The 227,021-nt window shown below is 71.2% G+C and carries 192 protein-coding genes (2 of these 192 cut by a window edge); 95 read left to right on the forward strand and 97 right to left on the reverse strand.

The annotated features are described in order from the left end of the window. The 4 genes from FOF48_RS00710 to FOF48_RS00730 all read right to left on the reverse strand — a co-directional run. Nucleotides 1-641, reverse strand: the start of a protein-coding gene (locus tag FOF48_RS00710) for a FrgA protein (protein WP_143897741.1). It extends 2,422 nt beyond the left edge of the window; 641 of the gene's 3,063 nt are visible here — the first part of the coding sequence; the start codon lies at nt 639-641; its stop codon lies beyond the left edge, outside the window. A gap of 50 nt (nt 642-691) precedes the next feature. After that, nucleotides 692-2,998 (reverse strand): RDD family protein, encoded by a 2,307-nt coding sequence (locus tag FOF48_RS37475; RefSeq protein WP_304503188.1) that lies wholly within the window; start codon nt 2,996-2,998, stop codon nt 692-694. Between the two features lie 166 nt (nt 2,999-3,164). Beyond that, a complete protein-coding gene (locus FOF48_RS00725; RefSeq protein ID WP_143897743.1) occupies nt 3,165-3,431 on the reverse strand; it encodes a GlsB/YeaQ/YmgE family stress response membrane protein in 267 nt (88 codons plus the stop codon). Nucleotides 3,432-3,540: 109 nt separating this feature from the next. Further along, nucleotides 3,541-4,275: a 16S rRNA (uracil(1498)-N(3))-methyltransferase gene (locus tag FOF48_RS00730; RefSeq protein ID WP_143897745.1), complete on the reverse strand. Its 735-nt coding sequence runs from the start codon at nt 4,273-4,275 to the stop codon at nt 3,541-3,543. A gap of 171 nt (nt 4,276-4,446) precedes the next feature. Between FOF48_RS00730 and FOF48_RS00735 the strand changes: the two genes are divergently transcribed. Continuing rightward, nucleotides 4,447-5,442, forward strand: coding sequence for an asparaginase (locus tag FOF48_RS00735; RefSeq protein ID WP_161663661.1), 996 nt, complete (start codon nt 4,447-4,449; stop codon nt 5,440-5,442). A 278-nt stretch (nt 5,443-5,720) separates the two neighbouring features. Here the strand turns inward: FOF48_RS00735 and FOF48_RS00740 are convergent, their stop codons facing one another. Further along, nucleotides 5,721-6,587, reverse strand: coding sequence for a 50S ribosomal protein L11 methyltransferase (locus FOF48_RS00740; protein ID WP_143897749.1), 867 nt, complete (start codon nt 6,585-6,587; stop codon nt 5,721-5,723). A gap of 80 nt (nt 6,588-6,667) precedes the next feature. Beyond that, the gene (locus FOF48_RS00745) at nt 6,668-9,271 is read right to left on the reverse strand and encodes a pitrilysin family protein (RefSeq protein ID WP_143897751.1); all 2,604 of its coding nucleotides are present in this window, start codon (nt 9,269-9,271) and stop codon (nt 6,668-6,670) included. A gap of 195 nt (nt 9,272-9,466) precedes the next feature. Here FOF48_RS00745 and FOF48_RS00750 point away from each other — a divergent pair, with 195 nt between their 5' ends. From FOF48_RS00750 to FOF48_RS00765, 4 genes are read left to right on the forward strand one after another with little or no spacing between them, the layout of a single operon-like run. Then, nucleotides 9,467-12,043, forward strand: coding sequence for a plectin 1 isoform 8 (locus tag FOF48_RS00750; RefSeq protein ID WP_143899061.1), 2,577 nt, complete (start codon nt 9,467-9,469; stop codon nt 12,041-12,043). 13 nt (nt 12,044-12,056) lie between these two features. Continuing rightward, nucleotides 12,057-13,262 (forward strand): radical SAM family heme chaperone HemW, encoded by a 1,206-nt coding sequence (gene hemW / locus FOF48_RS00755; RefSeq protein WP_143897753.1) that lies wholly within the window; start codon nt 12,057-12,059, stop codon nt 13,260-13,262. A gap of 51 nt (nt 13,263-13,313) precedes the next feature. Further along, complete coding sequence (locus tag FOF48_RS00760; RefSeq protein ID WP_143899062.1) at nt 13,314-14,135, forward strand: tetratricopeptide repeat protein; 822 nt, start codon at nt 13,314-13,316, stop codon at nt 14,133-14,135. A 57-nt stretch (nt 14,136-14,192) separates the two neighbouring features. Continuing rightward, entirely contained in the window at nt 14,193-15,743 is a 1,551-nt protein-coding gene (locus FOF48_RS00765; protein WP_143897754.1) for a DUF4388 domain-containing protein, read from the forward strand. A gap of 27 nt (nt 15,744-15,770) precedes the next feature. Here FOF48_RS00765 and FOF48_RS00770 read toward each other — a convergent pair whose 3' ends face one another. Continuing rightward, nucleotides 15,771-16,433 carry a hypothetical protein gene (locus FOF48_RS00770; protein WP_143897756.1) on the reverse strand — a complete coding sequence of 221 codons (663 nt, stop codon included), beginning with the start codon at nt 16,431-16,433 and terminating at the stop codon, nt 15,771-15,773. A gap of 293 nt (nt 16,434-16,726) precedes the next feature. Between FOF48_RS00770 and FOF48_RS00775 the strand changes: the two genes are divergently transcribed. Genes FOF48_RS00775 through FOF48_RS00800 form a run of 6 tightly spaced genes read left to right on the forward strand, consistent with a single transcriptional unit; the run spans nt 16,727 to nt 21,397 of the window. Continuing rightward, nucleotides 16,727-17,479, forward strand: coding sequence for a TadE/TadG family type IV pilus assembly protein (locus FOF48_RS00775; protein WP_370456534.1), 753 nt, complete (start codon nt 16,727-16,729; stop codon nt 17,477-17,479). 4 nt (nt 17,480-17,483) lie between these two features. Continuing rightward, nucleotides 17,484-19,016, forward strand: a complete 1,533-nt coding sequence (locus tag FOF48_RS00780) for a hypothetical protein (protein WP_143897760.1) — start codon at nt 17,484-17,486, stop codon at nt 19,014-19,016. Then, nucleotides 19,013-20,083 (forward strand): hypothetical protein, encoded by a 1,071-nt coding sequence (locus tag FOF48_RS00785; protein ID WP_143897761.1) that lies wholly within the window; start codon nt 19,013-19,015, stop codon nt 20,081-20,083. Before FOF48_RS00780 ends, FOF48_RS00785 begins: the two co-directional genes overlap by 4 nt. Continuing rightward, nucleotides 20,077-20,946: a hypothetical protein gene (locus FOF48_RS00790; RefSeq protein WP_143897762.1), complete on the forward strand. Its 870-nt coding sequence runs from the start codon at nt 20,077-20,079 to the stop codon at nt 20,944-20,946. Before FOF48_RS00785 ends, FOF48_RS00790 begins: the two co-directional genes overlap by 7 nt. After that, on the forward strand, nt 20,943-21,218 hold the full coding sequence (locus FOF48_RS00795; RefSeq protein ID WP_143897764.1) for a hypothetical protein: 276 nt from the start codon (nt 20,943-20,945) through the stop codon (nt 21,216-21,218). The genes FOF48_RS00790 and FOF48_RS00795 overlap by 4 nt, the downstream gene beginning before the upstream one ends. Then, nucleotides 21,215-21,397, forward strand: a complete 183-nt coding sequence (locus FOF48_RS00800; RefSeq protein ID WP_143897766.1) for a hypothetical protein — start codon at nt 21,215-21,217, stop codon at nt 21,395-21,397. The genes FOF48_RS00795 and FOF48_RS00800 overlap by 4 nt, the downstream gene beginning before the upstream one ends. A gap of 33 nt (nt 21,398-21,430) precedes the next feature. Here FOF48_RS00800 and FOF48_RS00805 read toward each other — a convergent pair whose 3' ends face one another. Further along, nucleotides 21,431-22,606 carry an ABC transporter substrate-binding protein gene (locus tag FOF48_RS00805; protein ID WP_143897768.1) on the reverse strand — a complete coding sequence of 392 codons (1,176 nt, stop codon included), beginning with the start codon at nt 22,604-22,606 and terminating at the stop codon, nt 21,431-21,433. A gap of 188 nt (nt 22,607-22,794) precedes the next feature. Between FOF48_RS00805 and FOF48_RS00810 the strand changes: the two genes are divergently transcribed. The 8 genes from FOF48_RS00810 to FOF48_RS00845 are packed head-to-tail and all read left to right on the forward strand — an operon-like array spanning nt 22,795 to nt 30,085. Next, complete coding sequence (locus FOF48_RS00810) at nt 22,795-23,292, forward strand: SUF system Fe-S cluster assembly regulator (RefSeq protein WP_143897770.1); 498 nt, start codon at nt 22,795-22,797, stop codon at nt 23,290-23,292. Further along, the gene (gene sufB, locus FOF48_RS00815; RefSeq protein WP_143897772.1) at nt 23,289-24,728 is read left to right on the forward strand and encodes a Fe-S cluster assembly protein SufB; all 1,440 of its coding nucleotides are present in this window, start codon (nt 23,289-23,291) and stop codon (nt 24,726-24,728) included. Before FOF48_RS00810 ends, sufB begins: the two co-directional genes overlap by 4 nt. Continuing rightward, nucleotides 24,728-25,513, forward strand: coding sequence for a Fe-S cluster assembly ATPase SufC (gene sufC / locus FOF48_RS00820; protein ID WP_143897774.1), 786 nt, complete (start codon nt 24,728-24,730; stop codon nt 25,511-25,513). The genes sufB and sufC overlap by 1 nt, the downstream gene beginning before the upstream one ends. Continuing rightward, nucleotides 25,510-26,826 carry a Fe-S cluster assembly protein SufD gene (sufD, locus tag FOF48_RS00825; protein WP_143897776.1) on the forward strand — a complete coding sequence of 439 codons (1,317 nt, stop codon included), beginning with the start codon at nt 25,510-25,512 and terminating at the stop codon, nt 26,824-26,826. The genes sufC and sufD overlap by 4 nt, the downstream gene beginning before the upstream one ends. Continuing rightward, complete coding sequence (locus tag FOF48_RS00830; protein WP_143897778.1) at nt 26,823-28,052, forward strand: cysteine desulfurase; 1,230 nt, start codon at nt 26,823-26,825, stop codon at nt 28,050-28,052. The genes sufD and FOF48_RS00830 overlap by 4 nt, the downstream gene beginning before the upstream one ends. Further along, entirely contained in the window at nt 28,049-28,501 is a 453-nt protein-coding gene (gene sufU, locus FOF48_RS00835; protein WP_143897780.1) for a Fe-S cluster assembly sulfur transfer protein SufU, read from the forward strand. The genes FOF48_RS00830 and sufU overlap by 4 nt, the downstream gene beginning before the upstream one ends. Before the next feature lie 10 nt (nt 28,502-28,511). Next, nucleotides 28,512-29,063 (forward strand): putative Fe-S cluster assembly protein SufT, encoded by a 552-nt coding sequence (gene sufT, locus FOF48_RS00840; RefSeq protein WP_143897782.1) that lies wholly within the window; start codon nt 28,512-28,514, stop codon nt 29,061-29,063. Nucleotides 29,064-29,095: 32 nt separating this feature from the next. Next, entirely contained in the window at nt 29,096-30,085 is a 990-nt protein-coding gene (locus FOF48_RS00845) for a hypothetical protein (protein ID WP_143897784.1), read from the forward strand. Between the two features lies 1 nt (nt 30,086). Here FOF48_RS00845 and FOF48_RS00850 read toward each other — a convergent pair whose 3' ends face one another. Next, nucleotides 30,087-30,746, reverse strand: coding sequence for a type 1 glutamine amidotransferase domain-containing protein (locus FOF48_RS00850; protein ID WP_143897785.1), 660 nt, complete (start codon nt 30,744-30,746; stop codon nt 30,087-30,089). A 257-nt stretch (nt 30,747-31,003) separates the two neighbouring features. Here FOF48_RS00850 and FOF48_RS00855 point away from each other — a divergent pair, with 257 nt between their 5' ends. After that, nucleotides 31,004-32,218, forward strand: coding sequence for an isoaspartyl peptidase/L-asparaginase family protein (locus FOF48_RS00855; protein ID WP_143897787.1), 1,215 nt, complete (start codon nt 31,004-31,006; stop codon nt 32,216-32,218). 88 nt (nt 32,219-32,306) lie between these two features. Here FOF48_RS00855 and FOF48_RS00860 read toward each other — a convergent pair whose 3' ends face one another. The 4 genes from FOF48_RS00860 to FOF48_RS00875 all read right to left on the reverse strand — a co-directional run bounded on the left by FOF48_RS00860 (nt 32,307) and on the right by FOF48_RS00875 (nt 39,284). Next, the gene (locus tag FOF48_RS00860; protein WP_143897789.1) at nt 32,307-36,083 is read right to left on the reverse strand and encodes a DUF3858 domain-containing protein; all 3,777 of its coding nucleotides are present in this window, start codon (nt 36,081-36,083) and stop codon (nt 32,307-32,309) included. A gap of 85 nt (nt 36,084-36,168) precedes the next feature. After that, nucleotides 36,169-38,082 (reverse strand): serine/threonine-protein kinase, encoded by a 1,914-nt coding sequence (locus tag FOF48_RS00865; RefSeq protein WP_143897791.1) that lies wholly within the window; start codon nt 38,080-38,082, stop codon nt 36,169-36,171. Between the two features lie 120 nt (nt 38,083-38,202). After that, on the reverse strand, nt 38,203-38,787 hold the full coding sequence (locus tag FOF48_RS00870; RefSeq protein ID WP_143897793.1) for a GAF domain-containing protein: 585 nt from the start codon (nt 38,785-38,787) through the stop codon (nt 38,203-38,205). 248 nt (nt 38,788-39,035) lie between these two features. Continuing rightward, nucleotides 39,036-39,284, reverse strand: coding sequence for a hypothetical protein (locus FOF48_RS00875; RefSeq protein ID WP_143897795.1), 249 nt, complete (start codon nt 39,282-39,284; stop codon nt 39,036-39,038). A 336-nt stretch (nt 39,285-39,620) separates the two neighbouring features. Between FOF48_RS00875 and FOF48_RS00880 the strand changes: the two genes are divergently transcribed. From FOF48_RS00880 to FOF48_RS00895, 4 genes are all read left to right on the forward strand, one after another. After that, the gene (locus FOF48_RS00880; protein WP_143897796.1) at nt 39,621-40,082 is read left to right on the forward strand and encodes a hypothetical protein; all 462 of its coding nucleotides are present in this window, start codon (nt 39,621-39,623) and stop codon (nt 40,080-40,082) included. Nucleotides 40,083-40,148: 66 nt separating this feature from the next. After that, nucleotides 40,149-41,582, forward strand: coding sequence for an ATP-binding protein (locus FOF48_RS00885; protein ID WP_143897798.1), 1,434 nt, complete (start codon nt 40,149-40,151; stop codon nt 41,580-41,582). Next, nucleotides 41,579-42,940: a sigma-54 dependent transcriptional regulator gene (locus FOF48_RS00890; protein ID WP_143897800.1), complete on the forward strand. Its 1,362-nt coding sequence runs from the start codon at nt 41,579-41,581 to the stop codon at nt 42,938-42,940. The genes FOF48_RS00885 and FOF48_RS00890 overlap by 4 nt, the downstream gene beginning before the upstream one ends. 306 nt (nt 42,941-43,246) lie before the next feature. Further along, on the forward strand, nt 43,247-45,004 hold the full coding sequence (locus FOF48_RS00895) for a L,D-transpeptidase family protein (protein WP_255441788.1): 1,758 nt from the start codon (nt 43,247-43,249) through the stop codon (nt 45,002-45,004). Nucleotides 45,005-45,008: 4 nt separating this feature from the next. Here FOF48_RS00895 and FOF48_RS00900 read toward each other — a convergent pair whose 3' ends face one another. Genes FOF48_RS00900 through FOF48_RS00910 form a run of 3 tightly spaced genes read right to left on the reverse strand, consistent with a single transcriptional unit; the run spans nt 45,009 to nt 46,887 of the window. After that, nucleotides 45,009-45,425, reverse strand: coding sequence for a secondary thiamine-phosphate synthase enzyme YjbQ (locus FOF48_RS00900; protein ID WP_143897802.1), 417 nt, complete (start codon nt 45,423-45,425; stop codon nt 45,009-45,011). A gap of 20 nt (nt 45,426-45,445) precedes the next feature. Beyond that, nucleotides 45,446-46,180 (reverse strand): alpha/beta hydrolase, encoded by a 735-nt coding sequence (locus FOF48_RS00905; RefSeq protein ID WP_143897804.1) that lies wholly within the window; start codon nt 46,178-46,180, stop codon nt 45,446-45,448. Further along, nucleotides 46,177-46,887 (reverse strand): peptidylprolyl isomerase, encoded by a 711-nt coding sequence (locus FOF48_RS00910; protein WP_235685277.1) that lies wholly within the window; start codon nt 46,885-46,887, stop codon nt 46,177-46,179. The genes FOF48_RS00905 and FOF48_RS00910 overlap by 4 nt, the downstream gene beginning before the upstream one ends. 75 nt (nt 46,888-46,962) lie before the next feature. Between FOF48_RS00910 and speD the strand changes: the two genes are divergently transcribed. Genes speD through FOF48_RS00940 form a run of 7 tightly spaced genes read left to right on the forward strand, consistent with a single transcriptional unit; the run spans nt 46,963 to nt 54,095 of the window. After that, nucleotides 46,963-47,313, forward strand: a complete 351-nt coding sequence (gene speD / locus FOF48_RS00915) for an adenosylmethionine decarboxylase (RefSeq protein WP_143897806.1) — start codon at nt 46,963-46,965, stop codon at nt 47,311-47,313. Further along, nucleotides 47,310-49,226 (forward strand): DUF4178 domain-containing protein, encoded by a 1,917-nt coding sequence (locus FOF48_RS00920; RefSeq protein WP_143897808.1) that lies wholly within the window; start codon nt 47,310-47,312, stop codon nt 49,224-49,226. The genes speD and FOF48_RS00920 overlap by 4 nt, the downstream gene beginning before the upstream one ends. 39 nt (nt 49,227-49,265) lie before the next feature. Further along, nucleotides 49,266-49,427: a hypothetical protein gene (locus FOF48_RS36230; RefSeq protein ID WP_186001712.1), complete on the forward strand. Its 162-nt coding sequence runs from the start codon at nt 49,266-49,268 to the stop codon at nt 49,425-49,427. Further along, on the forward strand, nt 49,427-49,654 hold the full coding sequence (locus tag FOF48_RS00925) for a DUF350 domain-containing protein (RefSeq protein WP_014393984.1): 228 nt from the start codon (nt 49,427-49,429) through the stop codon (nt 49,652-49,654). Before FOF48_RS36230 ends, FOF48_RS00925 begins: the two co-directional genes overlap by 1 nt. A gap of 13 nt (nt 49,655-49,667) precedes the next feature. Further along, nucleotides 49,668-51,164 (forward strand): polyamine aminopropyltransferase, encoded by a 1,497-nt coding sequence (locus FOF48_RS00930; protein ID WP_143897810.1) that lies wholly within the window; start codon nt 49,668-49,670, stop codon nt 51,162-51,164. After that, a complete protein-coding gene (locus tag FOF48_RS00935; protein WP_143897812.1) occupies nt 51,146-52,786 on the forward strand; it encodes an FAD-dependent oxidoreductase in 1,641 nt (546 codons plus the stop codon). Before FOF48_RS00930 ends, FOF48_RS00935 begins: the two co-directional genes overlap by 19 nt. 25 nt (nt 52,787-52,811) lie before the next feature. Further along, the gene (locus FOF48_RS00940) at nt 52,812-54,095 is read left to right on the forward strand and encodes a low specificity L-threonine aldolase (protein ID WP_143897814.1); all 1,284 of its coding nucleotides are present in this window, start codon (nt 52,812-52,814) and stop codon (nt 54,093-54,095) included. 72 nt (nt 54,096-54,167) lie between these two features. Here the strand turns inward: FOF48_RS00940 and FOF48_RS00945 are convergent, their stop codons facing one another. Further along, a complete protein-coding gene (locus tag FOF48_RS00945) occupies nt 54,168-54,599 on the reverse strand; it encodes a cupin domain-containing protein (protein WP_161663671.1) in 432 nt (143 codons plus the stop codon). A 273-nt stretch (nt 54,600-54,872) separates the two neighbouring features. Between FOF48_RS00945 and FOF48_RS00950 the strand changes: the two genes are divergently transcribed. From FOF48_RS00950 to FOF48_RS00960, 3 genes are all read left to right on the forward strand, one after another. Beyond that, nucleotides 54,873-55,337 carry a rhodanese-like domain-containing protein gene (locus tag FOF48_RS00950; RefSeq protein WP_143897818.1) on the forward strand — a complete coding sequence of 155 codons (465 nt, stop codon included), beginning with the start codon at nt 54,873-54,875 and terminating at the stop codon, nt 55,335-55,337. Nucleotides 55,338-55,403: 66 nt separating this feature from the next. Next, a complete protein-coding gene (locus tag FOF48_RS00955) occupies nt 55,404-56,546 on the forward strand; it encodes a hypothetical protein (RefSeq protein WP_143897820.1) in 1,143 nt (380 codons plus the stop codon). Nucleotides 56,547-56,559: 13 nt separating this feature from the next. Beyond that, nucleotides 56,560-58,731, forward strand: a complete 2,172-nt coding sequence (locus FOF48_RS00960) for a bifunctional alpha,alpha-trehalose-phosphate synthase (UDP-forming)/trehalose-phosphatase (protein ID WP_143897821.1) — start codon at nt 56,560-56,562, stop codon at nt 58,729-58,731. 19 nt (nt 58,732-58,750) lie between these two features. Here FOF48_RS00960 and FOF48_RS00965 read toward each other — a convergent pair whose 3' ends face one another. The 5 genes from FOF48_RS00965 to FOF48_RS00985 all read right to left on the reverse strand — a co-directional run bounded on the left by FOF48_RS00965 (nt 58,751) and on the right by FOF48_RS00985 (nt 69,784). Then, nucleotides 58,751-61,048, reverse strand: coding sequence for a hypothetical protein (locus FOF48_RS00965; RefSeq protein WP_186001714.1), 2,298 nt, complete (start codon nt 61,046-61,048; stop codon nt 58,751-58,753). Between the two features lie 84 nt (nt 61,049-61,132). Further along, nucleotides 61,133-64,795, reverse strand: coding sequence for a DUF3857 domain-containing protein (locus FOF48_RS00970; protein ID WP_143897823.1), 3,663 nt, complete (start codon nt 64,793-64,795; stop codon nt 61,133-61,135). Between the two features lie 266 nt (nt 64,796-65,061). Then, entirely contained in the window at nt 65,062-67,101 is a 2,040-nt protein-coding gene (locus tag FOF48_RS00975) for a glycosyl hydrolase family 18 protein (RefSeq protein WP_143897825.1), read from the reverse strand. 57 nt (nt 67,102-67,158) lie between these two features. Further along, nucleotides 67,159-68,346 (reverse strand): N-acetylglucosamine-6-phosphate deacetylase, encoded by a 1,188-nt coding sequence (gene nagA, locus FOF48_RS00980; protein WP_143897827.1) that lies wholly within the window; start codon nt 68,344-68,346, stop codon nt 67,159-67,161. Between the two features lie 391 nt (nt 68,347-68,737). Further along, entirely contained in the window at nt 68,738-69,784 is a 1,047-nt protein-coding gene (locus FOF48_RS00985; protein ID WP_143897829.1) for an SIS domain-containing protein, read from the reverse strand. A 314-nt stretch (nt 69,785-70,098) separates the two neighbouring features. Between FOF48_RS00985 and FOF48_RS00990 the strand changes: the two genes are divergently transcribed. After that, nucleotides 70,099-70,416, forward strand: a complete 318-nt coding sequence (locus tag FOF48_RS00990; protein WP_143897831.1) for a DUF3817 domain-containing protein — start codon at nt 70,099-70,101, stop codon at nt 70,414-70,416. Here the strand turns inward: FOF48_RS00990 and FOF48_RS00995 are convergent. After that, nucleotides 70,408-70,809, reverse strand: coding sequence for a hypothetical protein (locus FOF48_RS00995; protein WP_143897833.1), 402 nt, complete (start codon nt 70,807-70,809; stop codon nt 70,408-70,410). The genes FOF48_RS00990 and FOF48_RS00995 overlap by 9 nt on opposite strands. A gap of 232 nt (nt 70,810-71,041) precedes the next feature. On the opposite strand from FOF48_RS00995, the gene FOF48_RS01000 reads away from it, so the two are divergent. Continuing rightward, nucleotides 71,042-71,878 carry a Uma2 family endonuclease gene (locus tag FOF48_RS01000; RefSeq protein WP_143897835.1) on the forward strand — a complete coding sequence of 279 codons (837 nt, stop codon included), beginning with the start codon at nt 71,042-71,044 and terminating at the stop codon, nt 71,876-71,878. A gap of 9 nt (nt 71,879-71,887) precedes the next feature. Here the strand turns inward: FOF48_RS01000 and FOF48_RS36235 are convergent, their stop codons facing one another. The 4 genes from FOF48_RS36235 to rsfS form a co-directional block, all read right to left on the reverse strand. Continuing rightward, nucleotides 71,888-72,589, reverse strand: coding sequence for a ComF family protein (locus tag FOF48_RS36235; RefSeq protein WP_186001715.1), 702 nt, complete (start codon nt 72,587-72,589; stop codon nt 71,888-71,890). Between the two features lie 56 nt (nt 72,590-72,645). After that, nucleotides 72,646-73,803: an RNA ligase RtcB family protein gene (locus FOF48_RS01015; RefSeq protein ID WP_143897837.1), complete on the reverse strand. Its 1,158-nt coding sequence runs from the start codon at nt 73,801-73,803 to the stop codon at nt 72,646-72,648. Nucleotides 73,804-73,869: 66 nt separating this feature from the next. Next, entirely contained in the window at nt 73,870-74,334 is a 465-nt protein-coding gene (locus FOF48_RS01020) for a 23S rRNA (pseudouridine(1915)-N(3))-methyltransferase RlmH (protein ID WP_143897839.1), read from the reverse strand. 2 nt (nt 74,335-74,336) lie between these two features. After that, nucleotides 74,337-74,879, reverse strand: a complete 543-nt coding sequence (gene rsfS, locus FOF48_RS36240; protein ID WP_186001716.1) for a ribosome silencing factor — start codon at nt 74,877-74,879, stop codon at nt 74,337-74,339. A 61-nt stretch (nt 74,880-74,940) separates the two neighbouring features. Between rsfS and FOF48_RS01035 the strand changes: the two genes are divergently transcribed. Next, nucleotides 74,941-75,255, forward strand: a complete 315-nt coding sequence (locus FOF48_RS01035) for a tetratricopeptide repeat protein (protein ID WP_143897841.1) — start codon at nt 74,941-74,943, stop codon at nt 75,253-75,255. Nucleotides 75,256-75,295: 40 nt separating this feature from the next. Here FOF48_RS01035 and FOF48_RS01040 read toward each other — a convergent pair whose 3' ends face one another. After that, nucleotides 75,296-76,390, reverse strand: a complete 1,095-nt coding sequence (locus FOF48_RS01040; RefSeq protein ID WP_370456536.1) for a hypothetical protein — start codon at nt 76,388-76,390, stop codon at nt 75,296-75,298. Nucleotides 76,391-76,485: 95 nt separating this feature from the next. On the opposite strand from FOF48_RS01040, the gene FOF48_RS01045 reads away from it, so the two are divergent. Further along, the gene (locus tag FOF48_RS01045) at nt 76,486-77,028 is read left to right on the forward strand and encodes a hypothetical protein (RefSeq protein WP_186001717.1); all 543 of its coding nucleotides are present in this window, start codon (nt 76,486-76,488) and stop codon (nt 77,026-77,028) included. Between the two features lie 21 nt (nt 77,029-77,049). Here FOF48_RS01045 and FOF48_RS01050 read toward each other — a convergent pair whose 3' ends face one another. Further along, on the reverse strand, nt 77,050-78,114 hold the full coding sequence (locus FOF48_RS01050) for a TetR family transcriptional regulator (protein WP_143897847.1): 1,065 nt from the start codon (nt 78,112-78,114) through the stop codon (nt 77,050-77,052). Between the two features lie 186 nt (nt 78,115-78,300). Continuing rightward, the gene (locus FOF48_RS01055) at nt 78,301-79,707 is read right to left on the reverse strand and encodes a sigma-54 dependent transcriptional regulator (RefSeq protein ID WP_143897849.1); all 1,407 of its coding nucleotides are present in this window, start codon (nt 79,705-79,707) and stop codon (nt 78,301-78,303) included. Between the two features lie 152 nt (nt 79,708-79,859). Between FOF48_RS01055 and FOF48_RS01060 the strand changes: the two genes are divergently transcribed. From FOF48_RS01060 to FOF48_RS01070, 3 genes are all read left to right on the forward strand, one after another. Further along, nucleotides 79,860-80,432 (forward strand): NUDIX hydrolase, encoded by a 573-nt coding sequence (locus FOF48_RS01060; protein WP_143897851.1) that lies wholly within the window; start codon nt 79,860-79,862, stop codon nt 80,430-80,432. Nucleotides 80,433-80,656: 224 nt separating this feature from the next. Beyond that, nucleotides 80,657-81,463, forward strand: a complete 807-nt coding sequence (locus FOF48_RS01065) for a TenA family transcriptional regulator (protein WP_143897853.1) — start codon at nt 80,657-80,659, stop codon at nt 81,461-81,463. A 97-nt stretch (nt 81,464-81,560) separates the two neighbouring features. Beyond that, nucleotides 81,561-83,408, forward strand: a complete 1,848-nt coding sequence (locus FOF48_RS01070) for a methyl-accepting chemotaxis protein (RefSeq protein ID WP_143897855.1) — start codon at nt 81,561-81,563, stop codon at nt 83,406-83,408. On the opposite strand, the gene FOF48_RS01075 is transcribed toward FOF48_RS01070, so the two are convergent. Then, nucleotides 83,359-84,840, reverse strand: a complete 1,482-nt coding sequence (locus FOF48_RS01075; protein ID WP_143897857.1) for a HAMP domain-containing sensor histidine kinase — start codon at nt 84,838-84,840, stop codon at nt 83,359-83,361. The two genes, FOF48_RS01070 and FOF48_RS01075, sit on opposite strands and share 50 nt — an antisense overlap. A 204-nt stretch (nt 84,841-85,044) precedes the next feature. Here FOF48_RS01075 and FOF48_RS01080 point away from each other — a divergent pair, with 204 nt between their 5' ends. Beyond that, nucleotides 85,045-85,587, forward strand: a complete 543-nt coding sequence (locus FOF48_RS01080) for a hypothetical protein (protein WP_143897859.1) — start codon at nt 85,045-85,047, stop codon at nt 85,585-85,587. A gap of 9 nt (nt 85,588-85,596) precedes the next feature. Here the strand turns inward: FOF48_RS01080 and radA are convergent, their stop codons facing one another. Further along, on the reverse strand, nt 85,597-86,961 hold the full coding sequence (gene radA, locus FOF48_RS01085; RefSeq protein ID WP_143897861.1) for a DNA repair protein RadA: 1,365 nt from the start codon (nt 86,959-86,961) through the stop codon (nt 85,597-85,599). A gap of 178 nt (nt 86,962-87,139) precedes the next feature. Between radA and FOF48_RS01090 the strand changes: the two genes are divergently transcribed. The 6 genes from FOF48_RS01090 (at nt 87,140) to FOF48_RS01115 (ending at nt 92,079) form a co-directional block, all read left to right on the forward strand. Then, nucleotides 87,140-87,409 carry a GlsB/YeaQ/YmgE family stress response membrane protein gene (locus tag FOF48_RS01090; protein ID WP_120597359.1) on the forward strand — a complete coding sequence of 90 codons (270 nt, stop codon included), beginning with the start codon at nt 87,140-87,142 and terminating at the stop codon, nt 87,407-87,409. A gap of 209 nt (nt 87,410-87,618) precedes the next feature. Then, complete coding sequence (gene bioB / locus FOF48_RS01095) at nt 87,619-88,644, forward strand: biotin synthase BioB (protein ID WP_143897862.1); 1,026 nt, start codon at nt 87,619-87,621, stop codon at nt 88,642-88,644. Beyond that, nucleotides 88,641-89,822 carry an 8-amino-7-oxononanoate synthase gene (bioF, locus tag FOF48_RS01100; RefSeq protein ID WP_143897863.1) on the forward strand — a complete coding sequence of 394 codons (1,182 nt, stop codon included), beginning with the start codon at nt 88,641-88,643 and terminating at the stop codon, nt 89,820-89,822. Before bioB ends, bioF begins: the two co-directional genes overlap by 4 nt. Next, a complete protein-coding gene (gene bioD / locus FOF48_RS01105; protein WP_143897865.1) occupies nt 89,812-90,507 on the forward strand; it encodes a dethiobiotin synthase in 696 nt (231 codons plus the stop codon). Before bioF ends, bioD begins: the two co-directional genes overlap by 11 nt. A 115-nt stretch (nt 90,508-90,622) precedes the next feature. Then, nucleotides 90,623-90,901: a hypothetical protein gene (locus FOF48_RS01110; RefSeq protein ID WP_143897867.1), complete on the forward strand. Its 279-nt coding sequence runs from the start codon at nt 90,623-90,625 to the stop codon at nt 90,899-90,901. After that, complete coding sequence (locus tag FOF48_RS01115; RefSeq protein WP_143897869.1) at nt 90,898-92,079, forward strand: pyridoxal phosphate-dependent aminotransferase; 1,182 nt, start codon at nt 90,898-90,900, stop codon at nt 92,077-92,079. The genes FOF48_RS01110 and FOF48_RS01115 overlap by 4 nt, the downstream gene beginning before the upstream one ends. On the opposite strand, the gene FOF48_RS01120 is transcribed toward FOF48_RS01115, so the two are convergent. The 10 genes from FOF48_RS01120 to gluQRS form a co-directional block, all read right to left on the reverse strand. After that, nucleotides 92,060-93,496 (reverse strand): ABC transporter substrate-binding protein, encoded by a 1,437-nt coding sequence (locus tag FOF48_RS01120; protein WP_143897871.1) that lies wholly within the window; start codon nt 93,494-93,496, stop codon nt 92,060-92,062. The genes FOF48_RS01115 and FOF48_RS01120 overlap by 20 nt on opposite strands. Beyond that, the gene (locus tag FOF48_RS01125) at nt 93,496-94,326 is read right to left on the reverse strand and encodes a hypothetical protein (RefSeq protein ID WP_143897873.1); all 831 of its coding nucleotides are present in this window, start codon (nt 94,324-94,326) and stop codon (nt 93,496-93,498) included. Before FOF48_RS01125 ends, FOF48_RS01120 begins: the two co-directional genes overlap by 1 nt. Nucleotides 94,327-94,462: 136 nt before the next feature. Next, nucleotides 94,463-96,256, reverse strand: a complete 1,794-nt coding sequence (locus FOF48_RS01130; RefSeq protein ID WP_143897875.1) for a phosphoenolpyruvate carboxykinase (GTP) — start codon at nt 96,254-96,256, stop codon at nt 94,463-94,465. A gap of 360 nt (nt 96,257-96,616) precedes the next feature. Next, entirely contained in the window at nt 96,617-97,243 is a 627-nt protein-coding gene (locus FOF48_RS01135) for a tRNA-(ms[2]io[6]A)-hydroxylase (protein ID WP_143897877.1), read from the reverse strand. Nucleotides 97,244-97,582: 339 nt separating this feature from the next. Further along, nucleotides 97,583-98,248, reverse strand: a complete 666-nt coding sequence (locus tag FOF48_RS01140) for a hypothetical protein (RefSeq protein WP_143897879.1) — start codon at nt 98,246-98,248, stop codon at nt 97,583-97,585. A 139-nt stretch (nt 98,249-98,387) separates the two neighbouring features. Continuing rightward, nucleotides 98,388-98,837 carry a hypothetical protein gene (locus FOF48_RS01145; protein WP_143897881.1) on the reverse strand — a complete coding sequence of 150 codons (450 nt, stop codon included), beginning with the start codon at nt 98,835-98,837 and terminating at the stop codon, nt 98,388-98,390. Nucleotides 98,838-99,046: 209 nt separating this feature from the next. Beyond that, nucleotides 99,047-99,886, reverse strand: a complete 840-nt coding sequence (locus FOF48_RS01150) for a GNAT family N-acetyltransferase (protein ID WP_143897883.1) — start codon at nt 99,884-99,886, stop codon at nt 99,047-99,049. Nucleotides 99,887-99,930: 44 nt separating this feature from the next. Then, nucleotides 99,931-100,584 (reverse strand): AgmX/PglI C-terminal domain-containing protein, encoded by a 654-nt coding sequence (locus FOF48_RS01155; RefSeq protein ID WP_143897885.1) that lies wholly within the window; start codon nt 100,582-100,584, stop codon nt 99,931-99,933. Between the two features lie 70 nt (nt 100,585-100,654). Then, nucleotides 100,655-101,632 (reverse strand): hypothetical protein, encoded by a 978-nt coding sequence (locus tag FOF48_RS01160; RefSeq protein WP_143897887.1) that lies wholly within the window; start codon nt 101,630-101,632, stop codon nt 100,655-100,657. Between the two features lie 161 nt (nt 101,633-101,793). Continuing rightward, nucleotides 101,794-102,732 (reverse strand): tRNA glutamyl-Q(34) synthetase GluQRS, encoded by a 939-nt coding sequence (gene gluQRS, locus FOF48_RS01165; protein WP_235685278.1) that lies wholly within the window; start codon nt 102,730-102,732, stop codon nt 101,794-101,796. A gap of 88 nt (nt 102,733-102,820) precedes the next feature. Here gluQRS and FOF48_RS01170 point away from each other — a divergent pair, with 88 nt between their 5' ends. Together FOF48_RS01170 and FOF48_RS01175 are read left to right on the forward strand one after the other, a co-directional pair. Continuing rightward, nucleotides 102,821-103,675: a metallophosphoesterase gene (locus tag FOF48_RS01170; RefSeq protein ID WP_143897890.1), complete on the forward strand. Its 855-nt coding sequence runs from the start codon at nt 102,821-102,823 to the stop codon at nt 103,673-103,675. 33 nt (nt 103,676-103,708) lie between these two features. After that, nucleotides 103,709-105,322, forward strand: coding sequence for an adenylate/guanylate cyclase domain-containing protein (locus tag FOF48_RS01175; RefSeq protein ID WP_143897892.1), 1,614 nt, complete (start codon nt 103,709-103,711; stop codon nt 105,320-105,322). A 37-nt stretch (nt 105,323-105,359) separates the two neighbouring features. Here the strand turns inward: FOF48_RS01175 and FOF48_RS01180 are convergent, their stop codons facing one another. Together FOF48_RS01180 and rlmN are read right to left on the reverse strand one after the other, a co-directional pair. Then, nucleotides 105,360-105,743 (reverse strand): hypothetical protein, encoded by a 384-nt coding sequence (locus FOF48_RS01180; RefSeq protein ID WP_143897894.1) that lies wholly within the window; start codon nt 105,741-105,743, stop codon nt 105,360-105,362. A 212-nt stretch (nt 105,744-105,955) separates the two neighbouring features. Continuing rightward, complete coding sequence (gene rlmN, locus FOF48_RS01185) at nt 105,956-107,032, reverse strand: 23S rRNA (adenine(2503)-C(2))-methyltransferase RlmN (protein WP_143897896.1); 1,077 nt, start codon at nt 107,030-107,032, stop codon at nt 105,956-105,958. A gap of 170 nt (nt 107,033-107,202) precedes the next feature. Here rlmN and FOF48_RS01190 point away from each other — a divergent pair, with 170 nt between their 5' ends. Further along, nucleotides 107,203-108,693, forward strand: a complete 1,491-nt coding sequence (locus FOF48_RS01190; protein ID WP_143897898.1) for a glutamate--cysteine ligase — start codon at nt 107,203-107,205, stop codon at nt 108,691-108,693. Between the two features lie 60 nt (nt 108,694-108,753). After that, nucleotides 108,754-110,283 carry a hypothetical protein gene (locus FOF48_RS01195; protein WP_143897900.1) on the forward strand — a complete coding sequence of 510 codons (1,530 nt, stop codon included), beginning with the start codon at nt 108,754-108,756 and terminating at the stop codon, nt 110,281-110,283. A 64-nt stretch (nt 110,284-110,347) separates the two neighbouring features. On the opposite strand, the gene FOF48_RS01200 is transcribed toward FOF48_RS01195, so the two are convergent. From FOF48_RS01200 to hemG, 3 genes are all read right to left on the reverse strand, one after another. Next, complete coding sequence (locus FOF48_RS01200) at nt 110,348-111,124, reverse strand: LytTR family DNA-binding domain-containing protein (RefSeq protein WP_143897902.1); 777 nt, start codon at nt 111,122-111,124, stop codon at nt 110,348-110,350. Further along, a complete protein-coding gene (locus tag FOF48_RS01205; protein WP_143897904.1) occupies nt 111,121-112,176 on the reverse strand; it encodes a sensor histidine kinase in 1,056 nt (351 codons plus the stop codon). The genes FOF48_RS01200 and FOF48_RS01205 overlap by 4 nt, the downstream gene beginning before the upstream one ends. A gap of 255 nt (nt 112,177-112,431) precedes the next feature. Beyond that, the gene (gene hemG / locus FOF48_RS01210; RefSeq protein ID WP_143897906.1) at nt 112,432-113,826 is read right to left on the reverse strand and encodes a protoporphyrinogen oxidase; all 1,395 of its coding nucleotides are present in this window, start codon (nt 113,824-113,826) and stop codon (nt 112,432-112,434) included. 106 nt (nt 113,827-113,932) lie between these two features. On the opposite strand from hemG, the gene FOF48_RS01215 reads away from it, so the two are divergent. Beyond that, a complete protein-coding gene (locus tag FOF48_RS01215; protein WP_143897908.1) occupies nt 113,933-114,622 on the forward strand; it encodes an SDR family oxidoreductase in 690 nt (229 codons plus the stop codon). A gap of 66 nt (nt 114,623-114,688) precedes the next feature. Here FOF48_RS01215 and FOF48_RS01220 read toward each other — a convergent pair whose 3' ends face one another. Both FOF48_RS01220 and pdxH read right to left on the reverse strand, forming a co-directional pair. Continuing rightward, the gene (locus FOF48_RS01220; protein ID WP_143897910.1) at nt 114,689-116,656 is read right to left on the reverse strand and encodes a hypothetical protein; all 1,968 of its coding nucleotides are present in this window, start codon (nt 116,654-116,656) and stop codon (nt 114,689-114,691) included. A gap of 60 nt (nt 116,657-116,716) precedes the next feature. Further along, on the reverse strand, nt 116,717-117,385 hold the full coding sequence (gene pdxH, locus FOF48_RS01225) for a pyridoxamine 5'-phosphate oxidase (RefSeq protein ID WP_370456537.1): 669 nt from the start codon (nt 117,383-117,385) through the stop codon (nt 116,717-116,719). Here pdxH and glgA point away from each other — a divergent pair. From glgA to FOF48_RS01240, 3 genes are read left to right on the forward strand one after another with little or no spacing between them, the layout of a single operon-like run. Continuing rightward, complete coding sequence (glgA, locus tag FOF48_RS01230; RefSeq protein WP_143897914.1) at nt 117,384-118,817, forward strand: glycogen synthase GlgA; 1,434 nt, start codon at nt 117,384-117,386, stop codon at nt 118,815-118,817. The two genes, pdxH and glgA, sit on opposite strands and share 2 nt — an antisense overlap. A gap of 36 nt (nt 118,818-118,853) precedes the next feature. Beyond that, nucleotides 118,854-119,771: a serine/threonine-protein kinase gene (locus FOF48_RS01235; RefSeq protein ID WP_143897916.1), complete on the forward strand. Its 918-nt coding sequence runs from the start codon at nt 118,854-118,856 to the stop codon at nt 119,769-119,771. After that, a complete protein-coding gene (locus tag FOF48_RS01240; RefSeq protein ID WP_143897918.1) occupies nt 119,771-120,256 on the forward strand; it encodes a hypothetical protein in 486 nt (161 codons plus the stop codon). The genes FOF48_RS01235 and FOF48_RS01240 overlap by 1 nt, the downstream gene beginning before the upstream one ends. 9 nt (nt 120,257-120,265) lie before the next feature. Here FOF48_RS01240 and FOF48_RS01245 read toward each other — a convergent pair whose 3' ends face one another. After that, complete coding sequence (locus FOF48_RS01245) at nt 120,266-121,663, reverse strand: hemolysin family protein (protein ID WP_143897920.1); 1,398 nt, start codon at nt 121,661-121,663, stop codon at nt 120,266-120,268. Nucleotides 121,664-121,718: 55 nt separating this feature from the next. Between FOF48_RS01245 and FOF48_RS36245 the strand changes: the two genes are divergently transcribed. The 4 genes from FOF48_RS36245 (at nt 121,719) to FOF48_RS01260 (ending at nt 124,809) form a co-directional block, all read left to right on the forward strand. Beyond that, a complete protein-coding gene (locus FOF48_RS36245; protein ID WP_186001718.1) occupies nt 121,719-122,516 on the forward strand; it encodes a hypothetical protein in 798 nt (265 codons plus the stop codon). A gap of 59 nt (nt 122,517-122,575) precedes the next feature. Then, entirely contained in the window at nt 122,576-123,574 is a 999-nt protein-coding gene (locus FOF48_RS01250; protein WP_143897922.1) for a hypothetical protein, read from the forward strand. Nucleotides 123,575-123,633: 59 nt separating this feature from the next. Beyond that, a complete protein-coding gene (locus FOF48_RS01255) occupies nt 123,634-123,891 on the forward strand; it encodes a hypothetical protein (protein ID WP_143897924.1) in 258 nt (85 codons plus the stop codon). A gap of 537 nt (nt 123,892-124,428) precedes the next feature. Beyond that, a complete protein-coding gene (locus tag FOF48_RS01260; protein ID WP_143897926.1) occupies nt 124,429-124,809 on the forward strand; it encodes a hypothetical protein in 381 nt (126 codons plus the stop codon). Between the two features lie 153 nt (nt 124,810-124,962). On the opposite strand, the gene aat is transcribed toward FOF48_RS01260, so the two are convergent. Both aat and FOF48_RS01270 read right to left on the reverse strand, forming a co-directional pair. Next, nucleotides 124,963-125,649, reverse strand: a complete 687-nt coding sequence (gene aat, locus FOF48_RS01265) for a leucyl/phenylalanyl-tRNA--protein transferase (protein ID WP_143897928.1) — start codon at nt 125,647-125,649, stop codon at nt 124,963-124,965. A 14-nt stretch (nt 125,650-125,663) separates the two neighbouring features. Continuing rightward, the gene (locus FOF48_RS01270; RefSeq protein WP_186001719.1) at nt 125,664-126,506 is read right to left on the reverse strand and encodes an LEA type 2 family protein; all 843 of its coding nucleotides are present in this window, start codon (nt 126,504-126,506) and stop codon (nt 125,664-125,666) included. A gap of 56 nt (nt 126,507-126,562) precedes the next feature. Between FOF48_RS01270 and FOF48_RS01275 the strand changes: the two genes are divergently transcribed. From FOF48_RS01275 to FOF48_RS01290, 4 genes are all read left to right on the forward strand, one after another. Continuing rightward, nucleotides 126,563-127,207 (forward strand): hypothetical protein, encoded by a 645-nt coding sequence (locus tag FOF48_RS01275; protein ID WP_143897933.1) that lies wholly within the window; start codon nt 126,563-126,565, stop codon nt 127,205-127,207. Between the two features lie 9 nt (nt 127,208-127,216). After that, nucleotides 127,217-127,705: a hemerythrin domain-containing protein gene (locus FOF48_RS01280; RefSeq protein WP_143897934.1), complete on the forward strand. Its 489-nt coding sequence runs from the start codon at nt 127,217-127,219 to the stop codon at nt 127,703-127,705. A gap of 224 nt (nt 127,706-127,929) precedes the next feature. After that, nucleotides 127,930-129,531, forward strand: a complete 1,602-nt coding sequence (locus FOF48_RS01285; RefSeq protein ID WP_255441794.1) for a hypothetical protein — start codon at nt 127,930-127,932, stop codon at nt 129,529-129,531. Between the two features lie 35 nt (nt 129,532-129,566). Beyond that, on the forward strand, nt 129,567-130,355 hold the full coding sequence (locus tag FOF48_RS01290; protein ID WP_143897938.1) for a hypothetical protein: 789 nt from the start codon (nt 129,567-129,569) through the stop codon (nt 130,353-130,355). 58 nt (nt 130,356-130,413) lie between these two features. On the opposite strand, the gene FOF48_RS01295 is transcribed toward FOF48_RS01290, so the two are convergent. Genes FOF48_RS01295 through FOF48_RS01325 form a run of 8 tightly spaced genes read right to left on the reverse strand, consistent with a single transcriptional unit; the run spans nt 130,414 to nt 141,951 of the window. Further along, nucleotides 130,414-132,321 (reverse strand): tetratricopeptide repeat protein, encoded by a 1,908-nt coding sequence (locus tag FOF48_RS01295; RefSeq protein WP_143897940.1) that lies wholly within the window; start codon nt 132,319-132,321, stop codon nt 130,414-130,416. Further along, a complete protein-coding gene (locus FOF48_RS01300; protein WP_143899068.1) occupies nt 132,321-132,959 on the reverse strand; it encodes a hypothetical protein in 639 nt (212 codons plus the stop codon). The genes FOF48_RS01295 and FOF48_RS01300 overlap by 1 nt, the downstream gene beginning before the upstream one ends. Continuing rightward, nucleotides 132,956-133,456: a hypothetical protein gene (locus tag FOF48_RS36250; RefSeq protein WP_235685280.1), complete on the reverse strand. Its 501-nt coding sequence runs from the start codon at nt 133,454-133,456 to the stop codon at nt 132,956-132,958. Before FOF48_RS36250 ends, FOF48_RS01300 begins: the two co-directional genes overlap by 4 nt. Further along, nucleotides 133,447-136,719 (reverse strand): tetratricopeptide repeat protein, encoded by a 3,273-nt coding sequence (locus FOF48_RS01305; protein ID WP_143897942.1) that lies wholly within the window; start codon nt 136,717-136,719, stop codon nt 133,447-133,449. Before FOF48_RS01305 ends, FOF48_RS36250 begins: the two co-directional genes overlap by 10 nt. Continuing rightward, nucleotides 136,716-138,332, reverse strand: coding sequence for a hypothetical protein (locus tag FOF48_RS01310; protein WP_143897944.1), 1,617 nt, complete (start codon nt 138,330-138,332; stop codon nt 136,716-136,718). Before FOF48_RS01310 ends, FOF48_RS01305 begins: the two co-directional genes overlap by 4 nt. Then, nucleotides 138,329-138,964, reverse strand: a complete 636-nt coding sequence (locus FOF48_RS01315; protein WP_143897946.1) for an outer membrane beta-barrel domain-containing protein — start codon at nt 138,962-138,964, stop codon at nt 138,329-138,331. Before FOF48_RS01315 ends, FOF48_RS01310 begins: the two co-directional genes overlap by 4 nt. A 59-nt stretch (nt 138,965-139,023) precedes the next feature. After that, nucleotides 139,024-141,507: an AgmX/PglI C-terminal domain-containing protein gene (locus FOF48_RS01320; RefSeq protein WP_143897948.1), complete on the reverse strand. Its 2,484-nt coding sequence runs from the start codon at nt 141,505-141,507 to the stop codon at nt 139,024-139,026. 39 nt (nt 141,508-141,546) lie between these two features. Beyond that, nucleotides 141,547-141,951: a hypothetical protein gene (locus FOF48_RS01325; protein WP_235685281.1), complete on the reverse strand. Its 405-nt coding sequence runs from the start codon at nt 141,949-141,951 to the stop codon at nt 141,547-141,549. Nucleotides 141,952-142,181: 230 nt separating this feature from the next. Between FOF48_RS01325 and FOF48_RS01330 the strand changes: the two genes are divergently transcribed. Beyond that, a complete protein-coding gene (locus tag FOF48_RS01330; RefSeq protein WP_143897952.1) occupies nt 142,182-144,539 on the forward strand; it encodes an MtsA protein in 2,358 nt (785 codons plus the stop codon). A gap of 13 nt (nt 144,540-144,552) precedes the next feature. Here the strand turns inward: FOF48_RS01330 and FOF48_RS01335 are convergent, their stop codons facing one another. The 3 genes from FOF48_RS01335 to FOF48_RS01345 form a co-directional block, all read right to left on the reverse strand. Beyond that, nucleotides 144,553-145,512: a hypothetical protein gene (locus FOF48_RS01335; RefSeq protein ID WP_201755757.1), complete on the reverse strand. Its 960-nt coding sequence runs from the start codon at nt 145,510-145,512 to the stop codon at nt 144,553-144,555. Next, nucleotides 145,509-146,048, reverse strand: a complete 540-nt coding sequence (locus FOF48_RS01340) for a hypothetical protein (RefSeq protein ID WP_143897954.1) — start codon at nt 146,046-146,048, stop codon at nt 145,509-145,511. Before FOF48_RS01340 ends, FOF48_RS01335 begins: the two co-directional genes overlap by 4 nt. 110 nt (nt 146,049-146,158) lie before the next feature. Next, entirely contained in the window at nt 146,159-146,524 is a 366-nt protein-coding gene (locus FOF48_RS01345; RefSeq protein WP_143897956.1) for a hypothetical protein, read from the reverse strand. A 248-nt stretch (nt 146,525-146,772) separates the two neighbouring features. On the opposite strand from FOF48_RS01345, the gene FOF48_RS01350 reads away from it, so the two are divergent. The 5 genes from FOF48_RS01350 to FOF48_RS01370 all read left to right on the forward strand — a co-directional run bounded on the left by FOF48_RS01350 (nt 146,773) and on the right by FOF48_RS01370 (nt 156,057). After that, nucleotides 146,773-148,410, forward strand: coding sequence for a thrombospondin type 3 repeat-containing protein (locus tag FOF48_RS01350; RefSeq protein WP_143897958.1), 1,638 nt, complete (start codon nt 146,773-146,775; stop codon nt 148,408-148,410). Between the two features lie 173 nt (nt 148,411-148,583). Beyond that, nucleotides 148,584-149,903, forward strand: a complete 1,320-nt coding sequence (locus tag FOF48_RS01355; RefSeq protein ID WP_143897959.1) for a thrombospondin type 3 repeat-containing protein — start codon at nt 148,584-148,586, stop codon at nt 149,901-149,903. Between the two features lie 34 nt (nt 149,904-149,937). Further along, the gene (locus FOF48_RS01360) at nt 149,938-151,923 is read left to right on the forward strand and encodes a vWA domain-containing protein (RefSeq protein WP_143897961.1); all 1,986 of its coding nucleotides are present in this window, start codon (nt 149,938-149,940) and stop codon (nt 151,921-151,923) included. Continuing rightward, nucleotides 151,920-153,710, forward strand: a complete 1,791-nt coding sequence (locus FOF48_RS01365; RefSeq protein WP_143897963.1) for a vWA domain-containing protein — start codon at nt 151,920-151,922, stop codon at nt 153,708-153,710. The genes FOF48_RS01360 and FOF48_RS01365 overlap by 4 nt, the downstream gene beginning before the upstream one ends. 19 nt (nt 153,711-153,729) lie before the next feature. Next, nucleotides 153,730-156,057 carry a hypothetical protein gene (locus FOF48_RS01370; RefSeq protein ID WP_235685282.1) on the forward strand — a complete coding sequence of 776 codons (2,328 nt, stop codon included), beginning with the start codon at nt 153,730-153,732 and terminating at the stop codon, nt 156,055-156,057. A 59-nt stretch (nt 156,058-156,116) separates the two neighbouring features. On the opposite strand, the gene FOF48_RS01375 is transcribed toward FOF48_RS01370, so the two are convergent. Continuing rightward, on the reverse strand, nt 156,117-156,551 hold the full coding sequence (locus FOF48_RS01375; protein WP_186001721.1) for a hypothetical protein: 435 nt from the start codon (nt 156,549-156,551) through the stop codon (nt 156,117-156,119). Nucleotides 156,552-156,627: 76 nt separating this feature from the next. Here FOF48_RS01375 and FOF48_RS01380 point away from each other — a divergent pair, with 76 nt between their 5' ends. After that, complete coding sequence (locus FOF48_RS01380; RefSeq protein ID WP_255441797.1) at nt 156,628-157,080, forward strand: hypothetical protein; 453 nt, start codon at nt 156,628-156,630, stop codon at nt 157,078-157,080. A 15-nt stretch (nt 157,081-157,095) separates the two neighbouring features. Here FOF48_RS01380 and FOF48_RS01385 read toward each other — a convergent pair whose 3' ends face one another. Both FOF48_RS01385 and FOF48_RS01390 read right to left on the reverse strand, forming a co-directional pair. Further along, the gene (locus FOF48_RS01385) at nt 157,096-158,748 is read right to left on the reverse strand and encodes a GMC family oxidoreductase (RefSeq protein WP_143897967.1); all 1,653 of its coding nucleotides are present in this window, start codon (nt 158,746-158,748) and stop codon (nt 157,096-157,098) included. Next, nucleotides 158,745-159,392: a gluconate 2-dehydrogenase subunit 3 family protein gene (locus FOF48_RS01390; RefSeq protein ID WP_143897969.1), complete on the reverse strand. Its 648-nt coding sequence runs from the start codon at nt 159,390-159,392 to the stop codon at nt 158,745-158,747. The genes FOF48_RS01385 and FOF48_RS01390 overlap by 4 nt, the downstream gene beginning before the upstream one ends. Nucleotides 159,393-159,579: 187 nt before the next feature. On the opposite strand from FOF48_RS01390, the gene FOF48_RS01395 reads away from it, so the two are divergent. Both FOF48_RS01395 and FOF48_RS01400 read left to right on the forward strand, forming a co-directional pair. After that, entirely contained in the window at nt 159,580-160,896 is a 1,317-nt protein-coding gene (locus FOF48_RS01395; RefSeq protein WP_143897971.1) for a hypothetical protein, read from the forward strand. Beyond that, a complete protein-coding gene (locus tag FOF48_RS01400; RefSeq protein ID WP_143897973.1) occupies nt 160,893-161,444 on the forward strand; it encodes a hypothetical protein in 552 nt (183 codons plus the stop codon). Before FOF48_RS01395 ends, FOF48_RS01400 begins: the two co-directional genes overlap by 4 nt. A gap of 54 nt (nt 161,445-161,498) precedes the next feature. Here the strand turns inward: FOF48_RS01400 and FOF48_RS01405 are convergent, their stop codons facing one another. From FOF48_RS01405 to FOF48_RS01420, 4 genes are all read right to left on the reverse strand, one after another. Beyond that, nucleotides 161,499-162,095, reverse strand: coding sequence for a DUF3332 domain-containing protein (locus FOF48_RS01405; RefSeq protein ID WP_370456538.1), 597 nt, complete (start codon nt 162,093-162,095; stop codon nt 161,499-161,501). A 108-nt stretch (nt 162,096-162,203) separates the two neighbouring features. Then, the gene (locus tag FOF48_RS01410) at nt 162,204-163,568 is read right to left on the reverse strand and encodes a sigma 54-interacting transcriptional regulator (RefSeq protein ID WP_143897977.1); all 1,365 of its coding nucleotides are present in this window, start codon (nt 163,566-163,568) and stop codon (nt 162,204-162,206) included. A 90-nt stretch (nt 163,569-163,658) separates the two neighbouring features. Then, nucleotides 163,659-166,478 carry a right-handed parallel beta-helix repeat-containing protein gene (locus FOF48_RS01415; RefSeq protein WP_143897979.1) on the reverse strand — a complete coding sequence of 940 codons (2,820 nt, stop codon included), beginning with the start codon at nt 166,476-166,478 and terminating at the stop codon, nt 163,659-163,661. A gap of 318 nt (nt 166,479-166,796) precedes the next feature. Continuing rightward, on the reverse strand, nt 166,797-168,416 hold the full coding sequence (locus FOF48_RS01420) for a hypothetical protein (RefSeq protein WP_255441798.1): 1,620 nt from the start codon (nt 168,414-168,416) through the stop codon (nt 166,797-166,799). A 255-nt stretch (nt 168,417-168,671) separates the two neighbouring features. On the opposite strand from FOF48_RS01420, the gene FOF48_RS01425 reads away from it, so the two are divergent. Continuing rightward, nucleotides 168,672-169,370 (forward strand): bifunctional 2-polyprenyl-6-hydroxyphenol methylase/3-demethylubiquinol 3-O-methyltransferase UbiG, encoded by a 699-nt coding sequence (locus tag FOF48_RS01425; protein WP_143897983.1) that lies wholly within the window; start codon nt 168,672-168,674, stop codon nt 169,368-169,370. A 13-nt stretch (nt 169,371-169,383) separates the two neighbouring features. Here FOF48_RS01425 and FOF48_RS01430 read toward each other — a convergent pair whose 3' ends face one another. Further along, the gene (locus FOF48_RS01430; protein ID WP_143897985.1) at nt 169,384-170,088 is read right to left on the reverse strand and encodes a response regulator transcription factor; all 705 of its coding nucleotides are present in this window, start codon (nt 170,086-170,088) and stop codon (nt 169,384-169,386) included. Next, nucleotides 170,085-171,617 (reverse strand): cell wall metabolism sensor histidine kinase WalK, encoded by a 1,533-nt coding sequence (locus FOF48_RS01435; protein WP_143897986.1) that lies wholly within the window; start codon nt 171,615-171,617, stop codon nt 170,085-170,087. The genes FOF48_RS01430 and FOF48_RS01435 overlap by 4 nt, the downstream gene beginning before the upstream one ends. A 251-nt stretch (nt 171,618-171,868) precedes the next feature. On the opposite strand from FOF48_RS01435, the gene FOF48_RS01440 reads away from it, so the two are divergent. After that, nucleotides 171,869-173,908 (forward strand): c-type cytochrome, encoded by a 2,040-nt coding sequence (locus FOF48_RS01440; RefSeq protein ID WP_143897988.1) that lies wholly within the window; start codon nt 171,869-171,871, stop codon nt 173,906-173,908. 126 nt (nt 173,909-174,034) lie between these two features. Here FOF48_RS01440 and FOF48_RS36255 read toward each other — a convergent pair whose 3' ends face one another. Beyond that, nucleotides 174,035-174,961: a hypothetical protein gene (locus FOF48_RS36255; RefSeq protein WP_186001722.1), complete on the reverse strand. Its 927-nt coding sequence runs from the start codon at nt 174,959-174,961 to the stop codon at nt 174,035-174,037. Nucleotides 174,962-175,146: 185 nt separating this feature from the next. Here FOF48_RS36255 and FOF48_RS01450 point away from each other — a divergent pair, with 185 nt between their 5' ends. Beyond that, nucleotides 175,147-176,214, forward strand: a complete 1,068-nt coding sequence (locus FOF48_RS01450; RefSeq protein WP_143897990.1) for a hypothetical protein — start codon at nt 175,147-175,149, stop codon at nt 176,212-176,214. A 29-nt stretch (nt 176,215-176,243) separates the two neighbouring features. Then, the gene (locus FOF48_RS01455) at nt 176,244-177,251 is read left to right on the forward strand and encodes an NAD(P)H-dependent glycerol-3-phosphate dehydrogenase (protein WP_143897992.1); all 1,008 of its coding nucleotides are present in this window, start codon (nt 176,244-176,246) and stop codon (nt 177,249-177,251) included. A gap of 15 nt (nt 177,252-177,266) precedes the next feature. On the opposite strand, the gene FOF48_RS01460 is transcribed toward FOF48_RS01455, so the two are convergent. Next, nucleotides 177,267-177,728 carry a hypothetical protein gene (locus FOF48_RS01460; protein WP_235685285.1) on the reverse strand — a complete coding sequence of 154 codons (462 nt, stop codon included), beginning with the start codon at nt 177,726-177,728 and terminating at the stop codon, nt 177,267-177,269. 50 nt (nt 177,729-177,778) lie between these two features. Continuing rightward, nucleotides 177,779-179,434, reverse strand: a complete 1,656-nt coding sequence (gene hflX / locus FOF48_RS01465; RefSeq protein WP_143897994.1) for a GTPase HflX — start codon at nt 179,432-179,434, stop codon at nt 177,779-177,781. A 167-nt stretch (nt 179,435-179,601) separates the two neighbouring features. Between hflX and proB the strand changes: the two genes are divergently transcribed. After that, nucleotides 179,602-180,726 (forward strand): glutamate 5-kinase, encoded by a 1,125-nt coding sequence (gene proB, locus FOF48_RS01470; RefSeq protein ID WP_143897997.1) that lies wholly within the window; start codon nt 179,602-179,604, stop codon nt 180,724-180,726. Nucleotides 180,727-180,746: 20 nt separating this feature from the next. On the opposite strand, the gene FOF48_RS01475 is transcribed toward proB, so the two are convergent. Further along, nucleotides 180,747-181,220 carry a hypothetical protein gene (locus tag FOF48_RS01475; RefSeq protein ID WP_161663713.1) on the reverse strand — a complete coding sequence of 158 codons (474 nt, stop codon included), beginning with the start codon at nt 181,218-181,220 and terminating at the stop codon, nt 180,747-180,749. A gap of 359 nt (nt 181,221-181,579) precedes the next feature. On the opposite strand from FOF48_RS01475, the gene FOF48_RS01480 reads away from it, so the two are divergent. The 5 genes from FOF48_RS01480 (at nt 181,580) to acnA (ending at nt 189,397) form a co-directional block, all read left to right on the forward strand. Further along, complete coding sequence (locus FOF48_RS01480; protein ID WP_143897999.1) at nt 181,580-182,605, forward strand: YafY family protein; 1,026 nt, start codon at nt 181,580-181,582, stop codon at nt 182,603-182,605. After that, nucleotides 182,602-183,531 carry a YafY family protein gene (locus tag FOF48_RS01485; RefSeq protein WP_143898000.1) on the forward strand — a complete coding sequence of 310 codons (930 nt, stop codon included), beginning with the start codon at nt 182,602-182,604 and terminating at the stop codon, nt 183,529-183,531. The genes FOF48_RS01480 and FOF48_RS01485 overlap by 4 nt, the downstream gene beginning before the upstream one ends. A gap of 6 nt (nt 183,532-183,537) precedes the next feature. Continuing rightward, nucleotides 183,538-185,148: an FHA domain-containing protein gene (locus tag FOF48_RS01490; RefSeq protein WP_143898002.1), complete on the forward strand. Its 1,611-nt coding sequence runs from the start codon at nt 183,538-183,540 to the stop codon at nt 185,146-185,148. Between the two features lie 107 nt (nt 185,149-185,255). Further along, nucleotides 185,256-186,533, forward strand: coding sequence for a phosphatidylserine/phosphatidylglycerophosphate/cardiolipin synthase family protein (locus FOF48_RS01495; RefSeq protein WP_143898004.1), 1,278 nt, complete (start codon nt 185,256-185,258; stop codon nt 186,531-186,533). Nucleotides 186,534-186,661: 128 nt separating this feature from the next. Next, the gene (gene acnA, locus FOF48_RS01500) at nt 186,662-189,397 is read left to right on the forward strand and encodes an aconitate hydratase AcnA (RefSeq protein WP_143898006.1); all 2,736 of its coding nucleotides are present in this window, start codon (nt 186,662-186,664) and stop codon (nt 189,395-189,397) included. Between the two features lie 73 nt (nt 189,398-189,470). On the opposite strand, the gene FOF48_RS01505 is transcribed toward acnA, so the two are convergent. The 6 genes from FOF48_RS01505 to FOF48_RS01530 form a co-directional block, all read right to left on the reverse strand. Then, nucleotides 189,471-189,902: an HD domain-containing protein gene (locus FOF48_RS01505; RefSeq protein WP_143898008.1), complete on the reverse strand. Its 432-nt coding sequence runs from the start codon at nt 189,900-189,902 to the stop codon at nt 189,471-189,473. Nucleotides 189,903-189,937: 35 nt separating this feature from the next. Beyond that, nucleotides 189,938-190,564 (reverse strand): hypothetical protein, encoded by a 627-nt coding sequence (locus FOF48_RS01510; protein WP_143898010.1) that lies wholly within the window; start codon nt 190,562-190,564, stop codon nt 189,938-189,940. 8 nt (nt 190,565-190,572) lie between these two features. Further along, a complete protein-coding gene (locus FOF48_RS01515) occupies nt 190,573-191,670 on the reverse strand; it encodes a PilW family protein (protein ID WP_143898012.1) in 1,098 nt (365 codons plus the stop codon). Next, nucleotides 191,667-192,266, reverse strand: a complete 600-nt coding sequence (locus FOF48_RS01520; protein WP_143898015.1) for a type II secretion system protein — start codon at nt 192,264-192,266, stop codon at nt 191,667-191,669. The genes FOF48_RS01515 and FOF48_RS01520 overlap by 4 nt, the downstream gene beginning before the upstream one ends. Then, nucleotides 192,263-196,456: a hypothetical protein gene (locus tag FOF48_RS01525; RefSeq protein ID WP_235685287.1), complete on the reverse strand. Its 4,194-nt coding sequence runs from the start codon at nt 196,454-196,456 to the stop codon at nt 192,263-192,265. Before FOF48_RS01525 ends, FOF48_RS01520 begins: the two co-directional genes overlap by 4 nt. 241 nt (nt 196,457-196,697) lie before the next feature. Next, nucleotides 196,698-197,087 carry a peptide chain release factor-like protein gene (locus tag FOF48_RS01530; RefSeq protein WP_143898019.1) on the reverse strand — a complete coding sequence of 130 codons (390 nt, stop codon included), beginning with the start codon at nt 197,085-197,087 and terminating at the stop codon, nt 196,698-196,700. Nucleotides 197,088-197,339: 252 nt separating this feature from the next. On the opposite strand from FOF48_RS01530, the gene FOF48_RS01535 reads away from it, so the two are divergent. Together FOF48_RS01535 and FOF48_RS01540 are read left to right on the forward strand one after the other, a co-directional pair. Beyond that, the gene (locus FOF48_RS01535) at nt 197,340-197,894 is read left to right on the forward strand and encodes a YceI family protein (RefSeq protein ID WP_143898021.1); all 555 of its coding nucleotides are present in this window, start codon (nt 197,340-197,342) and stop codon (nt 197,892-197,894) included. 68 nt (nt 197,895-197,962) lie between these two features. Further along, on the forward strand, nt 197,963-198,658 hold the full coding sequence (locus FOF48_RS01540; protein ID WP_143898023.1) for a pirin family protein: 696 nt from the start codon (nt 197,963-197,965) through the stop codon (nt 198,656-198,658). 17 nt (nt 198,659-198,675) lie between these two features. Here the strand turns inward: FOF48_RS01540 and FOF48_RS01545 are convergent, their stop codons facing one another. Both FOF48_RS01545 and FOF48_RS01550 read right to left on the reverse strand, forming a co-directional pair. Continuing rightward, nucleotides 198,676-199,383 (reverse strand): hypothetical protein, encoded by a 708-nt coding sequence (locus tag FOF48_RS01545; protein ID WP_143898025.1) that lies wholly within the window; start codon nt 199,381-199,383, stop codon nt 198,676-198,678. A gap of 83 nt (nt 199,384-199,466) precedes the next feature. Beyond that, nucleotides 199,467-200,366, reverse strand: coding sequence for a histone deacetylase (locus tag FOF48_RS01550; RefSeq protein WP_143898027.1), 900 nt, complete (start codon nt 200,364-200,366; stop codon nt 199,467-199,469). Between the two features lie 128 nt (nt 200,367-200,494). On the opposite strand from FOF48_RS01550, the gene FOF48_RS01555 reads away from it, so the two are divergent. Beyond that, nucleotides 200,495-201,913, forward strand: a complete 1,419-nt coding sequence (locus tag FOF48_RS01555) for a VWA domain-containing protein (protein WP_255441801.1) — start codon at nt 200,495-200,497, stop codon at nt 201,911-201,913. A gap of 49 nt (nt 201,914-201,962) precedes the next feature. Here the strand turns inward: FOF48_RS01555 and FOF48_RS01560 are convergent, their stop codons facing one another. The 5 genes from FOF48_RS01560 to FOF48_RS01580 form a co-directional block, all read right to left on the reverse strand. Next, nucleotides 201,963-203,618 (reverse strand): hypothetical protein, encoded by a 1,656-nt coding sequence (locus FOF48_RS01560; protein ID WP_143898028.1) that lies wholly within the window; start codon nt 203,616-203,618, stop codon nt 201,963-201,965. Beyond that, nucleotides 203,615-204,448 (reverse strand): ABC transporter ATP-binding protein, encoded by an 834-nt coding sequence (locus FOF48_RS01565; protein WP_143898029.1) that lies wholly within the window; start codon nt 204,446-204,448, stop codon nt 203,615-203,617. The genes FOF48_RS01560 and FOF48_RS01565 overlap by 4 nt, the downstream gene beginning before the upstream one ends. Nucleotides 204,449-204,532: 84 nt before the next feature. Then, on the reverse strand, nt 204,533-204,913 hold the full coding sequence (locus FOF48_RS01570) for a response regulator (RefSeq protein ID WP_014394116.1): 381 nt from the start codon (nt 204,911-204,913) through the stop codon (nt 204,533-204,535). A gap of 102 nt (nt 204,914-205,015) precedes the next feature. Next, nucleotides 205,016-205,966: an amidohydrolase family protein gene (locus FOF48_RS01575; RefSeq protein WP_143898030.1), complete on the reverse strand. Its 951-nt coding sequence runs from the start codon at nt 205,964-205,966 to the stop codon at nt 205,016-205,018. A 38-nt stretch (nt 205,967-206,004) separates the two neighbouring features. Continuing rightward, on the reverse strand, nt 206,005-206,244 hold the full coding sequence (locus FOF48_RS01580; protein ID WP_143898031.1) for a hypothetical protein: 240 nt from the start codon (nt 206,242-206,244) through the stop codon (nt 206,005-206,007). 324 nt (nt 206,245-206,568) lie between these two features. On the opposite strand from FOF48_RS01580, the gene FOF48_RS01585 reads away from it, so the two are divergent. Further along, nucleotides 206,569-206,844, forward strand: a complete 276-nt coding sequence (locus FOF48_RS01585; protein ID WP_143898032.1) for a hypothetical protein — start codon at nt 206,569-206,571, stop codon at nt 206,842-206,844. 155 nt (nt 206,845-206,999) lie between these two features. Here FOF48_RS01585 and FOF48_RS01590 read toward each other — a convergent pair whose 3' ends face one another. Next, a complete protein-coding gene (locus FOF48_RS01590) occupies nt 207,000-207,782 on the reverse strand; it encodes a TatD family hydrolase (protein ID WP_143898033.1) in 783 nt (260 codons plus the stop codon). A gap of 20 nt (nt 207,783-207,802) precedes the next feature. Continuing rightward, nucleotides 207,803-209,566 (reverse strand): gamma-glutamyltransferase, encoded by a 1,764-nt coding sequence (gene ggt / locus FOF48_RS01595; RefSeq protein ID WP_143899075.1) that lies wholly within the window; start codon nt 209,564-209,566, stop codon nt 207,803-207,805. Between the two features lie 388 nt (nt 209,567-209,954). Here ggt and glmU point away from each other — a divergent pair, with 388 nt between their 5' ends. Continuing rightward, nucleotides 209,955-211,355, forward strand: coding sequence for a bifunctional UDP-N-acetylglucosamine diphosphorylase/glucosamine-1-phosphate N-acetyltransferase GlmU (gene glmU, locus FOF48_RS01605; RefSeq protein WP_143898035.1), 1,401 nt, complete (start codon nt 209,955-209,957; stop codon nt 211,353-211,355). Between the two features lie 105 nt (nt 211,356-211,460). Next, a complete protein-coding gene (gene glmS / locus FOF48_RS01610; protein ID WP_143898036.1) occupies nt 211,461-213,296 on the forward strand; it encodes a glutamine--fructose-6-phosphate transaminase (isomerizing) in 1,836 nt (611 codons plus the stop codon). Nucleotides 213,297-213,383: 87 nt separating this feature from the next. Here the strand turns inward: glmS and FOF48_RS01615 are convergent, their stop codons facing one another. Genes FOF48_RS01615 through FOF48_RS01630 form a run of 4 tightly spaced genes read right to left on the reverse strand, consistent with a single transcriptional unit; the run spans nt 213,384 to nt 215,240 of the window. Further along, nucleotides 213,384-213,662 carry a hypothetical protein gene (locus tag FOF48_RS01615; protein ID WP_255441804.1) on the reverse strand — a complete coding sequence of 93 codons (279 nt, stop codon included), beginning with the start codon at nt 213,660-213,662 and terminating at the stop codon, nt 213,384-213,386. Continuing rightward, the gene (locus FOF48_RS01620; RefSeq protein ID WP_143898037.1) at nt 213,659-214,162 is read right to left on the reverse strand and encodes a DUF3106 domain-containing protein; all 504 of its coding nucleotides are present in this window, start codon (nt 214,160-214,162) and stop codon (nt 213,659-213,661) included. Before FOF48_RS01620 ends, FOF48_RS01615 begins: the two co-directional genes overlap by 4 nt. Next, nucleotides 214,162-214,641: an anti-sigma factor gene (locus tag FOF48_RS01625; RefSeq protein ID WP_143898038.1), complete on the reverse strand. Its 480-nt coding sequence runs from the start codon at nt 214,639-214,641 to the stop codon at nt 214,162-214,164. Before FOF48_RS01625 ends, FOF48_RS01620 begins: the two co-directional genes overlap by 1 nt. Then, the gene (locus FOF48_RS01630) at nt 214,638-215,240 is read right to left on the reverse strand and encodes an RNA polymerase sigma factor (RefSeq protein ID WP_143898039.1); all 603 of its coding nucleotides are present in this window, start codon (nt 215,238-215,240) and stop codon (nt 214,638-214,640) included. The genes FOF48_RS01625 and FOF48_RS01630 overlap by 4 nt, the downstream gene beginning before the upstream one ends. Before the next feature lie 230 nt (nt 215,241-215,470). Here FOF48_RS01630 and FOF48_RS01635 point away from each other — a divergent pair, with 230 nt between their 5' ends. The 4 genes from FOF48_RS01635 to FOF48_RS01650 all read left to right on the forward strand — a co-directional run bounded on the left by FOF48_RS01635 (nt 215,471) and on the right by FOF48_RS01650 (nt 222,176). Continuing rightward, nucleotides 215,471-216,088 carry a hypothetical protein gene (locus FOF48_RS01635; RefSeq protein WP_143898040.1) on the forward strand — a complete coding sequence of 206 codons (618 nt, stop codon included), beginning with the start codon at nt 215,471-215,473 and terminating at the stop codon, nt 216,086-216,088. Between the two features lie 112 nt (nt 216,089-216,200). After that, nucleotides 216,201-217,286, forward strand: coding sequence for a recombinase RecA (recA, locus tag FOF48_RS01640; RefSeq protein WP_143898042.1), 1,086 nt, complete (start codon nt 216,201-216,203; stop codon nt 217,284-217,286). Between the two features lie 291 nt (nt 217,287-217,577). Further along, nucleotides 217,578-219,713 (forward strand): alkaline phosphatase, encoded by a 2,136-nt coding sequence (locus FOF48_RS01645; protein WP_143898044.1) that lies wholly within the window; start codon nt 217,578-217,580, stop codon nt 219,711-219,713. 165 nt (nt 219,714-219,878) lie between these two features. After that, nucleotides 219,879-222,176, forward strand: a complete 2,298-nt coding sequence (locus tag FOF48_RS01650; protein ID WP_143898046.1) for a Tex family protein — start codon at nt 219,879-219,881, stop codon at nt 222,174-222,176. 372 nt (nt 222,177-222,548) lie between these two features. Here the strand turns inward: FOF48_RS01650 and FOF48_RS01655 are convergent, their stop codons facing one another. Next, on the reverse strand, nt 222,549-223,751 hold the full coding sequence (locus FOF48_RS01655; protein WP_186001723.1) for a kelch repeat-containing protein: 1,203 nt from the start codon (nt 223,749-223,751) through the stop codon (nt 222,549-222,551). 450 nt (nt 223,752-224,201) lie between these two features. Between FOF48_RS01655 and FOF48_RS01660 the strand changes: the two genes are divergently transcribed. Next, complete coding sequence (locus FOF48_RS01660; RefSeq protein WP_143898050.1) at nt 224,202-224,501, forward strand: hypothetical protein; 300 nt, start codon at nt 224,202-224,204, stop codon at nt 224,499-224,501. Nucleotides 224,502-224,746: 245 nt separating this feature from the next. Next, entirely contained in the window at nt 224,747-225,079 is a 333-nt protein-coding gene (locus tag FOF48_RS01665; RefSeq protein ID WP_143898052.1) for a hypothetical protein, read from the forward strand. 1,062 nt (nt 225,080-226,141) lie between these two features. Here the strand turns inward: FOF48_RS01665 and FOF48_RS01670 are convergent. Then, on the reverse strand, nt 226,142-227,021 hold the 3' portion of the coding sequence (locus FOF48_RS01670; protein WP_143898053.1) for a hypothetical protein. The gene runs 233 nt beyond the window's last position; 880 of the gene's 1,113 nt are visible here — the last part of the coding sequence; the start codon falls outside the window, past its right edge; it ends in the stop codon at nt 226,142-226,144.

The following is a 227,021-nucleotide window of genomic DNA, read 5'->3' on the forward strand; positions in this document are numbered from 1 at the left end:
ACGTACGCCGGCGGCGGGATGTCCGCGGGCGCGGGCTCACGCGAGGCGGGGCGGGGCCCGGCGGGCACGGGCTCCTGGGCCACGGAGCGCGCGAGCTGCTCCACCATGTCCACCGTCATCGACGATTCGTCATCCGGCGGCGGAGGAGGCGGCGGCGTGAGGGCCCCGGCCTGCTGCGCGGCGACGGCTTCGCCCAACTGGACGAACCGGGGCGGGAGCGGCTGGCGGTAGATGATGGAGATCCACTCGCGCACCCGCAGCTCGATGGCGACCCACAGCTCCAACGGCTTGCCGAGGAGGAAGCCGACCTCGTCCAGCTCCTTCTTCGGCACCGGGTAGGCGCACGCCACGTGGAGCGTGTTGCCGTCCAGGGACAGCGGGACGACGCTCAGTCGCTCAGCGATTTTCGGGGGGATGAAGCTGGCGACCTCGAGGTTGGGCTCGAAGTCCACCAGGTTCACGGGCCGGAAGCCGGAGACCTCGCCCAGCAGCGCGAGGACGTCCTGTTCGGAGAGGCCGCGCTCCAGGAGCGCGGTGTCCAGATGGCCTCCCTGGGCCTGATGCTGACGCAACAACTCTCCGGCCTGCTCCTGGGTCAGGAGGGCGCGCGAGACGAGGTGCTGGGCAAGACGCGAAGGCATGAAGGCCGCGGCATCTTACGGCCGCGGCCGCAAGGCACAATGAGTGGGTTTCAGCTCGGTTGGACGACGAAGGTGGACGTCAGCTTGTCATGAAGCGTCTGCCCGCGTCGGTCGAACAGCGCCATCCAGAAGCCGCCCAGGAACAGAACGAAGGAAACCCCGGCGAGCAGCGCCCGGAAGATGGCCCGGCCCGGGGTGGGCGCCATGCCGTGGGTGTCGACCAGGCGCAGGCCCAGGAGCAACCGGCCCAGCGTGCGTCCATTCCAGAGGAAGGCCGCGACCGCGCAGTAGACGGTCGCCAGCACCAGCATCAGGACCATGCCCGGCAGCAGCACGGTGTGCAGCGCGCGCAGCCAGGCCACGAACGCGTCCAGTCCGGTCAACCCGGGCTGGGGGCCCTTCACGCCCGCGACCGACGAGGCCAGGGTGATGTAGGCCGCCGCCACGGCGCCGATGGCCGCGGTGTCGACGGTGAACGACAGCAACCGGCGCCACAGCGACGCGGGCCTCGCGTGCACCTCGCCAGCGGCCGGAGCCGCCGCCTTGGTCACCTTCGACTTGGAGGGCGCGGCGGGGGCCGCCGAGGCCTCCATGCGGGACACGCCCGGAGCAGGAGGCGAGGACGCGGTGGCGAAGGCCGGGGTCTCCAGCGGAGGCAGGAAGGCCGGATCCTCCATCATGGGCAGACCCGGCGCGGCGTCCCGGCGGGGCAGACCGGAGGACCGCGCGGGGCCGTCCATGCGAGGCAGACCTGAGGACGCCGGGGCGGCGTCCCACTGCGCCGGACCGGAGGCATTCCCGTGGTGCATGCCGGAAGCAGCCTGGGCGGAGGCGTTCTCGTAATGCGTTCCGGACGCCGGCTGGGCGGAGGCATTCCCGCGGTGCATGCCAGACGCATCCTGGGCGGAGGCGTTCTCGGAGTGCATGCCAGACGCAGCCTGCGTGGGGGAGTTCGCGTGAGGCTGCCCGGACGCGGCCGCCTGCGCGGAGGCGTTCCCGTGGGGCAGCCCGGACGCTGAAGGCTGCGCGGCCACGCCCATCCGAGGCTGAGCCGGAGGGGCAGGGTGCGAGGCCGCGCCCATGCGCGGCAGGCCCGCTGCAGCCTGCGCGGCCACGTCCGTGGGCGGCAGGCCGACGGATGCGTGGGGCTGCGCGGCCGTTCCCGGACGCGCGGCCTGCGCGTCCATGCGGGGCAGACCGGGTGCGCCCTGGGCGGCATCCCTGCGAGGCAGACCGGAGGCCTGCGCCTGGGGCCGGGCGCCATGTGGCTCGGTGCCGTAGGCGGGCGTGGGCGCGGAGCCCGGACGGGGCTCCATGGCGTTCATCAGAGCCGGCGCGGCGCGAGGCGCGGCGACCCCCGGAATCTGGAAGCCCGGCTCCGGCATGGCCGGCGTCGGCGCGGCGCGCGGAGGGGCCACGGCGGCCAGCGGAGCCACGGCCGGAGGAGGCTGCGCCGTGGCGGGGCGCGGAGGAAGCACGGCGCCTGAAGGAGCATTCGCGGAAGCCAGCGCGGCGCGAGGAGGCATGGGCGCGGCGGCGGGCGTCGCCACACGGGGAGCCTGCTGCGCGGGAGGCCGGGCCGTCTGGCCTTCACCGTGCGGTGCGGCGGCTCGGAGCGCCGCCTCGGGCGAAGGCGCGGCGGCGCGCGCGGCCGCGTCCATCGGAGGAGCGGGAGCACGCGGAGTCGCACGGGCGGCTGCGTCGGCCTGTGGCGCGGCGGACCGGACCTGTGCCTCCGAAGGCGGCATGGGGGCGCGAACCGTCGCATCGGAAGCCGGAGCCGCGGCGCGAACCGTCGCGTCGGAGGCCGGAGCCGCGGCGCGAACCGTCGCGTCGGAGGCCGGAGCCGCGGCGCGAACCGTCGCGTCGGCCTGGGGCGTGGTGGCGCGAGCCGTCGCGGCAGGAGCCGGAGCCGCGGCGGGCGCGCGGGGCGTCGCGCCGGGTGCGCGCACCGCCGGTCCATCCGTCGGGGGCACGCCGGCGCGAGGCGCGGCGACACGCGGCGGCGCGGCGGCGGGCGCCTGCGCGGGCTGGGGAGCGGGTGCTCGGGGCGGCGTCGCCGAACGAACGGCGGGCGTCATCCCCGGCGGGGTGATGGGGCTCCGGGGCGGCTCCATCACGAAGGCAGGCGTGCCTCGCAGCGTCTCCGGCTCCACCGGCTCATTGTTCAGGGTGACGGGATCGCCGCCCATGTCCAGGGCGTCGCGATCCCCCGCCTTGCGACGGTCGATATGGATGTCGCGGTCGAGCAGGCTCGGGATGGGAGCCGCCACTGGCGGGCGCGCGGCATTGGCGGCGCAAGCAGGGCAATCTCCGACCGGCGGCAGCGAGGCGCCGCACTTCAGGCACTTGGACAACGGATCCTCCCGGTGACGCGAACAACCGTCGCCATGAAAGGCCGCATTCAGGCCTGTAGCAAGAAAAGGACAAGCCCCCGAGGCCCCTCGCCCGAGGAACCGTCAGGGGCTCGGCAACCCTGTGGCATCCCGCCCTTCGGAGACGGTGCGTACGGGGCGCCTCACGCTAGGCGTGGACGCGGCGCCGTCCCGCCGCTCCCACGAGGAGCAGCACGATGATCGATCCCACCACCGACATGATGATGCCGGAAGCATGCAGGTCGAAGAGCCGTCCGTTGCGCTCGAAGAGCGAACCGATGAGGCCGCCCACCAGCGAGCCGACCATGCCCAAGAGGGTGGTGGCCATCAGGCCCATGCTCTGCTTGCCCGGCAGGATGGCCCGAGCGATGAGGCCCGCGATGAGGCCGATGATGATGAAGGCGATGATCCCCATGAGAGTCTCTCCCGTGTGAGGGACCCGCGAGGTCCCGAATGGCTGAAACGTAGGAATGGCCACACGGATCCGTGACTCAGGGTGGGGGAAGGGCCTGCCCGTCCGCCTGCTAACCGAACGACCCATCCAGGTGCTGCATCACCGCGAGCGCCGCGAGCGCCGCCGTCTCCGTGCGCAGGATGCGGGAGCCCAGCGTCACGGGCCTTGCGCCCAATGCGCGCAAACCGTCGACCTCCTCGCGAGCAAGCCCTCCTTCGGGGCCAATCACCAGCGCCACCGGGGTCCCCGGCCCCGCGCTCCGGAAGGCCTCACCGAGCGGCACCGCGGACTCCTCCTCGTCCAGCACCAGCAGGAGCGTGCCCGGCGTCAACGCGCGCGCCGCGTCCAGCAAGGGCTGGGGCGGATGCACGGAAGGGACGTCGTCGCGGCGACACTGGCGCGCGGCCTCCTCCACGATTCGGGCCCACCGCTGCGTGCGCTCCTCGGCGCGCTTCGGCTCCAGCTTCACCACGCTGCGCGCCGTGGCCACCGGATGGAACGCGGTGGCGCCCAGCTCGGTGCCCTTCTGAAGCACCATCTCCAGCTTGTCCCCCTTGGGCAGCCCCTGGAGCACGTGCATCCGTCGCGCGGGGGGCGTCACCCGCACGGTCCCCAACACCAGCCGGACGGCCTCCGGCTCCAGCCCCGTGACGCGCGCCTCGAAGGCGCGGCCCTTGCCGTCGAACACCTCCAGCGCGTCGCCCTCCGACAGCCGCAGCACGTGGACCAGGTAATGGCGGCGCTCGCCCGTGAGCGTCACATCGGAGGGGGTGGGCTCGGGCAGCGGAACGAAGAGGCGGACCACGGCGGCTTCCTGACTCAAGAAGGGGAGGGACGCCCGGAGGATTCAGCAGGCCCCGCCCGGACACCAGCCCACATGCGGCCAGGCCCTTCCTTTTCCGGACGCGCGGCCCCGACCGTGTCCCACCGCGGCGGGACACGCGGGCGGGCCTCCTGCTATGGGCCGCGAGCGCCCATGTCCACCTTCGTCATCGAATCCACCCGCTCCGGCTTCGTCGAGTCCCTTCACACCGTGTCCGTCGCGGTGGTGAGCGCGGAGGGCTCGCTCGTCGCGTCCGCGGGCGACCCGGACCGAGCCACCTTCTGGCGCTCGGCGGCCAAGCCCTTCCAGTCGCTGCCCATGGTGCAGGACGGCGCGGCGGACCGCTTCGGCTTCGGCCCGCGCGAGCTGGCGCTGGCGTGCGCGTCCCACTCCAGCGAGCCCGTGCACCGCGCCCTCGCCATGCGGATGCTGGCCGCGTCCGGCTGCGACGAGCGCGACCTCGCGTGCGGCCCGCATCCGTCGCTGTCGCCCGCGGTCGCGGAGGAGGCGCTCAAGGCGGGCGTGGTGCTCACGCCCCGCTGGAACAACTGCTCCGGCAAGCACGCCGGCATGCTCGCGCTGGCCCGGCATCACGGCTGGGACCTCCAGGGCTACGCCAGCGCCGGCCACCCGGTGCAGGAGCGCATCCAGGATGAAATCGCGAAGTGGACGGGCCTGCCCCGCGACGCGCTGGTGACGGGCGTGGACGGCTGCGTCGCCGTCTGCTTCGGCCTGCCCCTGCGCGCCATGGCCACCGGCTGGGCTCGCTTCGGCATCTCCGAGGACCCCGCCGCGCGCCGCCTGCGCGAAGCGATGCTGGCGCACCCGGAGCTGGTCGCGGGCAAGGGCCGCGCGTGCACGGACCTGATGACGGCCTTCCGGGGCGAAGCCGTGGTGAAGATTGGCGCGGAGGGCGTCTACTGCGCCGCGCTGCCCCGGGCCCGCCTGGGCATCGCCCTCAAGGTGGAGGATGGCGATGCCCGCTGCGCCACTCCCGCCCTCCTCGCCGTCCTCCGGGCCCTGGCGGACCCTCACGGCCTGTCGCTGCCCATGACAGGCCTGGAGCACCACGCGGAGCCGCGCCTGCTCAATACCCGGAACGAGGTCGTGGGCTCCCTCCGCGCGGCCGGGGCACTCGGCTTCGTCTGAAGCCTGAAGCCTGAAGCCTGAAGCCCCTCGCGCCGAAGCCCGCTGTAGCGCGGAAGGTCACCCGCGCCGCGGGTTCTGTAACCCTTCCCGCTACAACCGGGCCCGGTGTCCCCCGGTCGCCCGGGGACGCGGCGGCCGGCACGCGGACTGCATTGCTCGCACCCGGCGGGAGTCGCGAGGTCCTGTAGTCAGGGGGAACACCGCGCGAGTCCAGAAGGGGTCGGGCTCTCGGACATCGTGTTCGTGGCCCGGCCCCCTCTTGTTTCTGGAGGCGTGGGTCAGCGCTTCAGGTCGATGCGAACCCACTCGCCCTGCTGCGCGCCCGCCAGCACCGTGCACCCGAGCTTCTGGTACGCGGCCTCCACGTCCACGCGCTGGTGCGAGAGCACGCCGGCCAGCACCAGCCGGTCCTTCGCCTTGGCGACGATGAGCGGCGCCAGCTCGATGAGCGTGTTGGCCAGGATGTTCGCGAGCACCAGGTCGAAGGTGCCCGGCACCTGCGTCAGCTCGCGCCCGGAGATGTCCAGGTCGGGCGTCGCGTTGTCGGCGCAGTTCTCCTGCGCCAGCTCCACGGAGGTGGGGTCGTTGTCGGTGCCCACCACCGTGCCCGCGCCCAGCTTCTTCGCGGCGATGGCGAGCACGCCCGTGCCGGTGCCCACGTCCAGCACGCTGGCGCCCGGGTGCGTGGCCATGAAGTCATCCACCGCCGCCAGGCACAGCGACGTGGTGGGGTGGTCTCCCGTGCCGAAGGCCATCTTCGGCTCGATGACGATGCGCACCTTGTCCTGGGGCGCGTTCGCCACGTCCCATGGCGGGCCCACCCAGAGGCGGCCCACGTTCACGGACTTGATGAGCGACTTCCACTCATTGCTCCAGTCCTGCTGGGGCTGCTCGTCCAGCGCGACGCGCGCCTTGGGGTGGCTCTCCACCACCTCGTCGCGAGCGGCCTCCGCGCTGGCGCGGTCCTCGAAGTAGGCGACGACGATGGACTCACCCGTCGCGGGGGCGCGCACGCCCGGCATGGTGGGCGTCTCGTGGTCGCGGACTTCCAGGCCCAGGGCGCCGGCCTCATGGAGGAGGTCCTGGAGGATCTCCGACGCTTCCTCCGCGATATCCACGGTGAGTGAAAGGTAGGTCTGGGACATGCGCCCCTTCTACCCCAGCCGGTGCGGCGTGGAAGCGCCGTCGTGGGACGCCTCCACGCCTCCTGGCGACCGGGCGGCCGCTACGGTCCGACGACGGCCATGGCCATGCGGTCGAAGTCGATGACCCGGCGGGCCACCTCCTGGATCTCCTCCGCCGTCACCTTCGCCACGTGCTCGGAGTAGTGCAGGAAGTTGTCCAGCCCGACGCCGTAGCACGTGTCCAACGCCAGCAGCGTCGCGCGGGCGCTGTTGCGCTGCAGGTCGATTTCATACGCCCCGATGATGTGTTGCTTGGCGCGCTCCAGCTCCGCCGCCGGGATGGGCTCGTCGCGGATGCGCTCCAGCTCGCGGCGCATGCCCTCCACCGCCGCGTCCACCTTCTCCGGGCTCGTGCCCATGTAGACGGCGAAGTAGCCCGGATCCAACCCGTCCATGGAGAAGCTGCTCACGCTGTACGCCATGGAGCGCTTGTCGCGCAGCTCCACGAAGAGCCGCCCGCCCTGGCCGGACAGCACCGTGGACAGCACGTCCAGCGCGATGCGCCACCGGTCGGTCAGCCGCGCGGCCTGGAAGCCCATCACCAGGTGCGTCTGCGCGCGCGCGAGCGTCTTCTTCTCCACGCGCGGCGAGGAGGGCGGCGCCTCCGGCCGCACCTGCTTCGGCGCCACCGCGCCGCCCCGCGACTGGCCGAAGAACTCGCGCGCCAGCGCCCGCACCTCGTCCACGCGCACGTCGCCCACCACGCTGAGCGTCAGCTGCGACGGGTCCATGTGCGCCCGGTGGTACGCGCGCAGCTGCTCTGGCCCCAGCGCCTCCACCGACGCCTTCTCGCCCGTGAGGGACAGCCGGTACGGGTGCTCCTGGTAGAGCGTGCGCGAGAACAGCTCGAACGCCAGGCCCGACGGCTTGTCCTCGCGGGTGAGGATGTCCTGCAACAACAGCGAGCGCTCCCGCGCGACCTCCTCCTCGCGGAAGGCCGGGTTGAGCAGGCAGTCCGCGAACAGCCGGAAGCCCGGCTCGAAGTAGCGCGCCAGGAAGTCCGCCTTCAGGCTCACGGAGTTGCGGCCGCCCTGGCCGCTGACGTTGCCCGCGTACAGGTCCTCCAGGTGGGAGATGTCGTCCGCGCTGAGCGACGTGGTGCCCTTGGTGAGGGTGCGGCTGAGCAGCGTGGTGATGCCGTTGTCCGCGGGCGTCTCATACCGCACGCCGCCGATGAAGGCCGCGCGCATGGAGACCAGCGGCACGTGGGGCTCCACGCGCACGATGAGGGTCGCGCCGGAGGGCAGCTTCTCCTGCACCACCTCCGTGCGCGCGGACCCGGTGGTGCTCCGGGCCGGCCGCGCGGGGGCCTCCGGGGGCGGCTGCCGGGCGGCGCGCTCCGGAGGCGTGAGGCCGGGGCTCCGCGCCGCCTCGTCCAGCGCGGCGTGCACCTCCGCTTCCGTCAGCGCGGCGGAGGGCGGCACGAGCGCGGTGGCGATGGCGTGCTCCAGCCGCAGGTACTTCTCCGCCACGCGGCGCAGATCCTCCGGCGTGAGGTTGCGGATGTGCTCCAGGTAGCGGGCCTCGGACTCCAGGCCGCCGGGGCTGGTCTGGTACGAGCCCAGGTTGCGCGCGGTGCCCTGCACCGTCTCCTTGCGGTAGACGGACTCCGCCTCCACCACGGCCTTGACCGTGCGCAGCTCGTCCTCGGACACCCGCGTGGTGCGCAGCGCCTCCAGCACGCGCGCCGTCTGCGTGAGCGCCTTCTGCGCCTGCGCGGGCGGCAGCGTCAGGGACACGGAGAAGATGCCGGGGTCCTTGGGCGTGTACGCGGAGGCGTGCACGTCGTTGACCAGGTGCTGCCGGCGCTTCACCTCGCGCACCAGCCACGACGAGTTGCCCTGGCCGGCGATCATCGCCAGCACGTCCAGCGCGGGCACGTCCGGGTGCTCCAGCTCCGGGATGGAGAAGGCCAGGTTCAGGTAGGCCTCCTTCACGTCCTCGGTCTGCACCAGGACGCGCCGGGCGGTGGGGGCCGCGTCCCGGGGACGGGACACCGGGCCCGCGTAGGGCCGGCCCCAGTCACCGCCGAAGATCTCCTCCACCCACGGGCGCAGCTGCGCCTCGGTGAGGTCGCCCACCACCACCAGCACCAGGTTCTGGGGCGTGTAGTGCCGGTGGTAGAACTCCAGCACCTTCTCGCGGGTGAAGCCGCGCACGCTCTCCTCGGTGCCGATGACGGGCAGCCGGTACGGGTGCGTCTGGAACGCGGCGGTGAACAGCCCGCGCGAGGACCGGCGGGCCGGAGAGTCGAAGCTGCGCTTGATCTCCTCGCACACCACCTCGATCTCCCGCGCCAGCTCGTCCTTGTCGAACGCGGAGCGGCGGACGGCGTCCCCCAGGATGTCCAGGCCCGTGCGGGCGAACTGGCTGGCGATGACGATGTGGTAGACGGTCTGGTCGAAGGACGTCCAGGCGTTGATTTCACCGCCGTGCGCTTCGATGTCCCGGGCGATTTCACCCGGGCCCCTGCGCTCCGTGCCCTTGAAGAGCATGTGCTCGTGCAGGTGGGCGAGGCCGGCCTGGTCGGGCCTTTCATCGGCGCTGCCGGCCTTGACCCAGACCTGGAAGGCCGCGACCTTGGCGGCGTGCTGCTCTTCGAAGACGACGGTGAGCCCGTTGGGCAGGCTGTAGCGGATGGGCATAGGGAGTGTCCGAAGCTGTCATCCCCTCCCACGGGGAGGCAAGGCGAGGTGTGATGTTTGCTCCATTGGCTAACGCCCCGCCCCTCTCACGTCGAGCGGACCGGGTCGCCCGCCTCCCTCCAGGCAGGCGAAGCGGCGAGGGCACCGTCGCGTAACTGGTGGAAACTTCCCGTGGCCAGTAACCTGGGCACGCACATGCCGTCTCCCCCGGACGAGGCGGATCCGCTCGCGGACCTCAAGGAATTGCTGGATGACGGCGACGCCCCGGTGGCGGCGCCCGCCCCGGCAGCCCTCCGGCCGCTCGCGGTTCCCAAGCCTCCCCCCACCGCGCCTCCACCCCTGCCGCCCCGGCGGCCGGCCGCCGCCTTGCCCGCCGACCCCGCGGCCCGGCCCGCCAGTGTCCCGGCCGCCCGTGTCCCCACGACCCCCGCGCCCATCGGCGGTGGCGGGTTGCCCACGACCGCGCCTCCGTCCCCGGCGGCGGCGGCGCGCAGTCCGGGCAAGGGGGACCCCTTCGCGGAGCCCGCGGAGCCCCGGCTGCCCATGGGCGGCTCGCCCGAGGACAAGCTGGAGTTCTTCCGGGGAATCCTGAAGCAGAAGACGGAGACGCTGGCCCGCGCCCGCGCGCTCTACGCCGAGCGCGAGGGCGAGCTCACCCAGCTGAAGGCCGCGCTGGAGAAGGCGCGCAAGGAAGGGGGCGCGGGCGCTCCGGCGCGGACGGCGCAGGACGAACAGCGTCTGCAGCAGGCCCAGGCGAGGGTGGCCGCGCTGGAGGCGGAGCTGGCCGCGTCGGAGGCGGATCGCCGGGACCTCACGCGCGCGCTGGCGGAGGTGGAGTCGGAGCTTCCCCGGCTGGCGGAGGAGCTGCAGGTCGAGCGCGAGTCGCGCGGGGCGATGGCGGAGGAGCTGGTCGGCGCCAAGGAGGCGCTGGGGCTCGCGCAGGACCGGGTGGCGGAGCTGGCGTCCGGCAAGTCCGAGGCGCAGGGCGCGCTGGAGGCCGTCCAGGAGCAGTACCAGTCGGTCCTCGCGGACGTGGAGCGGCTGACCTCCGAGGTGCAGTCGCTCACCGCCGAGCGCGATGCCCAGGCCCTGCGCATGGGGCAGCTGGAGACGGCGCTGGCGGAGGCGCGGGGCGCGATGGGCGCGCTGGAGAGCGAGAGCGACTGGTCGCGCAGCTCGCTGGAGGAGGCGCACGCCCACGCGAAGCTGCTCGAAGGAGAGCGGGACGCCGCGCGCCGGCAGCTCGCGGTGGTGGAGGACGGGCTCAAGTCGCTGCAGACGCAGGTGACGGAGCTGGAGCGGTCGCTCGCGCTGAAGGACGCGGACGCGGTGGGGCTGCGCGCCGCGCTCACCGCGCGCACGGTGGAGGCGGCGGAGCTGCCCTCGCTGAGGAGCGCGCTGGAGGGCCGTGTCGCGGAGGCCGCGCAGGCCCAGGCGCGAGTCCGCGCGCTGGAAGCGGAGCTGGCGCAGGCGCGCGACGGTGGGCGCGCGGAGGCGGAGGCGGCCGAAGTCCGGGCGCGCATGGCCGAGTCGGAGCTGGCCTCGCTGCGCGAGGTGCTGGAGGCCGCCGAGGTCGAGCAGGTGGCGCTGCGCGACCGGATGGAGTCGGACGCGGCGGCGCTCGGCGAGGCGGTGCACGAAGCCGAAGCGAAGGTGCACGAGGCCGAGGCGCGCGCGGCGGAGCTGTCGGCGCAGGTGGCGGAGCTCACGTCGCGGGTCGCGGCCGCGCAGGCCGAGCACGAGGCGCACCAGCAGCAGCTCGCCGCGGTGGAGCGAAAGCTGGCCACCACGCAGGCGGAGCGCGTCGGCTTCTCCGCGCGCGCCACCATGCTGGAGACGGCGGTGGGCCAGCGCGACGCGGAGGTGCAGCGCCAGGTGGCCCTGGTCGCGAAGGCGCAGGAGGAGCTGTCGCTGGAGCGTGCCCGGCGCGAAGCGGTGGAAGCGGAGGCCGCGGACGCGCGGGTCAACGCCGCGGAGGCCGAGGCCCGCGTGGAGGCGTTGAGCGCGGGGCAGGACGGGCAGCGCGAGGAGCTGGCGTCGCTCGGCGAGCAGTTGGAGGCGGCGAGGGCGGAGGCGGACAAGGTGGACCGCCTCCACCAGCGCGTGAAGATGGTGGAAGGCGCGCTGGAGGCCTCCGAGTCCAAGCGCCGGATCGCCGAAACGCAGGCGGCCCGCGTGAAGGACCTGGACGCGGTGAAGGCCACGCTGGAGGCGAAGCTCGCGCAGTCCAGCACGGCGCTCCAGGCGGAGCAGCTCGCGAAGGCGGCGCTGGAAGCGAAGCTCAGTCAATCAGGGACCGCGCTCCAGGCGGAGCAGCTCGCGAAGGCGGCGCTGGAGGCGAAGCTCGCGCAGTCCAGCACGGCGCTCCAGGCGGAGCAGCTCGCGAAGGCGGCGCTGGAGGCCCGCCTCGACCAGTCGGGCGCCACGCTGCAAGCGGAGCAGGGCGCGAAGGCGGCGCTGGAGGCGAGGCTCACGCAATCCGGTGGCGCGCAGCAGGCGGAGCGCGCCGCCCTGGAGGCCCGGCTCGCCGAGGTCAGCGCCGCGCTGCGGGAGGAGCAGGCGGCCCGGCAGGGGCTCGAGGTCCGGCTCGCGGAGCTTCCCGCTACGGCGACCGCCGTCCCCGCCGACTGGGCCCAGGAGCGCGACCAGCTCAAGTCCGACGTGGCCTCCATGAAGCGCAAGCTGATGGCGGCCGAGGCAGCGCTTGAATCGGCCGCCAGCACCAAGGCGAAGGTGGCGCGCCTGGAAGCGCAATTGAAGGCCCTGAAGTAGAGGTTGGACCTCCATGTCCTTCGCCGCGCCCACGGACCCATTGACGGGCATGCAGGCCGCCCGCTTCGGGCTCTACCTGCATTTCCCCTACTGCCTGGCCAAGTGCCCCTACTGCGACTTCGCGGTGGCGGTCGCGCGCCAGGTGCCGGAGGAGCGGTACGCGAACGCGGTGCTGGCGGAGCTGGACGCGCGCCTGTCGGCCGACCCCGCGCTCCGCACGAAGCCGCTGGAGTCCCTCTTCCTGGGCGGGGGCACGCCATCCCTGTGGCACCCCCGTTACGTGGCGCGCGTGCTGGAGGGCATCGCCGCCCGCATGTCGCTCGCCCCGGGGCTGGAGGTGTCACTGGAGGGCAACCCGGAGCGCTCGGACGCGGAGCGCTTCGCCGGCTATCGCGCCGCGGGCATCAACCGCCTGTCGCTGGGCGTGCAGTCCTTCCAGCCAGAGACCCTGAAGGCCCTGGGCCGCGCGCACGACGCGGCCATGGTGGAGGCCGCCGTGGCGGCGGCGCGCAAGGCGGCCTTCCCCGTGGTGGCGATGGACTTCATCTACGGCGTGCACGGCCAGACGCTGGCGCAGGTGGAGGCGGACGCGCGCCGGGCCGTGTCGCTGTCGCCAGAGCACCTGTCCACCTACGCGCTGACGGTGGAGCGCGAGGTGCTGGCGGAGTCCACGCCGCTGTCCAAGCAGCTCGAGCGCGGGGAGCTCACGCTGCCCGAGGACGACGACGTGGTGGCCATGGCCCGCACGGTGCGCGACGTGTACGGGGCCCACGGCCTGGCCCGCTATGAAGTGTCCAACCACGCGCGCCCCGGCCTCGGCTCGCGGCACAACGCGCTGTACTGGACGGGCGGCGAGTACCTGGCGCTGGGCGTGGGCGCCACCGGCATGCTGCTGGCCCCGGAGGCCCACCGCTACGTCAACCTGCGCAGCCCGGAGGCGTACCTGCGCGCGGTGGAGGAGGGGCGGGTGCCCGAGGCGGGCCGCGAGGCCCTGGGGCCCGACGAGCTCTTCGCCGAGCGGCTGAGCATGGGCCTGCGCCTGGTGTCGGGGGTGGACTGGGAGGCCGTGTGTGAGCGATATGGCCAGCCCGTGGAGCCCCGGCGCGCGGAAGTCGAGCGCCTCGTGGCCCACGGCTTCGCCACCCGGCATGGGCGCAGGCTGGCCCTGACGGAGCGGGGGGTGGACGTGCACAGCGCCATCTGCGCGCGGCTGCTGTAGGCGGCCCGGGGGCTTCACCCGGGGTGGTTCCAGGAAGGACGTTCGACCGTGCTGACCAAGTGGTTGCTGTGGATGGGCCTCACGATGCTGACGGGCAGCCCGTTGCTGTCCCTGGCGCTGGTGGCCGTGCTGCTCTTCGCGGCGGACCGCTTCACCCTCCAGGTGCTGCCCAGCCCCGTGCGGGCCCTCAAGCGGTGGCAGCGCGCTGGAGCGCTGGCCAGCACCATCCTCACCAACACCCACGACCGCCGCGCCCGCGCGGAGCTGGCCGACATCCGCCTGGGCCAGAAGCGCTACGCGGAAGCGGTGGACCTGCTGCGCCCCAACCTGGACGCGGGCGACGACGACGTGGACACCCTGTACCTCCTGGGCGTGGCCTACCTGGGCGCTGGCGACCCGCCCCGGGGCGAGCTGCTGCTCGACGAGGCCGCGCGCCTGGACGCGGACTACCGCCAGGGCGCCATCGACCTGGAGCGCGGCCGCTTCCGCCTCCAGTACGAAGACCTCAAGGGCGCGCGCGAGGCCCTGGAGCGCTTCCTCCAGGTGCGCCAGGGCTCCGTGGAGGGGCGCGTGCTCCTCGCCCGCGTGCTGGCGAAGCAGGGCCAGGAGGCGGAGGCGAAGGCCATGCGGGATGCGGCCTGGCGCGAGTACGCCGTGGCCCCTCGCTTCCAGCGCCGCCGCGACCGCTGGTGGGCCTACCGGGCGCGCCCGTCCCGCCCGCTGACGTACGCCGCCGTGGCCCTGGTGCTGATGGGCGTGGGGGCGTACCTGACCCGCTTCCTGCCCACGCACGACGCGGCCCCGGGCCGTTACGGCTCCTACTATGATGAGCCCTACGCCGCCGACGACATGGGCGGGGACGACGCGGAGTAGTCCGCGCGAAGCCCGCCCTGCCGCCTCCCAGGCGAGAAGGGTCGCCAGGCTTCACGCATGTTCCCCCCGCCCTCCCAGGTGCTGCGCCAGCGCGAGGGCCTGCTGGCGGACACGCCCTTCCCGCTGCTCCTGCACGCGCTGATGGTGGAGGAGCGCACCTGCACGCTGGAGCTCAAGGTGCGCCAGCGCGAGAAGCGCATCACCTTCGAGGACGGCTCGCCGGTGGCGTGCAACTCCAACCTCCTGCACGAGACGTTGGGCAAGTACCTGGTGGAGAAGGGCCGCCTGTCGGAGGCGGACTACCAGAAGTCCCTGGCGGAGAGCGTGTCCACGGGCCTCCAGCTGGGCGCGCTGCTCGTGCAGAAGGGGCTCATCAGCCCGTTCGACCTCTACAAGCAGCTCCAGGCGAACCTGGCGCACAAGCTCCTGGACTGCTTCCGCTGGACGGACGCGAAGTACCGCCTCATCGCGGACGTGGAGAACCCGGACGCCACCGTGCGCGCCAACACCGCGCAGCTCATCCTGACGGGCATCTCCACCCAGCTGCCCTTCGACACCGTCGCCACGCACTTCACCTTCACCGACGACCGCCGCTTCGGGCAGATGCCCGGCGTGGACTCCGCGCCCAAGCTGTCCTCCAAGGACGCGCGCCTCTTCCAGGCCCTGCGCCAGCGCCCCACCTTCAACGAGCTCCTGGAGCGCACCGGCTTCGACATGGACAGCGTGCTGCGCCGGCTCTACGCGCTGTGCCTGTTGGGCGTGGCGGGCTTCGTGGAGGACGCGGACCTGAAGGCCCAGGAGCTGGCCCAGAAGGCCCCTCCCGTGTCCGTGGTCGCCCCGGAGCCCGTGCCCACCCCGGCGCCGGTCGCGTCCACCGGGCCCTCCGGCACGCCCTTCTCGGATGACGACGAGGCCGCGCGCAACGCGCTGCTGGGCGCGTTCCTCAACCACCGGAGCCTGGACCCGTTCGCGCTCCTGGACGTGCCGGAGGACGCGCAGCCGGTGGCGCTGCGCAAGGCCTTCCTCGCCGCCGCGGACCGCTTCGCCCCGCTGCGTTTCCAGACGGCGGAGCTGAAGGAGAAGGCGGAAGGCATGCTCGCCGCCTACGCGCGGGCCTACGGCGCGCTGTCGGAGCCGGAGCAGAACACGCTGTGGAAGAAGCGCCGGCAGGCCCAGCGGGAGAAGGCGCGCAACAACACTGGCCGGCCCTCCACCGCGGAGCAGTTCCGCATCCGCACGGACCTGCTGGACGCCACCACCCAGTTCGACGAGGGCAAGCGCCGGCTGGAGGCCCGCAACTTCGCGGGCGCCTTCGAGTACTTCGAATACGCCTGCGACATCGACCCAAGGCCGCTGCACCAGGTGCACCGCGCCTGGGCGCGCTACCTGATGAAGCCGGAGGCGCACGGCCGGCTGGTGCTCCAGGAACTCCAGGAGCTGACGCGGCAGGAGCCCGGCCTGGAGGAAGGCTGGGCCTTCCTGGGCGACGTGGCCCGGGGCGAGGGTCAGTGGGCGCTCGCGGAGGATGCGCTCCGCAAGGCCTTCAAGCTCAACCCCCAGCAGCGCCGCTACGTCGCGCTCATCCAGGAGATCGCCCGGCGGCGGTGACGGCCCGCCGCCGGAGGGCCCCCGACACTACAGGGCGTTGATGCGGGCGCGGATGCTCGCCGACAGGCCCAGGTTGTCCGACAGGTCCGTCATCGCCTGCTGGACGACGGGGAAGTTCGTGCTCGTCACCGTCTTGTTCTCCAGCAGGCGGAACAGCTCCTGGAAGTCGGCGTACTGGGTGACAGGGCCCATGTCGTAGTTCTCCTCCGGGGAGGACGGCTGGCGCTCGCTGTTGACGCAGTAGAGGAACAGGGGCTGGAAGTACCGCTCACCCGCCGGCACCTCGATGGTCACCCGCTGCGCCAGCATGCCGTTCTGCACGCCGCGGTTGCGGGACACGAAGACGAGGCCCGGCGGCAGCTGCACGGTGATGGGCCGGTTCGTCGTGTTGCGGAAGATGAGGCACAGGCGCACGAGCTCGCCCTGACCCTTCGCCTCGTCCTCATACTTGTCATCACAGTCCGTGGGGTCGGGGTCGTTGTAGCCCTTGATGGGCTGCTCCAGCTCCAGGCCCGTCGGAAGCGTGAAGGCCGTCCCTTGTGGCGCGGTCTCGTCGCGGCCCATGCCCGGACGGTCCTCGCCCACGGGGGTCTCGTCACCGTCCCCGTTTTTCTCACTGTCGCTGCCGCACGCCGCCAGAGCCACCGCCGTCGCGACCAACGCCGCGCGCCATGCCAATCGCCAGTTCATTGCCACTCCTCTGCTCGCTTTGCCCGGCCCCAGTCCTTCAACGCCGACCCTGTTCGAGACCATGCGAGGAGCGTCGCGTCAAGCGCCGTATCCCAGCCCCTCCCGCTACCCGACAGCACGCCAGGTCCCTCCATACCCCCTCTCGTCCAGTTGACGGATGGTGTCGTGTGGCGGGGTTGGGGGATAAGGTGGGAGAAAGCTGGGGTCGGGAAGACGCTTACCTCATGTGACTCCCGGGGACGGTCATGCGGTCCAGATCCGAATCAGGGCAGGTGGCGGTGGAGACAGCCATCGTGCTTCCCCTGTTTGTCTTCTTGCTACTGGGCATCCTCCAGCTGGGCCTGATGCACCAGGCCCGCCTGTTGACGAAGTACGCGGCCTACAAGGCCGTGCGGGCCGGCTCCCTGCACAACGGCAACGTGGAGATGATGGAGCGCGCGGCGCTCGCCGTCCTGCTGCCCATGATCAGCCAGGCCGGCGGCGGTGGCGCGGAGAAGATCACCCCCGTCAACGGCGCCTCGGAGTTCAACCAGAAGTGGAACGCCGTCTCCAGGAACAAGATGCCGGAGGTCAACCTCAAGTACGCGGAGGTGCAGATCTGCGGCCCCTCCAAGAACCTGATCACCTCCGACACCCACGACAACAAGGAGGCGGACTTCGATGATCCGAGGATCGCCTCTGGTGACGACCCCTCGGGGAACGGTGACTGGGGACGGAGCCTTCGCACCAAGCTGAGCATCCAGGTGACGTTCAACTACCGGCTGCCCATCCCCTTCGCGGATGTCGTCATCTACAACATCGCGCGGGGCCAGCAGACGCTCCCCTGGGTGCTGCGGCTGGGTAAACAGGAAAACCAGACAAAGAAGTCGTACGTCAAATATCAGATCGAGCAGAACGACGCCGCCGCCGCGCAGAAGCTCTACATCCTGCCCATCCGCGCCACGTACATCATGCGGATGCACTCCAATCTGTACCTGACGGCGACCGACCTGCCCGACTCGTATCTCACGAACAAGTGCACCTTCACGTTCGACTCCTTGGGGTGACCGAATGAAGACCCGTCATGCCCGCAGAAGACGGAGCCGGGGGCAGTCCCTGGTGCTCGCCTGTCTGTCGTTCCTGCTGCTCGCGCTGATGACGACGCTCAGCTTCAACCTGAGCCACGCCCTGCGGGAGAAGATGAACCTGCAGCAGCACAGCGACACGATGGCGTACTCCATGGCGGTGCTGGAGGCGCGCTCGCTCAACTACTACGCCGTCACCAACCGGGCCATCGCCGCCTCCTACGCGGCCATGACCAGCGTGCACGGCTACATGGTGGCCGCCAGCGTCACGGGCGACATGATGACCGCCGGAGCCTGGAACTTCGGCATCATCGCCGTCGAGGAGCTGGGGCAGTGCTACCCGAACCTGTCGCACTGCGCGCACGCGATTGAGGCGGGCATCATCGCGGGCAAGTACAGCCAGAAGGCGAACAACTACAACAACAAGGTGAAGAACCTTGAGAGGCCGTTCAACCAGGTCATCAAGGAACTCAACGGCATGGCGGATGCCCTGCACGGCTCCCAGGCCACCGTGCACACGACGACGCGCAACACCCTGCGTGGCTCCGGCCTGAGCGCCCTGACGGACAACAACGCGCCTGGAGCCAGCAACGTGAGCGCCGGGGTGGGGGGCCTCAACATCCTGGAGTTCGACTGCGTGGTGGACGGGATGAACTGCCAGAAAGCGCCCAGCACGGACATCAAGGCGCGCGCCCGCTCCATGACGGAGGTCTCCAACGCGACGCGCCCTGGCTGGGCGTCGGACCGGAGCATCCCGGTGCTGATGAACGGCATCCCCACCTACCTCAACAACACCTTCCAGAAGTCGCTGCTCAAGGACATCCCCAGCCGGGGCACGCACATGGGCGTGACCCATGCGGGCACGGCGAAGGTCGTTGAGTCCATGAGCGGCATCCACGCCAACGGCCAGACTTCAGGCAACACCGGCAAGATGGTGGGCGCCGACGAGCACGGCATCCTGATGCAGCAGTGGCGTGATGGCTTCTCCGCCTTCCCCTACAAGGCCACCCTCAGCAGCGCGCAGAGCGGCAGCGAGCACAAGCCGAACGGGGCCCACAACGGACAGCACAGCGATTTCAGGGGCATCAACACCAAGGACCTGTCCGGGTGCGCTTCCACGGGGAACTGCTTCATGAAGTTCCGCGGCATCGCCGATCCGGGCGAGGACTGGGGCCAGCCGCACGTCTACAGCTACGTGACCAAGCAGTTCTTCATCGGCGGCGGGACCAAGGGGCCCTGGGAGCTCAACAGCTCCGGCACGATGCGCTTCAACCACGGGGCGCAGGGGGAGGGAGAGCTCCGGCTGGCGCCGGGAGAAGGCGCCGCCCTGTCCAAGGCGTTGGTCTACTACCACCGGCTGGGGAAGGGCGGCTGGAAGGAGGCTCCCAGCCTCTTCAACCCCTACTGGCGCGCCAAGCTCCACCCGTTCACGGCCCAGGAGGCGACCAAGGTGCTCGGCGCCGCGGGCAATTCAGAAGCCGGGCAGATCGCGGCGGGCGCGGAGAAGCTGACCCTATGAGCCCTCGACTTCGCCGCGGTCCCCGTGGCGCCGCCTCCGTGGAGATGGCGCTGTCGATGATCGTCCTCATCCCCATCTTCCTCTACTCCATCTTCCTGGACGACCTGCTGCGCTACTCCCTGGACGCGCAGGAGGCGGCGCTGTCCACCGTCTGGGACTACACCACGCAGGACTACACCCAGCCCCTGAAGCCGAACAGGACGGGCAGTGGCGGCACCCAGATCCAGTACTTCTCCCGGCTGACCTTCTGCGACCACGAATCCGGCCTCGACCGCACCGACAAGAAGGGCTCGGACGGCTCGTACCTGGACTGCAGCGATCCGGACCACCACAAGGCGGTGGTGGCCCACGTCTGCTGGATGAACAACAACGCCAAGCAGGTGACGTGCGAGGAGCCTGAAAAGGGCGCGGGCGGCGGGATGGAGCCCCGCTACTTGATGTACCGGGGCCAGTACACCAACGGCGGCTTGGTGAAGTGCTCCGCCCGCGCGGTGGTGGAGAACTACATGCTGCCGGAGACGTTCCTGCCCCAGTTCGGCAAGGAGCCGAAGCTCGTGAAGAAGAACTGGAAGGGCGAGGGCGACGTCCACGGCAACGCCGAGGCAGGCACGGGCGGCAAGGACGGCAACGCCTACTTCCTCAAGCAGCAGCAGATGTCCATCATCACCGACACCTGGGCGCTCACGAAGGAAGCCGACACGGAGCCGGGCGACAAGAGCGGGGAGCTGCATGACCGTGTCAGCTCCGCCTACAGGACCAGCGTGAAGTACTTGAGCATGGCGGAAGCCTACGCGACCTTCAGCCAGAGGATCACCCAGGACCTGCTCTCGCCGCTGGCCCTGGTGATGGGCGACAGTCCGCTCTCGCCGAACCTCGCCATCAAGCCCCACGATGGCCGCACGCCCACGCCCTCCATCAGCATCAAGCAGGAAGGCCGTGGCGGCCGGGGCGCCAACTACTTCACCACCGAGTGGAAGGACTGGGACTCCAACAAGAGCGAGAGCATCTACAAGCACGGCCAGCGCGGTGAGTGGTACCTGGGCTGTAAGGATGCGGAGAAGTGCTGAAGGACCTCGCCCATCACTCCGCTTTCCGCGCAGGGGCACTGCTGTTCTCGGTGTCCGTGGTGGGCGTGCTGCTGGGCATGGCCTGGGAGGACGTCACCTATCGCGACAAGGCGGACTCCGAGCTGGAGCGCGTGGAGGATCAGGCCGAGATGATGGAGGCGAAGCAGGAGGAGGGCGTGCAACGCTCGAAGCGGGACGAGGCCATCCTGGCGCGCTCGCTGACGTACTTCCCGCCCTACCCGAACGCGGGGCGCCCCGAGGCGCTGGCGGCGGACTACCTGGGGCCGGACGTTCCCATCGCCGTCGCCTTCTTCACCACGAAGGATTCGTCGGACGAAGTCCTCCTGCACTACCGCAAGGTCATCCTGGACCAGGGCCTGCCCGTCATCGGGACGCGCTTCAGCGAGAACTCGGGCTACGTGGGGTACTGGGAGCCGGACACGGAGGAGATCCGCCTGGTCTCCACGCTGCACCAGGGCGGCGAGACGATGGCCTTCGTCTCCTCCGGGCAGGTGGGCAACATGCTCCATCGCCGCGCCGCCGAGGTGCCGGACTGGGTCCCGGTGCCGCCGAACCTGCGGCAGGTCTCCACCCTGACGTTGAACATGGAAGGCCTCCAGAACACCATGGTGACGGGCCGGGTGGCGGCGCGGAGCGTGGAAGAGGCGGAGCAGGACTACCGCTCCTCGCTGCGCCTTCAGGGCTGGGCGGCGGAGGCTGGCAGCTCTCCAGGCTTCCAGCAGCGGGAGTTCGTGGTGAACAACACGGGCATGCGTGGACAGGTCATCCTGAAGCAGGCGACGGGCAGTGACGAGGTGGAGTTCCACCTGTCGCTGATGCAGCGGCCGGACGCCCTGCCATGAGCACTGCGCGAAAGGAGCGCGAGGACATGATGAAGCAATGGGGTTGGGGGCTGGCCGTGGGCGCGGTGTTGTTCGTCGCCCCCTCGGCGTGGGCCAAGGGCTGCGCTCAGGTCTGCGTGGACGACCTGGCGCGCAACACCAAGCTCTGCAAGGAGCGCTCGAAGAAGGTCGCCGAGTGCACGCAGATGTTCACGAAGATCAAGGACACCTGCGTGAAGGAGTGCCAGAAGCCTTCCAAGGACGATTCAGCTCCTTCCGGGGATGAGGAATGAAGACGCCCAAGGCGCTGGGGCTGCGTCAGCGCGGCCAGGCCATGGCGGAGTACGGCGTCATCACGGCGGCCTTCTTCGGCTTCTCCGTGATGAGCTGGCCGTTCCTCGTCCAGCTGATCCGCGCCCTCAACACCTACTTCCAGTCCATCTACTACGTCATCCAGTCGCCCATCCCCTGACGGCGGGGACGGGCGGCAGGGCCGAGGGGCGCGCTACGGCTTCACGGTGGTGACGAACACCGCCTTGCCGTCCTGCACCTTCATCACCACGGCCTGCTTCACCGCGTCGCGGTTGGCGTCCAGGTTGATGGTGCCCGCGACGCCCGGGAAGTCCTTCGTGGTCGCGATGGCGTCACGCAGGGCCGGCCCGGAGGTGTCCGGCGCGCGCTTCATCGCGTCCACCAGCAGCCGCGCGGCGTCGTACGCCAGCACCGCCACGCTGTCCGGCACCGCGCCGTAGGCGGCCTTGTACTTCTTGAGGAAGCCCTGGACGATGGGGTCCGGGTTGTCCGGCGAGTAGTGGTTGGAGAAGTAGCTGCCGTCCAGCGCGGAGCCGCCCAGCTCGTACAGCTTGTCGGAGTCCCACCCGTCGCCGCCCAGCAGCGGCACGCGCAGGCCCACCTCGCGCGCCTGCCGCGCGATGATGCCCACGTCGGTGTAGTAGCCAGGGACGAACACGGCCTCGGGCTTCGTGTTCTTGATGGCGGTGAGCTGCGCGCGGAAGTCGGTGTCGCCCTTGGAGTAGCTCTCGTTGGTGACGATGGTCCCGCCGAACTCCTTGAACTTCTGGTTGAACACCTCCGCCAGCCCCACGGAGAAGGCGCTCTTGTTGTCGGTGAGCACCGCGACCTTGTCGAGCTTCAGGTTCTCCCGCGCGAACTTCGCCATCACCAGGCCCTGGAACGGGTCGATGAAGCAGACGCGGAAGATGTAGTCGCCCTTCTTCGTCACCTCCGGGCTGGTGGAGGTGGGGGTGATCATGGGCACCTTCGCGGCCTGCGCCTTGTCCGCCATCGCCATGGACACGGACGACGCGGCCTCGCCCAGCAGGGCCACCACCTTGTCCTGCGCGATGAGCCGCGTGGCGGCCTGGGCGCCCTCCTCCGGCCGGCCCTGGCTGTCGTAGACGCGCACCACCAGCTTCTGGCCCCGCACGCCGCCCTCGGCGTTGGCCTCCTGGAGCGCCAGGTCGATGCCGTTGCGCGCGGAGATGCCGAAGGTGGCCTCGGGGCCCGTGAGGCTGCCCACCTCGCCAATGAGGATGCTGCCCGCGGGCGGCGCGGCGGTGGCGCTTCCCTCCTGGGACGCGGGGGCGGACGTGGACTTCTTCTCACAGCCCACCAGCGTCAGGAGCAGCGCGGTGAGCAGGAGGGGAAGGGGACGGCGCATCGGTGGGACTCCTCGGAGGGGGAGACGGCGGCCCCACCCTAGCTTGGACCCTGGAGTGCGGCGAACCCACACCCGATGTGGCGGGCAAGGGAGCGGTCCGGATTTGAATGTGGACTGCGGTGGTCCACATTACATAAGAGGCCGTCGCGGGCATCGGGCCCCCGACAGCCACAGGAGTCACCCCACTCATGCTCCGGATGAGCAAGATGACCGACTACGGCATCGTGCTGATGGCCGAGCTGGCGCGCGCGGACGGGGAAACCCGCACCACGCGAGAGCTGGCGGCGCGCACGCGTGTCTCGCTTCCGTCCGCGAGCAAGGTCCTGAAGGGCCTGCTGCAGGCGGGGCTGGTGGTGTCGCACCGCGGGGCCAGCGGCGGCTATGGGCTGGCGCGGCCGGCGGAGGCCATCTCGCTGGCGGAGCTGGTGACGGCGCTGGAGGGGCCGGTGTCCCTCACGGAGTGCGGCCAGCACCAGGGGTCGCCCGGGGCGCCCTGTGAGCTGGAGTCCGTCTGTCAGGTGCGCGGCCACTGGCGCCTCATCAATCAAGCCATCCAGGAAGCGCTGGGGCGGCTGACGCTCGCGGACCTGCGCGCGCCGGTGCCCCGCATGCCGGAGCGGCTGGTGGGCCTGGGCCTGCCGGCGTCCGCGGGCCTTCCTCCTTCCGTCACGGGAGTCCGTTCATGAGCAGCACCGAAACCATCCAGGAGCTGGCGCGCAAGGGCTACCAGGCGGGCTTCGTCACCGACGTGGAGGCGGACACGCTGCCGCCCGGCCTGGACGAGGACGTCATCCGCGTCCTGTCGGCGAAGAAGAACGAGCCCGCGTTCATGCTGGCGTGGCGCCTGAAGGCGTACCGGCACTGGCTCACGCTGAAGGAGCCCACCTGGCAGGCGGTGAAGTACCACTCCATCGACTACCAGGCCATCCGCTACTACTCGGCGCCGAAGCAGAAGCCGAAGAAGGACAGCCTGTCGGAGGTGGATCCGGAGATCCTCCGCACCTACGAGAAGCTGGGCATCCCGCTGGAGGAGCAGAAGCGGCTGCAGAACGTGGCGGTGGACGCGGTGTTCGACTCCGTGTCGGTGGCCACCACGTTCCGGGAGAAGCTCTACAAGGCGGGCGTCATCTTCTGCTCCTTCTCCGAAGCGGTGCGCGAGCACCCGGAGCTGGTGGAGCGCTACCTGGGCACGGTGGTGCCCTTCTCCGACAACTTCTTCGCCGCGCTCAACTCCGCGGTCTTCAGCGACGGCTCCTTCTGCTACGTGCCCAAGGGCGTGAAGTGCCCCATGGAGCTGTCCACGTACTTCCGCATCAACGCGGCGGACACGGGCCAGTTCGAGCGCACGCTGCTCGTCGCGGACGAGGGCGCCTCCGTGAGCTACCTGGAGGGCTGCACCGCGCCCATGCGCGACACCAACCAGCTGCACGCGGCGGTGGTGGAGCTGGTCGCGCTGGACGGCGCGTCCATCAAGTACAGCACGGTGCAGAACTGGTACCCGGGCGACGCGGAGGGCCGGGGCGGCATCTACAACTTCGTCACCAAGCGCGGCATCGCGCACCAGGGCTCCAAGATTTCGTGGACCCAGGTGGAGACGGGCTCCGCCATCACCTGGAAGTACCCCAGCGTCATCCTCAAGGGGGATGACGCGGTGGGCGAGTTCTACTCGGTGGCGCTCACCAACCACCGGCAGCAGGCGGACACGGGCACGAAGATGGTGCACATCGGGAAGAACACCCGCTCCACCATCGTGTCCAAGGGCATCTCCGCCGGCCGCGGGCAGAACACGTACCGGGGGCAGGTGAAGATGCTCAAGAGCGCGGCGAACGCACGCAACTACACGCAATGCGATTCGCTGCTGCTGGGCGACGAGTGCGGCGCCCACACGCTGCCGTACATCGAGGTGAAGAACGCGACCGGGCAGGTGGAGCACGAGGCCTCCACGTCGAAGATTGGCGAGGACCAGCTCTTCTACTGCCGGCAGCGCGGCATCTCGCAGGAGGACGCGGTGTCGATGATCGTGAATGGCTTCTGCCGGCAGGTCTTCAAGGAGCTGCCCATGGAGTTCGCGGTAGAGGCGCAGAAGCTGCTGGGCGTGAGTCTGGAAGGGAGCGTGGGGTGATGTCGCTGCTCAGCATTCAGGACCTGCACGCCCGCGTGGGCGGCAAGGAGATCCTCAAGGGCATAAACCTGGAGGTCGGCGCCGGCGAGGTGCACGCCATCATGGGCCCCAACGGCTCCGGCAAGAGCACGCTCGCGGGCGTGCTCGCGGGGCGCGAGACGTACGAGGTGACGAAGGGCACGGTGCGCTTCGACGGCCGCGACTTGTTGGGCACGCCTCCGGAGGACCGCGCGAAGGCGGGCGTGTTCCTGGGGTTCCAGTACCCGGTGGAGATCCCCGGCGTGGGCAACCTGCACTTCCTGCGCACGGCGCTCAACGCGCAGCGCCGCGCGAAGGGCGAGGAGGAGCTGGACGCGATGGACTTCCTCCAGCTCGCCCGGGAGAAGGCGAAGCTCGTGGAGCTGGACGCGGCGTTCATGAACCGCTCGGTGAACGAGGGCTTCTCCGGAGGGGAGAAGAAGCGGAACGAGATCTTCCAGATGGCGGTGCTCCAGCCCCGGCTGGCGCTGCTGGACGAGACGGACTCGGGCCTGGACATCGACGCCCTGCGCATCGTCGCGGGCGGGGTGAACGCGCTGCGCGCGAAGGACCGCGCGATGGTGGTCATCACGCACTACCAGCGGCTGTTGGACTACATCGTGCCGGACCACGTGCACGTGATGGCGGCGGGCCGCATCGTGCGCTCGGGCGGGCGCGAGCTGGCGCTGGAGCTGGAGGAGAAGGGCTACGGCTGGATTGGCGCGGAGGGCGGCGCGGCCGGCAAGGCGAAGGAGGCGCGGCCGTGAGCCTGTCCCATTACGTGGACGTGGCGCGGGCCTTCCAGGCGGGCGGCGAGGTGCCGGCGTGGCTGCGGTCGCTGCGCGCGGAGGGCCTGGGCCAGTTCCAGGCGCGGGGCCTGCCCACCTCCAAGGACGAGGAGTGGAAGTACACGCCCGTCTCCACGCTGTCGGCGCATCCCTTCCAGCCCGCGCGGGACGTGTCCGCGGGCGACGACGTGGCCCAGGCGGTGGCGCGGCTCGCGCTGCCCGGCCCCCGGCTCGTCTTCGTGGACGGGCGCTTCGTGCCGGCGCTGTCGGTGCTCGCGGGCCTGCCGCGCGGCGTGGTGCTCAAGCCGCTGTCGCAGGCGCTGCGCGAGGACGGCGCGCTCCTGGAGGAGACGCTGGGGCAGCGCGCTCGGGCGGCGGCGCACGCCTTCACGTCGCTCAACGCCGCCCTGCTGGAGGAGGGCGCGTTGCTGACGCTCGCGCCCCGGGCGCTCTCCGAGGTCCCGGTGCAGCTGCTGTTCCTCGCGCGCGGCGGCGACGGGCCGGTGCTGGCCAGCCCCCGCGTCGTCGTGGTGGCGGGCGAGGGCAGCGAGGCCACGCTGGTGGAGACGTACGCCAGCCTGGGCGCGGGCGCGACCTTCACCAACGCGGTGACGGAGGTGTCGCTGGGCGACAACGCCAGCCTGCGCCACTTCAAGCTCCAGGCGGAGGGTGACAGCGCGGTGCACCTGGGCGGGCTGTATTCGCGGCAGGGGCGCGACAGCCGCTTCCAGTCGCACGCGTTCTCGTTCGGCGGGGCGCTGGCGCGCAATGAAGTGCACGCGGCGTTCGCGGGCGAGGGCGGCGAGTGCGTGCTCAACGGCCTGTTCGTGGGCCGGGGCACGCAGCACCTGGACAACCGGACGGACCTGGACCACGCGGTGCCCCACTGCACCAGCCGGGAGCTCTACAAGGGCGTGCTGGACGACCGCGCGCGCGGCACCTTCCACGGGAAGATCCGCGTGCGCGAGGACGCGCAGAAGACGGACGCGAGCCAGACCAGCCGCAACCTCCTCCTGTCGGAGGGCGCGCAGGTGGACGCCCGGCCGCAGCTGGAGATCTTCGCGGATGACGTGAAGTGCGCCCACGGCACGGCGGTGGGCCGGCTGGATGACACCGCGCTCTTCTATCTGCGCTCGCGCGGCATCTCCCGCGTGGACGCGGAGCGGATGCTGACGCAGGCGTTCGCGAGCGAGCTGGTGGGCGCGGTGCCGGAAGGCCCGGTGCGCGCGCGGGTGGAGGAGCTGTTGGCGTGGAAGCTGCCGGGCCTGGCCCGGACGGAGGTGAAGGGATGAGCGGCCCTGGATTCGACCTCGCGCGCGTGCGCGCGGACTTCCCCCTCCTGCGACAGGAGGTGCGGGGACGGCCGCTGGTGTACCTGGACAGCGCCGCCACCGGCCAGAAGCCGCAGGCGGTGCTGGACGCGCTGATGCGCTACTACACGCACGACAACGCCAACGTGCACCGGGGCGTGCACATCCTCTCCGAGCGCGCCACGCAGGCCTTCGAGGACGCGCGCGAGACGGTGCGCCGCTTCATCCACGCGAAGGACGTGCGGGAGGTCATCTTCGTGCGCGGCACCACGGAGGCCATCAACCTGGTGGCCGCCACCTACGGCCGCAAGCACGTGGGCCCGGGCGACGAGGTGCTCATCTCCGCGATGGAGCACCACTCCAACATCGTGCCCTGGCAGATGGTGTGCGACGCGGCGGGCGCGAAGCTGCGCGTGATTCCGGTGGACGAGCGCGGCGAGCTGCGGATGGACGCGGTGGATGCGCTGCTCACCGAGCGCACGCGCCTGCTGGCCATCACGCACGTGTCCAACGCGCTGGGCTCCGTGAACCCCATCAAGGCGCTGGTGGCGAAGGCGCACGCGAAGAACATCCCGGTGCTGGTGGACGGGGCGCAGTCGGTGACGCACTTCCCGGTGGACGTGCAGGACCTGGACTGTGACTTCTTCGCCTTCAGCGGACACAAGCTCTTCGGGCCCACGGGCATCGGCGTGCTGTACGGGAAGCTGGCCATGCTGGAGTCGCTGCCGCCGTACCAGGGCGGCGGGGACATGATCCTCTCCGTGACGATGGAGAAGACCGTCTACAACCGCGTGCCGCACCGCTTCGAGGCGGGCACGCCGGACATGGCGGGCGCGGTGGGGCTGGCCGCGGCCATCCGCTACCTGGAGGCCGTGGGGATGGAGGCCGTCTCCCAGCACGACCAGTGGCTGCTGGCCTACGCGACGCAGGCGCTGGAGTCGGTGCCGGGCCTGAAGCTGGTGGGCACGGCGCCCCACAAGACGGGCGTGCTGTCCTTCACCCTGGAGGACGTGCACCCGCATGACGTGGGCACCATCCTGGACCAGGAGGGCATCTGCATCCGCACCGGGCACCACTGCGCCCAGCCGCTGATGCAGCGCTTCGGGGTGGCGGCCACCGCGCGCGCGTCGCTGGCGCTCTACAACACGCCGGAGGACGTGGACGCGCTGGTGAAGGGCCTGCACAAGGTGAAGGAGGTGTTCGCGTGAGCTCGGACCTCAAGGACCTGTACCAGGAGGTGGTGCTGGAGCACTCCAAGCGCCCGCGCAACTTCCGGGTGGTGGAGGGCGCCACCTGCGCGGCGGAGGGCTACAACCCGCTGTGCGGCGACCAGCTCTCCGTCACGCTCAAGCTGGAGGACGGCGTCATCCGCGACATCGGCTTCCAGGGCCAGGGGTGCGCCATCTCCAAGGCGTCCGCGTCGCTGATGACGGGGGCCGTGAAGGACAAGACGCGCGAGGAGGCCGAGGCCCTCTTCGAGCGCGTGCACACGCTGGTGACGGAGGGGCCGGACAAGGTGGATCCGGAGTCGCTGGGCAAGCTCGCCGTGCTGTCGGGCGTGAGCGAATTCCCGGCGCGGGTGAAGTGCGCGAGCCTGGCGTGGCACACGCTGCACGCGGCGCTGGATGGCCGCTCCACGTCGGTGTCGACGGAGTAGGGGAGGGGACATGCGAGGCGCGATGACGGTCATCGAGCGCGACGTGGACGCGATGCTCATCCCCAGCGGGGACAAGGTGTTGCTGCCGGCGGGCTCGGAGTTGACGGTGGTGCAGACGCTGGGCGGCAACGTCACGGTGCAGGACCCGTACGGCCAGCTGTTCCGCATCGACGAGAAGAACGCGGACGTGCTGGGCGAGGACTACGCCGCGAAGGCGAAGGCCCCCGCCCCGGACGCCCCGCTCGGGGAGTTCCACGAGGAGCAGGTCTGGGAGCAGCTGCGCACGGTGTATGACCCGGAGATCCCGGTGAACATCGTGGAGCTGGGGCTGGTGTACACGTGCAAGGCCACGCCGTTGGAAGAAGGCGGGCAGCGCGTGGACATCGAGATGACGCTCACGGCGCCCGGCTGTGGCATGGGGCAGGTGCTGGTGGAGGACGTTCGCTCCAAGGTGTCCGCGGTGCCCGGCGTGAAGGAGGCCCACGTGGAGCTCGTCTGGGAGCCGCAGTGGGACCAGGGCCGCATGTCGGACGTGGCCCGGCTCCAGCTCGGCTGGATGTGAAATCGCCGGGCGGGTGCTCTACGGTCCCGCCCATGATGATCGCGTTGGGAGTGGCGCTGCTGCTCGCGGCGGCGCCGGAAGCGAAGCCCGAGGAGCCGAAGCAGCAGGCGGCGGTGGATGCGGCGCTGAAGGCCGTGAAGGTGGGGGATGAGAAGGCGCGCAAGCGGGCCTATGCCTCGCTGTGGAAGCTGGGCGTGCGCGTGTCCCTGCCGGACCTCGACCTGTACCGGTCGAGCAACGTCGAGACGCCAGACCCGGCGACGCGGCCCCTCGCCTTGCAGGGCCCCGGGGTCCTCGCGTGCCCCACGCCCCTCTGGGCCCGTCAGGAGCTGGCGAAGGTCGAGGCCAACGACGGCAGTGGCACGCAAGCGCAGGGGGTGATGTTCGCGCGGAGCGAGCAGGCGCTGTCCGAGGGCTTCCTGGAGGACCTGGGTGACGAGCGCATCCCCTCGGTCACGGGCCCCGTCATCGTGACGCGGTGGTCGGGCTCGTGGGGCTCGCTGCCGTGCATGTTGGACGGCCCGCCAGGCAGCGGTTGGGACTTGGGCATGTGGAGGCACCCGGCAGCCCGTGAGAGCCTCCAGCGCTGCTGCAAGGGCAGCGCCGAGTGTATCGAGCAGGGGCGCACGGGGGAGAGCGACTGTCGCGACGAGGTCCTGTTCACCGCGGCCACCACCAGCGAGAAGTACGCCACCGAGGCCGGGAAGCTCCTCGCCGAGCGGATCCGCCGGTGCATGCCCGCGGGGGATGCGATGGATGCGGAGCCCGCCTGCGTCTATTCGGATGCCCCCCGCTGTCTGCGTCATCGGGCCTGTATGGCGAAGGTGGGCCAGGAGTCCCTCGCGCGGGGCACGGCCCGTTGGGACGTGGAGGCGGCGTTGTGGCTTCGGACGTCCATCTCGGCCTGTAGTGCCAATCGCGCGGCGGACACGGCCTGCACCCCCATCGTCGTGGACGCCTGCCAGGGGCGCGTGGGCTACCGCTGCTCGGATGACAGCATCCGGGAGCTCCAGGTGCCCTGACTCAGGCCAGGGCCTTGCGGCCCCGCGCCACCAGCCCCAGCGTGGCCGCGGCGGCCAGTCCACCCGCGACCCATCGGGGCCAGCCTGGCGCCGCCGTCTCCCGGTGGGTGATGGCGGGTGACATGCGCTCGGCGAACAGCTCCACCAGCGCGTGTTCGAACGCGAGCAGGTCGTGCGGTCCCCGGCTGGACACCCAGTTGCCGTCGCGCACCACGGGCTCGTCCGTCCAGTGCGCGCCCGCGTTCTCCATGTCGTTGCGGATGCCGGGCCACGACGTCACGTGGCGGCCCTCCAGCAGGCCCGCCGACGCGAGGAGCCAGGGCCCGTGGCAGATGACCGCGATGGGCATGTCCAGCAGGTCCGCGTCCTTCACGAAGTCCAGCGCCAGGGCGCTCTGCCGGAGGAAGTCCGGGTTCATGAAGCCGCCGGGCAGCAGCAGCGCGTCGAAGTCCGCGGCCTTCACGTCACGCAGCGTGGCGTCCACGCGCACCTTGCGGCCGGGCACCAGCAGGTTCATGCCCCGGATGCGGCCCTTGTGGAGGGAGACGATGGTGACGCGCGCGCCCTCGTGCTCCAGGCGCTTCACCGGCCGCGTCAGCTCCACCTGCTCGAAGCCGTCCGCCGCCAGCACGGCCACCCGCATCCCCTTCAGCTTCCTCATCACTTCACCCTCCCCGTGTCCGTAGGTTCCCGACAACCCAATCGTGCAGGGTGTCCATGCCCCGCCGGCAGGGGAAGCCGAGGGCAGACGGGCGAGCAGGGGCTCGGGGTGCCGGCGGGATGGAGCGCTCCTGGCTGGTGCGACGCGGCATGAGTCAGGCCTGGACGGGCTCGGGTGAACGGCTCTACGACGGAGGCACCCGTCCTTCCGGCGGTGTGTCGCCACCGGAGCGCGGTCCCCTTCTGGAGGCGCACGGCATGTCCCCCTCGTTTTCTTCCTGGCTGCACCGGAGCCTGCTCGCGGGCACCGCGCTGCTGCTGGCCCCGCTGGGCTGTGCCACGTCATCGCAGGTGGGCGCCGCGCGCGACGAGGCGGCCCTGCGCACGGATGCGCCGCCGCGCGTGAAGCCGAAGTGGGGGCTGGTCATCCACGGCGGCGCGGGGGTGATTTCGCGTGAAAACCTGACGCCGGAGCGCGAAGCGGCGGTGCGCGCGGCGCTCACGGAGGCGCTCCAGGCGGGCCACGCCGTGCTGGCGAAGGGAGGCCGCAGCCTGGACGCGGTGACGGCCGCCATCCGCGTGTTGGAGGACTCGCCGTACTTCAACGCGGGCAAGGGCGCGGTGTTCAACCACGAGGGCGTCAACGAGCTGGACGCCGCGGTGATGGACGGCAAGACGCGGATGGCGGGCGCGGTGGCCGGTGTGCACCACATCCAGAACCCCATCGACCTGGCGCGTCTGGTGATGGAGAAGTCGCCGCACGTGATGATGGTGGGCGACGGCGCGGAGGCGTTCGCCCAGTCGCAGGGCGTGCCGCTGGTGGACGCGAAGTACTTCTACACGGAGGAGCGCTGGCAGGGGCTCCAGCGGGCGCTGGAGCAGGAGCGCGCGAAGCAGGGCCCCTCCGCGCCCCAGCCGCCTCCCTCCGCGCCGTCGTCGGAGCCTCGGCAGGAGACGCCCGCTCAACCTCCAGCGGCGCCAGGGCAGGTGCCTCCCGCCGAGCCGCGCCCGGGCGCGGCGCTGACGCCCGGCATGGACCCCATCACCGGCGACCACAAGTTCGGCACGGTGGGCGCGGTGGCCCTGGACCAGGAGGGGAACCTCGCGGCGGGCACGTCCACGGGTGGCATGACCAACAAGCGCTTCGGCCGGGTGGGGGACTCGCCCATCATCGGCGCGGGCACCTACGCGGATGAGCGCTGCGCGGTGTCCGCCACGGGGCACGGCGAGTTCTTCATCCGCTACACGGTGGCGCGCGACATCTGCGCCCGCGTCGAGTACCAGGACCTGCCGCTGCTGGAGGCCGCCAACTTCGTCGTCCACGACGTGCTGGTGAAGGCCGGCGGCGAGGGCGGCGTCATCGCCATGGACCGCCAGGGCCACGTGGCCATGCCCTTCAACTCCAGCGGCATGTATCGCGGCTACATCGGCGAGGACGGCACGCCCAGCATCGCCATCTTCCAGCAGCCGTGAGCCCGGGCACCGGCCGTCCCGGACGTCTCGGGTGAGCAGGCTCCTGGCCGGCGCGGGGGGACCGCACCGGCCAGGGCCCGCGCCGGGGCTACTGCTTCACGAGGAACAGCTCGCGCACCTGGAGCAGGTCCACGTCACCCGCGAAGCCGGAGAACTTCTCGTACTCCGCCGGGGTGATGCGGGCGCGGGGCAGCAGGATGGACTCCGCGATGGAGAGCGTGCGGCCGTCCTGCTTCTCCGCGCGGGTGAAGCGGCCGAACTCGCTGTCCACCTTCAGGCTGGCCTGCGGGTCGCTGAGCTTCCAGCCCTGGGGCAGCGTGAGGGCGACCTGCGTGCGGGTGGACTCCGTGTCGTCGATGTAGAGCGGCGTGGTGCGGGTGGACAGCTGCACGTAGCGCCGGCCCAGGAGCGCGGGGAAGGTGAGGGGGCCCAGCGCCATGCGGCTGTCGCCCTCCACTCGCCCGAAGCGCGGCACGGTGAACGCGTAGCGCAGCACGAAGGGCGCGCCGACCTCCTCCAGGTGCTCCAGCTTCACGGAGCTGAGCTCCGCGCCGCCGAAGTAGCGCGCCACCGCGCCCTGGAGCGCCTGGTTGCGGCTCTCCGCGGAGAGCTGCTCGAAGGCGTCGGCGATCTGCGCGGCCTCGAAGCCGGAGTAGGTCTCCTCGCCCTGGCCGCTGAGCTTGCCCTCGGCGGTGAGCTCCAGGGTGAGCTTCACGTCCTTGCCCGCGCGCGGCTTGAGCGGCGGCGTCTTCACCTTCTGCAGCGCCTTGCCGGGCTCCGGCAGCAGGTACGCCTCGCGCTCGCCCATGGCCGCCTCGGGCAGCTCGCCGAAGGGGCCGAAGCGCACGGACGTGTCCAGCCACACCGGCTGCTCCCCCGGCACCTCCACGCGCAGCGCCGCGTAGGGCAGCAGCGCGTCCGCGGGGAAGAGGTACGTCGCGGGGTCGGTGTTGAAGGTGCGCACCGCGGCGATGCGCGACGGGATGCCCAGGGACTCCAGGCCCGCCTTCATCACGGTGAGCCGGCTGCCCCGGTCCTGCGCCACGGTGGAGGCGGCGGACTGCGCCAGGCTCGCGTCCCGCCCGGAGAAGCGCTTCATCACCGCGGCGTGCAGCGCCTTCACCGCCTCCAGGCCCTTCTTGCCCTGCGTGGCCTGTCGCGCGAAGTCCTCCACCTCCGAGGTGAGCAGCCACCGGTCCTGGAACGCGTCGCCGTACACGCGCGCCAGCCCGTCGTTGCCCGTCTCTCCCGCGCCCACCATCACGAAGGGCAGGTACTCATTGCCGGACGGCGGCGCGTCCGGCTCCGGGATGAACGGCGGCACGCGGCGCGCGTCGTAGTGGAACACCTCCACGTCGCCCTTCACCTCCGGCGGCGGCGCCTTCATGCCGTGCGCGTCCACCTTCATGCCGCTGCCCTTGGGCGCGACGACGGTGTACGTGCTCCACGCGTTCGGCTGGTTGGCGATCTGAAAGTAGAAGGCGGACGCGGTGAAGCCCGGCTGCGCGGGGCCGCGGTCGTTCTCCGCCAGCAGGTACTCCACCTCCACGGAGTCGCCCACCTGCACGCCGGGGAGGCTGACGGTGTCCTTGCCCTCGAAGTTCTCCGGCTCCAGCACGCGGCCGTCGGACTTGAGCGTGCGCAGGGCCAGCACCTGGGCGCCGCGCGGGAGGTTCACCTCCGCGATCTCCTGCACGCCCGACTGCTCCAGCGCCTTCTGGATGGTGTGGATGCGGTTGACGAGCGACCCGTCCGGGAACGCCTGCACCGCCGCCGCGTCCAGCACGTACGCCGCGGAGCTGCCGCCGGTGACGGGCGCCGCCTCGTAGGCCTTCAGCGCCTCCTTCCCGTCGATGGCGTACGCGGCCAGCAGCTCCCTGCCCGACTTCGCGCGCTCCACCGCGCGGCGCAGCGACAGGTCGCTGCCGTCCAGCTTGAGCGCCTGTTCACGCAGCTTGAGCGCCTCCGCGCCCTGGCCCGCGTACTCGCGCACGTCCGCCAGCCGCTTGAGGATCTCCGAGTTGCGCGGCCACACCGTGGCGAGCGACTGGAGCACGTTCGCCGCGTCGTCGTAGCGGCGCAGGCTCACGTAGGTGGCGGACAGCGACGCGGCGGTGGTGAGGTTGTCCGGGTCCTGGGTCAGCAGCTGCTGGTAGCCCTTCGCCGCGCCCTCCAGGTCCCCGCGCGTGCGCAGGTGGTCCACCCTGCGCGCGTCCGCGCCGGGGCAGCCCTCCTGGGCCTTCACCAGGTCGTCGGTGCGCGCCACCGCGTCGCGCCTGCGCGCCAGCGAGTACTGGAGCCCCAGCGCCTCGCACAGCCCCGGCTGGGCCTCCAGCGCCGACGCCAGGGCCACCTCCGCCTGCGCGTCCACGTCCAGCGCCAGCGCCGCGCGGGCCAGCAGCAGGTGCACCGGGAAGCCCGCGGGCTTCACCGCGTCGCGCGCCGTCTTCAGCGTGTCCAGCGCGGTGGCCGGCTGGCCGTCATCCAGGAAGAGGTTCGCGCGCAGGAGCAGCGCGCTCACGTTCCCCGGGTCCTTCGCCAGCGCCGCCTCCAGGTCGCGCGTGGCCCGGCCGCGCGCCACCTTGGACGGGATGCCGCGGTCCTGCGCGGCCTGCTCCGCGCGCAGGGTGAGCAGCGCGGGCGTCGTCGCCTCCAGCTTCGACATCAGCCGCTTCGCGCCGTCCGGGTCGCGCGCCAGTCCGTCGCGCACCGCGAGGAACGTGGCCAGCGTCTCGCCGGCCTCGCCCTGGAGCGCCTGCGCCAGGTCCTCCACGCCCGGGTACAGGGCGGGGGCCTCCGCCTCGCCAGGGGCCGATGCGCTCCAGCGCGGCGCGGGCCCGGTGGCGGCGGTGAGGCGCACCTGGGCCGCGCTCCCGTCCGCCTTGAGCAGCGCGAAGGTGAGGCCGCCCTGGGTGTTGTCCCGGGACATCTTCACCACGAAGCGGTGCTTGCCGGCGGGAAGCTCCAGCGCCCGCACGCTCACCGTGGACGCGGTGCGGGCCCAGTCGCGGCGCTCCAGCACGGGGGCGCCGTCCATCATCACGCGGTGCGACGTCTGGCTCACCGTGCGCAGCACGTACACGCCGGCCTGCGCCACCTCCGCGTCGATGCCCAGCGCGTACATGTCCCCGTGGCCGGGCTCGCCGCCCAGGTCCAGCCGGCCGTCCGGCGCGCGCAGCGTGCGCACCGCGAGCGGGCCGAACGCCCCGGTGAAGGGCCCCGTGAACGCCCCGTCCTTCTCCGGCGCGAGCGCCTCGTCGATGGACAGCACGTGGAAGGGAGAGAAGGGGCCCACCAGCGTGGCCTCGCTCGCGCCGCCCAGGTCCTTCAGCGTCTGGGCCTGGCTGGCCGCGTCCGCGCGCAGGCTCGCCACCGCCAGGCGCGCGGCGCGCAACAGGTAGGCCGTCTCTCCCTGGGCGCCGGCGGCGAGCCCCGCGTCCACGCCCTTCAGGATGGTGTCGTCCTCCGCGCGCGACGTGCCCACCCGGTCCAACACATAGCGGGCGGCGATGGCGGCCACCGGGTGGCGCGGGGCGCGCTTCACCACCTCCAGCGACGCCGCGAGCGCGCGGTCCGACTGGCCGTTGCGCCGCGCGAGCAGCGCCTGCCCCTCCAGGGCGTACGGGTCGCCCGGGTCCTGCTTCACGGCGGCGTCGAAGCGCTCCTGCGCCAGCTTCGCGTCCCCCGTGACGAGGTACGCGTGGAAGCCCGCGAACGCGAGCGTGCGCGCCTCCGCGTCGCCCCGTCCGGCGCGCTCGGCGGCGGATTCGAGCACGTGGGGCGCGACGACGGAGGACGGCCGGGGGCAGCCGGTGAGGCCAGCGACGAGGGCGAGCGCGGTCAGGCCGCGACGAAAGGTGCGCATAGGGGAGCCGAGGGATAATGCAATCCCCCCGGAGAGGCCATATTCCCCTTGCGGTGCGTGTCCGGGAACGGCCCTGGCTGTTCCCCTAGCGGCGCTTCGTGGACTTGGCGGGGGCCGCCTTGACTGGCTGGCGCTTGGGCGGGGGCGGCGGGGGCGTCACCTTCTTGGGGACCACCGCCTTCGCCGGGACCGTATTGGACGCCACCGTGCGCGCGGGCTGCTGCTGCGGGGCCACCACCATGGGCGTGGACGGGGCCTCCGCCACGGGGACGGGCCGATCCACCGTGTAGGTGAACCCCTCGAAGCTGCAGGTGCCCTCGATGCAGCCGACGGCCGGCGCGGGGGGCTCGCCGAACTGGCCCTGCCAGTCCGGGCCCAGGTCCAGGGGCTCCGCGATGGGGCGCTGATCCTTGCCCTGCCCCACGAAGGCCTGCATCACGCCGTCCTCCGTGACGAACAGCTCCAGCCGCGCCTCCCCCGCTGGGGACGGGAGGCCCAGCATGGTGCCGCGGCGCTCGCCCAGCGCCCACTCCAGGGCCAGCGGCGCGCCCGCGCCGTGGTGCACGAGCGCCACGAAGCGGCCCTCGCGGCCCGTCAGGAGGATGGCGGCCACCGGATCCGGCGGCGGACCCTCCAGCACTTCCTTCAGGCGGCGCACCCAGGTGGGCGGAGGCGCTTCGGCGCGCACGCGCGCGCTCAGCCGCGCGACGCCGCCCACCAGCCCCATCACGTCCACGCGGGCGCGGCCCACGCGCAGGTTCGTCTTGTTCTCGGACTGGGAGCGGTCGTCCTCGGACCCGGCCCAGTCGTCCCGGGGCGGGAAGACCAGGGCCTTGTTCTCGAAGGAGAGTCGCCGGCCGGCCACCAGGAACTGCGGCGAGTCCGGCCCTTCGCCCATGGTCACGCGCCGCTTGTCCGGGGTGACATCCTCCAGCCGCCCGGGGCCGTTGCGAGGCGCGTCCGCGCCCAGCTTCCCCATGATGGCCGCGCCCGGCATCACCTGCGTGTGCACCTGCCCGCTGCGGTGCCACGCCACGCCCAGCACGCCCAGGGCGGCCAGCACCACCAGCAGCGCGGCCGTCTGCGCCACCACGCGCGCCGCGCGCCGCACCGCGTGCTTCACGCGCTGCATGCGCGTCATCCGCAGGGGCGGCATGGACAGGAGGCTGCCGGGGACCAGCGGCTCCAGGTCCGCGATGAGCGCGCTCACGGAGGGGTAGCGGTCGTCGGGATCCGGCTTGAGGCACCGCATCACGATGGCGTCCACGCGCGGGTCCAGGCCCGGGCGCTTGCGCGACGGCGGGTCGAAGGTGCCCAGGGGCACCTCGCCCGCGAAGGTCTCGTAGAGGATGACGCCCAGGGAGAAGATGTCCGCGCGCGCGTCCGCGCTCTTCGCGTCCACGCGCTGCTCGGGCGCCATGTACGAGATGGTGCCCATGGACACGTGCGTGGACGTGAGCGCGTAGCGCGACGCCACCGTCGCGTCGTCCAGGAAGGACGCCAGCCCGAAGTCGGACACCTTCGCGATGCCGCCGGCCTGCTGATCCAGCAGGATGTTCTCCGGCTTCAGGTCGCGGTGGATGACGCCCCGGCCGTGCGCGTACTCGATGGCGCGGCAGATCTCGAGCATCCGCCGCAGCAGCAGGGGCGTGTCCAGCTGAGGGCTGCGCATCAGCTCGCGCAGGGACGGGCCGTCCACGAACTCCATCACCAGGTAGTAGGTGCTGTCCGTCTTCCCCTTGTCGACGATGGCGACGACGTGGGGGTGGCTCAGGGCCGCGAGCGCCGCGGCTTCCTTCTGGAAGCGCGCGATGAACGACGGGTCCTTGGCCAGCTCCGGGTTGAGCAGCTTCACCGCGACGGTGCGGCCGAGCGACAGCTGGGTGGCCTTGTGGACCTCTCCCATGCCGCCCGCGCCGACGAGCTTCTCCAGGCGGTAGCCGCTGATGAGATCCGGAGTCCGGGGACGGCTGATGGCGGTGGGCTCAATCGAGGACATGGGCGGGGCGCAGGGCGGCGAGGGTAGCAGAAACGGGACGCCGCGTTACCGCTCCCCACCGCCCCCGGAGGGCCCCTCCCGTCCGCCCGGCGGCCGGGCAGCCATGACCCGGGGTGCGGCTCAGGTATCCCCGGCGACGGGGCGCAGCACGCTGGTGAGGTTGGTGCGCACCTGGGACAGCGAGGTGCGCATGTTCGCGTGCCGCACCGACGCGCCAATCGCCCGCGCCAGCGACTTGAGCAGCGACACCTCTTCCGGGCGCCACACGCGCGCCTGGCGGCAGTCCTCGAACGCCACGAACCCCCACCACTGCTTGGCCGGGACGATGGGGCACATCAGGACGGACTGGACGCCCTGGCGCTCCAGCAGCTCGCGCATCATCGGCGGCGCTTCACGGGAGGCGCAGGACACCACCATCCCCGCCTCCAGCATGTCCGTCCACGCCATGGCGTAGTCGCGCAGCGCCAGGGCCCGCAGCACCGGGTGCGCCAGCGGCGACACCACGCCCGGCTCCGCCCACGCGTGGCGCAGGTCCGTGAGGAAGCGGCCCGCCAGGTTCGTGGTGCGGTTCTCGAAGATGCAGGCGCGATCCACTTTCAGCGTGCGGGCCACCATGCCCAGGGCCTCGGAACCCGTGGCCGGGCACAGACCCTTGTCCAGCAGCAACCGCGACGCTTCGGACACCTTCGTGAACGCTTCCACCATGACCGTCTCGCTTGAAGGGGGGGAGGGGGGCGCCCCTTCCTGTCGCGGATGAGCCGTCATCCACGCAAGTCACATTAAGCAGGATTCCTTTGTTCCTGTCAAATGGTGGTTTGGCTGAAATCACGAGAAGCAGAGAGAGGCGTGGTTCGGACTGTTGAAACGACGACAGGGGCACCCTCGTGAGAGGGAGCCCCTGTCGGGCACCGCGTCCTGCCCATCCTTGGAAATGGGCGGCCGGTGGAGAGGGATCAGCCCTCGGTCTTCGTCTCGGGGGTGGTGGCCTTCTTGTCGGCCTTCTTGCCGGCCTTCTTGCCCGCCTTGGTCTCGGTCTTCGTCTCGGCCTTCACTTCACCCTGCGCCGCGGGGGCGGGGGCGGCGGCCTCGGTCTTCGCCTCGGCGGCGGGAGCGGGCTGCGCGGCGGGGGCGGCGGCCGGGGCCGGGGTGTTGGCGAAGGCGGCGGAAGCGGCGAACAGGGCGGCGACGATGACGGTCTTCATGGTTGGCTCCGGGGACGACACGCCGACGCGGAATTGCATCGGTTGTTGTCCTGTCCCTTGAGCACCCGCCGTGCCAGCCCTGGTTTTGAGCAACTTCGAGGGTTTCCCGGTGTGGGAGCGGATTCGCCCTGGGGAGAATCTCCTCAGTTGTAATTGCAACGATGGGTGCAAGCTCCCCAGGCAGGCGCACGTTGCTTTGACGGCAACGACGCTCTTCTGCAAGCTGCACCGCGTTCTCCCATCCCGAGCGCCACGCGCCGGGACCTTGAATGGAGGATGAAGCCCGGTCGTCCTCGTCGTGCATGTCGCGCGACCCGGCGTCGGGAGAGATGGCGTATGCGGCACCTGCTGGTCGCATGGAGTATGGCGTCGCTGGGAGTGGGATGCGCCGCGACCATTCCGCCCGAAGTCCTCCAGGCCCAGGTGTTGGAGACGGAGCGGTGGCAGCGCGAGTACCAGGCCGAGCGCGAGCGCACGGAGTCGCTGGCGGCGAAGATGGCGGCGCTGGAGTCCGCGCTGGAGGAGCTGGCCCAGGAGCGCGCGGAGGCGGAGCAGGCTCGCGCTGAAGCGGAGCAGGCGCGCTCGACGACGGCGGACGAGCTGGCGCGGCTGGAGACGGAGCGCCACGCGTTGGAGGAGCACAACGCGCAGCTGCTGGCGCGGCAGCGTGAGCTGGCGGCGCTGCACGAGGAGCTGTCGGACGTGTGGTACGAGTCCGCGCTGGAGCGCGCGCGCCGGCGCACCCAGCCTCCCCTGCCGGGCGAGTCCTCTCCGGCGGCCACCCGGCCGGTGCCGTAGGTCTTTCGCGGGCGTCCTCACGAGGGACGCCTGCTTCCTCTTCGGATTCTCCAAAGGAGTGTGCCCGTGGCGACGAACTCGCGGAGACAGATCCGTGGCTACCGCACGGGCTTCTTCTTCGTGGTGATGCTCTTGTCGGGCGTCACCGGCTTCATGCTCCTGACGGAGGTGCGCACGGGGCGTCAGGTGGACGCGCTGGTGCTGGAGGCCCTGGAGCGCGCGAGCCTCATTGGCCGCATCCGCGTGGACGTGATGTCGCTGGAGTCCGCCATCGAGGCGCACGTGCGCGCCAGCGGCGACGCCGAGCGCAAGGAAGCGGACGCGGTGATGGAGGACATCCTGGGCAGCATCCGCCGGGCCTCCGAGGCGTACATGCGCCACCTGCCGCCGGGGGAGAAGGAGGTCTGGCTGCGCTTCAACGGCGCGTGCCAGGCGCTGGCGGATCAGGTGCGCGCGGTGGCGGTGTTCTCACGGCAGCGCGACGCGGAGCGCGCCCGGCGCCACCTGGTGGAGAGCATCCGTCCGATGGCGGCGGAGGTGGACCAGCTGGCGGGACAGCTGGCCACGGAGAACGCCTCCGACGCGCGCGTGCTGGTGGGGCGGCTGGGCACGCTGCGGGTGCGCAACACGGCCCTGGGCGCGGCCACCACGCTGCTGGCCATCCTGCTGTCCATGCTGGTGGGCTGGCACATCATGTCCCTGCTCAAGCGCCAGGACGCCACCATCCAGGGGCAGCTGGAGGAGCTGGGGCGGCACAACCAGGAGCTGGACGCGTTCACCCGCCGCGTGGCGCACGACCTGATGGGCCCGCTGTCCCCGCTCAAGGGCTACCTGACGCTCATCCGCCGCTCGGGCGCGGTGAAGGACCCCGGCGCGCTGGAGATGATCTCCCAGTGCGAGTCCAGCGCGGTGCGCATGGGCGAGCTGATTGAAGCGCTGCTGCGCTTCTGCCGCGCGGGCACTCGGGGCGACGGGACGCAGGGGGAGCTGGACACGGCGGTGAGCACGCTGCTGTTGGAGGTGAGCCAGACGGCGTCGGCGCTGGGCGTGGCGCTGGAGCGCGAGCTGGAGCCGGGCGTCCGGGTGGACTGCCCCGCGCAGCTGCTCCAGGTGGTGGCGCGCAACCTGCTGTCCAACGCGGTGAAGTACACGGCCGGGCGGCCGGATCCCCGCGTGAAGGTGCGGGTGGCGACGGAAGGGGCGGACGCGGTGGTGGAGGTGACGGACAACGGCCTGGGCATGAGCGCGGCGACGCAGGCGTCGCTCTTCCAGCCGTTCTTCCGGGCCGCGGAGGTGCGCGGCATTCCGGGGCACGGCCTGGGGCTGGCCACCACCCGGCGCGTGGTGGAGGCGCACGGCGGCACGCTCACGGTGCACTCGGAGGAGGGCAAGGGGACGCGGATCCGCGTGCGGTTCGCACGTGTCGCGCGCGCGCAGGCGCCGCATGTGGTGGAGTCCGGGCCGCAGTCCGGCGACTCCTCCATCCGCAAGGCCTCATGAGCTCATCCCGAATCCTCGTCGTGGACGATGACCCGCATGCGCGGGACCTGCTTCAACGCCTGCTGGGCGTGCTGGGTCCGGTGACGCAGGCGGCGGATCCCAAGGGCGCGGCGGAGCGCATGGGCGAGCAGCCCTTCGACCTGGTGCTCACGGACATGGCGATGCCCGACCCGGGCGACGGCCTGAAGGTGCTCCAGACGGTGAAGTCGAACCTGCCGGACACGCCCGTCATCGTCGTCACGGCGTTCGGCAACATCGAGGGCGCGCTGGACAGCATCCAGCAGGGCGCCTTCGACTACCTGTCCAAGCCGTTCGACGTGGACGCCATCATGCGGGTGGCGAAGCGGGCGCTCGAGCAGAAGCGGCTGGTGGAGGAGAACCGCACGCTGCGCAAGCAGGTGGAGCGCACGTCGCTCGTGGGCCGCAGCCAGGCGCTGCTGGAGGTCTACAAGCAGGTGGCGCGCGCGGCCACCAGCAACGTGCCGGTGCTCATCACCGGTGAGACGGGCACGGGCAAGGAGATGGTGGCGCGGGCGCTGCACAAGCGCTCGGCGCGCTCGAGCGGGCCGTTCATCCCCATCGACTGCGGGGCCATCACCGAATCGCTGATGGAGAGCGAGCTGTTCGGCCACGCGAAGGGCAGCTTCACGGGGGCCTCGGGCGCGCGGCGCGGCCTGTTCGAGGAGGCCAGCGGCGGCACGCTCTTCCTGGATGAGATTGGCGACGTGGGGATGAAGGTCCAGTCGCAGCTGCTGCGCGTGCTCCAGGAGGGGGAGATCCGCCGCGTGGGCGAGAGCGTCCCCGTGAAGGTCGACGTGCGCGTGCTGGCGGCGACGAACAAGGACCTGAAGGCCCGGGTGACGGAAGGGCTGTTCCGCGAGGACCTGCTGTACCGGTTGGACGTGGTGCACCTGCACCTGCCGCCCCTGCGCGAGCGGCGTGAGGACATCCCGGCGCTGGTGGAGCACTTCGCCGCGCTGCACGCGCGAGGCGGCGTGAGGCCGGTGGTGACAGCGGACGCGATGGCGCGGCTCACGGTGTACGACTGGCCGGGCAACGTGCGGCAGCTGGAGAACGTGATGGCGCGGGCGCTCGCGCTGAACGTCACGGGCGTGCTGGGCCCGCCGGACTTCCCGGAGCCCATTGGTGACGCGCCCAAGCGGCTCACCGGACTCGCGGGAGACCTGCCGAGCCTCGCGGAGCTGTCGCGGCGGTACGCGGCGCACGTGCTCCAGCATGTGGGCGGCAACAAGAGCGAAGCGGCGCGCCTGCTGGGCGTGGACCGCAAGACGCTCTACAAGTTGCTGGAAGCCCCCGAGCAGCCCGAAGCCATTCCGCCCGCGGAAGGCCGGAGCTGATCCGCCCCGTCCGGGACACCGCCGCACGGCGGGATTCGGCGGTGGGGGGCGACGCTTTCCGCCGCTCGCGGCAATCGCCGTTCGGAGCGCAAGCCCTGCCCACCCACGCGGTCCGCCGCGCAGGAGATCGCACCTGGGCCGACGTTGAGGATGTCAGCGCGGACCCGTAGCGTTGCGGCCTGTATGCGCCGCTGGTTCCTCCTCGGACTTCCCCTGATGTTCTTCGCGTGCGCTCCGGTGGAGCCTCCCGTTCCCCTCGCGGCAGCGGATGCGGGGGGCGCGGTGCCCGAGGCGGAGCCGGCAGCCGTGACCTCCGCTCCCGAAGCCGAGCCACCTCCCACGGAGTCCGCGCAGGCGCTGCGCTCCGCGTGGCAGGCCACCGCCCCCGCGCCGTCGGATGACGGCGGCGTGCCGCACGCCACGGCTTCGGCGCTGGTGGGGCTGGTGGATCCGTCGGAGGACGCGGGCGCGGGCAGCGCGCTCGCGTTGTCGCTGGAGCCTTCGTTGTCGCGGGCCTCGTTTCCCGGCTCGAGCACCGAAGCGCTGCCGGGCGAAGAGGAGCCGCAGGTCATCACCGAGTCCGAGGTCCCCGTGCTGGAGCTGGGGCCCGATGGTGAGCCGGTGATCGACGCGGAGGACTCCGCTCCGGAGCCCGCTTCACCGGAGGCCATCGCCGACACGACCGGCTCCGCGCCGCCCACCCTGGAGCCGCGCCCCGGCTCGGGCGTGAACGGGCCGCCCCCCGCCGTGGATCCGATGTCCGGCGCGGGGACCGATGACGACGAGGGCGCCGTCGCCGAGTCACCGTCCGACGTCGCGGACGCGGGCCTGGAGCCCTTCGCCATCCCCTACGCACCGGACGCGGGGTCGCTGCGGGTGCGCCGCTCCATCGCGGTGCGCTCGGAGCCCCGGCAGGACTCGCCGTCGTTGGGCACGGTGGCCCAGGACATGCGCGTGCGGTGGAAGGGCGCGATGCGCGGCCCGGACTGCGACACCTGGGTGCAGTTGGAGCCCCGGGGCTGGGTCTGCGAGCGCTACCTGGAGCAGAACTTCCGCGAGCCTCGCGTGCGCACGCTGCCCCGCGTGGACGAGGGCGCGCTCACGCCCGGCATCTACGCGCGCGTGGTGGGCCGCCGCGTGCGCGCCTACCCCAGCCTCGCGCTCGCCCGGAAGCGGCGGCAGGGCGTGCTGCTCAAGGGCTCCGTCACCGTGAAGCTCCTGGGGCAGGTGAAGGTGGGCCGCCGCACGTTCTGGCGCACCTCGGAGGGCCAGTACTTCGAGGCGCGCGTGCTGCGCGAGCACCGCCCCTCCGACTTCAGCGGCCTGGACGCGGAGGCGCTCGCGGCGCTGCCCATGCCCTTCGCGTGGGCGCAGTCGCGCGCCGCGCCCCGCTCGGACGTGGTGGTGCGCCGCGCCCCGGAGCCGCGCGGTGAGCGGCAGACGGTGCTCCCTCCCCGCACGGTCGTCTCCGTGCGGGAGCTGTCCCCGGATGGCCAGTGGGTGCGCATCGCGGAGGACCACTGGGTGGCGCGCGACGACCTGCATGTCGCGTGGTCGCTGGCGGCGCCGTCCATCGTGGAGCCCGGCGCGCGGTGGCTGGACGTGGACCTGGAGGCCCAGGTGCTCATCGCCTACGAGGGCGACCGCCCCGTCTACGCCACGCTCATCTCCTCCGGCAAACCCGGCACCGACACCCCCGAGGGCCTGTTCCGCGTCTGGGTGAAGTTCGCGGAGGCGGACATGACCGGCCGCATGGGCAGCGCCAGCTACCGCGTGGCCACCGTCCCGTGGACGATGTTCTTCGAGGGCGACTTCGCCCTGCACACCGCCTACTGGCACGACCGCTTCGGCGAGCCCGTGAGCCACGGCTGCATCAACCTGGCCCCGAAGGACGCGCGCACCCTCTACGCGTGGACGACGCCCGACGTGCCCACCGGTTGGTCCATGGCCCACGCGATGCCGGACGACCCGGGCACCTGGGTGCGCATCCGGGGACAGGCCCGGGAGCAGCCCCGGAAGCGCCGCGGCGGCGCGGCCGTCGTCGCCACCGTCCGCGACCTGTAGCGCTTCAGCCGCCCATCACGGACACGGTGACGCGGCGGCGGTGCGGCGACGTGCGGTGCTCCCAGAGGTAGACGGCCTGCCACGTGCCCAGGTCCGCCTCGCCGTCCTTCACCGGCACGGTGAGGGACACCTGCGTGAGCACCGCGCGCACGTGCGCTGGCATGTCGTCCGGGCCCTCCGCGTCGTGCTGGAAGAGCGGGTCCCCGTCCTTCACCAGCCGGGAGAAGAACGCCTCCAGGTCGCGCTGGACGACGGGGTCCGCGTTCTCACCGATGATCAGCGACGCGCTGGTGTGGTGCAGGAACAGCGTGCACAGGCCCTCGTGGATGCCGGTGCTCTTCACCGCCCACTGCACCTCGCCGGTGATGTCCACGAGCCCCCGGCCCCGCGTGGACACCGTCAGCTCCTTCGCTTGATACACGCGGACCTCCGTTCTGCGGGTCAGCGCTCGTCCAGTCGCTTCACGAGGAACGCCGCCAGCTGCTCCAGCTCCTCGGTGATGATGGTGTGCCCGCCATCGAAAGGTAGGAACTCCACCGGCATCCCCGCCCCGGTCAGCAGGCCGCGCAGCCGCTCGCCTTCCGCGTACGGGAGCACGGCGTCCTGGCGGCCATGCCCCTGGAACACCGGCAGGGACGGCCGGGCGTGGGCCTTCGCCTTCCACTCCTCGCCGGCGACCTGCGCCCCCGACAACAGGCACAGCCCCGCGGGGGACTCCTCCAGCCGCAGCGCCACGTCCGTGGACATCATCGCGCCCTGGCTGAAGCCGCCCAGCACGATGCGCTGGAAGGGCAGCTGGAGCGCGGCCACCGTGCTCATCAACGCCCGGCGGGCGGCGGGCATCCCCGGCGGCACGGCCAGGGAGTACTGCTCCCAGTCGCGCTGCTGGCCCATCAGGATGGCCATGGGGATCTCGAACCACGCGCGGCCGCCGGCCATGCCCAGGTGCTCCAGGGTCAGGGGCGCTTCCGGGAAGACGAAGCGCACGGCCTCCGCGAGCCGGGGCGCGGCGTTCATCAGCTCCGGCGCCAGCGCCACCAGGTCCGAGCCGGGTGCGCCGAAGCCGTGGCTCAACACCACCGCCAGCGCTGGCTTCGCGCCCTCGGGGAGCGCGTCCACCACGTGGCAGTTCAGCTCTCCCAGCTTCGTGCGCACGTGGCGCGGACGGAGGCTCACGGCTGCGCGTCGCTGATGGTGATGTGCTGGATGACCATGTCCGTGTCCGGCTTGTCCTGGCGGTTGCGCGGCGTGTTGGCGATCTTCTCCACCACGTCGTAGCCCTTCACCACCTCACCGAAGATGGTGTGCCGGCCCTTGAGGAACTGCGGGGTGGACGTGGTGATGAAGAACTGGCTGCCGTTGGTGCCCGGGCCCGCGTTGGCCATGGCCAGCAGGCCCTTCTTGTCGAAGTCCCGGTTGCTCTGGAACTCGTCCCCGAAGCGGTAGCCCGGGTCGCCCCGGCCGGTGCCCGTGGGGTCGCCGCCCTGGATCATGAAGTCGGGGATGACGCGGTGGAAGATGACGCCGTCGTAGAGCGGCTTGCCCTCCTCGCGCGCGCGCGTGCGGGGGTTGAGCCACGGCTGCTCGCCGGACGCGAGCCCCACGAAGTTCGCCACCGTCTTGGGCGCGTCCTTGGAGAAGAGCTTGAGCACGACGGTGCCCTGGTTCGTCTCCATCGTGGCCCAGAGGTCCTGGCCCTCCAGCGCCTTCTTCTGGAAGCCCGTCGCGGCGGCCGCGTCCGTCTGGAGGCTCAGCGTGCGGGGGGCCGCGGTGTTCGCGGGCGTGTTCTGGGAAGGCGACTTCGCCCCCTCGGGCTCCTTGTCCTTGGAGCACGCGGTCAGGGCGAGGCAGAGGAATCCAGCGGTCAGGAATCGGGTGCGCATGGGGCGCGCATCCTAGCGGCTTTCGACCGGGCTCCAGCGTGTTAAAGAGAGCGTCCATCCCCGGAGGTTTCGCCTGTGACAACCGGACAGGAATGGCTGGTTGACGCGAGCGGCTGCGCGCCGGAGCGGCTCAAGGACGCGGCCGTGCTCGCGGCCCTCTTCGAGGAGCTGATCGTCCTGATGGACCTGAAGGTCGTGGGCCAGCCCCAGTGGCACGTCTTCCCGGAGCCCGGCGGCATCACCGGCCTGGCGCTCCTGGCTGAAAGCCACCTGACCCTCCACACCTTCCCCGAGCACGGCTTCGCCGCGCTCAACGTCTATTGCTGCCGCACCCGCGCGCGCCCGGACTTCGCCGCGCTGGCGGCCCGGCACCTGGGCGCCACGTCCTGCCGCGTGCGCGAACTGTCGAGAGGGGTGGAGGCGTGACGCAGGGGGCGTGTCCGTCGTGTGGCGCGAGCGTGGAGTTCAGCGCGGGTTCAGCCCAGGTCGTGGTGTGCGGCCACTGTCAGACGATGGTGGCGCGCGTGGGCGCGGAGCTGGAGGCCCACGGCAAGGTGTCCCGCGTCGTGGAGACGGACTCGCCCTTGCGCCTGGGGCTGGAGGGCCGCGTCAACGGCACGGCGTATCAAATCGTCGGCCACCTCCAGAAGGACCACGGCGCCGGCCCGTGGGACGAGTGGTACGTGGAGCTGTCCGACGACCGCACCGGCTGGCTCAGCGAGTCCGAGGGCGCCTTCCACCTGCTCTTCACCGGCGGGGTGGAGGAGGGCATCCGGCTGGAGGACCTGCACCCCGGCGAGCGCCTGCGCCTGCGCAACCGCCCGCTGGTGGTGGAGGAGCGCGGCCACGGGCGCGTCGTCGCCGCGGAGGGCCAGCTCCCCAGCGACGTGGATCCAGAGGCGGACAGCCATTACGTGGACGCCACCGGCCCCCGCGGCCTGTTCGTCACGCTGGACTTCGGTACGCGCGACCGCGACCCCGAGGTCTTCCTGGGGCAGAAGCTGGAGCTGACGCAGCTGGGCATCCCGCCCGGGGAGCTGCGCCCGCGTGTGCGCAAGGCGCAGTTGCAGCAGGCGCGCTGCACGAACTGCAACGGCCCGCTGGAGCTGCGCGCGCCGGACCAGACGCTGCGCGTGGCGTGCCCGTACTGCGGCGCGCTGATGAACGTGGCCGAGGGCAAGCTGTCCTTCATCCGGCTGCTCCAGAAGCCGGAGCTGCCGGCGGCCATCGGCCTGGGGCAGAAGGGCACGCTCGATGGGGCGGAGTGGATCTGCATCGGCTACCAGGAGCGTTCGTGCGTGGTGGAGGGCACGCGCTACCCGTGGATGGAGTACCTGCTCTACCACCCGGCGCGCGGCTTCACGTGGCTGATGGAGTCCAACGGCCACTGGGTGTTCCTGAAGCCCATGGCGGCCGGTGACGCGAACGTCGTGCCGCAGGTGTCCGCGCACTACCAGGGCCGCCGCTACAAGGCCTTCCAGTCCGTCACCGCCGTCACCGACGCGGTGGTGGGCGAGTTCTACTGGAAGGTGTTCCAGGGAGAGAAGGCGCGCGCCACGGAGTACGTCGCGCCGCCGTACTCCGTGAACGAGGACGCCACCGACAACGAGGTGACGTACACGCACGGCGAGTACCTGCCGCCAGCGCGGGTGCGCGAGGCGTTCGGGCTGAAGGCGCCGCTGCCTCCGCCCCGGGGCATCGCGCCCAGCCAGCCCAACACGCGCCGCGCGGCGATGAAGCAGAACATCCTCTGGTCGCTGGGGTGGCTCTTGGGCCTGTTCGCCCTGTCGGCGTTCCTGCACGCGCGGGCGCTGAACGCCCAGGTCCTGGACCTGACGGTGCGGCTGGACAAGAACGCGGCGTCGGGCACCCCCAGCGCCATGCACTTCAGCGAGCCCTTCGAGCTCACCCGGAAGGGCAACGTGCGGGCCCAGGTGACCATGGGCCATGCGCTCGACAACTCCTGGGTGGGCGTGCAGGGCGACCTCATCAACCAGGACACCCAGGACGTGGTGAGCTTCTACGAGGAGGTCAGCTACTACCACGGGAGCGACAGCGACGGCTCCTGGAGCGAGGGCGGCCAGCAGGGCAGCGTGTTCCTGTCGTCGCTGCCCCAGGGCCGGTACGTGCTGCGCACCACCACGTCGTTCGACGCGAGCCTGGGGCTCAAGGCGGCGTCCGGGGCGGCGCCCATCGACTACCGGGTGGTGCTCACGCACGACACGCCCAACGAGAGCTGGTTCATCATCGCGCTGGGGCTGCTGCTGGTGCTGCCGGTGCTGTCGTTCCTCGGCGCCAACAGCTTCGAGACCGAGCGCTGGAAGGAAAGCAACCTGTAGCGCGGAGGCCCGCGTGGGAAGCGCGGTGGGAGGTGGACGATGAAGTACCTTGGCGGGCTCGTGCTGCTGGCGTACGCGTGGGCCACCTATACCGGCTGGGCTCCGTTCAGTGACGAGGAGCGCGGGCGGGTGACCGGGGACGTGCGGCGCGGTCCCGGCGGTGTGCTGCTGTGGACCGGTGGATTCATGGGAGGCAAGTGATGCTGTTGCTTGGAGTGGTGGTCACGCTGCAGGGAGTGCTCGCGAGCGTCATCTATTCGCTCATCGGCCTGGTGGTGTTCGTGGCCGGCTTCTACGTCATCCGCCTCATCCTCCCGTACGACGTGCACAAGGAGATCGAGGTCGACCAGAACACCGCGCTGGGCATCGTCATCGGCTCCTTCATCCTGGGCCTGGCCATCATCATCGCGGCGGCCATCAGCGGCTGAAACACGTGACGCTTTGAACAAGACGCTGCTCTTCCTCACCGTCCTCGTCATCGCGACGTGTGGGCTCATCTACGAGCTCATCGTCGGGACGCTCGCCAGCTACCTGCTGGGGGACAGCATCACCCAGTTCTCCACCGTCATTGGCGGCTACCTGTTCGCCATGGGCATTGGCAGCTACCTGTCGCGCTTCGTGGAGCGCGGCGTGGCCCAGCGCTTCGTGGAGGTGGAGCTGGCGGTGGCGCTCGTCGGCGGCCTGTGCGCGCCGATGCTGTTCCTCACCTTCACGCTCACCAGCGTGTTCCCCGTCGTGCTGTACGGCAGCGTGCTGGCCATTGGCACGCTGGTGGGGCTGGAGATTCCCCTCCTGCTGCGCATCCTGCAGGACCAGCTCAAGTTCAAGGACCTGGTCAGCCAGGTGCTGACGTTCGACTACCTGGGCGCGCTCGCCGCGAGCGTGGCCTTCCCGCTCCTGCTGGTGCCGAAGCTGGGGCTGGTGCGCACGTCGCTGCTCTTCGGCCTGCTCAACGCGGGCGTGGGGCTGTGGAGCACGTGGCTCTTGGCCCCCGTGCTGGCCAACCCCGTGCGCCTGCGCATCAAGGCCGTGGCGCTGTGCGTGGGGCTGCTCGTGTGCTTCGCGCTGGGGGACCGGCTCACCACCTTCTACGAGGACCAGCTCTACGCGGACGAGGTGGTGCACGCCACCAGCTCGCCCTACCAGCGCATCATCGTCACGCGCGGCAAGCGGGGCTTCTCGCTGTTCCTCAACGGCAACCTCCAGTTCGCCAGCATCGACGAGTACCGCTACCACGAGTCCCTGGTGCACCCGGCCATGGTGCGCGCCCAGAAGGTGGAGCACGTGCTCATCCTGGGCGGCGGGGACGGGCTCGCGGCGCGCGAGGTGCTGAAGTATCCGGATGTGAAGAGCGTCACGCTGGTGGACCTGGACCCCGCCATCACCGGGCTCGCCACGGGCTACAAGGAGCTGGCGGCGCTCAACCACCACTCGATGACGCACCCCAAGATGCGCGTCATCAACACGGACGCGATGCAGTTCCTGGCGGAGGGCGCGAACACCTGGGACGTGGTGGTGGTGGACTTCCCGGACCCCAACAACTTCGCGCTGGGGAAGCTGTACACGACGGGCTTCTACAAGATCCTCAAGAAGCGCCTGGCGCCGGGCGGGGTGGCGGTCATCCAGAGCACCAGCCCCCTGTTCGCGCGGCGCTCGTTCTGGTGCGTGGAGACCACGCTCAAGGCCGCGGGCTTCTGGACGCAGCCGTACCACGCGCTGGTGCCGTCCTTCGGGGAGTGGGGCTACGTGCTGGTGGCGCAGGAGCAGCCCGGCCGCCACCGCCCGCTGCCGGAGGGGCTGGCGTTCCTGGACGAGGACACGCTGGAGGGGCTCACCCGCTTCTCCCCGGACATGTCGCCCCTGCCGGCGGAGGTGAACCGGCTGAACAACCAGGTGCTGGTGCATTACTACGAAGAGGAATGGCGCCGGTGGAACTGACGCGGCGCGAGCTGGTGGCCGCGTTCCTGGGCGCCTCCGTGGCGAGCGCCTGTGCGCGGCAGGGCCCTCGCGCGCCGGTGCCGGGCGCCATCGTGGACCGGGCGGTGGACACCGGCCACAAGCTGCGGGGCGGGCCGCTGCCGCGCGCGGAGGCCGTGGAGCCGGTGGACGTGCTGATTGTCGGCGCGGGCGCGGCCGGGCTGTCCGCCGCGTGGCGCCTGTCCGCCGCGGGGGTCCGGGACGTGCGCGTGGTGGAGCTGGAGGCGGAGGCCGGGGGCACGTCGCGCTCCGGCCGCAACGGCGTGTCCGCGTTCCCGTGGGGCGCGCACTACCTGCCCTCGCCCCTGGAGGACCGGGGGCCGGTGATGCGCCTGCTGCGGGAGATGGACGCCGTCACCGGCGTGGACGCGGAGGGCCGCCCGTCGTTCGCGGAGGAGCTGCTCATCCAGGAGCCCGACGAGCGCGTCTTCTTCCGGGGCCACTGGTACGAGGGGCTGTACCTGCGCGTGGGCGCGAGCGCGGAGGACCTGGCGGAGCTGGAGCGCTTCGACGCGCGGATGAACGCCTTCGCCGCCGCGCGCGACGCGAAGGGGCGCAAGGCGTTCGCCGTGCCGGTGGCGCTCTCCAGCGACGACGCGGAGTGGACCGCGCTGGACGCGCTGAGCATGGCGCGGTGGCTGGAGGCGGAGGGCTTCCGCTCGCCCAGGCTCAAGTGGTTCGTGGACTACGCGTGCCGCGACGACTACGGCACCACCGCGGAGCACGTCTCCGCCTGGGCGGGCATCTGGTACTTCGCCGCCCGGCAGAACGGCACGGGGGAGCGCGGCGACGGCTTCCTGTCCTGGCCCGAGGGCAACGGCCGGCTGGTGAAGCAGCTGGCCGCGTCGCTGGGGCCGCGCCAGCTGGAGACCCAGGTCCTGGTGCACACCGTGGAGCCCGGGGAGGCCGGCTGCCGGGTGCACGCGCTGGATGCGCGCACCGGGGCGCCAAGGGCCTTCCAGGCGCGGCAGGTGGTGCTGGCGTGCCCGCGCTTCGTCGCCGCGCACGTGGTGGCGCCCTGGCGCGAGGCCCGTCCGGAGTGGATGGACGCCTTCGCGTACAGCCCGTGGGTGGTGGCGAACCTCACGCTGTCCGGGCCGCCGGTGTCGCGGGGCTTCCCGCTGGCCTGGGACAACGTCTTCTATGAGAGCCGGAGCCTGGGCTACGTGGTGGCCACGCACCAGTCGCTGCGCCAGGACGCGCGCGGCCCCACGGTGCTCACCTGGTACCTGCCCATGGCGGGGGGGGATGTGAAGGCGGAGCGCAATCAGGCGCTCTCCGCCACGTATGCGGACTGGGAGGCGCTGGTGATGGCGGACCTCCTGCCGGCGCACCCCGGGGTGGGCGCGCTCGCGCAGCGGCTGGAGGTGCAGCGCTGGGGCCACGCCATGGTGCGGCCCCAGCCGGGCTTCCTTTGGGGGGAGGCGCGCCGCGCCGCGCAGGAGAGCCTGGGCCGGCACCTGCACTTCGCGCACACGGACCTGGGCGGCATGGCCCTCTTCGAGGAGGCCAACTGGTTCGGGGTGCGCGCCGCGGAGCGGGCCCTGTCGGGAATGGGACTCAAGAGCACCAGTTGGCTGTAGCCGTCACACCGGGAGGGCAGGGCACATGAAGGACAGTCGCTTCAGCCGGTCGGAGTTCCTCGCGCTCACCAGCCTGCTCGCGGGCTCCACCCTGTTCCCGGGACGCGCCGGGGCCGCCCCGGACGGCGGCACGCCGTCCCTGCGCACCGTCAAGTCGCCGGGGCTCGCCGGTGTGCCCGCGGTGGCCGCGGCGGACGGAGGCGTGGCGGCGCCCAAGCCGGGCTCGCAGGAGGAGTACGAGCAGCTGCGCCAGGGCTGCATCGCGTCACTGCCCATCAGCTCCACGTCCGACGACGGCGCGGAGTACGTCCGCATCGGCGAGTGGATGCAGCGTCAGCACCTGGTCAGCGACGGCTACGGCAACGGCGACTTCGTTCAGGCGTTCGAGAAGAAGGTCGCGGACCTGCTCGGCTTCGAGGACGCGTGCTTCATGCCCACGGGCACCATGGCCCAGCTCATCGCGCTGCGCATCTACGCGGACGCGAGCGGCGTGCGCACGGTGGGCGTGCACCCGTCGTCGCACCACGTGTTGCACGAGGACGACAGCTACGCGGTGCTGCACCAGCTGCGCGCGGTGTACCTGGGCCCGTGGACGCGCCCGCTGCTGGCGGAGGACGTGGCCCGCGCTCCCGACGCGCTGGGCACCGTCAGCGTGGAGCTGCCGGTGCGCTGGCTGGGCGGGCAGCTCCAGACGTGGGAGCAGCTCAACGAGCTCAAGCGCACCTGCCGCGAGAGGAAGGTGAAGCTGCACATGGACGGCGCGCGGCTCTGGGAGAGCCAGCCCTTCTACGGCCGCTCCTACGCGGACATCTGCAAGGGCTTCGACTCCGTCTACGTGTCCTTCTACAAGATGGTGGGCGGCATTGGCGGCGCGATGCTGGTGGGCAGCCGCGACTTCATCCGCGAGTCGCGCGTGTGGCGCCACCGGCACGGCGGCAACCTGTTCCACCTGGCCCCCCTGGTGGCCTCCGCCGCCATGCGCCTGGACGCGGCGCTGGCCGCCATCCCCGGCTACGTGAAGCGCGCGAAGGCCATCACCGAGCTGTTGGCGGCGGACCCCCGCGTCACCGTGCTGCCGCAGCCCGTGCAGACGAACATGTTCCACGTGTTCCTGCGCGGGAGCCCCGCGACGTACAACCGGCAGCGCGACCGCATCGCGCGCGAGGACCGCGTCTGGGTGGCGGGAGGCTTCGGACAGACGCGCGTGCCCGGCGTCGTGTCCACGGAGCTTCAAGTGGGAGAGGGGCTCGCCCGCATCAGCGACGCCGACGCCGCCCGCGCCTTCCTGCGCCTGCTGGAGGCGGCCTGAGCGGCGGGCCACCCGCCTTGACGCCCGGGGTCAATGTCAGACACCGGGCGGTTGAAACAGAGACGGCGTGCGTCAGGCCGCCTTCTTGAAGCTGTACTCCGGCTCCTGCTGCTGCGCCTTCAGGAAGAACTCCGAGTCCAGCAGCATCACGATGCGGCCCTTGTCGTCGTGGAACCCGATGGGGCCGTGCGCCGTGAAGTGGATGAGCGACTCCTCCAGCGCCGTGGTGGCGGGGTGCTCGGCGCCCACCGGCTCGTACTCGTAGTCCCCCGCGCGGGTGATGCCCAGGCGGTCCTGCGTCGAGCCGGAGAGGATGTAGATCTCCGCCGGGCCCAGGTGCTTGTGCGGCGCGAAGACGGCGCCCTTCTCCATCTTCAGGATGGCGCTCCACACGCCCGTCTCCGCGCTCACCCGAAGCAGGCGGTAGGAGGTCCCAGGACCGAGCGGCTTCCACTCGAGGTCCGCGGTGTGAACCAGGCCATCCATCATCGTCATTCCGGACATGACATCCTCCACGGTCGGCCCTGCGTGTGTGTCGTTGTCCATGATAACGCTCAATACGGAAATCCTTGCAACTTTGTCTCACTTGCCAGGTTGTCCTGTTTGACGCATGGCTTTGGCTCAGGAAGATTCCATGGCGACTGTTCAGTGGGGGTGGTCCGGGTCGCATTTTCTGATCAGACAGAAAGCGCCCGGTGGTTGCGGACCCCCGTGGAAAGCCGCATAGGAAGGCGTCTCTCACCGCCCCTGTCGCAGGCCCGGGGGCTGGAGTTCGCCATGCGCACCGCGAGCACGTCCGAGTCTCACTTCTCGTTTGTTCTTGAAACACCCGCCGCGACACCGGAGGCGGCGCGGGAGCACTTCCAGGCGAAGCTGTCGGTGGAGACGGACGCCGCCGACCTGCGCCTGGACCTGGAGCGGGGGCGCAAGGGCTTCGTGGTGGTGGACGTGCGCTCGGCGGAGGCCTACGCGCGGCGCCACATCCCCGGCGCGCTCCACATCCCCGGGCGGCAGGTCAGCGCGGAGAGCACCGCGGCGCTGTCGAAGGACGACGTGGTCGTCGTGTATTGCTGGGGCCCGGGCTGCAACGGCGCGACGAAGGCGGCGGTGCGCTTCGCGGCGCTCGGCTTCCGCGTGAAGGAGCTGCTGGGCGGCATCGAGTACTGGGTGAAGGAGGGCGCGCCCACGGAGGGCACGCTGCCCCAGGGCGTGCCGGTGTTCGGCATGCGGGGTGAAATCTAGGCGGGGCCGCCCGGCGTGGGAGAGGGGGACCGTGGGGCGCGGGGGGCTGGTAGGCTCCGCGCCTCGATGCCCCGCCTCCTCTCGCCCGCGCAGGCCTGGCTGTTCGGCCCTGGCGTGGACCTCTCCGTGTTCGCCGGCAGCGCGCTCGTGTCCGTCGCGTTCGTGCTGGCCGCGCCGTGGCTGGGGGCGGCGGGAGACACGCCCGGGTGGGCGTGGCTCTTGTTCGTGGTGGGCGTGGACGTGGCGCACGTCTGGTCCACGCTGTTCCGCACGTACCTGGACGGCGAGGAGGTGTCGCGCCGGCCGGGCCTCTACGTGGGGGCGCCGCTCGCCGCGTACGCGGTGGGCGTCTTCGCGTACGGGGTGTCTCCTGGCGCGTTCTGGAGCGTGTTCGCCTACGTGGCGCTGTTCCACTTCATCCGCCAGCAGTATGGCTGGGTCGCGCTCTACGACCGGAAGGCGCGCGCGTCCCCCTTCGAGCGGCGCCTGGACGCGGCGGCCATCTACGCCGCGACGCTGGGCCCCGTCGTCTGGTGGCACGCGCACCTGCCCCGCGCCTTCTGGTGGTTCGTGGAGAACGACTTCCTCGCCGGGCTGCCCGCGTGGGCGGGCACCGTGGCGCTGGGCGCGCACGCGGCGGTGCTGGCGCTGTGGGCGGCCCATCAGGGGCTGCGCGTCGCGCGCGGCGACGGCGTGCAGGCCGGCAAGGTGCTGCTGGTGGTGGCGACGTGGGTGGCGTGGTTCGGCGGCATCGTGCTCGCGCGGGATGACTTCGCCTTCACGGTGATGAACGTGGTGCTGCACGGCGTGCCGTACTTCGCGCTCTTGTTCCGCTACGCGCGCGGGCGCCACGCGGAGGGCGGCTTCGGCGGGATGGGCGTGCTCCTGCGCGCGGGGCTGCCCGGCTTCCTGCTGTTCCTCGGGATGCTGGCGCTGCTGGAGGAGGGGCTGTGGGACGCGCTGGTGTGGCATGAGCGCCCGGCGTTGTTCGGCGACATGGGCCCCATCCTGGAGGCCGACATGCTGGCGCTCGTGGTGCCGCTGCTGGCGCTTCCGCAGGCCACGCACTACGTGCTGGATGCGTTCGTGTGGAAGGCCGGGCGGGAGCCCGCGCTGCTGAACAGGCTGGGCTGGACGCGGGCGGCGCAGGGTCCGACAACCGGCAGCCAGGCACACACAGTGGTAGCCATCCGCGGCGGAGGTGAATAGAGCTAGTGGGTCTATGGCTCGACTCCTGCTCGTCTCGAACCGTCTTCCCGTCACCGTCAAGGCGGAGAAGGATGTGGTCTCCGTGGTGCGGAGCGCGGGGGGGCTCGCGACCGGGCTCAGCCGTCCGCACGAGCGCTCCGGAGGCATGTGGATTGGCTGGCCGGGAGATGTCTCCCGGCTGACGGACCCCCAGCGCGCCCAGGTGGAGCAGCAGCTGGCGGACCTGCGGTGCGTGCCGCTGTACCTGTCCGCCAGCGAGGTCAGCCGCTTCTACGAGGGCTACTCCAACCGCGTGCTCTGGCCGCTGTGCCACTACATGCTGGACCGCGTCCCCAGGCAGGACCGGGACTGGGACGCGTACCGCAAGGCGAACGAGCGCTTCGCCGACCTGGCCGCGAAGCACTACCAGCCAGGCGACACCATCTGGGTGCACGACTACCAGCTCATGCTGGTGCCCGGGCTGCTGCGCCAGCGCCTGCCCCACGCGCGCATCGGCTACTTCCACCACATCCCGTTCCCCTCGTCGGAGATCTTCAGCACGCTGCCCCGGCGCGGGGAGCTGCTCAAGGGCCTGCTGGGCGCGGACCTCATCGGCTTCCACGCGGTGAGCTACGTGCGGCACTTCTCCGGCACGCTGCTGCGGCACCTGGGGCTGGACACGGACATCGACCGCGTCCTCTTCCAGGGGCGCGAGGTGCGCGTGGGCGCCTTCCCCATGGGCATCGACGCCGCCGCCTTCGAGACGCTGGCGCGCGAGCCCGCGGTGCTGGACGAGGTGAAGGTGCTGCACGAGCGCGCCCACGACGAGCGGTTGCTCGTGGGCATCGACCGGCTGGACTACACCAAGGGCATCCCCCGGCGCCTGCTCGCGGTGCAGCGGGTGCTGGAGCGCTCCCCGGCCCTGCGCGGGCGCCTGCGCTTCATCCAGGTGGCCGTCCCCAGCCGCACGCAGGTGCAGGCCTACGCGGAGTACCGGGAGACGGTGGACGAGCTGGTGGGCCGCATCAACGGCCTCTACGGCACCGTGCACAGCACGCCCGTGCACTACCTCTACCGGTCGCTCAACGAGAAGCAGCTGGTGAGCCTCTACCGGGGCGCGGACGTGATGCTGGTGACGCCCGTGCGCGACGGCATGAACCTGGTGGCCAAGGAGTTCTGCGCGGCCCGCCCGGACGAGGACGGCGTGCTCGTGCTCAGCGAGTTCGCGGGCGCGGCGGCGGAGATGCGCGACGCGCTGCTGGTGAACCCCTACGACGTCGAGGGCATGGCGGACGCCATCGAACAGGCGCTGGAGATGCCCAGGCCAGAGCGCCAGGAGCGCATGCGCCACCTGCGCACGGGCGTGAAGACGCGCGACGTGCACTGGTGGGTGGGCACCTTCCTGGACCGGCTCCAGGGGCTGCCCTCCGTGGCGGAGAAGCCGCCGCTGCCCGACGGCATGCTCGCCCTGGACAAGCTGAAGGGGCCCGGGCGCAAGGTGCTGTTCCTGGACTACGACGGCACGCTCGTGGGCTTCGCCCCCACGCCGGAGCTGGCCTCGCCGGACGCGGAGCTGATGACGCTGCTCAAGGAGCTGTGCGCCCGGCCGGACCTGTCCGTGCACCTGGTGAGCGGCCGCCCGCGCGAGACGCTGGAGGCGTGGTTCGGCGAGCTGCCCCTGGGCCTGCACGCGGAGCACGGCCTGTGGTCGCGCACGCGGCGGGGCCAGCCGTGGCAGGCGCTGCCGGGCGTGTCCTTCGAATGGAAGCCGAAGGTGCGGCCCGTGCTGGACACGTTCGCGGCGCGGATCACCGGCTCGTTCGTGGAGGAGAAGACGGCGTCGCTCGCGTGGCACTACCGCCGCGTGGACGCCGAGTTCGGCGCGCTCCAGGCGCGCGAGCTGCGCCTGCTGCTCTTCGAGAAGTTCGCCCAGGAGCCCATGCACATCCTGCCCGGGGACCGCGTGGTGGAGGTGCGGCCCAAGGGCGTCAACAAGGGCCGCGTCGTGGCGGAGGTGCTGCGCCAGGAGTCGCCGGACGTGCGCGTGCTGGCCGTGGGCGACGACGTCACCGACGAGGACCTCTTCGCGGCGGTGCCCCAGGGCGGCCTCACCGTGCACGCGGGCAACAAGCACACGCGCGCGGCCTACCGCGTGGACGGGCCCCCGGAGGTGCGGCGGATGCTGAAGGGGCTGCTCGGGAAGTAGCGCGCGGGCTCAGGGGGCTTCAGAGGTTGAAGCCCACGTTGCCCACGGAGATGCTGGGCCCGAAGATGAAGGACCACTTGCTGGAGGGCACCACGACGTCGGTGGTGGGGTCGCCGTTGGTGCGCCGGGTGATGTCGCCCCGGAACTCGCGGGCGATCCACGCCTGCGCGCCCACCGCCGCGCCCGGACCGATGGGCACGCGCAGGCCCAGGCCCAGCACGGCCGCGAGCGTGGGCGGGAACTGGATGTCCCCGGACTGCGGCACCAGCCCCATGCCCATCAAGCCCAGCTCGATGCCCAGGAGGCGCTCCTGGCCCTCGTTGTTGAGCAGCGCCAGGCGCGACAGCACGCCGAAGTTGACGGCCAGCTGCCCTGAGGGCTGCGTCGCGCGGTAGAGGCCCGCGGGGATGGTGGCCATGGTGTAGAGGCGGAACATGCCGCCGCGCACGATGGCGGTCCACTGCGCGGAGGGCAGGCCGGTGCGGTCCACCGTGGACAGGGCGTAGCGGGACTCGTCCGCGACGTGCGCCACCTGCACGAGGATGCGGTCGTACTGGCCCAGGTTGCCCTGCACGGGGATGACGCGCATCTCCCCCTTGGGGCGCAGGAACAGGCGCTGCTCCACGTGGCTCTCCGAGCGGTTGGTGCCGTCGGACTTCGTCACGTCGATGCGCAGGGTGATCTCCTGATTGCCCTCCTCCGGCGTGAGGCGCTCGCGGTGGATGATGACGCGGCAGGTGTTGCGCATGGCGTAGGCCACCCGGTGCGGGCGGCTGGGCGTGAGCGTTTCGTCCACGCCGTCCTTGTTCGCGCAGATGAACTCCACCAGGCTCTCCACGTTGGTGGGCACGCTCGCCTCGCGCACCGCGCGCTGCACGCGCTCGCTGGTGAGGAAGAGGTCCGCCGTGGCCAGCTCTCCCGGCAGCGTGGGCAGCCGGTAGGCGAAGCGCAGCGACACGAAGCCGCCCGCGGTGGCCTCGCCCTGGATGAGGGTCACGGACTCCCGCGTCGTCACCGTGTAGGCGCCTCCCAGCGGGCGCAGCACGAAGCGGCCCAGGCCGCCGTTGGAGGCCACCGTCACCTCCGCCGGGCGGTTGGTGGGCACGAAGTCGATGGTGCCGTGGCCGGGCAATTCCAGCGTCGCGCGCGGGTCCGGCACGGGCTTCGTGTCCGCCGTCTCCGACGCCACCACCGTGCCGTCCACGCGCGACGTGATGGCCGTGACGGTCACCTGCTGCTCGGAGGTGCCGCTGGTGCGCAGCAGCACGTAGGTGCCGTCCGGGGCCTTCACCACGCGCTCCACGCGCACGCGCGCGCCGTTCACCGTCCAGAGCAGGGCGCGCGGGTCGTGCGCGCACGCGGCGTCCAGGCGCATCACCAGCGCGGAGTCCTCCGCGTCGCGCAGCGCCGTGCCCTCCACCGCCGCGAGCGGGCAGGCGAGCACGGGCAGCGTCTCCGCCACGGAGGTGTCCAGCGCGTCGCCCCGGGCGAAGAACACGCGCGGCACCAGCCGCAGCCGCAGCGCCACGGTGGGGTTGAGCCCCGGCACGTTGCGGATGGACACCGCGCCGTCCGTCACCTCGCACCGCGCGTTGCCGCAGTCCACGGAGGCGATGGCCTCCGAGTGCGTCACCGCCACGTAGCCGGGGCCCTTGGACAGGTCCACGCCGGAGGACTGGATGAGGGGCCGGGTGAGCACGGTGCGGCCCGGGCGCAGGCGGAAGGCCTCGTCGTCCAGGAAGCGCCCGTTGGCGTCGTACGTCGTCACGTTCGCGCCCCTGCGGCCGAACGGAGGTATCCACGACAGCGTCGCGTCCGTGGGCAGGCCCGGCGTCACCGGGACGGCGCACTCGGTGGGGCTGTTGGGTTCCAGGCACATGTCCTGGCCGTCCATGGACTCGCGCTGCGGCTCCGGCCCCCTGGGCACCCCGGACCAGGCGATGGACACGTTCTTCAGGCCCGTGCCCTTCAGCTCCAGCCGCCCGTCATCCGGGAAGAAGGTGGTGGAGGCGCCGTCGATGCGCGGGAAGGGGCCGGTGGCCACCACCACGAGGGTCTCGGTGGCGGTGGCGCACCCGGCCTCGTCGTCCGCGACCTTCAGCTCCAGGGTGCGGCTGGCGTCGTCCGCGCGCGTGGGCGGCTTGAGCGTGCGGCCCTCCGGCCCCAGCACCCAGCCGCCCCGCACGGGGCCGCACAGCACGCCCTTGGGGATGACCTCCACCGCCCGTCCCCCTTCGGGGAGCTGGACGACGGGAGCGGCGGCGGCGGTCCCCGCCACCAGCAGGCAGCCAAGGACGAGCGCGCGTGCAGGGTGCATGCGAATGCTTAAGCACGGAGGGCCGCGTCCGGGTCAAGCCCTCCGTGCGAAGCAGTGCCCAGCAGGCACCGCGAGTGTCCGCGATTACCGCGAAGCCGTCTTCTGTCCCGGCCCCTGGAGCAGGATGCGGCGGCCGAAGGCGCGGTCCACGCGGCCGAGGAACTCACGGAACTGGGGGTACTCCTCCGCCTTGATGCGGGCGACGGACAGGGCCACCTCGCCGTCGGCGACGAGCGCGCCGTTCTCCACGCGGTAGGTGAGCTTCACGCGGCCGAACTGGGTGGTCTCCTCCACCGCCTGGGGCAGCTCCGCCACGGTGTAGCCGCCGGGCAGCGTGTAGCGCAGCTTGAAGGTGTTCACCCACGGGCTCTGCATCACCAGGTCGAAGCGGCGCTCGGCGAGCGACGCGTACACCTGCTGATAGGTGCGCCCCGTGCCGAAGGGCAGGAAGCGCAGGCTGCCGCCGGGGAGCACCTCCGCGTAGCGCGGGATGCCCATGTTGAAGCCGAGCGTCACGTCGTCATCCAGGCGGGTGGTGTCGCTGAGCTTCACCTCGCGCACGGTGAGGCCGGGGAAGCTCTGCGCCCACGCGCGCTCGAAGGTGGACTTGCGGGTGGACTCCGGGCGGTAGGCGCGGCGGTAGTCCGGCGCGGACTGGCCGGACACGCTGCTCTGGCCCTTCACGTCCGCGCCGCCGTCGGGCCGCAGGGCCACGTCCATGGCCAGCGTGGTGGCGTTGTCCTCCGCCTTCGCCTCCGGCGTGGTGAGGAAGCTGCTGGTGCCGTTGGGGTCCACCACCAGCACGTTGGCGACGCGGTCCGCGGACGGCAGCTCCTTGGCGCCGTGGAACTCCGCGGTGCCGTCCAGGTACATGTCGAACTTGGGCACGTACGCGATGGCGTGGTTGAAGGCCGCCAGCGACGCGGGCTCCGCGTCCAGCGCGCCCAGGTTGCGCATGCGCAGGAGCACCAGCCGGCTGTCCACGCCGGCCACCTTCAGCATGGAGTGGATGAGGCTCGCCTTGTCCTTGCAGTCGCCGAAGCGGCGCGCCAGCACGCGGTCCACGCGGTACGGCTTGAAGCCGTGGATGCCGAACTCCAGCGCCACGTAGCGGGTGTTGGTGACGACGAAGGAGTAGATGGCGCGCACCACGGCCAGCTGGTCCTTGCGGTCCACGCCGGTGAGCACCTGGTCCACCGTCGCCTTCAGCTCCGCGTTGGGCTGGAGCTGGTCGCGCACGAGGCCCCACCAGTAGTGGCCCACCTGGTCCCACGTCTTGTACGTGGAGATGTGCAGGTTCTGGGCGACCTCCGCCCAGCCCGGCATGCCGGGCTCCGGCACCACCTTGGAGACGTGCTTCGCGCCGAAGCGGTACACGGTGCGGCCGGCCTCCGGGGCCTCCTGCTGCTGCTCCACGCCCGCCAGGCGGCTCTTGTTCCAGTACAGCGGCCGCTCCTTGGGCATGTCCACGACGTACTGGAAGCGCACCTTCGGGTAGACGCCCTGCACGCTCTCCACGTCGCCCCAGTAGTCCGACAGCAGGTTGTCCTGCGCGGTGTCGTCCAGGCGGTAGGTGAGCTCCAGCGTGTCGCCCGCGGCCAGCGACGGGAAGGACAGCACGCGCGCGCGGGCGTCGTAGTACATGCCCGTCCACGGCTCGTTGATGTTGCGGTCCGCGTCGCCGTAGCTGTCCACCACGGAGCCGTCCGGCTTCGTCACGCGGGCCTTCAGCACCCGCACCTCCTGCCGGTCCGGCGAGTAGGTGACGGGGACGCTGCGGAACGCGTCCACGCCGCGCTGATTGAGGACGCGCACCACCATCTGCTGGAGGCGGCTGGACAGGCCGCTCTTCTGCACGCGCACGTAGGTGTTGTCCACGAGGTACACGGCGTCCTCGTGCACGTAGCCCTCCGCCTCCTTGGACAGGGGCTTCGTGTCCACCAGGTACTGGGTGCCGGCGCTCTCCGACTCACCCTTGAGCGTGCGCAGCGCCTCCTTCAGGCCGGGGTTCTGCGGGCGCAGCACCAGCGAGCGCTCGAAGGCGGCCAGGGCGGGCTCGCGCTGTCCGGCGGCGAGCAGCGCGCGGCCCTCGCGCTCGTACACCTCCGGCTCGTCCGGGGAGAGGGCCTTGGCCTCGGTGAAGAGGGCGGTGGCCTCCTCCGCGGCGCCGTTGGCGGCCTTCAGCTCCGCCAGCCGCACGCGCGAGCCGTTGTCGAAGGGGTTCAGGTCGGTGAGCTTGGCGTACTCGCGCTCGGCGGCGTCCACCTTGCCCGCGTCCGCGAGCATGGCGGCCAGCTGCCGGCGGGTGTTGGTGTCGTCGTAGCGCAGCGCCAGCACCACGCGCATGCGGTCCATGGCCTCCTGGTCGCGGCCCTGCTGACGGGACGCCGCCGCGGCCACCCGCACCACGCGGGGCACGCGCGGCTGCTGGCGGAAGGCCTCCTCCACCAGCGCGTGCGCGCGGGCGCGCTCGCCCAGGGCCTCCGCCGCGCGGGCGAGCAACAGCCGCGCGCCCGGCACGTTGCGGCCGTCCTCCTGCTCCAGGATGGGGGCGACCAGCGGCTGGACGCGCTCCGGGTGACCCCGGTCCATCTCATGGTCCGCCAGCGCCAGCCGCGCCGGGGCGTACGCGCCGTCCGCCTTCACGGAGGCCTCCAGGAAGCGGCGGCGCTCGTTGAGGTCGTCCGTCTGCGTGTTGGCGGCCAGCAGCTGCAGGCGCGCGTCGTTGGGGGCGCTCTCCGCGGCGAGCGCGGCCTCGGCGCTGGCGGTGTGCTCGCGCTCGTCATAGGCGCGGAAGAAGGCGAGCACCTGGGCGTAGTCGCCGCGCAGGGCCGCGTCGTCCGGGTGCTTCTCCACCAGCGCGCGCAGCGAGGAGGTGAGGGTGGGCAGGGGCTGCGGCGCGGGCGCGGGCATGCGCTCCAGGGCGGGGGCCTTGGCGGGCAGCGACGCGCGGGCGGAGGCGGACTCCGAGCGCAGGTAGAAGCCCAGCGGGCCGGTCTCCTGGCACACCTTCACGAGGACGCGGTTGAGGCCCTTCTTGAGCTTCACCGACACGCGCGTCTGGTCCGGACGGGGCAGGTTGTAGCGGTCCTCCTTGGACGCGAGCTGCCCGTTCACCCACAGGCGGTAGCCGCCGGAGGTGCCCAGGCCCAGCGCCACGCGCGTGTCCTGCGGGACCTCCAGCCAGGTGAGCGCGTACGCCACGGCCTCCTTGTTGGGGCGCACGGCGGTGGCCAGGTCCACGTAGCCGTCCGCGGACGTGACGGAGAGCTTGCGCCAGGTGACCTCGCGGCCCTTGGCGCCGGGGTAGCGCGCGGTGAGGTCCAGGTTGGCGGCCTCGGGGCCGAAGTCGGTGTCGCAGCCGGCCTTGCCTTCGTTCTCGAAGCCGCCGACGACGTAGTAGTCGTTGACGAAGCCCAGCCACTGGCGGACCTCGTTGGCGCGCACCATGCGGCCGCGGGCGCGCTCCGCGTCCATCAGGAGCAACTGCGCGGTGGTGCGCGTGTTCGCATCCGCCGTGCGGCGCGAGGAGAGCTGCTGGTACGTGCTGATGAGCGGGGTGAGGTCCTCCACGTCATCCACCAGCGCGTGCATCCGCAGCAGGGCGGCGCCGCCGCGCGGCGAGTTGAAGGCCTTCACGGCTTCGGCCGCGTACTCGCGGGCCCGGTCGTCCGCGTTCGGCTTCGCGAACCCCAGCACGGGGCAGGTGAGCACGAAGACTGCGGCCAGCGATGTGAAACGCGACATCCGTTCTCCTCAAGTGGCAGCGGCGCCACGCGGCGACGCCAGGACGGCAGGGGGCGATGACGCCAGTGAACAGGCGGACCCGTCACGGCCTTCCCCTGCATGCGGCCCCGGACGGCGGGCAGGCAACCCAGACACCCGCAGTCTATGCCGGACCGGTGTGGGGTGGGGTGGGCCCGTGGAGGCAACGGCACGAAAACGGACGGGGCCGGCGCGGGCGCGAATGCCCGTGCCGGCCCCGGTGGGGCCCCGTTGCTGGGGGAGAGGCGTCAGTGGAGCTTGGCGTAGAGGGCGTTGACGAGGCCGCCGTCATCGCCGCTCAGCTCCCAGAACATGGCGCCGCCCAGGCCCTTGGCCAGGATGTAGTCCGACTTGGCGGCGACGCTCTCCGGGTCGTCGTAGGCGACCCACACCTTGGTGGACGGGCTGTAGAGGTAGGCCTGCTTGCTCTCCGGGTGGAGGAACTTCGTGTAGCCGGAGCCCGCGCGCTCGTAGTTGGCCTTGAGGTCCTTGTAGTCGAACACGCCGGTGAGGCCGGACTGGCCGTCATCCCAGGTGCCCTTGGTGGGGACGCCGCTCTGGAACAGGCCGTTGTTCACGTTGGGCACGTTGCCCCAGCCGCGGCCGTAGAAGGGCACGCCCAGGACGATCTTGGACGCGGGCACGCCCAGCTGGAGCATCTTGGAGATGGAGCCGTCGGTGTAGAAGCCGTCGTTGGCGCCCGGGTCGCCCGTCACGCGGTTGAGCGCGGAGTGGAAGTTGACCGTGCTCTCGAAGGCGCCGTGGTAGTCGTAGGACATCACGTTGATCCAATCGAGGATGCCGGCGAGCTTCACGGTCTCCTGCTTGTTGGCGAGCAGGTCCGGAGACGCGCCCGACGCGATGGTGAGCAGGTAGGGCTGGCCCGTCTGCGACGTGACGGCGGACAGCTGGGTGCGGAACTCCTGCATGAGCAGGGTGTAGTTCACCTTGTCCGCGGGGCTGCTGATGTTGTCCGGCAGGCCGCCGCCGGTGGGGTACTCCCAGTCCACGTCGATGCCGTCGAACACGCCCACGCCGTTGGCAGGGGTGACGCCGGGGAACTGGCCCTTCACGTACAGGTCCACGCAGGACTTCACGAACGCGGTGCGCGACGCGGCGGTGGCGGCCACCTGGGAGAAGTACTTGGACCAGGACCAGCCGCCAATGGAGATGAGCAGCTTGAGCTGGGGGTTCGTCTTCTTCAGCTCCTTGAACGCGCGGAAGTTGCCGCGCAGCGCGCCCGGGTCCCATTCGCCGGGGTAGCCGAAGCCCTTGTCGATGTCCGCGAACGAGTCCCCCAGGACGCACTTGCCGTCCGCGGAGATGTTGGAGAAGGCGTAGTTGATGTGCGTGAGCTTCGACGCGGGGACGTTGGACACCTGGTAGTTGCGGCCGTAGATGCCCCAGGCGGTGAAGTACCCGACGATGCGCTTGCCGCCCGGCGGCGGCGTGCCGGGCAGCTCCACCACGACGGTGACGCTCTGGGTGCCCACGTTGCCGGCGGCGTCGTACGCCTTCACGGTGTACGTGTACGTGCCGTTCTGCGCGGACGTGGAGAACGTGCGCGTGAAGGACGACGCGGTGGCGACCGCGGTGCCGTTCTCCAGGATTTCAATCTTCGTCACGCCCACGTTGTCGGTGGCGCTGGCGGAGATGGTGACGGAGCCCGCGGCGGTGATGCGCGACGCGCTGGCGCTGGCGGTGACGACGGGCGCGGTGGTGTCGCCGGTGCCGGGGATGCTCACGGTGACCGTGAGCGTCTTGCTGCCCACGTTGCCGGCGGCGTCGTACGCCTTCACGGTGTACGTGTACGTGCCGTTCTGCGCGGAGCCCGAGAAGGCGCGCGTGTAGGACGACGCGGTGGCGACGAGGGTGCCGTTCTCCAGGATCTCAATCTTCGTCACGCCCACGTCGTCGGTGGCGCTGGCGGAGATGGTGAGGGAGCCCGCGGCGGTGATGCTGCTCGTGCTGCTGCTCGCGGTGACGACGGGCGCCGTGGTGTCGCCTCCACCGCCCGTGGCGGGGCCCAGGTCCAGCCACAGCGCCGCCACGGCCACGGGGGTCCAGTCCGCCTGGGACGTGTGGGCCTGACGGCACTGATAGACGCGGCCTTCGTAGGTGACGCGCGTGCCCACCGAGTAGGCGACGCCCACGGCCCACGCGGCGTCCAGCGGCGCCTTCATCACACTGCCCGGGCCCTGGGCTTCGGGCGCGAAGGTCTCCTGGCCACAGCCCGCGACAGTCAGCGCGGACGCCACCAGGCCCACAATCCATTGCCTACGACGCATTCGTGTTCTCCTCGCCTGCGGTTCACGCGGAAGGAGTCACGTCCCAATTTTTCCGGGTTAATCGCGAGTGAGAGATTCGGTGGTCCGCGCCTGTCCGCCGACCCAGGTGGTGTGGACGGAAAGGTCTGGCTTCAGCAGCACGAGGTCCGCGCGATGGCCTGGGGCCACGCGGCCCCGGTGGCCGTGCACGCCGAGGAAGGCCGCGGGGTGGAGCGAGGCCATGCGCAGGGCTTCCTCCAGGGGAACGCCGAGCGCGTGGACGCAGTGGCGCACGGCGGCCGTGAGGTCGATGTCCGCGCCCGCGAGCGTGCCGTCCTCCGTTTCGAGCCGGCCATGGCGGCGCAGGATGGTGCGGCCTTGGAGGGTGAAGGAGGTGACGGGCGTGCCGACGGGGGGCATGGCGTCCGTGACGAGGAACACCTTGCCTGGGGGTTTGACCTTGAGGAGCAGGCGCAGGTTGTCCGCGTGCACGTGCACGCCGTCCGCGATGACGCCGCACCACGCGTCGTCGTGGGTGAGCGCGGCGACGATGGGACCGGGCTGGCGGTTCAGCACGGGGGGCATGGCGTTGAACAGGTGGGTGAAGCCGCGCACGCCTGTCGCCAGGGCCTGGGTGGTGCGCTCGCTGGTGGCGGCGGTGTGTCCCGCGCTGAGCACCACGCCGGAGGTGACGAGGCGGCGCAGGGTGGCGTCGTCCACGCATTCGGGGGCGAGCGTCATGAGCACGCGCCCGCCGTGCGCGGCGAAGCGGCGGGGCAGGGCGGTGAGGTAGTCGACGTCGCGGGGGGCGGGCGCGCGGATGAAGGAGGGCGCGTGGACGCCGGCGCGCTCGCGGCTGATGAAGGGGCCTTCCAGGTGGATGCCGAGCACGCCGCCGTCCGACTGCGCGGTGGCGGTGAGCGCGGCCTCGCAGGCTTCGCGCATGCGCGAGGGGTCGTCGGTGATGAAGGTGGGGAGCAGGGCGGTGGTGCCGCACGTCCGCATGGCGGAGGCGATGGCGAGCGCGGCCTCCACGGTGGGAGTGTCGTTGAAGAGCACGCCGCCCGCGCCGTTCACCTGGACGTCGATGAAGCCCGGGGCGAGGACGGTGTCCCCGGGCAACGTGTGCACGGTGGCGCTCGCTGGAACGCTGGACGTGGGCACGATGGCGCGGACGGTGTCGCCCTCGATGACGACGGCGTGCCCTTCGAGGCACATGTCCCCGGTGAAGACGCGCGCACCCTGGAGGACGGTGAGCGTTGGCATTACGCGGACTCCGTGGCCTTGCGGATGAGGAAGGCAATGGATCCGCGGCGTGGATCCCCGTTGGAGCCGTGCGTGTCTTGGAGGACGGTGAGCGTTTGCATTACGCGGACTCCGTGCCCTTGCGGACGAGGGAGGCAATGGGTTCGCGGCGTGGATCCCCGCTGGAGCCGTGCGTGTCTTGGAGGACGGTGAGCGTTGGCATTACGCGGACTCCGTGGCCTTGCGGACGAGGGAGGCGTGGCAGTCGAGGCGCGGTGCCTGCTGAAGCCGTGCGCGTCTTGGGGGCTGGAGGATGGGCATCACGCGGTCTCAGCGGCCTCGCGGACGAGGGCGCCGGGGGGCGGGGCCTCGCTGAAGCCGTGCGCGTCTTGGAGTCTGGAGGACGGGAGCATCACACGGTCTCCGTGACCTTGCGCAGGTGCGCGGGGACATCCGGATCCAGTCCGCGCGCCGTCGCGAGCTGGTGCACCGCGAAGTAGAAGCTCTGCACCTGGCACAGCGGCGCGAGCGACGCGGGCAGGTCTGGCAGCGTGGGCAGGACGTTCGCGCCCGGGACGGGCAGGGCGCTGTGCACGGCGGCGCCCAGCTCCACCATGCGCTGCACGACGGAGCGGGTCCCCTGCGCGGCGTTGTCCTCCTGCCCCAGCGCGAGCACGGGGAACCCCGGGCGCACCAGCCCGAGCGGACCGTGGAGGACCTCGGCGGTGCTGAAGGCCTCCGCGTGCAGGCGGCACGTCTCCTTGAGCTTGAGGGCCATCTCCAGCGCCGCGCCCAGGCCGCTGCCACGGCCGATGACATAGAGGCTGGTCGCGTCCTTCAACGACGTGAGCGCCGGCCACCAGTCGAGCCTGCCGGCGGCCTCCAGTGCGTCCGGCAGTCGCCGGGCGGCGTCATGGAGCTGCGCCGAGTCCGACCAGTGGGCGACGAGCTGGAGGAAGGCCAGGCCGGAGAGCAGATAGGACTTGGTGGCGGCGATGCTCTGCTCGGGGCCGGCGGACAGCGGGATGAGCACGTCGCACAGCGCGGCCAGCGGGGACGCCTCGTCGTTGATGAAGCCCAGCACGACAGCGCCACCCGAGCGGGCGGCCTCGGTCATGCGCAGGAGGTCTGGGCTGCGGCCAGACTGGGAGATGACGATGAAGAGCGCGTCGCGCAGGTCCAGGGCGCGGGTGTTGTAGACGGACGCGACGCTGGGGCCCAGGGAGGCGACGGCGCGGCCGAGCGTGGTCTCGATGAGGTACTTGCCGTAGACGGCCGCATGGTCGGAGCTGCCCCGGGCGCAGGTGACGACGAAGCGGGGCGGCGTGCGGCGCAGGCGAGCACCCAGGTAGGCGAAGGTGTCGCGGCAACGCGCAAGCTGTCGCCGGGCGGCGTCAGGTGCCTGGGCGGCCTCGCGCGCGAGCGCGGGGAGGGAGGGGGTCGTCTGGGTGGAGTCCACGCGAAGGGGATAACAGCCTCCGGGGATGGAAGGGAGACGAAGGCGCCGGGAGTGGTGCGCACGACATCGTGGCGGGCGCGCGTGGACGCAGGGCAGAGGCCGGGGGGCCGCGGCCTGGGTGCCGCACGACGGCGGAAGCAGGGGCGCTGGAGGAAGGACCTGCTGGCGGGCAGGGGAACGGGCGCGCGCTTCACGTGGGAGCCCGACGATCCGGGAGGTGTATCACCCAGGCTCACCACGCCGACGACAGGGACGCATCCCGTCCGGCCCGTGTGCCTTGACCCCTGCGCGTGTGGCGGAGGAGAGAGGAGCCCATGCTGAAGACCGCCCTGGGACGTTTCCGCGCCGTTGCCTTCTGGGAAGGACTGTCCTTCCTGGTCCTGCTGCTCATCGCCATGCCGCTGAAGTACGCCATGGGCATGCCCCAGGGCGTGCGCGCGGTGGGCATGGCGCACGGCCTGCTCTTCATGGCGTATCTGTACACGCTGATGATGGCGGCCATCGAGTACCGATGGGGCGTGAAGCGGATCGCCGTGGCCTTCGTGGCGTCGCTCGTGCCGGGCGGGACGTTCTGGCTGGACGTGAGGCTTCGCGGTGAGGCGCGCGCGCTGGAGGCGGCGAAGTCAGCGTAAGGGGTCCTTGATCAGGTCGACGGACGCCGGCAGGACGATGAGCAGCCCCGTCGCGAGCCAGGGCAGGCCGTTGAGCACGATGCCGATGATGGCGGGCACGAGGACCCGGAGAAGACGCCGGTCCCGCTCCCGCCTGAGCGCGAAGAGCCCGCAGCCGAGTCCCAGCAGGAAGCCGCTCGTCAGGGTGAGCAGCCCCACGAGCGAGCCCTGCTTGAAACCCCAGAAGTAGATCGCTCCCGACGTGAGGAACGCGGTGAGCCAGCTGCACTGGGCCAGGTATTCGCCAATGCTGCTGCGGTTGTCGGAGGGGTCGAGCCCCGCCGCGCGCAAGTGGTTCCCGCAGGTGCGGCAATGTCCCGGGTTGCTCCCGGGGGCGATGCAGGCCCGGCACATGAAGGCTCCACATCGCGAGCATGCTCGCGGTGCCGCCCTGGAATGGGTGGCACAGCGCGGCTCATCCTCGGCGCTGGAGGTCGGAGCGGAAGTCATACGCGCGGCATCATAGGGAGCTGGCATTGGATGCGCGGCTCCTTCTCCCATGCGTGACAACTGTCTGGCCTGGTGCTTGCTCGGAGCCCGCGCGGGGCGATTGACCCAGATGTCTGCCCGACGCAGGCTTGAGGTCATGGGACGTCATACCGACAAGGTTGGAGACGCCTTTCCCCGGGCGCCTTCACAGGAAGAATGGGAACGGATGGGGCAGGCGGAGCGGGCCCGGGTGGTGGAAGCGCTGCCGGGGGAAGTGACGTACGAAGAGATGGCGATGCCGGAGGGGGATCGCCACTCGAAGCCGAAGATGCGCGCGGTGGATGTCCTCGAGGGGTACTTCACGCGCCGGGGGCGCAAGGTCTACGTGGGCACGGAGTTGCCTGTCTATTACCCGGCGGAGCGGCGCTTCGCGCCGGACCTGTTGGTGGTCCTGGACGCGGAGTCTCATTCCCGAGACAAGTGGGTGGTCAGTCACGAAGGCCACGGACTCGACTGGGTGATGGAGGTGCACGTTGGCGGCGACCGGAAGAAGGACGCTGAATTCAACGTGAGCCGGTATGCCCGGCTGGGCATCCCTGAATACTTCATCTTCGATGGAGGACGGTTCACCCTGGAGGGCTACCGCTTGGCGACGCCCGACGCGCGTGTCTACACGCGCATGGAACCCCATCACGGCCGGTATGTCTCGGAAGTGCTGGGGCTGGAGCTTCAGGTGGAAGGAGAGCACCTGCGGTTCTGGGCGGGGAACGCGCCGCTGCTGGAGTTGAGGGAGCTCCTCAGCCGGCTGGAAGACCAGACGGTGGAGCTGCAACGCCGCGCCGAGGAGGAGGCACGGCGCCGTGAAGAGCTGGAGCGGCTGCTCGCGAAGGAGACGCAGCGCCGCGAGCTGGAGCTGCAAAGCCGCGAGGAGCTGGAGCGACGGCTCGCGGAGGCACAGGCCGAGCTCGTCCGTCTGCGAAACTCCCGAGGCTGAACCGGCGGCTCAGGCGAGGGTGAACGCCCTCGCCAGGGTCAGCACCTCCACCCGCACGGCCCCCGCTTCCCGCAGCGCGACGGCGGCGGCCCTCGCGGTGGAGCCGGTGGTGAACACATCATCCAGGAGCAACACCTCCTGCCCCTTCACCGCCCGCGCCGCCACGAAGGCCCCGGCCACGTTGCCCGCGCGCTCCGCTTCGCTCAACCCCACCTGCCTTCGCGTCTCCCGCGTGCGCTCCAGCCACCCGACCGGCGCCGCCCACCCGCTGGCCTTCGCCACCTCTCCCGCCAGCAGGGATGCCTGGTCATACCGCCGCTCCCGGAAGCGCCGCGCATGCAGTGGCAACGCCACCACGCACCGGGGCGCGGTCCTCAGGAAGCGGCGTGCCTCGTCCGCGAGCAGCGCCCCCAGCGGCGCGGCGAGGTCCGGCTGGTCCTCGTATTTAAACCTGTGAATGGCCCTCGCCACCGGGCCCTCGTGAGCGAACGGCGCCCAGGCCCGGCTGAAGGGGGGCGGCACCGTCCGGCACCGGGGACAGGTGTTTCCCGGAAACACGCCGGGCTCCGCGCAGGTCCGGCAACAGACCGGCGGTAGCCGCTCCAGCGCCGTGTCACACGTCTCGCAGAACACCGCGCCCACGCCCGGCAGCACCTTCGCGCAGGCCAGACACATGGGCGGGTAGAGCACATCCAGCAGGGCCTTCCACATCACCGGGACTCCCAAGGGCAGCGCATGCCTCGCGCCTCGTGCGAGTCCCGTGCCGCTCAGTCCGCCGAGCGGCCCCGCGTCTTGTACGTGAGCACCGGCGCCAGCGTCGCCACCACCCGCACCAGCCCCGCCTCCACCAGGTCCGTCACCACGCGGTCGATGGCCTTGTACGCTGGCGGCGCTTCCTCGAAGAGCAGGTCCCGGTCCTCGCAGACCACGTGACTCTTGAACGCCGTGCGCGTCAGGGACTCCGCCGTGAAGCGCTCCCGCAGCCGCTCCCGCGCCGCCGTGCGTGTCCACTTGCGGCCCGCGCCGTGCGCCAGGCTGTGCGCGCTCTGCTCGCCCGTGCCCACCGGCAACACCAGATAGCTCAGCGCGCCGCGGCTGCCGGGAATCACCACCGGCCCCTCATCCCACGGCGCCGCGCCCTTGCGGTGCAGCCACCCCACTCGGCCATTCGCGTGCCGCGCGGTGACGCTGTTGTGGCACACATCCAACACCCGCCGCCCCGTCGCCCCGATTCCCGCCAGCGTCCGTTGCGCCACCAGCGCCCGGTTCGCCCGGGCCCAGGCCACCGCGCCGTCGTGCCGCTCCAGGTACGCGCGGGCCTCGTCCGACTCCGCCCCCAGCCCCCCCGCCGCGTGCCGGTCCACGTGCGTGCGGAGGATGGCCTCCCCCAGCCCGCGCGAACCCGAGTGCACGAGCAACAGCAACCGCTCCTCCCTCAGGCCCAGCGCCTCGAAGACGCGCGTGTCGTGCACCGTCTCCACCCGCTGCACCTCCGCGAAGTGGTTGCCGCCGCCCACCGTGCCCAGCGCGGCCTCGAAGCCCGTGGCCTTCGCGCCATGCTCCGCGAGGACCGCGTCCGTGTCGCCTTCCCACGCGCCCTCCAGGTCCAGCTTCGCCGCCCACCGCTCCGCCTTCGCCTTGCGCACCGGCAGGTCCACGTCCCACAAACCCATGCCACAGCCGATGTCGCTGCCCACCAGGTAGGGATAGAGGAAGCCCTCGGATTCGAAGGCCGCGCCCACCGGGGCGCCCTTGCCGGGATGCAGGTCCGGCAGCCCCACCGCCAGCCGCATGCCGGGCAGTCGCGCCACGGCTTCCAACTGGCGCACCGCCTCTCCCTCCACCCAGGACTGGGGCGAGGCGATGATGCGCACGGTGGCTGCCGGCGCGACGGCCGTGGAGGTTTCAGAAGAAGGGGTGTTCATGGTGGCCGCTCGGACGCGGGCGCTTCTCGCGCCCTGACGTCCCGGCCGGCCGGGCTGCCCGGCTGCCTACTTGTGGTAGGGCTCGCCCTTGAGGAGGGTGAACGCGCGGTAGATCTGCTCGATGAGCACCGCCCTCGCCATCCGGTGGGGCAGCGTCATCTTCGACAGCGACAGCACTTGATGCGCCGCGGCGCGCACCGAGTCGTCCAGGCCTTCGTCCCCGCCGATGACGAAGAGCAGGTCCTTCGCGCCCGTCTGCGCCTTGCCGACGTAGCGGCTGAACTCCACCGAGTCCAGCAGCGTGCCGCGCTCGTCCAGCGCCACCAGCCAGTCCTGCGGCTTGCGCTTGCCCAGGATGGCGGTGGCCTCCGAGGACTTCGCGTCGCCCGCCTTGAGCTTGCGGCCCGACGCTTCCGTCAACTCCACCAGCTCGAAGCGCGTGTAGTGCTCGAGCCGCCGCGCGTACTCCTGCACGGCGGGCTCGAACAGCCCGGACCGGTCCTTGCCAATGGAGAGCAGACGGACCTTCACCGCTAGGCCGGCTTCTCCCGGGGCGCGTCCGCCCACAACCCGTCCAGGTCGTAGAAGGCGCGCACCTCGCCGTTGAACAGGTGGGCCACGACGTCGTCGTAATCCAGCAACACCCACTGGCCCGTCTCCAGGCCCTCGGTGCTGATGGGACGCAGCGGCGGCGCGTCCTGCTTGAGCTGCACCTGGACGTGCTCCGCCATGGCGCTCACCTGGCGGTCGCTCTCGCCGGAGGCGATGACGATGTAGTCCGCGTAGGACGTCATCCCGCGCATGTCGAGGATGACGACGTCCGAGGCCTTCTTGTCCAACAGCAGGTCGCCAATGCGGCGCGCCAGCGCGCGCGCCTTCGGATTGTCCGCGGGCTTGGGCGGCGCGGGCGGGGCCGCGGCGCGCGGGGCCTTCTTGCGCGCGGCGGCGGTCTTCTTGCGCGGCGGCGGGCGCAGGCTGGACTTCGCCTTCTTCGCCGCCGTCTTCTTCCGGGCCGGAGCCCGGGTGCCGCTCTTCGCCTTCGTCTTGGATGCGGGGGTCTTCTTCTTCGTGGCCATGTGGCGGATACCCTAGCGCACCCTTGGCAAGCTTCCAGCGCTCCTCTAATGGGTTCCGTCCATGAGCGACGCCCGCCTGGAGCAGTTCAAGAAGATGGTGGCCCAGTTCCCCGACGCCCCCATGGCCTGGTTCTCCCTGGGGAAGCTGCACCTGGAGCGCAAGGAGTACGACGGCGCCATCCAGAGTCTGGAGACCGCCGTCCGCCTGGACCCCCAGTACGCCGCCGCCCTCGTCTCCCTGGGGGACGCCTACGCGGGGGCCGGGCGCACCGACAAGGCGAAGGAGGTGCTCACCACCGCCCGGGACCACGCGCTCGCCCAGCAGCACCCCGGCCTGGCGGAGGAGATCGACGAGCGCATCGCCGACCTGGACTGACCGGGCGTCCGAGCCAGCGGCCCCCGTCCTCCCGTGACGCCTAGTCCTGGTCGCGCCAGGTGAAGCCCACGCCGAACACCTGGCGTGTGTAGCTCAGGTTGTTGCGGGGCAGGTGCGTGCTCCAGATGCCCCAGGACAGCTCCAGGTCCACCCGGGGGGAGACGGGCCGCGCCAGCTTCAGGGACAGCGAGTTCTGACCCTCGTCCTCCTCCACCAGGATGATCTCCGGCGACAGGAAGATGCCGTCCGGGTAGCGCGAGAGGCCCAGCGTGCCCTGCGCCAGCAGCGTCACTCGCCACGGCAGCCGCACGCCGGCGCTGCCGGTGAGCCGGTGGCGCAGCGCCGTTTCACCGAAGCTGTTGGAGCTGACCTCCTGGAAGGCATACGTGAGCGACAGCTTCACCGGCCCCCGGTACGTGTAGCCCGCGCCCGCCACCAGCGCGCCGTCCTGGCGCCGTCCGGGGGACTGGCTGACGCCAGGGAACGGCCGCGCCAGGAGGCTGTAGCGGCGCGAACCCCATTCACCGAACACGTTCAAGGCATGGCGCGGCGCCAGCCGGTAGCGGCCCAGCACCCCCACCTCTGGCCCGCCGAAGTCCGCTGTCTCGTCCGGGCGGTACACGAAGCGCCGCGCACCCACGCGCACCCGCAGCGCGAGCCGCACATCCGGGGCGTACTCGGCGAAGAGGCTGGTGCCCAGGTCCGAATACGCGCGGCTGCCGCCCCGCCGGTCCTTGGCGTGGCCCTCCGCGCCCACCCCCCACTCGGTGCCCAGCGCCAGCGAACCCTCCAGGGCGCCCGCCTGCACCAGCGTGTCCTCGTTGGAGTAGTCCAGGTACTTGCGCCCCCCCAGCTCATACCGGCCCACCACCTGCGCGCGCTCGCCGGTGCCCCGGCCCTCCGCCACGCCCAGCACGCTCAGGGCCAGGTCCGCGCCGGGGGCGGGCGTGACGCCGTCGGTGAAGTCCCGGGGGGCGTTGGTGTCCACGAGCAACCGGCCGGTGCCCCGGAGCGAGCCCTGCCACTCGGCCGCGAGCGCACCTCCGCCCCACAGGGTGGCGAGGGCGAGGAGGAGCGGAGGCAGGCGGCGGTCCAAGACGCGCGCACCATACTCCGGCCCGCTGGCACGCCCCATCCTCGCGAAGCCCGGGCGGCCGCCGTCCTCCCGGGGACAGCGGGACGCGCCCGCGGTCGGTGACGCCGCACCCGGCCGCCCGGTACATTGCGGCCATGTCTTCTGCGTCCTTCCTCGCGGTGGTGGCCGGCCTGGGGCTCGTCGCCTGCTCCCCCTCGTCCTTCACCACTGAGATCCAGGGCGAGGTGACGGTGCCCGCGAGCCCCACCGGCAAGCCCACGCTCCTCAACGCCTTTCCCGCCATCAGCAGCTTCTCGTCGCTGGACTTCAACGAGAACCAGGACTTCAAGAACCGGGACGTCACCAAGGACGAGGTGTCGCGCGTGCAGGTGCGCTCGCTCAAGCTCAAGGTGCTCAGCCCCAACGACCAGGGCTTCGACTTCCTGGACTCGCTGGAGGCCGTGGCCCGCGCGGGCAACTCCGAGTCGCGCTTCGCGGCGCGCGACGGCATCGCCGCGCTGGAGCTGAGCCCGCCCAACCCCACGCTGTCGCTGAAGACGGACGGGAGCGTGGACCTGAGGCCCTACGTCGCCGCGCCCTCCATGGCCATCCTCCTGCGGGGCACCGGACGCCTGCCGGAGCGCGAGGTGCGCCTGCAGGCCACGGTGGTGCTGGAGGTCGAGGGCGGCCTGCTGTAGCGCCCGGGCGCGCGCGGCCGGTCAGTGCGTCAGCGTCTTGGCCCGCTGCTCCAGCGCCCCCGCGCGGCCATCCAGCTCGCGCGCCAGGGATTCCAGCCGCGTGGCCTCCTGCTCCAGGGAGGAGAGGTCCTCGGGGCCGCCCGCGGCCAGCGCCTGGGCGCGCACCGGATCCACCTGGGGCCGCCGGTCGCTGGCGGTGACGGACGCCGTCCCCATGCCGCCCGGCCGGGTGGGGTCACCGCCGGTGGTGGTCTCTCCTCCGCTGTTGGGGCCGCCCGCCAGGGGCGGCGCGTTGTAATCCGCTTCGCCCGCGCTGACCCACGGCATCCGGGTGCCGCCGCTGCGCTGCGTGGGCGCCACCTGGAGGCCCTGGTCGCCGGTGGTGCGCAGGCGCAGGCGCCGGTCCTGGTCGTCGAACATGGACTCCTCGCCCAGGAAGTCGTTCATGCGCCGGTCCAGGTCGCGCTCCTCGCGCACCTCCGTGATGCGCGCCTTCAAGGCCTGGAGCCGCTGGCGCACCTTGTCCTGCGTGTCGCGCAGCGCGTCCGCCTGCGCGAGCAGGTCCTCTGGATCATCCCCGCGGGTCGCGCCCTCCAGCGCCGGCACCTGCGAAGCGGGCAGCGCGGCGCGCACGGCCTCCCGCTCGCCGCGCACGGACCGCATCTGCTCCAGCAGCCGCGCCCGCTCTCCCCGGTCCGTCGTCGCGTCCCAGGCCGCGCGCAGCCGCGTCAGCTCCTGGGAGAGCGCGCCGTGCAGCGCCAGGTGCGCGCGCTCCACCTCGCCCTCCGCGCCGGACACCGACTGCGCCAACCCGGTCAGCTCCCCGCTCAGCTCCTGCGAACGGCGCAGCGCGCCTTCCAGCTCCCCACCCGGCGTGAGCTTTCCCTGGCGCTGGGCCTTGAGGGCTTCGATGCGCGCGGCCAGCCCGTTGAGCTCGTCGCGCAGGCCCTGCTGCCGGTTGCGCAGGGTGCGCACCTCGCTTCGCGCCGCCTGGGCGTTCGCGCGAGCCTGCTCCAGCCCCGTCGTCGCCCCAGCGGGAGCGCCCACGAGCAGACACAGGAGAACGGGCAGGGCACGCAGCATCATCGAAGGAACACCGTCAGCAAGGCGGATGCCAGCCCCATCCTCCTACCTTGTTCCCGGGCCCGCCGGAAAGCGTCCTGGTTCCGGGGATCTGGCCGCGGCCGGGTGGGAAGGGGTAGGCAGGCGAGGCGGTGGAAAATCATGGGGCTGGGGCGGGGGTGACGGATTTCCGAGGCGACAGGGGGGCCCTCAGCCCTCCTCGGGGCGCTCCCCCCGGGGCAGGAAGCCGTACTTCTCCAGCTTGTAGTACAGCGCGGAGGTCTTGATGCCCAGGAGCCGGGCCGTCTCCGTCTTCACGCCGCCCGCCTTCTCGTAGGCGCGGGCGATGAGCTGGCGCTCCAGGTCCTCCAGGATTTCAGGCAGGGGACGGTCCCCCTGGGGCACCGGCAGCCCCGCGTCCATGCGGGGCGTCTGGCCGGACAGGTGCGAAGGGAGGTCCGCGGGGGTGAGCGTCTCGCCCTCGGCGAAGACGAGCGCCTGCTCCATCACGTTCTCCAGCTCGCGCACGTTGCCGGGCCACGCGTGGCGGGTGAGCGCGTGCAGGGTGGCGTCGTCGATGCCGGTGACGCGCCGGTTGACCCGGGGCGCGTGCTTGGCGACGAAGTGGCGCGCGAGCGCGGGCAGGTCCTCGGGCCGCTCGCGCAGGGGCGGCAGGGTGAGCGGGACGATGTGCAGCCGGTAGTACAGGTCCTCGCGGAAGCGGCCCGCCTTCACCTCCGCCTGGAGGTCGCGGTGGGTGGCGCTCACCACGCGCACGTCCACCTTGAGCGTCTCCTCGCCGCCCACGCGCTGCAGCTCCTTCTCCTGGAGCACGCGCAGGAGCTTCGTCTGCACGGAGGCGGGAATCTCTCCAATCTCATCCAGGAAGAGGGTGCCGCCGTCGGCCAGCTCGAAGCGGCCCAGCTTGCGCTTCACGGCGCCGGTGAAGGAGCCGCGCTCGTGGCCGAACAGCTCGCTCTCCAGCAGCGTCTCCGCCAGGGCCGCGCAGTGCACGACGACGAAGGGGCCGTCCTTGCGCGGGGAGCGCTGGTGGAGCATCCGGGCGACCAGCTCCTTGCCGGTGCCGCTCTCGCCGCGCACGAGCACGGTGGCGTCGCTCGCCGCCACCTTGCGCACCTGCGCGAGCAGCTTCTGCATGGGCTCGCTGTCGCCCACGAGGTCGCGGTGGATGAGGGCGGCATCGGCGTCGTGCGCGTCGGTGCGGGCGGTGAGGCGCTCCACCTGGCGGCGCGTGGCGGACAGCTCCAGACCCTTGTCCACCTTGGCGCGCAGCACCTCCGGGGGGAACGGCTTGGTGATGAAGTCGTACGCGCCTTCCTGCATGGCCTGCACGGCCGTCTCGATGGTGCCGAAGGCCGTCACCACCATCACCACCGCGCCCGCGTCCGCCTGCTTGAGGGCGCGGGTGACGGCGATGCCGTCCATGCCGTCCATCTTCAGGTCGGTGACGACCAGGTCGAAGGGGCTCTTCTTGTACGCGGCGAGCCCGTCCGCCCCGCTCCTCACCGCGGCCACCGTGTGGCCAGAGCGGGTGAGGGTGACGGTCATGCCCTCGCGGAGGGTGTCGTGGTCGTCGATGACGAGGATTCGGGCCATGCGCCTGCTCGAAAGAAGGGGGTGGGGCGTCGCCGGTGCGCTCCGGCAGGAGGGCACACCTGGGGCGGCACCCTACACCGGACCGGCGGGGGCGCACGTCCGGCCCCGTGAAAGGGCTGGTGTCCCGGGCGGGCCGGTGGCTATCCAGGCGCATGCCCCATGCTCCTGCTTCCCTCGTCGAACTGCTCGCGCGCCACGTCCCCCAGGACGACAAGGAGCGCGAGGACCTGGCGCGCATGCGCCACTTCGCCACGTCGCTGGGGGAGCCCTTCTCCCGCGCCCAGCCCGGGGCGCACTTCACCGGCAGCGCGGTGGTGGTGGACGCGTCCGGCCAGTGGGTGGCGATGCTGCACCACGCGAAGCTCAAGCGCTGGTTGCAGCCGGGCGGACACGCGGAAGGCGTCGACGGCGGCGACATGGAGGCCACCGCGCTGCGCGAGGCCCGCGAGGAGACCGGCTGCCGCGTGCACCCGCACCCCACCGCCCCGCGCCCGCTGGACGTGGACGTGCACACGATTCCCGCGCGCAAGGACGAGCCCGAGCACCACCACCTGGACGTGCGCTACCTCGTGGTGGCGGAGGACCCCGACGCGCTCGCGCATGACCCCGCGGAGTCGTCCGGCATCCAGTGGCTGGGCTGGGACGAAGCGCTGGCCCGCGCGGACGAAGCGCCGCTGCGCCGCATGCTGCTCAAGGCGCGCGGGGTCCTCCAGAAGGGGGCCTGAGCCGCTCCCGTTGGATGGTGGGCCAATGCGGCCCGCACCTGTCCCGGGGGATACTTTCTGGAGGGCAGGAGCGCTTTGGATTTGGAACAGATCCCCGTTTCGAATCACGTTTTTTCGCGGAAGGCCTGGATGAAACACAGACACCCGTTCACCTTGACGATGCTTGGGGTGGAGGGGGGCGGCCATGAGGGCCAGTCAGCCACCTGGAAGCAGGAGCGCGTGCTGTGTCGTCTTTGGGCGAGGGTTCCCAGGTCTCCGTCTCTCAATCCGGTTCCACATCTCCCCTGAAAGAGGAGGACGCAGCCCGGCGCTATCAGCTCGCGCCGCTGCGCCTCACGCCCCATCCGCCGTGGATGGAGCGGATGCTGGAGGCGCTGCGGCCCGCCTGGGAGGCGGCGTGCACGCCGGAGCTGTTCCGGGACACCGCGGAGGGGCGGCACCCGCCGCTGCGCGCCTGGCAGCACTTCCTGGTGCGGTGCTTCCCCATCGTGGAGCGGTTCCCCAAGTACATGGGGCTGTCGCTGGCGAAGACGACCTACGGCGTGCGTCCGGGCGACGCGAGCATCCGCCGCTGGCTGTTGCAGAACCTGAGCGTGGAGGCCCGCCACGCCGAATGGTGGATTGACTGGATGCAGGCGGCGGGCGTGGACGCCGACAAGGCCTTCCAGGTGCCGCTGACGCCCGAGGTCCAGGCGCTGCACCGGCACCTGCTGGAGGCGTGCCGGAACGGCACCCTGGCGGAGGGCATCGCCGCCGCGAACTGGGCCATCGAGGGCGTGACGGGGGTCTGGACGCGCGCGGTGGTGGAGCCCTTCGCCGCGTATGCGCGGGACGGCGTGCGCATGGATTCGCACACGCTGCGCTGGCTGCGGGCGCATGCCCGGTATGACGACGCGCATCCCGACGAGGCGCTGGAGATCCTCAAGCTGACCGTGGATGAGAGCACCGGGGAGCCCGCGCTCGTGCTCAGCGCGGCCCGGCGCTCGCTGGAGCTGCTGGAGCGCGTGTTCGCGTCCTGCGGCGAGGTGTGAGCCGGCCCGTGGGCGGAAGTCCCACGGGCCGGTGATGACTTGAAGTCGCGAGACAAGTCCGGCCCGCCGTTCGTCGGGCCGGAGGGGGCGTGCGCAGATGAATGAAGCCGAAGGCGTCCGAGACCTGGCCTGGCGCGGGATGTGGCTGTTCCTCCGGTGGGTCCTGCCGCCCTCCATCCTCTGCGCGTACCTCATCGCGATGACGATGGGGCTGTCGAGCCAGGAAGGCGTGCGCGTCACCGCCACCGTCCTGCCGTTCATCGTGCTCGTGTTCGGGCTGCTCCACCCCTACGTGACGCTGCGCTGGCTCGCGGGCTGGGCGCTGCGGCGCCGTGAGGAGGATGTCCCCGGGGACCGGCTGCGGCGCATCCTGGAGCTGCCCTGGCGCTCCATGGTGTTCACCACCTCCGCGGCGTGGACGCTCGGGGGCTTCTTCTTCAGCCTCCCGGTGTGCGTGTGGTTCGGCAAGGACTGGTTCCGGCTGGGGCTGGGCACGCTCATCGCCTTCTGCTTCGGCGTGGTGGTGGCGTTCCCGTTCGGCCTGGGCCTGGAGCGCCTGACGCTGCCCTGGGCGCTGCGGGAGCAGGGCCTGAATCCGGAGGTGGCCCCCGCGGGCTCGGGGCTCTTCTGGCCCCGGCAGGTGTGGTTCCTGCCGCTCACCTTCCTGTCCACCATCTTCGCCACGTTGATGCTGAGCGCGTGCGTGGTGGTGGTGAAGCTGTTGGGGGTGCGCGCCCAGCTGAAGGAAGTGCTGCTGGCGGACGGCGCGGTGCTCTCCGCCTCCCGGCTGGATGACGTGGGCGGTTCGCTGTTCGCGGAGCTGGGCTTCGCGCTGCCGTGGGTGTGTGCCCTGGTGTTCATCCTGCCGGCCTTCACCACGTGGATGCTCGCGCGGCGGCAGGCCGTGAGCGCGGGCGCGGTGCACGGCGCCCTCTCCGGCCTGGCGTCCGGGCGCATCCGTTCGCCGCGCTGGGTGTCCACGGATGAGATGGGCGACCTGGCGTCGGGGATGAACGGGGTGCTGTCCCGGCTGCGGCGCTTCCCGCGGCTGCTCCGGACCTCCGCCCAGCGGCTGGGCGAGGCGGGCACGGACCTCCGGGTGTCCAACGAGGAGCAGCAGCAGGGACTCAGCCGGCAGGCGGCGGCGCTGCACGAGGCGCGGGTGACGTCCGAGGAGCTGCGGCGGGCCGCCGGGGTGGCCTCCGACTCCGCGGAGGAGGTGCTCCGCGTGGCCCTCCGCGCGGAGACGCTGGGCAATCAGGGGGAGGCCGCGGTGGTGCAGAGCCTGGAGGGCCTGGCGGCCATCCAGGGCGTGGTGTCAGGCATCCAGGAGCGGCTGTCCCGGCTGGAGGAGCGCACGGCGCAGATTGGAGAGATCACGGAGGCGGTGAAGGACCTGGCGGACCAGACCCACCTGCTCGCGGTCAACGCGGCCATCGAGGCGGCGCGCTCGGGCGAGGCGGGCCGGGGCTTCGCGGTGGTGGCGCGGGAGATGCGCGCGCTGTCGGACCAGTCCGTCCAGGCCACGCGGCGCATCCGCACCATCCTCATGGACATCGCCCAGGGCATCCGCGACGCGGCGTCCATGAGCGAGCAGGGCGGCGCGCGGGTGGCCGCGGGCCTGGACCAGATGCGCGCCTCCGGTGACTCCCTGCGCGCGCTGTCGAAGAGCTCCCAGGAGAGCTCCGCGGCCGCGCGGAGGATCGCCAACGCGGTGACGCGGCAGAACGCCGCCTTCGCGCAGATCGCCACCGCCATCGCGGACCTGTCACAGCTCATGGACGGCACCCTGCGCAGGCTGTCCGCCACGCAGGAGGCGACGCGGACGCTGCAGGTCGTCTCAGGCGAGGTGGGGCAGATGGCGATGCAGTTCGAGGTCCAGGAGGAGGATCCGGTCAGCGCGCCCGAGCCGCACCCTCCGCGGGAACGGGACAGGGCAGCGTGAGCGTGAAGACGGTGTCGCCGGGCGTGGAGCGCAGGGCGAGCTCACCGCCATGAGCGCGGACGATCTTCCTCGCGAGCGGGAGGCCCAGGCCCGTGCCCTGCTCGCGGGTGGTGAAGAAGGGCTCGAAGATGCGCTCTTGCTCCGCTTCGGGGACGCCGGGGCCGGCATCCTGGACGTCGATGGCGTAGCCGCCGTCGCGCAGCTGACCTCGGACGCGCACGCGGCTGCCGGCGGGCGCGGCCTGCACGGCGTTCTTCACCAGGTTCACGAGCGCGGCGGTGAGCAGGCTGCCATCCGCCTCCAGGTGCGCGGGCGCGGCGTCCACGTCCAGGGTCACGCCCTTGCCGCTGGCCTCCACGGCGAGCAGCTCGCACGCGCTGGAGAGGAGGTCCGGCGCCTCCATGGGCGCGCGCGCCAGCGGCTGTTCGCGGGCGAAGGCGAGGAAGTCCTCGACGATGCGCTGCAGGTAGGTGACCTCGCGCTGGATGCGGTCCACGTGGCTGTTCGCGTCCGCGTGGGCCCCCGCGCGCAGGTCCTCGCGCAGCAGGCCGGAGAAGAGCGCGATGCCGCCCAGCGGGTTTCGCACCTCGTGGGCCACGCCCGCGAGCATGAGCTTGAGCTGCCGGTCCCGGCCCTCCAGCGCGCCGCGCATGACCTCCAGCTCTCGCGCGAGCACGCCGATCTCTCGCGTGGGCTCCGGAGGCACCGGCGTGGTCAGGTCCCCCCGTCCGATGCGCAGCGCGGAGTCCATCAGCCGGCGCAGGGGGCGGGCTAGGCCCTGGGCGGTGATGACGGCGATGACGGCGAGCGCGAGCAGCGCCACCGCGCTGGCCATGACGAAGGTCCGCCACAAGCGCCGCAGCGGGCCGAAGAAGGCGGCGCTGCCCTCCACGCCAATGGCGCCCACCACCTGTCCGTCCTGCACCACGGGCGCGTAGCCCGTCTTGTAGAGCAGCCCGTCGGAGCCGGTGAACAGGACCTCGCTGGCGGCGCGCTTGCCCGCGAGGACGCGCGTCAGCTCCAGCCGGTCGCGCGCGAGCTCCGGCACCTCGGTGCCCACGGGCAGGTTGCCGCCCACGTCCGTGCGCACGCGGCCCCGCGCGTCCACGGCGTACACCCGGCGCACGCCGCTGGCGGAGCGCACCCCCTCCAGCAGGCGCACCAGGTTGCGCCAGGTGCGGGTCCCGGACACGTCGTCACCGGGTTCGATGGTGAGCATGCGCTCGCCGCTGACCTGGCTGGCGGTGGCGGCGGCCAGCGCGGACAGGCTGGCCCCCAGCTCGTCCTCCAGGCTCGCGCGGGCGAGCGCGTACACGGAGGCCCCCGCGAGGGCCAGGAAGAGCAGGGTGGGCAGGAGGAACGCCACCAGCAGCCGCGCCGACAGCGAGCCCAGCGCGTCCCGCAGGCGGGAGGAATGGGGGCGATGCTTCATCCGGGCGGCGCTCCTCGCACCCCCACATCAAACGGCATGCCCCAGGCGCTGGCCAGTCCTCGTTCCCGGGCGCGCGCCTTGCCTCGCGCGGGGGCTCACGTCCCGCGGTGGCGCGGTCCGCGCGGGCGGCTTCGGACGTCAGGAAGGGGCTGGCGAGGCACGTCAGTCCCGGCTGGTAGCAAGGACTGCTCAGGGGGGCTCGACATGCCGGAGGGATGGCTCGCGAAATTCAGCGGAGGTCTGGTGCTCATCCTGACGCTCGGGGGCTGCGCGACGCCGGGTGTCCATGCCCTGCCGGTGGGGATGCACGGCTACGGGCGCTACCACGGTGCTTCCGCGCCCGCGTTCGCGAAGGACACGACCGTCGCGCGCCGCGTCTCTGGCGGCGCCGTGGGCCGCGAGGCGCTGGGCCGCTACCTCGCGTTCATCCGCGAGAAGCGGGTGTCCTTGATGCAGCCCGCCGTGATGGAGGTGGATCGCCAGGAGGGCCATGCCGTCCTGAACGAGCTGCTGCTCTGGGCCTCCTCGCGGCCCGAGGAGGACCTCGCGAAGGACGCGCCGCTGGAGGTGTACCTGCGGCTGAAGGCCCGGCATGCACGGTGGCTGCAGGCGGTGCGGATGCGCGCGGCCCAGGTGGAGGCCTCCCGCCGCGACCCGGCTCGGCTCCACGCGGACCCCGGGGTCTTCCCTGCTCTTCCGCCCCTCACGGAGCCCCCGCGCCTGTCCCCGCCTCGGCCCCCGCGCTGAGGCGGGCCGTCAGTCGAACATCGCGGCCAGCGCCTCGCCCAGCGTCTCCACGCCCACCACCTGGAGCTTGTTGGAGGACTCCAGCCGCCGCGCGCTGCCGGCGGGCAGCACCACGCGCTGGAAGCCCATCTTCGCGGCCTCCGCGAGCCGGGGCTCCACCTGGCCCACAGCGCGCACCTCGCCCGCGAGCCCCACCTCCCCCAGCACCAGTGTCTTGGCATCCAGCGGCCGGTTCTGGAGGCTGCTCACCAGCGCCGCGCACACCGCCAGGTCGCACGCCGGCTCGCTCAACTGCATGCCGCCCGCCACGTTGACGAACAGGTCGCAGCCCACCAGCGGAATCTCCTCCTTCTTCTCCAGCACCGCGGCCAGCAGCGCCACGCGGTTGCCGTCCACGCCGATCGCCGTGCGGCGCGCGGTGCCGTAGCCCGTGGGCGCCACCAGCGCCTGCACCTCCACCAGCAGCGGCCGCGTGCCGTTGAGCGTGCTGGTCACCACGCTGCCGGACTTGCCCTGCGGCCGCTCGGAGAGGAACAGCGCGGAGGGGTCCGCCACCTCCACCAGCCCCACGCCCTTCATCTCGAAGACGCCGATCTCGTTGGTGCTGCCGAAGCGGTTCTTGTGCGCGCGCAGCAGGCGGAACGGGTGGCCCCGCTCGCCCTCGAAGTAGAGGACCGTGTCCACCATGTGCTCCAGCACCCGGGGACCCGCGATGGACCCTTCCTTCGTCACGTGCCCCACCAGGAACGTGGGCACCCCGCTGCGCTTGGCGAAGGCCATCAGCCGGCCCGCCACCTCGCGCACCTGGGTGATGCTCCCCGGGGCGTTGCCCAGCTCCGGCAGGTACAGCGTCTGGATGGAGTCCACCACCAGCGCCTGGGGCTTCAGCGCCTCCGCCGCCTGGAGCACCCGCTCCGCGTCCGTCTCCGCGAACAGGTGGATGGCGTCGCTCTCCACCCGCAGGCGCTCGGCGCGCATCTTCGTCTGGCGGAGGCTCTCCTCGCCCGACACGTAGAGCACCGGCCCGTGCCGCGACAGCTTGTCCAGCGCCGCCAGGAGCAGCGTGGACTTGCCGATGCCCGGGTCGCCGCCCAGCAGCACCAGCGAGCCGCCCACCACGCCGCCGCCCAGCACGCGGTCGAACTCCGCGATGCCCGTGCGCCGGCGCACCTCCGTCTCCCCCGTCACGTCCTGCAGCCTCACCGGCCGGGAGGCGCCCCCCGACGCGCCCCACGCCGGGCGCTTGTCGTCCACCTTCGCTTCGGTCTCCTCCAGGAGCGAGCTCCAGGCGCCGCAGTCCGGACACTTCCCGAGCCACTTCGCCGTCTGGTAGCCGCAGGCCTGACAGGTGTAGTGCGTCTTCGCCTTCGCCATGGGTTGAGCTGTCTACCCCAGACCCCTGACGTTTCCCCGTCCCGCGTGGACGCCATGGCCGCAGGGCAGGCAGGCGTCATGTCGTGGATCAGGTAGCGAGTTGCCCCACAGGGTGGGGCATCCCACGTTCTGCTCCACGGGCGTCGCGCGGAGCGAGCCCCCACACAGGGAGAGTGTCATGGGGATTATCGCGTTTCTGGTGATTGGTCTGGTCGCGGGGCTCATCGCGCGCGCCATCATGCCGGGCAACCAGTCGATGGGGCTCATCGCCACCACGCTGCTGGGCATCGCCGGCTCGTTCGTGGGCGGCTTCGTGGGGTCGCTGTTCTCCAGCGACGGGCGCGTCTTCGACCTGCACCCCACCGGCCTGCTGTTCTCCGTCCTGGGCGCGCTGGTCGTGCTCTTCCTCGTGGGGCTCGCCGGCCGCGGACGCCGCGTCCACGTGTAGTTCACGCGGGGCATCTCCCAGCCGCCGCGGCAGGGACACCGCGAGGGACGTCCGTCACGCACGGGCGTCCCTCTTCTTCCGTCCCCACCGGCCTCCCCCACGGGGGGCCCGCTCGGGACGGCGGCTCGTCAACCCCCTGTCGCGAGAGCGTTGACAATGGCCTCCGGGCCACGCACCGTCGGCCTCCTGACGTCTCTCAAGGAGCCCGCATGTCCGACACCGCCGAGTCCTTCCACGGCCACGCCCACCACGCCGCCCCCGCCCCGGAAGGGGTGGTGGTGCGACACGACTGGACGCTCGCGGAGGTGAAGGCCCTGTACCAGCTGCCGCTCCTGGACCTGGTGCACCAGGCGCAGACGGTGCACCGGCGGGTGTTCGTGGAGAACAAGGTGCAGCTCTGCTCGCTGCTCTCCATCAAGACGGGCGGCTGTCCGGAGGACTGTGCGTACTGCCCTCAGGCGGCGCGCTACAAGACGGGCGTCAAGGCGGAGAAGCTGATGGCGGTGCCGGAGGTGCTGGCCGCCGCGACGCAGGCCCGCCAGGCCGGGGCCACCCGCTTCTGCATGGGCGCGGCGTGGCGCGAGGTGAAGGACGGGCCGCAGTTCGACAGCGTGCTGGAGATGGTGCGCGGCGTCCGGGCCCTGGGCATGGAGGCGTGCGCCACGCTGGGCATGCTCAGCGACAGCCAGGCGAAGCGCCTGCGCGAGGCGGGCCTGTCCGCGTACAACCACAACCTGGACACGTCGCCGGAGCACTACGGCGACATCATCTCCACCCGCACCTATGACGACCGTCTGAAGACGCTCGACCGGGTGCGCGACGCGGGCATCTCCGTGTGCTGCGGCGGCATCATCGGCATGGGCGAGTCCGTGGACGACCGCTGCAACCTGCTGCGCACGCTGGCCAACCAGGAGGTGCACCCGGAGTCGGTGCCCATCAACGCGCTCGTCCCCGTGGACGGCACGCCGCTGGCCGACCAGCACCGCGTGGAGTCGGTGGACATGGTGCGCACCATCGCCACCGCCCGCCTGCTGATGCCCCAGGCCATGGTGCGCCTGTCCGCGGGCCGCATGCAGATGAACGAGGAGGCCCAGCTGCTGTGCATGATGGCGGGCGCCAACTCGCTCTTCTTCGGGGAGAAGCTGCTCACCACCGGCAACCCCGAGTACACCCAGGACATGGCGCTCCTGGAGAAGGCGGGCATCCGCCCCCTGGAGCCCCGGCAGGACCGGTGAGCGCCACCGCTTCCGTCGCCGACGGCTGGGCGCGCGAGGACCTGGAGGCCCTGAGCGCGAAGGGCCTGCGCCGCGCGCTGGAGCCGCTCGACTCGCCCCAGGGCGCCCAGGTGCGCCTGGGCGACGGGTGGCTCATCAACTTCTCCTCCAACGACTACCTGGGCCTCGCGGCGTCCCCCGCCGTGCGCGCCGCCGCCGCGTCCGCGCTGGAGCGCTACGGCGTGGGCACCGGCGCGAGCCGGCTGGTGGTGGGGGACATGGTGCCGCACCAACGGCTGGAGGCGCGGCTCGCCCGCTTCGAGCGCGCGCAGGCCGTGCGCCTCTTCAACTCCGGCTACGCGGCCAACACCGGCATCCTGCCCGCGCTGGTGGGCCCCGGCGACGCGGTGTTCTCCGACGCCCTCAACCACGCCTCGCTGGTGGACGGCTGCCGGCTGTCGCGCGCGCGCGTCGCCGTCTATCCGCACGCGGACGTGGCCGCGCTCCGCCGCGCGCTGGAGGAGACGCCCGCGCGCCGGAAGCTGGTGGTCACCGACAGCGTCTTCTCCATGGACGGGGACGTGGCGCCGCTCCGCGCGCTGGTGGAGGCGTGCGAGGCCCACGGCGCCGCGCTGATGGTGGACGAGGCGCACGCCACCGGCGTCCTGGGCGCCCGCGGCGCGGGGCTGTGCGAGGCGCTGGGCCTGGAGGACCGGGTGGACCTGCGCATGGGCACGCTGAGCAAGGCGCTGGGCGGCCTGGGGGCGTACGTCGCCACCTCGCGCGCCGTGGCGGACCTGCTGGTGAGCCGCGCGCGCCCGTTCGTCTATTCCACCGCGCTGCCCGCCGCCCTGTGCGCCGCCGCCGAGTGCGCGGTGGACCTGGTGGAGCACGACCCCGCTCCGCGCGAGCGGCTGTGGGGCCACATCCACCGCTTCACCGACGGCCTGCGCGCCCTGGGGCTGCCCGCCGAACCCCGGAGCGCCATCTTCCCGGTCATCCTGGGAGAACCCGCGCGCGCGCTGGACGCGGCGAAGCGCCTGCGCGAGGCGGGCCTGCTGGTGAAGGCCATCCGTCCGCCCACCGTGCCGGAAGGCACCAGCCGGCTGCGCTTCTGTCTCTCCGCGGCCCACACGACGGACCACATCGACCTGGCGCTGGAGGCCCTGCGCCGGGTGGGAGTCTCCCATGGCCCCTGACGCCTTGCGCTTCTTCGTCACTGGCACGGACACCGGCGTGGGCAAGACGCAGGTGTCGTGCGCGCTCCTGTCGCTCCTCAAGGACGCGGGCCTCCAGCCCCAGGGCTTCAAGCCCTATGAGAGCGGCTGTGCTTCGCTGAAGGCGCCCTCGGACGCGCTGGCGATGCGCGAGGCCGCGGGCAGCACGCTGCCGGTGGAGGCTGTCTGCCCGCACCGCTTCCGCGCGCCGCTGGCGCCGGGCATCGCGGCCTCGCGGCTGGGCCAGGAGCCGGACTTCCAGGTGACGCTGGAGGCGTGGAGGCGGCTGAAGGGCGGGACGGTGGTGGTGGAGGGGGCAGGGGGGCTCTTCGTCCCGGTGGACTCGAAGCGCGACGTGGTGGACCTCATCCAGGTGTTCCGCTTGCCGGTGGTGCTGGTCGCGCGCGCGGGGCTGGGCACGCTCAACCATGTCGCGCTGTCGCTGGAGGCGCTGGCGTCCCGGAGGGTGTCCGTGCGGGCCGTGGTGCTGTCGCGCGGAGTGCCCGGGCGCGACCTGTCGGAGCGGGACAACCGGCGCTACCTGGAGGCCCGCCACGGGGTGGAGGTGCTGGGGCCGGTGCCCTACGTGGCGGACGCGCGCAAGCGCCATCTTGCGTTCCGGCGCGCGCTGGCGCCGCTGGTGCCCGAACGCGCGCGGGCCCGATAAATCGGCCTCCGCCGCGTTCGGCTTGAGGGCGCGTGCTACAGGTCGCGCAAGTTTTCGCGTGGTGGTGGCCGCGAAATGGACGTCCCGTTTGTTCCGCGCGAGAAAGCCGGCACGAATGGCGGACATCATCGACATCACGCTCCTCGCGGACGTCCGGCGCTTCTTCCAGAAGCTCATTGAACAGCGCGGCCTGTCCTACTTCCTACAGAAGGACGGTCCTCGGCTGTTCCAGCTCGAACCGTCCAAGGTCGAGCTGGTCCTGCGCACCGCGATCCGCACCCGGAACCCGGAGCTTCCCCAGCCGCACGAGAAGGCCATCGACCACTGCCGGCAGGAGCTGCGCCGCGAGCTCATCCGCCGCGTGGCCAGCGCCATGCTGCAGACGGGGCTGTGAGCCGCTTCTCGCTCCGCACCGCCTTCGCGCGCACTCCCAATCCGCTCTCCCAGGCCGTCGCCGAGCGCCACGCGCGCGGGCTGAGCGTCCTGGACCTCGCGGAGACCAACCCCACCCGCGTGGGGCTGCCCCTGCCCGACGCGGACCTCCTGGCCCGCCTCCCGGCCTCGCCCTTCCTCTACACGCCAGAGCCCTTCGGCCTGGCGCCCGCGCGCGCGGCCGTGGCGTCCCACCTGTCCCAGCGGGGCTCGCCCGTGGACGCGGCGCACGTGGTCCTGGGCGCCAGCACCAGCGAGGCCTACGGGTGGCTCCTGAAGCTCCTGTGCGACCCGGGAGACTCCCTCCTGGTCCCCGCGCCCGGCTACCCGTTGGTGGACGTCCTCGCGCGCCTGGAGGGCGTGCACGCGCGGCCCTACCGCTTGCCCGCGGTGCATGGCTTCGGGCTGGACGTGGAGCAGGTGGAGGCGGCCCTCGACGCCCGCACGCGCGCGGTGTTGGTGGTGAACCCCGGCAACCCCACCGGCCACTTCCTTCACGAAGGGGAGCTCGTCGCGCTCGCGGACGTGTGCGCGCGCCACGGTCTGGCGCTCATCTGCGACGAGGTCTTCTGTGATGCGGGCTGGGACACGGAAGCGGGGCGGGTGACGTCCGTGGCGGGCCGGGCCCTTCCCTGCCTCACCTTCGCCCTGTCCGGCCTGTCCAAGGTGGCGGGCCTGCCCGGCCTGAAGCTCGCGTGGCTGCACGTGGGCGGCCCCGCGCACGCGCGCGACGAGGCCCTGGCCCGGCTGGAGGACGTGGCGGACGCGGCCCTGTCCGTGGCCACGCCCGTCCAGCTCGCGCTGCCCGCGCTCCTCGCGCACGCGCCGCGCTTCCAGGAGGCGCTGCTAGCGCGGGTGAAGGGCAACCGGGAGCGGCTCGTCCAGGCGCGCCCGGCGGACGCGGCCTGGGACGTGGTGCCCGCGCACGGCGGCTGGAGCGCGGTGCTGCGCATCCCGCGGGTGCCCGGCGAGGAGGCCACCTGCCTGCGGCTCCTCGACGAGGGGGTGCGCGTGCAGCCGGGGTACTTCCACGACTTCGGCGGCGGTGCGTACCTCGTGCTGTCGCTGCTGCCGACGCCCGAGGTCTTCACCGCCGCGCTGGGGCCGCTGGCGCGGGTGCTCAGTCCGCCGGCGGGGTGATGAGCTGGATCGTCTTGAAGCCGCTGCTCTCCACCTTGAACAGCTCGTACGGAGAGGGCGCCTCACCCGTCTCGTTGTTGAAGTCCAGGTCTCCGCTGGCGCCCTTCACGTTGATGGTCTTGCCCGCGCGCAGGTCGTCGCGCGCGTTGGTGAACTGCACCGGGCCCAGCGAGTAGCTGGTGGCCGTCTGCCCCGTCGCGGGGGTCACCTTCGTGAGGCCCTCCGCGATGCGCGTGCCGGTGACGGGCTGCGGGTTCTTCAGGTCGTTGCCCACCGCGTACGCCGCGCCCAGCGTCACCAGGTACATGGCGTCGTAGGCGTGGGCCGTGAAGGAGAACTGCGCGGGGTCCGTCTTGTAGGCCGTGACGAAGCGGCTGTTGAAGAGCTGGTAGACGGAGTCCTGCGGCCGGGCGGACGCGGGCGCCGTGCCGTACGCGCCGACGATCTCCGACTTGCTCGTGCCCAGCGACGTCAGGAGCGTGGGGTCCTTGCTGGCGTCGGTGAGGAACCACCGGTTGCCGTTCGCCACGGACACGCCCGCCGCGGACGCCGCCTGCAACAGGCGCGCGTTGTCCTCGGTGAAGCCCGCGAGCACCGTGAGGTCCGGCTTGGCCTCCACCAGCCGGCTCACCGCGCCGGACACGTCCTTGTTGCGCTCGTACTGCGCGCCCGTCAGCGTCTTCGTCTTCAGCCGGTCCAGCAGCGCCGAGTACAGGCCCTGGCCGTAGGTGTCGTTCACGTACGCGACGCCCACCTTGGCGGGGGACGTGAACGTGTTGCCCGGGTCGTTGATGGCCGTGGTGCCGCTGAGCACATCCGCGATGACGCGGCCCTGGAGCAGGTCCGAGGGCGTCGTGCGCCACACGAGCCCCACCGTGCCGCCGTTCTTGTCATCCAGCGCGGTGAAGGCGGCGCTGGTGGCCGTGTGGCTCATCACGAGCACGTTCTTCGGGATGGTGATGCTGCTGATGCCGATGGTCTGCGCGCTGCCCGCGCTGAACACCGCCACCACCTGCTTGTCATTCACCAGCCAGCTCGCCTGCGTCTTGGCGTTGTCCACGTTGGCCTGCGTGTCGCAGATGTACAGGACGAACTGCCGACCGCCCACGCCCTCCAGCGCGTTCACCTCGTCCAGCGCCAGCTTCAGCGCGTTGAGCCGCTGCTGTTCGATCTCCGAGGCCCCGCTCGCGTTGGTGAGCGGCACCACCGCGCCCAGCGGAATCGGGTTCGCCGAGGAGGTGGCGCCCACCACCTGGCCGCACCCCGCGGGCTGTGGCAGGCAGTAGCCCGAAGTGCAGACGCTGTTGGCGCCGCAGTCACCGCTCGTCACGCATTCAGACAGGCCGCCCGCCGTGGTGAAGCTGCACCCGGAGGCCCACAGCGCCATGCCCAGCGTCATCATTCCCAGCGCGCGCATCAGAAACGACCCTCCATGCCGACCCCGGCACCGCGCGGCGCGAGCGTCACGCGGACCTCGCCCTGCGCGGGGGGGCCTTCTTTGGGATACAGGATGATGGCGGTGATGGCCCCCGCCAGGCCCACGCCGAAGCCGATGTCCGCGAGCAGCGCCTTGCTCTTCGTGCTGTCGGAGAGCCGCTGCTTGTCCGCGAGCGTGGTGGCGTTGTCGAACTGGTCGCGCTGGTCGCGCGCCTGCAGGCCGAACAGCACGCCCGCGCCCACGCCCAGCACCGCCACGCCGCCCGTGGCGAACGCGGCGATGCGCTGCTGGCGGTAGGACTTCATCGCGCGGTCCAGCTCCGCCTGACGCTGGCGCTGGTTCTCCTCCTCCGCCCTGCGGGCCGCCGCCTGCTCCTCGTCCGCCTTCTGCCGCGCGGTGTCCGCCTCCGCCTCCAGCCGCTTGCGGTCCGCGTCCGCCACCGCCTGCGCCTGGTCCTCGCGGTCCAGTTGCACCCGCAGCCGGTCGATGGCGCGGTTGCTGTTCTTCAGCAGGGCGGGGTCGGTCTCCTCGCTGGAGGACGTGACGTACTGGCGATAGAAGGTCATCGCCTCGCGGGGCTCGCCCGCGTACTCCAGCGCCACGGCGATGTTGTAGACGAGCCGCGGGTGCGGCTGCGCCTCGTTGGCCTGCTTCAGCGCCTCGGCGGCCTCGCGGTACTTGCCGGCGTCATAGAGGCGCTTGCCCTCCTTCAGGAGGGCCGGCACGTTGACCTTGGCTCCGCCCCGCTGCGCCAGGGCCGAGCCCGGCGCCAGCGCGAGCGCCAGCGACAACACGAAAACCAGTCTCATGGGGCGCACAGCCTACCGCCGAACATTCCGGCCGTCGAAGCGGCGACCCCCCGAAAAGCACCGGGGCCACCCCCACCCCCCGGTGAAGGAGGGCGGAAGCAGCCCCGGAAGGGCCTTCCCGGACGTCAGGCGGCGATCAACCGTCCAGGCGCGCGATGAGCAGCTTGCGCTGGAGCATCAGGGCCTCGGGGGCCTTGGTCCCCAGCTGCTCGAAGAAGACCTCCTGGCTCTTGAGCTCGCTCTTCCACTCGTCCTCCTTGATGGAGGTGGCCTCCGCGACGGCCTCCGCGGACAGGTCCAGGCCGTTCAGGTTGAGGCCCTGGTCCTGGCGCGGCACCCAGCCCAGCAGCGTCTCCTGCGTGGGGACGCGGCCGTGCACGCGGTTCACGATCCACTCCAGGACGCGCATGTTGTCCCCGAAGCCCGGCCAGATGAACTTGCCGTTCTTGTCCTGGCGGAACCAGTTGACCTGGAAGATCTTCGGCAGCTGCGGGATGGACTTCTGCATGTCCAGCCAGTGCTGGAGGTAGTCGCCCATGTGGTAGCCGCAGAAGGGCAGCATGGCCATGGGGTCGCGGCGCACGACGCCCACCTTGCCGGTGGCCGCCGCCGTCGTCTCGCTGCCCATGGTGGCGCCCAGGAACACGCCGTGGGTCCAGTTGAAGGCCTGGATGACCAGCGGGACGGTGTTGGAGCGGCGACCGCCGAAGATGAGGGCGCTGATGGGAACGCCCATGGGGTCGTTCGCCTTGGACGACAGCACCGGGTTGTTCGTCATGGGGGCGGTGAAGCGGCTGTTCGGGTGCGCCGCCTTCTCCGCGCTGCCCTTCTTCCAGGGCTTGCCCTGCCAGTCGGTGAGCTCCTCGGGGACCTCGCCGTCCTTGCCCTCCCACCACACGTCCCCGTCGGCCGTGAGGGCCACGTTGGTGAAGAGCGTGTCGCGGGAGATGGTCTCCATCGCGTTGGGGTTGGTCTTGTTGTTGGTGCCGGGCACCACGCCGAAGTAGCCGGCCTCCGGGTTGATGGCGTACAGGCGGCCATCCGGACCGGGGCGCATCCAGGCGATGTCGTCGCCCACGGTTTCGATCTTCCAGCCCGCGTACTCCTTGGGCGGAATCATCATGGCGAAGTTCGTCTTGCCACACGCGGACGGGAAGGCGGCGGCGACGTAGGTCGTCTCACCCTTGGGGCTGGTGACGCCCAGGATGAGCATGTGCTCCGCCAGCCAGCCCTCCTCGCGGCCCAGGTAGCTGCCGATGCGCAGCGCGAGGCACTTCTTGCCCAGCAGCACGTTGCCGCCATATCCGGACCCGAAGCTCCAGATGGTGTTGTCCTGGGGGAAGTGGCAGATGTAGCGGCGGTCCGGGTTCACGTCGCCCGTGGAGTGCAGGCCGCGGTTGAAGTCGTCGCTGTCGCCCAGCATGTCCAGCGCGGCCTTCCCCATGCGGGTCATGATCCGCATGTTGAGCACCACGTAGTCGCTGTCCGTCAGCTCCACGCCAATCTTCGTGAAGGGGCTGCCCAGCGGGCCCATGGCGTAGGGCACCACGTACATGGTGCGGCCCTTCATGCAGCCTTCGAACAGGTGGCCCAGCTTCGTGTACGCGGCCTCCGGGTCCATCCAGTTGTTGGTGGGGCCCGCGTCCGTCTTGTTCGGCGTGCAGATGAACGTGAGGTGCTCGACGCGCGCCACGTCATTGGGGTTGGAGCGGTGCAGGTAGCAGCCGGGGCGCTTCTGCGGGTTGAGCGGGATGAGCGTGCCGTCCTTCACGGCCTGCTCGGTGAGGCGCTGCTTCTCCGCCTCGGAGCCGTCGCACCAGACGATGCGGTCCGGCTGCGTCATCGCGGCCATCTTGGCCACCCATGCCAGCAGCGTGGGGTTCTTCGTGGGCGCCTGCTCGGTGGCGGCGGCCGCTTGCGTCGAAGTCATGGAGCTTTCCTCGGGGCGTTTCATGAGTCGGGTCTCCCGCATTCCGCGTCGTGCGAGGGGGGAAGACCCTACCAGCGGAAGGAACACCAAACCTTCTGGACCCAGGCCGCAAAAGCAACTGACGTCCGGCAGTCAACCGGACTTTCGACCGCTCTGGCCTAATTCCTCTTATCAGCGCCCGGTCGCCCATCAGTAAACGGCGCGGTGCGGCACACACGGAGGGCAGGTCGAAGCGCGTCCAGGATGAGGGGCGCGCTCCCCACGCCCACCGCCATCGTCCCGTTTCGCAGCATCACCACGGCTGTCTTGTTTTGATGGGAATGAGGCCCCGTCGCGTTCGCCTCACCGAAGGCGTGAGCGTCAGTGGATGGCGGCGCGCAGGCCCACGTCCGCCATCACCCGGGACTCCTGCGCCAGCAGGTATTGCAGGCGCGCGTCCACGCCCGCCTCGTCTCCGTTGGACGCGGTGACCGCGAGGCGGTGGAAGAGGGACTGGTGGCCGTCCTCGGACTGGGCCAGCTCTCCGTAGAAGCGGGCGAGCCCCGGGTCGGTGAGCCCCTCCGCCAGCAGGGACAGCCGCTCGCAGGAGCGCGCTTCGATGATGGCGGCGACGAGCAGGCGGTCCACGCGCCGCTCCAGGGCGGGGGTGCGCACGTGCTTCTGGAGGCCCTGGGCGTACGGGTCGCCCGCGTCCTTGGTGAGCGTGAGCCCGCGCGCGGCCATCAGGTCCAGCACGCGCGCCAGGTGGGCGCTCTCCTCGCGGGCCAGGCGGGCCATCTGCGCGGGCAGGCCGGGCAGGTCCGGGTAGGCCTGGAGCATGGACAGCGCGTTGGCGGCGGCCTTCTTCTCGCAGTGGGCGTGGTCCACCAGCACCGCGTCGAAGTTCGCGAGCGCCAGCGGCAGCCAGCCGGGGTCGGTGGGCGCGTGGAGGATGACGGGGCCCGCTCCGGAGAGGGGACGGCGGGAGGGCGTGGGACGGCTGCTCATGCGGGGGCGGACTGTAGGGCATCCGCCGGGCGTCGTGCGCGGGTGTCGTGAGGGGCCAAGGCGAGCCCGCTTCCTCTCGGGACGTGCCAGCCGCGCGCGAAGTGGGGCAGCGCTCGCGGGGGCGCCCGTGCACCGCGCCTCAACCGTGCGGTCAACGCGCCTCGGCGCGAAGGGGGCGGCGCCCGCGGGGTGCCTGCACCGTGCGGTCAACGCGCCTCCGCGCGAAGGGGGCGGCGCTCGCGGAGGGCCTGCACCGTGCGATCAACGCGCCTCGGCGCGAAGGGGGCGGCGCCCGCGGTGGCGCTCTCGCACCGTGCTTCGCGGGAGTCCTGGTGCGCTTCACAGCGGCGGGTTCGTGCCCTCCTTCGACGCGAGCAGGGTGACGACGTAGTCATCGCCCTCCTGCGCTTCGCGGGCGATGAAGACGGAGCCGCGCCACGTGCGCAGGCCGCTCATCAAGAACGCGCCGTGGTCGGCCGCGGCCCGGTGCACCAGCTCCACGCGGCAGAGCGTGGCGCGGCACTCCAGCGACTTCACGCGCGAGGTCGCGGGCAGGTGCTCGCGAAAGGCGTCGTCGAGCGTCCTCGCGGCCCGGGCGCTCCAGTCGCCGTCCACCGGCTCCTCGGCGAAGGCGCTGAGCACGCGCGTGCGGGACTGCTCGAAGGAGGGGGGCGGAGGACGGAGGGGCGGCGGCGGGGGCACCTCGTCCCCGGCTTCCGTCGCCGGGGCCTCGGCCGTTGGGGGCGCGCCTCCCTGGGGCGGACGGGCTCCCGCCGTGGCGGACGGGCGCGCGGCGTTGGCGGCCCACAGGCGCATCGCGGCCTCCGCGGCGGCGCGGCGCTCAGCCTGGTTCGCGTCGTTGCCCACCGTGGACTTGCGCACCTGGGCCCGCAGCTCCTCCATCGCCTCGTCGGAGGCGCGCTGATGGCTGACGAGCGCGAACAGCCCGCCGACGATGGCGGCCGTGTTGGCGACGGCGAGGACGGTCTGGAGCCGGGAGGACATGGGGCGCTCACAGGGCTGCGGGCGCTGCGTGGAAGGGACGGGCCGCGCGAAGGGGAGGAATGTGAAGCCTTCGCGCGGCCACGCATCAGGACCGCACCTCCGCCGCCGAACTCCGCCGGCGGAAGTCATGAGGCGTGCCTCAGTCGATGGTGAAGCCACCGATGATGCCGCCAGACTGCAAGCCGCAGCGGAAGACGATGGCGTAGTCCTCCCACACGTAGCGGTCTCCCGTGTTGAGGGTCTGCCACGCCATGGGGCCGGACAGCGTGTACGTCGTCGCGCCCACCTGGCCGGCGTTGCCCACGCCGTTCACGGTCTCCGTCTCGCACCAGCTGTTGTTGCCGTAGATCTGCACCGTCGTCGGGTGCGTGCCCACCGTCCACATCGGCACGGAGGCGATCGCCAGGCGCGTCGTCGTACAGTCGTTGCGGATGGCGGAGTAGCTGTGGACGTTGAAGCACGAGGCGTCGGACGCATATGCGGCCTTGAATGCGATGCCAGGGTAGTACTGCCACGCGGCGGCGCTCCCCGCGCTCAACGCCACGACCCCGAACGCGCACACCTTCGCCAACGTCTGGAAAGCCTTCATGGAACTGCTCCCGTGAAATGCGGCGGGGATTGGATCCGCCGGGCTCGCGGATGCCGCGCGCCACGCGCTCGCAGGAGCAAGCGCCATGCCCCGGGTCAGGGATGGTGTGAATTCACTTGTTTGCGTGAATTATAGGTAGTCCCTGTTGTTCCGGGAGCAACGCGGCCTGTTGCCTGTGTTGTCCCCGGGGCCACAGGGTGGTGCGCGGGCTACTCCACCAGCACGAGCCGCTGGGTGCGGCCGGCGTGGTAGCCCACCTTGCGCGCGATGCGGGCGGTGCTCTCGTCGCGCTCGTCGATGCGCAGGGCGAGCCGGGGCAGCGACGACAGCAGGTGCCGGGAAATCTGTCCCAGGCACAGCGTGGCGTGGCCCTGACGGCGGCGGGAGGCCAGGGTGTACATGCCCTCCAGCTCCGCGCCGAACTGCGAGCGGCAGCCGATGTCCACCTTGAACACGAGCGCGCCGTCATCTTCCAGCACGTAGGTGCGGCGCTGGCGCACGCGCTGGAGGAGGCGGGCCTCGTAGTGGGCGGGGTCCTCCGCCAGCGGATCCCGCTCCAGGATTTCGCGCACGTAGCCCTGGGCCAGCGGCAGCAGGCGGGGCACGTCCTCGTCCCGGGCCAGGCGCAGGGTGGGGTTGGTGAACGGCCCCAGGTCGTCCGCGGAGACGCTGAACAGCCGCTGGGTGCGCGACAGGCGCGGCTTGCCTTCGCACAGGCTGCGCACCAGCGCGTCCACGGAGGACTTGTCCCCCACGGTGGCGCGCAGCTTGAGGCTGGCGGCGAGCGCGTCCGCGATGACGCTGGTGGCGCTGGCGTCGCTGGCGCTGGGCACCACGAGCCCGCCCTCGCCGCCCACGAAGACGGCCGCGGTGAGCACGCCGCTGTCGAAGCGGCCATGGAAGGAGAAGGCCGCCTCGCGCGCCGGGGCCGCGATGCCGAACTCCTCCAACAACCCCAGCAGGTAGAGGTTGTGGACCGGATCCTTCGCCAGCAGCGCGCGCAGGGCGTCCGTGTGGGAAGGCGCGAGCTGTTCGACGGTGACGGGCATGCGCGAGGGGAAAGGGGGAGCTGAACCTTAAGCGCAACCCGACCTCACGGGCCAGCGTCCCCCGGCACGCCGAAGCGGAACGGGTACACGAGTGTCGCGGACCCACCCAAATGCGGCGCCGGGAAGCGCGCGTCCAGCAGCGAATCCAGCACGCAGGCCTGCACCATCGGGTCCGGGATGGTGCTGGAGAGCAGCTCGCCCCGGTTCATCTTCCCGTCCGCGCCTTCCCCCTCCACGGTGAAGCGCAGCTTCACTTCCTGTGTGCCCCGGTTGCGTTGTGCCGCGTCCTGGAAACATTGCTGCACGAGCGGAGTCACCGCCTGGAGCGCCAGGCGCAGGTCCTCCGCGTCGATGCGTCCGGAGGTGGCCTCCACCTCGGGCTCCACCCACTCCACGCGGCGCGGATCCGGGGCGTCCGGCCCGCCGCGCGGCGGTGGCGGCGCGCGCGTGGGCTCACGCACGGGAGCGGTCGGGAGCGGAGGGGGTTCGGCGTGGGTCTCCGCGCGGGGAGACTCCGGAGGTGGCGCGGGCGTACGCGGGGGCGCGGCGCGCGGCGGCTCGGCGGGTTCGTCCTGCTCCTGCGCGCGGTCCAGGAAGCGCGTCACCCAGGCGGCGCCCAGCGCGAACAGCAGGAACAGGCCCAGGGTCACGCCTGGGATGAGGAGCCAGCGGGGGAGGGTGGGGTGCGAGGGCGCCATGGACGGAGCCCTCGCGTCATACCCGCCTCACGGGGGACCGTGAAGCGGGGATGCACCCGAGCGCCCGGGACTACGGATACACCTCGCGGCGCGTCGTGGGCGTCGTGGGCGTCGTCGGGGTCGTGACCACCGCCCCTTCGGCGCGGATGCGCTGCTTGCGGCTGACACCCAGGGTGGCGCCGAGCACCGACGCTCCGAGCCCCAACAGCAGCCCCCAGAAGATGCCCCAGAAGACGCGGCCGGAGCTGCCGGCCACCTTCAGCGCGCCCTGCTGCACCTGCTCACCCATCTGGCTGGCCTTGCCCTTGGCCTGGTCCACCTGCAGCTCCACGCGGTTGGCCACGTCCTCCGCGTCCTGGCGCGACAGCTGGGTGTTCTGCGCGATGTTGCTCACCAGCAGCTCGCGATCCACGTGGCCCTGGCGCACGCCCTCGGTGACGATGTCCTTCGTCGCCGACTCCAGCTGGTTCGCCGTGATGGCGGGCTTGCCCTGCTGGCGCAGCCGCTGGTTCACCGGCGCGAGCGCGTCGTTGGCGTCCAGTCCGAACGCCTTCGCCGCGGAGCCGCCCCCCGTCACCGCGCCCACGGCCGCCGCGCCTCCCGCGCCCACCGCGGCCTTGCCCACGTTGAACACCGTGCCCAGCACCGACGACAGCAGCATGCCCACCAGGAAGGTGCCCAGCAGCGTCGTCACGCCCCACAGCACCGCGCCGTGCAGCGCGCCTCCCGTCTTGTCCACGATGCCCGCGGTGCGCGCGGCCACCACGCCGCCCACGAACAGCGCGACGAGCGGCGTGATGACGCTCCAGATGCCGGTGAAGGTGCCCGCGGACCTCGCGCTCCCCGCGTTGGCGGGGTTCACCGACGACAGGCCCAGCGCGAGCCCCAGCGTGTAGAGGAGGATCCACACGCCCAGCGCCACGAAGGCGCCGCCGAAGATGGCCCCCCAGCTCAGCTTGGAGGCGCTGCCTGGAATGGCCTGGATGACGTCGGCCCGTTCTCTCTCTCGGATGATGCCAGCCCGTTCGCTTTCCACGATGGTCGCCATTGGATTTCCACCCTCGCTTCCCGTGTGTCTGTCGCCTGGCCGCGTTCGTCACGGCGAGGACGTACGTGTCGGGATGAAGGTGTGCACCACCCGACGCGACCCTTCACCAGTTCCGCACGTCCGCCCCGTGCACGAGGGTGGGACGGGCGGCCGGGTGTGCCTCAGCGCAGGCCGAGCGCGTCGAGGAGCTGTCCCTCGCGCGCCACCACCGGCGCGCGCGGAAGCACGTCCGCGCGGAAGCGGGCGACGAGCGCGGGCAGCGTCACCGGGCCGCCGTCGCCCAGGCCGCTCCAGGCGGCGAGCAGGCCCAGGACGTGCTCGGGGGGCCGGCCGCGCGCGCGCAGCTCCGCGAGCGCGAACGCCCCGTCGCGCTTCGCCAGCCGCTTGCCGTCCTCGCCCAGCACCAGCGGCACGTGGAGGAACGCGGGCGCCGTCAGTCCCAGCGCGTCGTAGAGCTGGAGCTGCCGGGGCGTGGAGGGCAGCAGGTCATCCCCTCTCAGCACATGGGTGATGCGGCTGTCCGCGTCGTCCACCACCACCGCCAGCTGGTAGCTGGCCACGCCGTCGTTGCGGCGCACCACGAAGTCCCCCACCAGCGCCTGCACGTCCTGGGCTTGGGGGCCCATCAGCCCGTCCACGAAGCGCACCTCGCCCGCGCGGGCGCGGAAGCGGTACGCGGGGGCCCGCGTGCGGGCGCGCTCGGAAATCTGTCCGGCGGTGAGGTGCGCGCAGGTGCCCGGGTAGCGGGGCCCTTCGTCGGAGAGGCCATGGGGGGCGCTGGCCGCGCGGGCGATCTCCGCGCGCGTGCAGAAGCACGGGTAGATGAGGCCTTCGCGCTCGAGCCGGTCCTGCGCCTCGCGGTACACGGCGTCGCGCTCGCTCTGCACGAGCGGCGCCTCATCCCAGGTGAGGCCCAGCCAGCGCAGGTCCTCGTAGAGGTCCTGGAGGAACTGGGGCTTGCAGCGCGCGCGGTCCAGGTCCTCGATGCGCAGCAGGAACGCGCCCCCCGCGGCCCGGGCCTGGAGCCAGCCCAGGAGCGCGCTGCGCACGTTGCCCAGGTGCATGCGTCCGGTGGGGCTGGGGGCGAAGCGTCCTCGCATCGTGGGCGAAACCATAACTTCCTCCGCGCGCCCGCTGGGAGAGAATGCCCCGCCGCCTCCTTCCGTTCCCTGGGATGTGATTCCGTCCATGCGCTTCCTGCACTGCTCCGACGTCCACATCACCGAGGACTACTTCGCCCTGCCGTTGCGCAAGCTGGGCTGGCGCCGCTGGGTGGCGCTCGTCGAGCTGACGGTGGGGGGCCGGGCGAAGGCCTACCGGAACGCGCAGGCCACGCTCGCCGCCATCGCCCGCGACGCGGGCACGCACGGCGTGGACCACTTCATCCTCTCCGGAGACCTCACCGCGTACGCGCTGGAGGGGGAGTTCCGCGCCGCCCGCGCCGCGCTGGGGCCGCTCGCCCAGACGCCCGCGCGCTGCACCGTCATCCCTGGCAACCACGACGTCTTCACCCCCGGCGCCGCCCGCGCGGACCGCTTCGCCCAGCACTTCGGCGGCCTGCTGGAGAGCGACCTGCCCGAGTACCGCCGCGAGGGCGCCTTCCCCTTCGTGCGCCTGGTGGGGGAGGGCGCCGCGGTGGTGGGGCTGTGCTCCGCGCGCCCGCTGCCCTCGCCCGGCCTGTCCTACGGCACCGTGGGGCCCGCGCAGCTCGAAGGGCTGGCGGCCCTGGTGAAGGACGCCCGCCTGGAGGGCCGCGCCATCCTGGTGGTGGTGCACCACGCGCCCCGGAGTCCCGCCGACCACGCGGACGGCTGGCACCACGGCCTGCGTGACGCGGACGCGCTCCTGAAGCTGCTGCCGGGCCCGCGCTTCGCGGTGCTCCACGGCCACATCCACCAGCGCTACCACCACCCCGCCACGGCGGACCGGCCCCATCTGTTCGGCGCGGGCTCCTCCACCCAGGCAGGCAAGGAAGGCTACTGGCTCATCGAGGTGGCCGGCGGCCTCGTGGTGGGGGGGACGAAGCACGTGCCGGTGCTGTGACAGCCTCGCCCCGCGGCGGTACAAGGGGCGGACATGACCCTGGCGCTCCAGCCCCCACCCCCTGAGTTGTCCTTGGAGGAGTACCGCTTCCTGCGTCAATTGGGGCGTGTCGCGGACGACCTCCTGGAAGAGAGCCTCCGGGAGCGCGAGACCCTCAGCCAGTGCTTCCAGCGCTGCTTCCCGGTGCTGCTCCAGCACCTGGGCGCGCGCGCCATCGCCGTCACCACGTGGGACGAGGAGCTGGTGGAGCAGACCTGGAGCGAGGGCGACTGGGGCGGCGTCTTCCCCGGCGGGCTGCTGGCGGGCGTCCCCGGCGTGAGCGTGCGGGACACGGGCACGCTGTTCACGCAGACGCTGGACGTGGCGGGCTCACCGGTGGGCACGCTGGGCGTGCTCCACGCGGGGCCGCCCGGCGACGCGGAGACCACCGCGAAGCGCCTGCGCGCGCTGGACGTGGTGGCGGAGGAGCTGGACACGGTGCTGATGCTGGTCCACACCGCGTCGGAGAAGCACCAGCTCATCCTCCAGTGCAACGAGCACCTGGCCAACCCCGTCTTCGAGGCGGGCATGGACCAGGCGGTGCGCACGCTGGCGCAGCGGGTGCGGCTGCCGGGCTTCCTCTTGCTGTACCGCGACGCCGTGCAGCCGCAAGTCCTGCACTACCGCACGTACCGCCACGGGCAGCTGGAGTACGAGAGCGGCAAGCAGCCGGGGGCCCCGCTGGAGGCGCTGCTGCACCAGCACGGCACGCGGCTCCTGCACGGGGATGCGGGCGTGCTCAAGCGCCTGTTCGACGGGCGCACCACGGAGGCGGTGCTCATCTCCGCGGCGGCGCGCAGCGAGCCCCTGGGCAAGATCGTCGTCTGGAGCAACGAGGGCTTCTCCGCGTACGCGATGGACCTCATCCGCGTGCTGGCCTCCACGCTGAGCCAGCGGCTTTTGGACTACAACCGCGAGCGCATCCACCTGTCGCAGTTCTTCCCCACGGTCGCCATCGACGCGCTGCTGGAGGATCCGGACTACGCGCGGCACCTGCGCGCGCAGGTGCAGGAGGTGGGCATCCTGTTCGCGGACATCAACGGCTTCACCCGCATCTGCGAGCAGGGCTTCGACAGCCCGCGCAGCATCGGCCGGTTCGTGGACGAGTGGAGCGCGCGCGCCGTGGACTGCATCTGGGCGCACGGCGGCGTGTTCGACAAGATGGTGGGGGATTGCGTCATCGGCCTCTTCGGCCCGCCCTTCTTCCAGACGGATCGCGTGCGCCGCGCGGAGGCCGCCGTGCGCGCCGCGTGCGACATCCAGGCGTTCACCGCGGAGCTGAGCGCGCGGGAGGAGGTCGCCGCCTTGTGCCGCCGGGTGAAGCTGCCGGGCCTGGGCGTGGCGGTGGGCGTGAACCTGGCCCCCGCCAACTGCGGCCTCTTCGGGCCCAACCGCAGCTACACCGCCTTCTCCAGCGGGATGAACCAGACCGCGCGCCTCCAGTCCCTGGCGGGCTTCCGCGAGACGCTGGTGATGGAGAGCGTGCACGAAGCACTGAAGTCGTCGCGGGAGCCCTTCGTGCGCAAGCTCCAGTTCGGGCCCCTCACCGAGTCCCCGGTGAAGAACGTGGCCCTGCCGCTGCGGCACTTCCGGCTGTCGCCGCACTGAGGCGCCAGCGTGTCCGCGCGCGGCCGGGCCCGGCGCGTCAGGCCAGCAGGTGCGCGCCCGCGTAGCGGCGCGAGAAGTGGATCCACCGGCGCTCGTCCACCTCCACCTGCCACTCGCTGTTGGGCGTCAGCGGCAGGCGCTGCTTGAGGAAGCTCTCCAGGTGGTCCGCGGCCTTCAGGGGCGTGAGCCCGGGGGCGCGGAACGCGATGTGGAGCACCACGTCCAATGACGGCGCCACGTCCACCGACGCACAGATGCGCAGCGTGCCCACGCGCCGCTGGTACTGCGTGTCCGACGCCGGCCACGCGGAGGGGCCCTCGGCCTGCCGCGCCTGCTCGAGCCAGTTGTCGGGGATCAGGATGAAGTCGAGCAGGTTGCTGCTCGCCTCTTCCACCGTGCCGTGCTCCTGGATGGAAAGCATTGCCCACCTCCGCCGGGAAAGCCGTTGGGGTTGCGTGGAAGCCGTCGTCAAAAGAATGTGCCCACGAGCCCATGCCACGCAAGGGCCCACGAAAATCCATTCGCTGCTCGCACTTCATGACGCACGTGCGAGCGGGGCGCACGCTAGCGCAGCGGTGTGACACTGCAGGTCGGGTGGACGCGCGGGGTGTGCCGCGCGACCCCCGAGGTTGCCTAGGAGGCGACGGGGAGGGGGCGGCGGGGCTTGCGCTCCACGGCGGCCTTGAGCTGGCCGCAGCCCGCGTCGATGTCGATGCCGCGCCGCTGGCGCACCGTGCTGGGCACGCCGTGCGTCGTGAGCACGTCCTGGAAGGCACGCACCGCGTCGGCGACGCTGGGGCCGCCGTCGTAGCCCACGGTGGGGTTGAGCGGGATGACGTTCACGTGCGCGTCCATCCCGTGGAGCAGCTGGCCCAGGTGGTTCGCGTGCTCCGCGGTGTCGTTGCGGCCGGCGATCAACGTCCACTCGAAGAAGATGCGCCGCTTGCGCTTCGCCACGTAGTAGCGGCACGCGTCCATCAGCTCGTTCAGCGGCCAGCGCCGGCCGGCGGGCACCAGCGCGGCGCGCTCCGCGTCGGTGGCGCCATGGAGGCTCACCGCCAGCTGCACCGGGCGCGCCTCGTCCGCGAGCCGCAGGATGCCGGGCACCACGCCCACGGTGGACAGGGTGATGAAGCGCGGCGCCAGCGCGAGCCCCTTGGGGTCCACGAGGATGTCCACCGCGGCCATGGTGTGCTCGTAGTTGTGCAGGGGTTCGCCCATGCCCATGAGCACGATGTTGCGAAGCGCCTCCCCTCGCGCGCGCAACAGGCGCGTGACGTGGAGCACCTGGCCCACGATCTCTCCCGGCGTCAGGTGGCGCGACAGCCCCATCTGGCCGGTGGCGCAGAAGACGCAGCCCATGGCGCAGCCGGCCTGGGTGCTCACGCACACGGTGGCGCGGCCCTTGAAGCGCATCAGCACCGTCTCGATGGTCTGCGCGTCGTGCAGGCGCAGGAGCAGCTTGTGGGTGAGCCCGTCGCTGCTGAAGCTCTCGTGGTGCGTGGCGAGGGTGCCCAGGCGCGCGCGCTCCTGGAGCACGGCCTGGAGGTCCGGGCGCAGGCCCGCCACGTCACCCAGCGCCGTCACCCCGTCGCGGTACAGCCCCGTCCAGACGCGCTCGCGGTACTGGGGGCTGAAGCCCCAGCTGGCGAGCCGCGCGTCCAGCGCGGGGCGGGGCAGGTCGTGGAGGTCGAGTGGGGCGTCCGGCATGACGGGGCGGAGATAACACACCCGGCCCGCGCGCACCCGGGCCCGCAGGCTCGGAGGGCGGGCAGGGGAGTGCGAGCGCCGCCATGCGTCCGGGCTCCGGGCCGTTGCGGCGTCCAGCGGGTGACACCTCGCGTGCCAGCGCGGCGCGTCGTGCCAATCGTGGAGGGCCTATGGGGCTCGCCATCCAGCAGGAGGAGTTCACGCCGGAGGAGCACGCGCGGTTCGTGCACCGGCTCGAGGAGAGCCTGGAGGCCCTGCGCCAGGTGCTCAAGCGCCCCGGCTTCGGCGTGGGGCCCACGACGCTGGGCGCGGAGCTGGAGGTGGCGCTGGTGGATGGCGCGGGCTCTCCGCTGCCGGTGAATCAGCAGGTGCTGGCGAGGTCGCGGGACGACCGGCTGACGCTGGAGCTCAACCGCTTCAACATGGAGCTGAACCTGCGGCCCTCGCTGCTGGCGGGGCGGCCGTTCACCGGGCTCCAGGCGCAGCTGGAGGAGGTGCTGGGGGAGCTGGGGCGCGCGGCGGCCGGCGAGGGCGCGCGCGTGGCGGCCGTCGGCATCCTGCCCACGCTGCGGCAGGCGGACCTGGGCAAGAACGCGCTCACGCCGCAGGCGCGCTACCGGGCGCTGGCCACGGCCATCCGCGGGCGGCGCGACGGGCCCTTCCAGGTGGCCATCGCGGGCGACGACACGCTCAACCTCGCCTGGGAGGACGTGACGCTGGAGGGGGCGAACACGTCGCTCCAGTTCCACCTGCGCGTGTCCCCAGAGGACTTCGCGCGCGTGTACAACGCGGCGCAGCTGGCCACGGGGCCGGTGCTGGCGGCGTGCGGGAACTCACCGGTGTTCCTGGGCAGGCGGCTGTGGGAGGAGACGCGCGTGGCGCTCTTCCAGCAGGCCACCGACGACCGGAGCGACAGCGACGAGGGCGCGCAGCTGCACCCGCGCGTGACGTTCGGTCAGGGCTGGGTGCGCGAGGGGCTCCACGAGCTGTTCGCCGAGGCCGTGGCGCTCTATCCCCCGCTGCTGCCCGTGGTGGGGCACGAGTCCCCGCTGGAGGTGGTGGCCGCGGGCGGCCTGCCGAAGCTGGAGGAGCTGCGGCTGCACCAGGGCACGGTCTGGTCGTGGAACCGGGCCGTCTATGATCCGCAGGGAGGCGGGCACGTGCGCATCGAGCTGCGCGCGCTGCCGTCGGGCCCCACGCCCGTGGACATGGTGGCCAACGGGGCGTTCCTGCTGGGGCTGACGTTGGGGCTCGCGGAGCGGGTGGACGCGCTGCTCCCGGCGCTGCCCTTCTCGCAGGCGCGGCGCAACTTCAAGCGCGCGGCGCACCACGGCCTGGACGCGACGCTGCTGTGGCCGGCGGAGGTCGCGCCCAGCCCCCGTCCGGTGCCGGCGGTGGACCTGGTGAAGCGGCTGCTCCCGGTGGCGCGGCGCGGCCTGGTGGAGGCCGGGGTGGAGGCGGCGGAGGCGGACGGGATGCTGGACATCATCGCGCAGCGCGTGGCCCTGAAGCGCACCGGCTCCCGCTGGCAGCGGGCGGTGCTGGAGCGGCTGGAGGCCCACATGCCCCGGCAGGACGCGCTGGCGGCCATGCTGGAGCGCTACCTGGAGCACGCGGAGGAGGGGCTGCCGGTGCACACCTGGCCCGTGGAGCCGCGCTGAGGTCCGGGCGCGGTGGGGCGCCTGGGGGCCCCTTGTCGGGACGGGGGACTCGCGGTGAATATGGCGGCCATCCGGGTCGTCAGCCTGCGGGCCAATCGACTCGCGCTGAAGGGTGTCGTCTCCGTGACTGCCTCCCCGTCCCTGTCGTTCCGCTCCGGCGCGCGCCGGAGGTTCCTGTTCGTGCCGCTGCTGGTGCTCGCGAGCGCGCTGAGCGCGTGCTCGTCCGTTCGCGGGCACGCCAATGACCTGGCGGAGAAGGGCCGCTTCGTCGAGGCCGCGGAGGTCTACGTCAAGCTGGTGCAGGAGTCGCCCAACAACCCGGAGCTGCGCGCGTCGCTGGAAGACCTGCGCTGGCGCGGGCTGTCGCAGCTGCTCACCCAGGCGCGGCAGGCGCGCGTCGAGGGGCGGGACGAGGACGCGGAGGTGAACCTGGAGCAGTTCCTTGGCTACAAGGTGAAGTGGAACTCCAAGCTGGACGGCGGCATGGAGAGCTCGCTGCTGGAGGAGATGGCGGGCACGCACCGGCACCTGCGCCAGCTCATCATCGAGCAGGCGAAGCGGGGCCACGCGCTGACGGCGGAGGCGCACCTGGACCGCAAGCGCGCGCTGCTGGCCCACGCGGAGATGGCGCCCATCCGCCGCGACGTGGAGGAGGCGGTGCAGCAGGGCGGCGAGTCGACGTGCGCGAAGCTGAAGCAGACGCTCTCCGGGGCCGCCGAGCACTGGACGGACCTGGTGTCGCGCTACTGCGCGCACTATCAGCAGCCCGCGCCGCGCGCGCGGATGTTCCCGGAGGCGCTGGGCGTGCCCGCGTGGCAGGCGTCCATGGACGGCATCAGCAACGACGTCGTGCAGTACCTGATGACGCGGCTGTCGGGCGCGTTCGAGGCCTCGCCCTGGTATTCGGAGGCGTCCACCCGGCAGGTGCCGCTCACCCTCGCGGGGAGCCTGAGCGAGCAGCGGACCAGCCAGCCGGTGGAGCTGACGGCGCCGTGGACGGAGCGGGTGCCGTACACGGACCACGAGGACCGCACCGCGACGGCGGAGGTGCCGTACACGGTGGAGGAGTCGTACGAGGACAAGGGCCAGATGAAGAAGCGCCTCGTCCGCCAGACGAAGACGGTGGAGTACAAGACGACGGTGGAGGTGACGAAGTACCGCGACGTGTCGCGCTCGTTCGACTACCACGCGCTGCGCCGGGGCGTGGAGTACCACTTCGCGGTGGTGGCGCAGGGCATCCTCCAGGACCGGCACGCGCCGCTGGCGGTGAAGGCGGAGAAGGCCCTGTCCGCCTCCGGCTACGAGCACAACATCACCTTCGAGCCGGGAGGCGTGCGGCCGCAGCACTTCGAGCGGCCCGACAAGGAAGGGTGGCTGGACGCGGAGCTGCGCGGCTACGAGCAGACCTTCTTCCAGTCGCTGCTGGCGCGCTGGCAGGACTCCTTCTGCAAGGCGTCCATCTTCGCCCGGGAGGAGGCCGCCCGCTGCGCGCGCGGAGGCGCGGAGCTGCCCGGTCCCGCCAAGCAGTCCCTGCTGGACACGCTGGGCGACGACGCGGGGCGGGTGCACCAACTGTACGTCTGGAACTGAGCGCGGCGGGGACGCGCGCCGCGCCGGGGGCCCGTGAGGCGGTGGCTCGCGCGCGGCGGCGGGCTCAGCCCTCTTCCTCGGAGCCCTTTCGCAGGCCCAGCATGCGGCGCAGCTCGCGCGCGGACTGGCGGCTCACCTCCACCGAGTGCCCGCGCGCCGTCCGCGCCAGATAGCCGCCCGTCTCCAGCGGCTCCAGCCGCGTCACGTGCGACAGGTTGAGCAGCGCCCGCCGGTGCACGCGGTGGAAGTGCTCCGAGGGCAGCTTGTCCGCCAGCTCGTTGAGCGTGAAGTCGGTGAGGAAGTCACCCTGCGCGGTGAACACCGTCACCAGCTCGTCCTCCAGCGACGCATGGGAGATGGCGTCCGGCGACACCAGCACCAGCCCCTGGCGCGTGGGGATGGGCAGCCGCGCGAAGGCGGGCTTGTCCCCCGCTGGCGCCGCGGGCGGCGGGACGGCGAGGTTCTTCGCTCGCGCCGGCATCCGCGCCCGCACGCGCTCCAGCGCCTTCTGCAGCCGCCCGGCCTCCACGGGCTTGAGGACGTAGTCCACCGCGCCGTGCTCGAAGGCATTCACCGCGTGCTCCGCGTGGGCGGTGCAGAAGATGACGTGGGGGCCGCCCTCGGGCAGCAGGGCCATCGCGTCCAGTCCGCTCAGCCCCGGCATGTGGATGTCCAGGAGCACCACGTCCACGCCGCCCTCGCGAACCGCGGCGAGCACCGAGTCTCCGTCCACCGCCTCGCCGTGGATGCTCACGTCCGGCAGCGCGGCCAGCAGGCGGGCCAGGCGCTTGCGGGCCAGCAGCTCGTCATCGGCGATGAGGATGCGCAGGGGCTCTCTCACGTGAGGACTCCGGGTTGGGGGCCCTGGCGGGGCAGGGTGACGGTGACACGGGTGCGCCCGTCGGCGCTCTCCAGCGACAAGAGGGCGTGGCCCCCGTAGGCCAGGGCCAGGCGGCGCTCCACGGTGGGCACGCCCACGCTGCCCTCGCGCGGGCCCTTGGAGGCCCCCGGGTTGTCGATGGACACCACCACCGCGCCGTCGCGCGCCGTCACCTCCACCCGCAGCGGCCCCCGGTGGCCGGCCGCGGGCCCGTGCTTCACCGCGTTCTCCGCCAGCGGCAGCAGCAGCAGCGGCGGCACGGGCACGTCGCCCAGCCCCTCCGCCACGTCCACGCGCAGCTGGAACAGGTCCGGGTCCCGCAGCAGGTGCAGGTCGAAGAGCGTGCGCATCAGCTCCAGCTCCTGCGACAGCGGCCAGGTGACGCTGCGCACGCCCGCGAGCACGGAGCGCAGCATCGTGGACAGCCGCAGCACGGCCGCCTCGGCGACGGCGCCGTCCTCGCGGCACCACTCCGCGATGGCGTTGAGCGTGTTGAAGAGGAAGTGCGGATCCAGGTGGCTGCGCAGCGCCAGCAGCTGCGCCTGCTCCGCCTCCCAGGCGAAGCGGGTGGCGCGGGCGCGCTCGTGGGCCAGCGTCTCCTCGAAGCCGATGTCCCGGCCCAGCCCCCACCCCGCCACCAGGAACAGGCCGCCGCAGATGGCCAGGTTGTACGGCTCCGACAGGAACGTGGGCCGCATCAGGGTGACGCGCGGCAGCGCATAGCCCACGGAGAGCACCACGCCGCTGCCCACCGCCGCGTAGAGCAGCAGCCGGATGCCGCCGTGGCTCAGGTCCAGCCCCTCCGGGAACAGCACCCGGTACGACACGGGGGCCACCGCGACACACAGCACGCACAACAGCAGGCCCAGCCAGAATGCGTGGGGATCCAGGCTCCAGCGCACCTGCGCCGCGAGCAGCGGGAGCGATACCAGGACGATGGGGACCAGCCGCCACGGCGCGACCAGCGCGCGCAGCGTGGCGCGAACGATGGAACCTTCCGACGTCTCCGTCATGCGGGAGCGGAAGGCTACACCGTCCCGAAGGCTAGCGCTGGGGGACGGGGGCGGGGACGAGGTCCGCGACCCACGCCCCGGCGAGGACCGCGGGGAAGAAGAGGACGGCGAGCAAGGACAGGAGCGGCGAGCGCAATGAGAACATGGGGGGCTTCTCCAGTGTCCGTGGAACATGGTCACGAACCCTGGCAGCGACCCAGGGGCCCTTCAGGGAGGGTTGACCCCAGCCGTCGCGGAGCGCGGGTGAGCGGTCGCTCAAGCGCTTCGGGCCGCTTCCCCCGCCCGCGTCCCCAGGGTGTCTCCCAGGCGCGTCGCCTCGCGGACGCAGTCGTTGATGCCCACGCCCCGGTACGCGTTGCCGGTGAGGTGCAGGCCGGGCCAGCGCTCCAGCCGCGCGTCCATGGCCGCCAGTCGCTCCAGGTGGCCCACCGTGTACTGCGGAATCCCGCGCGGCCAGCGCACCACCTCCGTCAGCTCCGGCGTCGCGGTGATGCCCGCCATCGTCCCCAGCTCCTCGCGCGCCAGCGCCACCAGCGCGTCCTCGTCCCGCGCCACGACATCTGGCTGGCGCGTGCCGCCCATCAGGCACGTGAGCAGCACCCGGCCGCCCTCCGCGCGGAAGGGGAACGTGGTGGAGGCGTGGATGGTGCCCAGCACCGCCTTGCGCTCCACCGCCGGAACCAGGAACCCGAAGCCATCCGGCTTCGGCGTGGCGCCCGGCGCGAAGCCCAGGTGCACCACGGCGATGGGCGCGTAGGGGATGGCATCCGCCTGTCGCGCCAGCTCCGCGTCCAACGGACGCAGCAGCGCCGCCGCCACGTGCGCCGGCACCGCCAGCACCACCTGGGACGCGGACAGCTCCACCGGCTGTCCCCGCTCCCGCACGCGCACCTTCCAGCCCTCCGCCTCGCGGGTGAGGCCCTCCACCGTCGCGTCCGTGCGCACCGCGCCCCCCAGCGACTTCGCCAGGGCGTCCACCAGCACGCCCAGGCCGCCGTCGAACGTGCGCATCTGCCCCGTGAGCGCCGGCGTCGCCGCGGTGCTGGCCGCGGCCTTGCGCGCCGCTCGCTGCGCGCGGATGGCGCCCAGGATGAGGCTGCGGTGCTCCCGCTCGAACTTCACGAGCTGCGGGAAGGTGGCCTCCGCGCTGAGCTGCTCCGGGTCGCCCGCGTAGGTGCCCGTCTGCACCGCGTCCAGCAACACCGAGGTCGCCTCGCGGCCCAGGTGCCTCCGACCCAGCGCGGCCAGTGACTCATCCGAACCCGTGGGATTCCGCCCGCTGAAGAGCTCACCCAACACCCTGAGGCGGGATGCAAGGGGGAGGATGTCGGATTTCAGGAAGGCGGGCGGCGAGGCTGGCACCGCGCGCAACGCACCGCGCGTGAAGACATAGCGGTTTTTTGCCGCCGGATCCGCCGGGCGGACCCGCGCTTCCAGGCCCAGCGCGGCCGTCAGCTCCCGCATCGCGGGCTCCCGGTCCAGGAAGCTGTTGGGTCCGGACTCCAGCAGATAGCCCTCGCGTGCATGGCTCTGCACGTTTCCGCCCACGCGCGAAGCCGACTCCAGCAACACGGCATCCGTGCCGCGAGCCCGCAATCGGTGGGCCAGAACCAGGCCGGTAATCCCACCCCCAATGACCGCGACCGTCATGGCGTTCTTTTCTCCTGGGGCTTGTCGTGCGCTGAGCAACCCTGGGCGCCTTAGTGCGAAGGCAGGAGCTTTGCCAAGGAGAGCCACCCGGCGCGTTAATAAAGGCATGCGCTATGTCATCACGGGAGCCAGCCGTGGCATCGGTTTCGAGTTCGTGCAGCAGCTGCTGCGGCGGGGAGAAACGGTGGACGCGGGTGTTCGCGCCCCGGAGCTGGCGCGCCGCCTGGAGCCGCTGCTGCATGAGGCGGGCAACCGCCTGCGGATCCACCCGCTGGATGTGACTCGCGCGGAGAGTGTCCAGGCCTTCGCGGAACGTGTCTCGCGCGAGCCGGTGGATGTGCTCATCAACAACGCGGGTGTGTCGGGCCAGTGGGTGGGGTTGCACGAGCTGGACTACGAGGACCTGGAGCGCACGTTCGCGGTGAACGCGCTCGGGCCGCTGCGCATCACCTCCGCGCTCCTGCCCGCGCTCCGCCGCGGAGTGGGGCGCCGCGTGGCGCATGTCACGTCGCGCATGGGGTCGCTCTCCAGCAACACGGAAGGGGGCGCGTATGCCTACCGGATGTCCAAGGCCGCGCTGAACATGGGCGTGCGCTCCATGTCCAACGACCTGCGCCGGGATGGGCTGGCGTGCGTGCTGCTGCATCCGGGTTGGGTGCAGACGGACATGGGCGGCCAGGACGCGCCGCTGCCGGCGGAGGAGTCGGTGCGCGGGATGCTGCGGGTCATCGACACTGTTTCACTGGAGCACTCCGGCCGGTTCTTCGACTACGAGGGCGCGGAGGTGCCCTGGTAGCCCCTCCGGACGGGGGCGGTGTCTCGCGGTGAACGCCGCCCCCGGCGTCCCCAAGGGCCGTGGGCGCTACGCCCAGGTCTGCTTCAGGTAGCCGTTGTCCATCATCCGGATGGACAGCAGCCGCAGCCGGAACAGCTTGGTGAGCTGGGCTTCGGCCTCGTGCTCGTCGGTGGCTTCGACGTCGATGCCGCGCATGACGAACCGGTACCACTTGAGGATCGTCTTGAGCTCCTTGTACTGGACGGCGTTGAGCTGGTCGGAGTCGTTGGGGACGTCCACATCGTAGCCGCCCAGGGACATGGAGGCGGAAGGGGACATGGGCCACTTGCCCGCCCACAGCGCCTTCACGGGGGACTTGTGGAACTTGGAGGGCGCCTGGGCCTTCAGCGTCCGGTCGAACTGGCTCCAGCGATCCGCCTTGTCCCCGTCGACGACGTCCCACCGGTTGTCGACGGTGTTCCACTGGTAGCCGGTCTTGCGTTCCTCGTACTGGTTTTCGTTCTCACCCATGTGGAACGCGGAGCCCAGGATGAGGCTCCAGGTATAGGACTTGTTGTTGCCGTACTTGATGTCGTTCTCCACCAGGTCCAGCAGCATCAGGCCCACGCCATAGGAGCGGGGATTGCGGGCCGTCTCCGCGCCCAGCATGGCCAGCGCCGCTTCGATCTCGATGTCCGCCACGCCGGTGAGGTCCCCCGAGAGCACCTTGCGGATGCCCTGGGCCCTCAGGGGCGCGCTCTTCCCCAGGGCGAGGTTGTCACCCAGGATGTTGTAGCGCGTGGCCCTGTCCGTGCGCCCGACCTTGACCCAGACCTTCTCCTCCACGAAGTGCTGCTTCGCGCCGTTGATCTTGATGGAGCCGATGCAGGGGAAGCTCTCGCCGGAGACCTTCAACGGTTTATCGGCCTTGTCCTGTGAGGCATAGAGCTCCTTCCACGCGAGCTTCGCCCAGGCGGTCAGCCACCCATCCCGCGTGGGGTGGGTGTCCACCTGCACCAGGTTCTTGTTGCGGGGAATCGCCGGCTTGGAGGCGTTGTCGTAGAACAGCTTGAGCTTGTCCTTCACCACGTCCGCGTAGACGGCGAGCACGCGGTGGCCCTCCAGCGTCACGGTGCTGTTGATGCGCAGCACCGGAGCCTTCACGAGGCGCGAGTCGTCTTCCTGGTCGTCGTAGAACTGCAGCAGCGCCTGATACTTCTTGCGCTCGGTCCGCCCCCGCACCAGGGATTGGACGAGGATGATCTTCTCCTCCCGGTCCTTCTGCTCCCGCAGCTCCTGGAGCTGCCGCCGCGCCTGCCACATCCGGAACTGGGCTTGCAGCCGCACCGCGGCGGTCTTCAGCTCCTGATACTCCGTGCGCGCCTGATAGCCGCGGATGAGCGCTTGGATCTTCGTGGCGGCCTCGTTCTGGGCCTGGAGCTCCTTGCGGACCTGATGACCGCGCACGAGCGCTTGGATCTTCGTGGCGGCCTCGTTCTGGGCCTGGAGCTCCTTGCGGACCTGATGACCGCGTACGAGCGCTTGAATCTTCGTGGCGGCCTCGTTCTGGGCCTGCAGCTCCTTGCGGACCTGATGGCCGCGTACGAGCGCTTGAATCTTCGTGGCGGCCTCGTTCTGGGCCTGGAGTTCCTTGCGGACCTGATGACCGCGCACGAGCGCTTGAATCTTCGTCGCGGCCTCGTTCTGGGCCTGGAGCTCCTTGCGGACCTGATGACCGCGCACGAGCGCTTGAATCTTCGTGGCGGCTTCGTTCTCGCGCTCCAGGGCCCGGCGGGCGAGCCAGCCGCGCACGGCGGCCTGCACGGTGATGGCCGCCTGCCGCTGGGCCTCGTGCAACTCGTCGATGTGCTGGCCGAAGAGCGCCGCCCGGTCCTCATCGATGAACCGGATGTACAGCTCCAGCCACGCGACGGTCTCCTCCTCGCCGTCGCGCTCCGTGCGGGTCAGCGCTTCACGCACCAGGTCCTCGGCGCCTTCGCCTTCCAGGCCCGCCGCGTACGCGGCCAGCCGCGCCACCATGTCCATGTCCAGCATGGACGCGCATGCTAGAGGTGCCGACCCGGAGTGGAAAGGCCTGGGCCCCCTGCCTGCTGATCAGGGGAACAAGAGCTGTGTCTTCCATCCCTCGCCGTCGCGCAGATACAGGTTGCGCTCGTGCAGCCGGCTGGGGCGGCCGTGCCAGAACTCGATGCGCTCCGGGATGACGCGGAAGCCGCTCCAGTGTGGGGGGCGCTCCACGGGCCGGCCCTGGAAGCGCGCCTCCACCTCCGCCACGCGCTGCTCCAACAGCTCTCGCGTGGGCAGCTCCTCGCTCTGGAGGCTGGCCCAGGCGCCAATCTGGCTGCCGCGCGCCCGGCTCTGGAAGTACGCGTCCGCCTCCGCGTCCGTCACGCGCTCCACCCGGCCCTCGATGCGCACCTGCTGCTCCAGGGGCTGCCAGTGGAAGCACAGCGCCGCGTAGGGGTGCGCGAGGAGCTGGCGGCCCTTGCGGCTGTGGAAGTTGGTGAAGAAGACGAAGCCCCGCGCATCGAAGTCCTTGAGCAGCACCACGCGCGAGGACGGGCGGCCCTGGTCGTCCACCGACGCCACGACCATCGCGTTGGGGTCCACGGGGATGGCGGCTTTCGCCTGGGCGAACAGGTCGGCGAAGCGCTGGATGGGGTCTGGAGGGATGCTCACGCGGCGCAACATAGGAAACCCCGCCCCGGCGCGCACGTTCGCGGTTGACTCCCTGTCGGGACTCGCACGCAATGGCGGGCCCATGAAGATCCTCTTCATCGCCTCGGAGGTCGCCCCCTTCTCGAAGACGGGGGGACTGGGCGACGTGGCCGGGGCCCTGCCCACGGCGCTCGCCGGCCTGGGGCACGACGTGAAGATCATCACGCCCCGCTACCAGGACGTGCGCAACACCGGGCATTTGCAGCCCACCGGCCAGTCCCTGGTGCTGCGCTTCCCCTTCGGTGAGACGGGCGGCCCCGTCCTCTCCGCGCGCCTCTCCGAGCGGCTGGAGGTGCTCTTCCTGGAGAACGAGGCCTTCTACGGCGGCCGCAAGGGGCTGTATGGCGTCGCGGGCGGCGAGTTCGCGGACAACCCCCGCCGCTTCGCCTACCTGTGCGTGGGCGCGCTCCAGGCCGCGCAGCGGCTGCGCTTCTTCCCGGACATCATCCACCTGCATGACTGGCAGACGGGGCTGGTCCCGGTGGCGCTGCGCCGGGGCTTCCAGGGCACGCCCCTGGGACGCGCGAAGTGCGTCTTCACCATCCACAACCTGGCCTACCAGGGGCGCTTCCCCAAGGGGACCATGGAGGACCTGGGGCTGCCGTGGGACCTGTTCACGCCGGAGGGCGTGGAGTTCTACGACCAGGTCAACTTCCTCAAGGCGGGGCTCGTCTACTCCGAGGCCCTCACCACCGTGTCGCCCACCTACGCGAGGGAGATCCAGACGGCGGATCAGGGCTACGGACTGGAGGGCTTGCTGCGGCGCCGCGCGCACGCGCTCACCGGCATCATCAACGGCATCGACGCGCACGAATGGAACCCCCGGACGGACTCCTTCCTGCCGGCGCACTACGGCCCGGACGACCTGGCGGGGAAGGCCGTGTGCAAGCGCGCCCTGCTGGAGCGCTTCGGGCTGCCCGCGGACAGCGACGCGCCCGTGTTCGGCATCGTCAGCCGGCTGGCGTGGCAGAAGGGCGTGGACCTGCTCCTGGAGACGCTGCCCGCAGCGCTCCAGGCGGACCTGCGCTTCGTGGCGGTGGGCAACGGCGACCCCGGCCTGGAGGCCGGACTGAAGGCGTTGCAGGCCCGTTACCCGAGGCAGGTGGGGGTCCATATCGGGTTCGACCCTGAATTGTCACATCTCGTGGAGGCGGGGTCTGACTTCTTCCTCATGCCCAGCCGCTATGAGCCGTGCGGCCTGAATCAGATGTATTCGCTGCGTTACGGCACGGTGCCCATCGTCCGGGCCACGGGCGGGCTGGTGGACACGGTGGAGGGGGGGCTGGACGGCAACGGCATCCTCTTCGAGTCCTTCCACCGCTCGGCGCTCCTGGCCGCCATCCGCAGGGCGCTCTCCCTGTACGCGGACCCCTCACGCCTGGGCGACTTCCGGGGGCGGGGGATGGGGAAGGACTTCTCCTGGACCGCGTCCGCCCGGAAATACGAGGCCCTCTTCGCCTCCCTGGTGGCTGAATAGTGGGGCCCCCAGTGGATCCGCGTTAAACTTCCCGCCGTGGCGGAAGCTCCGGACCTGGGTGGCTATGAAGTGGTCGGCCGGCTGGCGGTCGGTGGCATGGCCGAGGTGTATCAGGCGCGTGCCCGTGAAACGACGCAGCGCTCCCCGGGCGAGCCCGAGGAAGTGGTCATCAAACGGCTGCACCCGTCGTTCCGCAACGACCCTGCCTATGTGAAGGCCTTCGTCGATGAGGCGAAGCTGACGGTGCGCCTGCGCAACGCGCACATCGTGCGGACGTTCCGGCTGTTCCGCGCCGGCCCCGACTACCTGATGGTCCAGGAGCTCGTGAGTGGCCGGACGCTGGGCTACATGCAGGAGCTGCTGATCAAGGCCGGCGCCGCGATGCCGCCGGAGTCCGCCTGCTACATCGCGTGGTGCGTGCTCAAGGCGCTGGACTACATCCACCGCGCCAAGGTGGGGGAGAACGGCGCCACCATCGTCCACCGCGACGTGAACCCCGCCAACGTGCTGCTGGGCATCCAGGGCGACGTGAAGCTCACCGACTTCGGCGTGGCGGAGGTGGAGGGGATGATCCGCGGCGACTCCGGCGCGCTGCGCGGCACGCTCCCGTACATGAGCCCGGAGCAGGTGCTGGGCCAGGCGGTGGACGCGAGGACGGACCTGTACGCGGTGGGCGTGATGCTCTGGGAGCTGTGGTGCGGCCGCCGCCTCTTCACCGGGGAGAACGAAGCGCAGCTGATGCACCAGGTGCGCGACGCGCGCGTGCCGCTGCTCGCCACGCTGGCGCCAGACCTGCCGGACTACGCGGCGCGGGTGGCGCGCAAGGCGCTGTTCGCGGACCGGGCCCGCCGCTTCCAGACCGCGGCGGAGTTCATCAAGGCGCTGGAGGTGCTGGCGCGCCGAGCGGGCTGGCCCCTGACGGTGGAGGCCCTCCAGCCTCTGCTGGGCGGCTGATGCACGCGCGCCGGGCGGTGCTGACGCTGGCCGGCGGGCTCATGCTGTCCGGCTGTCTGGGCGCGGTGCCCTTCCAGCCGCGCGCCTACGACGAGGCGGTGCGGGTGGAGGCGGTGGACGTGGCCTTCGCGCGCGACGGCGCCGGGGTGCTCACGCTGAAGCTCCAGGTGAAGAACCCGTCCTCCGACGCGGCCTCGCTCACCCGCGTGGACTTCGACCTGCGGGTGGATGGCCGGCGCGTGGCCACGGGCGAGCAGGTGATGGGGGTGCCCCTGGACGGCGGGGGCGCGGTGCCCCTGGAGGTCCGCTTCCCGCTGGCCGTGCCCCGGGGCGGAGGCCGGCTGGAGGCCGGCTCGCACGCGGTGCGGCTGGAGGGGGGCGTGGTGCTGCGCTTCGGCGGCTCCGAGCGGCGCGCGCCCTTCCGGGATGCGCGCTCGCTGGACATCGCGTGGATGCCGGGCGGCGAACCCCGCCCGGCGCCCTGAGGCCCCGCTTCAGCCCTTGGCGTCGTGGGACGCGCCGGAGCCCGGATCGTGGCGCGGCGAGGACGGCCCGTCCTCCTTCGACCCGTTGACGCCGTCGCGGCCCGGTCCGTCCGGGAGGCCGGGGGCGGTGCTCTTCAGGCGGGTCATCCGCACGCGGTCGATGCGGGCCCCTTCCTTGGTGGCCACCACGAACTGCCAGCCGTTGTAGCTGAAGCGCTCGCCCACGTCCGGCAGGTGGCCCGCGAGCGAGGACAGGTATCCGCCCAGCGTGTCGAAGTCGCCCTCGGGCAGGGGGAAGCCGAAGAGCTGGGTGAATTGATCCACCTCCATGGCGGCGTCCACCAGCGAGCTGCCGTCGGCCATCTTCTCGACGAGCTTCTCCTCCACCTCGAACTCGTCGCCGATGTCGCCCACGATTTCGCGGAGGATGTCCTCCAGCGTGACGACGCCCATGAAGCCGCCGTACTCGTCGACGACCATGGCCATGTGGATCTTCCGCTTCTGCATGTCCCGGAGCAGGTCGCCCACGGGCTTCATCCACGGCACGAAGTGGGCGGGGCGGATGACGTCCTGGAGGACGATGAGCTCCGGGTGCTGGAGCAGCGGGATGAGGTCGCGCGCGTGCAGCACGCCCACGATGTGGTCCACGTCGTCGTGGTACACGGGGATGCGCGAGTGGTTCTCCTCCGCCAGGATGCGCAGCACCTCGTCCGGCGGGGTGGTGACGTCCACGGAGACGACGTCCGTGCGGTTGACCATCACGTCGCGGCAGCGCTTGTCGGACAGCTCGAAGATGGAGCGGATGAGCTGCGGGGCGCTCTTGTCCACCTCGTTGCGGGCGGCCTGGGCGGCGAGCAGCTTCTCCAGCTCCTCCAGCGGCGGGGGCGGCGGCTCGAAGCGCAGGGTGCGGCCGAAGGTGCGGGCGCCCAGGTTGAGCAGGCCCAGCATCAGGCGCATGGGCGGGTAGAGCACCGCCACCAGGAACGACACCAGCGAGGCAAGGCGCAGGGCCCAGCGCTCCGGGTTGCCGTTGGCGAGCCCGCGCAGCGTCACCTCCATCAGGCTGGCGAGCACTCCGACGAAGAGGGCGCCCGCGCATACGGTGGCGATGGGCACCCAGGCGGCCTCGCCGTAGCGGCTGAAGTCCAGCAGGCGCGGCGGGACGAAGGCGCCAATGGCGGCGGCCAGGAAGCCGGAGAGCACCATGCCCAGGCGCAGGGCGGTGGCGGCGGGTTCACGCTCCGTCTTGTGGCGGAGCACCCGGCGGGCGGCGCTGCTCTTGCTCTCCTCGGCGAGCTCCTGGGCGCGCAGGTCGGAGGTCCCATAGAGCGCGGACTCCGCGGCGGCGACCAGGGACCTCATGAAGCAGAGGGCCAGGCAGGCGACCCAGAGGGTCCAGGTAGGCATAGGGAGTGGTTCTTATCCCGTGCTAGAGGGGCATACCACTCTGACGGGAGGCACCATGCGGGGACGTCGGATGTACGTCATTGGCGGACTGCTGGGCCTGCTGGCGCCCGCGGCGGCCCTGGCCTGGCCGGTGGACCAGGCGGTGACGCTGGAGCCCGGCAAGGAGACCTTCCAGAAGCTCACCGCGGTGGACTGGGCGGAGTCGGAGGACCCCACCGTGGTGACGGCGGAGGCGCTGGCCCAGAGCGGCGAGCTGCTCCTGACGCCGCACAAGCCGGGCGTCGCGAACGTGCTCCTCTACGCGGAGGGGCGCTTCGCCGTGTGGCGCGTGATGGTGGGGCCCATCGAGCTGCAACCGCACGTGGCCCCGCTCGCGGCGGCGAAGAAGGCGTGCCCGGACCTGAAGGTCGTGGAAGGGCTGGAGCGGAGCCTGACGGCGACGGTGCAGGACAACGCCTGTCGGCTGGCGCTGAGGGACCTCATGCGCACGCACGCGTTCCTGGCGCGGGAGCTGGATCTGACGTTCGCGGTGCCGCAGCTCCAGGCGCAGCTGGAGGACTTCACGGCGGGGATGCCGCCGGGCCTGACGGTGAGCTACAGCGGCGCGGGGCTGGTGTTGTCGGGGAAGACGGACCGGGCCGGGCACCACAAGGCGCTGTGGGAGCTGTTCAACCGCGGGGTGGGGCGCGTGCCGTTGGAGGACCGCGCGGAGGTGGAGGCGCCCCCGGCCCCGGAGGCCCCCGCGAAGGAGGACGCGGCCGACGCGACGGTGTCGGACGTGCCCGCCCCGGACGCGGGCGTCGTGGCGCCGGTGAAGGCCAAGGCGAAGGCCGCGGGGAAGAAGCCGCGCTGAAGCCACGCGCCCGGTGGGGCCTGCTTGCGGTATGACCGTGGGTGGAGGTCCGACGGACGATGATGAACGGAGCGATGCGCGCGGGATTCGCGCTGGTGTTGGCGCTGACGGTGGGCCCGCGGGCCGCCTGGGCGCAGGTGGACGACGGCTCGGCGGTGGTGGTGGACATGCCGGAGCCGGACCGGGGCTGCCCGGTGAAGCCGGAGTTCCTGCCGGTGACGCCCATGGCGCAGGTGGGCATCGACCGGCTGGGCTGGCTGGTGCACCAGGCCATCATCCCGGCCTCGAAGGACAAGTTCTTCAAGGGGGGAGAGCGCAGCCGCTCCGGCGTGAAGCCGGTGCCGGCGGACATGGCGCGCAAGCTGGGGGCTCCGGACACCAGCAAGGCGACCCTCTGGGTGTTCGGCAAGGAGAAGTCGAAGGCGTGCAAGGGGACGCCCATCGCGTGGTGGGCGGCGCGGATGGGCACGGACGAGGACCGGCAGACGTTCTTGATGGCGGAGCTGGCGATGGAGTGCGAGGTGCTTCCTCCGGGCCGGCTCGCGGGCACGCCCATCGTGCTCAGGCAGAAGGAAGAGCCCACGGGCTGTGTGTTGCGCCGGCCCAACCGCAGCCTGACGGGCAAGGAGACGGACGGCATCCCCCCGGACTACGCGGAGCACCTGCCGCCGCAGGACTGCGCGTCGCCGGGCTGCGCGCGGCTGTGGGAGTACTTCGGCGTGACGGGGGAGGAGGGCGCGGGCGCGTTTGATTTGACGGTGTCCTATCTGCACCGCAATGGCAGCAACCCGTGCAACTGGGCGACGGACGACGTGTCGATCCTGTTCGCGCGCGCGCCGGAGGGCACGGCCTTGCAGCCGTTGAAGCCGGGAGGGCAGCTCTTCGGAGGGCTCTGGGACTTCACCGGCCTGCGCTACATCCTGAGCCGGGAGATGGGCGTGCTCTACGCCTACGACTTCCAGAAGCTCAAGGCCCCGCCCAAGGTCGTGCGCTACGCGAGCCCCACGGAGGAGGATCTGCTCCACGCGAAGCGCACGCTGTCTCCGTGCAAGAAGTAGGAAGCATCGAGGCGTCGGAGTCGCGGGCCTCGCTTCATGCGCTCAAGGGGGGCTCGTTGATGAAGCAATACTTTCAGCACGCCGCCGAATCCGATCTGGGCGAGGGAATGGCCTACCTGGAAGTCAGCGACGGGTGGCCGAGTCGTCAGGTCGAGGTCCATGGCGAAGTGTGGCGGTGGGGCGACGACGCGCATCGCGAATGGCTGGCGGATCAGCCCTTTTCGGAGTTGGGGTTGGAGGCGGAGCACGCCATGTCAGCGGAGGCGTTCGAACGCCTCTGGCAAGAAGCGTTGCGCCGCTGCCCAGCCGTCGTGTGAAGGCTCGCATGGGAATCCCGGCGCGTGGGTGATCCGCGCCGGAAGCCGTTCCAGGCATGCCGTGACGGGTGGACCATCTCCTGGCTGGCGAGGAAAGAATGATTGGCGCGAGTGTTCCAGAGTTCAATCACAGGCTTTCGGAGTACGAGGGCGGCACCGGACGCCTTTGGGACTTCAGTCCCACGCATGATCGGCTCGTGGTTGAGTTGTCCGCCAGGGATGGTCGACGAGGGTATCTCGTGCTTCTGGGCTGCATGGAGATAAGAGCACCGACACTGTGGAGTTTGAGAAGTCCGACTGTCTGTGCTGTGGATGAGAGTTTCGTTTTCGAGGATGCGGGCGTCCGAGTTGCATTCGCCTACGAGTTTCAGCTCGTGGCGAGTTATATCCGCGGCTGATGAGACATGACTCTTGATTGGCTCGGAGGGTAGGTCGGCGCAGGCGCGTGGGTTGGCTCCGCTCAGCCTGGGTGAGGTGCTTGCGCACTTCCCTGAATGCTTCTGTGCGTTGGAGTGTTTTTAAGTCCTGAGGGGCGCCATGGTTGATGACTATTCAAAGGCCTCGGCTGACGTTGTGAAAGTCAAGTTTCCCCTGGCGAGGGAAATGGGTGATGGGAGACGGCTTCAGGAATGGGAGGTCAAGACGGATGGCGCGGTGGCTGCCATTTCCACGGATGAGCTTGCTCGTCTGGGGGGCGCTATGTCTCGACCTGATTTCGAGGTTGAACTGGTACGTCGTGCCGAGGACCTTTTTGTTCTGAGGGTCGTGATGCTGGAGGATGCGAGGCAAGGACGCTTCTTGTTCGATGCCTATGCGATGCTCAGATACTTCGATGAGCATTGCGCGCGTATTCTCTCGATTGAGGGGCTTCCACGCAGCAGTTGGACGCCCTTCCGAGAGTGGCCCACTCCCGCGTAGCGCGCAGGGGCCCGTGAGGATCGTTCTCGCGTGAGTCTGCTGCGCGTTGCCGCCGTGATACGTCTTGAGCAGCTTCAGCGCTGGGACGCTGACCGTGCCGTCGCCGGTGTTCTGGCAGTACCTCGGGTGCGGTGCGCTTCCATTCCGTGAAGCCTACTCCGTCCAAGCTCCTCGCCGGGTGGGCTCCTTCAACGCCTGGACGAGCGCCGCCAGGAAGCGCTTGCGCGGCCAGGACTCCGCGCCGAAGCGCTCCAGGTGCTCCGTCTCCACCTGACAATCGATGAGCTGGAAGCCCCACTGCCGGAAGCGCTCCACCGCCGTGGCGAACGCCACCTTCGAGGCATCCGGAGCCAGCGCGAACATGCTCTCCCCGAAATACGCCGCGCCCAGCGACACGCCGTACAGCCCGCCCACCAGCACCTCTCCGTCCCACGCCTCCACCGAGTGCGCCAGCCCCAGCTCGTGCAGCCGGACGTACGCCTGCTTCATCGCATCCGTGATCCACGTCCCGTCCTGCCCCGGCCGGTGCACGCGCGAGCACGCGTCGATGACCTTCGCGAACGCCGTGTCGTAGCGCACCGTATACGTGCCCCGGTTCATCACCTTGCGCAGCGAACGCCCCACGTGAACCTTGGCGGGCTCCAGCACGAAGCGCGGATCCGGCGAGTGCCACAGGATGGGCTGCCCCTCGCTGTACCAGGGGAAGATGCCTTGTGAGTAGGCCGCCACCAGCCGCTCCGGACGCAGGTCTCCGCCCACCGCGAGCAGACCGCTCTTGTCCGCCTTGCCCGGCGGTGGGAACAGCTCCGGCTCCTCGTCACTCAACAGATAGATGGGCACGCGCGCGCCCCAGTCTAGCGGGACACGTTCAGCTTCACGTCACCCTTGAGGGAGTAGGGGACCTGGAACATGGGGCCCTTCACCTCGCCCTTCACGCTGAAGGGCAGCGCTCCCTTGGAGATGAGCGCCTTGACGCCCGGGCCCCACGACTGCGCCGTCACCGCCACCTCCACCGGGTAGACGCCCGTGGCGGAGGCATCCACCGTGTCCGCCTGCCCGGTCGTCCCCTCCTCCAGCGGCCGGTCCGCGACCGCGACCTGATACGTCAGCGACTCCAGCCGCAGCGGGAACGGGTTCGGGTTGCGCACGCCCAGCCGGAGGTTGATCTGCACCTCCTCCGGAGAGTAGCGGGCGCCATCCAGGCTCTCCACGATGACCACCGGCAGGCGGGGCACGCGCACGGCGCGGCTGGCGGCGAAGGGCAGGGTGTCCTCGCGCTCCCCGGAGCGCACCACCAGCGTGCCGCGCAACGCGATGAGCACCGTGCCGCCCTGGGCGCTCAGGCGGGTCAGGTCCTCGGGGCCCTTCACGTAGGAGGACTTCTCCTCGAAGGAGAAGTCCGCGGGCGTGCCCGGCGCGAATGGCACACCCAGCTTCGCGGAGCCCGTCTTCACCACCTGTCCGTCGGCGACGAGCTCGTAGTCGGCGCGCTCCAGGACGCCGGTGGCGCTCCCCGTCACCTGTCCGGTGTAGCGCACCGTGGCGTCGGTGATCCCCTGGGACACCACGGCGGTCTCCTGGGCCGTGAGCGCCGGGGGGCCACTGGCGGAGCGGACCGGGGCGGAGGCACACCCGGAGAGGGTGAACAGCAGGGACACCAGGGCGAGGAGACGGTTCGAGCGATTCACGGAGGACATTCTGGGAATGGCAGGCGCTGGTCCCAAGGGGTTTTCCGCTAGACTGTCCACCAACCGTGGCTCCCCGACGTCCCAACTTCAACCGGACCCTGCGCTCCCTCATCCGGGACATCTCCGCCCGCATGCCCGAGTTCGGCCACGTGAAGGTGGGCCGCATCCTGGTGGTCGCGGGCGAGGCCCGGCGGGCGTCGCGCGGCACGGTGAAGCCCCTGTGCTTCAAGGGCGGCAAGAGCATCGACAAGGCGGGGCGGCGCAAGCCGGTGGTCCGCATCCGGGGCCGCCGCATCCTGTACTGCATCACCCTCCGGCCCCTCTTCTTCCGGGGCTCCACCGCGAAGGCGCGGCTGGAGACGCTGATGCACGAGCTCTTCCACATCTCGCTGCGCTTCGACGGCACGCTGCACGCGGGCCGCCGTCACGCGAAGCTGGGCGCGGACTTCGGGCGCCGGCTGCGGCCGCTGGTGCGGCGCTACCTGAAGGTGTGCCCGGAGGCGCTGCTCGCCGCGCTGGCGCACTCGGGCGAGGTGCGTGTGCTGCAATGGCTGGAGCGTCCAGGCCCCGCCTACCACCCGCGCGCGTCGCACCGCCGCGTGCGCAAGGTCTACACGGAGGATCAGCTCTACTCCGGCGTGGCCCGCATGGTGACGCCGCGTCCCCGGATGGCCCGTGAGGCCAACGTGCGTGACGACAAGGTGCACTGAAGGGCGCGGATGGCCGTCCCCACCGACTTCGTCAGCCTGGGCGCGCTCCACCGCGAATTGGAGGAGCGGTTCCTCCTGCATCAGGAAGCGCTGATGGGCATGGACCTGCCCGCCGCCCGTGAACGACTCACGCGCTATCGCGAGGAGCTGACGCGGCACCTGGAGGCGGAGGAGGCCTTGCTCCTACCGGAGCTTCCCCGGGCCGGGAGGATTCGAGGGGCCGCGCCGGAGCTCTTCACCGGAGAACACCAGCGCATGCGGGAGCTGCTGGCGAAGTGCCAGGAGGCGGTGGACGCGCTGGATGCGAGCGCACCGGACTTCCGCCGCGCGGTGCTCCGGGTGTTCGACATGGAGAGCACCTTCAAGCACCTGGAGCACCACCACTCCCTGCGCGAGGAGACGTACCTGTTCCCCGCGTTGGACGGGGTGCTGGAGGAGCCTGAGCGGCGGGCGTTGCTGGCCGCGTTCCTCGAGCGCACGGAGTCTCCCGCGCGATAGCTGGTGCCGCTGCGTGCCGGTCGCTCCGACCGTCCGAGGGCCGTACGAAGGCCCGCTCCTGGATGAGCAGACGGGCAGGGAGGCCGTGGGCCGCCCGTCCCCGCCAGACACCGAGGCGCGTGCGTGCTGTCCTCCGCACCGCATCCAGTCCCGGCGCGCGGCGCGGGTTCGAACGAGGTTTCCTCACAGTGGGACGCGGTGGTTGGGCGTGGTGCTGGGCCTTCATGGTGCTGGGGCTCACGGGCTGCGACTCGGGCGAAGAGCTGAGGCCCTGTGCCGTGGACTGCGAAGGCGCGGCCTGCGTGGCCTGTGTCTCCTCGCTCCCCGACGACACGCTCCGGCCCGCGCTGGCGTGTAATCAACTCCCCGCGCCGTCGCGGTGCCTGGGGCCTCGCGTGCTGGAGCGCTGCGAGGGCGGCGCGGTGCACCGGGAGGACTGCGCGGAGGACACCGTCTGCGTCGAGTCCCCGGTGGTGGCATGTGTCACGGGCCCCGCGTGTGTCGACGGCGTCTCGCGGTGCACGGACTCGCGGGCCCTGCAGGTGTGCACGAATGGCCGGTGGACCGCGCGCGCCTGTGATGTCGCCTGTGAAGCCGCGCCGGGCCGGGGCTTCTGCGGTGCCCCCGGCCCCACGCTGAGCGGCACGGTGCGCTACGCCCGTCGCTTCCCGGACGTGGCGTTTCGCGCCTGGACCTCGGACGTGGAGCCCGTGCCCGCGCGGGGCTTCCTCGTCGTGTCCTTCCAGGGCGGCAAGATGCTGGACTCACAGGTGACGGACGCCGCCGGGCGCTTCACGTTGAAGGTGCCCTCCACCTTCCAGGAGGACGACCGCGTCGTCGTGTACGCGGCGGGGCGAGGGCGCGACGGCGCGGTGGCCTACGCGGTGGCGGACCCCGGACTGCCGGGCGCGCAGCCGATGACGGCCGTGCCCGGCGACGCGGCCCGCATCTGGAGCTGGACGCGCACGCTGCGCGAGCTGTCGACCGGCCCCGACTTCACCGTTGGCGAGTCCGAGGGTTCGGGCGCGGCGGCCGTGTTCGACGTCCTGGGCACGGCGTGGCGCCGCATGCGCGAGCGCTACGGCGGGCGGGACGGCCTGCCCGTGGTGGCGTGGCTGGGCTTCGGGACGGAGTGGTCCTGCGGGGCGTGCTTCGCGCCCTGGCGCGTGACGGCGGTGGGCCGGAGCTGGAGCGCGCAGCTGTGGCTGCCCGGGGACTCGGATGCGGCGTGGTGGTCCGACGCGATGGTGATGCACGAGCTGGGGCACTGGGTGATGGCCAGCCGGGGCACCAGCCCGGAGGAGGGCGGTCCGCACTACGTGGGCGTGCCCACCTTCCCGGGGCAGGCGTGGAGCGAGGGCTGGGCCACGTGGTTCAGCACCGACGCACGGCGCAGCCCGCGCTACTACGACCGGCAGGGCGGGACGCTGTTCTGGGTGGACTTGTCCGCGCGCGCCTCGTCGGTGAGTCCCTGGACGCGGCCCCACGCGGCGGACGGGCTGCTCCAGTCCGTGGATGAGAACGAGGTCGCCGCCATCCTCTACCGGACGGCCGCCGGCACGCCGTCGAGCCAACCGCTGTACGACGCGCTCTCCGCGCCCGCGATGAACCGGGCCCCCTGGGCACGCGGCTACACGCGGCACACCTGGACCCGGGATGCGAAGGGCGCGCTCGCGAACGTGGTGGACACGGGCAGGCCCTCGCCCTTCCTCGCGGACTTCCTGGACGCATTGGTGTGCCAGGGCTTTCCCCAAGCCTTGGTGGACTCGGCCACCGAACCCGCCACTGCCTTCCCATATCCCAGCCACGAACCCCTGTGCCCATGAGACTCCCGCGTTGGAAGCCGCGAAGCCGTCTGGCCGTGCCCACGAACCTCCTCCGGTCTCCCTTGCGAAGACGGGTCGCGGGCGCGGCGCTGGTGTTGGCCCTCATCGGCGCGGTGTCGGCGGGCATGGCCACGAGCGTGGACCGCGCGCGCCGCAAGAAGCTGCCTCGCGCGTCCGAAGCGCGACCCCGGACGGAAGAGGTGCCCGCGCGCGTCGGAGAGACCCTCCTGGCCTCATCCCGGCTGGTCGCCCTGCTGCCGCAACGGAGGGACACCTGGGATCCGCCATCGCACGCGGGCCCGTCCGCCAGACACGCCCTCGTGAAGACGCATCACCCCACCGTCGAGTCTTCTCCCGTGCCGGTGGCGCTCGCGCGCGCCACGGAGGACGGCACGCCTGAAGCGCAGGCGCGGTCCGCCATGCCTCCCGTCACCGCCCGCATCCCCGCGCCGCTGCGAGTGTCGTGGCGGTTGGTGGAGTCCAGCGTGGACACCGTGCGGCTCGTCGCGCGGCTGGACCGGAGCCCGGGCTTCACCGCGCCCGTGGAGGTCTCCCTGCGCGTGCCGCCGCGCGCGGTGCTCCGGGAAGGCCCCACGTCGCCCATCGTCTTGGACGCGGACGTCCACGAAGTCCCCTGGACGCTGGGGCTGGCCGCGGACTCGGGCCCTGACGAAGACCTCGTGCTCCTGGCGAGCGCCGGAGGCGACGCGTTCGGCGTCCACGCGGAGGCGCGCTACCCCTTCGGCGGCACACGGGCGGAGCCACCCAGGCCCACGCCCACGGGCCCGCGGCTGCCCGAGAACCTCCTGCGTGGCCGCGAGTAGGCCATCGACTTCGAGCCGGCGGCCCTGTGGCGGGGAGGCGCGCTCCCCGCGACGGACGTCACGGCGTGTCGGCGGCCAGCTTCTTCAGCGCCTGCTTGGCGTCCGCGTGGTCCGGCTGCAGCTGCACCGCGGCCGCGTACTCCTTCTTCGCCTCATCCTTGCGGTTGGTGGCCTCCAGCAGCTGCGCCAGCGCGAAGTGGGGCTCTCCCGCGCTCGCGTCCACCTGCGAGGCGCCCCGGAAGGCCTTCTCCGCCTCCGGCAACTTGCCCTGCCGGTACAGCGTGTGGCCCAGGTACAGCAGCCCCAGCGAGTTGCGCGGCTCCACCGCCAGCACGTCGCTCAGCACCTGCAACGCCTTGGGCTCGTCACCGCCGCGCAGGTACAGGAAGCCCAGCTCCGCGCGGGCCTCCAGCTGCGCGGGGTCCTTCGCCACCACCGCCTCCAGCTCCGACACCGCCAGGTCCGGCCGGCCCAGCCGCGAGTGCAGGATGCCCAGCCGCGCCAGGGCCCCCGTGTCCGCCTCTTCGCCTTGCGCGGGCGTCAGCAGCTTCTCCGCCGCCGTGTAGTCCCCCATGGCGAGCAGCAGGTCCGCGAGCGCCAGCTTCGCCGCGCGGTGGTTCGGATCCTCCTGGAGGACGGCCTCGTAGAGGGGCCGCGCCTGGGCGCTCACGTGCTTCTTCGCGTACGCCTCCGCCAGCGCCAGCCGGTTCTCCACCGTGGGCTGGAGCTTCAAGCACGCCGTGTACTGCGCGATGGCGCCGTCCAGGTCGCCCTTGGCCTTGAGCGCGTCGCCATAGCCCGAGCGCGTGCCGGGCTCGTCCGGGAAGGTCTCCACCGCCGTCTTCAGCGTGGCCACCGCGTCGTCCACCTTGCCCAGCGCCAGATACGCGCGCGCGAGGCCCTGGTACGCCTCCGTCGTCTTCTTGCCGTCGTCGGCGCTCTTCTCGATGGCCTTCTGGAACGCGTCCACCGCCTGCGTCTTCTTGCCCTGCGCGAGGTAGAGCTGGCCCAGCTGCGTGTACGGTCCGCTCGCGCGCCGGGGCTCCAGCAGCAGCGCCTTCTCGAAGGCCTTCGTCGCCCGGGCGTTCTCCCCCAGCTGGAAGCACGCGAGCCCCAGGTTGAAGTGCGCCTCCGCGTACTTCGGATCCAACGTGATGGCCTTCTGGAACGCCTCCGCCGCCTTGCGCGCGTTGCCCTGGCCGTCCAGCACCACGCCCAGGTTGTTCTGCGCCCGCGCGTGCTTCGGGTCCGCCTTGATCGCGGCCTGATACTCCGCGAAGGCGCCCGTGACGTCGTTCTCCCGCATCAGCACGACGCCCAGGTTGTAGTGCGCCTCCGCGTCACCGTCCTTCTGGCGGATGGCCTCGCGCAGCGTCTCCTTCGCTTCGGCGTGGAGCCCCTTCTCCGCCAGCGCCTTGCCCAGGTTCACCCGCGCCACCTGGAGCGCGCCGTCCAGCTTCAGCGCCTCCCGGTAGGCCTCGATGGCGTCGTCCGTGCGGTTGGCGCGCTGGAGGACCTCCCCCAGGTTGAAGCGCAGCTCCGCGTCCTGCGGCGCCAGCTCCGTCGCCACCGAGTACTGCGAGATGGCCTCGTCCGTGTCGTCCTGGATGCGCGCCAGCAGGCCGCGCTCCGAGCGCAGCGTGGCCTCGTCCGGGAAGACCGCCAGCGCCGCGTCCAGCACCGCCTTCGCCTTGGGCACGTCACCCGACAGCCGGAGCGCCCGCGCCAGGGCCACCTTCGCGGGCACGCCGTCCGGCGTCAGGCCCACCAGCTTCGTCAGCGGCGCCACCGCGCGGCGCGGCTGGTTCTGCGACAGGAAGGCGGTGGCCAGCTTGTAGAGCGCGTCCGGGTTGTCCGGGAGCTTGTCCGCGCGCGGGGCCGCGGCGGGCTTCTCCGCTGGAGACGCCTCCGGGGCGGGGGCCTGGGCCGTGAGCAGCTGGAGGAGGAGGACGCCGGCTTTGGTCATCACAGGTTCTCCACGTACGGGCTTGCGCGGGCGTCGAAGGTCTTCTTGGCCAGGGCGGCCTTCTTCACCTCCCACGCCTCCTTCGCCGTCTGCGCTTCCTTCGTGTCCTGCGCGAGGCCGGCGCGCTCTTCCTTCACCGCGGCCTCGCACCTGGACACCTGCTCCTCGAAGTCCTTCGGCTCCAGGCGCTCACTGCCCTGCACCTTCGCCTTGCGCGCGGCCGTCAGCCGCGCCAGCTCGAAGCGGGCGAAGGCGCAGCGCAGGGACAGCTTCTCCACCTCGCGCAGGCCCACGTTGAGGCGCTGGTGCGCGCGCAGGTATTGGACGCGGGACTCGGACTCCGCGATGGCCAGCTGCGCGACCTCTCGCGACGACGCGTCCGGGGCGCGGTCCTCCTCGGCCTCGGCGGCCTCCTGGCGGGACTTCGCCCGGCGGATGTTGTCGCGCGCGCGGTTGACCTCGTTGTCCGCCTCGTCCACCCGGTCGATGGCCAGCGCCAGGTCGTTCTCCGACTCCAGGAGCTCGATGCGCGTCTCGTACGGCAGCTTCTTCACCAGCGGATCCGGTACGCGCATGCCGTAGCGCGGGCCGCAGGCGCCGGCGAGGAGGGGCAGGGTGAGCAGCAGGTAGCGCTTCATGGAGCGGTTGCCTCGAAACGGCTGAAGATGGTGCGGCCGGAGTAGACGTCGGTGCCGTTGGCGAAGGTGACGTTGAACTCGCCGGACACGCGGTCCCCGGTGGTTTTCGGCAGGGACTTCACGAAGAGGTTTCCCCGCACGAGCGGCGGGAAGGGGCGCACCGGTTCGTCCAGCACGCTGCGGTCCACGCTGCCCCGCTGCGAGCCGTCCGCCAGCGCCTGCGCCAGGTCGATGTCCAGCGAGCCCGCGTACTCCCCGTCCGGCAGCATGTCCGCCACCCGCGCGCTCACCTTCAACACCACGTCCTGCCCGCTGCCCTGTGTGTTGACGAAGCTCACCGCCAGCGTGCCCTCCGCGAGCCCCGCCTCCGTGCGCTGGTAGCGCAGGTCCAGGAGCTCCGTCACGCTGCCCTCCAGCCGGCCGCCCTCGCCACCACACGCGGTGGCGAGCACGGCCAGCATCGGGGCGATGAGCCGCAAGGACGCGCTCACTTGCATGCCTTCCAGCCCGCGTCCACGTCCGGGCCATTGAGCGTGCCCATGTCCTTGAGCACGGCCAGCTCCCGCCGGGCCCCGTCCGTGTCGCCGAAGCGGCAGCGCAGCGCGGCCAGGTTGAGGCGGGCCTTGTCGTAGGTGGGGTCCGCTTCCAGCGCCTTGGCGTACGCGGCCCGGGCACCCATCGCGTCACCCATGTTGAGCATGGCCCAGCCGAGCGCCGCGTGCGCGGAGGCGCGCGTGTCCTGCAGCTCCGTCACCCGGCCGAACGTCAGCTGCGCCATGCCGTACTGGTGCGCGTCCAGGTAGCCCATGCCCAGGGCCTCCAGCGCTTCGGCGCTCAGCACCTTCTCCGCCTTCTTGCGCAGGTCCTCCAGCGCCGCGGGCTGCGTGGGCGCCGCGGGCTGCGGCACCGGCAGCGCGGCCACGTCCGTGCGGTTGCGGCAGCCCACCACCGCCTCGTTGAAGACCTCCAGCGACTCCGCGCGAGACAGACACGCCTTGAAGGCCTCCTCCGAGCGGGCCTTGAGCGGGCCCACCTGCTGCCTCACCGCCTCCTGGAACTGCTTGGTCTCCGCGGCGGACAGCCCGCCGGGCACCGGCGTCTGGTCCACCACGTCCGCGATGTGGCCGTACGCGAGCGCGATCTTCCACAGCGACGCCACCGCCCACTCCGGATACCCGAGCGACGCGGCCTGCGTGTACACGCCCTCCATCGCCTGGAGCGCCGCGACCTTCTCCTCCACCTTGTCGGCGGGCAGGTCCTTGTAGCCGCGGTAGAGGATCTCCCCCAGGTACCACAGGCCCTTGGCGGCCTCCTCCGTCTGGCCGTTGGGGCCCTGCACCGCCGTGGTGAGGGTGGCGATGAGCGCGTCCGGGCTGGCGGTGGGCGCCGTCGTCGCCTGCACCTCCGCGACCACCGCGGCGGCCGCCACGTTGTTCTTGTCCAGCCGCAGCGCGGACTCCGCGGTCGTCTTCGCCCGCGCGTAGTCCTTCTGCTTCAGGCGCGTCTCGGCGAGCAGCGCGAGCACCTCGCCCTTGCGCGCGCCCGCGGTCTCCGCCGCCGTCTCCAGGTTGCGGGACGCTTCCTTGTACTCACCCAGCGCCAGCCGCAGCCGCGCGCCGGCCATCCAGCCGTCCACCGCCGCCAGGTCGCCGCCCAGCTTCTGGCCCACCTGTTCGAACCAGCCGGCCGCCTCGTTGAAGGCCGCCGCCTCCGCCGCGTGCCGGCCCACCGTCAGGAGCACGTCCGACACGTACTGGCTCTTCGGGTAGGACTGCACCAGCTTCGTGGCCAGCTCGCGCTCGCGCGGCAGGTCGCGCTTCTCGCGCGCGGCGGTGAACGCGCCGTAGAGCGCCTTCTCGCCGATGTCGGAGTTCTTGTTCTCGTCCGCGACCTTCATCAGGCCTTCGATGACGTCGCCCGTCTCCTGCGCGCTCTGCAGGGCCAGCTCGTCCAGCGCCTCCGCCTTGCTCTGCGTGAGGATCTTCTGCACCTCGCCGCGGAAGCCGGACGGCAGCGCGGACGCCAGGAACTTGCGGCCCGTCTCATCCAGCTTCTTGAAGTCGTTCACCTGCCGGAGGCTGTCCAGGGCCAGGTTGCCCGCCACCGGCGCGTCCTTGTACTGGGGGTGCGCCAGCGCGAACGCGGTGAACAGCTCCGCCGCCTTCGGGTAGTCGCCGTCCTCGTAGTAGGCGCGCGCGATGTTGAACTTCACGTCCAGCACATGCGGGCTCTGCGGGTAGCGCGACACGTACGTCGCGCCCAGCAGCTTCAGCGCCTGCCGCGCGTCGGCGACCTCGAAGGCGTTGCGCTTCAGGGCCTCCTCCGGCTTGAGCGTGGAGAAGTGGGCCAGGAGCGCGCCGTACATCGCCGTGTCCACGGCCTTGGGGTCCTTGGCCTTGTCCTCGTAGCGGGCCAGCTCCTCGAACTGGCGCGCGGCCTCCGGGAACTCCTTGGCCGCGAAGAGCGCGTCCGCGCGGTTCTTCATGATGGGCCGCACGTACTGCTCCGGCCGGAACAGCCCCAGGTACTCGCGGTAGGCGTCCGCGGCCTTCACGTACAGCTCGCGCGAGTCCGCCTTCTGCGCCGCCAGGTGCACCTGCGTGGACAGGTCGCGCGCCATCTCCTCCAGCTCCGCGAGCTGCTTCTTGCGCTCCGTCTCCGCCAGCTCCGGATCCGTCTTGCTCTCCACCGCGGCGCGGACGAGGAAGCGGATGTCCTCCGGCTCCGGCATCACCTTGCCCTTGGCGGCCTTGAGCGAGTCATACAGCTTCTGGCCGCGCTCCAGGTCCAGCTCCGGATCCGGCTGCACCTGCATCAGCTTGCGCAGCGCGGGGATGGCCCACTCGTACTGCTGCTTGATGAAGTAGCGGTTGCCCAGCTTGTCCAGCGCGAGCGCGTACGTGGCGCGGCTGTCGCTGAGCTTCTCGAAGTAGTTGAGCGCGCCCTTGGCGGGCTTGGCCTCCGTGTAGCTGTAGACCAGGTCCAGCAGCGCCTCGCGCTTCACGTTGAGCGCCTTCTTCACGTCCACGCCGGGCAGGGGCGCGCTGGCGGCCGCCGCCTCGAAGAAGGTGACGGCCTCCCCGTGCTTGGCCTGGTTCACGCGGATCCAGCCCATCTTGTAGCGGGCCAGGTCGTGCACCGGCGACGGCGGCAGCTCCAGGATGGCCTGGTAGTGCTTCTCCGCCTCGACGAGGTCCGCCTTGTCGAAGAAGTGGTCGCCCAGGATCTGCTCGGCTTCCAGCCGCAGCGGGCTGTTGGGGAACTTGCGCGTCAGGTCCCCCAGCGTCTTGAGCATCTCGTCGAACTGGCCCAGCTCGCGCTGCTCGTGCGCCAGGTAGAACGTCACCTGGTCGCCGTCCTTGAAGTCCGGGTACTCGCGCAGCAGGCGGTAGTACATCTGCACCGCCTTCTGCTTCATCAGGCGCGTCTCCGGGGAGACGATGGCGCCGGACGCGCCCTCCGGGCGGGACTCCGCCTGGAGGTAGTACACGTAGCGGCTCTTCTCGACGTAGAGCTCCGCCAGCCGGAACTGGAGGTCCGGCAGGTAGGGCGCGTTGCGGCTCTTGGAGATGAGCTTCTCCGTTTCGCCGATGGCGCGGTCCACCTTGAAGATGTCGCGCTTGAGCTTGGCGATGAGCTCCTCGCGCTCCTTCGCCTTGGACACGATGGGGTTGGGGTTGGGGCCCACGCGGCCGCTGGCGCCAGGGGCCGCGGCCGCGAGCAGCGCGGCGGTGATGAGGCCGGAGAACGGGCCGGTCATGGGGTTTCCTCGATGCAACGGCTCTCGATGCGGACCCGGTAGGACTTGAGCTCGTCGTTCCAGTATTCGTTGTCGAACTTGAAGGCGACCTGGGCGGGCGACAGCAGCTCCTCTTCCTCCGCCGCCACCACCTGCGCGCCCTTCTTCACGCGCTCGTACAGCTTGAGGCCGACCTCGTACTCCATCAGGCGCACCTGCTCGGCGGCGCGCAGCAGCGTGTCCGCCTCCTGGCGCACGGCCTCTTGCAGCCGCGCGTCGTACACGCGCACCGCCTCCGCGTGGGACAGGTCATACAGCCGCGTCAGGTGTCCGAAGAGCCGGTCGCCGAAGCTCCCGGCGTAGCGGCCCAGGCGCTCGCCCTCCAGGTCCAGCACGGACACGAACTTCGCGGCGCGCTGGGTGCCGCCGTGCGCGTTGGCGGCGCGGCGCAGGCGCGCGTCCTGGCTCAGGTCCTCGCGGTTGCGCACGGACTCCAGCGAGTCCGCGTACCGCCGCGTCAGCTCCTTCGCCGCGCGCTTGGCGGGCAGGTAGTGGCACAGGTCGCGGAAGATGAGCGCGCGCAGCAGGTACTTGTCCGGCATGAACTCATCGCGGAACGACGGCGCGTCCAGCGTGGTGAGGATGCCCAGCGACGCGCGCAGGTCGCCCAGCTTGTAGCGGGTCCACGCCTCCTCCAGGTAGAGGCTGGCGCGGCCCGGGTCCAGCTGGGGCAGCTTCACCTTGCCGTACGCGTCCAGCGCGCCCGTGAAGTCCTTCTTCTCGTAGCGCAGGCGGGCCACCGCGAGCGCCGCCTCGTTGCGCGCCTCGCGGGTGAGCTTCTCGTCGTCGGAGAGCGTGAGGAAGTCCTTCACCATCTCGTCCGGCGGATCCTTCACCTGCTTGAGCCGGGTGACGAGCAGCGCGAACTTCGCGCGGCTGGCCTCCGCGCTCGTCTCCGGCAGCTTGGAGAAGTGCGTGCCCGCCCAGCGCTCGTTGCCCACGCGCAGGTCCACCAGGCCCTGCTGGTAGTGCGCGTAGGCCCCCGTCTCATCCGGGAGGAAGCCCAGGTCGAGCGCGCCGAAGACCTGCTCGTCGATCATCACCTCGTCGTGCGGCCGGTCCGTCAGGCCCTTCAGCGCGTCCAGCGCGCGCGGCAGCACGTTGGGGTTGGTGCGCTCGCGAGCGATGCGCGCCAGGTACGTCGCGCCCGCGTGGGTGAGGCCCAGGTCGATGAGGCTGCGCGCGAGGAAGTACTGGCCCCACGCGTAGTTGTCGTCCGTGCGCGGCGTGGACTGGAGCCACGCGTACAGCGGGCCGGCGGCGTCGCGCGGCTTGCCGTCGAAGTACGCCTGGAGCGCCTTGTCGAAGGTCTCCGGCGGCACCTTCTGCGGCGGGGGCGGCGGGGCTGCCGCGACGGGGGCCTTGGCGGGCGCGGGCGCACCCGCGACGGTGCCCGCGTCCGTGGGACCCGGGGTGCCCGCGTCGGCGCTGGCCGCGGCGGGGGCCTTGGCGGTGGCGGGAGGAGGGGGCGGCATGGGCGGCATGCCCGCGTCCGGTGCGGCGCGGACGGCCGTTGGGAACACGATGAGCGCGGCGCTGGCGAGCGCGGCGGCGATGAGTGGGCGGGACGTCATTCGGTGGCGCCGAAGTTGAAGGCCGTTCCAATCTGGACGGTGGGCACGTTGATGATGCGCGACGTGCCCGCGAAGACGGTGTTGTTCGTCACGTCCAGGCGGAAGGACACGTTGCGGCTGGAGAACACGCGCACGCCGAGGCCCAGGTTGACGGCGGGGCGGAAGCCGTCGCTGCGGTGGATCTTCACCACCGTGCCGCCGGCCAGCAGGGAGACCTCGAAGTGGATGACGTTCGAGTTGACGAAGGACGTCTTGCCGTACAGCGGGCTCCACACGAGGTCGCTGCCCACCATCCACTGCACCTGGTCCTCGAATGCGGTGGCGGTGGGGGACGCCTCGAAGTCGCGCTCCAGCTGGCGGCGCAGGCTGGTCTGCACGTTGTAGCTGTACGTGCCGCGACCCACCTGCCACGCGAAGGTGTCGCTGAAGTGGTACGTGTATCCGACCGTGCCGATGAGGCCCTTGTAGAAGGCGTCCGCGGGCAGCACGCCCACGCCGAGCGACAGCTCGTGGTGCATGCGGTACAGCCGGTCCTGCACCGCGGAGACGGTGCCGGGGTTCTCGAGTTCCTCGGCCTGGGCGCGCGCGAGGCCGGGCACCAGGCAGAAGAGGGAGAGCAGGAGGAATCGCACGGGGACTTTTTCCTGTCGGAGGTCGGGGTGGCGTGGAGGTGGGGGAGGGGTCCCCCGCGTCAGTAGCCGACCGAGTTGAAGAGGAACGGGTACGTGATGATGACGAGGCCGCCCTTCGGGGCGGGGAACTGCCAGCCCTTCAGGCTGCTGAGGATGCACGCCTCGACGGAGGCGTTGCGGAGGGTGGACGACTTGGTCTTGGCGGAAGCGACTTGGCCGTTGAGCCCGATGGCCCACTCGAGCACCACCTTGCCCGCGAGGCCGGGGTCCTTGAGCAGCGCGCGCTCGTAGCAGGCGTGGACGTCGTTGAGGTGGCTGTTGATGACCTTGGCCACGGCTTCACGGTCCACGGTGCCCTGGGTGGAGGAGATGCTGCGCGCGGTGGCGCGCGTGACGGTGCCGCCCACCGCGCCCTTGCCCACGCCGCCCGCGCCCAGCGCGCCGATGCCGCCGCCGCCCTTGCCGCGCAAGAGCTCCGCGCCCAGCGTGGCGCCGCCGCCCTTGCCGCCGCCGCCCAGGCCGAAGGTGCCCAGGCCCGCGTTGGCGATGGGCGCCTTGCCGATGAGGCCGGAGAGCTTGTAGTTGGTCTGCTTGACGTTCTTGCTGCCCGGACCGCTGCCCATCTTGTCCACGGCGGCGAGCAGGTCGTTGGCGGCGGGGCCCGCGGCCGACAGCTTCGCGAGCGCCTTGAGGGCCTTGCTCTCCGGCGCGGCGGCCACGGCCTTGGGGACCTGGACCTCCTTGACGGGCTTGGGCGGCGCCTTCTCCGCGACGACGGGCTTCTCCTTGACGGGCTCCTTCTTCTTGAGGGCCTCGAGCTTCTTCTTCGCCTCTTCCTTCTTCTTGGGTTCAGGGGCGATGAGGCGCAGCGCGACGGGCGGCAGGTTCTTCTGGGTGAAGTCCGCGGTCGCGGGGCCCTGGGGCCGCGTGGCGATGAACCAGCCCAGGCCGCCGCCGAAGATGGCGAGGAAGAAGAGGGTCAGCCAGGGCAGGCCCTTGAGCGGGTTGACGAAGACGCGCTCGGGGGCGGGCGCCGCGTAGGCGACGAGCGACATCTTGCCCTGGGTGAGGCGGGCCGCGGTGCCGTCGCGCAGGGTGACGAAGCGGCGGCTGCCGTCGGACTCGAGGGCGGCGCTGGTGACGGGGGCGAAGCGGCCGTCGCTGCCGCCCTTCTCCACGTCGGTGCCGGGGGGCACGAAGAGGCGGTAGTTGCCGTTGACGGATTCGGCGAGCGTGAAGTCGTCACCCTCGGGGAGGGTGAAGCCCCAGAGGGGCATGGGGGCCTGCTCCTCGAGGGCGGCCTTGACGGGCTTCTTCGCGTCCGGCGCGAAGCGGCGCGCGTCGCGGCGCACGGCGCCCCAGTACAGCTCCAGGTAGAGCTGCGCGGCGCCCTTGCCCGGGCCGATCTTCGGCGCGTGCGTGGGGCGCGTGGCCGGGGCCTTGTCGAGCACGAGGGGGCCCGCGGCGGGAGCGGCATCGGTGTCCACGCCCGCGAGCAGGTCGTCCGCGACGAGCAGGCTGGGCATGGCCTCGGAAGGAGGCCGCCGGCGGGTGGAGGGAACGGTGCCCGCGGGGACCGCGGGAGCAGGTGCGCGCTTCGCGGACGCGGGCTGAGCGTGAGCCGCCTGCTGCGGGTGCGCCGCCGCGTGCTGCGCGTGCGCGGCCTGGGGGAGCGCTGACTGCGCGGGGGCGTGCTGAGGGTGCGCCGCGTGCTGCGGGTGTGCCGGCTGCTGCGCGTGAGCGGCCTGCTGCGCACGTGCGGCCTGCTGTGCCTGCGCGGCTTGCTGTGCCTGCTGCTGCGCGAACGCGGCCTGCTGTGCCTGCGCGGCCTGTTGCTGCGCGAGTGCGGCCTGCTGTGCCTGCTGTTGAGCGTAGGCGGCTTGCTGCGCCTGCTGCTGAGCGTATGCGGCCTGCTGTTGTGCGTACGCGGCCTGCTGTGCCTGCTGCTGAGCGTAGGCGGCTTGCTGTGCCTGTTGCTGCGCGAGCGCGGCCTGCTGCTGCGCGTAGGCGGCCTGCTGTGCCTGTTGCTGAGCGAGCGCGGCCTGCTGCTGCGCGGAATGGTGCTGCACGTGTGTCGCGTGGGCCGCCTGCTGCGGGTGCGCGGCCTGCTGGGGCGCGAACGCGTGGGGCGGTGCTCCGTTCGCGGGATGTGGCGCAGCGGGAGGCACGCCAGCGCCTCCGAAGAGCGCGGCGACTTCGGGGGGCGGCTGCGGCTTGGTCTCCACGGGCCGCTGGTTGAGGATCCGCGTCTTCAGGACGAACGGACCGCACAGCACCTCGTCCACGGAGCGGATCTCACACGCGGTGACCTGGTGCCCGTTGACGAAGACGCCACTGGTGCCACCGCCCGCGTCCTGGATCGCGGTGCGACCGTTCTGGAAGTAGAGCAGCGCGTGGCGCGGCGACACGGAGGCATCGTCCAGCCGCAGGTCCGACGACGCATCGGAGCCGAGCGCGTAGGTGCCAGGGACGAAGACCTCCGTCCCCACCAGGAGGCCGTCGCGGAGGATGACGACTTGCAGGACGCTGGGCTGGCCGCTCAACGGTGACGCTCCCTTCGAAGGGTGATGGGCGGTACGGCCCTACTGATCGTAGACGGTGGCGAGCGTCTCGGAGCGGAAGCTGTCGCGCTCGCGAAGCATCGACCGCGTCTTCAGCTCCTTGCGGTCATACAAATACACGGCGCCGGACTTGTTCGTCTGGCCCTGGATGAGCCGGTCGTCGAAGTCGATGCGCGACGGGCCACGCTGCGGCGGCGCGGACGACGCCGACGCGGAGGTGTCCCCGGTCACCGGATCCGTGACGGTCGAGTTCGACCTCGTCTCGATGCGCGGCGGGGCCTTGCTCGAGCCCTTCTTGGTGGCCTTGACCGCCTTCGGCCTGGGGGGGCGTCCACGCCCCTGGGCAAAGGCATCGTTCGCGATGGAGAGGGGACCGAAGCCGAGCACGCTGGCGACGGCACAGAAGAAGAGGAAACGTCGCATCATCAACAGGTTAAGCGATGCGAGCCCCGACCTGTCAACGCACACTCCAGCGCCAACGGTTGACCTGCGGCGAGCAGGTGTGGGGGGCAGTCCACCTCACGTGGGGCGGTCTCTCCACGCTACGTCCCGCTTCGTGCCGGGACGCTGGAAACGTCGCGTGGGGTTCCCTCCGCGCGGTGCTCCCCGAGCGTGCGAGCAGTCGTGGTGAGAAGTCATCGTGACACGGTGGGCGGATGGAGGATGCTCGCGGGCTGGAGGCGCGCACACACGTGAAGGGTGTCATTCGCAGGGGGAGATGGATCGCGGCCGGGGTCGGGGCGTTGGTGCTGCTGGGCCTCCTGGCCGTCGTGCTGAAGTCGCGGGGCGTCCCCCCGCCCCCGCCGCCGGAGGCCCCCGCCGCCCCCGCTGAACCACGTCCCATCCTCCAGGCCGTGGGGCCGAAGCTGACCAGCAACCAGACCTCGCAGCCGCTCTCCCTCTATGGGGAGGCGCTGGTGCCGGGCCTGCGGCTGGTGCTCGGCGCGCCCTTCTCGCGGGAGGTGCCGTTGACGGTGGTGGACCCGCGCCATGCCTACGCGAGGCTCCCCGCGGACCTCTCCCTGCCTCCGGGCGTGTTCCAGACGGACGTGCAGCTGTCGCTGGCCGCGAGCGCCGGTCCCCGGCCCACGGGCGCCACGCGGCTCACCGTCGTCAACGACGCGGCGTTCCCGGACCTGATGGCGATGGCGCTCGCGCCGGACGGGCGCACGCTCTTCATCGCGTCGCCGCCCACGGACACGGTGTTCGCGCTCGACGTGGCCTCGGGGAGCGTGGAGGCGATGGCGGTGGGGGACGGCCCGGCGGCGCTCGCGACGTGGAAGGACTCGGGGGGCCATCCCTGGCTGGGCGTGGCCCACCAGTCGGACGCCGGGCTCTGGCTGTACGCGCTGGACGCGCCCGAGCGCAGGGCCCGCGTCCTCCCCGCGCCCCCGGGCGTGTGGGGCCTGGAGGTGGACGGCGCGAAGGGCGTGGCGTTCCTGGCCGAGCACGTGCGCGACACGGTGCGCGCGGTCGCCTTGGAGGACGGCCGCGAGCGCTGGAGCGCGCCGGTGGATCCGAACCCGCGCGCGCTGGCCCGGTGGAAGGGGCTGCTCGCGGTGGGCAGCCTCCAGACAGGGCAGGTGGTGCTGCTCAATCAGGAGGACGGCCGGGAGCTCACGCCCGTGGTGCCGAAGCCGGGCGTGCCCATCGTCGGAGGCGCGACGGAGGCCTTCTCCGAGCAGGTGATGGGGGGCAAGGCGCCACGCGCGCTGCTCTCCAGCGAGCGGCTGGGGCGCGTCTTCATGTCGAGCCTGGGGCCGAACGTGGGTCCCAACGCGCAGCGCATGGAGGTGAGCGCGAACAGCGGCGTCGCGGTGCTGGACCTGGACCGGCAGCAGGTGGTGCGGCACCGGGGCTTCGGCGCGGGCGTGACGGAGGGACTGGCGCTGGATGACCGGGCCGGGCTGCTCTACGCGGCGGACGTGGCGCTGGGGCAGGTGCGGGTGCTGGACGCGAAGGCGCTGGTGAAGGACGACGCCGCGGCGCGCGCGGCGCTGCTCCAGACGCTGCCCCTCTTCGCGCCAGAAGGCACGCCGCTCATCCGCCCGGTGGAGGACCTGGGCACGAAGGGGAGGGCGGGTGTGGAGCTGCACTCCGGGCCCCGGTCGCTGGCCCTGGCCCCGGACGGCCGCACGCTCTACGTGCTCAACCGCTTCACGGGCACGGTGGCGGTGGTGGACGTGCGCGAGGCGCGCGCGGGCAAGGCGCGCGTGCTGCGGCAGTGGCCGGTGGTGGACGTGCGCCCCCGCGAGCAGCGCCGCCTGGGACAGGTGCTCTACTTCTCCGACGTGGGTCGCACGGGCATGAGCTGCGACGCGTGCCACATCGAGGGGCACACCGGCGGCGTCTTCTTCGAGAAGACGCGGCCCATGCGCATCTACCGTTCGACCACGGCCCTGGGCAGCCGGGACACGCCGCCCTACTTCACCCCGGCGAGCACGCGCAGCCTCGCGGAGACGGCGGAGACGGTGGGCGGGCGCAACCGCTACCACAACCCGGATCCGCTGCCCTCGGAGGTGGAGGCCCTGGCCCTCTACACGTCGCTGCTGCCCACGCCGCCCAACCCCTACCGGGGCCCGGATGGCGCCCCGGCGGAGACGGTGACGCTGCCCGACGGCAGACCCGGCCATCCGGCGAAGGGGCGGGCGCTGTTCGAGGGCCAGGCCGGGTGCGCGGCCTGCCACCCCGCGCCGCTGTTCACCCTGGACCAGGACCCCTCGACGCGAGGGCGCTATCTGGACGTGGGCACGCCCATCGCGCTGCCCCTGCGGCTGGCGCAGCAGCACCTGGTGCCGGGCGCGGCGCCGCCCTCGCTGGTGGGCACCTGGGACGTGTGGCCGCTCTTGACGAGCGCCACCGCGGGCTACGCGGTGCGGGAGGACCGGCTCGTGGTGGGCTCGCGCTTCCCGCTGCGCACGCTCCTGGAGACCCCGGGCCTCCAGCACGGCGCCGCGCAGGCGCTCACCCCCGAGGAGCGGGACGACCTGCTGGCCTACCTCCTCACGCTGTGAGGGGGCCGGGCGCTCAGGGCGCCTGCATCGAATGATAGGGCAGCAGCACCGCCGCCCGGGCCCGCGCGACCAGCGGCTCGGCGATGAGGTTCCAGCCGAACGCGGCGAACGTCAGCACCCCCATCATCGCGCTGAACAGCCACAGGCCCATCATCACGCCGATGCCCAGGTGCATCCCCAGCGTCATCGCCACCCAGAGGCCCCGCGTCCTCTGGGGCCAGACGAGCGCGACGTAGCCCACCTCCACCACCAGCGTTCCCCAGGACGCCAGCTTCACCAGCCACGGCGCCCACGCGAGCCACGCGAAGTCGAACGCGCCATACTGGGGCTGCATCAGCACCTCCCAGAGCGCCGTCCCGTCCCGCCACACCGGGCCCAGCAGCTTCTCCAGCCCCGTGGCCAGGTAGATGATGCACAGGTGCACCTGCAACACGCGCAGCGACAGGGTCGCTTCGGCGGAGGGGGCCACGGAGGTCCTGCCGGTGTGCACGTCCCACGAGTAGGCCGCCCCCACGGGCATCACCACGCAGTAGAACAGGCTGATGTGCGCGAAGGTCTCCACGCCGTAGGCGAAGAAGGTCCCACTGTTGAGCAGCAGCGTGTGCAGCCCCCACGCGGCCAGCGCGGACAGCCGCGTGCGGTAGCCCAGCAGCAGGCCCACGAGCGAGACGGCGTAGACGAGCGCCACGCCCCGCACCCCGGCCTCGGCGGAGATGCCCAGCGGCGCCAGCGCGGAGACCCACGGCCCCAGGCGGGGCGCCACGGGCGAGGCCAGCGCCATGGACACGCTCCAGGGCACCAGCCCCCGGTCGCCGAAGAGCTCCGGCAGGCTGTCCGACAGGCTCCAGGCCTGGATGAGCAACACCATCGCCACGCCGATGCGGAGCACCCCCAGCGGCGCCGCGGAGGACGGCGCTCCCACGAACGCGGCCAGCAGGTGGGCCGGGCGCGCGAGGATCCCCGGCGCGCTCATGGCGTCACCGCCCCGGTCGTGGCGGCCGTGGGAGCCCGGTGCTCGAACCCGGCCCGGTAGGCGTCCGACCACTCGGGACGCGCCCCTTCCCGGTAGGCTTCCATCGTGGGCAGGCGGAGCGCCTCCACGCGCACGGTGACGGCGCGCGCGTCCGGGTGCCGGCCGAACATCGCCGCGGCCCACGCGCGGGCCAGCGCGTCCCGGCCCTCCTTCAGCCCGAAGCGCAACAGCATGGAGTGGATGCGCACGTTGACCGCGCTGTTCTCGAACTTGAACTGGTCGCGCACGTGCTCGCCGGAGGACTGCTCGACGTCGAAGGACACGCGCACCGCCGGACTCACCCCCGGCGCGAAGAAGCTGAAGCGGCTGCCCGCCCCCGTCCAGTGTGTGTAGACCTGGGCCCACGACGCCAGGCGCCCCGTGCCCGTGAAGAGCGGCACCTGGAGCGCGCCGCAGGCGACCCACAGCAGGTGCAGCAGGGCGACGCCAGTGACGACTCCGTGCCGGCGCGTCAGGGAGGGAAGGGGCGGGCGCATGGGGGCTCCAGGAAGATGGGACACCGGAGGTTGGGGGCCTCCGGTGTCCCGGGCCGACTTGGGACTGCGTGCTGCGGGACAAATCGTTGTCGCGGAGGCGGGAGCGCGGACTAGCCGCCGCAAGTGCCGCCGGTGCCGCTGGTGCCGCCAAGGATGGCGCTGAGGATGCCGCCGCCGGTGATGGTGCCCAGCGTGCCGCCGCCGGTGATGGTGCCCAGGAGGCCGCCGCCCGTGACGGTCCCGAGCAGCCCGCCCAGCAGGCTGCCGAGGATGCCGCAGCCGCAGCCGCCGGTGTCGGTCGCCAGCGTCGCGTCCCTGGACACCTGCACGACCTCCTCCAATGGAACCGCCTCACGCGGATCGTGGGCCCTCGGTCCGAAGCCCTGGGCCACCGCGCCCGTCGCTCCGAGCGCCATGAGCATCAGCGCCACCGTGCCGCCCACCTGGGTCCGCGTCTTGCGTTGCATCCTCTGCATGTGTCGCTCCTCTGGATTGGGACAACATGGGCAATGTCTTTCCCATCCGAGCTTTAGCAACCAACCCCGCAAGACCTGGAATCTGTCCAGCAGGCCTTCCGCGTGGGACCCAGGGGTCAGTGGGCTGTCGTGCAGGCGTGACGTTTCCGTACCGGGCGAAATCTTGATCCTGGTTGCGCCTCTTCACGCGGGCCCGCCCCGCGGGTCGCTTGCGTTGGACGGGGTGGCTGAGGTCTACAATCCAACGAATGCGTTCCTCCCCCCGGGTCGCCTGGCTCCTCATTCCGACGTTGTTGCTGTCGTGCACCGACGCGGGGCTCTATTCCATCGACGGCCGCGCGGGCGGCTCTCGGGACCGCGTCAGCTTCGAGGGGGACCTCTGCGTCCCCGCGGCCACCGGCGACGCGTTCCCCGTGAAGGTCGTCTTCGCCCTGCAGGGCGGCACCGGCGTGGAGACGGAGGTGGTCGGCTATGCGGTGGACGGCCTCACCACGCTCACCTCGCGCTATACCGGCCCCCAGATGCGCTTCGGGTTGGTGGCCTTCCATTCGGTGGCCACCGGCCTGCAAGGCAGCTTCACGGACGCCGCCTCGTTCCAGGCCGTCCTGCCCCGCTACGCCAGCTATCAGCAGCAGGGCCCCATCAGCATCCGCTCCGCGCTGCGCCTCTCCAAGAGCCTGATGTCCGGCGACATGCAGGCCTCCTGCCGGGGCGAGGTCGCGCGCACGCGCTACATCGTCGCGCCCGTCATCCGCAGCGCGGACGTCAGCTGTGACAACCCGGCGTACAACATCGGCATCGACAGCCGCTGCACCGCCCTGTCCCAGGCCGCTGGCTGCGGCGCCAGCCCGGAGAAGCAGGCCGAGTGCAACGCCGCGTGCAGCCAGTGCGAGCTGACCGCGGTGGTGGGAGAGCTCAAGGGGCTGGTGGGGCAGTTCGGCGCGGGCGACGTCAGCGTGCAGCCCATCTATGTGCGCGGCGGCACCCCGGACCCCGTCACCCGCCTCCAGGTGGCCGCCATCGCCAACGCGGGCGGTAGCGCGCCGGTGGAGACCGACTTCGCGGGCCTGCCCAACGCGATGGCCCGGCTGGACTATGGCGCGCTCAACAACGCGCTCAAGCTCAAGCGCTTCCTCGCCTTCAACCGCAACGTCCTGGTGAGAAACGGCAAGATGTACGCGGACAGCGACGGCGACGGCGTCTCGGATGAGGACGAGATCGCGCTCGGCCTGGACCCCACCGTCGCGGACACGGACCAGGACGGCCTGATGGACGGCATCGAGCTGCGCATGGGCCTGGATCCGCTCGCCGTGGACATCATCAACGGGTGCAGCGTGGTGATGGACACCGACGGGGACCGCCTCAACGACTGCGAGGAGCGCGTGCTCGGCACCGACCCCTGCGTGGGCGACACCGACGGAGACGGCCTGCCGGACCTCGTGGAGGCCCTGTCCCAGACCAACCCGCTGGTCCCCGAGGACCTGCTCGACACCGACCGCGACGGCATCAGCAACATCGCGGAGGTCGAAGCCCACGGCGACCCGCTCAGCGCCGACCTCGACTTCCACCGCGAGCGCGGCTACGGCTACTCCATCGTCCCGCTGCCCCCGACGAGCACCAGCGACCGCGCCTGCTACCGCACCCGCGTGGAGAACGTCTCCCTGGTCCCCACCCTGGAGCGGCCCCACCCGTTCTTCCCGGGCGAGGTCATCCCCAAGGGCACCAACGAGGTCTACCTCTACCTCCAGGTGGGCCGGGACAATGATCCGCGCGGCGCCGGGGTGGGTTCGCTCTTCATCCAGGAGATCCAGTTCGACCCGAACAAGGGCCGGACCCCCGCGGGCACCGTCTCCCTCACCTCCGACGACTTCATCGTGGGCACCTGAGTCCCGCGGTTCGCGTGGGGGGCGTCCCCCACAGTCTCAATGGGGTGTCCCCCCCACACCCATCCTGTAGCACTCCCTCCCGAGCCCGCAACCCCTTGAAGTTCCTGACCCTGGCAGTGTTGAAAACGAAGGATCGCCTCTTGCTAGAGGCAGGGGTTGTGAAAGGAGTCACCATGACTATCAGTCGCATTGCCCCCATGTTGGCGCTCGGAGCATTCCTGGTGCTGAGTCCCCGCATCGCGCAGGCCCAGACGCAGGGTCCGGACAATCCGGAGTGCCTTGGAGATGAGTGCGGTCGCCCCAAGGAGGAGGGAGGCGGCTGCGGTTGTGGTTGTGGTTGCTCCGTCTGGGTGGCCTACACCGACGACGGCAAGACGCTGTCGTACACCGACGACGCGGACGGCGACGGCAAGGCGGACGACAAGGACAACTGCCCGTTCACGCCCAACCGCGACCAGGCGGACGGCGACGGCGACCGCGCCGGCGACGCCTGCGACAACTGCCCGGCTGTCTCCAACGCCACGCAGCTGGACACCGACGGTGACGGCATCGGCGACGCGTGCGACCCGGACATCGACAACGACGGCATCGCCAACGCCGCGGACAACTGCCCCTCCATCCCCAACGCCAACCAGGCGGACAACGACAAGGATGGCATGGGCGACGTCTGTGATGACGACGACGACAACGACGGCATCAAGGACGGCGTGGACAACTGCCCGCTCATCGCGAACCCGGACCAGGTGCTGCCGGCGGACGTGAGCCTGTGCCGCGTGGACGCGGACGGCGACAACATCTCCGACAACCTGGACAACTGCCCTGGCCTGGCCAACCCGGACCAGAAGGACACGGACGGGGACGGCATCGGCGACGCGTGCGACGTGGACATCGACAACGACTCCATCCTCAACGCCGCGGACAACTGCGTCGCGGTGGCCAACCGCGACCAGGCGGATGACGACGGCGACGGCATTGGCGACGCGTGCGACACGCGCTACTGCGTGGTGCTCAACAAGGACCGGCCCAACGACTGCCTCGACCCGAAGGCGCCCTTCAGCGTGGGCACCGGCGGCGTGCTGAGCGTGGAGAAGACGGGCCTGTCCGTGCGCCCGCCGCTGTTCGCCAACCGCAACGGCGCGGCCATCGAGTACACCTGGACGGTGGTGAAGCGTCCCTCCGGCTCCACCGCGGTGGTGGAGAACCCCAAGGGCGCCGTCACCTACAGCCGCCACTGGGAGTACCAGTACGTGGACGGCAGCGTGCCCAACTTCAAGCCGGACAAGGAAGGCGAGTACGAGCTGCAGGTGTCCACGCGTCTGGCCTTCGCCGACCGCGTGTTCCCCGACCAGCGCGCCTCCATCTCCAGCCTGTTCCTGAAGGTGGGCAAGGAAGATACGGGCGGCGGCTGCACGTCCCTGCCCGCGGGTGGTAGCGCCGCGGCCCTGGGCGCTGGCGTGCTCGGCCTGCTGCTGCGTCGCCGTCGGAAGGCGTAACAGGGTGTCCCCCATGCCCGGAGGTCCGCATCGCATGCGCCGTCTGCTTGTTGTTTCGTTTCTTGCGACCGGCCTCCTGGCCATGGGTGTGCTGTCCTGTTCAGACACGCTCCTGGAGCCGCGTGCCCAGGAGCAGTCCCAGCTGGATGACCGGCTGACGCTCACCGGCCGGGTGTGTACGCGCCCGGCCAACCCCACCGGCTTCCCGGTGAAGGTGGTGCTCGTCGTCGACGAGTCCGGCAGCATGTGCGTGTCGGATCCTCCGGGCTCGCAGGAGGGCAGCGGCTTCTGCGAGCGCGCCGAGGTCCAGGCCATCATCCCGCCGGGCGTCACCGAGCCGGCGCGCGTGCGGGCCCTGAAGAACCTGGTGTCGGGCTTCAAGCGCATCAACGACGCGCGCCAGGGCAACATCAGCATCGCCATCGCCCCGTTCGAGACGAACGTGAAGAACACCTGGCCGCCCGCCTCCACGGGGGACCGCTTCGCGCCGCCGGGCAACATCAACAGCTACATCGAAGGGCTCCAGTCGCAGCTGGGCAAGGGCACGGACTACCAGGGCGCGCTCAGCTACGCGTACAGCCTCATCGCCAGCGACATCGCGGCGGTGTCGCAGTCCACGCCGGAGCTGCTGCCGCGCACGCGCTACGTCGTCGTGTTCCTCACGGACGGCACGCCGTATCCGCGCTGCTCCGCCAATGACAACCTGTCTGTCTACGCGGGGCCGGACACGCCGGACCTCACCTGGCGCGACTCCATCTCCAGCTTCTGCAACGCCACCAGCACCACCGACGCCATCACCGGCTTCGAGGTGGGCACCGACCGCAACCAGAACTACCAGCTCTTCAGCTACGTGCGCCGGCTGATGGAGCTGAAGACGCAGTACAACGTGGGCGACGTGCGCATGCACACGGTGCTGCTCTTCAACGAAGAGGCCGTGCGCGCCTGCGGCCCCATCTGCCAGGACATCTACGGCACCTACCCGGGCGTCCCGGAGGCGCAGTACCCGCAGGCGGCGAAGAAGATCGCCTCCTACCTGCTCAAGCGCTTCGCGGAGATGGGCAACGGCGTCTACCAGGAGTTCAGCGACACGGCTGAAATCTCAGAGCTGGGCCTGGGCGCGCTGGACTACTCGTCCTTCGCTTCGCCCAACGTGATGAAGACGCTGCTGGTGGAGCCGCTGAGCTCCGCGCCAGGGGACAACGGCCGCGTGCTGGACAGCGACGGCGACGGCGTTCCGGACTCGCTGGACAACGCCTTCACGCTGAAGACGAGCCCCTTTATCGTGGACAGCGACGGGGACTGCCTGAGCGACGGCTTCGAGTACCGCCGCCAGGACCAGGGCTTCAAGCCGGGCAACGACCTGGATGCGCGCGGCTGCGACCCCAAGTCCCCGCTGACGCTCAACTGCGTGTGCCGCGACACGGATGGCGACGGGTTGTCGCAGTTCGCGGAGGACTACCTCAAGACGCGCCAGGGCATCGTGGACAGCGACGGCGACGGCATGCCGGACGGGCTGGAGGTGAAGTACGGCCTCAACCCGCTCCAGTCGAGCGTGGCCGGCCTGGACACCGACGGCGACGGCATCCCGGACGACGAGGAGCTGAAGGCTGGCAGCGACCCCACCCGGCGCGACCGGCTCTTCCACGACAAGTACGGCATCCAGTACGAGGTGAAGAAGGTTCCGGGCGGCGTCGACACGAACGGCGTCTGCTACGACTTCACCGTGTCCAACCTCCAGATGGTGACGCCGCCGGATCGCGCGGGCGTGAAGCAGGGCTACAACCTGTTCAAGGTGTGGTTCGCGGAGGCGCCGGAGAGCGGCGTCGCCACCGACTACGGCGTCTGGCGCACCGCGTGTGCCTGGGCGCAGTACGCGCCGCCCAGCGTGCGCGTGCCGCTGGGTCCGGACCTGGCGCTGGAGGACCGCAACTTCGTGCAGCCGCGAGATCTCGTGGACCCCTGGGCTACCCAGGGCAGTTGCGTCGGCGTGTCGCCGTCGCAGGGAGGCGCGTCGCCTTGAGCCGCGCGGGACGTTGGTGGGCCCTCGCCCTGGTGGGGCTCGCGGTGGTGGTCGCCTGTACCGATACGTACCTCTATGACCCTCGCCGGGACACGGAGGTGCCCGCGGACCGGGCGGTGGCGCTGGAGGGCCGCTTCTGCACGCTGGGCGCGAACGAGGTGCGCCGGCCCATCAAGATCATCGTCGCCATGGACGCCAGTCAGTCCATGCGCGTGAGCGACCCGGACGGCACCCGCGCCACGGCGCTGGTGGACCTCATCGAGAACCTCCCGCAGGACGACGAGGTCTCCATCGCGGTGATGCTCTTCGCGGGCAGCACCACGGCGTTCCTCACCCAGGACCCGGGGCCTCCGGCGGAGGATGGCTTCGTGCAGCTGTCGCTGCTGGACGCCACCGCGAAGGCCAAGCTCACCGAACAGCTGCTCACGTTCCGCAACACGGACACGTCGCCGAACCGGGACTCCACCGACTTCGTCAAGCCGCTGTCGGACATCTACTCGCTCATCAACACGGACATCGCGCGGGCGCGGCTGCAGCCCAACGGGAACGAGGCGCTGGCGCAGGCGCGCTACTCCGTCATCTTCCTGTCGGACGGCAAGCCCACCAACAACCAGGACGACGAGCTCATCCGCGGCGACGCGGTGGTGCGCATCCGGCAGCTGCGCGACCTGGTGGAGGACGTGCGCTTCAACACCGTGCACGTCTTCAACCCCACGCAGCCCGTCCCGTCCGTGTGTGACCTGGTGTCCGAGGACGGCGGCTTCGGCGACGGCGGCTGCCCGCTGCTCATCATCAACCAGAACGCGGATCGCCTGGAGAAGATGGCCACGCTGGGCGGCGGCAACTTCCGCGACTTCCGCAACAACGAGCCCATCAACTTCCTCAACTTCCAGTTCGGGCAGGTGCGCCGCGCCTTCATCGTGAAGGAGTTCGTGGCGTCCAACTTCTCCGCGCCCCCGGGCAGCCCGCTGGGTGAGGCGGACACCGACGGCGACGGCCTCTCCGACGCGCGCGAGCTGGAGCTGGGCACCAACCCCAACCTGCGCGACACGGACGGCGACGGCTTCAGCGACGGCGTGGAGGTGTACTTCCGCGACCGCGGCGTGGACTTCAACCCCACCCAGGTCGCGCTGGCGGACGGCGGCGGCCTGGACAAGGGCTGCCCGCCCGCGCTGCGCGGCGTGGACTCGGACTGCGATGGCCTCCTGGATTGCGACGAGCAGTTCATCGGCACCAACGCCACGCTCCAGGACAGCGACGGCGACGGCATTCCGGATGGCATGGAGTGGCGGGGCGGCACCCAGGGCTCCAGCAAGGACCTGGACGAGGATCCGGACACCGACGGGCTGACCAACCGCAACGAGGTGCGCATGCACATGCGGCCCCTCCAGGTGGACACCGCCAACCTGGCCTCGGACGCGTACCGCTACAGCATGGAGGCGGATGGCCCGGTGGATGCGGACGGCCGCCAGTGCTACCGCTTCCGCGTGGACAACGTGCTGCTCGCGCCCACCATCGCGATGATCGCGGATGGCGGCGTGGACGGGGGCGTGGACGCCGGCACCGTGCAGCGCGGCGCGGGCTACAACGACATCTACCTCTCCGTGGCCATGCTGCCCGCGGACGACCCCACCGCGCGCACGCTGGTGCGCACCTTCCGCGTGGACTCCGTGCGCTACCCGGTGGGCGGCATCAAGTCGCCTCCGGATGGCGTCATCCGCGTGAACCCCCAGGACTTCGTGGACGGCTGCCCCGGCGTCGCTCCCACGCTCGCGCCCGTCCCCTGATGCCCCCTTGATGATGCCGATGACGTCGAAGCCTCCCGAGTCCCCCATGCGCCTCCGCACCCGACTGCTCCCGCTCGCGCTCCTCCTGCTGGCCGCCTGCTCCTCCGGCGGAGACGAAAACCCGGATGGCGGCACGGGCGTGGTGGAGGACCTGTGCAACAGCCGCGACGAGGCCCTGACGAACCCGGACTGCGAGCTGAAGCCCGGCGTGGCGCTGGAGCGCTACCTGGCCCTCACCGGCGACGTGAAGGCGGGTGACGAGGACTGGTACAGCATCCGCATCCCCTCCACCGCCAACGCGCGCACGCTGGTGCACATCACCGCCACGTACCTGGCCTCCAGCACGCCGGTGAACCTGTCCGTCACCGTGACGGAGAAGGACAAGAACACCGCGCTGGTGTCGAAGTCGGACCAGCACGGCTCGGGCGCGCCGAAGCCGGTGGACATCGTGCTGCCGTACGGCACGCCGGACACGCAGCTCATCGTGGTGGTGCGCGACGCGCCGGTGAACCCCACGCGCCCCGCCTACGACGCGCGCAATCCCTACCGGCTCACCGTGGAGCTCATCGAGAACCCGGACACGAACGAGCCCAATGACGTCACGCCCACGCCCATCGCGCTCAACGCGCAGGGCGCCGTGCAGGTGGGCACGGCCAAGGGCTATCTGGCCACGGACGGCGACGTGGACCGCTTCAGCTTCCCGCTCACGGTGGGGAAGATCGCCTACGTGCGGGTCACCGCGCCGGACCAGGGCTTCGTCCCCAACTTCCGCCTCTCCTACGAGCTGCTGCGCCCCGGCACCACCGACAAGGAGTCGGAGGGCAACGTGCTGCCCAAGGTGCACCCGGGCGTGCTGGCCACCGCGCGCAAGGTGAAGCTGGCGGGGACGTGGGTCCTGGTGGTGAAGGGCTACCGCGGCAACAACGAGCCCGTGCCCGCGGGCGACCTGCGCCAGCCGTACGAGGTGGAGGTGCGCGTCGTGGATGAAGCCGACCCGCAGGACCAGTCCGGCGACAACGACAGCTATGCCCGCGCCTTCTCGCGAGACCTGGTGGGGGCCCCGGGCACGTCCACGTCCTTCACCGGACGCCTGGGCTACGTGACCGACCGCGACTGGTTCGCGCTGCGCCTGCCCGCGTACGCGAAGCCCAGCGTGCTGCGCTACCGGCTGGTGGAGGTCCCCACCACCGTCCGCTTCGACCCGCTGCCCCTGCCGCTGGGCCAGCTGCCGGACCGGCAGGTGTTGGTGTTCACCACCGTCAGCACCTCCGTCACCGCCGAGCAGCGCGCCACCTGCACCAACGACGCGACGGTGTGCCCCCGCGACGTGCGCGAACACCCCGACGCGCCGGGGCTGGTGCAGGCCTACTGCAACAACCCGGAGGCGGTGCTGTGCATCCAGTCGCTGCGCGAGGAGAGCGACCCGGCGCGCTTCCCCAGCCTGCGCAACTTCCAGGGCGCGCTGCCGGTGCCGGCGCACGCCGCGACCACGACGTACCACTTCGTGGTGCAGGACGACGGCAACAACTGGGCGGACGACCGCGACTACCGGCTGGAGGTGTCCTGGGAGGACGACGACGCGGAGGAGGTCGCCGCCTACAGCGGAGGCGTGGAGCAGGCGCGCGCCAAGACGCTCAACGGCGTGGGCGCGGGGAACCTGCCGGTGGGCAACGCCACCTTCGAGGCGAAGGGCCAGCTGTCCTACGGCCACGGCCGCCTGCGCACCAACGACCGCGCCACCGGCCTGGGCGTGCGCGGCCCCGAAGACTACGACGCGGTGCCCTCCGACACGGACACCTTCCAGTACCAGCTCCCCGCGCTGAGCGCGCCGGAGGACGCGGCGTGGCTGGTGCAGTGGGAGGTGGAGAACCTGGCGGACGGCGGCACGCCGCATGGTCTGGCGTTGGATTTGACCTTCTGTGATGGCAACAGCACGGACGGCGGCGCCGGCACCTGCACGCCGGTGTCCACCACCAGCACGGGCGGCGCGCTGACGCTGGCCTACAACCCGTCGGTGATGCGCGCGTGGCACACCAGCGTGAGCACGCCCCTGAGCAGCTACCAGGCGCTGTATCAGTTGGAGAAGACAGCCAGCACCACGCGCGTCACGGTGGCGCCCTATGCGTGTGCCTGTCTGGAGCGGCGCTTCATCAAGGGCGGCACGCTCAAGGTGGCGGTGAGCGCCACCGAGCGCACGGACTATGAGCGGGTCGGCTACACGCTGCGCACCGGCTACGGCGACTACCCCCGCGGCTACACGGCGGCGGATGGGGGCGCCCCCACCCAGTGCCCCGCGCCCGCGCTGGACGGTGGCACGTGGGTGGGCGGTTGCCAGTTCACCCAATAGTCAGCACGGGCAGGCGGCGGGGCTTCGGGCCTCCGCCGCCTTCCGGCGCTGTCCCACCGCTACCGGGCGATGCCCTTGCCCTTGAGCGGAAGCTCTCGCGTCCCGCCGTTGGCGGCGTTGGACTTGAGGGTGAGGGTGCCGGTGAACTCCCGGGCCTCGTTGGGCTTGAAGGCGACTTCGATATAGGTGCGCTGGTAGGTCTCCAGCTTGAGCGCGCCGCTCTGCGGCCAGTTCTCCGGCTTCTTCAGGGTGAAGACACCGGGGCCGGAGAGGGAGACGTCGGTGAGCTCCAGCGTCTGGAGGCCGCGGTTCTCCACGTAGAGTGTGTTGAAGGTCGTCGTCCCCACGTAGGTTCCGGCGGAGAACTCCGTGTCGAAACTGAGCTCGGTGCGGTCGATGAGCAGTTGCGGCGCCTCCGGAAGGTCGGTGCCCTCCCCGCCGCAGCCCGCCAGGGCGATGATGGTGAGAGGCAGCCAGAAGTTGCGCAGACGCATGGACATCCACTCCTCGGTGAGGTTCAGAAGAATGTCTGGTGTTGTAACACGGAGTGCCCGGGGACTGGCGGGCGCGATGCTGATGTTGTTGCTGACGGGTTGCGGCGGCTCACGCGAAGACTTCATCGGCGCGCGCGTGCTGGATGTCTGCAAGGCCTCCTGGCCCGTATGCAGTCAGTTCGCCGGCTGCATCCTCGGACCGGAGAGTTATTCGGAAGGCCGCTTCCCCGGCCGCGGCAAGGTGCTGGTCCGGGTGCCGGAGGCGTCCACCATCAAGGTGAGCTTCTATCTGGAGGAGGTGACGGCGGCGGGTGAGGAGACGGCCATCACCGTGCACGAGGAGGGCTGCCGGGCGCGTCATCGTCAGGCCTCCACGGGCCGCGTGGCGCTGGACCAGATGGAGAAGTTCGGCGTCTTCAGCCGGCAGGTGGATGTCACCGGCGTGGGCGACCACCTGGTGGAGTTCGACTCCGACATGCAGGCGCGCTACGTGGTGAAGGTGGACGTGACGCCGCTGCGCATCCAGTAGCGCGCGGCGCCCCGTTCAACCCTTGAGCGTGCGGACCAGGTGGTCCGCCACGCGGAAGCTGTTGGCCGCGATGGTCAGCGTGGAGGGCACGCTTCCGCCGGTGGGCATGAAGCTGCCGTCCACGACATAGAGGTTGGGCACCTCGTGCGCGCGGCAGTGCTTGTCCAGCACGGAGGCCGCCGCGTCGTCGCCGAAGCGGCAGGTGCCGTGCTGGAGGATGGTCGTCTCCCCCTGCGTGCCCACGCGCTCCACGCTGTCCGGATCCAGGCGCATCAGCACCTCCTCGCCGCGCTCGACGAGGAAGCGCGTGGCGGCGTAGTCCGCCGGGTGCCGGTCCAGGGTGATGGCGGCCACGGGGATGCCGTACTTGTCCTTCACCCCGGGCTCCACCGTGACGGAGGTGCCGGGCGTGGGGAGGAACTCCGCGTAGACCTCGAACTCGAGGATGCGCGAGTCGCGGTACGCGCGCATCCGGTCCTTCAGCTCCTTGCCGAACACGCCCGACTTGCCCGCGCCCGCCAGGCCCACCGCCGCGTAGATGGGGTTGGGGTGCGCCCACATGAAGCCCAGCGTGCCGCCCTTGCGGAAGCCGTGGCGCGCGTCCGGCATCACGTAGAAGTCCTGGACGCTGCGGTTGACGAAGGGCGACGGGTCCGTGAGCCACGGCCGCGCTTGCTGCTGCTTCGACACGCGGAAGAGGGCGCGCGAGCCGCCAAAGGAGCTGAAGAGCAGGTTCTTGCCCACCAGCCCGCTGCCGTTGGCCAGCCCGTTGGGGAAGCGGCTGGAGGTGGAGTTGAGCAGGAGGCGCGCGCTCTCCACCGCGGTGGCGGAGGCGATGATGACCTTCGCGGGCTGCTCCTGCGCGACGCCGTCCTTGTCCAGGTACACCACGCTCTTCGCGCGGCCCTTCCGGTCCACCTCGATGGAGCGCGCCATGCTGCCCGCGCGCACCTCCACGTTGCCGGTGGCGAGGGCCGCGGGAATGAGGCTCGCGAGCGTGCTGCTCTTGGCGCCCATCTCGCAGCCGTAGCTGCCGCACAGCGCGCAGTAGGCGCACGCCGACCGGCCCTTGTAGGGCTTGCTGATGATGCCGCGCGCGGTGGGCACCGCGTGCCAGCCCAGCGCGCCGCACGCCTTGTCGATTTCAGAGGCGACCGGGTGCACGTCCAGCGGCGGCAGCGGGTAGGGGCCGCTCCGGGGCTCCGCGAAGGGGTGGGGGACGGCCTGGCCGGACACGCCCAGCTCCGCCTCCGCCTTGTCATAGAAGGGCGCCAGCTCCTCGTAGGAGATGGGCCAGTCCGCCACGGTGGTGCCGGGGACGGCGCCCAGCGTGGAGCGCAGGCGGAAGTCCACCGGCTTGAGCCGGTAGAAGAAGCCGCTCATGTGCACGGTGCCGCCGCCCACGCAGTTGGCGGTCCACGCGGCGTTGCTCCGCTCGTAGCGGGCCTGGGCGCCGTGGCGCACCAGGTGCGGCTCCTCCCACGGCAGCGGCATGAAGAAGTTGCGGCGGCTGTTGAGGATCTCGTCGTGGACGAAGTCCTTCGGCTGGTAGTGGCGGCCCTTCTCCAGCACCACGACCTTGAAGCCCGCGCGGCCCAGCTCCAGCGCCAGCGGTGCCCCGCCCGCGCCACTGCCCACGATGCAGACGTCCACGGAAGGGAGGCTCACGGGTGGTGACCTCCGCACTCGCGCAGGCACTTCGGGCCGTCGTAGCCCTCCGGGGGCGCCATGGCGACCGTCCCCACGGTGTCGAAGCCCATGAGCCGCCAGCCCACGCGGCCCTTGTTGCCGCCGTAGGACGGGTCGCCCAGGAAGCCCTCCAGGCTGAGCGTCATCAGCAGCTCGAAGAAGTGGGCCTCGCCGCTGCCGGCGGGGCTGTCCTTGAAGAGGCCGAGCAGCTCGTCCTGCTGCGCGGGCGTGGCCTGGGCGAAGCTCTTCTGGAACATGCGCTGCGCGCGGCGCTCCAGCGCGGCCAGCCCCTGGAGGAAGTCGCGGTGCATGGCCTCCAGCCCCTGCGTCTCCAGGATGCGGTCGATATAGAGCGCCACGTCCGCGTCCTGGGCGCCCGGGTCCTCGTCGCGGGGCAGCAGCCGCTCCGTGGCCGCGGCGACGACGGCGTACTCGAAGGCGGAGAAGGTGCGCAGGGCCTGGCCGGCGCTGGTGGTGCCGGTGGGCCCCGCGGGCGCTTCCGCCTCCTTCGTACGTTTACAGGAGGCGGCACCCAGCAGCACCACGCCGCCGCCGAAGAAGGTGAGCCGTTGGATGAAGGTGCGCCGGGACAGCTTCAGGGGGAGCGAACGCGCGCGGGCCATGAGGGCGGAGCCTAACCCAGATGCGCGTGCTTCACGGCACGCAGGTTGATGCGAGGATGCCGGGGTCGGTTGGCCGCCCACCGCGTGCGTGACATGGGGCCGCACGGCGAGGCGTGACCGACAACGCGCGCGGCTGGCATAGGATGGCGCGCTCTAGCAGGCCGATTGAATCCAGGAGAGGAACCGCATGAAACGACACGCGTGGCTACTGGGAGCGGTGCTCGCACTGGGATGTGGCGGCGGCAAGCCGGCCAACCCCGACGCAGGCACGAAGCCCGACGACGGCGGAACGACGCAGACGCCGTTCGTGCGGCTGACGGTGGACACGGAGCCCAGCGAGCTGCACGCCATCTCCTCCATCGCGATGGCGGTGGGCCCGGAGGACCGCATCGGCATCGCGTACTTCGTGAAGGTGAACGACAAGGACTCCGAGCTGCGCTACCGCGAGGTGCGCGACGGCCAGGTGCAGGCCACGTCGGAGAAGATCGCCACCGTGCAGCGCGTGTATGGCGTGTCGCTGGCGTTCGGCCCGACGGGGCAGCCCACGGTGAGCTACCTGGGCGGCGGCAGCGACCAGTCCGTCTTCTGGCTCCAGAGCGACCTGGCGGTGTCCTACCGCAACGCGAACGGCACCTGGACCGAGCGCATCGCGGTGACGAAGGGCGACGAGGCGGTCGCGGGCAATCCGGTGAGCGACACGGGCTTCCTCGTGGGGCTCAATCCCTCCATCGTCTTCAGCGGCAACGAGGCGCTGGTCGTCTACCGCGACGGGCACAACGGGCAGTTCCCGCAGCAGGACTGGGCGGGCAGCGACGTGGAGCTGGCGAGCGGCGGCCCCACGGCGTGGCAGCACAGGGTGGTGGCGTCCGGCGGCGACCAGAAGGGCGCGTACGGCGGGCACCTTCAGATGCTGATGGCGGGCGGGCAGCCGGCGCTGGTGTTCGACCAGGCCTTCGGCTCCGCGGATGCGCCCGGGCAGAACGTGTACTTCCAGCGCCGCAACACGGACGGCGTCTCGTGGACGCCTCCGGTGCAGGTGCAGGCGGTGGGCAACACGATGCTGGGCGCGTCGCTCGCGTATGACTCGACGAAGGGCTTCGGCATCGCCGCGGTGGATCGCTCCAACAGCCGGCTCACGCTCATCACCTGCGACGGCACGACGGGGACGAAGTGCGCGGCGGCGAGGGACTGGTCGACGCCGGATCCGGTGTACCAGGCGGGCTCCGGCGGCTGGTACCCGTCGCTGGCGTTCGACCCGACGACGCACGACCCGTCCATCGCGTTCTACATCTGCTCGCTGGAGTCCGGGCGCAACGAGGGCAGCTGCTCGCCGTCGGACGACGCGCTGGTCATCGCCACGCGCGTGGAGGGGCAGTGGCGCGAGGTGACGGTGGACACGGATGGCGCGTGGTCGCCGAAGCTGGCGTTCCTGTCCTCCGGGCAGCGCGTGGTGCTCTACCGCGCGGCGACGACCCAGGCCCTGACGCTGGCGGTGGAGCGGTGAGCCTCGCGGGGCGCGCCGCGGCGGCGCTGGGGCTCGCGGGGCTGCTGTGTGGCGCGGGCATCGTCGCGTGCCGGGGAGACAATGAGCTGTCCGGGAGCGTGTCGGAGCTGTTCCCGGTCACGGACGTGGCCAAGGTGGAGATCCGCCGCAACGCGGAGGCGCTCCAGGTCAGCTACTTCCGCAACAACGGCCTGGACGTGGACCTGGTCGCGCGGCTCACGGTGGACACCGAGGGCGTGGACCTGAAGCCGGGCACCAAGGTGCAGCTGGGCGGCACCACGCCGTCTGGCCGCGACCGCGCGTCGGTGGTGCACGTGGCCGCGGGCGAGCCCGCGCGCGTCTTCACCCAGGTGGAGCGCGGCGACCTGGTGCTGGAGGCGGGAGGCAACCCGGGCGAGGCCACGCGCGGGGACTTCTCCCTGTCGTTCAAGAAGGGCGCCGGCTACGGCGCGGGGCGCAGCATGGAGGGGACGTTCTCCTCCGTGGCGCTCGACGCGGGCTTCGGCCCGGACCTGGGCGACGTGGTGGGCGAAACGCCCGCGCCCTGAGGGCCCACCGAGGGCTTCCGGTGGTGCGCACCGGAAGCCCCTGGCGCGGCGGTGCTACGGCGCGCAGGTGTTGAGCGAGGCCATGCCCTGGTCGAGCTGGCCCTGGTGCGTGGCGAACTGCGCCAGCGCCGGCGCGCCGCCGTCCAGGAAGAGCTGCCGCGCGGTGTCCACCGCGTCCCGGGCATGCACCGTCACCGTGCTGCCGGTGGCGTCCGTCACCTTCACGGCGCCGTCGTGCTGTCCCTGCGCGCGGATGAGCAGGGCGCCCGCTTCGTCGCGCGCGACCAGCCCGTCCTCCAGCGGCTCGAAGTAGCGCACCACCGGGGCCTGGCCCTCGCGCTGCAACTCCAGACGCATGACGCCGGACTCCACGTCGCGGGTCATCTTCAGCGTGTCCGTGGGGCTCAGCTTCACGATGCGCGTGTTCGGGTCCTCCCCCTGCACGCTGCCCACCGGGTTGTTGCCGCTCCAGAACTCGATGCTGTTGATGACCAGCGCGTCCACCAGCGTGCCGATCTCATAGACAGGCACGATGACGAAGACCAGGAACACCAACCACTGCACGAACTTGTTCCCGGAGACGCCCTTGTTGAACTGCCAGATCTTCTGCGTGAGCGTGAACGAGCCGAAGCAACCCGTTGCATGCATCATCAAGACACCGGCGCACAAAGCGCCAAGCCAACGAGACGGACGCATCTTCATTTCACCCCTCCATGAAACCGGTGGACCGCGAAAGCGGATGCCACCATCGCACGGGGGTCAATCCGCCTCGCTCTGCACCAGTCCGTACTTGTGCAACAGCGAATAGAGATGCTTCCGGTCCAGCTCCGCCTCCCGGGCGGCGCGGGCGATGTTCCCCCGGGCGCGGCCCAGCAGGCGCGTCAGGTACTCGCGCTCGAAGGCACGCACGAGTTCGTCCTTGCACACTTTGAACGGCCCGGTGAACTCCACCGGCAGGAAGTCCCCGGCGGGAGTGGGGACGTCGCGCGTGAATTCGCGCAGGAGGTTGTCCCCGGTGAGCCCCGGGATGTCCACCATGTGGCGGGCGCGCTCCAGGGCGTTGCGCAGTTCACGCACGTTGCCCGGCCACGTGTGCCCCAGGAACTGCTCCTGGATCTTCTCCGGCAGCCGGGGCCAGAGGCCCTCGCCCGCGAAGGCCTCCACCAGCAGCGGGATGTCCTCCTTGCGGTCGCGCAGGGGCGGCAGGCTGACGGTGAAGACAGACAGACGGAAGTAGAGGTCCTCGCGGAAGCGGCCCGCCTGCGTCTCCGCCCACAGGTCCTTCTTGCTGGCCACCACGATGCGCGCGTCGAAGGAGATGGGCGTCGAGGAGCCCAGGCGGCGGAACTCGCGGTCCTCGATGGCGCGCAGCAGCTTGGGCTGCAAGTCCAGGGCGAGGTCGTCGATTTCATCCAGGAAGAGCGTGCCGCCGTGCGCGCGCTCCAGGCAGCCGATGCGCTGGCCCACCGCGCCGGTGAAGGCGCCCTTCTCGTGGCCGAACAGCTCGCTCTCGATGAGGGAGTCGGACACGCTGGCGCAGTCGAAGACCACCAGCGGGCCGGCCGTGCGGGGGCTCAGCTTGTGGATGGCCTTGGCGCCCGCGCCCTTGCCGGAGCCCGTCTCGCCCACCAGCAGCACGGTGGAGTCCGTGGGGGCGATGCGCTGCAGGAGCGCGAAGATCTGCCGCATGGGCACGCTGCGGCCCACGAGGTCGCCCAGCCGGTCCTCGAGGGTGGGCTCCACCTGCACCGGCGCCATCTGCGGGCTGAAGCGCAGGCGCACGTCGCCCACCTCCAGCAGGGCGCCGGGCCGCAGGTACGCTTCGCGCACCTGGGCTCCGTCCAGGAAGGTGCCGTTGGTGGAGTCCAGGTCCTGCACGAGGAACCGGTCGCCCCGCCGGCGCACCACCAGGTGGTTGCGGCTCACCGTGGGGTGGTCGATGACGACGTCGTTGTCGGTGGACTTGCCGACGCGCAGGTCCTCGGTGGCCAGCGGGTACACCGTGCCCGCGCGTTCGGTGTCCAGCAGCACCAGGTGGAAGCGCTGCGCGGACAGCCGCTCCCCCTGCGCCCGCGCGGCGACGACGGTGTGCGTGGGGATGGGGACTGGAGGCACGGAGGGCATGAGCGGGCCGACATCCTAGACGGCTTCCGGTCCGCGTGGGCCTTCTGTCAACGCGCGGGGCTCGCCCGGTCCCCGACCGGGCTGGGTGCGTCATGGCTGTGGGGCGGGGTACTTCACCAGCCAAGCATCCAGCCCTCCCTGGAGGGGGGCGAAGAGGCTGCTCCCGGTCTCTCCGGCGAGGAAGACGCCGCCCCGCGCGTCCACCGCCACCGCCCGGGTGAGGCTGGTCAGGTCGCTGTTTCCAGGGTGGTCCGCCAGCCAGCTCAGGGCGCCGTCGGGGGACACCTTCCACAGGCCCCGGTTGTGGCTGTCGCGCCCCGCCATCAGCACGCCCCCCTGGGCGTCGCACGCCATCCCCGCGAAGGCGACGGCGCTCTCCGCGAACGTGGTGCGCGTCCACACCTCGTGGCCCGTGGAGTCCAGCTTGAGCAGCCAGGGCGTGAAGCGGTTCGTGGCGGGCACGAAGGCGCCCAGGGCGTAGACGTGGCCCGCCGCGTCCGTGGCGAGGGCCGTGCCCTGCGCGCGGTTCAGCGTGTACTGGCGTTGCCAGAGGAGCGTCCCGTCGGCGGTGAGCTTCGTCACGAAGAGGTATTGGTTGGTGACCTCGCCCAGCACGTAGACGCTGTCCTGGGCGTACGCCACGGCCTTGAGGACCTCGTTCTTGTGGATGCCCCACACGCGCGTCCAGACGGTGTTCCCGTCCGCGTCCGCCTTCACCAGCAGCGCGTCGCCTCCCGGTGACGGGTGGTGGGGCTGGCCGGGGAAGCTGCCCGTCGTGGTGCCGGCGGCGTACACGGACGCGCCGTCGGTGGCGAGGCCGTAGAAGACGTCCATCCCTTCCGAGCCGAACTGGCGCACCCACAGCCGCTCTCCGTCCGGAGTGAACTTCGCGATGAAGCCGTCGCTCTCGCCGGCGAGCGGCTCCCAGAGGTCGCTCGTGGTGGCGCCCGCCATGAACACCTGTCCGCGCGCGTCCACGGCGAGCGCCCAGGCCTGTTCGTCCCCCGGCCCCCCCAGCGCGCGGGACCAGCCAGGGTGTCCGTCCGCGGAGACGCGGCCGAGGGTGGCGTCCCAGCCTCCCTGTGGGACGTCGCTGAAGGCGCCCCGCGAGGCCCCCGCGTAGAACAGCTCGCCCTCGCTGCCCACCGCGATGGCCGCGAACAGGTCATCCTCGGGCGTGCCCTGCTGGAGCCCCCACGCCGCGGACGGGGGCAGGATGGTGGGACTCTGGGGACCGGTGGAGCAGCTCTCCCTGGCGCCTACGTCCGGCCCGTCCCCGCAGTAGGCGGCGCCGTCCCCGTCGTCGAGCGCCATGTCGCGCGCGGGCGAGCCGGGCTCGGTGTCCCGCGCGGGCGAGGAGAACAGCGGCTCCCCGACGCGGCTGGTGCCTCCGGAGTCCAGGGGCGGGTCGAAGCCAGGACAGGCACTCCAGCCCTCCAGGTAGACGGGGTTGAAGTTGCAGCGCAGCTGCTTGCCGGTGTCGCTGGCGAAGAGGTTGTAGCCGCTCTCCAGGCCGACGACGCCCGCGCGGTGCGCGCCCAGGTAGTAGCCCCGGTCTCCCTTGAAGATGTTGTTCCAGATGTCGACGTCGATGACGGCGGGCCTGGCGACGTCCTCGCCCACCGACACGGCCGCGCCTTCGAAGCCATCGAAGGTGTTGTGGTACAGGTCCACGCCCTTCACCTGGGTCATCCACACGCCGTCGGAAGCGCACCGCGCGCTCCGGGGCGGCGGGTCGTGGAAGACGTTGCGGCGGATCACGACGTTGGCCAGCTGCTCGCCCTCGACCGAGCGCCCCAGGCCCACGGCCCGGCACGCGTCGGACAGGTCCAGCCCTTCCACGAGCACCCCCTGCGCGTCGAAGTGGATGAGGATGGCCTCGCCCTGGCTGGAGTTGCCCCGGACGTTGCGCGTGGGGCGGAAGTGCTGCATCCGCCCGCCGCTCAAGGTGACGCGGTCGCAATCCTTGATGTCGACGGCGTTCTCCGTGTTGCCGTCGAAGCTGGGGCTGTTGGTGAAGGTATTGCCTTGCATCAACACGTCATGGGGGCGCCGCGTCCCCACTCCCGGCTCCGCGTAGGCGGGGCCCACGCACTGCACGCCGTCCCCGGAGTTGTTCCAGAAGAAGTTGGACGTGAGCAGCACGTGATGGGTGTCCGGATAGATGCTGACGCCGTGGCCGTCCTGCCGCGTGGCGCAGCGTCCGCCGGTGACGCACACCAGGCCCACGGCCGGGGTGGGCTCGTAGGCGGCGCAGTCCGCCGTCGTCTGGCAGACCGCGTCCTCGCGCAGGTCGCTCCAGTTGGAGGTGCCGGACAGGCTCGTGTGGTCCACCTGGATGTGGTGGGCCCCCTTCCCGACGAAGAGCGCCGCGCCGCCGCCCGCGCCGACCAGCGAGCCGCGGCGCAGCAGCACGTGGTGCGCGCCGTCGCCGGTGAACCGGACCTGGGGACTGCGCACGCCCGCGCCGTCCAGGTTGAACCCGTCGATGATCCAATAGCTCTTCGTCACCTCCAGCAGCGGCCGTTTCCCCCGGTTGCGCAGGACGGGGCGGGTGCCCGGCAGGGCCCGCAGGACGATGGGCGCCTCCTCGGTGCCATCCACCGCCTGGTCCCAGAGGAGGTTCTCCTCGTAGACGCCCCCGGCCACGTAGGCGAGCTGACCCGGACGCAGCTGGCGGAGGGCCTCCTGGATGTGCCGCCACGGGCGGGCCTGACTGCCATCCCCAGGCTCCGTGCTGGCCGCATCCACGTAGCGCACGGCGTCCTCCGGGGGCGGCTGGGGGAGGGTGTGGAAGACGGAGAAGGGCTCCGAGCCAGCGGGGATGTCCCGCTCCAACCCGGCCCGGGCCTGGAGCGGTTGGAGGAGCACGGCGGCGAACAAAGAGAGACAGAGGGGGGCACACTTCACGGATGGAGCTCCAGGGCAGGCATGCGGTCGGTGGCTGTCGCCGCTCTGCGAAAGCCACGCCGCCCAGCGGCTGTCGTGCTCCGGAAAACGAGGCCCGCCTTGAGTGCGGTGGCGCGAGGCGCGAGGCCGGCCGTCTTGGAGGCCGGAGGAAAGCCGCCTCCACCGCCAGGCTCCACGTGTGCCCAGGGGAGGCACTTCCGGGGACGCGCGATGCGTCCCGCGCAAGCGAGGAGCAGTGATGCGCGCGTCAAACACCGCGGCCGCCCTCCCCATGTCCGGGAGGACGGCCGTGAGTGACCTCGCCGTGGAGGTGGCGCGTCAGTCGCCGTCGTAGATGCCGATGAGGCCCGGCGTGACGACCCCTGTCTTCGCGTTCTTGGTGCCCTCGAAGGAGACGAGGACGCGGCGCCGGCTGCCGGAGCGGTCGAACTGGATGTCGGACACGCTGCTGACGGACGTGAGCGTGTTGCCGAAGACGTCACCGCTGTACTTCACGGTGGCGCCGTCCTTCAGGCGGGTGATGCCCCCCCACCAGTTGGCGCCCACCCAGAGGCTGCCATCCCGTGGATCCGTGGCCACCGCGGAGGTGGGCGCCATCGCGGCGGTGCCGCCCTTGGCGGGCGTGTAGTTGACCAGGTCCTGCATCACGCGCGTCTCCACGGTGCCGTTGGCGCTCAGGCGCGCGAGGCCGTAATAGAACGAGCTGGCCCACACGCCGCCGTTGCTGGCCAGCGCCATGCCGGAGACGTTGTCGTCCACGCGCTGCGCCGCGGTGGGGTAGTTCGCCACCTGATCCGGCCAGATGTCGATGCGGTTCCCTTCATACGCCGCGTCCTCTGTCTGGGATTGGCCCGACCAGTAGTTGTCGCCGTTCGAGCCGTAATAGAAGCGCGTGGAGCGGATCTGCCCGCCGAAGAAGACGTCGTGGTTTTCGGTGATGGCGATGCCGTAGTAGCGGTCCGACAGCAGCTCGCCGCCGGCGCCCGTGATGGCGGGGTGCACGTGCTCGTAGAGGCCCGCGCACTGGAACTCCCACTTGAACTGAGGGCTCTGCTGCGTGTTCCAGGGGCGCGGATCCCAGCAGTAGGACGGGACGTTGCCGTCGAACTTCGCGTTGCCCATGGCGAAGCCGTGGTTGCCGCCAAACCAGACGACCTCCTTCACCGGGTCGTAGGCGATGCGGTAGATGGTGCAGAGCTTCTCGCGCCCGCGCATCTCGGCCGCCACCTTGGTGGGGCCGGTGTGGATGTCGTAGTGCACGACCTCCAGCGTGCCGTTCGCCTTCAGCGTCACCTTGTCCGCGTCACCGCTCTTGTAGACGCTCGCGTCCGGCTCGCGGTGGGCGTTCTCCGCTTGGTCCCACTCGTCCTCGCAGGTGGGCTTGCCCGGCTGGGGCGGCTTGCCGGCGTAGCCCACGAACACCGTGCCGTCGCGACCGCCCGCCACGGAGATGACCTTGAGGTACGGCATGCCCGGCGGCGGGCCGCCCACGCCGTCGCGCATGCGGCCAAAGGGGCGCAGGCCCTCGGACATCGTGAAGCGCTGGAAGGTGGTGTCGCCCTTCTTGAGCAGGAAGAGCCCCTCCTCGCCGCCCGCGACCCACACGTTGCCGCCCTGGTCGGCGGTGATGCCATACACGTAGCGCGGCGCGCCCCGCTGCTGGTTGTAGAACGTCCAGCCCGGCGCGGAGGGCAGGGGATAGGTCTGCACCGTCTCCGGCGTGCCCGCGTCGGTGCCCGCGTCCGTGCCGCCGGTGCCCGCGTCGGTGCCCGCGTCCGTGCCGCCGGTGCCCGCGTCGGTGCCCGCGTCCGTGATGCCCGTGCCGCCCGGGCCCGCGTCTGGGGATTGGGGGTCCTGCTCGGGCGCCGCCGGCACCATCGGATCATCCCCGTGGCGCGCGGCTCCGTCGCCGCAGCCCGCCCATCCCAGTGCTCCCATCAGCAGGACCGTTCCCGTCCACCACCACCCGTGCCTCATATGCGGACCACCTCACACTCGCGGAGCGGAGGGGCCAATGGTGGCCCTCCCTCGTCTGAAGCATCCAAGGCAAGGAGGGTGCCAGCCCCGCGGGGCCGACAAGCGCCGGAAGGCCCATGCGGCCGTTGGTTGAGTGACAGGAGGTGGGCAAGGGATTGCCCAGGCTGTGAACACCGGGGTCCCGGAGCGCCCCCCAACCGTGCTAGGGCCTGGGCAATGGCTGGGAACGACGCACGCGGCCGCACCCCCCTGTCCCTGGTGGGACAGGAGCCGGACCTTGTTTTCTACACACGGCAGGCGTCGGAGCACGGCGAACCCGTGCTGGTGCTGGGGGCGGCCAACGGCCGGGTGCCCTGGGCGCTGGCGGGCCACGGCTTCACCACCGTGGGGGTGGACCCCTCCGAAGCGATGATCCGCTCCGCCGAGGAGCGCCGCGCCTCCGAGTCCCCGGACGTCTCCGGGCGCACGCGCCTGCTGGCCGCGGATCCGCGAACGCTGCGGCTGCCGGAGAAGTTCCCGCTGGTGCTCGCCCCGCAGCACGCGTTGGGGCTGATGACCGGACGCGATGACGTGGAGGCGTTCCTCGCCACCGTCCGCCACCACCTGGCCCCTGGCGGCACCTTCATCTACGACGTGCTCAACGCCCCGCGCGAGCCCGTGCTGCCGCGCGACGACGACGAGCCCGGCGCCGCGGTGGAGCCCCGCCGCCCGTTGTTCGCCCTGCACCTGCGCGAGCGGCGTCAGGCGGGGGGCGCCAGTCCCATCCGCCGCCTCAAGCTGCGCCACTTCCCGCCGGAGGAGCTGGAGGCCGCCCTCACCGCCAGCGGCCTCACGCTGCGCGAGCGCTACGGCCGCTTCGACGGCAAGCCCTTCGACCTGGAGGACCTGCGCCAGATTGGCGTCGCCGGGACGTGAGGCGGCGGGGGCCTCAGCGCTCGAAGCGGTAGCCCAGGCCGCGCACCGTGAGGAAGTGCCGGGGCGCCTCGGGGTCCGCTTCGAACTTCAGCCGCAGCTGGCGCATGAAGTTGTCCACCGTGCGCGCGCTGCCTTCGTAGTGGTAGCCCCACGCGCCGGACAGCAGCTCCTCGCGGGTGAAGGTGCGGCCCGGGTGGGCCAGGAAGTGAGCCAGCAGCTTGAACTCCTGCGCCGTCAGCTCCACCGGCTGCCCGTCGCGCGCCACCGTGCGCTGGGACAGGTCCACCTTCACGTCTCCAAACGACACCGGTGGCGGGGTGGTGCCGGTGGCCCCGAACCTGCGGCGCAGCACCGCCTTGATGCGCGCGAGCAGCTCCTGCAGCCCGAAGGGCTTCACCACGTAGTCGTCCGCGCCCAGGTTGAGGCCCAATATCTTGTCCGACTCCTGGCCCCGGGCGGACAGCACCACCACGGGCGTGTCGCGGCCGCGCTGGCGCAGCTCGCGAATCACCTCGTAGCCGTTCAGCTCCGGGAGCATCAGGTCCAGCACCAGCAGGTCCGGCGAGTCATCCAGCGCGCGCGCCAGGCCCGTCCGGCCGTCCTGGGCCTGGAGGACTTCGTAGCCCTCGAAGCGCAGGTTCATGGACACGCCGGTGAGGATGGACAGGTCGTCCTCCACGACGAGGATGCGCCGGGGCTTCTCCTCGGGCGTGCTCATGCGCGGCCTACCGGGAGCTGGATGGTGAAGCGGCTGCCCTGGCCGGGCTCGCTCTGCACCGTGATGCGGCCGCCGTGCGCCTCCACGATGCGCTTGCTGATGGCGAGCCCCAGTCCGCTGCCCTCCGTCTTGCGCGTGAGCAGGTTGTCCACGCGGTAGAAGCGCTCGAAGATGCGCTTGCGGTCCTTCCTGGCGATTCCCACCCCGTTGTCCTCCACCGACAGGTTCACGTGTCTGCCGTCCCTCCGCGCCCGGAGGGCGATCCTGCGGTTCGTGGGCCCACTGTACTTGTAGGCATTCTGCAACAAGTTGAGCAGCGCGCCCGCCACCGCGACGCGGTCCATCTCCACCGGGGGCAGTCCGTCATCCACCTGCACGGTGAGCTCCATGCCGTCGCCCAGCCGCTGCGCGCGGAAGGCCGCCACCGCCGAGTCCACCACGTTCGCCACCGGCAGGGCTTCGCGCTGGTACACCTTGCGGCCGCTCTCGATGCGCGCCCAGTCCAGCACCCGCTCGATGAGGTCCGACAGGCGCTCCGTCTCGCGCGTCAGCAGGTCCAGCACCTCCTGGGTCTGCGCGGGGTCCTTCAACCGGCCCAGGGCCAGCGTCTCGATGAACATGCGGATGGAGGTGAGCGGCGTGCGCAGCTCATGGCTCACCAGCGACACGAAGTCCGTCTTCATCCGCGACAGGCGCGCTTCGCGGTAGAGCACCCGGCCGGTGTACGCCACTCCAAAGGTGAGCGTCAGGTAGAACAGGCCCAGCAGCACGCCGTACACGGCGCGGTTGCGCGTGGAGGCGCTCGCCACGGGGTCCTCGCCGGTGGGCAGCACCACCAGGCGGAAGTCCTGGAGCGGCGCGGACAGCACGCGCTCCGCGAGCACCGGCGGCCCCAGGGCGTTCTGCCGGGCCTGGGCCACCTCCGACATCAGCCGGTTGACGAGCCCGCCGTCGCTGGACGTGTCGCGCGGCACGGGGAGCAGCGTGAAGCGCACCGGCTCCGACGTGGCCCGTCCCTGCGCCTTCTCCGCCAGCAGCGCGTCCAGCGCGACGCTCGACAGCCGCACGCCCCGCACGGAGGCGCCCTGGCGCTCGGCGGCCACCAGCACCGCGCGGTTCCCGGTGGCGAGCGAGAAGACGGTGGGCACCGTGGGCAGGGAGGCGGCCTCCGGCACCAGCGCCGCCAGGGACTCCGCCAGCTGCGGGTCCTGTGTCCGCACCACGCCGTTCTCCACGCGGAAGGTGCCGTCCGGGTCGGACAGCTCCTGATCATCCGGCAGGAGGAACGCCAGCCGGCCGTTGTCGCGCGGCTCCAGCCGTCCGCGGGTCAACGCGCGGGGCACCTCCGCGGACAGGTCCGCGAGCGTGCCTCGCCACGCGGCCTCCAGGCGTTTCTCCACCGCGGCGCGTTCATTGATGATGGCCACGACGCCGAAGCCGGACAGGCCGGCTGACGGCAGCACGACCAGCAGGATGAGCAGCGCGAAGGTGCGCCGGAAGCTGAGGATGACGGGCGCGGGACGTGACACGACCCCTGGTGTCTACACGCGACGGAGGCCCCGTGCTCGGGCGTTTTGGTGAAGGGAGGAGGGTTCCCGACATCGTTCGAGGACATACGGTGGGTGTGGAGGGGCATCGACTTCCAGTGGGCGGGTGGGCGAGCATGAGGCCCTCGGGACGGCGTGTGAGCAGGGCCGGCACGCTCCCGACAGGCCGTGGGGCGCGCGCGCATGGGGCCGGAGGGACGCGCGGGCCTTCGCGGAAGGGGATGGCGATTCCGATGCGACGGCAGGGATGGGCCGCGCTGTGCGCGGCGACGACGCTGGTGCTTTCGGGCTGCAAGGAGCGCGAGGTGGCGGGCACCTGGAGCAATGCCTCCGGGTCCGTGGCGCTCAGCCGGGATGACTCGCTGCTCTACGTGGTGGACGCGGACAACGGCATCCTCGCCGTGGTGGACACCGTCCGCCGGGAGAAGGTGGGCGAGGTGCGGGTGGGGCCGCGTCCGGAGCGCGTGACGGTGGGGCCGGACGACACGGTGTACGTGACGAACCGGGGCGGGCGGAGCGTGTCCGTCATCCGCCGGGGGGACGCGGTGGAGGCCGCGCGCATTCCGGTGGGCGTGGAGCCCACGGGGCTGGCCGTGTCCCCGGACGGCAGCACGCTGTACGTGGTGAACAGCGCCACGCGCGAATCCGCCGCGCGGGGCAGCCTCACCGCCATCGACACGGGCTCTCTCACGGCGCGCTGGGAGCTGCCGCTGGGCCAGGAGCCGCGCGGCATCGCGCTCCTGGAGGACGGCCGCAAGGCGGCGGTGTCGCTGTTCCGTCAGGGCGACGTGATGACGGTGGACCTGTCGAACGTGGACCGTCCCCGGGTGATGCGCGACGGCACGGCCCTGAACACGCTGGCCAACCGCCCGCCGTCCGCCTTCGCCCCGTCGCCTTCCACGGGGACCTCGTCCCAGCCTGGCGCCGCGCGGGGCCCGCGGGCGTTCCGGGCGCGCGGCATGGTGGACCTGCTGGGCACGCCGGACGGACAGCGCCTCTTCGCGCCGGTGCTCTGGTCGCGCGAGGATCCGCTGGGGGGGCCCGTGGATGGGAACAACCCCGGCCCGGGGGAGCAGATGTATGGCGGCGGGACGCCGTGTGGCGCGGCTGGAGGTGGGGGTGTGGTGGCGGTGGGCCTGGTCGCCTTCGACGCGACGGGGGAGGCGCCCCGGCCGGTGGTGGACGACCTGGATGAGTGCAAGCCGCCGCCGGAGGAGACGCCGGACTACCCCACGTCGCTCATCGCCAGCCCGTCGTCGGAGGCGCCCCTGCAGGGGCCGGCGGCGGCGGTGGTGGATCCCACGGGCGCGTGGCTCTTCCTGGTGAACCAGGAGACGAACAACGTGGCCATCGTGCCCGCGTGGCGCCGCTCCGGGGGGGACCTGATGAGCGCGGGGAGTTCGGTGCGGCAGGTGCTGCCCGTGGGGGCGGGGCCCAACGGCATCGCCCTCACGCGCGATGGGCGCAAGGCGTACGTCTACAACGCGTTCGACCACACGCTCACCACGCTGGTGAGCGGCGCGGATGGGGCCGAGGGGCTCGTGCGCGAGCAGATGCCCCGGCTGACGCTCGCGGGCGACACGCTGGCGCCCCTGGCGGCGCAGGGGCGGCGGCTGTTCTTCACCGCGCTGGATGAACGGATGACGAGCCCCGCGGTGGTCATCTCCTGTGCGTCGTGCCACCTGGAGGGCCGCGAGGACGGACACGTGTGGGGCTTCCCGGACGGGCCTCGCCAGACGCCCAGCCTGGCGGGCCGCATGACGACGTCCACGGCGCCCTTCCACTGGAGCGGTGAGTTCTCCGAGCTGGGGGCCTTCATGAACGCCACGGTGAAGGACCGCATGGGCGGCGAGTCGCTGGATGCCGACACGGTGGCGAAGCTGGCGGCCTTCATCGACGCGATTCCCGCGCCGGACAACGCAGCCCGGGGAGAGCCGCTGACGGCCTCGCAGGCGCGCGGCGCGGTGCTCTTCAAGCAGGCGGCGTGTGACACGTGCCACTCGGGCGTGGCGTTCACGAACAACACCAACGTGGACGTGGGCACGTTCGTGCGCTCGGGCGTGCTGCAGGACGCGGCGGCGGTCATCACGGCGGGGCTCAACACGCCGTCATTGCTGGGCGTGGGCCGCACCGCGCCATACCTGCACGACGGCAGCGCGCCCACGCTCAAGGCCCGCCTGCTGAACGGACGCGAGTCGAACCAGCACGGCCTGACGGCGCAGCTGTCCGACTCGGACGTGGACGACCTCGTCGCGTATCTGGAGACGCTGTAGCGGGTCGGACGGTCGCCTCAGCCGCGACCCGTCGTGTGCCCTGGGCGCCCCTCTGTCTGTGATTGGAGAGGGGCGTCAGGGGCTGGAGGCCCGCCGGGCGGACAAGGCCCGTCGAACGGCGGCTGTCTATCCCGCGTCAGGGGCGCCCGGCGCGGCATGCGGGGGCGCGGCATGCTCGGGCACCGGCGTCACGGGCTTCGGCGCGGGCGCGGCATGCTCGGGCACCGGCGTCACGGGCTTCGGCGCGGGCGCGGCATGCTCGGGGGCCGGGTGCACGGGCTTCGGCGCGGGAGCGGGTACCGGAGGCGCGGGTGTCACGGGCTTCGGCGCGGGCTTCGGCTTGACCGGCGTGACGACCGGGGCGGCGGGGCGCGGTGCCATGGAGCCCGCGCCCGGCGGGGCGGAGAGCACGTCCGTCGTTCCCGCGCGCGGCGAGGTGAGGCTGTCCAGCGGTTCCAGCGGAGCGTCCCTGAAGGGGCTGTCCCCCGCGTCGCCGGGGAGCAGCTCGCCCCCGTCCGCGGCCTGTTCCGTTCCGTGGTGCGACGTCACCGCGAGGCGGGCCACGTCCAGCGCGCGGTCGGGATCCTCCCCCAGCCAGGTGACGACGACGACGCAGGGCGAGTCGTCATCCCACGCCACCACCTGGGTCATGCCCTGCACGGGGTTGCGGCGCGCGGCGGCCCGGCCCAGCGCGGGCACCTCCTCGCCGCCCGCGTTCAGCGTGGGCGCGAGCAGCGCGCGCACGTCCGCGGTCGCGTAGCCCGGCTGGCAGTCATACGCCACCGACACGGACACGTCCGGCAGCGCCGCCGAACGCAGTTCACAGACGGGCCCGCACGTGGGGCAGGCCCGCTGCTCCTTCATCGTGAAGCCGTTGAGGGTGATGTCGCGCAGGTCCGCGGGCAGCAACTCCTCGCACGCGGGGAGGAGCAACAGGGACGGCCGCCCTGGCAGTCCGTTGGTCCCCGCGTCCGTCGTCTCCGTGCTGGCGCCGGGCCTGCTGCATGCGCCCAGTGCGAGCGCCATCAGCAATGCACCCCGTCCGACCCTCATCCCGTCTGCTCTCCTCACCGACGCCATGCGCGCGGGCGCGGATGGTAGACCGGGCCCGGCCCGCGTCATCACCATTGTGGAGGGGCTGCCACTTTCCGGACGCGACCGGATGGCGGAGGAGAGGTCGGGCAGGCCGACCTCGTTCAGGGCCAGAGCGTGGGCTAGGCTGCCCGCTCCCTGTCCCCATGCGCCATCCCTGTCTCCTCACCCTGTCGCTCCTGGCCCTGGCGCCGGTCGCTTCCGTGCGGGCCCAGACCCCCGCGCCTCCGCCGTCCTCCCGGGCCACGACGCCCGACGAGTCCTGGAGTGAGCCGAGCAGCCTCTCCCATCCCGAAGCCCCCGAGCCCCGGCCCGCGCCGGGCAGCTCCTCCCGTCCCGAAGCTCCCAAGTCCCGGACCCCGCCGGGCAGCGGCCCCTCCCGCTCCCCGCCTCCCGAGGCCGACGCCTCCCAGGGCCAGGAGCCGCCCGCTGGCGACGAGGGCTGGGATGCCTTCCCCGGGGCCTCCGCCCCCGTCGACACGCCGCTTCCCGCCACGCCCCGCGATGCCCCTCCGCGTCCCAGTGGGGAAGCGCCGCCGCTCGGCGAGCCACCGCCTCCCGCGCGCCGTGGCAGGCCCCCGCGTCCCCCTCGGCCCCTCCTGACGCCCAACCGGTACGGGCTCTACGGCGGACGGTCGCTGGGCGCGGGGCACCTGGGCGTGGGAATGGAGCTGGGCTTCCCCTTCGTGTCCGCGCGCGGCGTGTACGGGGTCCTGGAGCGCCTGGACCTGGGACTGGGCGTGGACACCGTCTACGGCCTGATGACCGAGGTGCGCGCGAGCGCGCGCCTCACCCTCCTGGACGGCCAGAACGCCAGCCTGGCCTTCGTCACGGACGGCGGCCATGCGTTCTTCCTGCGCCCTCCGGATACGGAGGAGCACGGCGCGCGCTACCTGAGCGGCCGGCGCGACTGGAACGTGGCCCCGGGGCTCGTGGGCTCCTTCCAGGGGTCCAGCCCCCGCGCGTGGCGGCCGTACCTGGACGTGCGGTGCCTGCTGGCCTTCGATACACACCCCGTCCTGCGCGATCCCCTGGGCGGGGTGCCGCCCTCGTGGGAGCTGGATGTGTCGGTGCTCGTCCGGGTGGGCGCGGAGTTTCCGGTCGGCGAGAAGACGTCCTACGCTGTCTCCTTTGGCGGAGACTTCCGCGACCGTCCGGGCGAAGCGGAGTTCATGCCCACCCTGTCCGTGGGTGTCGTGTCCACGGTGTTCTGAAATCCCCCCATTCGAACAGAGGTCATCTCATGCGTGGCAGTGTCATCGGTGCAGGCTCGTTCGGTACGGCGCTCGCCAACGTGCTCGCGGTGAATTGCGACGAGGTCCGGCTCTGGGGCCGCGAACCCGGCGCCGTGGAGGCCATCAACACCCGCCACGAGAACGCCACCTACCTCAAGGGCATCCCCCTCTCCGAGCGCGTGCGCGCCACCACGGACCTGGAGGAGGCGCTGGCGGGCTCGGAGATGGTGGTGCTCGCCACGCCCAGCCACGCCACGCGCGAGGTGCTCGCGCGCGCGAAGTCCTTCCTGCCCAAGGGCGTGCCGTTGATCACGGTGTCCAAGGGCATCGAGAACGGGACGCTCCTCACCATGACGGAGCTGATGGAGGACTGCCTGCCGGAGGAGTTCCACCCGTACGTCGCGGTGCTCTCCGGCCCCAGCTTCGCGAAGGAGCTGGCGCGGCGCATGCCCACGGTGGTGACCATCGCGTCGCACTGGGACAAGGTGGCCCAGCGCTGTCAGAAGGCGCTCCAGACGGACACCTTCCGCTCGTACACGTCCACGGACGTCGTGGGCGTGCAGTACGGCGGCGCGCTGAAGAACGTCATCGCCATCGCGGCGGGCATGGCGGATGGCCTGGGCATGGGCCACAACGCGCGGGCGGCCATCATCACGCGCGGCCTGGCGGAGATCACGCGGCTCGCGGTGCGCAAGGGCGCCAACCCGCTGACGCTGTCCGGCCTGTCCGGCATGGGCGACCTGGTGCTCACGTGCACGGGCGAGCTCAGCCGCAACCGCCACGTGGGCATGGAGCTGGGCAAGGGCCGCACGCTGCCGGACATCCTCGCGGACATGAAGGAGGTCGCCGAGGGCGTGAAGACGGCGAAGAGCGCGCGCGACCTGTCGCTCAAGACGGGGGTGGAGCTGCCCATCTGCGAGCAGGTCTACCTCATCGCCTACGAGGGCAAGAACGCCCGGAACGCGGTGGTGGACCTGATGACGCGCCAGCCGAAGTCGGAGCTGTCCGGCGGCTGAGTCGCGCCGCGGTGCTCAGTAGCGGCGCGGCTTGGCTTCCGGGCTCGCGCCGCGCACGCGCCACACGGTGAGCCGCTCCGAATTGGTGTGGCTCAGCACCAGGCCTTCCGTCTGCATCTCCTCCAGCAGGCGGTTCGTCTTGAGCCGGTCCAGCCCGATGCTGCGGCCCAGCAGGTCGCCGGGCATGCCGCTCACGTTGCTGCGCAGCTGGTTGATGATGGCGCGCTTGAACTCGTTCTTCTGCAGACCGTCCATGTCCTGCGTGCGCCACGCGGACAGGATGCCCCAGCCGATGAGCAGCAGCGTCACCACGGCGATGACCGGGTAGACGATGTGGCTGTTCTTCTCGAGCAGGTCGATGTAGCCGGTGGTGATGGACGAGACGGGCTTGTCGTAGTCCGGCCCGGAGTCCTGTCCGGGCAGGCCTTCGATCTGGGCCGTCAACAAGGGGATGAGCAGGTTCAGCGCGGGAGCCAAGGCCCCCTGAGTCTACGGGGACGGCCCCCGCGCCGGCAACCCGCCCACCGTCACACGACGCCGATGGACTCGGACGCCCCTTCGGCGAACAGGGTGGTGTCCGCCTTGGCCAGGAGCGTCGCCAGTCCCTCGCGCTTCGCCGCGCTGATGGCCACGCCGCCCCGCGAGCGCAGCAGTGTCTCCACCTCGTCCGCGGGCAGCAGGTCCGCCTTGTTCCACACCATCAGGCGCGGCTTCTCCATCAGGCCCAGCGAATTCAGGATGGTCTCCACCGCCTCCACCTGGTCGTCGCGCGCGGGGTCGCCCGCGTCCACCACGTGCAGGAGCAGGCTGGCGTCGTAGAGCTCCTCCAGCGTCGCGCGGAAGGCGGCCACCAGGTCCTTGGGCAGGTCCCGGATGAAGCCCACCGTGTCGGTGATGATGACCTCGCGCTCCTGCGGGAAGCGCAGCCGCCGGCTGGTGGGGTCCAACGTGGCGAACAGCTTGTCCTCCGCCAGCACCTCCGCGTTGGTGATGGCGTTGAGCAGTGTGGACTTGCCCGCGTTGGTGTAGCCCACGATGGAGATGACCGGCACCTCGCGCCGGTTGCGCTGGGCCCGCCGGACGCCGCGCTCGCGGCTGATGACGTCGATGCGGCGCTCCAGGTTCGTGATGCGCTCGCGCACGCGGCGGCGGTCGATTTCAAGCTTCGTCTCACCCGGGCCGCGGCCGCCCACGCCACCACCCATGAGCCGGCTGAGCGAGTCATCCCCCTGCACCAGCCGGGGCAGGCGGTACTTCAGCTGCGCCAGCTCCACCTGGAGCTTGCCCTCCGCCGTCTGCGCGCGCTGCGCGAAGATGTCCAGGATGAGCTGCGTGCGGTCCAGGATCTTCAGGCTCGTCGCGTCCCCGATGTGGCGGCCCTGCGACGGGGTGAGGTCCTTGTCGAAGATGAGCAGGTCGACCATGGACTGCATGGAGCGCAGGTTCAGGTCCTCCAGCTTGCCCCGGCCGATGAGGTAGCGCGGATCCGCTTCCCGCTTCATCTGGAGCACGCTGTCCACCACCTCCACGCCCGCGGTGCGCGCCAGCTCCTTCAGCTCCGCCAGCGAGGACTCCGCCCGCGCGCGGTTGCCGTCCAGGCACACCGCCACCAGGATGGCGCGCTCGCGTCCGGACACCGTGCGCGCGGCCGCCTTGCGGTTGAACTCCTCCTCCAGCGCGTCCAGCGTCGCCAGCAGGTCCGGCTGTTCGACGTGCACGGAGGGCAGGGTGGACAGGTGCCAGAACTCCCCCGAGCCGTTCTCCGGCACCAGGTAGGCCCAGTGCAGCACGCCCGGCAGGCCTTCGTTCCCCACGCCCACGGCGGCCACGCAGTCCAGGCGCAGGAGCGCGAGGTCCGTGAGGTCGTCCTTCGTCAGGGGCTCGCTCTTCAGGTGCGTGTGGACCAGCCGCAGGCCGCGCAGGCGGATCTGCCCGGCGCGCGCACGGCCGATGTCCGGCAGCTCCAGCTTGTGCGCGTTGCCCACCACGACGTGTTCGATGTCGCCCTTGCGGTTGATGAGGACGCCCACCTGCCGGTTGAGCTCGTGCGAGAGCTCGGTGAGGTGGCGGGCAAGCTCCACGGACACGATTTCGCGCGGATCCACGCGGCGGCGGAAGGTGTTGCGCAGCCGCTGCTGCTCGCTCGACTTCAGGCCCAGGGTGTTGCCGAAGATTTCCTTCAAACCGTTTCTCCTGGCGCGGGCATCGAAGGGTCCGCGCTGCTTTCAAGGCCTTGGATGGACTGGAGGCCCCCGCGTTTCATGACAAAGCCACCGTCCCGCCCGCCACGAAGCCTGGTGAACAGCCGGGCCGCGCGCGTCCTTTCCGTTTCCAGCCTACGCTGCCCACCGTGACTGATTCCGCACGCAACGCCCTGCGCGGGGCTCGCCGCGTGGTGGTGAAGATTGGGACCAACGCGCTGACCAGCGCCACGGGCCGCTTCAACCGCACCCACTTCGACTCGCTGGGCCAGGACCTGCTGTGGGCCGCCCAGGGGCGGGAGCTGGTGGTGGTGTCCAGCGGCGCCATCGCGCTGGGCATGGAGCGGCTGGGCCTGCCCTCGCGCCCCCGGGACATCCCGGGCAAGCAGGCGTGCGCGGCGGTGGGGCAGAGCCGCCTGATGCAGGCGTACGAAGAGGCCTTCAGCCACGCGTCCCGGACGGTGGCCCAGGTGCTGCTCACCCACGAGGACGTGCAGGAGCGCCGGCGCTACCTCAACGTGAAGCACGCCCTGGACCGGCTGCTGGCCGCGGGCGTGGTGCCGGTCATCAACGAGAACGACACCGTGTCGGTGGACGAGCTCAAGTTCGGAGACAACGACACGCTGGCCAGCCTGGTGGCCGGCGTGGTGGAGGCGGACGCGCTGGTGCTCCTGTCGGACGTGGAGGGCCTGCACACCGCCGACCCGCGCAAGGACGCGGACGCGCGCCTCATGGCCTCCGTGCCGCGCGTCACCGCCGACGTGCTGGCCCTGGCCGGCGACGCCACCAGCGCCGTGGGCACCGGAGGCATGGCCTCCAAGGTGCGCGCCGCCGCCCGCGCCGCGGAGCTGGGCATCCCCTGCGTCATCACCTCCGGCGCGGTGCCCGGCCGCCTGAGGGGCGTGCTCCAGGGCGAGGCGGTGGGCACGCTCTTCGAGCCCGCCGGACGCAGGAGCGCGCGCACCGCGTGGATCGCCCACGCCCTGCGGCCCCGGGGCCGGCTGGTGGTGGACGCGGGCGCGAAGCAGGCCATCGTCACCGGCAAGCGGAGCCTGCTGCCCAGCGGCGTGACGGCCGTGGAGGGGGAGTTCGGCCGGGGGGACCCGGTGGACCTGTCGGACGCGGACGGGGAGGTGTTCGCCCGGGGCCTGTCCACGTACGACGCCAACGAACTCCGGCGCATCGCCGGACGGCGGAGCGCGGACATCGAGGCGGTGCTGGGCTACCGCTATCTGGATGAGGCGGTGCACCGCGACGACCTGGCGGTGCTGTAGCGGCCGTGGGCGCAAGCCGCCTAGATGGAGCTGGAGACGGACTTCACCGTGCCGGGCGTCTCCTCCGTGAGCCGCATCAGCGCGCGGAACTCAGGGGAGTCCACCTTCATCAGGAGCAGCGAGACCTCCAGCTCCCCCGGCACCCGGCCAAGCTGGAGCTTGCGCTCCTGGCCGTGCAGCAGGGCGAGCTGGGAGTGGCCTTCGCCCTCCGGCAGGGACAGGTCCACCTGGAGCTGGAACGAGTCGCCCTCGCCCTTCGGCGTGAGCACCAGCCGGTAGTCCGGCACCGTCGCGCCCGGGCGGCGGCGCTCGGCGCGCAGGGTGCGGCCCGCTTCCCCGAGCAGCTTGGGCTGGGCGATGAGCCGCCCGTCGCGCCGGACCTCCAGCGCGAAGTAGAGCGGCTCCGAGCGCGCGTGCGCCGGGGCGGAGACCAGGGCCAGCAGCACCAGCGCCAGCCCGGGCAGCCACGTCTTCAGCAGGGAGGTGCGGTTCATGGGTGTGCCCTCGTCAAAGCCTCGTCCGCCGTGTCGGCCCCACGGCAGCCAACGGGGCCTCCAAGAGGACCCGCTGTCACTTCGCACTCAAAAATCGACAGGGCCCAAGGAATAACCCAGGCGCGCCCCAAGCGCGAGCCCCACGCCCCCGGTTGTCTGCTGCCTCGCGGACGAAACAGGGGGTACATGGCAATACCTGCTTGCCTGTTCAGGTCGGGGCGGCTATCCCGTCCTGGACGGCGCCAGCCATCTCCGCTGTTCCCCCCTCGTCCCTTCCCCGGACCCCCCTTCCCCCACCCCGGAAGTCCCCGGTCTCTTGATCTCCCGGGTCCTGTCCGCCATCGTCACCGATCTCCTGAATGGACCGCACGGAACGCATCCTTGATCTCGTGGCACTGTTGCTCGACGCGCGGGAACCCATCTCCTGGGCCGAACTGCGTGAGCATTTCCCCGCGGACTACGGCGGCTCGGACGACGCCGCCGAGCGCAAGTTCGAGCGCGACAAGGCGGAGCTCGTCGAGCTGGGCTTCCCGCTGAGCTACGTGCAGGGCGACGACGAGCGGCGCGACGGCTACCTCGTCGACCGCGACGTCTACTACCTGCCGGAGGCGGACCTGACGAAGGAGGAGCTGGCCGTGCTCTACGCCGCCGGGTCCGCCGCGCTGGCCTCGGGCGCGTTCCCGGGCCGCGACGACCTGGCGCACGCCCTGCGCAAGATTGGCTTCTTCGCCGGCGAGTCCCTGCCCACCCCGCGCGTGCGCATGGAACTGGGCACCGGGCAGGAGGGCCAGGAGAAGGAGGTCTCCGCCCGCCTGGAGCAGCTGTGGGATGCGTGCTCCGCGCACAAGTGGGTGCAGCTCACCTATGGCAGCCCCCGGAAGGACGGGGTGACGGAGCGGCGCGTGGACCCGTATGGGCTGGCGCTCCGGCGCGGCGTCTGGACGCTGGTGGGCTACTGCCACCTGCGCCAGGGCCTGCGCACCTTCCACGTGCACCGCATCCGCGAGCTGAAGGTGAACACCGCGCGGCCGCGCACGCCGGACTTCGAGGTCCCCGCTGACTTCTCCCTGGACGCGCACGTGGCGTACTTCCCCTGGCAGTACCGCTTCCACGCGCCCATGGAGGTGACGCTCCAGCTCACCGGGCCGCAGGCCTCGCGCGCGGGCTCCCTCTTCCCCGGCGCGGCGCTGGAGCCGGTGGCGGAGGGCGTCGCGCGGGCCCGCTTCCCCGTGACGTTCCTGGACGGGCTGGTGCGGTTCGTCCTCTCCCTGGGGGCGGATTGCCGCGTGGAGGGGCCTCCGGAGGCCCGTGCGCGCCTGGAGCAGATGGCGGCGAACATCCTGGCGAAGCACGCGCCGGTGGAAGGTCCCCGGGTGAGCGCATGAGCAACGTCCACGAGCGGCTGCGCCGCCTGCTGTTCCTCGTCCCCTACGTCTCCAAGCACCCGGGCGTCACCGTGGAGGCCCTGGCGAAGGCGCTCAACATCAGCCGGGAGGACCTGCTGGAGGAGCTGGACCTGCTCACCTGCGTGGGCCGGCCCCCCTTCAACCCGGACGACTACATCGACATCTACGTGGCCAACGACCGCGTCTATGTGGACCTGGATCAGCGCCTGTTCGCGCCGCCCCGGCTGACGGCGGGAGAGGCCGCGGCCCTGGCCGCCGCGGCGGAGCTCCTGCGCCCGTCCACCGGGGACGCCCTCCAGAGCGCCCTCACCAAGCTGGAGGGCATCATCCCGCCCGCCGCGCGCGAGCGCTTCCGGGACATGTTCCGGAAGATCGACGCCTCCGCGGACGCGCCCCCGGCCCTGGGGCCGCTCACCCGGGCCATCCTGGAGCGGCTGGAGGTCACGTTCGGCTACGCCAGCCCCGGCCGCCCTCCGGAGCCGCGCCGGGTGCGCCCCTACGAGCTGCTCAGCCACCGGGGGCAGTGGTACCTCCAGGGCTTCTGCCATACCCGCCAGGACGCGCGCCTGTTCCGGCTGGACCGGATGGAGGAGCTGGCCGTCACCCCCACCGCCTTCCAGCCCCCTCCGGATGCCCGCGCGGACGTGCCCAACCCGGCGCGCGGCACCAGCGAGGCCTCCGTCCGGGTGCGCTTCACGCCCACGGCGGCCCCTTACGTGAAGGAGCGCTTCGGCCAGGACGCCCGCCCGCTCGCTGACGGCGGGGTGGAGGTGCGGGTGGCCGGAGACAGTGAGCGCTGGCTCACACAGTGGGTGCTATCCTTCGGCGGCGAGGCGGAGGTGCTGGAGCCGGCGAGCGCGCGCGCCGCCGTTGCCCGAGCCGTGCATGCCTCGATAGGCTCCTAGGACGACATGGCCTTCCAACTGACGATCTCCGAGGGAAAAGACGCAGGCAAGGAGTTCGTCTTCGACCAAGACTCCGTGCTCATCGGGCGCACCTCCGAGTGCGATGTGGTGCTGTATGACCCCGGTGTCTCCCGCCGCCACTGCCGCATCTTCCAGGACGGAGGCGGCTACGCGGTGGAGGACCAGAAGAGCGCCAACGGCACGCTCCTCAACGGCGCGGCGGTGCAGAAGCAGGCGCTCACCGACGGCGACACGCTGACGCTGGGCCCGGTGACGTTCCTCTTCGCGCTGGCGGCGGACGAGGCGACCACCGGCGAGGACGAGAAGCCCGCGGAGGACGGCGCCAACAGCACGCGCATCGTCTCCATCGACTCCGTGCGCAAGCAGCGCAACAAGAAGGCCGCCGCGCTCATGCCGGAAGGCGCCGACGAGGAGGATCTGCAGGGCATCCGCGCGGAGTCCACGCGCATGAACATGCGCGCCATCCGCCGGCCCACCTCCTCCAACGCGCAGCGCGCGGCGCCGCAGCAGCCGCCTCCGGACGAGGAGGCTCCCGCGGCCCTGGAGAAGCCCGCCCCAGCGCCCCCGCCCGCGCGCCGCACCGGGTCCCAGTCGTCCCGCGCGGTGGCTCGGGCGCCTTCCCCCCGCGCGGGCGCCGGCGGCGGTGGCTTGTCCGCGGCCGAGCGCGCCCGCATCCGCCGTGAGACGCCGGGGCTGATGGCCAACCTGCGCCTGTTCTGGGCGGAGGCGAACTCCAAGGTCCGCGCGGGCGTGATGACCGGCGGCGGCGTGGTGGTGCTGGGCCTCTTCGCGCTCGTGTACTGGCTGGTGCTGGGCGGCAACGACCAGGTGCAGAAGGGCGAGGAGCCGGTGCGCCTCTCCAACCAGCCCATCACCGACTCGTTCGGCCTGGGCGACGGCGTCACCTGGTACCGGCCGGACATGAAGGTCTTCGAGTGGGAGTTCGTCGCCGCGACGCGCGCGGTGGTCATCCTCCACTACCAGGCCCAGGGCATCTCCAAGGATGAAGTGGTGGTGAGCGTCAACGGCGTGGACGTGGGCAAGGTGCCCCCGGACACGCTGGCCAGCCAGGAGCGCTCGTTGGAGCTGATGATCCCGCCCCAGCAGCTGCGCAAGGGCGAACCCAACCGGATCATCTTCGACAACACCCGCAACCCGCCCGGCGAGGACCCCTGGCGCATCTGGAACGTCTGGGTGGAGCGCGCGCTGCTTCCGGAGCAGCTCTCCACGCAGCAGCTGCTGCAGCAGGCCGGGGACTCCTTCAAGAAGGGCCGCAAGAACTTCGAGACGCCGGACATCGGCGCGCGCAACCGCTACGAGGCCTGGAAGGCCTTCCGCGAGGCGTGGCTGATGCTGGAGGCCCACCCGGACCCCAAGCCGGACCTCTACTTCGAGGCGCAGGAGCAGATGAAGCGCGCCCAGCAGGAGCTGGACCGCACCTGCTCCAAGCTGCTGCTGGAGGTGGAGGGCTACTACAACCAGGGCCACTACAAGCAGGCCGCCTCCACCCTGGACCACATGCGCGAGTACTTCCCCGAGTACGACCAGCCGTGCGCCACGCGCGCGGAGAACAAGCGCGCCGAGTACAACCTGTAGCCGCCGTCGCTCGCGGTGTCCGGGAGCGGACGCCGCGAGCCCGCCAGGGAGGCGAGCAGGGCCTGTCCGGGTTGCCGGTCCCTCCCTCCGTTCCCACCCTCAATCGCGTGAGGCGCGAGCGGGTAGGGGAGGACGGGCAGTCAGAAGGATGGGGGGCCCCGGCGGCGCCCGGCTTGGCGCGTTCGCCGGAGCCGGTGCCGGAGCACGGCCCGGTGTGGAGCGCCGGGGTGTCCCGCAGGCTGCTCGCCCGCTACTACCTGCCCCTGCGGCACACCACCCTCCAGGGCAACGCGTGCCGGCTCCTGCGCGACGGCGTGGAGGCCTACCCGGAGATGCTGGAGGCCATCCGCCGCGCGCGCCGCTCCATCCGCCTGGAGACGTACATGTTCGTCACCGACGCGGTGGGCGAGCTGTTCGGCCAGGCGCTGGCGGAGGCCGCCGAGCGCGGCGTGCACGTGAAGGTGCTCTACGACGCGGTGGGGTCCTGGGCCAGCCGCCGCAGCTTCTTCGAGTCCCTGCGCCAGCGCGGCGTGGACGTGCGCGCCTTCAAGCCCTTCAGCCTCCAGCGCGGGCTGCGCTACCTGCTGCGTCGCGACCACCGGAAGATCCTCGTGGTGGACGGCACGGTGGCCTTCACGGGCGGGGTGAACATCGCCGCGCACTGGGCGCCGGAGGGGCAGGGCGTCGCCTGGCGCGACGACGTGCTGAGGATCGAAGGCCCCGCGGTGCACGAATTGGAGCGCCGCTTCCTCGCCACGTGGCGGATGATGTTCCGCGACCGCCTGAGCCGCCTTCGCCGGCGGATCCGCGGCGGGGCCCCCGCGGCGGCGCCCGTGTCTCGAAAAGGTGACGTGGGGCTGGCGGTGCTGTCCAGCCGCCGCAGCATCCACCGCGCCTATCTGCACGCCATCCAGCGCGCCCGGGCGAGCGTGCTCATCGCCGCGGGCTACTTCGTGCCGGACCGGCGCATGGTGGCCGCGCTCAAGGACGCGGCGAAGCGGGGCGTGGAGGTGCGCCTGCTGCTCAACGGCGGCAAGAGCGACCACCCCTTCCTGGAGCACGCCACGCGCGCCTTCTACGAGCCCCTGATGGACGCCGGCATCCGCATCTTCGAGTGGCGCCGGGGCGTGCTCCACGCGAAGACAGCGGTAGTGGACGGCGTTTGGGGCACCATCGGTTCCTTCAACCTGGAACGGCTGTCGCTGGCCTTCAACCACGAGGTCAACGCGGTGTTCGCGGATCCCCGGCTGGGGGCCACCCTGGAGGACTCGTTCCGCCTGGATTGTGGCCACTGTCGCGAGGTGGACCTGGCCGAGTTCCGCCGCCGGCCCCTCTGGCAGAAGGCCGTGGAGCGCGTGCTGTACTTCTTCCGGAAGGTCCTCTGAGCGGGGCCGTAAGCCCGGGGTCCGAGCCAAGCGTCCGCCGCCTTCAACGCAGTGCAGGAACCCTTTGCATGCCGGGGGTGACACGCCTAGAAGTTGCCTCATTCCGGCACGGAAGGACGGCAACGCACATGACGGACAGTTTCGGCACCAAGGCCAAGCTCAAGGTGGGCTCGGCCTCCTATGAATTCTTCAGCCTGGCCACGCTGGCGAAGGCCCACCCGGCGGTCAACCGCCTCCCGTTCTCGCTGAAGGTGCTGCTGGAGAACCTGCTGCGCAACGAGGACGGCCGCGTCGTCAAGCGCGAGCACATCGAGAAGATGCTCGCCTGGGACCCCAAGGCCGCCCCGGAGACCGAAATCTCGTTCCACCCCGCGCGCGTGCTGCTCCAGGACTTCACCGGCGTGCCCGCCGTCGTGGACATGGCCGCCATGCGCGAGGCGCTCGCCGCCATGGGCGGTGACCCGGCGAAGATCAACCCGCGCAACCCGGCGGACCTGGTCATCGACCACTCGGTGCAGATCGACTCCTTCGCCACCACCGCGGCCTTCAAGGAGAACGCGGAGCTGGAGTTCGAGCGCAACCGCGAGCGCTACGCCTTCCTGCGCTGGGGCCAGAGCGCGTTCAAGGGCTTTGGCGTGGTGCCCCCGGACATCGGCATCTGCCACCAGGTGAACCTGGAGTTCCTGGCGCAGGTGACGTTCCGCCAGGGCAGCACCGTGTACCCGGACACGCTCGTGGGCACCGACAGCCACACGACGATGATCAACGGCCTGGGCGTGGTGGGCTGGGGCGTGGGCGGCATCGAGGCGGAGGCCGCGCTGCTGGGCCAGCCCATCACGATGCTGATTCCGCAGGTGGTGGGCTTCAAGCTCACCGGCAAGCTGCCCGCGGGCGCCACCGCCACGGACCTGGTGCTCACGGTCACGCAGATGCTCCGCAAGAAGGGCGTGGTCGGCAAGTTCGTGGAGTTCTACGGCGAGGGCCTGAAGAACCTGTCCCTGCCGGACCGCGCCACCATCGCGAACATGGCCCCGGAGTACGGCGCCACCATCGGCTTCTTCCCCGTGGACGAGGAGAGCTGCAACTACCTGCGCTTCACCGGCCGCCCGGATGACGTCGTGGCGCTGACGGAGGCGTACGCGAAGGAGCAGGGCCTGTGGTTCAACGCCGGCGCCGAGGAGCCCCTCTTCAGCGACACGCTGGCGCTGGACCTGGCCGCCGTGGTGCCCAGCCTCGCGGGCCCCAAGCGCCCGCAGGACCGCGTGCCCCTGAAGGACATGAAGGCCGGCTACGAGTCGTCGCTGGTGGAGATGCTGTCCGCCGGCAAGAGCAAGGGCGAGGACGACGAGGGCCCCAAGGGCGGCGCCAAGGCCCCCGCGGCCCCGGTGCCCCCGGAGCGGCTGGCCCAGACCGTCACCGTGAAGGCGGGCAAGCAGAGCTACCAGGTGGGCCACGGCGCGGTGGTCATCGCGTCCATCACCTCCTGCACCAACACGTCCAACCCGGCGGTGCTGGTGGCCGCGGGCATCCTGGCGAAGAACGCGGTGGAGAAGGGCCTCAAGCCGCAGCCCTGGGTGAAGACGTCGCTGGCCCCGGGCAGCCGCGTCGTCACCGAGTACCTGCGTGACGCGGGCCTGCTGCCCTACCTGGAGGCCGTGGGCTTCCACGTCGTGGGCTACGGCTGCACCACCTGCATCGGCAACTCCGGCCCGCTGCCGGAGCCGGTGTCCAACGCGGTGGTGGAGGGCGACCTCGTGGTGGCCGCGGTGCTGTCCGGCAACCGCAACTTCGAGGGCCGCATCAACCCGCACGTGCGCATGAACTACCTGGCCAGCCCCCCGCTCGTGGTGGCGTACGCGCTGGCCGGTGAAGTGGGCCGCGACCTGGACACGGAGCCGCTGGGCACGGACCCCAACGGCCGCCCGGTGTTCCTCAAGGACATCTGGCCGTCCAACGAGCAGATCAAGGAGACCATCCGCACCGCGGTGAAGCCGGAGCAGTTCCGCAGCCAGTACGCCAACGCCATGGAAGGCGACACGCTCTGGCAGCAGCTCCAGGTGAGCAAGGGCTCCACGTTCCAGTGGGACGCCAAGTCCACCTACGTGCGCAAGCCGCCCTTCTTCGAGAACCTCCCGAAGGAGCCCAAGGCCGTCCAGGACATCAAGGGCGCGCGCGTGCTGGCGCTGCTGGGTGACTCCGTCACCACGGACCACATCTCCCCCGCGGGCAACATCGCCAAGACGAGCCCGGCGGCGAAGTACCTGATGGCGGAGGGCGTGGAGCCCAAGGACTTCAACTCCTACGGCGCCCGCCGCGGCAACCACGAGGTGATGGTGCGCGGCACCTTCGCCAACATCCGCCTGAAGAACCTGCTGGTCCCCGGCGTGGAGGGCGGCGTCACGGTGCACATCCCCACCCGCGAGCGGATGAGCATCTACGACGCGTCCATGAAGTACCAGGCGGACGGCACGCCCCTGGTGGTGCTGGCGGGCGCCGAGTACGGCACCGGCTCCAGCCGCGACTGGGCGGCCAAGGGCACGCAGCTGCTGGGCGTGAAGGCCGTCATCGCCAAGAGCTTCGAGCGCATCCACCGCTCCAACCTCGTGGGCATGGGCGTGCTGCCCCTGCAGTTCGAGGCGGGCCAGGACGCGCAGTCGCTGGGCCTCACCGGCCACGAGACGTTCGAAATCACCGGCATCGCGGACGGGCTGGCGCCGCAGAAGAAGCTCACCGTGAAGGCCACCGGTGAGAACGGCACCCGCGAGTTCACGGCGCTGTGCCGCATCGATACGCCGAACGAGCTCGACTACTACCGCAACGGCGGCATCCTCCAGTTCGTGCTCCGCCAGCTCGCCAAGGCGTAGCGCGCGACACGGAGTCGGTGGTTCGCGGCCCGGCCGCCCTCGCATCCGGAGGGTCGCCGGGCCGTCGTCGTTCCTACGGCGCGCCTTCCGCGCGCAGGCGCGTCCAGGCGGCCACGTAGCGCGACAGGCGCTCCGCGTCCTTGGGCGTGACGTCCTTCAGCCGGCGCACGTCCATGTTGTCCTCCAGGTCCGCCAGCTTCACGCGGCGGGCCAGGGGGTGGGGACGCAGCCGTTCGATGAAGGCCTCGTAGCTTTCGCCGTCGCGCTTCGTGAGGCAGTCCAGCGCGGACAGCACGTCCTCCGCGTAGCCCATGCCGCGCAGGCGCTCCAGCGTGTAGGGCGTGTCCTCCACCACGTCGTGGAGGACGGCCACGGTGCGCTCCGCGTCCGAAGCCAGGCGCAGCATCACCCGCAGCGGGTGGAGGATGTAGGGTTGTCCGGCCTTGTCGCGCTGACCCTGGTGCGCGGCCACCGCCAGGGCGATGGCGTCTTCGAGCGTGGGCATGGGCCCCAGCTTCGCACGCCTGGAGGGCGGGGGCTTCAGCGGTTCAGGTTGCCGGAGCCCGTGCCGCCCGCCGTCTGCGCCGTGTAGGCCTGACCGCCGCCGTTGTACTGGAGGATGCCCTCCACGGCGAGGCCGGTGGGGTCCAGCGTGTTGGCGTTGCCCCGGCGCGGAATCAGCGTCTCGCTGATGCACAGCGCGCCCACCACCACCTGTTGATCATTGTCGCGGTTCCACTCGGGCGGGAGCGGCTTGAACTCGTCCTCGTTGTCCCGGATGTAGAGGTACACGTCGTCCTTGCCGTCGCCGTCCAGGTCCGCGAACAGCGCGGGGTTGGTCGTCTTGATGGCCGCGCGCCCGCCCGGTGTGCGCGGATCCGCGGGCGCCGGGTTGGTGGGCGAGGCGACCGGGTCGTAGACGGACGGCATGCTCAGGAAGGTGTTCCACTGGGCGTAGTTGCGGCCGAAGTAGCCGCGCGCCAGTTGCAGGCCGCTCTCCGCGCAGCCCTGCCGCTGGCCGGTGCGGCTGTAGGAGACGGCGCGGGTGCGCTCGCTGCCGGCGTAGGCCATGACGCCGGCCACCAGGCCCAGCAGCACGGTGACGAGCAGCACGACGAGCAGCAGCGTGGCGCCGCGGGGGGAACGGGAGTGGGGGCGCGGGGACATGAAGGGGCTCACAGGCTGGCCGAGGCCAGGTTGGGCAGCTCGGCCCGGCGCGAGAAGAGGCTGCGGAAGTAGCCATCCGCGGGAGCCAGGGCGGGGGTGTGGTTCTCCACCGCGATGGGCAGGTCCTCGGAGAGCACCGCCTGGTTCTGCGTGTCGCGGCGGGGCGTGCGGCCGGTGGCCACCACGCTGATGCGCACGGAGCGCAGGCCCGGCGTGTACTCGGGCTTGAGGCCGTTCTGGAAGTCGTAGCGGACGGGGTCGCCCGTGTTCGAGGCGTCGATGCCGAAGGCCACCTGGAAGTCCTCCACGAAGTCCTGCACCACCACCGGGTCGCTCATGTCCGTGAAGGGCCGCCCCGCCACGTCGGTGCCGGGCCTGCCCTCCGCGCGCATCAGCGCCTTGCGGCCGTTGACGGGGTTGCGCCCGATGAAGAAGTGCAGCAGCCGCACCGGGTACACCAGGTCGCCGCGCTGGAAGCCGCCCTTGTGGGGCGCGTTGGAGAAGCCCGGCACGCCGGTCTCCGCGTAGTTCACCGTGGCCGTGGGAGGGGTGCTGCTCACCGCCGCCTGGGTGAGCAGCGCGGCGCTCTTCATGTTGCTGGCCACCATCATCGGGTTGGCGGGCGCGGCGCCGCTGGGGGCGCCCACGCAGTTGACCTGCAGGGCCCCGGTGCCCGGCTGCACCACCGTCATCGCCGCGCCGGGCGCGCAGTCGCGGCCCAGGTAGTTGCGGTCCGGCACCACCAGCCACAGGTCGTCGCTGCCGTCCATGCCCGGCGCGTTGCCGGAGGTGGTGGCGGCGAGCACGCCCGCGCCGGCGCCGTCCCCGCCGAAGACGGGGTTGATGCGCTGGGGAATGCCCCCGGACACCACCCAGAGGCCCTCGGACATGCCCGCCCCGGCCTGACGCACCGCGGACAGCAGCGTCTCACCCGCGAGGCGCGCGTTGTCGTGGCTGTCCGCCACGTGCTCCGTGTTGTGCACCACGCGCCCGCCCGCGAGCAGCAGGGCCGCGGCGGCCGCGAGCACGATGGCGGCGAGCGCCGCGGCCACCATCGTCTCCAGCAGGGTCATGCCTCGCGTCCGGGCTCCGTTCGGGGTCCTCATTGGACGAACACCTCGCTGTGGACGATGGCGCGCTCCACGCTGTCGCCCTTGCGGTACGCGCGCGTCCAGAAGGTGAAGGGCAGCGCGCCCGCGGGCACCATCGCCTGGGCCGCGGGGGGCAGGTCGCGAGGCAGCCCCTTCGTCACCAGCACCTCCCGGCAGTAGACGTCGCGGGGGAGGACCGCGTCCGGGGTGGTGGCGGCGCAGGGCGTGCCGGCCGCCACGTCCAGGGCCGGCTCCACCTGTCCCGTGGGCCGCACGCGGAAGTAGGCGCCGGTGCCCACGTCGCCGGCCTGCGGCAGGCTGGGGTCCAGCTGCCAGGGCGCCGTGCCCAGGGCCAGCTGCGGAGGGAAGAGCGCGGGCGCGGTGACGGCCTGGTTCGCGAGGTCCGCCTTGGACGCGAGCCACAGCCGCTGCACGCGTGCCTCCAGCAGCATGCGCCGGCCCTGGAGCACCTGGCCGTCCTTCACGTCGCGCGTGGCGGCCACCATGCCCATCACGGCGCCCACGGCGGCCAGCGCCAGGACGCTCATGGAGATGAGGACCTCCAGGATGCCGCTGCCCCGCCGCGAGGCGGATGGGGGCGGGGGCCTCATTCGAAGAACCTCTGGCTCCAGTTGAGGAGCTGGTAGAGCACGCCGTTCTCGCCGTTCACGGAGTCCTTCGCGTTGGGGCTGGAGGCGCCCGCGTTGGTGGTGTTGTCGATGCGCGTGACGCGCAGGGCGCTGACCTCCGCGCCCACCACGTAGTCCTGGGACGTGCCGCCGTTGTCGCGGTGGTAGACGGCCACGCCGCCGTAGTTGGCCAGCGATGATCCGCTCATGGGGGTGATGGCCCGCTGGGACGTCCCGGTGTTGCCCAGGTCGATGCTGTACGTGCGGCCCCGGACGGAGGCGCTGAGCAGCATGGGGTCGTTGATGGACTCCTCCGCGGTGCTGAAGTACGCGGTGCGCCCGGCGATGGTGATGTTGCCGTAGACGTGCTCCGGGGCGGAGAAGATGAGCGGGAAGGGCGAGGGCTCCTGGAGCACGCCGTAGCTGGTCGCCTCCGAGTGGGCCAGGCCCGCGGAGAGGGGCGCGCCGTCCAGCCGCCTGCCGTCCATGCCCAGCGGCAGCCGCAGCTCCGGATCCAACAGCAGGGCGTGGAAGCGGCCCGCCACCGAATCCGGCACCCAGTCCATGCCGGCGGTGCCCACCAGCGCCACGGTCTTGCCCTTGTACGGGCCGAAGGCGGAGGCGTTCGTCGCGTCGCGGGGGATGCGCGCCAGCCCCACGTTGGTGCTGATGGGCTGGCTGGTGGCGGGCAGCCCGCCGATGTTCATCGCGGCGTACTTGCAGGGCGCGGCCTCACTGCACGCGGGGCCCATGCGCGCCACGTTGACGTTGATGCCGGTGGACGCGTCCAGCTCCCAGAGCCGGCCCTCCATGTCGCCCACGTAGAGGCGCGCGGCGCCGTTCAGGTCCTGCGCCACGGTGGGCGCGGCGGGCGCGCTGTTGTCCACGGAGGTGGAGTAGGGCTTCTGCCACTGCCAGAGCTTCTGACCGGTGGCCACGTCGATGGCGAACACCTGCACGCCCTTGGCGGCCGAACCCGGCGAGCCCGCCACGGGCGGCGCGCCGGAGCTGCTGGAGGCGACGAAGACCGCGTAGACGGGCTCCATGCCCAGCCGGCCCACGCCCACGGACAGGCCCCGGGAGCCGCCCAGGCCGCTGTAGTCATAGAGGCCGCTCGGCTGCCGGCCGGCGTCGGCGCGGGGCGGCAGCTGGAAGGCGCTGGTGTCCTCGTCCCAGGTGTACGTCCAGTCCATTCCGCCCTGGCCCCGGTCCGCGAGCGCCACCGCCGAGTGCGGCGCGCTGGACGTCGCGTAGTGGCTGCCCACCAGGTGCCACAGCAGCACCGGCTTGAGCGGGTTGGTGACGTCCAGGGCGAACAGGTCCCGGCCCGTCTGGCCCACGTTGGCCACCAGCACGGTGTGCCACTCGCGGCGGCCCGTGCCCACGAAGTCCGCGAACACGTCGAACACGGCGGGCGCGCTGTTCACCCGCGCGGTGTTGTTGCGCAGCCCCACCAGCTGCGTGGCGGGCAGGAAGCTCCACAGCTCCGTGCCGGGCGCGGGCGGAGTGCCGGAGCGGAAGCGCTGGGCGAAGTCCGTCTTGAAGCGCAGGGTGGCGTCCGGGTTGGGGAACTGGAGGTTCTCCAGGGGGCCGTTGTAGCGCGCGCCGCCGGACACGTAGAAGGCGTGCAGCTGGCCGTCCAGGCCCGCCGCGTAGGCCACGGTGGGCCTGGGATTGTCGCGGTCCAGGACGTGGGCGCTGGCGGGCACCACCACGGGCGACGAGTGGATGAAGCCGCCCAGGTGCGCCCGGTTGTCCGCGGCGTCGTTGTTGCACTGCGAGTTGCTGGGCTCGAGGATGGGCGTCTCGCCGGCGCCGTCCCGGCCGGACACCGTGGCGTAGCAGTAGCCGCGCACCCGCTGGAGCATCATCGCCACCGCGTTGAAGTCGGTGGTGAGCTGGATCTTGTTGACCACCTCATTGGTCAGGCCGAAGTCCGTGCCGCCCAGCTGGGGCGAGTACTGCGTCGCCTGCTGCAGGTCGCAGATGCCGTCGCTGCCCCTCACGAAGTCGAAGCGGAAGGTGCCGTCGCGCGACGTGGCGCGGCTGAGCTTGAGCACGTCCACGCAGCCGGGGTTGGGGGAGGCGCCGAAGTTCTTGTTGATGCGCGTGCCGGAGACCTCCTCTGGCACCCAGCCCACCTGCAGGACCCCGTGCGGCGCGGAGCGGTTGGCCCCCAGCGGCGGGTTCACCGTCACCTCGCCGCCGAAGTACGTGAAGAGGTTGCGCTCCCCTGGCGCGGGCATGCGCGCGTCCGCGTTCCACAGGGTGCCGTCCGACAGCGAGTTGTCCCCCACGGAGAGCGCATCCCCGCCGATGAGGGAGTGCGCGCGCAGCGTGCCCGGGTAGTAGGGGAACACCCAGTGCGAGCCCTGCGCGGGGGTGTACGTGTCCGCGCCGGGGGGATAGCCCGTCACCGCGTTGTACGAGGTCTTGAACAGCACGGCGCGCGACCCGTTGGTGTCGCTGCCGTTGGTGTCGTCCAGCGCCACCGGGGCGGACACGGTGCGCTCGCTCTGCAGCGGTTCGGAGCCCAGGTTGAGCAGCGTGTTGAGCACGACGCGCGTGCCCGCGACGCTTCCCTTGAAGTCGTGGCCCGCCAGATAGACGATGGTCGCCTTCTGCGGATCATTGTCCTTCTGGTTGAAGGAGAAGAAGTCGTGGCCGCGCTGGGCGTTCGCGGCCACCTGCGTCGCGTTGTCGTAGCGGTCCCCGGGCGCGTACTGCGTCCAGCTCACCGCCAGCCGCCGCACGCCATCCTTGTAGGGCGTCTTGTAGTTCTCCGTGTGGCCCGCCACGTTGTTGAAGCGGAAGTCGCCCATCTGGGAGAAGGGGTCGCCCGGGTTGGGGTAGAGGACGCACGCGGGCCGGGGCGAGGACTCGGTGCGGTAGTCCGGGTCCGTGCAGTTGCGGCCGTTCCAGGTCGCGCCATTGGTGAGCAGGTTCCTCTCGAAGACGCCGTCGCCCTGGAAGCGCGAGGACTGCACCAGGGCGCCGTCCGGACGGTAGGTGCGCTCGTAGGACCAGATGCTGGCGCACTCCGCGAAGAGGCCGTTGCCGCGCTGGTTGGTGAAGAACGCGATGTTGTTGAGGACGTTCTCCGCCTGGTTGGTGGCGCCATCCCCGTTGCGGCTGTACTCGGAGCGGGTGCTGTCGCCAATCTCCCAGTGCGGCGCCCAGAACACGCGGTAGCGCGGGCGCTGCGTGGTGGCGTCCACGGCGTTGAGCAGGCCGTGGGGGAAGCTCGCGGTGGAGATGAGGTCCGCGTTGGCGTGGAGCGCGTCGTAGATGAGGCCGGGCCGTCCCCGGTTGAGGTTGCACGTGGTGGTGGTGCCCTGGGGGCATCCGCCCGCGCCCTCGAAGTCCAGGCCGGCGTTGCGCAGGTAGTCGTCCAGCATGCCGCCCTTCACGTACGAGCTGTCGCGGGCGTCGTGGTCGTGGCGGTCCAGCAGGGCGATCTTCGGGGGCACGCGGTTGAGGCGCCGGCCAATGGGGGCGTTGAACTCAATGGTGGCCTGGTGCATGCGCACGTAGAAGCAGCCGCTGTTGTTGCGGAACGTGTCGCAGCTGCACGTCGTGCGGAACTTGTTCGGCGCGTCCGGCCCGGCGCTGGAGTTGAGGAAGTCGAGCGCGTTCTTCGCGTCCTGCGCGTCGATGATGAACGCGCCTCCCATGTACTGGACGTCGCGGAAGTTGCTGGCCGTGTTGAGCGTCGTGCTCGCGAAGTTCGGCCGCGCCTCGTTCGTGGTGGTGGTGAAGTTGTCCAGGCTCCCTTCCGGGAACAGGCCCCCTGGGGGCAGCGGCTGGAGGGGCGGCACCGGGACGACGGGCGCCCTGTCCGCGCGCGAGATGTGGAAGTCGCAGCCGTCATTCCAACTGGGGTCGTCCCACCGCCCGTTGTTCGGCGCGGGAGGCAGGTGCTTGTTGGTGGGCACGCACCGGTTGGGGGACTGCTTCGTGTCGTCGATGGCCAGGTACACCGTCACCGGGTGGTTGGCGTTGAAGCCGCCCGCTTCATTGGCCTGAAGCAGGCGCCACACCAGACCGTAGGCGGACAGGGTTCCGCAGCCCTGCTGGAACGTGGCCTGCTCCGGGATGATGAGCGCGCCCTGGCTGAAGGTGACGATGTCCGTCGCCGATGCGGGCAGGGATGCCAGCAACGCCAGCCCCAACAGGACTCGACGCGACGAAGAGGCTCCAAGGGAGGAGGGTGCCAAGGTTCCACCGGGGGTGAGGGCCTGTGGACCCCTCGGGTCAGGGGCCACCCCATGGCGTGTGCACACGGTGTGCCCCGGCATGGAGAGGTCCGTCTCCAGGGGAAGACCTGGAAAGAAACCGTGGCGTTGTGGGCAAGCGACGTCAGCGGCTACGCAAAGCTTGCGGGGTCCGCACGGGCTGCATAGCGCGAACTACTTAGTCGCCCAGCTTGCCGCCGCGGCCGGCCTTCTTCTCGGAGGTGCGCTTCTTCTCCTCCAGGCGGCGCCGCTTGGAGCCCAGCGTGGGACGGGTGGCCTTTCGCACCTTGGGGACGAACGTGAGGGCCTGGAGTCCCGCGCGCAGGCGGCGCACGGCGGTGTCCTTGTTCTGGGACTGGCTGCGGCGCTCGGTGGCGGTGACGGACAGCTCGGTGGGCGGGTGGGAGAGGCGCACGCCGCTGGCCGTGGTGTTGCGGTGCTGGCCGCCGGGCCCGGAGGCGATGAAGAACTCCACGTCGCACACCTTCAGCAGGGCCTCGTCATCCAGGGCGAGGGCCGCCCGGGCGGCCTGGCGTCGTGCGGGAGCGATGGGTGCGGTCGGCGTCATGGCAGTCCTCAAGGTAGCGCCCGGGGGACGCCTCCGGTACCGCCCACCTGACACCCGCGCGCCCACACCTCGCCCCGGTCCCTCCGCCCGTGGTCCGGGGGTCTCTCCAAATGAGTGGGAGGATTATCGATTTGAGAGTGCTTGGCGCCGGAGCTGGGATTCGCTTCAGGAATTCCCGTGGGTTGCGGGTGGCCTGAGGGTTGCTCTGGAGGGGGGTATCCACCCGCTGGACCCCTCCCGGAGGACTTCCCCATGGCCTACCAGACCTGGCAGCTCGACACGACCCACAGCACCGTTGGCTTCACGGTGCGGCACATGGTGGTCGCGAAGGTGCACGGCCGCTTCACGCGCTTCGAGGGCAAGCTCACGCTCAACGGCGACGACTTCACGAAGGCGTCGGTGGAGGTGAAGCTGGATGCGGCGAGCATCGACACCGGCGTGGAGGCGCGTGACAACCACCTGCGCTCGCCGGACTTCTTCGACGTGGCGGCGTTCCCGAAGCTCATCTTCCGCAGCCGGCGCGTGGAGGCCGTGAAGGATGGCCACTACCGCGTGGTGGGCGACCTGACGGTGCGCGACCAGACGCACGAGGTGACGTTGGACGCGGAGCTGCTGGGCCGCGCGAAGGACCCGTTCGGCACCGAGCGCATCGCGTTCCAGGCGACGACACACCTGGACCGCAAGCGGTTCGGGCTCACCTGGAACCAGGCGATGGAGGCGGGCGGCGTGCTGGTGGGCGAGCGCGTGGACATCCACCTGGACGTGCAGGCCGTCCCCGCCACGCAGCCGGCGGACAAGGCGGCGTGACGGCGGCGCGCTCCATGCGTGCGGCGGGAGCGCGCGGCGTGCAGTGAAACAAGCAGGAGGGAACACCCATGATCTACGTCCGGACCTCGGAAGCCCGGGGCCATGCCCACCACGGCTGGCTCGACACCCACCACACCTTCTCCTTCGCGGACTACTACGACCCGGACTTCATGGGGTTCCGCTCGCTGCGCGTCATCAACGAGGACACCGTCGCGGCGCGCCGGGGCTTTGGCAAGCACCCGCACCGGGACATGGAGATCCTCACGTACGTGGTGAGCGGCGCGGTGGAGCACCGCGACAGCATGGGCACGCAGTCGGTCATCCGGCCGGGCGAGGTGCAGCGCATGAGCGCGGGCACGGGCGTGCTGCACAGCGAGATGAACCCGCTGGATGAGCCCCTGCATCTGCTGCAGATCTGGCTGCTGCCGGAGCGCCAGGGCCTGCCGCCCGGCTACGAGCAGAAGCGCTTCGCGACGGAGGAGCGGCGGGGCCGCTTCCGCGTGGTGGCGTCGCGCGATGGGCGGGAGGGGTCGCTCACGGTGCACCAGGACGTGGTGCTGTCCGCCACGGAGCTGGGGGCTGGCGAGCGCGTGGAGTACGCGCTCGCGCCCGGCCGCCACGCGTGGCTCCAGATCATCCGGGGCGAGGCCACCCTCAACGGGGTGGCGCTCCAGGCCGGTGACGGCGCCGCCGTGTCGGAGGAGACGGCGCTGGCCTTCGCCGCGAAGGCGCCCACGGAGGCGCTGCTCTTCGACCTGGCGTGAGGCCCGCTTGAAGGCGCTCAGCTCTGGTTCACGTTGAACGTGAAGCCCGTCTTGGCGACGCGGCCGTCCGGCGCGGTGGCCACGAACTTCACGATGTAGGGCAGGCCGGTGAGCGAGCGATCCGGCAGGACGCGGATCTGCGCGGTCGTCTGGCCTTCCTCCAGGGTGAGCGCGTCGGCCGTGAGGCGCTTGCTGGGCGTCTCGAGCGTGATGACGAGCGGGCCGGTGAAGCCCTCCGCGCGGGTCACGGTCACGGTCGTCACGCCGCGCTGGCCCGGGATGAGGTTCACCTGGCGGGGCTCCACGGCGATGGAGAAGTCCGGCTGGGGCTCGGGCGGCTCCAGGAGGGCCACGGAGATGCCGCCGGTGGCGGTGACGTTGTTGGCCGGGTCCTCCGCGATGAGCTGCAGCGCGCGCACGCCGTAGTCCCGGGTGCTGGGCGACACGGTGAGGGTGGCCGTGGTCCTGACGAGGGTCTCTCCCTCCGGAATGGAGAAGTCCGGGCCAAAGGTGACGCCCTGGGGGGCGGCCGCCGTGCGGATCTTCACCTCCCCCAGGTTGTCCGCGATGCGCTGGACGGCGATCTCATAGGGGACGCTGTCGCCGGGCGCCACGGTGACGGTGTCCAGGCCCGCCCAGTCCAGACGGTAGTACGGCCCCCCGCTGCCGCAGCCCAGGGCCAGCGCGCAGGCGAGGATGGCGAGACGGGGGAGGGGACGCGACATGGAGGGCTCCAGGGGTGGCGAGGCAGGGACGAGCATGGGGCCGGGGCACGCGTGCCCGCAAGCGGCCGGGGGGAAGGGCGGCGTCAGCGAAACAACGAACAGGCCGCCAGATAAGTCCCGACGTGGGCCTCCAGCGATGGCGTCAGCGGCCTCGAGTAGCCCCCACCCAGCGTGAGGACCACCGGCACGCCGCGCTCGCGCGCGGCGCCCAGGACGCGCAGGTCCCGTTCGCGCAGTCCGGCATGGGTGAGGGACAGCCGGCCCAGGGTGTCCTCCGCCAGGGGATCCACTCCGGCCTGGAAGAAGAGCAGGTCGGCGTGCGCGGACTCCAGGACGTGGGGCAGGTGGGCGTCGAGCGTGGCCAGGTACTCCGCGTCACCCGTGCCGTCCTCCAGCCCCAGGTCCAGGTGCGAGGGCTGCTTGCGGAAGGGGAAGTTGTGCTCTCCGTGCATGGAGAAGGTGAAGACGGACGGGTCCCCCGCGAAGGTGGCCGCGGTGCCGTTGCCCTGGTGCACGTCCAGGTCCACCACCACCGCGCGGCGGATGGCGCCCTCGGCCTGGAGGACGCGGATGGCCACGGCGATGTCGTTGAAGACACAGAAGCCCTCCCCGTGGTCGGGGAAGGCGTGATGCGTGCCGCCGGCCAGGTGCGCGCCGAAGCCATCCTCCAGGGCGGCGCGGGCGGCGGCCAGCGTGCCTCCCACGGAGGCGCGGGCGTTGTCCACGAGCAGGGGCGACCAGGGAAAGCCCAGCCGGCGCAGCTCCGCGTCGGTGAGGGTGCCGCCGAAGAAGGCGTCCAGATAGCGCGGGGTGTGCACGCGCTCCAGGTCGGCCCGCTCCGCTCGGGGCGCCTCGAAGAGGGAGGCCGGGGACAGGATGCCGCGCGCGAGCAGCAGCTCCCGCAGCAGGCGGTACTTCTCCATGGGAAAGCGGTGCCCTTCAGGCAGGGGGACGCTGTACCGGTCCAGGTGGAAGACGCGCACGGACCCGGGGCGTAACGCCCGTTCCGGAGGGGTGCAACCGGGCGCGTAGATCTTCCGGCGGGCCCGTTCGTTACAGGGACAAGCGGCACGCGATGCCCGCCCCGCCGCCCGTTTCCTGGAGCCCACCCATGAACCTGAAGCCCCTCTCGCGGGCCGTCTTGACGGCCGCGCTCGCCACCGGTCTGTCCGCTGCCTCCGCCCTGGCCTCCACGCCCGTCGTCCCCGTCCACGAGAGTGTGCCCCCGCCCCCCGAGCCGCGGTCCGCGGCCCCCGTGACGCCGGGCCCCAAGACGGTCGCGCCGGATGCCTCCGCGAAGCCCGCCGAAAAGGGGACGCCCCCGAAGGCCGATGGAAAAGGGACGTCCGCGAAGCCCGCCGAAAAGGGGACGCCCCCGAAGGCCGATGGAGCCGGGACGTCCGCGATGCCTCCTCCGCAGGCGGCGGCCCCCACGGGCCAGGGCGCGCAGGCTCAAGGCGGAGCGCAGCAGGGGGCCCAGCCGGAAATCGAGGTGGCCTTCGTGCTGGACACCACCGGGTCCATGAGCGGCCTGCTGGAGGGCGCGAAGCAGAAGATCTTCTCCATCGCGTCGCGCATCGCGAAGGGCACGCCCACGCCGCACCTGAAGGTGGCGCTGGTGGCCTACCGCGACGTGGGGGACGCCTATGTGACGAAGCGCTTCGACCTGAGCGACGACATGGACTCCATGTTCGCGGAGCTGCGCAAGCTCCAGGCGGACGGGGGCGGGGACTTCCCCGAGCACGTGGGCCGCGGGCTGGGCGAGGCGGTGTCGCTGCTCAAGTGGAACCAGAACCGCGAGGTGATGAAGGTCATCTTCCTGGTGGGTGACGCGCCCCCCGCGGAGCGCGAGGCCGCCTGGGACTTCAAGCTGTGGTCCAAGCGCGCGAAGGAGCGCCACATCGTGGTGAACACGGTGCGCTGCGGGGCGGACTCCAGCACCGAGGAGTCCTGGCGCTACGTGGCGAAGCTGACGGACGGGACGTTCGACTCCATCGACGCGTCGGGCGGCATGGTGGCGGTGGCCACGCCCTATGACGCGGAGCTGTCCCGCGTGAACGCGGAGCTGGCGTCGAAGACGCTCTACGGCGGGCGCAAGGAGGCGCAGCTCGCCAACCGGGCCCGCGCGGAGGCCACCAAGGGCATGGCCGCGGAGGCCGTCGCGGACCGCATCAGCTACATGAAGAAGAGCCGGGGCGTGGGCATGAGCGCCCCCAGCGCCGCGGCGGTCAGCAGCGCGCCCATGGCGGTGGGCGGCGCGGTGGACCTGCTGGAGAAGCCCGCCGCGCTCGACACCCTCAAGGACGACGAGCTGCCCACGGAGCTGCAGGGCCTCAAGAAGGAGGAGCAGGCCGCGAAGGTGAAGCAGCTGTCCGCCGAGCGCAAGGTGCTGGAGGAGAAGGTCGCGAAGCTCGCCACCGAACGCGACCAGTGGCTCGTGAAGAACGCGCCCGCCAAGGAGGACGCCTTCGACGCCAACGTGATGAAGAGCGTGAAGACCCAGGCGGCGAAGTTCGGCGTCGCCTACTGAGCGGCTCGCAGCGGCGGGAGCGGGGCCCGTGCGTGCCCCGCTTCCGTCGCTATTCGCGCGTCACCGCCCGGAGCACCATCTCCCGGCGCTGGTCCAACAGGCGCATCGCCAGGGGCCGCGCGAGGCGGTAGACGCCGAAGTTGAACACCGCGAAGGCGGCGATGAAGGCCACCGAGTGCCAGCCCGGCCCGTCCTTCCCCGCCATCCTCAGCGCGTGGCCAAAGGGCATGCAGCCCACGCTGGCGGCGAGGATGCCCAGCATGGACGCGGTGAGCGGCACCTTGTCCCGCCGCTTGAGGCTCGCGTGGAACTTCACCGGGAAGTACAGCGACAGGAAGTTGCCCGCGGCCAGCAGCATGGGCACCACCGCCGCCACCGAGGCCATGGCGCACAGGAAGTCCACCCACGTGCCCGCGCCGAAGTACACCCGGTAGAAGACGCCCACCAGCACCGCCATCCCCAGCGCCGCCACGCCCTGCACCCGGTTCTTCGCGCGCAGCACGTCCGCCAGGGTCATGGGCGCCGCGAGGAACACCGCGAAGCCGTGACCGTCATACGCGAAGGTGTTCTGCGAGAACGTGGAGGCGATGACCACCGCGCCATAGATGCTCAGGCCGCCCATCACCCACGCGTCCGCGCTGTGGCCCAGCAGGTACACGAAGAGGTCCCGGCCGGAGAGCAGCTTCAGCAGGATGGCCAGGATGAAGGGCACCGCCGCCAGCAGCCGCGCGCGCGGGTTGCGCCACAGGTCCAGCACCTCGCGCCGCACCAGCGTGTCGAAGCGCGAGCCCGTGGTGGCGAACGGATCCGCGTCCCTGCCGTCCGCCCGCGCGCCGCCGGAGCGGCCCGCCTGCCGGTGGAAGCGCAGGAGCAGCGAGTACGCCACCGCCATGCCCACGCAGGTGAAGAACAGCAGGCCCAGGGCCTCCAGGAGCGCGATGCCCACGCGCCCGTGGGCCAGCTGTCCCAGCCCATCCCCGAAGAAGCCCGGCGGCACCTGGCTGAGCGCCACCGCCGCGTTGATGATGAGGCTCATGTCCAGCGCGCTCACGCCCGCGTCGCCCACGCTCGTCAGCCAGGACGTGTCGATGGGCGGGATGAACGACGCGGCCACCAGGAAGGCCACCATGCCGCCGCCCATGATGCGCGCGCTGTGCTTCTCCCGGAGCACGTTGATGACCGTGTAGAGGCCCACCCGGCTCCACGCCGCGCACAGGAGCGCGAACAGCACATAGAGCACCACCGCCAGCCACGGCGCCGCCAGCCGGTGGCGCGACGCATAGCCCACCGCCGCGCCGGTGAGGGGCGCGTAGAACACGAGCGCTCGGGGCTCGAAGAGGCTCGCCACCGTGGAGCCCATCAAGAGCCGGAACGGGGAGATGGGGAACGCCGCGTAGCGCGACAGCTCCGAGTGGTCATCCACGCCCGCGGACAACAGCGGCCACGTCACCCACGTGGCCGCGGTGACGAAGCACAGCAGGTTGAGGATGAAGTAGGGCCACACGTTGCTGTGCACGATGAGCGGCAGGCGCATCAGCTTGAAGAAGGACAGGCCCAGCAGCACGCCCGGCGCGCTGGAGCCCAGGAACGCCGCCACCGCGAGCAGGCGGCTCTTGCCCGGGCCCTGGTTGAGCCCCAGGTGCAGACGCAGGCCCCAGAGCAGCAGCAGGTGCTGGAAGAAGCCGGGGACCTTCGGGCGGCTCACGCGGACTCCCGGCGCAGCGGCAGCACGTTGTCCGTGGGCCCCGAGTAGAACGACAGCTTCGCGTTGCGCGCCGCCGGCACGGCGACCAGCTTCTCGAACACCGCCTCCAGCGTGGGCGCGCCGTGGCGCTGGCGCAGCTCCTCCACCGGGCCCTGGTCCAACATCCGTCCGCCCCGGATGACGCCCGCGTGCGTGGCCAGCCGCTCCGCGATCTCCAGCACGTGCGTGGTCAGCAGCAGCGTCACGCCCCGGCGGCTCAGCTCCCGCAGCAGGTCGCGGATCACGCCCGCGGCGAGCACGTCGATGCCTTCGAAGGGCTCATCCAGCAGCACCAGCTCCGGCGCGTGGATGAGCGCCGCGGCGATGGCGAGCCGGCGGCGCATGCCCTTGGAGTACTCCGCCACCAGCGCGCCGGCCTTGTACGTGAGCTCCGTCAGCTCCAGCAGCTCCACCGCGCGCGCCGCGGCCTCCGCGCCGTCCAGCCCGTACATGCGCGCGCAGAAGGTGAGGTATTGCCGGCCGGTGAGCCGCTCGAAGAGGCTCAGCTCCTCTGGCACCACGCCCACGCGCTGCTTCACCTCCAGCGGCCGGGCCACCGCGTCCACGCCGAGCATGCGGATGGTGCCCTGGTCGGGCCCGTACACGCCGGTGAGCAGGGCGATGGAGGTGGACTTGCCGGCGCCGTTGGGGCCCAGGTACGCGTAGAAGGCGCCCTTGGGGATCCGCAGCTCCAGGCCATCCAGCGCGGTGAAGGTGCCGAAGCGCTTGACCAGGCCGCGCGCGTCGATGGCCAGCTCGGGGCCGGCGGGTTCGGAAGAGGGGGGCGTCATGAAGGACGCCATCACACCACGTCCCCAGGGGTCGCCGACAATCCTCGGGTTGACGGATGCCTCGCTCCGCTGGTTGCTCGCGGCTCAGTGCACCATGGCCACCTCCGGCGGCCCGACGATCTGCTGCACGGTGGTGCGCACCTTGTCCAGGTCCACCGGCTTGGAGATGTAGCCGGCGGCGCCCACCAGCTCCGCCTCCCACTCAAAGCCGTAGCCGGAGATGATGATGATGGGCAGGTTGCGCGCCCGCGGCATCTTCTTGAGCGCGTCCAGCAGCCCCCAGCCGCTCATGACGGGCATCCGCAGGTCCAGCAGCACGGCGCCCGGGATGTCGTCCTCCAGCAGATCCAACGCCTCGCGGCCGTTCTTGGCCTCGATGGTGGCGTAGCCCATCTCCTGGAGGGCATCGCAGATGAGCGTGCGGTGACTCGCGTCGTCGTCGACGACCAGGATGAAGTTCGACATGGGCAGGAGCCTCTGGAGTGGCGGCGTCTTCTTGGGGACCGCGATTCTATGGGGACGAAGATGGGAATGCCCCCCTCATTGCGGAAGGGCCTTCGTTTCTTTTCAACATCCTCCCGCGTCGTAGAGCCTCAGTGTGTTGCCTCCCAGCACCCCCGCGAGCACGACCTCGTCCAGGCCCAGGCCCGCCAGCGCCCGCAGCTCCCGGTCCCAGGCGTAGGGGATGTTGGGGAAGTCCGTCCCGTAGAGGATGCGCTCGGGCCGCGCCTCCAGCGCCTTGCGGGGGAGGGGCACGGGGAAGTAGCCGCCCACCGCCATGGTGGTGTCCATCCAGAGCGTGTCGTACCGCTCCAGCAGGCGCGCGTACGCGTCGAACTCATCCGCCCCCAGGTGGGGCACGCACAGCTTCAGCGTGGGGTGGTCCTTCAGCACGCGCTCCACCCGCTCCGCGGCGCAGAGCGAGTGCGGATCACACGGGTACTGGGGACTGGACGGCTCCCGCCCTGAGTGCATCACGAGCGGCTTCCCCGCCCGGGCGCACGCTTCGTAGATTTCGTGCAGCGCGGGCGCGTCCGGGGCGAAGCACTGGACGTGGCAGTGCAGCTTCACGCCCTTCAGGCCCAGGGCGAAGGCCTCCTCCAGGATGGCGACGGCGTCGGGCTCGCCCGGGAACACGGTGCCCAGGCCGATGACGCGGGGCTCGGCCCTGGCCATCTCCGCCACGTAGGCGTTGAGGGCGCGCGCCATGCCCGGCTTGTGGGCGTAGTGCAGGGCGACCACGCGCTCGACCCCGCGGGACAGCAGGAACGACAGCACGCGGGGCGTGTGCAGTTTGTAGCGGATGGGCCAGCCGTACCGGTCGAACCAGCGCCACACCGCCTCGAAGACGCGGTCGGGGAACAGGTGCACGTGCGCGTCGACGACGGGCGGCAGGCCGGGGTCCACGCGGGGCCCTTCCTCGTCCGCCAGCGCGGGCATGGGCATGGCGATGCCCTGCTCCCGCCACGTGGGGGACGACGCCAGGCAGGGCGCCGGGGCGTCGTCTTCCGGGCCCATGACGGGCTCGGGCGCCACGCAAGACGCCGCGGGCCGCGTCATCCGTCCGTGTCCGGCCCGGGCTTCTTCGCGGTGTCGGGCTCGTCCATGCGCCGCAGGTAGCTGTTGTGCGCGTAACCGTTGCGCTCTAGCCGCTGCGCCTCGATGGCGTCCGCGACCTTCGAACACACCTGCCCGAGCATGCGCAGGGACTCGGCGATCAGCCGCTCCGCGTGATCCTGCGCGTTGGCGGACGGAATGATGGGGCGGTCGCGTCGGAACGGCAGTGGCAACTTCATCCCGTGGAATCTAAGGGATGCCCCAACCGGGTGCCACGCGTCAGTCCCGCCCCGGCCCCCGACCGCCCCCTCGCGCGCCGCCCGCTCCACGAAGTGTTGACAGCGCGACGCGGCATCCGCCCCGGCGCGGGATTAACCGCGTTGACAGTGCGCCACTTTACATTTTGTGACGGCCCGGCCCCCGGGGACCCTCCGCAGGTCCGTTCGAGTATCGCCAAATCATTGGAATCATGGATGGTTTACGAATTTTCAAGCAGGGGGATGACAGCGCGCCGTTTCGCTTCTAGATTGCGTCCGTCGGATTTCACTCACGAGGTGCTGCGCATGGCTTACGACGGCGAGCTTGTGAAGATGCAGAATGGTCGCTGGGCGCGGTTCCAGCGGTGCCAGGTGTACCGGCCGGGCGTGGCGGATGCCGGCGAGACCATGCTGCTGATCGCGGTGGAGCTGGAGGAGCGCTACCAGCAGCTGCTCGACGAGGCGGCGGACTCCCTGGCGGAGTACCGCTCCCAGGGCGTGCCCGTGCAGGTGCGGCTGGCGCCGGATGCGCGGGGCCTCACCCTGCACCCGGAAGCCCCGGCCTCCGTCGCGGTCAACTAGCCCCCTCCCGGGGGCCTGCCTCCCAAGGGTTGTAAATCGCCGGGCCTCGCGCTTCACCGCGCGGGGCCCGCTCCATTTACAGCCCCTGCCTCTGGGCCACCCCGTCGGCTTTTCAACGCGGCGCGGCCCACCCGCACGGCGCGCGAATGGCGCGCTCAGTCGTGGATCTGGAAGAAGCGCACCGCGTTGTCCCGGGTGACACGCCGCACGATGCGCTCGGACAGCTTCGCCTTGCCCAGCAGGTTCGCCGTGCGGGCGAGCCCCAGGATGTCGCCCGCGCCGTCGCCCGCGTCCGAGTCCAGCACCAGCCGCTCACTGCCCAGCCTCCGCACCAGGGCCACCGCCCGGTCCGCCTGGAGGGCCTCTGGGTGCAGGGTGAGCCCCGCCCAGTGGCCCACCTCCAGGATGGTGCGCACCGTGCGCGCGTTGGCGTGGTCCACCAGCGCGCGCGAGGGCAGCAGCCCGGACTGGCGCAGCAGCGTGAGGATGCGCCGGGTGTGGCGCTCCTTGTCCTTGAGGGGCGTGTGGACCACCACGCGCAGCTTGAGCTGGCGGGCCAGGGCGAGCTGCTCCAGGAAGGCCTCCTCCTCCTCCTCGCCGCCCGCGTGCAGGCCCGTCTCTCCCAGGGCCACCACGCGGCCGCCCTCGAAGTAGTCCGGCAGGTGGCTCAGGACCTCCGACAGGCCCCGCCTTGGGATGCAGCGCGGGTGCACGCCCAGGGCGGCCCACGCGCGGATGCCCAGCCGCTCCAGGCGCGGCAGCTGCCGTTCGACCAGCTGGTCGAAGTGCTGGCGCAGCGCCTTGGCGGTGGGCTCCGGGAAGTGATGCGCCACCACCAGGGCCTGCTCCACGCCGAAGAAGCGCATGGACTCCAGGTCCTGGTCGGTGAGCGCCTCCGGGTGGAGGTGCGCGTCGAAGAGCGGCAGCGGCTCGGGCACGGGCTTTCGTCCTCCTGGCGTCAGTCCTGGCCCAGCGCGGCGCCCTCGTTGCGCGGGTCACTGGAGGAATAGCGCAGGTTCGTGCGCGGGTCGCTGTAGACGGCTTCCGCGTCGCCCCAGGCGTCCATCCGGCGGATCTTGTGGCCCTTCGCCTCCAGCGTGGACAGCGTCGCCGGCTCCAGGCCCCACTTGTCCACCCACACCTCGTCCGGCAGGTACTGGTGGTGCAGTCGGCCGGCGCCCACCGCGCGCGCCACGTCCATGCCCTGGTCCACCACGTTGCTGATGGCCTGGATGACGGTGGTGGGGATGGTGGAGCCGCCGGGGCTGCCCACCGCCAGCATCACCCGCTTCGGGTCGTCCTTCGCGAACACCAGCGTGGGCGACATGGAGGACAGGGGCACCTTGCCGGGCTGGATGGCGTTGGGCTCCCCGGTGACGAGCCCGTACGCGTTGGGCACGCCCGGCTGCGCGGCGAAGTCGTCCATCTGATCATTGAGGAGCACGCCGGTGCCCTTGGCGACGAGGCACGAGCCGAAGCTGTAGTTGACCGTGGTCGTCATCGCCACCGCGTTGCCGTCCTTGTCGATGACGGAGATGTGCGTGGTGTTCTTGCGCTCCGGCTCCGGCGTGAGGGGGCCCGCGTCCTCCCGCAGCGTGGACGCGGGGCCGCCCTTCACTGGCGCCAGCAGCGACGCGCTGGGCGTGGCCTTCTGCGGGTCGATGCCGCCCGCCAGGTCCGCGATGTGGCCGGGCGACGCCAGCCGCTCCAGCGGCACCTGCACGAAGGCCGGGTCGCCCAGGTACTTCGCGCGGTCCACGTACGCGCGCCGCACGGCCTCCACATAGAGGTGCAGCGTGTCCGGGTCGCGGTACGGCACGCCCTGCGGACGCAGCTGCTGGAGCATGCCCAGCACCTGGACCACCGCGAGCCCGCCCGCGCTGGGCGGCGGCATGGTGAGGATGCGGTGGCCGCGGTAGGTGGTCTCCAGCGGCGCGGGCTGGCGCGTCCGGTACGCCGCCAGGTCCTCTTGCGTGAGCACCCCGCCCGCGTCCTTCACCGACCTCACCAGCGCCTGCGCCACCGGGCCCGCGTAGAAGGCCTTCGCGCCGCCCTTCGCGATGAGGCTCAGCGTGCGGGCCAGGTCCGGCTGCCGGATGAGGTGGCCCAGGGGCGGCACGTCCGGGGTGCCGGAGGCGTTGGGCGTCAGGAAGATGCGCGCGGCCTCCGGGTCCTTGTTCAGGCACTTCGTGCGTCCCGTCGCCATCTGCTGGTACTTGGGCGTCACCCAGAAGCCCTGCTTCGCCAGCCGGATGGCCGGGGCCAGCACCACGGCGGGCTTCAGCCTGCCGTGCCGCCCCAGCAGCTCCAGATAGCCCGCCACCGCGCCCGGCACCGCCACGCTCAGGGCCCCGTCCGTGGACAGCCCCGGCACCAGCGCGCCGTCCTTCAAGTACATGTCGTGGGAGGCGGCCTTCGGCGCCACCTCCCGGAAGTCCAGCGCCTCCGTGCCGCCGGACTTCGCGTCGTGCACCAGCGCGAACCCGCCCCCGCCCACACCGGAGTGGTAGGGCCCCACCACCGCCGCCACGAACGCCGCCGCCACCGCCGCGTCCACGGCGTTGCCGCCCTTCTCCAACATCTGGAGCGCGGCCTCGCTCGCGGCGGGATACGCCGTGGCCACCGCACCTCCCCGGTAGGGGCGCGCCGCCTGCGCCGCCCCCGCCACCACCAACACCGAGAGTCCTACCGCGCGGAACAGGCTCCGTCCCGCTGCTCCAATGTGTGTGTGCCCCACCTGGACGCCTTTCCTTGTGATTTCCGGCCGTTCCCTAATGCACCATGCGCCGCGCCTGGACCAGGGTTTCAACAGGACAGCATTTTTTTCCTTGGATTGTGAGCGTAAGCGGGGCAATCTTGCTCCATGTGCGGCAACTGGCGGTGCCTATGAGTCCTCCGAACCCCGTGGAAAGCCCGGCGTCGGCGTCGGCTCCGGTGTCGTCGAGCGGGCGCCTGACGACGTTCCTGAAGCCCCGCTTCGGCATCACGGTCCAATGCAACACGTTGTGTGTGGCAGTCAGCGCCCGGCCCCCCCCGGAAGGTCCCCGGCCGGTTTTGACGCCCGGACGCGGTTGACGAGTTGATCGGCGGTCCCTAATTCTCCGCCGCATATGACAGCTCTGGCGGCGGTGGTGCTTTGCGCGGGCAAGGGCACGCGGATGAAGTCGGAGAAGGCCAAGGTCCTTCACCCCATCCTCGGCCGGCCCCTGTGTGCCTATCCCTTGAAGCGAGCCCTGGAACTGGGTGCGACCTCCGTGGTGCCGGTGGTGGGCCACCAGGCCGCGGACGTGGAGAAGTCCATCCGGAGCCAGTTTCCGGACGCGCCGCTGCGCTTCGCGCTCCAGAAGGAGCAGCGGGGCACCGCGGACGCGGTGAAGGCGGCCCAGGACGCGCTGAAGGGCCATGACGGGCGCGTGCTCATCCTCTACGGGGACGTGCCGCTGCTGCGCCGGGAGACGCTCCAGTCGCTGCTCGCCGCGCACGACGCCGCGGGCGGGGTGCTGGCGCTCGTCTCCACCACGCTGGATGACCCCACCGGCTATGGCCGCGTCATCCGCGAGGGCGGCAAGGTGGCCCGCATCGTGGAGCACAAGGACTGCACCCCGGAAGAGCGCGCGGTGAAGGAGTGCAACGCGGGCATCTACTCCGTGGACGCGGCCTTCCTCTGGAAGGCGCTGGCGGAGATCAAGCCCGTCAACGCGCAGGGCGAGTACTACCTCACGGACCTGGTGGAGATGGCCGCGAAGCGCGGCCCCGTGGCCGCGGTGGACGCGGACGCCACGGAGACCGCGGGCGTGAACGACAAGGTGGAGCTGGCGGCGCGCGCGCGCGTGCTCCAGCAGCGCATCAACGAAGCCCACATGCGCGCGGGCGTGTCCATCCAGGACCCCGCCACCGCGTACATCGAAGAGGGCATCACCATTGGCGCCGACACGGACATCGGCCCGATGGTGTCCCTCATGGCCGGCACCGTCATCGGGAAGAACGTCATCGTCGGGCAGGGCAGCGTGCTCACCGCCTCCCATGTGGCGGATGGCACCCACATCAAGCCCTACTCCGTGCTGGAGGAGGCGCGTGTGGGCGAGCGGTGCATCATTGGCCCGTTCTCCCGGCTGCGCCCCGCCACGGAGTTGGCAGAAGAAGTGCATCTGGGGAACTTCGTGGAGACGAAGAAGACCCGCATCGGCAAGGGCAGCAAGGCCAACCACCTGACGTACCTGGGGGACGCGAACATCGGCGCCGGGTGCAACATCGGCGCGGGCACCATCACCTGTAACTATGACGGGGTGAACAAGCACCTGACGGAGCTGGGGGACGGGGTCTTCATCGGCTCGGACTCGCAGCTGGTGGCTCCGGTGAAGGTGGGGGATGGCGGCTACGTTGGGGCGGGCTCCACGGTGACGAAAAATGTGCCTCCTGGGAGCCTCGCTGTGTCACGCGCGCCACAGGTGGTGAAGGAGGGGTGGGTGGCGGCGAAGAAGGCGCGGCAGGCGAAGGCGAAGACTGGCTGAGGGTGGCGCTCGCCTGCTGTTCGGACGGCGGGGCGGGGTTGGGCGTGAACGGGATTCCCGTGGTTTGCTCCGGCGGCCGCGGGACGAGAAAGAGGCAGGACGAACATGTGCGGGATTGTTGGCTACGTCGGTGACAAGGAATCGGCTCCCATCCTGGTGTCGGGGCTGAAGAAGCTCGAGTACCGGGGGTACGACTCCGCGGGCGTCGCGGTGGTGAGCGGCAACCAGCTGAACGTGGTGCGCGCCACGGGCAAGCTGCGCAACCTGGAGAACCGCGTGGTGCAGGACCTGCCCAAGGGCACCACCGGCATCGGCCACACGCGCTGGGCGACGCACGGCCGCCCCTCCGACGAGAACGCCCACCCGCACACGTACAAGAACGTGGCGGTGGTGCACAACGGCATCATCGAGAACCACCTGGCGCTGAAGGCGGAGCTGCGCAAGCGCGGCCACGCCTTCGCGTCGGAGACGGACTCGGAGGTGTTCGCGCACCTCATCTCCGATGAGGTGGACCGCGGCGTGGACCTGCCGGACGCCGTCCGCGCGGCCATCAAGCAGGTGAAGGGCACCTACGGCCTGGTGGTGGTGTGCGCCAACGACCCGGGCCGCATCGTGTGCACGAAGGACGCGTCGCCCATGGTGCTGGGCCTGGGCGAGGGCCAGAACTTCGTGGCCAGCGACGTGCCGGCGCTGCTCGAGCACACGCGCGACTTCGTCTACATGGAGGAGGGCGACCTCGCGGTCATCACCGCCGCGAAGATCGACATCTTCAGCCGCCAGGGGCAGCTGGTGAACCGCCCCACGCGCCGCATCGACTGGACGCCGATGATGGCGGAGAAGGGCGGCTACAAGCACTTCATGCACAAGGAGATCTGGGAGCAGCCCCGCGCCATCGCGGACACGCTGCGCGGCCGGATGCTCCTCACCGAGGGCGACGTCCACTTCGAGACGTGGAACCTGTCCACCGAGCAGGTGAAGACCTTCACCAAGGTCACCATCCTGGCGTGCGGCACGTCGTGGCACTCGGGCGTGGCCGGCAAGCACATGATTGAGTCGCTGGCGCGGCTGCCGGTGGAGGTGGAGCTGGCCAGCGAGTTCCGCTACCGCGACCCCATCGTGGAGACGTCGCACCTGGTCATCGCCATCAGCCAGTCGGGTGAGACGGCGGACACGCTCGCGGCCTTCAAGGAGGCCAAGCGGCTGGGCGCGCACACCATGGCCATCTGCAACGTCATTGGCAGCGCGATGACGCGCGAGGCGAACCTGCACGTCCTCACCAACGCGGGCCCGGAGATTGGCGTCGCGTCCACCAAGGCGTTCACCACGCAGCTCGTGACGCTCTACCTGCTGGCGGTGAAGCTGGGGCGCATGCGCGGCACGCTGTCGGTGGAGGGCGCGCAGGAGCACCTGACGCACCTGACCCAGGTGCCGAAGATGATTGAAGACGTGCTCAAGTGCGAGCCGCAGGTGAAGCGCGTGGCGCGCGAGTTCATGAACGCGCAGGACTTCCTCTTCCTGGGCCGCGGCCCCATGCACCCGGTGGCGCTGGAGGGCGCGCTGAAGCTGAAGGAGATCTCGTACATCCACGCGGAGGGCTACGCGGGCGGTGAGATGAAGCACGGCCCCATCGCGCTCATCGACGAGAAGATGCCCGTCGTGGTCATCGCGCCGAAGCAGCCGCACGTGGCGTACGAGAAGATCATCGGCAACATCGAGGAGGTCCGTGCGCGCGGCGGCAAGGTCATCGCCGTCATCGACGAGGACGACACCCAGGCGGACAGCCTGGCCGACCACGTCATCCGCATCCCCGCGGCCTGCGCGCTGCTCGCGCCGGTGGTGGCCACCATCCCGCTCCAGCTGCTCGCGTACCACGTGGCGGAGATGCGCGGGAACGACGTGGACCAGCCCCGCAACCTGGCCAAGAGCGTCACCGTCGAATAGCGCCGCGCGCCTGAGACACAAGCGCCCGGGCTCCCCTTCCGAGGGGGCCCGGGCTTCTTCGTTTCCAGGGGCGATGACGGCGCGGCGCTACTTCTCGTCCGACAGCTCCAGCAGGACCTCCAGGTCCGCCGCGGCATCCAGCGACTCGAGCAGCTCCAGGTTCTCCACCACCTCCCGGTCCTCGTCGGTGAGCTGCGGCGGGGCCCGGCGGCTGTCGGGAGGCGGCGGTCGGGCCTCCGGGTGCGAGGGTTCAACGGAGGCGGGAGCAGGAGGCGGCGGCTCCCGGGGAGGCGTGGGCTGCTGGGCCGCGGCGGGCAGGGCGCCGGCGAGCGCGAGCATCAGCAGCCACGAGGGGAAGGGCCTCACTTGCGCCGCCTCTCACGCAGCCGCTCGCGTGCCTCCTGTCGCTGCTCGGCGGACATCTGCCGCCAGCGGCGCATGTTCTCCATCATCTGCTCGCGCCGCTCCGGGTGCTCCCGGAGGTAGGCCCGCATCCGCTGGCGCAGCTCCGCGCGGCGCTCCGGGGTGAGGCCCCGCAGCTCGCGCACCTGCTCGCGCACCGCCTGCCGCTCCTGGGGGGACAGGCGCTGGAAGTCGCGCAGGTTGCCGCGCAGCCGTTCGCGCTCCTCCGGAGGCAGCTGCCGCCAGCGCTGGAGGTTGCCGCGCACGCGGGCCTGCTCGTCGGGAGACATGGCCTTGAACTCGCGCAGCTTCGCGCGCAGCGCCTCCTTCTGCTCTGGAGGGAGCTTCTCGAAGCGCTCCGCCGCCGTGGGCGTGGGGGCGTTGGCGGCGCGGGCGGGCGTGCCCATGAGGACGGCCACCGTCGCGGCCAGGGCCAGGGCCCCCACGGTCGTTCTTCCCAGCATCACTGCACTCCCAGTTCATGGAGGTTCTCGACGACCTCCAGGTCATCGGAGCTGTCGAGTCCCAGGACTTCGTAGTCCTCGACCAGCTCCAGGTTCGCCGCCACTTCCAGCGCGCCCGCGTCCCACTCCTCCAGCCCGGGGGCCTCCACGCGTGCGCGGCCGGCGACGAGCAGCGCCAGCACCGCCGCGGTGGCCAGGCCCGCGGAGGGCACCAGCACGCCGGGCTTCAGCAGGTGGGCCAGCCGCTCGCGCCAGGTGGGCGGCAGCGCGTCCACCCGCGCCAGCAGCTCGCGGCGGGCGGAGGGCGAGGGCGTGAAGGCGGGCAGCTCCGCCATCCGCGCCACGGTGACGCGCAACAGCCGCTCCGTCCCCTGGCACGCCGCGCAGGTGCCCAGGTGGGCCTCCACCCGCGCGCGGTGCGGGGGGGGCAGCTCCCCGTCCACGTAGGCCGTCAGGTCTTCTTCGAACGCACAGCTCATGCCCGACTCCTCGCGGGTACCGCGCCCGCCTGCAACGCTTCAATCCTGCGCGCCACCGCCAGGGTGGCCCGGTGGATGAGGCTCTTCACGGCGGCCTCGCTCGCCTCCAGCGCCTCGGCGATGTCCCGGTACGCCATGCCCTCGAACCGGCACATGGTGAAGGCCGCGCGCTCGCGGTCGCTCAAGTCCCCCAGCGCCGCGCCCACCGCCGCTTCCAACTCCCGGCCGCTCAACGCCTGGTCGGGCCGCTCTCCGTCGGGCCCTGGCATCTCCACCGCTCCCGCGTCGTCCTCCGCCGGGGCCTCCGCCGTGAGGCGCGCCACGCGGTACTCGCCGCGCCGCATCTCATTGAGGCAGTGGTTGGTGGCCACCCGGAAGAGGAAGGTCTTGAACTTCGCCGTGGGCTTGTAGGAGCGCGCGTGGCGGTAGAGCTTCACGAAGATGTCCTGCGTCAGCTCCTCCGCCCGCGCCCGGTCCCCCACGAAGCGGAACGCGAAGCGCGCCACGCTCGCGTGGTGCTGGTCGAAGAGCCAGGCGAACGCCTGCTTGTCGCCCGCCGCCACCTTCAGCATCGCCTGCGTGTCCGGGTCCCAATCCATCCGAGAGGCTTCAACCCCGTTGCCCGGTGGAAGTTGCGGGCCCGCTCCACTTTGAACCCCAAGCCGTGCCCCGGTTACAGTTTGCCACCGTGTCCGATGCTCCCCGCCCACGTTCGCGCACACCGGCCCCCCAGCCTGGAGGGGACGAAGGCCTTCCTTCGGACCTGGCGGCCTGGGAGCCCCCGGCGCAGGGCGGCGCGCCCACCCCGCCCTCGGACTCACCGCTGCCCATGTTCCTGCTGGCGCAGCAGGCCCGGCGGGCGGAGGGGCCGGAGCGGCAGCGGCTGGCCGCGGACCTCAACCAGCTGCTGGCGGAGCTGACGGCGGAGGGTGGGGGACGGCCGGAGGCGGACGCCTTCCACCGGCTCCTGGAGGGCGGCAACCTCAACGGGCTGGTGGACGCGGACGGGCGCTCCTGCCGCGCCACGGCGGTGGAGTCGCTGCTGGCGCTGGGCTTCCCCTACGCGCTGGAGGTGCGCCCGGAGGACCTGGAGCACCTGAAGAACGCCGCGGTGCCCGGCACCCGGCTCCAGCCCCCCAAGGGGGGGCCGTTCCCGGCGCTCGCGGTGGGCCTGGGGGCGCTGGCCGTCCAGGTGGTGCTGGGCCTCGCGGGGCTCGTCCCGCCCGGCGGGCTGCTCATCCTGCAGGGGCTCCTGTCGCTGCTGTCCCTGGCGCTGCTGACGGTTGCCTCGGTGGGCACTCCCCTGTATCGCGGGGCCCTGGCGCTGCTGACGGTGGTGTCCGGGCTCGGGTTGGGGATGGTGCTGGTGCCGGACATCCCCGCCGGTTGGGTGGCCGGCTTGGGGGGCCTGGTGGCCGCCTTCCTGGCTGCCCTGCGCAAGAGCTGAGGCCCAGGACCCAAAACGGATGTCAGAGGGGTGGACTAGGGTCTACCCATCGCGTACTAAAAGCGCGTTCAGGTGGACCGGGGTGGTCCGCTCATCCAAGGAGCGACGAGAAATGGCCGTGAATCAGGAGAAGGAAAAGGCGATCGAGCTGGCGCTGGCCGCGGTGGAGCGTCAGTTCGGCAAGGGGTCCATCATGCGGCTCGGCAACGACGAGCCCATGATGAAGGACGTCCAGGCCATTTCGACGGGTTCGATTTCACTCGACATCGCGTTGGGCGTGGGCGGCGTGCCGCGCGGCCGCATCATCGAAATCTTCGGGCCGGAGTCCTCCGGCAAGACGACGCTGTGCCTCCACATCGTCGCGGAGGCGCAGAAGCGCGGCGGCGTGTGCGGCTACATCGACGCGGAGCACGCGATGGACGTGGGGTACGCGCGCAAGCTGGGCGTGCGCACCGACGACCTGCTCCTGTCCCAGCCGGACACCGGCGAGCAGGGCCTGGAGATCGCGGAGATGCTGGTGCGCTCCGGCGCCATCGACGTGCTGGTGGTGGACTCGGTGGCCGCGCTCGTGCCGAAGGCGGAGCTCGAGGGTGAGATGGGCGACGCGCACATGGGCGTGCAGGCGCGCCTGATGAGCCAGGCCCTGCGCAAGCTCACGGGCACCATCTCCAAGAGCCAGACGTGCGTCATCTTCATCAACCAGATCCGCATGAAGATTGGCGTGATGTTCGGCAACCCGGAGACGACGACGGGCGGCAACGCGCTGAAGTTCTACGCGTCGCAGCGCATGGACATCCGCCGCGTGGGCGCCATCAAGAACGGCGAGAACGTGGTGGGCAGCCGCACGCGCGTGAAGGTCGTGAAGAACAAGGTGGCGCCGCCGTTCAAGGAGGTGGAGTTCGACATCATGTACGGCGCGGGCATCTCGCGTGAGGGCGACCTCATCGACCTGGCCGCCACCGACAACATCATCGAGAAGAGCGGCAGCTGGTTCTCCTTCAAGGGAGAGCGCATCGGCCAGGGCCGGGAGAACGCGAAGGAGTACCTGCGTGAGCACTCGGACACCTACAAGGAGATCGAAGCGCTGGTGCTGGAGAAGTACGGCATCGGCAAGCCCGCTGGCGCGGCGCCCGCGGTCGCGGAGGCCGCCGAGCCCGCCGAGGGTGAGAAGCGTCCGCGCGTGAAGGCCGTGAAGTAGTCAGCTCCTCGCGGGCCTGAGGTGATGGCCCGCCGCGCACCTCCGGGGGGAGCGGCGTGGCGGGCGGAGAGGAAGGGGCCGGTTGCCAGCGATGGCGGCCGGCCCCTTCTTTCTTCGCGGGGGGCGAGGGACGAGAGGGATTGGCGGGCGTGTCGCGGACAGGTCGCGGACGTGTGACGCGTGGGGTCATGCAGGGGGTGTCGCGGGGATGTTTCGTGTGGAGGGAGGAGCGCCTCTAGAATTGGCGCCCCGGGAGCCCCTTCACCCTGCTTCCCGCTGGAGCCCACCGCCTTGTTCAACCCCTTCAAACGCCGCACGTTCCTGCAAGCCGTGGTTGCTGTCGCGGCGACGACGACCTTTGGATGCTCCGACGACTCGTCGGCGGCCTCGGATGGTTCGCCCTACTTCCCGCAGTCGCTGGCGTCGGGAGATCCGCGTCCGGACAGCGTGGTGTTGTGGGTTCGCGTGGAGGATGGCGCGCGGGCCGGGGACGACCTGCCCCTGCGGCTGGAGGTCTCCACGACGCAGGACTTCAAGAGCCTGGTGCTGGACAAGACGGACCTGACGGCGCTGGCGGCGCACGACCACGCGGTGAAGGTGAAGGTGACGGGGCTGTCGGCGCGCACGACGTACTACTACCGCTTCTCCTACGAGAAGGACGGCCAGCGGAACACCACGCGGGTCGGGCGCACGCGCACCGCGCCGGCGGCGGGGGACGACGCTCAGGTGAAGTTCGTCTTCGCCAGCTGCCAGGACTTCATTGGCCGCTACTACAACACGTGGCAGCGGCTGCTTCAGCTGGACGCGGACCTGGACTTCGTCGTGTTCCTGGGCGACTACGTCTACGAGACGACGGGCGACACGTCCTTCCAGTCCTCGGATGGCGGCCGGGCCGTGCGCTTCAGCGAGCCAGAGGACGCGCTGGTGCAGGGCACGGGGCTCGCGGCGTTCCTCGCGGCGAACTCGCTGTCCAACTACCGCGACCTGTACAAGACCGTCCGGAGCGACCGGCAGCTGCAGGCGGTGCATGAGCGCTACCCGTTCATCATCACCTGGGACGACCACGAGTTCTCCGACGACTGCTGGCAGGACGTGGCGACGTACGAGGACGGCAAGCGGGACGAGACGCAGAAGCAGCGCAAGCTCAACGCGGAGCAGGCGTTCCTGGAGTACATCCCGCTGGACACGGCGCAGGCGGCTGGCGGCGTCATCAACGTGGACGACGAGCCGCGCTTCCCCAACGCGCGCATCTACCGCGACTTCGAGTACGGCCGGCACCTGAAGCTGCTGGTGACGGACTACCGCAGCTACCGGCCGGACCACCTCATCCCGGAGGACGCGTACCCGGGCGGCGTGGTGTTGGACGCGACGCTGCTGGGCGGGGCGCTCCAGGGGCAGCCTGACGCGGTGAAGGCGACGTTCCAGACGGACACGTTCGCGTACGTGAACATCGACGACGCGGCGTACGCGGCCCAGAAGCAGGTGCTGCAGGGCGTGTACCTGAGCCAGGCGAAGGCCGCGGGGCTGACCGACGCGGAGGCCGCGACGAAGGCCGCGCAGTGGGTGAAGGGCAACGTGGCCCTCTACTACGTGAACCAGGTGCTCCTGGCGGTGAACAAGGCGCTGGTGATTCCGCCGGCGGACAAGCCCCGGGGGCTGGCGTACGCGCACATGGGCAAGGCGGCGCTCTTCAACATCCAGGGCTCGCGCTACGTGGTGGTGAAGGACACCTTCGACCTGTTCGCGGCGGTGAACTACCAGCTGTCCGGCGGCAAGAGCGAGGACGTGTTCGGCCCCGCGCAGGAGGCGTGGTTCCAGCAGACGCTGACCACGGCGACGAACACCTGGAAGATGGTGGTGAGCTCCACGTCGCTGTCGGCGCTCATCTGGGACTTCACGAAGCAGGAGGACATCACCGACCCGACGCTGCGCCAGCGCTTCTACTTCAGCGTGGACCAGTGGGACGGCTTCCCCACGAAGAAGAAGGTGCTGCTCAACACGCTCAAGGCGCAGGGCGTGACGAACACGCTGTTCATCTCCGGGGACATCCACGCGTCCTTCGCGTCGGTGGAGGAGGGCGTGCCCACGCTGACGGCGCCGGGCATCACCTCTGGTTCCATCAAGAGCCTGGCCAGCCTGGCGCTGATTGGCGCGGGCTACGCCACGGGGGCGCCGGTGTACCAGCACGCCGTCACGGAGATGGAGAAGACGCTCAAGGCGTCCAATCCGGGCCTGCGCTTCGCGGACGCGGACTCGCACGGCTTCGTGCTGGTGGAGGTGAAGGCGGATGAGACGCTCGCCACCTTCCACCTCATCCCCGCCGCCGAGGTGGCCAAGGACTACTCCAAGCGCGCGGACGGCGAGCTGGAGGCGAAGTTCGCCACGCACACCTTCCGCGTGAAGAACAGCGACATCCAGCCGGCGTGAGGGCCGTGAAGTGAAGAAGGGCCGCGTGGGGGGCTCCCCGCGCGGCCCTTTTTTCATGCATGCGAGCAGGGCTTTTCAGGGGGCTGGAGGCCCTCCGTTAGGTGCCTGGCTGGGGAGGAGCGCGTCGCTGGGAGGCGCGCGAGGACCGGGGTATAGACGGGCGCCATGCACGTCTATGCCGTCGCGTTGGCCCAGGAGCTGGGCATCAAGCCGGAGCAGGTGGACCGGACCCTCGCGCTTCATGAAGAGGGGGGCACGGTCCCCTTCATCGCGCGCTACCGCAAGGAGGCCACGGGGGGCCTGGACGAGGTCCAGATTCAAGCCATCCTCGACCGGGCCACGGAGCGCGCGGAGCTGGACGGGCGGCGCGACACCATCCTGCGCAGCATCGAGGAGCAGGGGAAGCTGACGCCGGAGCTGTCGAAGGCGCTCCAGGCGGCGCGCACGCGCGCGGAGCTGGAGGACCTGTACCTCCCGTACAAGCCCAAGCGCCGCACGCGCGCGGCCATCGCCCGGGAGAAGGGGCTGGAGCCGCTGGCGGACCTGGTGTGGAAGCAGGAGGTCCCGCGCGGGGAGAACCTGGACGCGCGCGTGAAGCCCTACGTGGACGCGGAGAAGGGCGTGGCGGACGTGGCCCAGGCGCTGGCGGGCGCGCGGGACATCTGCGCGGAGCGCGTGGCGGAGGACGCGAGGCTGCGGCGTGAAGCGCGCGACCTGTGCACGAAGCGGGGTTCGCTGCGCTCGGACGTGGTGCCCGCGAAGAAGGGCGAGACGACCAAGTTCGAGAACTACTACGGCCACGAGGAGCCGCTGTCCCAGGCCCCGTCCCACCGCGTGCTGGCGCTCTTGCGCGGCGAGGAGGAGGGCGTGCTGAAGGTGAAGCTGGGCCTTCCGGATGACGAGGTGAAGGGGCTCTTCACGGGGCGGGTGGTGACCCGGCCGCAGTCGTTGTTCGCGGGCGAGCTGCGCGCGGCGGTGGAGGATGGGTGGGAGCGGCTGATGGGGCCGTCGCTGGAGTCGGAGCTGCGCGCGGAGTTGAAGGAGCGCGCGGACAAGGGCGCCATTGGTGTGTTTGGAGAGAACCTGCGGCACCTGTTGCTGACGGCGCCGGCGGGGGCTCGGGCGGTGCTGGCGTTGGATCCGGGGCTGCGCACGGGCATCAAGCTGGTGATGCTCGACGCGACGGGGATGGTGGCGGAGACGACGACGCTCTACTCGGAGCGGAGCGCGGACGAGCGGGCGCGCGCGGCGAAGCTGCTGGAGGCGGTGGTGCGCAAGCACAAGCCGGAGCTGATCGCCGTGGGCAACGGCACGGGCAGCCGGGAGGCGGAGGTCTTCACGCGGGACACGCTGAAGGCGATGGGCGTGCAGGTCCCCGTGGTGTCGGTGAGCGAGCAGGGGGCGTCCATCTATTCGGCGTCGGAGGTGGCGCGGGAGGAGTTCCCGGAGCTGGACGTGTCGCTGCGCGGGGCGGTGTCGATTGGGCGGCGGTTGCAGGACCCGTTGGCGGAGCTGGTGAAGATCGACCCGAAGAGCATCGGGGTGGGGCAGTACCAGCACGACGTGGACCAGGGCCTGCTCAAGAAGAAGCTGGGCGAGGTGGTGGACTCGTGCGTGAACGCGGTGGGCGTGGACGTGAACACGGCGTCGCCGCAGCTGTTGGAGCACGTGTCCGGAGTGGGGCCGTCGCTGGCGAAGAAGCTGGTGGCGCACCGCGCGGCGAAGGGGCGGTTCACGACGCGGCGGGAGCTGCTGAAGGTGAGCGGCCTGGGGCCGAAGACGTTCGAACAGGCGGCGGGCTTCCTGCGCGTGCGCGGGCCGGAGCCGCTGGATTCGAGCGCGGTGCACCCGGAGCGCTACGCGGTGGTGGAGCGGATGGCGAAGGACCTGGGCGTGGACGTGGCGTCGCTGGTGGGGAACGCGGCGTTGGTGCGCAAGATCGAGGCGAAGCGTTACCTGGGGCCGGAGCTGGGAGAGCTGACACTGAAGGACATCCTGGCGGAGCTGGAGAAGCCGAGCCGCGACCCGCGCGGTGACTTCACGGCGCACGCGACGCGGGATGACCTGCGGTCGCTGGAGGACGTGAAGGAGGGAATGGTGTTGCAGGGCGTGGTGACGAACGTGACGGCGTTTGGCGCGTTCGTGGACGTGGGCGTGCATCAGGACGGACTGGTGCACGTGTCGCAGCTGGCGGCGCGCTTCATCAAGGACCCGTCGGAGGTGGCGAAGGTGGGCGACCGGCTGACGGTGAAGGTGCTGACCGTGGACCTGGCGCGTAAGCGTCTGGCGTTGTCAGTGCGGGCGGTGCTGGAGGGTGGGGCGCCGCAGCCGTCGGGCCGACCCGCGCAGCCGGTCCAAGCACGGATGACGGAGCGGCCCGCGCAGAAGCCCGCGAGTCAGCCTCCGGCGGCGCAGAAGAAGCCGGAGCCGTTCAACAATCCGTTCTCGAAGCTGAAGCGCTGAATCCCGACTGACTTTCGTCAGGTTCGCGGGGGCTCCCGGGTGGCTGCCGGAGTCGACACGCCAGTGCTGGCGATGAACCGCCTGGCACTGGCGCTCACTCGCTCTGGCGACTCCTCATCGAGGGCCTTCCGCAGCTCAAGCAACGCCTCCCTGGCGTCCACAACGCTTGCGACGCCACTGATTGGCGATGCCTTGAAGATGTTCCGTTCAAGGCGTCCCTTCCTGCTTGGATCCGAGAATGCGCGAGTATGGGTGGGGGGCCGCTTCCGGGCCCGAGTTCCTGGCGAGCTGCTGAAGCGGGGATGCAGTTCGAGGCCTGTCATTGCACGGGGCGGCACAGGCTTGGACACTTGTGCCGCGACCGTCGCGCACTCACGGCACCCAGAGGGCGCCATCCGACAGGGGCGCATCCGCACCGCCGGCGCCCATTCCTCCCCAGATGAACAAGGCGTTGCCCGTCCACAGGCCCACGTGCCCGGAGCGCGCGGAAGGGGCTCCTTCGGTGCGCAGCGGCGCCCACGTGTCCGTGACCGGATCATAGGCCGCGCCGTCCGAGCAGACGCCTCCGCCGGAGCCGCAGTTCGGCGAAGTGCCACCCCAGATGACCATCTTCGAGCCGGTCCACACGGCGGAGTGGCCGATGCGCGGTGAGGGCGCGCCCTTGGTGGAGACAGGGGACCACTTGCCGTACACCGGATCAAACGCGGCGCCCTTGTCACAGTAGATCGGCGGATTCTGTTGGGCGTCGCCGCAGCCGATCCCGCCCCAGATGATCATCCGCTCGCCGGTCCACACCGCCGTGTGCGACCAGCGGCCCGTGGGCGCCCCTTCGGTTGGCAGCACCGCCCATTTGTCGAAGAAGGGGCCGTACGTCGCCCCGTCCGCCAGGGCTACGTCGTAGGGACTGCCGCCATTTCCGCCCCAGATGTGCAGCACATTGTCCATCCACACCGCGGTGTGGTCGCGGCGCCCCACGGGGGCCTGGACGAAGTTCATGGTCGTCCAGAGGGCTTCCTTCTCGTAGTAGATGGCCCCGTCCCCGAAGATGCGCCGCTGCTGGGGATCCTGGCCGCCCCATACCAGCATCACCTCACCCGTCCAGGCGGCCTTGTGTCCCCCACGCGGAGAGGGCGCGTAGTTGGACTTGAGGGGGCTCCAGGTGTTGGTCGCGGGGTCGTAGAGCGCGCCATCGCCACAGGGGCTTTGTGGGCCGCCGCAACCCAGTCCTCCCCAGACGATCATCTTCTTGCCGGTCCACACCGCTGAATGCTGAGTGCGCGCGGACAATGCCCCCTGGGCCGACAGGGGCGTCCAGGTCTTCTCGGCCATGTTGAACCGGGCGCCATCTCCGCAGACGCCGTCGGGGGGGCAACTGCCTCGTCCGCCCCAGAGCAGGACGTTCTGGCCATCGAAGACACTCGCCACCTCGAGCCTGGCGGAGAGCGGCGAACCCGAGGGGAGGGGCGTCCAGGAGCCCTGCTGCTGTGCGGGTTCCAGGTCATCCGGGCCCGTCTTCTCTTTCGAACTCGAGCAACCGGCCAGCGTCAGGAGGAGCAGGCCTGGAATCAGGTGCATCCGAAACGGCTTCACTGCGTGATGCTTCGACAGCGCCACGGGGACTTCCTCCTGTGACAGGGAATGGGGGCGAGGCAGTCTGCCTCACGCGCAGTGAAGTCCGCCACTGCGGAGGAACCCCTCTTGGGGAGCGACACCCGCACCGACGCGGGGGCGCCCGCGCATCGGAGGACGAGATTCGCGGACGGCCCAAGCAGCAGGCGACGCTGTTCAACCTGAGGACGCCGGGGGAGCGAGTCCCGGTGGTGGGGGTGAACAGCAGTACGTCGAGGACCTCGCGCCGCGCTGGCTCTTCGAATGCTGCTCGTGGAGTGACATCGGCTCGTAGCTCTCGAACGCGACCTCGACGTGGGATGCGGCCATTCAGGTTGACGCTCGCGCAACAGGAAGTTCCGGTCTCGTGGAAGTGATCGAAGATGCTCTTGGGGTGTCTCCGAAACGGTGAGAGTCATGAGCGAAAAGAATGAGAACGAAGCTGCAAGAGCCCGCCGCCTTGCTGAATCCCCTGGCCGGGAATGGCGATTGCTGGCTCATCGTCAATCAGGTGACGTAGATGTGAAGAACGAAGGGGTGTTTGACGAACTGGTCGTCGACCACTGGTTGCATATCGAGCAACTTAGCGAACGCGAGTGGTGGATGCGGATCGGGGATGCCCGGATCCTGGTGCTCGTGGAAAGCAGCGGTGAAGTGCGGGTCGATGTAGAGCGCGGCTTCCATGCGCCAATCCTCGGAACCACGACGGATAAGTGAACCTGAACTCTGCAAGAGGACGGCTGCTTCCGCGGCGGCCACCCCGGTCCAGTCCTCTCCCAGCAACTGCAGGGCGCGAGCTCGCCTCAACACCCGGACGGACTGTCGGTCCCGACGCTTCAGCGCGTCCAACGGCTCCTTTCGTGGAGGGCAACATGCCGGCACGGCGGACCAAACGGTGCGGTGACGTCCGTGCAACTGCTCTATCTTCTGGGCTCTCACTCCTTCGTCGCTGACAGAGCGCCATGTCGAAACTGAATGCCCTAGAGAGAACATTTCGTTCGTGGTCTGAACAGCTCGCATCCGGCAACTCGCTGCGAATCAAAAACGTCCGTCTAGCGGGAATCGAACGCCTGGAGATCTCGCGCGAGGTCCAAGGGGTGACGCGCTACCTACGCTTCACTGCAGTTGAAGATCCGCCCGGCGCTTGGGAGTTCGAGGTGCTGCTTGGAGAGTTCGGCAACACCGACACTTCACTCGATTTCGACGGCCGGCGTGGAGGTGATCAGCAATACGTCGAGGACCTCGCTCTGCGCTGGCTCTTCGAACGCTGCTCGTGGAATGACATCGGCTCGTAGCTCTCGAACGCGACCTCGACGTGGGGTGCGGAGGGCAACATGCAGGCACGGCGGACTGCACTCGAGGTGCGGCTCCGTCCATGTCGAAGGCTTGCATCTTGATGTTCACAGGTAGGAGGCGAGATGGCTGGCAGTGAGACAGAGAAATGGACTCGCGCCCTGGCCGGAGTTCTTCACGGGCTTTTGAAGAGGCCAGGCACCCCTCATGGGGATATCGAGTGGCTGCTTCTCCGATGTGAAGACACCCTGGCATACCAAGGGGAACTGCGCGACGCGTCGGTCCGGCAACTCGTCAAGGATGCTCAAGCCTTCGAAGCCAGTTCCTCTGGCCTGCTTCCAAAGGGGCTCCTGGATGGGCCGGCTCCTGAACGACCGCTCACGATTTTCGAACGGCGCGGAGGGTAAGGCATTGCAGACTGCGGTGCTGAAGCGCTGAGGCTCAGGGCCGTGGATCGCTGCTCAGAGCGCCAAAGGCCTCCTCGAACCACTGGAACCATGCGGCCTCTTGGGGAGCCAGGGATTCCTTCATCCATGCCAGATACGTAGGCCGCCAGCGGGTCAGCATTCGGAGGACATCCTCCCTCCGCTCCAACTGGCGTCCCGCCTGGCAATATCCCGCGAGGGCCATTGGCGCGCTGAGCGACACCACGGCATCTCCAGCTCGACTCCGGGCGCGCCCAGAATCTCCAGCGCCTCCGCGCACACCGTCATCACTCCCGCGAGGTCGCCAGCCTTCTGCTTCCGCTCCGCCGCACCGATCCTTCGAGCCGCGCGCATCCCAGGGATGATCGAAAAGAACATGGGGACTCCGAAGCAGGTCAGTGAACGCCCGGCTCGAGCTTGCGATCCAGTCAGGCGACGTTGCATGCCTTCCATGAATCTGGATGGATAAGGCCTGCCTCCGCGGCACGAAAAGACTTTCGTGCTTCACGCGTAGGCAAGTGGGCTCCGGAGCAGAGAAGCGACTCGCCCCACTCGCGGTTTGTGTCGGACACGGGTGGCGCCTTGCTGGTTTCGTCAAGCGAAGCGGCCTCCTGGGAAGCCAGGGCATGCGACGTCCGCTCAATCCAGCGGGAACAACCGGACTTCCTTCGCCAGTGCCTCACTTCGCGCCAGCAACGCCGAGAACCGCTGCGTTCCGTTGCGCGCATCGAACCGCGCCGCGATGTCTCGCGCCTGCGCCGCCATCCAGTCCTTCAGCGCCCGCGTCGCATAGCCCCCGTCCGCCGCGTGCAGCGCGAATGCTCGGGGCAGTCGCAGGCTCACCTCTTCGCGTCCCTCCGCCACCACCTGCCCCAGCAGGAACGTCGCCGCCGCGTAGAAGGTGAACCGGTCTCGGTGGCTCGCGTGCTCCAGCGCCCAGCCCAGGTGCTTCTCCAGCAGCGTCAGCCCTCGCGACAGGTTGCCCGTCAGCGCCAGGAACTCCAGGTGCTCTCCCACCGTGGAGAGGAACTCGCGGTTCTTCGCCACCATCGCGTAGCCGCGCACGTGGCAGTCCCGCGCTTCCTTCATCCGGTCCAGCTTGAAGAACGGATACAGCAGCGTGCCCAACGTCAGGTGCGGGATCTCCGCGCAGGACTGCCGCCCCTCCAGGATGGGCTTCGCCTTCCGGATGGCCTGCTCCCACTCACCCTTGTCCACGTGATGATCCAGCTCGTCGTCCAGCTCGCACACGCGGCAGTCCGTCAGGTGGTCCCTCGGGGCCACCAGCCACGCCTGCCACAGGCGCTCCGCCTCCGCCGCGTCACCCATGTCCCGCGCCATCTGATAGCGCAGCTTCAGCGCCGCCCGCTCGCCCGCGTCCAGCTTCGCGAAGCTCTGCTCCACGTCATCCAGCGCGTCGGCGATCTGCTTGCGGCTGATGTGCGGGAACTCGTCCAGCCGCCCCACCACCCACTTCTGCTTCCACAGCATCTCCTCGGGCTCGAACCGCACCGGGTCC

Source organism: Corallococcus sp. Z5C101001 (genome assembly GCF_007352635.1).
Lineage (GTDB): Bacteria > Myxococcota > Myxococcia > Myxococcales > Myxococcaceae > Corallococcus > Corallococcus silvisoli.

What these genes read in the sequence shown, in the direction of transcription:
- FOF48_RS00725 (WP_143897743.1), bottom strand. Translation starts at nt 3,431, where the DNA reads ATGGGGATCATCGCCTTCATCATCATCGGCCTCATCGCGGGCCTCATC.
- FOF48_RS00735 (WP_161663661.1), top strand. Translation starts at nt 4,447, where the DNA reads ATGTCCACCTTCGTCATCGAATCCACCCGCTCCGGCTTCGTCGAGTCC.
- FOF48_RS00740 (WP_143897749.1), bottom strand. Translation starts at nt 6,587, where the DNA reads ATGTCCCAGACCTACCTTTCACTCACCGTGGATATCGCGGAGGAAGCG.
- FOF48_RS00745 (WP_143897751.1), bottom strand. Translation starts at nt 9,271, where the DNA reads ATGCCCATCCGCTACAGCCTGCCCAACGGGCTCACCGTCGTCTTCGAA.
- FOF48_RS00750 (WP_143899061.1), top strand. Translation starts at nt 9,467, where the DNA reads ATGCCGTCTCCCCCGGACGAGGCGGATCCGCTCGCGGACCTCAAGGAA.
- hemW (WP_143897753.1), top strand. Translation starts at nt 12,057, where the DNA reads ATGTCCTTCGCCGCGCCCACGGACCCATTGACGGGCATGCAGGCCGCC.
- FOF48_RS00765 (WP_143897754.1), top strand. Translation starts at nt 14,193, where the DNA reads ATGTTCCCCCCGCCCTCCCAGGTGCTGCGCCAGCGCGAGGGCCTGCTG.
- FOF48_RS00770 (WP_143897756.1), bottom strand. Translation starts at nt 16,433, where the DNA reads ATGAACTGGCGATTGGCATGGCGCGCGGCGTTGGTCGCGACGGCGGTG.
- FOF48_RS00780 (WP_143897760.1), top strand. Translation starts at nt 17,484, where the DNA reads ATGAAGACCCGTCATGCCCGCAGAAGACGGAGCCGGGGGCAGTCCCTG.
- FOF48_RS00785 (WP_143897761.1), top strand. Translation starts at nt 19,013, where the DNA reads ATGAGCCCTCGACTTCGCCGCGGTCCCCGTGGCGCCGCCTCCGTGGAG.
- FOF48_RS00795 (WP_143897764.1), top strand. Translation starts at nt 20,943, where the DNA reads ATGAGCACTGCGCGAAAGGAGCGCGAGGACATGATGAAGCAATGGGGT.
- FOF48_RS00800 (WP_143897766.1), top strand. Translation starts at nt 21,215, where the DNA reads ATGAAGACGCCCAAGGCGCTGGGGCTGCGTCAGCGCGGCCAGGCCATG.
- FOF48_RS00805 (WP_143897768.1), bottom strand. Translation starts at nt 22,606, where the DNA reads ATGCGCCGTCCCCTTCCCCTCCTGCTCACCGCGCTGCTCCTGACGCTG.
- FOF48_RS00810 (WP_143897770.1), top strand. Translation starts at nt 22,795, where the DNA reads ATGCTCCGGATGAGCAAGATGACCGACTACGGCATCGTGCTGATGGCC.
- sufB (WP_143897772.1), top strand. Translation starts at nt 23,289, where the DNA reads ATGAGCAGCACCGAAACCATCCAGGAGCTGGCGCGCAAGGGCTACCAG.
- sufC (WP_143897774.1), top strand. Translation starts at nt 24,728, where the DNA reads ATGTCGCTGCTCAGCATTCAGGACCTGCACGCCCGCGTGGGCGGCAAG.
- FOF48_RS00830 (WP_143897778.1), top strand. Translation starts at nt 26,823, where the DNA reads ATGAGCGGCCCTGGATTCGACCTCGCGCGCGTGCGCGCGGACTTCCCC.
- sufT (WP_143897782.1), top strand. Translation starts at nt 28,512, where the DNA reads ATGCGAGGCGCGATGACGGTCATCGAGCGCGACGTGGACGCGATGCTC.
- FOF48_RS00845 (WP_143897784.1), top strand. Translation starts at nt 29,096, where the DNA reads ATGATGATCGCGTTGGGAGTGGCGCTGCTGCTCGCGGCGGCGCCGGAA.
- FOF48_RS00850 (WP_143897785.1), bottom strand. Translation starts at nt 30,746, where the DNA reads ATGAGGAAGCTGAAGGGGATGCGGGTGGCCGTGCTGGCGGCGGACGGC.
- FOF48_RS00855 (WP_143897787.1), top strand. Translation starts at nt 31,004, where the DNA reads ATGTCCCCCTCGTTTTCTTCCTGGCTGCACCGGAGCCTGCTCGCGGGC.
- FOF48_RS00860 (WP_143897789.1), bottom strand. Translation starts at nt 36,083, where the DNA reads ATGCGCACCTTTCGTCGCGGCCTGACCGCGCTCGCCCTCGTCGCTGGC.
- FOF48_RS00865 (WP_143897791.1), bottom strand. Translation starts at nt 38,082, where the DNA reads ATGTCCTCGATTGAGCCCACCGCCATCAGCCGTCCCCGGACTCCGGAT.
- FOF48_RS00870 (WP_143897793.1), bottom strand. Translation starts at nt 38,787, where the DNA reads ATGGTGGAAGCGTTCACGAAGGTGTCCGAAGCGTCGCGGTTGCTGCTG.
- FOF48_RS00875 (WP_143897795.1), bottom strand. Translation starts at nt 39,284, where the DNA reads ATGAAGACCGTCATCGTCGCCGCCCTGTTCGCCGCTTCCGCCGCCTTC.
- FOF48_RS00880 (WP_143897796.1), top strand. Translation starts at nt 39,621, where the DNA reads ATGCGGCACCTGCTGGTCGCATGGAGTATGGCGTCGCTGGGAGTGGGA.
- FOF48_RS00890 (WP_143897800.1), top strand. Translation starts at nt 41,579, where the DNA reads ATGAGCTCATCCCGAATCCTCGTCGTGGACGATGACCCGCATGCGCGG.
- FOF48_RS00910 (WP_235685277.1), bottom strand. Translation starts at nt 46,887, where the DNA reads ATGCGCACCCGATTCCTGACCGCTGGATTCCTCTGCCTCGCCCTGACC.
- FOF48_RS36230 (WP_186001712.1), top strand. Translation starts at nt 49,266, where the DNA reads ATGAAGTACCTTGGCGGGCTCGTGCTGCTGGCGTACGCGTGGGCCACC.
- FOF48_RS00925 (WP_014393984.1), top strand. Translation starts at nt 49,427, where the DNA reads ATGCTGTTGCTTGGAGTGGTGGTCACGCTGCAGGGAGTGCTCGCGAGC.
- FOF48_RS00935 (WP_143897812.1), top strand. Translation starts at nt 51,146, where the DNA reads ATGGCGCCGGTGGAACTGACGCGGCGCGAGCTGGTGGCCGCGTTCCTG.
- FOF48_RS00940 (WP_143897814.1), top strand. Translation starts at nt 52,812, where the DNA reads ATGAAGGACAGTCGCTTCAGCCGGTCGGAGTTCCTCGCGCTCACCAGC.
- FOF48_RS00945 (WP_161663671.1), bottom strand. Translation starts at nt 54,599, where the DNA reads ATGTCCGGAATGACGATGATGGATGGCCTGGTTCACACCGCGGACCTC.
- FOF48_RS00950 (WP_143897818.1), top strand. Translation starts at nt 54,873, where the DNA reads ATGCGCACCGCGAGCACGTCCGAGTCTCACTTCTCGTTTGTTCTTGAA.
- FOF48_RS00955 (WP_143897820.1), top strand. Translation starts at nt 55,404, where the DNA reads ATGCCCCGCCTCCTCTCGCCCGCGCAGGCCTGGCTGTTCGGCCCTGGC.
- FOF48_RS00960 (WP_143897821.1), top strand. Translation starts at nt 56,560, where the DNA reads ATGGCTCGACTCCTGCTCGTCTCGAACCGTCTTCCCGTCACCGTCAAG.
- FOF48_RS00965 (WP_186001714.1), bottom strand. Translation starts at nt 61,048, where the DNA reads ATGCACCCTGCACGCGCGCTCGTCCTTGGCTGCCTGCTGGTGGCGGGG.
- FOF48_RS00970 (WP_143897823.1), bottom strand. Translation starts at nt 64,795, where the DNA reads ATGTCGCGTTTCACATCGCTGGCCGCAGTCTTCGTGCTCACCTGCCCC.
- FOF48_RS00975 (WP_143897825.1), bottom strand. Translation starts at nt 67,101, where the DNA reads ATGCGTCGTAGGCAATGGATTGTGGGCCTGGTGGCGTCCGCGCTGACT.
- nagA (WP_143897827.1), bottom strand. Translation starts at nt 68,346, where the DNA reads ATGCCAACGCTCACCGTCCTCCAGGGTGCGCGCGTCTTCACCGGGGAC.
- FOF48_RS00990 (WP_143897831.1), top strand. Translation starts at nt 70,099, where the DNA reads ATGCTGAAGACCGCCCTGGGACGTTTCCGCGCCGTTGCCTTCTGGGAA.
- FOF48_RS00995 (WP_143897833.1), bottom strand. Translation starts at nt 70,809, where the DNA reads ATGTGCCGGGCCTGCATCGCCCCCGGGAGCAACCCGGGACATTGCCGC.
- FOF48_RS01000 (WP_143897835.1), top strand. Translation starts at nt 71,042, where the DNA reads ATGGGACGTCATACCGACAAGGTTGGAGACGCCTTTCCCCGGGCGCCT.
- FOF48_RS36235 (WP_186001715.1), bottom strand. Translation starts at nt 72,589, where the DNA reads ATGTGGAAGGCCCTGCTGGATGTGCTCTACCCGCCCATGTGTCTGGCC.
- FOF48_RS01015 (WP_143897837.1), bottom strand. Translation starts at nt 73,803, where the DNA reads ATGAACACCCCTTCTTCTGAAACCTCCACGGCCGTCGCGCCGGCAGCC.
- rsfS (WP_186001716.1), bottom strand. Translation starts at nt 74,879, where the DNA reads ATGGCCACGAAGAAGAAGACCCCCGCATCCAAGACGAAGGCGAAGAGC.
- FOF48_RS01035 (WP_143897841.1), top strand. Translation starts at nt 74,941, where the DNA reads ATGAGCGACGCCCGCCTGGAGCAGTTCAAGAAGATGGTGGCCCAGTTC.
- FOF48_RS01040 (WP_370456536.1), bottom strand. Translation starts at nt 76,390, where the DNA reads ATGGGGCGTGCCAGCGGGCCGGAGTATGGTGCGCGCGTCTTGGACCGC.
- FOF48_RS01045 (WP_186001717.1), top strand. Translation starts at nt 76,486, where the DNA reads ATGTCTTCTGCGTCCTTCCTCGCGGTGGTGGCCGGCCTGGGGCTCGTC.
- FOF48_RS01050 (WP_143897847.1), bottom strand. Translation starts at nt 78,114, where the DNA reads ATGATGCTGCGTGCCCTGCCCGTTCTCCTGTGTCTGCTCGTGGGCGCT.
- FOF48_RS01055 (WP_143897849.1), bottom strand. Translation starts at nt 79,707, where the DNA reads ATGGCCCGAATCCTCGTCATCGACGACCACGACACCCTCCGCGAGGGC.
- FOF48_RS01060 (WP_143897851.1), top strand. Translation starts at nt 79,860, where the DNA reads ATGCCCCATGCTCCTGCTTCCCTCGTCGAACTGCTCGCGCGCCACGTC.
- FOF48_RS01070 (WP_143897855.1), top strand. Translation starts at nt 81,561, where the DNA reads ATGAATGAAGCCGAAGGCGTCCGAGACCTGGCCTGGCGCGGGATGTGG.
- FOF48_RS01075 (WP_143897857.1), bottom strand. Translation starts at nt 84,840, where the DNA reads ATGAAGCATCGCCCCCATTCCTCCCGCCTGCGGGACGCGCTGGGCTCG.
- FOF48_RS01080 (WP_143897859.1), top strand. Translation starts at nt 85,045, where the DNA reads ATGCCGGAGGGATGGCTCGCGAAATTCAGCGGAGGTCTGGTGCTCATC.
- radA (WP_143897861.1), bottom strand. Translation starts at nt 86,961, where the DNA reads ATGGCGAAGGCGAAGACGCACTACACCTGTCAGGCCTGCGGCTACCAG.
- FOF48_RS01090 (WP_120597359.1), top strand. Translation starts at nt 87,140, where the DNA reads ATGGGGATTATCGCGTTTCTGGTGATTGGTCTGGTCGCGGGGCTCATC.
- bioB (WP_143897862.1), top strand. Translation starts at nt 87,619, where the DNA reads ATGTCCGACACCGCCGAGTCCTTCCACGGCCACGCCCACCACGCCGCC.
- bioD (WP_143897865.1), top strand. Translation starts at nt 89,812, where the DNA reads ATGGCCCCTGACGCCTTGCGCTTCTTCGTCACTGGCACGGACACCGGC.
- FOF48_RS01110 (WP_143897867.1), top strand. Translation starts at nt 90,623, where the DNA reads ATGGCGGACATCATCGACATCACGCTCCTCGCGGACGTCCGGCGCTTC.
- FOF48_RS01120 (WP_143897871.1), bottom strand. Translation starts at nt 93,496, where the DNA reads ATGCGCGCGCTGGGAATGATGACGCTGGGCATGGCGCTGTGGGCCTCC.
- FOF48_RS01125 (WP_143897873.1), bottom strand. Translation starts at nt 94,326, where the DNA reads ATGAGACTGGTTTTCGTGTTGTCGCTGGCGCTCGCGCTGGCGCCGGGC.
- FOF48_RS01130 (WP_143897875.1), bottom strand. Translation starts at nt 96,256, where the DNA reads ATGACTTCGACGCAAGCGGCCGCCGCCACCGAGCAGGCGCCCACGAAG.
- FOF48_RS01135 (WP_143897877.1), bottom strand. Translation starts at nt 97,243, where the DNA reads ATGAGCAGCCGTCCCACGCCCTCCCGCCGTCCCCTCTCCGGAGCGGGC.
- FOF48_RS01140 (WP_143897879.1), bottom strand. Translation starts at nt 98,248, where the DNA reads ATGTCCTCCCGGCTCCAGACCGTCCTCGCCGTCGCCAACACGGCCGCC.
- FOF48_RS01145 (WP_143897881.1), bottom strand. Translation starts at nt 98,837, where the DNA reads ATGAAGGCTTTCCAGACGTTGGCGAAGGTGTGCGCGTTCGGGGTCGTG.
- FOF48_RS01150 (WP_143897883.1), bottom strand. Translation starts at nt 99,886, where the DNA reads ATGCCCGTCACCGTCGAACAGCTCGCGCCTTCCCACACGGACGCCCTG.
- FOF48_RS01155 (WP_143897885.1), bottom strand. Translation starts at nt 100,584, where the DNA reads ATGGCGCCCTCGCACCCCACCCTCCCCCGCTGGCTCCTCATCCCAGGC.
- FOF48_RS01160 (WP_143897887.1), bottom strand. Translation starts at nt 101,632, where the DNA reads ATGGCGACCATCGTGGAAAGCGAACGGGCTGGCATCATCCGAGAGAGA.
- gluQRS (WP_235685278.1), bottom strand. Translation starts at nt 102,732, where the DNA reads ATGCGAGGACGCTTCGCCCCCAGCCCCACCGGACGCATGCACCTGGGC.
- FOF48_RS01170 (WP_143897890.1), top strand. Translation starts at nt 102,821, where the DNA reads ATGCGCTTCCTGCACTGCTCCGACGTCCACATCACCGAGGACTACTTC.
- FOF48_RS01175 (WP_143897892.1), top strand. Translation starts at nt 103,709, where the DNA reads ATGACCCTGGCGCTCCAGCCCCCACCCCCTGAGTTGTCCTTGGAGGAG.
- FOF48_RS01180 (WP_143897894.1), bottom strand. Translation starts at nt 105,743, where the DNA reads ATGCTTTCCATCCAGGAGCACGGCACGGTGGAAGAGGCGAGCAGCAAC.
- rlmN (WP_143897896.1), bottom strand. Translation starts at nt 107,032, where the DNA reads ATGCCGGACGCCCCACTCGACCTCCACGACCTGCCCCGCCCCGCGCTG.
- FOF48_RS01190 (WP_143897898.1), top strand. Translation starts at nt 107,203, where the DNA reads ATGGGGCTCGCCATCCAGCAGGAGGAGTTCACGCCGGAGGAGCACGCG.
- FOF48_RS01195 (WP_143897900.1), top strand. Translation starts at nt 108,754, where the DNA reads ATGGCGGCCATCCGGGTCGTCAGCCTGCGGGCCAATCGACTCGCGCTG.
- FOF48_RS01205 (WP_143897904.1), bottom strand. Translation starts at nt 112,176, where the DNA reads ATGACGGAGACGTCGGAAGGTTCCATCGTTCGCGCCACGCTGCGCGCG.
- hemG (WP_143897906.1), bottom strand. Translation starts at nt 113,826, where the DNA reads ATGACGGTCGCGGTCATTGGGGGTGGGATTACCGGCCTGGTTCTGGCC.
- FOF48_RS01215 (WP_143897908.1), top strand. Translation starts at nt 113,933, where the DNA reads ATGCGCTATGTCATCACGGGAGCCAGCCGTGGCATCGGTTTCGAGTTC.
- FOF48_RS01220 (WP_143897910.1), bottom strand. Translation starts at nt 116,656, where the DNA reads ATGCTGGACATGGACATGGTGGCGCGGCTGGCCGCGTACGCGGCGGGC.
- glgA (WP_143897914.1), top strand. Translation starts at nt 117,384, where the DNA reads ATGAAGATCCTCTTCATCGCCTCGGAGGTCGCCCCCTTCTCGAAGACG.
- pdxH (WP_370456537.1), bottom strand. Translation starts at nt 117,385, where the DNA reads ATGGGCCCGCCATTGCGTGCGAGTCCCGACAGGGAGTCAACCGCGAAC.
- FOF48_RS01240 (WP_143897918.1), top strand. Translation starts at nt 119,771, where the DNA reads ATGCACGCGCGCCGGGCGGTGCTGACGCTGGCCGGCGGGCTCATGCTG.
- FOF48_RS01245 (WP_143897920.1), bottom strand. Translation starts at nt 121,663, where the DNA reads ATGCCTACCTGGACCCTCTGGGTCGCCTGCCTGGCCCTCTGCTTCATG.
- FOF48_RS36245 (WP_186001718.1), top strand. Translation starts at nt 121,719, where the DNA reads ATGCGGGGACGTCGGATGTACGTCATTGGCGGACTGCTGGGCCTGCTG.
- FOF48_RS01250 (WP_143897922.1), top strand. Translation starts at nt 122,576, where the DNA reads ATGATGAACGGAGCGATGCGCGCGGGATTCGCGCTGGTGTTGGCGCTG.
- FOF48_RS01255 (WP_143897924.1), top strand. Translation starts at nt 123,634, where the DNA reads ATGAAGCAATACTTTCAGCACGCCGCCGAATCCGATCTGGGCGAGGGA.
- FOF48_RS01260 (WP_143897926.1), top strand. Translation starts at nt 124,429, where the DNA reads ATGGTTGATGACTATTCAAAGGCCTCGGCTGACGTTGTGAAAGTCAAG.
- FOF48_RS01270 (WP_186001719.1), bottom strand. Translation starts at nt 126,506, where the DNA reads ATGTCCTCCGTGAATCGCTCGAACCGTCTCCTCGCCCTGGTGTCCCTG.
- FOF48_RS01280 (WP_143897934.1), top strand. Translation starts at nt 127,217, where the DNA reads ATGGCCGTCCCCACCGACTTCGTCAGCCTGGGCGCGCTCCACCGCGAA.
- FOF48_RS01285 (WP_255441794.1), top strand. Translation starts at nt 127,930, where the DNA reads ATGGTGCTGGGGCTCACGGGCTGCGACTCGGGCGAAGAGCTGAGGCCC.
- FOF48_RS01295 (WP_143897940.1), bottom strand. Translation starts at nt 132,321, where the DNA reads ATGACCAAAGCCGGCGTCCTCCTCCTCCAGCTGCTCACGGCCCAGGCC.
- FOF48_RS01300 (WP_143899068.1), bottom strand. Translation starts at nt 132,959, where the DNA reads ATGAAGCGCTACCTGCTGCTCACCCTGCCCCTCCTCGCCGGCGCCTGC.
- FOF48_RS36250 (WP_235685280.1), bottom strand. Translation starts at nt 133,456, where the DNA reads ATGCAAGTGAGCGCGTCCTTGCGGCTCATCGCCCCGATGCTGGCCGTG.
- FOF48_RS01305 (WP_143897942.1), bottom strand. Translation starts at nt 136,719, where the DNA reads ATGACCGGCCCGTTCTCCGGCCTCATCACCGCCGCGCTGCTCGCGGCC.
- FOF48_RS01310 (WP_143897944.1), bottom strand. Translation starts at nt 138,332, where the DNA reads ATGACGTCCCGCCCACTCATCGCCGCCGCGCTCGCCAGCGCCGCGCTC.
- FOF48_RS01325 (WP_235685281.1), bottom strand. Translation starts at nt 141,951, where the DNA reads ATGATGCGACGTTTCCTCTTCTTCTGTGCCGTCGCCAGCGTGCTCGGC.
- FOF48_RS01330 (WP_143897952.1), top strand. Translation starts at nt 142,182, where the DNA reads ATGGAGGATGCTCGCGGGCTGGAGGCGCGCACACACGTGAAGGGTGTC.
- FOF48_RS01335 (WP_201755757.1), bottom strand. Translation starts at nt 145,512, where the DNA reads ATGAGCGCGCCGGGGATCCTCGCGCGCCCGGCCCACCTGCTGGCCGCG.
- FOF48_RS01340 (WP_143897954.1), bottom strand. Translation starts at nt 146,048, where the DNA reads ATGCGCCCGCCCCTTCCCTCCCTGACGCGCCGGCACGGAGTCGTCACT.
- FOF48_RS01345 (WP_143897956.1), bottom strand. Translation starts at nt 146,524, where the DNA reads ATGCAGAGGATGCAACGCAAGACGCGGACCCAGGTGGGCGGCACGGTG.
- FOF48_RS01350 (WP_143897958.1), top strand. Translation starts at nt 146,773, where the DNA reads ATGCGTTCCTCCCCCCGGGTCGCCTGGCTCCTCATTCCGACGTTGTTG.
- FOF48_RS01355 (WP_143897959.1), top strand. Translation starts at nt 148,584, where the DNA reads ATGACTATCAGTCGCATTGCCCCCATGTTGGCGCTCGGAGCATTCCTG.
- FOF48_RS01360 (WP_143897961.1), top strand. Translation starts at nt 149,938, where the DNA reads ATGCGCCGTCTGCTTGTTGTTTCGTTTCTTGCGACCGGCCTCCTGGCC.
- FOF48_RS01370 (WP_235685282.1), top strand. Translation starts at nt 153,730, where the DNA reads ATGACGTCGAAGCCTCCCGAGTCCCCCATGCGCCTCCGCACCCGACTG.
- FOF48_RS01375 (WP_186001721.1), bottom strand. Translation starts at nt 156,551, where the DNA reads ATGCGTCTGCGCAACTTCTGGCTGCCTCTCACCATCATCGCCCTGGCG.
- FOF48_RS01380 (WP_255441797.1), top strand. Translation starts at nt 156,628, where the DNA reads ATGCTGATGTTGTTGCTGACGGGTTGCGGCGGCTCACGCGAAGACTTC.
- FOF48_RS01390 (WP_143897969.1), bottom strand. Translation starts at nt 159,392, where the DNA reads ATGGCCCGCGCGCGTTCGCTCCCCCTGAAGCTGTCCCGGCGCACCTTC.
- FOF48_RS01395 (WP_143897971.1), top strand. Translation starts at nt 159,580, where the DNA reads ATGAAACGACACGCGTGGCTACTGGGAGCGGTGCTCGCACTGGGATGT.
- FOF48_RS01405 (WP_370456538.1), bottom strand. Translation starts at nt 162,095, where the DNA reads ATGATGCATGCAACGGGTTGCTTCGGCTCGTTCACGCTCACGCAGAAG.
- FOF48_RS01410 (WP_143897977.1), bottom strand. Translation starts at nt 163,568, where the DNA reads ATGCCCTCCGTGCCTCCAGTCCCCATCCCCACGCACACCGTCGTCGCC.
- FOF48_RS01420 (WP_255441798.1), bottom strand. Translation starts at nt 168,416, where the DNA reads ATGGGAGCACTGGGATGGGCGGGCTGCGGCGACGGAGCCGCGCGCCAC.
- FOF48_RS01425 (WP_143897983.1), top strand. Translation starts at nt 168,672, where the DNA reads ATGGCTGGGAACGACGCACGCGGCCGCACCCCCCTGTCCCTGGTGGGA.
- FOF48_RS01430 (WP_143897985.1), bottom strand. Translation starts at nt 170,088, where the DNA reads ATGAGCACGCCCGAGGAGAAGCCCCGGCGCATCCTCGTCGTGGAGGAC.
- FOF48_RS01440 (WP_143897988.1), top strand. Translation starts at nt 171,869, where the DNA reads ATGCGACGGCAGGGATGGGCCGCGCTGTGCGCGGCGACGACGCTGGTG.
- FOF48_RS36255 (WP_186001722.1), bottom strand. Translation starts at nt 174,961, where the DNA reads ATGAGGGTCGGACGGGGTGCATTGCTGATGGCGCTCGCACTGGGCGCA.
- FOF48_RS01450 (WP_143897990.1), top strand. Translation starts at nt 175,147, where the DNA reads ATGCGCCATCCCTGTCTCCTCACCCTGTCGCTCCTGGCCCTGGCGCCG.
- FOF48_RS01455 (WP_143897992.1), top strand. Translation starts at nt 176,244, where the DNA reads ATGCGTGGCAGTGTCATCGGTGCAGGCTCGTTCGGTACGGCGCTCGCC.
- FOF48_RS01475 (WP_161663713.1), bottom strand. Translation starts at nt 181,220, where the DNA reads ATGAACCGCACCTCCCTGCTGAAGACGTGGCTGCCCGGGCTGGCGCTG.
- FOF48_RS01480 (WP_143897999.1), top strand. Translation starts at nt 181,580, where the DNA reads ATGGACCGCACGGAACGCATCCTTGATCTCGTGGCACTGTTGCTCGAC.
- FOF48_RS01485 (WP_143898000.1), top strand. Translation starts at nt 182,602, where the DNA reads ATGAGCAACGTCCACGAGCGGCTGCGCCGCCTGCTGTTCCTCGTCCCC.
- FOF48_RS01490 (WP_143898002.1), top strand. Translation starts at nt 183,538, where the DNA reads ATGGCCTTCCAACTGACGATCTCCGAGGGAAAAGACGCAGGCAAGGAG.
- acnA (WP_143898006.1), top strand. Translation starts at nt 186,662, where the DNA reads ATGACGGACAGTTTCGGCACCAAGGCCAAGCTCAAGGTGGGCTCGGCC.
- FOF48_RS01505 (WP_143898008.1), bottom strand. Translation starts at nt 189,902, where the DNA reads ATGCCCACGCTCGAAGACGCCATCGCCCTGGCGGTGGCCGCGCACCAG.
- FOF48_RS01510 (WP_143898010.1), bottom strand. Translation starts at nt 190,564, where the DNA reads ATGTCCCCGCGCCCCCACTCCCGTTCCCCCCGCGGCGCCACGCTGCTG.
- FOF48_RS01515 (WP_143898012.1), bottom strand. Translation starts at nt 191,670, where the DNA reads ATGAGGACCCCGAACGGAGCCCGGACGCGAGGCATGACCCTGCTGGAG.
- FOF48_RS01520 (WP_143898015.1), bottom strand. Translation starts at nt 192,266, where the DNA reads ATGAGGCCCCCGCCCCCATCCGCCTCGCGGCGGGGCAGCGGCATCCTG.
- FOF48_RS01530 (WP_143898019.1), bottom strand. Translation starts at nt 197,087, where the DNA reads ATGACGCCGACCGCACCCATCGCTCCCGCACGACGCCAGGCCGCCCGG.
- FOF48_RS01535 (WP_143898021.1), top strand. Translation starts at nt 197,340, where the DNA reads ATGGCCTACCAGACCTGGCAGCTCGACACGACCCACAGCACCGTTGGC.
- FOF48_RS01540 (WP_143898023.1), top strand. Translation starts at nt 197,963, where the DNA reads ATGATCTACGTCCGGACCTCGGAAGCCCGGGGCCATGCCCACCACGGC.
- FOF48_RS01545 (WP_143898025.1), bottom strand. Translation starts at nt 199,383, where the DNA reads ATGTCGCGTCCCCTCCCCCGTCTCGCCATCCTCGCCTGCGCGCTGGCC.
- FOF48_RS01555 (WP_255441801.1), top strand. Translation starts at nt 200,495, where the DNA reads ATGAACCTGAAGCCCCTCTCGCGGGCCGTCTTGACGGCCGCGCTCGCC.
- FOF48_RS01565 (WP_143898029.1), bottom strand. Translation starts at nt 204,448, where the DNA reads ATGACGCCCCCCTCTTCCGAACCCGCCGGCCCCGAGCTGGCCATCGAC.
- FOF48_RS01570 (WP_014394116.1), bottom strand. Translation starts at nt 204,913, where the DNA reads ATGTCGAACTTCATCCTGGTCGTCGACGACGACGCGAGTCACCGCACG.
- FOF48_RS01575 (WP_143898030.1), bottom strand. Translation starts at nt 205,966, where the DNA reads ATGGGCCCGGAAGACGACGCCCCGGCGCCCTGCCTGGCGTCGTCCCCC.
- FOF48_RS01580 (WP_143898031.1), bottom strand. Translation starts at nt 206,244, where the DNA reads ATGAAGTTGCCACTGCCGTTCCGACGCGACCGCCCCATCATTCCGTCC.
- FOF48_RS01585 (WP_143898032.1), top strand. Translation starts at nt 206,569, where the DNA reads ATGGCTTACGACGGCGAGCTTGTGAAGATGCAGAATGGTCGCTGGGCG.
- glmU (WP_143898035.1), top strand. Translation starts at nt 209,955, where the DNA reads ATGACAGCTCTGGCGGCGGTGGTGCTTTGCGCGGGCAAGGGCACGCGG.
- glmS (WP_143898036.1), top strand. Translation starts at nt 211,461, where the DNA reads ATGTGCGGGATTGTTGGCTACGTCGGTGACAAGGAATCGGCTCCCATC.
- FOF48_RS01620 (WP_143898037.1), bottom strand. Translation starts at nt 214,162, where the DNA reads ATGCTGGGAAGAACGACCGTGGGGGCCCTGGCCCTGGCCGCGACGGTG.
- FOF48_RS01625 (WP_143898038.1), bottom strand. Translation starts at nt 214,641, where the DNA reads ATGAGCTGTGCGTTCGAAGAAGACCTGACGGCCTACGTGGACGGGGAG.
- FOF48_RS01630 (WP_143898039.1), bottom strand. Translation starts at nt 215,240, where the DNA reads ATGGATTGGGACCCGGACACGCAGGCGATGCTGAAGGTGGCGGCGGGC.
- FOF48_RS01635 (WP_143898040.1), top strand. Translation starts at nt 215,471, where the DNA reads ATGTTCCTGCTGGCGCAGCAGGCCCGGCGGGCGGAGGGGCCGGAGCGG.
- recA (WP_143898042.1), top strand. Translation starts at nt 216,201, where the DNA reads ATGGCCGTGAATCAGGAGAAGGAAAAGGCGATCGAGCTGGCGCTGGCC.
- FOF48_RS01650 (WP_143898046.1), top strand. Translation starts at nt 219,879, where the DNA reads ATGCACGTCTATGCCGTCGCGTTGGCCCAGGAGCTGGGCATCAAGCCG.
- FOF48_RS01655 (WP_186001723.1), bottom strand. Translation starts at nt 223,751, where the DNA reads ATGCACCTGATTCCAGGCCTGCTCCTCCTGACGCTGGCCGGTTGCTCG.
- FOF48_RS01660 (WP_143898050.1), top strand. Translation starts at nt 224,202, where the DNA reads ATGAGCGAAAAGAATGAGAACGAAGCTGCAAGAGCCCGCCGCCTTGCT.
- FOF48_RS01665 (WP_143898052.1), top strand. Translation starts at nt 224,747, where the DNA reads ATGTCGAAACTGAATGCCCTAGAGAGAACATTTCGTTCGTGGTCTGAA.